General features: G+C 52.3%; 216 protein-coding genes, 2 pseudogenes, 1 riboswitch and 1 other annotated feature (2 of these 220 cut by a window edge). Of the genes and pseudogenes, 177 read left to right on the top strand and 41 right to left on the bottom strand.

The window, feature by feature from the left end:
* From ribD to glpK, 20 genes are all read left to right on the top strand, one after another.
* Nucleotides 1-814: the 3' portion of a bifunctional diaminohydroxyphosphoribosylaminopyrimidine deaminase/5-amino-6-(5-phosphoribosylamino)uracil reductase RibD gene (ribD, locus tag MKZ07_RS11815; RefSeq protein ID WP_036698216.1), read on the top strand. 293 nt of this gene lie to the left of the window's left edge; only the last 814 of its 1,107 coding nucleotides appear in the window; the start codon falls outside the window, past its left edge; it ends in the stop codon at nt 812-814.
* 26 nt (nt 815-840) lie between these two features.
* Nucleotides 841-1,509, top strand: a complete 669-nt coding sequence (gene ribE, locus MKZ07_RS11810; RefSeq protein ID WP_036698214.1) for a riboflavin synthase — start codon at nt 841-843, stop codon at nt 1,507-1,509.
* A gap of 62 nt (nt 1,510-1,571) precedes the next feature.
* Complete coding sequence (locus MKZ07_RS11805) at nt 1,572-2,825, top strand: bifunctional 3,4-dihydroxy-2-butanone-4-phosphate synthase/GTP cyclohydrolase II (RefSeq protein WP_051493861.1); 1,254 nt, start codon at nt 1,572-1,574, stop codon at nt 2,823-2,825.
* Nucleotides 2,826-2,867: 42 nt separating this feature from the next.
* On the top strand, nt 2,868-3,335 hold the full coding sequence (gene ribH, locus MKZ07_RS11800; RefSeq protein ID WP_036698212.1) for a 6,7-dimethyl-8-ribityllumazine synthase: 468 nt from the start codon (nt 2,868-2,870) through the stop codon (nt 3,333-3,335).
* Between the two features lie 133 nt (nt 3,336-3,468).
* Nucleotides 3,469-4,260 carry a segregation and condensation protein A gene (locus MKZ07_RS11795; protein WP_036698209.1) on the top strand — a complete coding sequence of 264 codons (792 nt, stop codon included), beginning with the start codon at nt 3,469-3,471 and terminating at the stop codon, nt 4,258-4,260.
* Entirely contained in the window at nt 4,229-4,825 is a 597-nt protein-coding gene (gene scpB, locus MKZ07_RS11790; protein WP_036698207.1) for an SMC-Scp complex subunit ScpB, read from the top strand. The genes MKZ07_RS11795 and scpB overlap by 32 nt, the downstream gene beginning before the upstream one ends.
* Nucleotides 4,826-4,999: 174 nt before the next feature.
* Complete coding sequence (locus MKZ07_RS11785) at nt 5,000-5,698, top strand: DUF2953 domain-containing protein (RefSeq protein WP_341025904.1); 699 nt, start codon at nt 5,000-5,002, stop codon at nt 5,696-5,698.
* Nucleotides 5,699-5,778: 80 nt separating this feature from the next.
* Nucleotides 5,779-6,273 (top strand): GerW family sporulation protein, encoded by a 495-nt coding sequence (gene ytfJ / locus MKZ07_RS11780; protein ID WP_036698205.1) that lies wholly within the window; start codon nt 5,779-5,781, stop codon nt 6,271-6,273.
* Between the two features lie 204 nt (nt 6,274-6,477).
* Nucleotides 6,478-7,761 carry a D-alanyl-D-alanine carboxypeptidase family protein gene (locus tag MKZ07_RS11775; protein ID WP_341025902.1) on the top strand — a complete coding sequence of 428 codons (1,284 nt, stop codon included), beginning with the start codon at nt 6,478-6,480 and terminating at the stop codon, nt 7,759-7,761.
* A 54-nt stretch (nt 7,762-7,815) separates the two neighbouring features.
* Nucleotides 7,816-8,487 carry a nucleoside recognition domain-containing protein gene (locus MKZ07_RS11770; RefSeq protein ID WP_076162260.1) on the top strand — a complete coding sequence of 224 codons (672 nt, stop codon included), beginning with the start codon at nt 7,816-7,818 and terminating at the stop codon, nt 8,485-8,487.
* A gap of 6 nt (nt 8,488-8,493) precedes the next feature.
* On the top strand, nt 8,494-9,027 hold the full coding sequence (locus tag MKZ07_RS11765) for a spore maturation protein (RefSeq protein WP_036698201.1): 534 nt from the start codon (nt 8,494-8,496) through the stop codon (nt 9,025-9,027).
* Nucleotides 9,028-9,244: 217 nt separating this feature from the next.
* A complete protein-coding gene (locus MKZ07_RS11760) occupies nt 9,245-9,571 on the top strand; it encodes a hypothetical protein (protein WP_341025900.1) in 327 nt (108 codons plus the stop codon).
* Nucleotides 9,572-9,979: 408 nt separating this feature from the next.
* Entirely contained in the window at nt 9,980-10,324 is a 345-nt protein-coding gene (locus tag MKZ07_RS11755) for an N-acetylmuramoyl-L-alanine amidase (protein ID WP_341025898.1), read from the top strand.
* A 20-nt stretch (nt 10,325-10,344) separates the two neighbouring features.
* Nucleotides 10,345-11,103 (top strand): pseudouridine synthase, encoded by a 759-nt coding sequence (locus tag MKZ07_RS11750; protein ID WP_076156589.1) that lies wholly within the window; start codon nt 10,345-10,347, stop codon nt 11,101-11,103.
* A gap of 112 nt (nt 11,104-11,215) precedes the next feature.
* Nucleotides 11,216-11,740, top strand: a complete 525-nt coding sequence (resA, locus tag MKZ07_RS11745; RefSeq protein ID WP_036698196.1) for a thiol-disulfide oxidoreductase ResA — start codon at nt 11,216-11,218, stop codon at nt 11,738-11,740.
* Entirely contained in the window at nt 11,737-13,425 is a 1,689-nt protein-coding gene (resB, locus tag MKZ07_RS11740; RefSeq protein WP_036698194.1) for a cytochrome c biogenesis protein ResB, read from the top strand. The genes resA and resB overlap by 4 nt, the downstream gene beginning before the upstream one ends.
* On the top strand, nt 13,422-14,684 hold the full coding sequence (gene ccsA, locus MKZ07_RS11735) for a cytochrome c biogenesis protein CcsA (RefSeq protein WP_036698192.1): 1,263 nt from the start codon (nt 13,422-13,424) through the stop codon (nt 14,682-14,684). The genes resB and ccsA overlap by 4 nt, the downstream gene beginning before the upstream one ends.
* A gap of 75 nt (nt 14,685-14,759) precedes the next feature.
* A complete protein-coding gene (locus MKZ07_RS11730; RefSeq protein ID WP_036698191.1) occupies nt 14,760-15,476 on the top strand; it encodes a response regulator transcription factor in 717 nt (238 codons plus the stop codon).
* Nucleotides 15,477-16,916, top strand: a complete 1,440-nt coding sequence (locus tag MKZ07_RS11725) for a HAMP domain-containing sensor histidine kinase (protein WP_036698189.1) — start codon at nt 15,477-15,479, stop codon at nt 16,914-16,916.
* Between the two features lie 121 nt (nt 16,917-17,037).
* The gene (gene glpK / locus MKZ07_RS11720) at nt 17,038-18,543 is read left to right on the top strand and encodes a glycerol kinase GlpK (protein ID WP_036698185.1); all 1,506 of its coding nucleotides are present in this window, start codon (nt 17,038-17,040) and stop codon (nt 18,541-18,543) included.
* Between the two features lie 92 nt (nt 18,544-18,635).
* Here the strand turns inward: glpK and MKZ07_RS11715 are convergent, their stop codons facing one another.
* The 6 genes from MKZ07_RS11715 to MKZ07_RS11690 all read right to left on the bottom strand — a co-directional run bounded on the left by MKZ07_RS11715 (nt 18,636) and on the right by MKZ07_RS11690 (nt 25,261).
* Nucleotides 18,636-19,628 (bottom strand): 3-oxoacyl-[acyl-carrier-protein] synthase III C-terminal domain-containing protein, encoded by a 993-nt coding sequence (locus MKZ07_RS11715; protein WP_341025896.1) that lies wholly within the window; start codon nt 19,626-19,628, stop codon nt 18,636-18,638.
* 65 nt (nt 19,629-19,693) lie between these two features.
* Complete coding sequence (locus MKZ07_RS11710) at nt 19,694-20,044, bottom strand: hypothetical protein (protein ID WP_036698182.1); 351 nt, start codon at nt 20,042-20,044, stop codon at nt 19,694-19,696.
* Between the two features lie 151 nt (nt 20,045-20,195).
* Nucleotides 20,196-20,576 (bottom strand): carboxymuconolactone decarboxylase family protein, encoded by a 381-nt coding sequence (locus tag MKZ07_RS11705; RefSeq protein WP_036698179.1) that lies wholly within the window; start codon nt 20,574-20,576, stop codon nt 20,196-20,198.
* A 49-nt stretch (nt 20,577-20,625) separates the two neighbouring features.
* On the bottom strand, nt 20,626-22,269 hold the full coding sequence (locus tag MKZ07_RS11700; RefSeq protein ID WP_051493859.1) for a thiamine pyrophosphate-binding protein: 1,644 nt from the start codon (nt 22,267-22,269) through the stop codon (nt 20,626-20,628).
* A gap of 116 nt (nt 22,270-22,385) precedes the next feature.
* Nucleotides 22,386-22,482: riboswitch (cyclic di-GMP riboswitch) on the bottom strand.
* Nucleotides 22,483-22,983: 501 nt separating this feature from the next.
* Nucleotides 22,984-24,234, bottom strand: coding sequence for a methyl-accepting chemotaxis protein (locus MKZ07_RS11695; protein ID WP_036698177.1), 1,251 nt, complete (start codon nt 24,232-24,234; stop codon nt 22,984-22,986).
* A gap of 73 nt (nt 24,235-24,307) precedes the next feature.
* Nucleotides 24,308-25,261, bottom strand: coding sequence for a helix-turn-helix transcriptional regulator (locus MKZ07_RS11690; protein WP_036698175.1), 954 nt, complete (start codon nt 25,259-25,261; stop codon nt 24,308-24,310).
* A gap of 137 nt (nt 25,262-25,398) precedes the next feature.
* Between MKZ07_RS11690 and MKZ07_RS11685 the strand changes: the two genes are divergently transcribed.
* A complete protein-coding gene (locus MKZ07_RS11685; protein ID WP_036698172.1) occupies nt 25,399-26,241 on the top strand; it encodes an SDR family NAD(P)-dependent oxidoreductase in 843 nt (280 codons plus the stop codon).
* A gap of 180 nt (nt 26,242-26,421) precedes the next feature.
* Here the strand turns inward: MKZ07_RS11685 and serA are convergent, their stop codons facing one another.
* On the bottom strand, nt 26,422-28,014 hold the full coding sequence (gene serA, locus MKZ07_RS11680; protein ID WP_036698170.1) for a phosphoglycerate dehydrogenase: 1,593 nt from the start codon (nt 28,012-28,014) through the stop codon (nt 26,422-26,424).
* 209 nt (nt 28,015-28,223) lie between these two features.
* Nucleotides 28,224-28,451, bottom strand: a binding site (T-box leader).
* Between the two features lie 113 nt (nt 28,452-28,564).
* Nucleotides 28,565-29,470, bottom strand: coding sequence for a hypothetical protein (locus MKZ07_RS11675; RefSeq protein WP_036698168.1), 906 nt, complete (start codon nt 29,468-29,470; stop codon nt 28,565-28,567).
* Nucleotides 29,471-29,537: 67 nt separating this feature from the next.
* On the opposite strand from MKZ07_RS11675, the gene MKZ07_RS11670 reads away from it, so the two are divergent.
* From MKZ07_RS11670 to MKZ07_RS11660, 3 genes are read left to right on the top strand one after another with little or no spacing between them, the layout of a single operon-like run.
* The gene (locus MKZ07_RS11670; RefSeq protein WP_036698166.1) at nt 29,538-30,131 is read left to right on the top strand and encodes a CPBP family intramembrane glutamic endopeptidase; all 594 of its coding nucleotides are present in this window, start codon (nt 29,538-29,540) and stop codon (nt 30,129-30,131) included.
* Nucleotides 30,128-30,505, top strand: coding sequence for a hypothetical protein (locus MKZ07_RS11665; RefSeq protein WP_036698164.1), 378 nt, complete (start codon nt 30,128-30,130; stop codon nt 30,503-30,505). Before MKZ07_RS11670 ends, MKZ07_RS11665 begins: the two co-directional genes overlap by 4 nt.
* Complete coding sequence (locus tag MKZ07_RS11660) at nt 30,502-31,350, top strand: metallophosphoesterase (RefSeq protein ID WP_341025892.1); 849 nt, start codon at nt 30,502-30,504, stop codon at nt 31,348-31,350. Before MKZ07_RS11665 ends, MKZ07_RS11660 begins: the two co-directional genes overlap by 4 nt.
* An 83-nt stretch (nt 31,351-31,433) precedes the next feature.
* On the opposite strand, the gene MKZ07_RS11655 is transcribed toward MKZ07_RS11660, so the two are convergent.
* A complete protein-coding gene (locus tag MKZ07_RS11655; protein WP_036698740.1) occupies nt 31,434-32,306 on the bottom strand; it encodes a polysaccharide deacetylase family protein in 873 nt (290 codons plus the stop codon).
* A 94-nt stretch (nt 32,307-32,400) separates the two neighbouring features.
* Here MKZ07_RS11655 and MKZ07_RS11650 point away from each other — a divergent pair, with 94 nt between their 5' ends.
* The 54 genes and pseudogenes from MKZ07_RS11650 (at nt 32,401) to MKZ07_RS11390 (ending at nt 76,915) form a co-directional block, all read left to right on the top strand.
* Nucleotides 32,401-32,772, top strand: a complete 372-nt coding sequence (locus MKZ07_RS11650; protein ID WP_036698162.1) for a hypothetical protein — start codon at nt 32,401-32,403, stop codon at nt 32,770-32,772.
* Nucleotides 32,773-33,003: 231 nt separating this feature from the next.
* Nucleotides 33,004-33,618, top strand: coding sequence for a genetic competence negative regulator (locus MKZ07_RS11645; RefSeq protein ID WP_036698160.1), 615 nt, complete (start codon nt 33,004-33,006; stop codon nt 33,616-33,618).
* 76 nt (nt 33,619-33,694) lie between these two features.
* Nucleotides 33,695-34,390, top strand: a complete 696-nt coding sequence (gene prsW / locus MKZ07_RS11640; RefSeq protein ID WP_036698158.1) for a glutamic-type intramembrane protease PrsW — start codon at nt 33,695-33,697, stop codon at nt 34,388-34,390.
* Nucleotides 34,391-34,468: 78 nt separating this feature from the next.
* Complete coding sequence (locus tag MKZ07_RS11635; protein WP_179090427.1) at nt 34,469-34,615, top strand: hypothetical protein; 147 nt, start codon at nt 34,469-34,471, stop codon at nt 34,613-34,615.
* A gap of 87 nt (nt 34,616-34,702) precedes the next feature.
* Nucleotides 34,703-36,061 (top strand): germination protein YpeB, encoded by a 1,359-nt coding sequence (gene ypeB / locus MKZ07_RS11630; protein ID WP_036698156.1) that lies wholly within the window; start codon nt 34,703-34,705, stop codon nt 36,059-36,061.
* A 296-nt stretch (nt 36,062-36,357) separates the two neighbouring features.
* Nucleotides 36,358-37,011 carry a flagellar brake protein gene (locus MKZ07_RS11625; RefSeq protein ID WP_179090428.1) on the top strand — a complete coding sequence of 218 codons (654 nt, stop codon included), beginning with the start codon at nt 36,358-36,360 and terminating at the stop codon, nt 37,009-37,011.
* A gap of 210 nt (nt 37,012-37,221) precedes the next feature.
* Nucleotides 37,222-37,932, top strand: a complete 711-nt coding sequence (gene cmk, locus MKZ07_RS11620; RefSeq protein ID WP_036698153.1) for a (d)CMP kinase — start codon at nt 37,222-37,224, stop codon at nt 37,930-37,932.
* The gene (locus MKZ07_RS11615) at nt 37,929-38,516 is read left to right on the top strand and encodes a lysophospholipid acyltransferase family protein (protein WP_036698151.1); all 588 of its coding nucleotides are present in this window, start codon (nt 37,929-37,931) and stop codon (nt 38,514-38,516) included. The genes cmk and MKZ07_RS11615 overlap by 4 nt, the downstream gene beginning before the upstream one ends.
* Before the next feature lie 175 nt (nt 38,517-38,691).
* The gene (gene rpsA / locus MKZ07_RS11610) at nt 38,692-40,020 is read left to right on the top strand and encodes a 30S ribosomal protein S1 (protein ID WP_143804273.1); all 1,329 of its coding nucleotides are present in this window, start codon (nt 38,692-38,694) and stop codon (nt 40,018-40,020) included.
* Between the two features lie 140 nt (nt 40,021-40,160).
* The gene (gene der / locus MKZ07_RS11605) at nt 40,161-41,486 is read left to right on the top strand and encodes a ribosome biogenesis GTPase Der (protein WP_036698150.1); all 1,326 of its coding nucleotides are present in this window, start codon (nt 40,161-40,163) and stop codon (nt 41,484-41,486) included.
* 12 nt (nt 41,487-41,498) lie between these two features.
* Entirely contained in the window at nt 41,499-42,116 is a 618-nt protein-coding gene (plsY, locus tag MKZ07_RS11600; RefSeq protein WP_036698148.1) for a glycerol-3-phosphate 1-O-acyltransferase PlsY, read from the top strand.
* Nucleotides 42,109-43,149, top strand: coding sequence for an NAD(P)H-dependent glycerol-3-phosphate dehydrogenase (locus MKZ07_RS11595; protein ID WP_036698147.1), 1,041 nt, complete (start codon nt 42,109-42,111; stop codon nt 43,147-43,149). The genes plsY and MKZ07_RS11595 overlap by 8 nt, the downstream gene beginning before the upstream one ends.
* A gap of 67 nt (nt 43,150-43,216) precedes the next feature.
* Nucleotides 43,217-43,492 carry a stage VI sporulation protein F gene (locus MKZ07_RS11590; protein ID WP_036698146.1) on the top strand — a complete coding sequence of 92 codons (276 nt, stop codon included), beginning with the start codon at nt 43,217-43,219 and terminating at the stop codon, nt 43,490-43,492.
* A gap of 198 nt (nt 43,493-43,690) precedes the next feature.
* The gene (locus MKZ07_RS11585; RefSeq protein WP_036698144.1) at nt 43,691-43,870 is read left to right on the top strand and encodes a DUF2768 family protein; all 180 of its coding nucleotides are present in this window, start codon (nt 43,691-43,693) and stop codon (nt 43,868-43,870) included.
* Between the two features lie 80 nt (nt 43,871-43,950).
* Nucleotides 43,951-44,568 carry a hypothetical protein gene (locus MKZ07_RS11580; RefSeq protein ID WP_051493857.1) on the top strand — a complete coding sequence of 206 codons (618 nt, stop codon included), beginning with the start codon at nt 43,951-43,953 and terminating at the stop codon, nt 44,566-44,568.
* A gap of 27 nt (nt 44,569-44,595) precedes the next feature.
* Entirely contained in the window at nt 44,596-44,961 is a 366-nt protein-coding gene (locus MKZ07_RS11575; protein WP_036698143.1) for a 2Fe-2S iron-sulfur cluster-binding protein, read from the top strand.
* Nucleotides 44,962-45,014: 53 nt separating this feature from the next.
* Nucleotides 45,015-45,767, top strand: coding sequence for a DUF3939 domain-containing protein (locus tag MKZ07_RS11570; protein ID WP_051493891.1), 753 nt, complete (start codon nt 45,015-45,017; stop codon nt 45,765-45,767).
* 443 nt (nt 45,768-46,210) lie between these two features.
* Nucleotides 46,211-47,689, top strand: a complete 1,479-nt coding sequence (spoIVA, locus tag MKZ07_RS11565) for a stage IV sporulation protein A (RefSeq protein WP_036698141.1) — start codon at nt 46,211-46,213, stop codon at nt 47,687-47,689.
* Nucleotides 47,690-48,044: 355 nt separating this feature from the next.
* Nucleotides 48,045-48,317 (top strand): HU family DNA-binding protein, encoded by a 273-nt coding sequence (locus MKZ07_RS11560; protein ID WP_019909963.1) that lies wholly within the window; start codon nt 48,045-48,047, stop codon nt 48,315-48,317.
* A gap of 102 nt (nt 48,318-48,419) precedes the next feature.
* The gene (gene mtrB / locus MKZ07_RS11555; RefSeq protein ID WP_051478165.1) at nt 48,420-48,668 is read left to right on the top strand and encodes a trp RNA-binding attenuation protein MtrB; all 249 of its coding nucleotides are present in this window, start codon (nt 48,420-48,422) and stop codon (nt 48,666-48,668) included.
* Nucleotides 48,669-48,774: 106 nt separating this feature from the next.
* On the top strand, nt 48,775-49,314 hold the full coding sequence (locus MKZ07_RS11550) for a hypothetical protein (protein WP_036698138.1): 540 nt from the start codon (nt 48,775-48,777) through the stop codon (nt 49,312-49,314).
* Between the two features lie 114 nt (nt 49,315-49,428).
* Nucleotides 49,429-50,298 (top strand): heptaprenyl diphosphate synthase component 1, encoded by an 870-nt coding sequence (locus tag MKZ07_RS11545; protein ID WP_036698136.1) that lies wholly within the window; start codon nt 49,429-49,431, stop codon nt 50,296-50,298.
* 3 nt (nt 50,299-50,301) lie between these two features.
* Nucleotides 50,302-51,054: a demethylmenaquinone methyltransferase gene (locus tag MKZ07_RS11540; RefSeq protein ID WP_036698135.1), complete on the top strand. Its 753-nt coding sequence runs from the start codon at nt 50,302-50,304 to the stop codon at nt 51,052-51,054.
* Entirely contained in the window at nt 51,047-51,922 is an 876-nt protein-coding gene (locus MKZ07_RS11535) for a UbiA-like polyprenyltransferase (RefSeq protein ID WP_036698133.1), read from the top strand. The genes MKZ07_RS11540 and MKZ07_RS11535 overlap by 8 nt, the downstream gene beginning before the upstream one ends.
* A gap of 53 nt (nt 51,923-51,975) precedes the next feature.
* Nucleotides 51,976-52,521, top strand: coding sequence for a UbiX family flavin prenyltransferase (locus tag MKZ07_RS11530; RefSeq protein WP_442792472.1), 546 nt, complete (start codon nt 51,976-51,978; stop codon nt 52,519-52,521).
* A 3-nt stretch (nt 52,522-52,524) separates the two neighbouring features.
* Nucleotides 52,525-53,385 (top strand): menaquinone biosynthetic enzyme MqnA/MqnD family protein, encoded by an 861-nt coding sequence (locus MKZ07_RS11525; protein ID WP_036698130.1) that lies wholly within the window; start codon nt 52,525-52,527, stop codon nt 53,383-53,385.
* Nucleotides 53,382-54,350 carry a polyprenyl synthetase family protein gene (locus MKZ07_RS11520; RefSeq protein ID WP_036698129.1) on the top strand — a complete coding sequence of 323 codons (969 nt, stop codon included), beginning with the start codon at nt 53,382-53,384 and terminating at the stop codon, nt 54,348-54,350. Before MKZ07_RS11525 ends, MKZ07_RS11520 begins: the two co-directional genes overlap by 4 nt.
* Before the next feature lie 132 nt (nt 54,351-54,482).
* A complete protein-coding gene (gene ndk / locus MKZ07_RS11515) occupies nt 54,483-54,926 on the top strand; it encodes a nucleoside-diphosphate kinase (RefSeq protein ID WP_036698128.1) in 444 nt (147 codons plus the stop codon).
* Nucleotides 54,927-54,953: 27 nt separating this feature from the next.
* Nucleotides 54,954-55,757, top strand: a complete 804-nt coding sequence (locus tag MKZ07_RS11510; protein ID WP_036698127.1) for a CheR family methyltransferase — start codon at nt 54,954-54,956, stop codon at nt 55,755-55,757.
* A 206-nt stretch (nt 55,758-55,963) separates the two neighbouring features.
* Nucleotides 55,964-56,140, top strand: a complete 177-nt coding sequence (locus MKZ07_RS11505; RefSeq protein WP_179090429.1) for a hypothetical protein — start codon at nt 55,964-55,966, stop codon at nt 56,138-56,140.
* Between the two features lie 183 nt (nt 56,141-56,323).
* Entirely contained in the window at nt 56,324-57,493 is a 1,170-nt protein-coding gene (gene aroC / locus MKZ07_RS11500; protein ID WP_036698126.1) for a chorismate synthase, read from the top strand.
* 1 nt (nt 57,494) lies between these two features.
* Nucleotides 57,495-58,598 (top strand): 3-dehydroquinate synthase, encoded by a 1,104-nt coding sequence (gene aroB, locus MKZ07_RS11495; RefSeq protein ID WP_341025885.1) that lies wholly within the window; start codon nt 57,495-57,497, stop codon nt 58,596-58,598.
* Nucleotides 58,592-58,963 carry a chorismate mutase gene (aroH, locus tag MKZ07_RS11490; protein ID WP_036698124.1) on the top strand — a complete coding sequence of 124 codons (372 nt, stop codon included), beginning with the start codon at nt 58,592-58,594 and terminating at the stop codon, nt 58,961-58,963. Before aroB ends, aroH begins: the two co-directional genes overlap by 7 nt.
* Before the next feature lie 354 nt (nt 58,964-59,317).
* Nucleotides 59,318-60,871: an anthranilate synthase component I gene (gene trpE / locus MKZ07_RS11485; RefSeq protein WP_036698123.1), complete on the top strand. Its 1,554-nt coding sequence runs from the start codon at nt 59,318-59,320 to the stop codon at nt 60,869-60,871.
* 78 nt (nt 60,872-60,949) lie between these two features.
* Entirely contained in the window at nt 60,950-61,990 is a 1,041-nt protein-coding gene (gene trpD / locus MKZ07_RS11480; RefSeq protein WP_036698122.1) for an anthranilate phosphoribosyltransferase, read from the top strand.
* A complete protein-coding gene (gene trpC / locus MKZ07_RS11475) occupies nt 61,980-62,810 on the top strand; it encodes an indole-3-glycerol phosphate synthase TrpC (protein WP_036698121.1) in 831 nt (276 codons plus the stop codon). The genes trpD and trpC overlap by 11 nt, the downstream gene beginning before the upstream one ends.
* Nucleotides 62,803-63,483, top strand: a complete 681-nt coding sequence (locus MKZ07_RS11470) for a phosphoribosylanthranilate isomerase (RefSeq protein WP_036698119.1) — start codon at nt 62,803-62,805, stop codon at nt 63,481-63,483. Before trpC ends, MKZ07_RS11470 begins: the two co-directional genes overlap by 8 nt.
* Nucleotides 63,480-64,679 (top strand): tryptophan synthase subunit beta, encoded by a 1,200-nt coding sequence (gene trpB / locus MKZ07_RS11465; protein ID WP_036698117.1) that lies wholly within the window; start codon nt 63,480-63,482, stop codon nt 64,677-64,679. The genes MKZ07_RS11470 and trpB overlap by 4 nt, the downstream gene beginning before the upstream one ends.
* Nucleotides 64,676-65,500: a tryptophan synthase subunit alpha gene (trpA, locus tag MKZ07_RS11460; RefSeq protein WP_036698114.1), complete on the top strand. Its 825-nt coding sequence runs from the start codon at nt 64,676-64,678 to the stop codon at nt 65,498-65,500. Before trpB ends, trpA begins: the two co-directional genes overlap by 4 nt.
* Before the next feature lie 23 nt (nt 65,501-65,523).
* Nucleotides 65,524-66,621, top strand: coding sequence for a histidinol-phosphate transaminase (gene hisC / locus MKZ07_RS11455; RefSeq protein ID WP_036698111.1), 1,098 nt, complete (start codon nt 65,524-65,526; stop codon nt 66,619-66,621).
* 58 nt (nt 66,622-66,679) lie between these two features.
* Nucleotides 66,680-67,774, top strand: coding sequence for a prephenate dehydrogenase (locus tag MKZ07_RS11450; protein WP_036698108.1), 1,095 nt, complete (start codon nt 66,680-66,682; stop codon nt 67,772-67,774).
* Nucleotides 67,775-68,411: 637 nt separating this feature from the next.
* On the top strand, nt 68,412-68,999 hold the full coding sequence (locus tag MKZ07_RS11445) for an RNA polymerase sigma factor (RefSeq protein ID WP_036698105.1): 588 nt from the start codon (nt 68,412-68,414) through the stop codon (nt 68,997-68,999).
* A 5-nt stretch (nt 69,000-69,004) separates the two neighbouring features.
* A pseudogene (locus MKZ07_RS33570) lies at nt 69,005-69,100 on the top strand (anti-sigma factor family protein); the annotation flags it as partial.
* A gap of 51 nt (nt 69,101-69,151) precedes the next feature.
* On the top strand, nt 69,152-69,595 hold the full coding sequence (locus tag MKZ07_RS11440) for a hypothetical protein (protein WP_051493856.1): 444 nt from the start codon (nt 69,152-69,154) through the stop codon (nt 69,593-69,595).
* 218 nt (nt 69,596-69,813) lie between these two features.
* A complete protein-coding gene (locus MKZ07_RS11435; RefSeq protein ID WP_076156638.1) occupies nt 69,814-70,401 on the top strand; it encodes a histidine phosphatase family protein in 588 nt (195 codons plus the stop codon).
* Nucleotides 70,402-70,490: 89 nt separating this feature from the next.
* Entirely contained in the window at nt 70,491-71,579 is a 1,089-nt protein-coding gene (locus MKZ07_RS11430) for a hypothetical protein (protein WP_341025877.1), read from the top strand.
* Nucleotides 71,580-71,590: 11 nt separating this feature from the next.
* Entirely contained in the window at nt 71,591-72,097 is a 507-nt protein-coding gene (locus tag MKZ07_RS11425; protein ID WP_341025876.1) for a gamma carbonic anhydrase family protein, read from the top strand.
* A gap of 18 nt (nt 72,098-72,115) precedes the next feature.
* A complete protein-coding gene (locus MKZ07_RS11420; RefSeq protein ID WP_036698090.1) occupies nt 72,116-72,295 on the top strand; it encodes an IDEAL domain-containing protein in 180 nt (59 codons plus the stop codon).
* 121 nt (nt 72,296-72,416) lie between these two features.
* Complete coding sequence (locus MKZ07_RS11415) at nt 72,417-72,842, top strand: DUF2487 family protein (RefSeq protein ID WP_341025874.1); 426 nt, start codon at nt 72,417-72,419, stop codon at nt 72,840-72,842.
* A 221-nt stretch (nt 72,843-73,063) separates the two neighbouring features.
* Nucleotides 73,064-73,618: a ubiquinol-cytochrome c reductase iron-sulfur subunit gene (locus MKZ07_RS11410; protein ID WP_036698085.1), complete on the top strand. Its 555-nt coding sequence runs from the start codon at nt 73,064-73,066 to the stop codon at nt 73,616-73,618.
* 5 nt (nt 73,619-73,623) lie between these two features.
* Entirely contained in the window at nt 73,624-74,295 is a 672-nt protein-coding gene (gene qcrB, locus MKZ07_RS11405; protein ID WP_036698729.1) for a menaquinol-cytochrome c reductase cytochrome b subunit, read from the top strand.
* Nucleotides 74,296-74,318: 23 nt separating this feature from the next.
* The gene (locus MKZ07_RS11400; protein ID WP_036698083.1) at nt 74,319-75,191 is read left to right on the top strand and encodes a menaquinol-cytochrome c reductase cytochrome b/c subunit; all 873 of its coding nucleotides are present in this window, start codon (nt 74,319-74,321) and stop codon (nt 75,189-75,191) included.
* A gap of 121 nt (nt 75,192-75,312) precedes the next feature.
* Complete coding sequence (locus tag MKZ07_RS11395) at nt 75,313-75,960, top strand: DUF1405 domain-containing protein (RefSeq protein ID WP_051493855.1); 648 nt, start codon at nt 75,313-75,315, stop codon at nt 75,958-75,960.
* 55 nt (nt 75,961-76,015) lie between these two features.
* Nucleotides 76,016-76,915 carry a sporulation protein YpjB gene (locus MKZ07_RS11390; protein ID WP_341025869.1) on the top strand — a complete coding sequence of 300 codons (900 nt, stop codon included), beginning with the start codon at nt 76,016-76,018 and terminating at the stop codon, nt 76,913-76,915.
* 93 nt (nt 76,916-77,008) lie between these two features.
* On the opposite strand, the gene MKZ07_RS11385 is transcribed toward MKZ07_RS11390, so the two are convergent.
* Nucleotides 77,009-77,881 (bottom strand): YitT family protein, encoded by an 873-nt coding sequence (locus tag MKZ07_RS11385; RefSeq protein WP_036698082.1) that lies wholly within the window; start codon nt 77,879-77,881, stop codon nt 77,009-77,011.
* A 167-nt stretch (nt 77,882-78,048) separates the two neighbouring features.
* On the opposite strand from MKZ07_RS11385, the gene MKZ07_RS11380 reads away from it, so the two are divergent.
* The 23 genes from MKZ07_RS11380 (at nt 78,049) to MKZ07_RS11270 (ending at nt 101,347) form a co-directional block, all read left to right on the top strand.
* Nucleotides 78,049-78,378 (top strand): nucleotide pyrophosphohydrolase, encoded by a 330-nt coding sequence (locus tag MKZ07_RS11380; RefSeq protein ID WP_036698080.1) that lies wholly within the window; start codon nt 78,049-78,051, stop codon nt 78,376-78,378.
* A 59-nt stretch (nt 78,379-78,437) separates the two neighbouring features.
* Nucleotides 78,438-78,959 carry a tetratricopeptide repeat protein gene (locus MKZ07_RS11375; RefSeq protein ID WP_036698078.1) on the top strand — a complete coding sequence of 174 codons (522 nt, stop codon included), beginning with the start codon at nt 78,438-78,440 and terminating at the stop codon, nt 78,957-78,959.
* 32 nt (nt 78,960-78,991) lie between these two features.
* On the top strand, nt 78,992-79,795 hold the full coding sequence (gene dapB, locus MKZ07_RS11370; protein ID WP_036698076.1) for a 4-hydroxy-tetrahydrodipicolinate reductase: 804 nt from the start codon (nt 78,992-78,994) through the stop codon (nt 79,793-79,795).
* A gap of 17 nt (nt 79,796-79,812) precedes the next feature.
* On the top strand, nt 79,813-80,238 hold the full coding sequence (gene mgsA, locus MKZ07_RS11365; RefSeq protein ID WP_036698074.1) for a methylglyoxal synthase: 426 nt from the start codon (nt 79,813-79,815) through the stop codon (nt 80,236-80,238).
* Nucleotides 80,235-80,939, top strand: a complete 705-nt coding sequence (bshB1, locus tag MKZ07_RS11360; RefSeq protein ID WP_341025866.1) for a bacillithiol biosynthesis deacetylase BshB1 — start codon at nt 80,235-80,237, stop codon at nt 80,937-80,939. The genes mgsA and bshB1 overlap by 4 nt, the downstream gene beginning before the upstream one ends.
* A 91-nt stretch (nt 80,940-81,030) precedes the next feature.
* Nucleotides 81,031-82,188 carry an N-acetyl-alpha-D-glucosaminyl L-malate synthase BshA gene (bshA, locus tag MKZ07_RS11355; RefSeq protein ID WP_036698071.1) on the top strand — a complete coding sequence of 386 codons (1,158 nt, stop codon included), beginning with the start codon at nt 81,031-81,033 and terminating at the stop codon, nt 82,186-82,188.
* Between the two features lie 10 nt (nt 82,189-82,198).
* Nucleotides 82,199-83,701, top strand: coding sequence for a CCA tRNA nucleotidyltransferase (locus MKZ07_RS11350; protein ID WP_341025862.1), 1,503 nt, complete (start codon nt 82,199-82,201; stop codon nt 83,699-83,701).
* Complete coding sequence (locus MKZ07_RS11345; RefSeq protein WP_051493853.1) at nt 83,694-84,494, top strand: biotin--[acetyl-CoA-carboxylase] ligase; 801 nt, start codon at nt 83,694-83,696, stop codon at nt 84,492-84,494. The genes MKZ07_RS11350 and MKZ07_RS11345 overlap by 8 nt, the downstream gene beginning before the upstream one ends.
* Nucleotides 84,495-85,221: 727 nt before the next feature.
* On the top strand, nt 85,222-86,088 hold the full coding sequence (gene panB / locus MKZ07_RS11340; protein ID WP_036698723.1) for a 3-methyl-2-oxobutanoate hydroxymethyltransferase: 867 nt from the start codon (nt 85,222-85,224) through the stop codon (nt 86,086-86,088).
* Nucleotide 86,089: 1 nt separating this feature from the next.
* Entirely contained in the window at nt 86,090-86,980 is an 891-nt protein-coding gene (panC, locus tag MKZ07_RS11335; protein ID WP_036698067.1) for a pantoate--beta-alanine ligase, read from the top strand.
* Entirely contained in the window at nt 86,973-87,356 is a 384-nt protein-coding gene (gene panD, locus MKZ07_RS11330; protein WP_036698065.1) for an aspartate 1-decarboxylase, read from the top strand. Before panC ends, panD begins: the two co-directional genes overlap by 8 nt.
* A gap of 114 nt (nt 87,357-87,470) precedes the next feature.
* The gene (locus tag MKZ07_RS11325; protein ID WP_036698721.1) at nt 87,471-88,109 is read left to right on the top strand and encodes a hypothetical protein; all 639 of its coding nucleotides are present in this window, start codon (nt 87,471-87,473) and stop codon (nt 88,107-88,109) included.
* A 118-nt stretch (nt 88,110-88,227) separates the two neighbouring features.
* Nucleotides 88,228-91,089, top strand: coding sequence for an ATP-dependent DNA helicase DinG (gene dinG, locus MKZ07_RS11320; protein WP_341025856.1), 2,862 nt, complete (start codon nt 88,228-88,230; stop codon nt 91,087-91,089).
* A 138-nt stretch (nt 91,090-91,227) separates the two neighbouring features.
* On the top strand, nt 91,228-91,878 hold the full coding sequence (locus tag MKZ07_RS11315) for a redox-sensing transcriptional repressor Rex (RefSeq protein ID WP_036698060.1): 651 nt from the start codon (nt 91,228-91,230) through the stop codon (nt 91,876-91,878).
* On the top strand, nt 91,868-93,169 hold the full coding sequence (locus MKZ07_RS11310) for an amidohydrolase (protein ID WP_036698057.1): 1,302 nt from the start codon (nt 91,868-91,870) through the stop codon (nt 93,167-93,169). The genes MKZ07_RS11315 and MKZ07_RS11310 overlap by 11 nt, the downstream gene beginning before the upstream one ends.
* A 29-nt stretch (nt 93,170-93,198) precedes the next feature.
* Nucleotides 93,199-93,720 (top strand): cell wall elongation regulator TseB-like domain-containing protein, encoded by a 522-nt coding sequence (locus MKZ07_RS11305; RefSeq protein WP_036698056.1) that lies wholly within the window; start codon nt 93,199-93,201, stop codon nt 93,718-93,720.
* 233 nt (nt 93,721-93,953) lie between these two features.
* Nucleotides 93,954-94,712 carry an aminoglycoside adenylyltransferase domain-containing protein gene (locus tag MKZ07_RS11300; protein ID WP_051493851.1) on the top strand — a complete coding sequence of 253 codons (759 nt, stop codon included), beginning with the start codon at nt 93,954-93,956 and terminating at the stop codon, nt 94,710-94,712.
* A gap of 278 nt (nt 94,713-94,990) precedes the next feature.
* On the top strand, nt 94,991-95,533 hold the full coding sequence (locus tag MKZ07_RS11295; protein ID WP_036698055.1) for a hypothetical protein: 543 nt from the start codon (nt 94,991-94,993) through the stop codon (nt 95,531-95,533).
* Complete coding sequence (locus MKZ07_RS11290) at nt 95,526-97,028, top strand: AAA family ATPase (protein WP_036698053.1); 1,503 nt, start codon at nt 95,526-95,528, stop codon at nt 97,026-97,028. The genes MKZ07_RS11295 and MKZ07_RS11290 overlap by 8 nt, the downstream gene beginning before the upstream one ends.
* A gap of 132 nt (nt 97,029-97,160) precedes the next feature.
* Complete coding sequence (locus tag MKZ07_RS11285) at nt 97,161-98,033, top strand: 3-hydroxyacyl-CoA dehydrogenase family protein (RefSeq protein WP_036698052.1); 873 nt, start codon at nt 97,161-97,163, stop codon at nt 98,031-98,033.
* Nucleotides 98,030-99,238 carry an acetate/propionate family kinase gene (locus MKZ07_RS11280; protein ID WP_036698050.1) on the top strand — a complete coding sequence of 403 codons (1,209 nt, stop codon included), beginning with the start codon at nt 98,030-98,032 and terminating at the stop codon, nt 99,236-99,238. Before MKZ07_RS11285 ends, MKZ07_RS11280 begins: the two co-directional genes overlap by 4 nt.
* 21 nt (nt 99,239-99,259) lie before the next feature.
* The gene (asnS, locus tag MKZ07_RS11275) at nt 99,260-100,555 is read left to right on the top strand and encodes an asparagine--tRNA ligase (RefSeq protein WP_076156680.1); all 1,296 of its coding nucleotides are present in this window, start codon (nt 99,260-99,262) and stop codon (nt 100,553-100,555) included.
* Nucleotides 100,556-100,579: 24 nt separating this feature from the next.
* Complete coding sequence (locus MKZ07_RS11270) at nt 100,580-101,347, top strand: DnaD domain protein (protein ID WP_036698046.1); 768 nt, start codon at nt 100,580-100,582, stop codon at nt 101,345-101,347.
* A gap of 364 nt (nt 101,348-101,711) precedes the next feature.
* Here the strand turns inward: MKZ07_RS11270 and proC are convergent, their stop codons facing one another.
* The 3 genes from proC to proB are packed head-to-tail and all read right to left on the bottom strand — an operon-like array spanning nt 101,712 to nt 105,016.
* Nucleotides 101,712-102,578 (bottom strand): pyrroline-5-carboxylate reductase, encoded by an 867-nt coding sequence (gene proC / locus MKZ07_RS11265; RefSeq protein WP_036698044.1) that lies wholly within the window; start codon nt 102,576-102,578, stop codon nt 101,712-101,714.
* A 30-nt stretch (nt 102,579-102,608) separates the two neighbouring features.
* Nucleotides 102,609-103,856: a glutamate-5-semialdehyde dehydrogenase gene (locus MKZ07_RS11260; protein ID WP_036698043.1), complete on the bottom strand. Its 1,248-nt coding sequence runs from the start codon at nt 103,854-103,856 to the stop codon at nt 102,609-102,611.
* 56 nt (nt 103,857-103,912) lie between these two features.
* Nucleotides 103,913-105,016, bottom strand: coding sequence for a glutamate 5-kinase (proB, locus tag MKZ07_RS11255; RefSeq protein ID WP_341025851.1), 1,104 nt, complete (start codon nt 105,014-105,016; stop codon nt 103,913-103,915).
* A 443-nt stretch (nt 105,017-105,459) separates the two neighbouring features.
* Here proB and MKZ07_RS11250 point away from each other — a divergent pair, with 443 nt between their 5' ends.
* The gene (locus tag MKZ07_RS11250; RefSeq protein ID WP_036698038.1) at nt 105,460-105,657 is read left to right on the top strand and encodes a hypothetical protein; all 198 of its coding nucleotides are present in this window, start codon (nt 105,460-105,462) and stop codon (nt 105,655-105,657) included.
* 79 nt (nt 105,658-105,736) lie between these two features.
* On the opposite strand, the gene MKZ07_RS11245 is transcribed toward MKZ07_RS11250, so the two are convergent.
* A complete protein-coding gene (locus tag MKZ07_RS11245) occupies nt 105,737-106,648 on the bottom strand; it encodes a LysR family transcriptional regulator (RefSeq protein ID WP_036698036.1) in 912 nt (303 codons plus the stop codon).
* 301 nt (nt 106,649-106,949) lie between these two features.
* On the opposite strand from MKZ07_RS11245, the gene MKZ07_RS11240 reads away from it, so the two are divergent.
* From MKZ07_RS11240 to MKZ07_RS11220, 5 genes are all read left to right on the top strand, one after another.
* Nucleotides 106,950-108,650, top strand: a complete 1,701-nt coding sequence (locus MKZ07_RS11240) for an ABC transporter ATP-binding protein (RefSeq protein ID WP_036698033.1) — start codon at nt 106,950-106,952, stop codon at nt 108,648-108,650.
* Nucleotides 108,604-109,869, top strand: coding sequence for a radical SAM/SPASM domain-containing protein (locus MKZ07_RS11235; protein ID WP_036698029.1), 1,266 nt, complete (start codon nt 108,604-108,606; stop codon nt 109,867-109,869). The genes MKZ07_RS11240 and MKZ07_RS11235 overlap by 47 nt, the downstream gene beginning before the upstream one ends.
* A gap of 3 nt (nt 109,870-109,872) precedes the next feature.
* Nucleotides 109,873-110,907: a radical SAM/SPASM domain-containing protein gene (locus MKZ07_RS11230; RefSeq protein WP_341025849.1), complete on the top strand. Its 1,035-nt coding sequence runs from the start codon at nt 109,873-109,875 to the stop codon at nt 110,905-110,907.
* A 40-nt stretch (nt 110,908-110,947) separates the two neighbouring features.
* The gene (locus tag MKZ07_RS11225) at nt 110,948-111,106 is read left to right on the top strand and encodes a hypothetical protein (protein ID WP_179090430.1); all 159 of its coding nucleotides are present in this window, start codon (nt 110,948-110,950) and stop codon (nt 111,104-111,106) included.
* 124 nt (nt 111,107-111,230) lie between these two features.
* On the top strand, nt 111,231-112,220 hold the full coding sequence (locus tag MKZ07_RS11220; RefSeq protein ID WP_036698024.1) for a S8 family serine peptidase: 990 nt from the start codon (nt 111,231-111,233) through the stop codon (nt 112,218-112,220).
* Nucleotides 112,221-112,271: 51 nt separating this feature from the next.
* Here MKZ07_RS11220 and MKZ07_RS11215 read toward each other — a convergent pair whose 3' ends face one another.
* The 4 genes from MKZ07_RS11215 to MKZ07_RS11200 are packed head-to-tail and all read right to left on the bottom strand — an operon-like array spanning nt 112,272 to nt 117,295.
* Nucleotides 112,272-114,755, bottom strand: coding sequence for an ABC transporter permease (locus MKZ07_RS11215; protein WP_341025846.1), 2,484 nt, complete (start codon nt 114,753-114,755; stop codon nt 112,272-112,274).
* Nucleotides 114,752-115,426 carry an ABC transporter ATP-binding protein gene (locus tag MKZ07_RS11210; protein WP_036698018.1) on the bottom strand — a complete coding sequence of 225 codons (675 nt, stop codon included), beginning with the start codon at nt 115,424-115,426 and terminating at the stop codon, nt 114,752-114,754. Before MKZ07_RS11210 ends, MKZ07_RS11215 begins: the two co-directional genes overlap by 4 nt.
* 58 nt (nt 115,427-115,484) lie before the next feature.
* Nucleotides 115,485-116,633: a HAMP domain-containing sensor histidine kinase gene (locus tag MKZ07_RS11205; protein WP_051493850.1), complete on the bottom strand. Its 1,149-nt coding sequence runs from the start codon at nt 116,631-116,633 to the stop codon at nt 115,485-115,487.
* Nucleotides 116,621-117,295 (bottom strand): response regulator transcription factor, encoded by a 675-nt coding sequence (locus MKZ07_RS11200; protein ID WP_341025843.1) that lies wholly within the window; start codon nt 117,293-117,295, stop codon nt 116,621-116,623. Before MKZ07_RS11200 ends, MKZ07_RS11205 begins: the two co-directional genes overlap by 13 nt.
* Nucleotides 117,296-117,471: 176 nt before the next feature.
* Between MKZ07_RS11200 and MKZ07_RS11195 the strand changes: the two genes are divergently transcribed.
* The 9 genes from MKZ07_RS11195 to MKZ07_RS11155 all read left to right on the top strand — a co-directional run bounded on the left by MKZ07_RS11195 (nt 117,472) and on the right by MKZ07_RS11155 (nt 128,634).
* Nucleotides 117,472-118,221, top strand: a complete 750-nt coding sequence (locus MKZ07_RS11195; protein WP_341025841.1) for a LytR/AlgR family response regulator transcription factor — start codon at nt 117,472-117,474, stop codon at nt 118,219-118,221.
* Nucleotides 118,222-118,390: 169 nt separating this feature from the next.
* Complete coding sequence (leuC, locus tag MKZ07_RS11190; protein ID WP_036698006.1) at nt 118,391-119,815, top strand: 3-isopropylmalate dehydratase large subunit; 1,425 nt, start codon at nt 118,391-118,393, stop codon at nt 119,813-119,815.
* A gap of 25 nt (nt 119,816-119,840) precedes the next feature.
* The gene (gene leuD / locus MKZ07_RS11185; protein WP_076156715.1) at nt 119,841-120,443 is read left to right on the top strand and encodes a 3-isopropylmalate dehydratase small subunit; all 603 of its coding nucleotides are present in this window, start codon (nt 119,841-119,843) and stop codon (nt 120,441-120,443) included.
* 190 nt (nt 120,444-120,633) lie between these two features.
* Entirely contained in the window at nt 120,634-122,211 is a 1,578-nt protein-coding gene (locus MKZ07_RS11180; protein ID WP_036698001.1) for an N-acetylmuramoyl-L-alanine amidase, read from the top strand.
* Nucleotides 122,212-122,410: 199 nt separating this feature from the next.
* A complete protein-coding gene (locus MKZ07_RS11175; RefSeq protein WP_036697998.1) occupies nt 122,411-123,850 on the top strand; it encodes an N-acetylmuramoyl-L-alanine amidase family protein in 1,440 nt (479 codons plus the stop codon).
* A gap of 105 nt (nt 123,851-123,955) precedes the next feature.
* The gene (locus MKZ07_RS11170; RefSeq protein ID WP_036697996.1) at nt 123,956-124,606 is read left to right on the top strand and encodes a GerMN domain-containing protein; all 651 of its coding nucleotides are present in this window, start codon (nt 123,956-123,958) and stop codon (nt 124,604-124,606) included.
* Nucleotides 124,607-124,628: 22 nt separating this feature from the next.
* Entirely contained in the window at nt 124,629-127,445 is a 2,817-nt protein-coding gene (locus tag MKZ07_RS11165; protein WP_341025838.1) for an S-layer homology domain-containing protein, read from the top strand.
* Nucleotides 127,446-127,657: 212 nt separating this feature from the next.
* A complete protein-coding gene (gene nth / locus MKZ07_RS11160; protein ID WP_036697993.1) occupies nt 127,658-128,365 on the top strand; it encodes an endonuclease III in 708 nt (235 codons plus the stop codon).
* A 2-nt stretch (nt 128,366-128,367) separates the two neighbouring features.
* Entirely contained in the window at nt 128,368-128,634 is a 267-nt protein-coding gene (locus tag MKZ07_RS11155) for a hypothetical protein (RefSeq protein ID WP_036697991.1), read from the top strand.
* 76 nt (nt 128,635-128,710) lie between these two features.
* On the opposite strand, the gene MKZ07_RS11150 is transcribed toward MKZ07_RS11155, so the two are convergent.
* Both MKZ07_RS11150 and MKZ07_RS11145 read right to left on the bottom strand, forming a co-directional pair.
* Nucleotides 128,711-129,271, bottom strand: coding sequence for a DUF2812 domain-containing protein (locus tag MKZ07_RS11150; RefSeq protein ID WP_051493848.1), 561 nt, complete (start codon nt 129,269-129,271; stop codon nt 128,711-128,713).
* Nucleotides 129,268-129,609: a PadR family transcriptional regulator gene (locus MKZ07_RS11145; protein WP_036697987.1), complete on the bottom strand. Its 342-nt coding sequence runs from the start codon at nt 129,607-129,609 to the stop codon at nt 129,268-129,270. The genes MKZ07_RS11150 and MKZ07_RS11145 overlap by 4 nt, the downstream gene beginning before the upstream one ends.
* Before the next feature lie 243 nt (nt 129,610-129,852).
* On the opposite strand from MKZ07_RS11145, the gene MKZ07_RS11140 reads away from it, so the two are divergent.
* The 17 genes from MKZ07_RS11140 (at nt 129,853) to MKZ07_RS11060 (ending at nt 157,790) form a co-directional block, all read left to right on the top strand.
* Nucleotides 129,853-133,554, top strand: coding sequence for a dynamin family protein (locus tag MKZ07_RS11140; protein WP_341025836.1), 3,702 nt, complete (start codon nt 129,853-129,855; stop codon nt 133,552-133,554).
* A 210-nt stretch (nt 133,555-133,764) separates the two neighbouring features.
* Entirely contained in the window at nt 133,765-134,955 is a 1,191-nt protein-coding gene (gene purT / locus MKZ07_RS11135) for a formate-dependent phosphoribosylglycinamide formyltransferase (protein WP_036700725.1), read from the top strand.
* On the top strand, nt 134,945-135,409 hold the full coding sequence (locus MKZ07_RS11130; protein ID WP_036700727.1) for a GNAT family N-acetyltransferase: 465 nt from the start codon (nt 134,945-134,947) through the stop codon (nt 135,407-135,409). The genes purT and MKZ07_RS11130 overlap by 11 nt, the downstream gene beginning before the upstream one ends.
* A 598-nt stretch (nt 135,410-136,007) precedes the next feature.
* Nucleotides 136,008-137,657: a response regulator gene (locus tag MKZ07_RS11125; protein WP_076156734.1), complete on the top strand. Its 1,650-nt coding sequence runs from the start codon at nt 136,008-136,010 to the stop codon at nt 137,655-137,657.
* Nucleotides 137,658-137,659: 2 nt separating this feature from the next.
* Nucleotides 137,660-139,486, top strand: coding sequence for a sensor histidine kinase (locus MKZ07_RS11120; protein WP_084649087.1), 1,827 nt, complete (start codon nt 137,660-137,662; stop codon nt 139,484-139,486).
* The gene (locus MKZ07_RS11115; RefSeq protein ID WP_036700732.1) at nt 139,483-140,505 is read left to right on the top strand and encodes a substrate-binding domain-containing protein; all 1,023 of its coding nucleotides are present in this window, start codon (nt 139,483-139,485) and stop codon (nt 140,503-140,505) included. Before MKZ07_RS11120 ends, MKZ07_RS11115 begins: the two co-directional genes overlap by 4 nt.
* 128 nt (nt 140,506-140,633) lie before the next feature.
* A complete protein-coding gene (locus MKZ07_RS11110; RefSeq protein ID WP_036700733.1) occupies nt 140,634-141,704 on the top strand; it encodes a galactose ABC transporter substrate-binding protein in 1,071 nt (356 codons plus the stop codon).
* A gap of 161 nt (nt 141,705-141,865) precedes the next feature.
* A complete protein-coding gene (locus MKZ07_RS11105) occupies nt 141,866-143,377 on the top strand; it encodes a sugar ABC transporter ATP-binding protein (protein WP_076156739.1) in 1,512 nt (503 codons plus the stop codon).
* A gap of 110 nt (nt 143,378-143,487) precedes the next feature.
* On the top strand, nt 143,488-144,495 hold the full coding sequence (gene mglC, locus MKZ07_RS11100) for a galactose/methyl galactoside ABC transporter permease MglC (protein WP_036700737.1): 1,008 nt from the start codon (nt 143,488-143,490) through the stop codon (nt 144,493-144,495).
* A 1,203-nt stretch (nt 144,496-145,698) separates the two neighbouring features.
* Nucleotides 145,699-147,660 (top strand): WG repeat-containing protein, encoded by a 1,962-nt coding sequence (locus tag MKZ07_RS11095; RefSeq protein WP_341025832.1) that lies wholly within the window; start codon nt 145,699-145,701, stop codon nt 147,658-147,660.
* 456 nt (nt 147,661-148,116) lie between these two features.
* A complete protein-coding gene (locus MKZ07_RS11090; RefSeq protein ID WP_076156747.1) occupies nt 148,117-148,902 on the top strand; it encodes a CAP domain-containing protein in 786 nt (261 codons plus the stop codon).
* Between the two features lie 453 nt (nt 148,903-149,355).
* Nucleotides 149,356-150,273 carry a GDSL-type esterase/lipase family protein gene (locus tag MKZ07_RS11085; RefSeq protein ID WP_051494024.1) on the top strand — a complete coding sequence of 306 codons (918 nt, stop codon included), beginning with the start codon at nt 149,356-149,358 and terminating at the stop codon, nt 150,271-150,273.
* 48 nt (nt 150,274-150,321) lie between these two features.
* Complete coding sequence (locus MKZ07_RS11080; RefSeq protein WP_036700740.1) at nt 150,322-151,305, top strand: ABC transporter ATP-binding protein; 984 nt, start codon at nt 150,322-150,324, stop codon at nt 151,303-151,305.
* Nucleotides 151,298-152,287 (top strand): ABC transporter permease, encoded by a 990-nt coding sequence (locus MKZ07_RS11075; protein ID WP_036700746.1) that lies wholly within the window; start codon nt 151,298-151,300, stop codon nt 152,285-152,287. Before MKZ07_RS11080 ends, MKZ07_RS11075 begins: the two co-directional genes overlap by 8 nt.
* A 72-nt stretch (nt 152,288-152,359) precedes the next feature.
* Nucleotides 152,360-154,342, top strand: a complete 1,983-nt coding sequence (gene parE / locus MKZ07_RS11070; RefSeq protein WP_036700752.1) for a DNA topoisomerase IV subunit B — start codon at nt 152,360-152,362, stop codon at nt 154,340-154,342.
* A gap of 383 nt (nt 154,343-154,725) precedes the next feature.
* Entirely contained in the window at nt 154,726-157,167 is a 2,442-nt protein-coding gene (gene gyrA, locus MKZ07_RS11065) for a DNA gyrase subunit A (RefSeq protein ID WP_036700755.1), read from the top strand.
* Nucleotides 157,168-157,346: 179 nt separating this feature from the next.
* The gene (locus tag MKZ07_RS11060) at nt 157,347-157,790 is read left to right on the top strand and encodes a MarR family winged helix-turn-helix transcriptional regulator (RefSeq protein WP_036700758.1); all 444 of its coding nucleotides are present in this window, start codon (nt 157,347-157,349) and stop codon (nt 157,788-157,790) included.
* A 51-nt stretch (nt 157,791-157,841) separates the two neighbouring features.
* On the opposite strand, the gene MKZ07_RS11055 is transcribed toward MKZ07_RS11060, so the two are convergent.
* Complete coding sequence (locus tag MKZ07_RS11055; protein WP_036700760.1) at nt 157,842-158,588, bottom strand: RluA family pseudouridine synthase; 747 nt, start codon at nt 158,586-158,588, stop codon at nt 157,842-157,844.
* Nucleotides 158,589-158,591: 3 nt separating this feature from the next.
* The gene (locus tag MKZ07_RS11050) at nt 158,592-159,455 is read right to left on the bottom strand and encodes a class I SAM-dependent methyltransferase (protein ID WP_036700763.1); all 864 of its coding nucleotides are present in this window, start codon (nt 159,453-159,455) and stop codon (nt 158,592-158,594) included.
* Between the two features lie 280 nt (nt 159,456-159,735).
* On the opposite strand from MKZ07_RS11050, the gene MKZ07_RS11045 reads away from it, so the two are divergent.
* The 4 genes from MKZ07_RS11045 to MKZ07_RS11030 all read left to right on the top strand — a co-directional run bounded on the left by MKZ07_RS11045 (nt 159,736) and on the right by MKZ07_RS11030 (nt 162,517).
* On the top strand, nt 159,736-160,554 hold the full coding sequence (locus MKZ07_RS11045) for a helix-turn-helix domain-containing protein (protein ID WP_036700765.1): 819 nt from the start codon (nt 159,736-159,738) through the stop codon (nt 160,552-160,554).
* 105 nt (nt 160,555-160,659) lie between these two features.
* A complete protein-coding gene (locus MKZ07_RS11040) occupies nt 160,660-161,025 on the top strand; it encodes a VOC family protein (protein ID WP_036700766.1) in 366 nt (121 codons plus the stop codon).
* 257 nt (nt 161,026-161,282) lie between these two features.
* Nucleotides 161,283-161,735 (top strand): flavodoxin, encoded by a 453-nt coding sequence (locus tag MKZ07_RS11035; protein ID WP_036700768.1) that lies wholly within the window; start codon nt 161,283-161,285, stop codon nt 161,733-161,735.
* Nucleotides 161,684-162,517: a hypothetical protein gene (locus MKZ07_RS11030; RefSeq protein ID WP_156949738.1), complete on the top strand. Its 834-nt coding sequence runs from the start codon at nt 161,684-161,686 to the stop codon at nt 162,515-162,517. The genes MKZ07_RS11035 and MKZ07_RS11030 overlap by 52 nt, the downstream gene beginning before the upstream one ends.
* A 175-nt stretch (nt 162,518-162,692) precedes the next feature.
* On the opposite strand, the gene MKZ07_RS11025 is transcribed toward MKZ07_RS11030, so the two are convergent.
* Nucleotides 162,693-163,550, bottom strand: a complete 858-nt coding sequence (locus tag MKZ07_RS11025; protein ID WP_036700770.1) for a GNAT family N-acetyltransferase — start codon at nt 163,548-163,550, stop codon at nt 162,693-162,695.
* 12 nt (nt 163,551-163,562) lie between these two features.
* Nucleotides 163,563-163,838, bottom strand: coding sequence for a GNAT family N-acetyltransferase (locus MKZ07_RS11020; protein WP_036700773.1), 276 nt, complete (start codon nt 163,836-163,838; stop codon nt 163,563-163,565).
* Between the two features lie 358 nt (nt 163,839-164,196).
* On the opposite strand from MKZ07_RS11020, the gene MKZ07_RS11015 reads away from it, so the two are divergent.
* The 5 genes from MKZ07_RS11015 (at nt 164,197) to MKZ07_RS10995 (ending at nt 168,630) form a co-directional block, all read left to right on the top strand.
* Nucleotides 164,197-164,808 carry a 50S ribosomal protein L25 gene (locus MKZ07_RS11015; RefSeq protein WP_036700774.1) on the top strand — a complete coding sequence of 204 codons (612 nt, stop codon included), beginning with the start codon at nt 164,197-164,199 and terminating at the stop codon, nt 164,806-164,808.
* Nucleotides 164,809-165,007: 199 nt separating this feature from the next.
* A complete protein-coding gene (locus tag MKZ07_RS11010) occupies nt 165,008-166,339 on the top strand; it encodes a vWA domain-containing protein (protein WP_036700776.1) in 1,332 nt (443 codons plus the stop codon).
* 271 nt (nt 166,340-166,610) lie between these two features.
* Nucleotides 166,611-167,252, top strand: a complete 642-nt coding sequence (locus tag MKZ07_RS11005) for a DUF4004 family protein (protein ID WP_036700777.1) — start codon at nt 166,611-166,613, stop codon at nt 167,250-167,252.
* Nucleotides 167,253-167,285: 33 nt separating this feature from the next.
* Nucleotides 167,286-167,972 (top strand): hypothetical protein, encoded by a 687-nt coding sequence (locus MKZ07_RS11000; protein ID WP_341025820.1) that lies wholly within the window; start codon nt 167,286-167,288, stop codon nt 167,970-167,972.
* Complete coding sequence (locus MKZ07_RS10995) at nt 167,965-168,630, top strand: hypothetical protein (RefSeq protein WP_341025818.1); 666 nt, start codon at nt 167,965-167,967, stop codon at nt 168,628-168,630. The genes MKZ07_RS11000 and MKZ07_RS10995 overlap by 8 nt, the downstream gene beginning before the upstream one ends.
* Before the next feature lie 2 nt (nt 168,631-168,632).
* Here MKZ07_RS10995 and MKZ07_RS10990 read toward each other — a convergent pair whose 3' ends face one another.
* Nucleotides 168,633-169,259, bottom strand: coding sequence for a GyrI-like domain-containing protein (locus MKZ07_RS10990; protein WP_341025816.1), 627 nt, complete (start codon nt 169,257-169,259; stop codon nt 168,633-168,635).
* A gap of 138 nt (nt 169,260-169,397) precedes the next feature.
* Here MKZ07_RS10990 and MKZ07_RS10985 point away from each other — a divergent pair.
* Both MKZ07_RS10985 and MKZ07_RS10980 read left to right on the top strand, forming a co-directional pair.
* Nucleotides 169,398-170,261: pseudogene (locus MKZ07_RS10985) on the top strand (SMP-30/gluconolactonase/LRE family protein).
* A gap of 241 nt (nt 170,262-170,502) precedes the next feature.
* Entirely contained in the window at nt 170,503-171,963 is a 1,461-nt protein-coding gene (locus tag MKZ07_RS10980) for a response regulator transcription factor (protein ID WP_341025814.1), read from the top strand.
* A 9-nt stretch (nt 171,964-171,972) separates the two neighbouring features.
* Here the strand turns inward: MKZ07_RS10980 and MKZ07_RS10975 are convergent, their stop codons facing one another.
* Nucleotides 171,973-172,464 carry a MarR family winged helix-turn-helix transcriptional regulator gene (locus MKZ07_RS10975; RefSeq protein WP_235218567.1) on the bottom strand — a complete coding sequence of 164 codons (492 nt, stop codon included), beginning with the start codon at nt 172,462-172,464 and terminating at the stop codon, nt 171,973-171,975.
* Between the two features lie 166 nt (nt 172,465-172,630).
* On the opposite strand from MKZ07_RS10975, the gene MKZ07_RS10970 reads away from it, so the two are divergent.
* From MKZ07_RS10970 to MKZ07_RS10960, 3 genes are all read left to right on the top strand, one after another.
* Entirely contained in the window at nt 172,631-174,085 is a 1,455-nt protein-coding gene (locus MKZ07_RS10970) for an MFS transporter (protein ID WP_076156772.1), read from the top strand.
* Nucleotides 174,086-174,358: 273 nt separating this feature from the next.
* The gene (locus tag MKZ07_RS10965; protein ID WP_036700804.1) at nt 174,359-174,805 is read left to right on the top strand and encodes a carboxymuconolactone decarboxylase family protein; all 447 of its coding nucleotides are present in this window, start codon (nt 174,359-174,361) and stop codon (nt 174,803-174,805) included.
* 96 nt (nt 174,806-174,901) lie between these two features.
* On the top strand, nt 174,902-175,798 hold the full coding sequence (locus tag MKZ07_RS10960; protein ID WP_445670303.1) for a sigma-70 family RNA polymerase sigma factor: 897 nt from the start codon (nt 174,902-174,904) through the stop codon (nt 175,796-175,798).
* A gap of 344 nt (nt 175,799-176,142) precedes the next feature.
* Here MKZ07_RS10960 and MKZ07_RS10955 read toward each other — a convergent pair whose 3' ends face one another.
* A complete protein-coding gene (locus MKZ07_RS10955) occupies nt 176,143-177,501 on the bottom strand; it encodes a PFL family protein (RefSeq protein ID WP_036700806.1) in 1,359 nt (452 codons plus the stop codon).
* Nucleotides 177,502-177,526: 25 nt separating this feature from the next.
* Nucleotides 177,527-177,796: an ACT domain-containing protein gene (locus MKZ07_RS10950; protein ID WP_036700808.1), complete on the bottom strand. Its 270-nt coding sequence runs from the start codon at nt 177,794-177,796 to the stop codon at nt 177,527-177,529.
* 233 nt (nt 177,797-178,029) lie between these two features.
* On the opposite strand from MKZ07_RS10950, the gene MKZ07_RS10945 reads away from it, so the two are divergent.
* From MKZ07_RS10945 to map, 8 genes are all read left to right on the top strand, one after another.
* Nucleotides 178,030-179,664: a GGDEF domain-containing response regulator gene (locus MKZ07_RS10945; protein ID WP_036700811.1), complete on the top strand. Its 1,635-nt coding sequence runs from the start codon at nt 178,030-178,032 to the stop codon at nt 179,662-179,664.
* 54 nt (nt 179,665-179,718) lie between these two features.
* Nucleotides 179,719-180,093 carry a response regulator gene (locus MKZ07_RS10940; RefSeq protein ID WP_076156774.1) on the top strand — a complete coding sequence of 125 codons (375 nt, stop codon included), beginning with the start codon at nt 179,719-179,721 and terminating at the stop codon, nt 180,091-180,093.
* A complete protein-coding gene (locus MKZ07_RS10935; protein WP_341025807.1) occupies nt 180,080-183,373 on the top strand; it encodes an ATP-binding protein in 3,294 nt (1,097 codons plus the stop codon). The genes MKZ07_RS10940 and MKZ07_RS10935 overlap by 14 nt, the downstream gene beginning before the upstream one ends.
* Before the next feature lie 216 nt (nt 183,374-183,589).
* Nucleotides 183,590-184,564: an aldo/keto reductase gene (locus MKZ07_RS10930; protein WP_036700815.1), complete on the top strand. Its 975-nt coding sequence runs from the start codon at nt 183,590-183,592 to the stop codon at nt 184,562-184,564.
* 210 nt (nt 184,565-184,774) lie between these two features.
* Nucleotides 184,775-185,239 (top strand): signal peptidase II, encoded by a 465-nt coding sequence (lspA, locus tag MKZ07_RS10925; protein ID WP_341025805.1) that lies wholly within the window; start codon nt 184,775-184,777, stop codon nt 185,237-185,239.
* Nucleotides 185,240-185,489: 250 nt separating this feature from the next.
* Entirely contained in the window at nt 185,490-187,340 is a 1,851-nt protein-coding gene (locus MKZ07_RS10920) for an assimilatory sulfite reductase (NADPH) flavoprotein subunit (RefSeq protein ID WP_341027966.1), read from the top strand.
* 33 nt (nt 187,341-187,373) lie between these two features.
* Nucleotides 187,374-189,089, top strand: coding sequence for an assimilatory sulfite reductase (NADPH) hemoprotein subunit (gene cysI, locus MKZ07_RS10915; RefSeq protein WP_341025803.1), 1,716 nt, complete (start codon nt 187,374-187,376; stop codon nt 189,087-189,089).
* Nucleotides 189,090-189,329: 240 nt separating this feature from the next.
* Complete coding sequence (map, locus tag MKZ07_RS10910; RefSeq protein ID WP_036700821.1) at nt 189,330-190,076, top strand: type I methionyl aminopeptidase; 747 nt, start codon at nt 189,330-189,332, stop codon at nt 190,074-190,076.
* A gap of 90 nt (nt 190,077-190,166) precedes the next feature.
* Here the strand turns inward: map and MKZ07_RS10905 are convergent, their stop codons facing one another.
* From MKZ07_RS10905 to MKZ07_RS10895, 3 genes are all read right to left on the bottom strand, one after another.
* Nucleotides 190,167-190,571, bottom strand: a complete 405-nt coding sequence (locus MKZ07_RS10905) for a CBS domain-containing protein (RefSeq protein WP_036700824.1) — start codon at nt 190,569-190,571, stop codon at nt 190,167-190,169.
* A 214-nt stretch (nt 190,572-190,785) separates the two neighbouring features.
* Nucleotides 190,786-191,211: a VOC family protein gene (locus MKZ07_RS10900; RefSeq protein ID WP_036700827.1), complete on the bottom strand. Its 426-nt coding sequence runs from the start codon at nt 191,209-191,211 to the stop codon at nt 190,786-190,788.
* A 98-nt stretch (nt 191,212-191,309) separates the two neighbouring features.
* Nucleotides 191,310-192,236 carry a sugar phosphate isomerase/epimerase family protein gene (locus MKZ07_RS10895; protein WP_036700830.1) on the bottom strand — a complete coding sequence of 309 codons (927 nt, stop codon included), beginning with the start codon at nt 192,234-192,236 and terminating at the stop codon, nt 191,310-191,312.
* A 151-nt stretch (nt 192,237-192,387) separates the two neighbouring features.
* Between MKZ07_RS10895 and MKZ07_RS10890 the strand changes: the two genes are divergently transcribed.
* The 5 genes from MKZ07_RS10890 (at nt 192,388) to MKZ07_RS10870 (ending at nt 201,282) form a co-directional block, all read left to right on the top strand.
* Nucleotides 192,388-192,849, top strand: a complete 462-nt coding sequence (locus MKZ07_RS10890; protein WP_051494028.1) for a GNAT family N-acetyltransferase — start codon at nt 192,388-192,390, stop codon at nt 192,847-192,849.
* A 162-nt stretch (nt 192,850-193,011) separates the two neighbouring features.
* Entirely contained in the window at nt 193,012-194,178 is a 1,167-nt protein-coding gene (locus MKZ07_RS10885) for a hypothetical protein (protein WP_036700832.1), read from the top strand.
* A gap of 12 nt (nt 194,179-194,190) precedes the next feature.
* Entirely contained in the window at nt 194,191-199,614 is a 5,424-nt protein-coding gene (locus MKZ07_RS10880) for a diguanylate cyclase (RefSeq protein ID WP_036700835.1), read from the top strand.
* Nucleotides 199,615-199,656: 42 nt separating this feature from the next.
* Entirely contained in the window at nt 199,657-200,535 is an 879-nt protein-coding gene (locus MKZ07_RS10875) for a methyl-accepting chemotaxis protein (protein ID WP_051494029.1), read from the top strand.
* A 105-nt stretch (nt 200,536-200,640) separates the two neighbouring features.
* Entirely contained in the window at nt 200,641-201,282 is a 642-nt protein-coding gene (locus MKZ07_RS10870) for a cupin domain-containing protein (RefSeq protein ID WP_083677889.1), read from the top strand.
* A gap of 97 nt (nt 201,283-201,379) precedes the next feature.
* Here the strand turns inward: MKZ07_RS10870 and MKZ07_RS10865 are convergent, their stop codons facing one another.
* Nucleotides 201,380-202,051, bottom strand: coding sequence for a hypothetical protein (locus tag MKZ07_RS10865; protein ID WP_036700837.1), 672 nt, complete (start codon nt 202,049-202,051; stop codon nt 201,380-201,382).
* Between the two features lie 157 nt (nt 202,052-202,208).
* On the opposite strand from MKZ07_RS10865, the gene MKZ07_RS10860 reads away from it, so the two are divergent.
* Together MKZ07_RS10860 and MKZ07_RS10855 are read left to right on the top strand one after the other, a co-directional pair.
* Entirely contained in the window at nt 202,209-202,916 is a 708-nt protein-coding gene (locus tag MKZ07_RS10860; protein WP_036700839.1) for a response regulator transcription factor, read from the top strand.
* A 5-nt stretch (nt 202,917-202,921) separates the two neighbouring features.
* Complete coding sequence (locus MKZ07_RS10855) at nt 202,922-204,325, top strand: sensor histidine kinase (RefSeq protein ID WP_235218568.1); 1,404 nt, start codon at nt 202,922-202,924, stop codon at nt 204,323-204,325.
* On the opposite strand, the gene MKZ07_RS10850 is transcribed toward MKZ07_RS10855, so the two are convergent.
* Nucleotides 204,322-205,359 carry an asparaginase gene (locus MKZ07_RS10850; RefSeq protein WP_036700840.1) on the bottom strand — a complete coding sequence of 346 codons (1,038 nt, stop codon included), beginning with the start codon at nt 205,357-205,359 and terminating at the stop codon, nt 204,322-204,324. The two genes, MKZ07_RS10855 and MKZ07_RS10850, sit on opposite strands and share 4 nt — an antisense overlap.
* A 131-nt stretch (nt 205,360-205,490) precedes the next feature.
* Between MKZ07_RS10850 and MKZ07_RS10845 the strand changes: the two genes are divergently transcribed.
* Both MKZ07_RS10845 and MKZ07_RS10840 read left to right on the top strand, forming a co-directional pair.
* A complete protein-coding gene (locus tag MKZ07_RS10845; protein ID WP_341025791.1) occupies nt 205,491-206,414 on the top strand; it encodes an MBL fold metallo-hydrolase in 924 nt (307 codons plus the stop codon).
* A gap of 17 nt (nt 206,415-206,431) precedes the next feature.
* Nucleotides 206,432-207,262, top strand: a complete 831-nt coding sequence (locus MKZ07_RS10840) for a GNAT family N-acetyltransferase (RefSeq protein ID WP_076156820.1) — start codon at nt 206,432-206,434, stop codon at nt 207,260-207,262.
* A 65-nt stretch (nt 207,263-207,327) separates the two neighbouring features.
* On the opposite strand, the gene MKZ07_RS10835 is transcribed toward MKZ07_RS10840, so the two are convergent.
* Entirely contained in the window at nt 207,328-208,083 is a 756-nt protein-coding gene (locus MKZ07_RS10835; RefSeq protein WP_341025789.1) for a PIG-L deacetylase family protein, read from the bottom strand.
* A 257-nt stretch (nt 208,084-208,340) separates the two neighbouring features.
* Nucleotides 208,341-209,678 carry an MFS transporter gene (locus tag MKZ07_RS10830; RefSeq protein WP_341025787.1) on the bottom strand — a complete coding sequence of 446 codons (1,338 nt, stop codon included), beginning with the start codon at nt 209,676-209,678 and terminating at the stop codon, nt 208,341-208,343.
* Between the two features lie 307 nt (nt 209,679-209,985).
* Here MKZ07_RS10830 and MKZ07_RS10825 point away from each other — a divergent pair, with 307 nt between their 5' ends.
* The 5 genes from MKZ07_RS10825 (at nt 209,986) to MKZ07_RS10810 (ending at nt 215,596) form a co-directional block, all read left to right on the top strand.
* Nucleotides 209,986-211,575: a methyl-accepting chemotaxis protein gene (locus MKZ07_RS10825; RefSeq protein WP_341025785.1), complete on the top strand. Its 1,590-nt coding sequence runs from the start codon at nt 209,986-209,988 to the stop codon at nt 211,573-211,575.
* 23 nt (nt 211,576-211,598) lie between these two features.
* Complete coding sequence (locus tag MKZ07_RS10820) at nt 211,599-212,024, top strand: chemotaxis protein CheW (RefSeq protein WP_036700854.1); 426 nt, start codon at nt 211,599-211,601, stop codon at nt 212,022-212,024.
* A 15-nt stretch (nt 212,025-212,039) separates the two neighbouring features.
* Nucleotides 212,040-214,034: a chemotaxis protein CheA gene (locus MKZ07_RS10815; RefSeq protein ID WP_341025783.1), complete on the top strand. Its 1,995-nt coding sequence runs from the start codon at nt 212,040-212,042 to the stop codon at nt 214,032-214,034.
* A 384-nt stretch (nt 214,035-214,418) separates the two neighbouring features.
* Complete coding sequence (locus MKZ07_RS33565; RefSeq protein WP_076157211.1) at nt 214,419-214,721, top strand: transposase; 303 nt, start codon at nt 214,419-214,421, stop codon at nt 214,719-214,721.
* Complete coding sequence (locus MKZ07_RS10810; RefSeq protein WP_445670302.1) at nt 214,637-215,596, top strand: IS3 family transposase; 960 nt, start codon at nt 214,637-214,639, stop codon at nt 215,594-215,596. The genes MKZ07_RS33565 and MKZ07_RS10810 overlap by 85 nt, the downstream gene beginning before the upstream one ends.
* A gap of 190 nt (nt 215,597-215,786) precedes the next feature.
* Here MKZ07_RS10810 and MKZ07_RS10805 read toward each other — a convergent pair whose 3' ends face one another.
* Nucleotides 215,787-216,155 carry a hypothetical protein gene (locus tag MKZ07_RS10805; RefSeq protein ID WP_036700855.1) on the bottom strand — a complete coding sequence of 123 codons (369 nt, stop codon included), beginning with the start codon at nt 216,153-216,155 and terminating at the stop codon, nt 215,787-215,789.
* Nucleotides 216,156-216,317: 162 nt separating this feature from the next.
* Between MKZ07_RS10805 and MKZ07_RS10800 the strand changes: the two genes are divergently transcribed.
* From MKZ07_RS10800 to MKZ07_RS10780, 5 genes are all read left to right on the top strand, one after another.
* Nucleotides 216,318-217,076 carry a CPBP family intramembrane glutamic endopeptidase gene (locus MKZ07_RS10800; protein WP_341025778.1) on the top strand — a complete coding sequence of 253 codons (759 nt, stop codon included), beginning with the start codon at nt 216,318-216,320 and terminating at the stop codon, nt 217,074-217,076.
* Nucleotides 217,077-218,033: 957 nt separating this feature from the next.
* Nucleotides 218,034-219,533: a spore germination protein gene (locus MKZ07_RS10795; RefSeq protein ID WP_341025776.1), complete on the top strand. Its 1,500-nt coding sequence runs from the start codon at nt 218,034-218,036 to the stop codon at nt 219,531-219,533.
* Nucleotides 219,534-219,535: 2 nt separating this feature from the next.
* On the top strand, nt 219,536-220,738 hold the full coding sequence (locus MKZ07_RS10790) for a Ger(x)C family spore germination protein (RefSeq protein ID WP_341025773.1): 1,203 nt from the start codon (nt 219,536-219,538) through the stop codon (nt 220,736-220,738).
* Nucleotides 220,735-220,959 (top strand): hypothetical protein, encoded by a 225-nt coding sequence (locus MKZ07_RS10785; protein WP_076156846.1) that lies wholly within the window; start codon nt 220,735-220,737, stop codon nt 220,957-220,959. Before MKZ07_RS10790 ends, MKZ07_RS10785 begins: the two co-directional genes overlap by 4 nt.
* Nucleotides 220,960-220,994: 35 nt before the next feature.
* Nucleotides 220,995-222,068 carry a GerAB/ArcD/ProY family transporter gene (locus MKZ07_RS10780; RefSeq protein WP_341025769.1) on the top strand — a complete coding sequence of 358 codons (1,074 nt, stop codon included), beginning with the start codon at nt 220,995-220,997 and terminating at the stop codon, nt 222,066-222,068.
* On the opposite strand, the gene MKZ07_RS10775 is transcribed toward MKZ07_RS10780, so the two are convergent.
* Together MKZ07_RS10775 and MKZ07_RS10770 are read right to left on the bottom strand one after the other, a co-directional pair.
* On the bottom strand, nt 222,061-223,008 hold the full coding sequence (locus MKZ07_RS10775; protein WP_341025767.1) for a serine hydrolase domain-containing protein: 948 nt from the start codon (nt 223,006-223,008) through the stop codon (nt 222,061-222,063). The two genes, MKZ07_RS10780 and MKZ07_RS10775, sit on opposite strands and share 8 nt — an antisense overlap.
* Nucleotides 223,009-223,183: 175 nt before the next feature.
* Nucleotides 223,184-223,747, bottom strand: a complete 564-nt coding sequence (locus tag MKZ07_RS10770; protein ID WP_341025765.1) for a hypothetical protein — start codon at nt 223,745-223,747, stop codon at nt 223,184-223,186.
* Between the two features lie 317 nt (nt 223,748-224,064).
* On the opposite strand from MKZ07_RS10770, the gene MKZ07_RS10765 reads away from it, so the two are divergent.
* From MKZ07_RS10765 to MKZ07_RS10755, 3 genes are all read left to right on the top strand, one after another.
* A complete protein-coding gene (locus tag MKZ07_RS10765) occupies nt 224,065-224,607 on the top strand; it encodes a GNAT family N-acetyltransferase (protein ID WP_036700872.1) in 543 nt (180 codons plus the stop codon).
* 107 nt (nt 224,608-224,714) lie between these two features.
* Complete coding sequence (locus MKZ07_RS10760; RefSeq protein ID WP_076156857.1) at nt 224,715-225,269, top strand: hypothetical protein; 555 nt, start codon at nt 224,715-224,717, stop codon at nt 225,267-225,269.
* A gap of 300 nt (nt 225,270-225,569) precedes the next feature.
* On the top strand, nt 225,570-226,256 hold the full coding sequence (locus MKZ07_RS10755; RefSeq protein WP_235218571.1) for a hypothetical protein: 687 nt from the start codon (nt 225,570-225,572) through the stop codon (nt 226,254-226,256).
* Nucleotides 226,257-226,289: 33 nt separating this feature from the next.
* On the opposite strand, the gene MKZ07_RS10750 is transcribed toward MKZ07_RS10755, so the two are convergent.
* The 3 genes in view from MKZ07_RS10750 to MKZ07_RS10740 are tightly spaced (at most 29 nt apart) and all read right to left on the bottom strand, a layout consistent with a single transcriptional unit that may run on beyond the window.
* Nucleotides 226,290-228,131, bottom strand: a complete 1,842-nt coding sequence (locus tag MKZ07_RS10750) for an ABC transporter ATP-binding protein (protein ID WP_051494031.1) — start codon at nt 228,129-228,131, stop codon at nt 226,290-226,292.
* Nucleotides 228,121-229,968: an ABC transporter ATP-binding protein gene (locus MKZ07_RS10745; RefSeq protein ID WP_051494032.1), complete on the bottom strand. Its 1,848-nt coding sequence runs from the start codon at nt 229,966-229,968 to the stop codon at nt 228,121-228,123. The genes MKZ07_RS10750 and MKZ07_RS10745 overlap by 11 nt, the downstream gene beginning before the upstream one ends.
* A gap of 29 nt (nt 229,969-229,997) precedes the next feature.
* Nucleotides 229,998-230,686, bottom strand: partial view of an ArsR family transcriptional regulator gene (locus MKZ07_RS10740; RefSeq protein ID WP_036700875.1) — the 3' portion only. 418 nt of this gene lie beyond the right edge of the window; only the last 689 of its 1,107 coding nucleotides appear in the window; its start codon lies off the right edge, out of view — the gene reads right to left on this strand; its stop codon occupies nt 229,998-230,000.

The raw sequence follows: 230,686 nt of genomic DNA, 5'->3' as shown, positions 1-230,686 counted from the left end.
AGTGGTCGTCGCCTGTGAGGACCCCAATCCTCAGGTGGCAGGCCGGGGAATTGCGATGCTGCGCGAGCAGGGAATTGATGTTGAAGTAGGTCTGCTGCGGGGCCGGGCGCTGCGGCTGAACGAGAAGTTCATCAAGTATATTTTGACGAAGAAGCCGTTCGTAACCCTCAAGAGCGCCAGCACATTGGACGGCAAAATCGCCACCCGGACCGGAGACAGCAAGTGGATCTCGAATGCTGAGGCACGGGAGATTGTACATACCCTGCGTCACCGCCATCAGGGAATTATGGTCGGGGTGAATACGGTAATTGCCGATAACCCTTCGCTGACGACCAGACTGAATGTGCCCGGGCGGAATCCGCTGCGGATTATCATTGACTCCTCGCTGCGGCTTCCGCCAGGCAGCGCGGTGGTCAAGGATGGACTCGCGCCTACGGTGGTCGTAACGACAGAAGCAGCCGATCCTGACCGCAGAGCAGCGCTGCTGGCTGCAGGGGTAGAGGTCATTGCTGCGGGCAGCGGTCCGCGTGTGGATCTGCAGGCGGCTATGGCTGCGCTCGGTGCAATGGAGATTGGGTCTATTCTGCTGGAAGGCGGCGGGACGCTGAATGGGGCGATGCTTGCGGAGGGACTGGTTGACCGTGTGGTCCTCTTCTTCGCTCCCAAGATTGTCGGCGGCGGCGCGGAAGCAGCGGGGACCTTCGACTTCGGGGGTGTGGAGCTGATGCGTGATGCCATCCAGCTTGAAGGATTGGAAGTGGAAGTGCTCGGGGATAATGTGTGTATCAGCGGAACCCCGGTTCCTCAGCATTAACCGACTATTCAGGAAGGAGGGATGGTATGTTTACCGGCTTGATTGAAGAGGTGGGAGTTCTGCGTAGCGTCACCAGCGGCGGGGAGATGATGGTGCTGAATATCGGCGCATCGCTCATTATGGGAGATCTCAAGATCGGCGACAGTGTGGCGGTCAATGGGGTCTGTCTCACGGCAACCTCACTCGGAGACCATCATTTCACGGTTGACGTTATGCCCGAGACCTACCGCAACAGTACGCTCAAGGAGCTGCGCACCGGGTCCGCAATGAATCTGGAACGCGCTATGGCTGCCGGCGGACGCTTCGGAGGGCATATTGTCCAAGGGCATGTGGATGGAACCGGTGAGATCCGCAGCGTCAGGCGCGATCAGAATGCAGTGGTGTTCGAGATTGCACCGGACCGCAAATCCCTGTTCAAATTCATCATTCCCAAAGGCTCCATTACCATAGACGGCATTAGCCTTACGGTTGTGAGGACGGAAGCCGCAACCTTCACCGTGTCGATTATCCCGCACACGCTGGGAGAGACGGTACTGGCCCACAAGCGGGCGGGAGACCGGGTGAATATCGAATGTGATGTGCTCGGTAAATACGTGGACCATCTGCTCCATTACGGTTCGCGCGCGGGCAATGAAGAGGATGGAGGAAGCTCGAAGATCAGCCATGATTTTTTGGCGGCCAACGGGTTCGTATAATCTATTGATCAGGCATACGGCAAGCCGTCAGGTAAGCGTATAGCTATTAGGAGGACAGTAGTATGAGCCAGCAAGCTGATAAAGACAGTGTTCTAGACCCGATTGAAGATGCGATTTATGACTTAATGCGCGGTAAGGTCGTTATCGTTGTAGATGATGAGGACCGTGAGAATGAAGGAGACTTCGTTGCTCTGGCGGAACGGGCTACCCCGGAAGTGATTAACTTCATGATTACCGAAGGACGCGGCCTGGTCTGCGTACCGATCACAGCGGAGCGTGCAGAGGAGCTGGACCTGCACCCGATGGTATCCCAGAATACCGATAACCATGGTACGGCGTTCACGGTATCGATTGACCACGCGGATACGACGACCGGGATCTCAGCCGGCGAACGCTCCCAGACGATTAAGGCCATGCTGGACCCCAAGGCCAAGCCGGCCGACTTCCGCAGACCGGGGCATATGTTCCCGCTGATCGCCAAGAAGGGCGGAGTCCTGCGGCGTTCCGGGCATACGGAGGCTGCTGTCGATCTGGCCCGCATGTGCGGGGCTTACCCGGCAGGTGTCATCTGTGAAGTCGTGAAGGTGGACGGTACCATGGCCCGCCTGCCTGACCTGATTGAAATCGCAAGGAAGCATGATCTTAAGCTGATCAGCATCAAGGACCTTATTCACTACCGTAACGAGAAGGAGCATCTGGTCACCCGTGAGGTAGCGGTGAATCTGCCGACGGATTTCGGTGATTTTCAGACCATTGCCTATACGAACGAGGTGGACGACAAGGAGCATGTTGCCCTGGTTAAAGGTGATATCTCCGGGGATGAGCCGGTGCTCGTGCGTGTGCATTCAGAGTGCCTGACCGGCGATGTGTTCCATTCGCACCGCTGCGACTGCGGTCCGCAGTTCGAAGCGGCGCTGCGCCAGATTGAAGAAGCAGGCAGGGGTGTACTCCTCTATATGCGCCAGGAGGGCCGTGGAATTGGCCTGATTAACAAGCTGCGCGCTTATAAGCTGCAGGAAGAAGGGCTGGATACTGTGGATGCCAACCTGAAGCTGGGCTTCGCGGCAGATCTGCGGGATTATGGCATCGGGGCTCAGATTCTTAAGGATCTCGGCATCCGCCAGATCCGGCTGCTGACCAACAATCCTCGCAAGATCAAGGGGCTGGAAGGCTACGGCCTTGAGGTGGTGGAGCGCGTAGCGATCCAGATGCCGGAGAACAAGGACAATAGCAATTATCTGCATACGAAGCAGGCCAAGCTTGGCCATCTGCTGAAGTTTGACGACATCGAACAGAATGAGGATTCCAAAATTTAATCATAGATTACCTATCCTATACACGAAGGGTTGATGAGTAGCATGCCGAATTATTTTGAAGGACACTTAGTATCTGAGGGTTTGAAATATGGGGTGGTCGTAGGACGTTTCAATGAGTTCATTACCAGCAAGCTGCTCTCCGGGGCACTCGATGCCTTCAAGCGCCATGGCGCCGCCGATGATGAAGTGGATGTTGCCTGGGTACCGGGCGTATTCGAAATTCCGCTGATCGCCCAGAAAATGGCCGAAAGCGGCAAATATGACGCCGTTATCACACTGGGCACAGTCATTCGCGGATCTACAACACACTATGATTATGTGTGCAACGAGGTGGCCAAGGGCGTGGCGGCGATTAACCTTAAGACCGGTGTTCCGACTATTTTCGGTGTGGTTACGACGGAGAATATTGAACAGGCCATTGAGCGCTCGGGGACCAAAGCCGGCAATAAGGGCTGGGATGCAGCGACGGCTGCTATTGAAATGGCTAACCTGAATAAGCTGTTCAAATAATACGCCTCTTGACGAAAGACCGTAAGTCGTGCTTATTTATAAGTATGAGAAGAAAGCATGAACATAGATCTTTCTACTTGTGTAGCGTCCTTGCGGCGCTGCACTTTACTTTTTTTGGGCTGGAGGAAACCGCGTGACTGTATTGTACAAGCTGGAGACGTTCGAAGGTCCGCTCGATCTGCTCTTGCATCTGATTGACAAGGCGGAAATCGACATCCAGGACATTCCGGTCAGCGAGATCACCGAGCAGTATATGGAATTCCTACAGGGAATGAAGGAGCTGGAGCTGGATATTACCAGTGAATTTCTGGTGATGGCTGCCACTCTCCTGTCGATTAAGAGCAAAATGCTGCTGCCGAAGCCGCCCGTCATTGAAATCGAGGACTTCGATTATTATGAGGATGACGGCTATGATCCGCGCGCAGAGCTGGTGCAGCGCCTGATTGAATACCGTAAGTTCAAGAGCATCGCGGTGCATCTGCTGGATATGGAGAGCGAGCGCAGCCTGATTTTTACGAAGGAGCCTGAGGATCTGGGCCCCTTCGTTCCTGCGCAGACGGACAATACACTGAAGGGCCTGCATACCGCCGACCTGATCGCTGCGTTCCGCAAGGCGCTAAGCAAGGCTGCCCGGCGCACCTCGTACCAGCGGATCACCCGGGATGAGATCTCGGTCAAGGACCGGATTCGTGAGGTGTCTGAAGCCTTGCAGCGCAAAGGGACCGGCGGCAGAATGCGGTTCTCGTCCCTGCTGCATGAGGAGATGGACCGGCAGGAGATCGTCGCCACCTTCCTGGCTATTCTGGAGCTGATGAAGATGAAGGCCATTTACTGCTACCAGGAGAAATTATTTGAGGATATTGTTATGGAGTGGAGAGGGGGAGAGGATGCCAGTGGACTACAACACGCTGAAATCAATTATTGAAGGCCTGCTGTTTCTCTCAGGGGATGAAGGGCTGTCGGTCCGGCAGATTGCCGAGATTACCGAGCAACGGCCCGATCTGGCGACAAGAGCGCTGGATGATTTAAAAGAGGACTACCACTCGCAGAGCCGGGGTCTTCAGGTGGTCCAGATTGCCGGGAATTACCGGCTGGCGACACTCCCGGAGCATGCGCAGTATTTCGAGCGATTGGCTTATTCGCCCTCCAGATCCTCCCTGTCCCAGGCGGCGCTGGAGACACTCGCGATTGTGGCTTACCGCCAGCCGATCACGAGAGTGGAGATCGAGGAGATCCGGGGTGTCAAATCCGAACGGGCCATCCACACGCTGGGCAACAAGGATCTGATCCACGAGGTGGGCCGGGCGGAGGCTGTCGGGCGTCCAATTCTGTACGGCACCACCAAGTCCTTCCTGGACAGCTTCGGGCTGGCCAGCCTGAAGGAGCTGCCGGAGCCGTCGAGCTTCGATACCTCCGAGGGTCTGGAAGAGGAGACCCAGCTGCTGTTCAGTAAGCTGGACAGCCAGATGACCTTCGATGAGGTCGAATAACTGCAGCGTACCGCTGCTGTGATAGAGATGCCGTTGTCCCTTCGGGGGCAGCGGCATTTTTTCGTGGAAAATGGAGAAGTTTGCGAAATCACCGAATGTTATCCAGCCGTAATTGCCATACTAATCCAGAGGCTCCATGTTTATTATTCTAAAGTCTGCTTGGAGGTTAACCGTGTGACGTTATGGCTGGCAATACCCTTAATCCTGCTGCTGCTCGTTGTTCTGCTGTTCCTGCTGGTTCTGGCGTCATCGATTCATTTTCACTTTCGTGTGCGCAGACTGGGTAAGGATGACCGCATCGAATTCGACATCAAAGCTGTATATGGCCTCGTTAAAATTCATTATGAGGTGCCTGCGCTAGTCTTCCAGAGCCTCGAACAGGGAATTAAGCTCAACGTGGAGAAGAGCGGAATCGCACCAGTGAAGCTGGATAGCGACAAGGAAGGGCAGGTCGATAAGGAATCTGTGACGCAATGGCTAAAGAATGTACGTACTGCTTTACATGCCACCCGCGGGCTGAAAAAATGGCTGAATGACACCCTGTCTCATATTCAGATCACCAAGCTGGACTGGTCCACAGACTTCTCGCTGGGGGAGGCTGCAACGACCGCCACGGCGGTAGGGGCCTTATGGGGACTGAAGTGGACGATGATCGGCGTGCTCTCCCGCATGGTCAGACTGGTGCATAAGCCGGGATTATTTGTGGCTCCTGTCTTCCGGGATCAGCCGTCTTTTGCAACAGAAGCCGTCTGTAGCGGCAAGCTGTCCGTCGGATATGCGCTCTATGCAGGGCTTCTGCTGCTGCGCCGAGTGTCGAAGGTGGAAGGTGGTCTGGGCCGGTGGAAGAAATTGCTCAGACGTGAACGCTCCTAAATAATCTACATACTCCAATCTATAGTGGGCAAGATAAATACTGCAGGTACATTTATATACACTCGAGGAGGAGACAAACAATGTCAGATCATCCGATTCAAGGTCTCATGCAGACCGCAATGGAGAATATTAAAGGCATGGTTGATGTAAATACAATTGTTGGAGATCCGGTTGAAACGCCCGATGGCACCGTCATTCTGCCAATTAGCAAGGTGACGTTCGGTTTCGCAGCAGGCGGCAGTGACTTCAGGGTGGAGGATGACGGTCCGGGCGTGAACAGCAGCGGGTCCGGCGTCAAAATGCTTCCCTTCGGGGGCGGCAGCGGGGGCGGCGTGTCTATTCGTCCGATTGCTTTTCTAGTCGTTGGCAGGGAAGGGGTACATATTGTGCCGCTGGATAATCAGACTCATCTGTTCGAGAAAATTATTGATGCTACGCCTACCCTGCTCGACAAAATTCAGAATATGTTCCAGCCCGGCATGGTTCCCGAAGCTTCGGACATTCCCGGCTCCAAGGTAACCAAAACCGTTGTAGAGACAGGATCCGGCTCGTCTGACCATTCGTCAACACATTAGGGTACGTCAACGCATTAGAATACGTCAACACATTAGGATACAAGGAAATAACAAATTAGCCCCGGGATATCACCTTAGAAGGTGATATCCCTTTTTTGCCGGATGATGGAGGATAGGACATACCTGCCCTATGCCCCGCATACACTTGTACAACCAGGCAAGACTGATGAACCGTTGCGTAAGGAACGGATAAGAAGCCGGAGGATGAACATGAAGACATTAACCCGAAAATCTATGCTGTCCTTACTGTTGTGTGCACTGCTGCTTGCGCTGGTGCCGGTGTCTGCCGTTAGTGCAGAGAACCGTTCGATCACTACCCATGCCAGGGCGGCGGCGCTGATTGATGTGACATCCGGAAGAATACTGTACAGCAGCCGCGGGGATGAGCCGATGCTGATTGCCAGTCTGACCAAAATTATGACCGCCCTTGTGGCGATAGAGAACGGCGATATCATGTCGAAGGTCAAGGTCGGTAAAAATGCTTTTGCCAAAGAGGGTTCCTCCCTGTACCTGAAGCTGGGTGAGGAAATGACGCTAAAGGATATGCTGTACGGGCTGATGCTGCGCTCCGGTAATGATGCGGCAACCGCAATCGCCGAGCATGTCGGCGGGTCGGAGCAGGGGTTCGTCTACCTGATGAACACTAAGGCGCAGGAGCTGAATTTGAAAAATACGCATTTTGCCAATCCGCATGGATTAGATGCAGAAGGCCACTTTTCCAGCGCGAATGATCTGGCTGTATTGACCGCATATGCGATGCATAATCCGGTGTTCAAGGAGATCGTAGCCACCAAAGAGAAGGCAGCGGACAATCCTTATGAGAAATGGGACTATAAATGGAGCAACAAGAATAAGATGCTGCGCCTCTACGAAGGAGCGGATGGGGTCAAGACGGGGTATACCAAAAAAGCGCTGCGCTGCCTGGTAAGCTCCGCTACAAGGGACGGGCAGCAGCTCGTGGCTGTTACGCTGAACGACGGAAATGACTGGAACGACCATGCCTCGCTGCTGGACTTCGGCTTCAACCATTATCCTCTGAAGACGCTGGTCGAGCGGGGCGAGGCCGTCAAAGGCTACAGTCTGGTGACCGGCAAGGCCTTCGCCTATCCGCTTGGTCAGGGGGAGGAAGCAAGGCTCGTCAACAAGCTGGTGCTTAGTGCAGATCCGCAGACTTCTGCGAATGGCAATGCTGCGGGTACGGGGAGTGCAGGTGCTGGTTCCAGTGTAAGTACGGGTGCGGGCAGGGCAGGTGTAAATGCCAGCGGGAGTGAGGGCGATGTTAACTTCGGGCTCAGAGGTGTGATTATTTTACGGCTGGGAGATCAGGAGATCGGGCGGGTTCCGGTGTACACGCCTGGCCAGCTCCCGCCGGAGACCTCGCCGTATGTGAAAAAATATACCGCTGCGCGTGCCTCCGCCTACCCGGCGGGCAACTGGCTGCAGGCCTTCGGCAGTGCGCTGCGGGCGCTGTTTCACACGGGGGAATAGCGAAACCATTCTGTAAGATAGAGTATAAAAAATGAAGCGGGGGAGGGGATACCCATGTTAAATGGAATCTGGCTGGGGATGATTCTGATCGGGTTTGGCTTTGCGGCAGTTAACGGAAGGATGAACGAGTTCACCGCCGCCGTATTCGATGGTGCGAAGAGCGGGGTGACCGTCAGCTTCGGGCTGATCAGTGTGCTGGTGTTCTGGCTGGGCATAATGCGGATTGCGGAGGATGCCGACCTGCTGAAGAAAATCTCCAGAGTGCTGGGTCCGGTAGTCTCCTTTCTGTTCCCGGATGTGCCCAAAGGGCACCCCGCCATCGGCTACATTCTCTCCAATATGAGCGCCAACCTGCTGGGTCTGGGGAATGCGGCCACTCCGATGGGCATTAAGGCGATGCAGGAGCTGCAGACACTGAACCCGGATAAGGAGACCGCAACGCCGGCCATGTGTACCCTGCTTGCGCTGAATACCGCCAGCATCACCCTGATTCCGGCGACCCTGATTGCGATCCGGCTGAATTACGGATCGGCGGACCCGGCGGCCATTGTCGGAACCACTCTGGCAGCGACGGCGGTGGCGACCCTGGCGGCGATTGCTGCGGACAGGCTGTTCCGCCGCCTGACTCTGCTCCGCCGGCCGCCCGGACCGCCGCCGGTCCTTAACACCGGGACAGGCCCGGCGAACGGGAGCGGGGCGCTCCCACAATCTTCGGTGAAGGGGTGAGCGTCCGTGTTACAACTGATCAGTCTGATCTCTGCCTGGGCGATCCCGGTCATGGTTACCTTTATTCCGCTGTATGCCTTCACGCGTAAGGTTCCGGTCTATGAATCTTTCGTGGAGGGTGCGAAGGACGGGTTCGGCACCGCCATTGCGATTATCCCCCATCTGGTGGGCATGCTGGTGGCCATCAGTGTGTTCCGCGCGTCTGGCGCGCTGGACTTCCTCATGGGCTTTGTAAGCCCTCTGCTGAAGGGGCTGGGTATTCCGTCAGAGGTGCTTCCGCTCGGTCTCCTGCGCCCGCTGACGGGCACTGGATCACTTGCCTATACTACAGACCTGATCCGCGTCCACGGCCCGGACTCCCTCATCGGTATGATTGCTTCTACTATACAGGGGAGCACTGACACCACGTTGTATGTGCTGACTGTGTATTTCGGCGCCGTAGGCATCCGCAACGGCCGCTATGCACTAAAGGTGGGCCTGTTCTCGGACATCGTCGGCTTTATTGCTGCGATTGCTGTTTGTCTGCTGGTGTTCGGGTAATCAGCAGGTTGATAGGTGGATTTCCTCCACTTGTTGCTAGACGGATGAACGTTGTGGAGACAATAGTTGGAAAAATGCTGCTTAGTTATACTCATTCTCGCCAACGTAGTGAAATTAAACAAATTAAACGCCCTTTTTCCACCTGCTTCAGCCAATTTCCCCGAAACTCATAAATTAAGATACGTTTATCTAACTGCTTGCCTTCAGGAGAGAGCAAATGAAGGGTATTAATGCACCTGATTTCAGCAATAGTCGGCTGGATAAGCGAATGAAGGGTATTAATGCACCTGATTTCAGGAAAAGTTGGCTGTATGAGCGAATGAGGGGTATTAATACACCTGATTTGAGTAAAAGTCGGCCGGATGAGCGAATGAAGGGTATAAATACACCTGATTTCAGCAAAAGTCGGCTGTATGAGCGAATGAAGGGTATTAATACACCTGATTTCAGGAAAAGTTGGCTGGATAAGCGAATGAAGGGTATTAATGCACCTTATCACTTCCCTGGCAATCTGCCGCCGGTGGTGGTGGTCCCCAAGCGCTGACCCGCAGCCGCTTGCCGCTTGTCCTACAGTCCTCACCCCCTTCCGGGAGGTGAGGACTGTTTGTTATTAGGTTTGCCCGTGCGTAGAAGGAGTAACGGAGAGGAATTTTGGAACTGTAGGAGCGCCAGCGTCCGCCTGAAAGCTTTCCTACGGAAAGCTCGCATCGTAAGCATAAGCTGTGTTGGAATTCTACTGCCGCTTGGCAGTCTAATCAAGGAAATCCAACTTTAACAGCGGCCGGAAGTCCAAACATTCCTCGGAGTTACGAATAGTCAACGCCTTTACCCTCTCTGGCCCCGCTCAAGCCCTGCTTTCACATCGCTCCCCAAACATTCTAACAAACATTCCTCACCGCCCGCCCCCCCACTTCATATGCTATTTCAGCAATACGGAGGGAGGACGACAAGGGTGGAGTACAAAGGCTTTATTCTGCATCATTCCCGCTGTCCGTCTATTAACGGCAAAGGCTTTGACTTCTGGGTCGGGCTGAACGGCTCAGTCTATGCGGCGCCGCTGCTGACAGACCCGGAGCATATTCATATATGCCTTGAGGGCAACTATGGGGAGGCGGAGCAATTGCCCCAGTTGCCGGAGCGCCAGCAGCAGCTGTTCGCGGCGGGGAAGCTTATACTGGAGCTGTCCGGGCGCTATGAAATATCGCCGCTTACGGTGGAATCGCATAGCGAGACTTGCCCCGGCGCATTTTTTCCGTGGAATGATCTTGTGATTTATGCCTCTGATGGTTATCATTAACCTGAGGTGAGTAGTCGAAAATGGAAAGATTACAGAAAATATTGGCGCAAGCAGGTGTTGCGTCCAGACGCAAATGTGAAGAAATGATTTTGGCCGGTAAAGTGGAAGTCAACGGGGAACTCGTAACTACGCTTGGCACGAAGGTGGACCCCGCAACTGATATTATTAAAGTCTCGGGCAGACTGATCCGGGGCGAGAATAAAATCTATATTATGTTCAACAAGCCCAAAGGTGTAATTACAAGCGCCTCGGATGACAAAGGCCGCAAGGTAGTAACGGATTACCTGAAAGGAATTACAGAGCGCGTATACCCTGTAGGCCGCTTGGACTACGATACCGAAGGGCTGCTGCTGCTGACGAATGACGGTGAGTTTGCCAACCTGCTCACGCATCCGAAGCATCATGTGCCGAAGACGTATCTGGCCACGGTCAAGGGTGTGCCGCACGGCACAGCGCTGGACAAGCTGAAGGCTGGCATTAAGCTGGAGGACGGCATGACCGCTCCGGCGGAAGTCGAATACAAGGATATCGATGAAGCCAATAAGGAAGCGGTAATCAGCATCACCATCCATGAAGGCCGCAACCGCCAAGTCCGGCGGATGTTCGAGGCTGTGTCACATCCGGTTATCCGTCTGAAGCGCATTTCCTTCGGGGATATCATGCTCCAGAATCTCAAGCGCGGCTCTTACCGCCATTTGACCAAGGATGAGATCAATCATCTGCAGCAAATTGCCAAAGCGGGAATGCTTCGGGATAATCAGACACGCAAAGACACATAAAGTTCACAATTTCCCCTCCTAAAACTGTGACAATATTCGTTATAATGTTCATAGGATGTTCACACCTTACAACTAAAGTAATGAGTTGCGTCACAGAAGGGGGTACCCCTGTATGGGCAAAGCCAGGAAGCCAATCCAAATCGTGATACTATTACTAATCGTTCTGCTTGGGGCTTATGCCATCAGCTCCTCTGTGTTCGGGGGAGACGGCAAGCCTCAAGAAGGCGGGAAAGCGCCTAATTTTGAATTGCTTGGGCTGGACGGTGCGACCCATACGCTGGAGGAATTCAGAGGGAAGTCGGTTGTACTGAACTTTTGGGGCTCCTGGTGCGCACCATGCGTGAAGGAAATGCCTGCCCTCCAGGCGCAGTGGGAGAAATGGAAGGACCAGGGTGTTGTAGTCTTAGGCGTGAATGTGGGCGAGGATCAGATGACGGTGGACAATTTCGTGAAGCTCGTGGATATTGATTTTCCGGTTGTGATGGATAAGGGACGTGATGCGGTCCGCAGCTATGGGGTCTCCCCGCTGCCTACCACCTTCTTCATTAATACAAAGGGCAGGGTGGACAGCATTCATATCGGCCAGCTGGATCTGAGCTCGCTTGACGAGCAAATCGGGAAGCTGGTGGAACCATGAGTAAGCATGAGCCGCTGATCAGCAACACCAAATGCGAATGCGGTCATCAGAATCCGGTAGGAACGGTTCTCTGTGAAGCCTGCGGCAAGCCGCAGGATGAGAAGGAAGAGAACGCCTCGGGGAATCTGGAGATGCGCTACGATGGGGTGGCCCGCCGTTCGGAGCGGGTAAGTCCGGGAGTGATCGATAAGGTCTGGAACTTTTTTTCCTCAGTCAAAATCGCCATCTACCTGATTGTATTGACGCTGCTGGGTGCGATGCTCGGTACGATTTTTCCGCAAGAAAGCACCTTTCTGAATATTGATGCTTCAACCTATTATGAACAAACGTATGGAACAGCCGGGAATATATATTATAGACTCGGCCTTTCGCATACCTATGAATCCTGGTGGTTCGTGACGCTGCTGGTCATGATCGGAGCTTCTCTGGTTATCTGCAGCCTGGACCGCGTGCTTCCGCTCTACAAGGCGCTAACCCGGCAGAAGATCCGCAAGCACCGCCAGTTCCTTACCCGTCAAAAGCTAACGCTGAATACAGAGGTGGAAGGGGAGCCGGAGGAATGGGTGGCACGGATCGTTCAGCCGCTTCAGAAGAAAGGATACCGCGTGCGGACGGAGGGCGGCGCATTACTGGCCGAGAAACACCGTTTCAGCCGCTGGGGTCCTTATGTAATACATATCGGCCTGATTATATTTTTACTTGCTGTGCTTGCTAGGGGACTTCCGGGTCTGAATATGGATCAGCATCTTGCCTTCCCGCAGGGAGAGGCAGTACGGATACCGGACACCAGCATGTACCTGAAGAATGAGAAGTTCACAGTAGAATTCTATAGTGAAGAAGAGATGCCCGAGGAATTCCGGGGCAAGAAGGTTCTCCCTAAGCTTTACGAGACTAAGGCGGTTCTTTATGAATGTACGGCGGACTGCAGCGATCCCTCCAAGGAGCCTCAGCTTGCGGAAGTTGCCCGGCACGACATTCAGGTAAATTCTCCGCTGAGCTACCAAGGAATGAAAGCGTATCAGTTTGACTATGATCTTACGCCTGTGCTGCGTTCCGTGCAGCCTGATCTCGTCAATGCTTCAACCGGTGAGAGCTACGGCAAGTTCAGACTGGATATGAAGAATCCGCAGCGCAGCTTCAAGGCGGGACCCTACACCCTTGAGCTGAAGGAGAAGTATATGGATTTCGGATTGAATGAGGAAGGCCGTCCGGTCTCTACCTCCCCTTATCCGAACGCTCCGGCGTTTCTCTTCCTGATCCGTGGTCCGGATCTGCCGGCAGAGGGGCAGCAATATTTCTATTTCCCGAAGCAGGTGGACAAGGAGCGCTTCCAGCAGGCGGCCATCAACGATAAGCTTGGAGGCGGCACACGGTTTCTGGAACTTGAGGTGGGGAGTATGACGGATGTGGATTTCTCGGAATCCACCACCTATCTTAATATCCGTGTGGACCGGGCAATGCCGTTCGTCTGGGTGGGTGCGGGTATTGTCATGCTGGGGCTGATACTCGGCTTCTATTGGCAGCATAGACGCATCTGGCTGATCGTTGAGGGCGGACAGCTGGTGCTTGGAGGCCATACGAACAAGAACTGGTTCGGCTTCCGCCGTGAGCTCGTTTCTATTCTGGAGCAGATAGACATGACAGTCGATGACAAATCATTGGACAACGGAGGAGGCATGGCATGAGCTTGCTCGATTTCAGCAGTGACGTCTTTATAGCCGCATTCTTCTTATACAGCGGTGCCTTCATGTTGTTCACCATTGCCATTATGGGCCGCAAATGGTCAGGCAGGAAGCCGGAGGAGCATACGGCACGGTGGGGCAGGGTTGCTTTTATCACCTCTTCACTCGGGCTGCTCTGCCATCTGGCCTACTTCATTACCCGCTGGATGGGGGCCGGTCATATTCCGGTCAGCAATATGTATGAGTTCATGACCTTCCTATCGATGATGGTGATGGTTGCCTTTACGGTGATCTTCGCCATCTACCGCAAGATCATTCTCGGGGTATTTGCGGTTCCGATCTCCATTGTTGTGATGGCCTATGCAGCGGTATTTCCGCAGGAAGTACAGCCGCTCATTCCTTCGCTGAAATCGATCTATCTGAATATTCATGTCACACTTGCTGCGCTTGGGGAGTCCTTCTTCGCGGTAGGCTTTGCCGCCGGGCTGATGTATCTGCTGCGGACAGTGAAATTTGACAGCAAGGAACGGAGTGACCGTAAGCAACAGCGGCTGATCGAATTTACTCTGTTCTCGATCATTGTTATAATTGGGTTTCTTGGATCTGTATTTGCCTTCCGCGGTGCGGGCTATGAATCTGTTTTTGTCCGTTCGAACGTTACGATTGACAGCCCCGGGCAGGAAGATAGTACAATAGAGAAAGTGAGTTATAAAATGCCGCCGATTGTGGCACCGTACCATAGCGAAATTGAGAGCTTCCAGCCGTTTCTTGGGCTTCAGAAGCCTTTGTTTCAAGCACCTTCCTGGATGAATGGCGTCAATGCAGGACGCAAGTTCAACACCGTGATCTGGTCACTGCTGTCCGGACTGCTCTTGTATGGACTTCTTCGGCTGGCCGTGCGTAAGCCGCTTGGGAAGGCCCTACATCCGGTGCTTGATGGAATCGACGAGAATGATCTGGATGAGATTACCTACAGGGCAATTGCCATCGGGTTCCCGATTTTCACACTGGGGGCTTTGATTTTTGCAATGATATGGGCCGAGGTGGCATGGGGCAGATTCTGGGGATGGGACCCCAAGGAAGTCTGGGCACTCGTCACCTGGCTGTTCTACAGTGCTTATCTCCATTTGCGGCTGGCCCGCGGATGGCAGGGACGCAAATCCGCTTGGCTCGCTGTACTCGGCTTTCTAATCGTAATGTTTACCCTGGTCGGCGTTAACCTGGTTATTGCCGGACTTCATTCATACGCGGGAACAGACTGATAAGTTCGGGTTTCTCCGGGCGCGTATGATCCAAGGTGACGTTCTACTGTAATTGATGAAGGGGTTGTTGTGTAAATGGCTGATCACTTGAATAGAATTCTGGTGGTGGATGACGAAGAACGCATCCGCCGCCTGCTCAAAATGTATCTTGAAAAAGAAGGCTATGAGATTGATGAGGCAGAGGACGGGGAAATTGCCCTGCGCAAAGCAACCGCTAATGACTACGGCCTGATCCTGCTGGATGTGATGTTGCCGGGAATCGACGGCATTGAAGTGCTGACCAGACTCAGAGGAGTGAAGTCCACACCGGTCTTAATGCTTACCGCTAAGGGTGAGGAGATCAACCGGGTGCAGGGCTTTGAGATGGGGGCAGACGATTATGTCGTCAAGCCATTCAGTCCGCGCGAAGTGATCTACCGGGTCAAGGCGATTATGCGCCGTTCCTCTGCGACAGCATTTCTGTCTAAAGAGAGCAATTCGAGCAACAATATCGTGTTCCCGTTCCTGATTATTGAGCATGATGCACACCGTGTAAGCGCAGGCGGCCAAGAGGTAAGTCTGACACCCAAGGAATACGAGTTGCTGCATTATCTGGCGATCTCACCGGACAAGGTATTCTCGCGTGAGGAGCTGCTGAAGGATGTATGGAATTACGAGTTCTTCGGGGATCTGCGCACCGTGGATACCCATGTCAAGCGTCTGCGTGAGAAACTGAATAAGGTATCCCCGGAATCGGCAGCGATGATTACAACGGTATGGGGAGTAGGCTATAAGCTTGAGGTGCCTAAATAAGTGAACTTCTGGAGAAGTCTTGTCGGTAAGCTGTGGATCACGATCATCTTTCTGGTTGCTGTCGTGCTCATTACACTCGGGCTGTTCCTGCTGCCTTACATCGACAGTAATTTCACCAATTCCGGGGCAATCAAGCGCTTGTTCATGTATACGTGCATGATCGGATTCTCTCTGACCACATTCTTTGCCCTATTCCTGTTCACGAAGATCACTCAGCCGATGCAGCAGGTTATTGAAGCAGCGAATGATATCCGCCGCGGCGAATATGGAACAAGACTGACCCTGGTCACGAGCGATGAGATCGGCCAGCTTGCCACATCGTTTAACCACATGGCGGAAGAGCTGGAAGAGAATATACGCAGTCTGAATAATGAAAAAGGGCATTTATCCAGCGTCCTGCGCAGCATGAGCGATGCGGTGATCACCTTCGATATCGAAGGCCGGATCATCCTCACCAATCCGCATGGGCAGACCCTCCTCGAAACCTGGAGTGATCTTACCTGGGAGGAAGAAGAGGATAACGGACTTGTTCCGAAGGCCTCTTCTTCCAATGAAGTGCCGCCGCCGCTGCGTCCACTATTCTTCAGCACCCTTGAGGACGGGGGCGATCAGCGCTCCAATGTTCATGTCCGGCAGGGGGTATGGTCGGTGCACATGGCACCGCTATATTCCGAAGATCATCTGCGCGGAGCCGTTGCCGTTCTGCGTGATGTGACGGAGGAGGTGCGTCTGGAGAAGATGCGGCGAGATTTCGTAGCCAATGTATCTCATGAGATCCGCACCCCGCTCTCGATGATGCAGGGCTACAGTGAGGCTTTGCTGGACGGAATGGCCTCCTCACCGGAGGAGAGCAGCGAGCTGGTTCAGGTTATTCATGATGAATCCTTGCGTATGGGCCGTCTGGTGAAGGATCTGCTGGACCTGGCACGCATGGAAGCTGGGCATACGGATATGCTTAAGGCTCAGGTCGATGTGGGAGAATTGCTGGAGCGGGTATACCGCAAATTCTCCGTCAGAGCCAAGGAACGAGATATTATGCTTGAACTGAAGCGGCCCGAGCAAGAGCTGCTGCTGGGGGCTGCCGATGAAGATAAGCTGGAGCAGGTACTGACCAATCTGCTGGATAATGCCTTCCGCCACACTCCGGCTGACCGGAGAATCTCCATTCTGGCAGGCACGGTAGTGCTGGAAGGCAGAAGTCTGGTGGAGATCGCGATCAGAGACCAGGGGGCCGGAATCAATCCCGAGGATCTGCCGTTTATCTTCGAACGCTTCTACAAAGCGGATAAAGCCCGCCTGCGTGGAGAATCGGGCGGTACGGGACTAGGGCTGGCGATCGTGAAGAATATCGTCGAATCGCATCACGGCAGCATTTATGCCTCCAGCAAGCTAGGAGAAGGCACCACATTTACCCTGCGGCTTCCTGTCGAAAAACAGTAAACTAAGAGCATGCATGACAGCGCCTCTGAGAGCAGAGGTGCTTTTTGTTGAAATCACCACATTAATATTGTTCATCGTGAAACATATATTTCAAGCTAAGGCTTGCAGGAGGCTGGGCATTATGATCTTATCCTTGGACCAAGGTACTACCAGCTCACGGGCAATTCTCTTTGATGCAGAAGCGGAAGTGATCTCGCAGGGGCAATATGAGATCAAGCAATCCTTTCCCCGCCCAGGCTGGGTTGAGCATGACCCGGAGCAGATTTGGGAGAGCCAGCTTGCAGCAGCCAGAGATGCCATTGCAGCGAGCTCCGTTCCAGCTGATCACATAACGGCTATCGGTATTACCAACCAGCGTGAGACTGCACTGATATGGGATAAAATTACAGGTAAGCCGATCTATCCGGCAATTGTCTGGCAGGACCGGCGGACAGCAGACCAATGTGAGGAGCTGAAGGCATGTGGGATGGCCGGAGTCATTGCGGACAAGACGGGGCTTGTCATCGACGCGTATTTCTCTGCGACCAAGCTGGCGTGGATTCTGGATCATGTGCCGGGAGCAAGAGACCGGGCAGCCAAGGGAGAGCTCCTGGCGGGGACGATAGACACCTGGCTGATCTGGAAGCTGACCGGGGGCGCTATACACGCTACAGACGTTACCAATGCTTCAAGAACGATGATGTATAACCTGCATGAGCGCCAATGGGACGAAGAACTGATGGACACGCTGTGTATTCCGCCGTCCATTCTGCCAGAGGTGAGGATGTCGGGCGGAGACTTCGGTGTCTGTGACCAGCAGTGGTTCGGTCTCGAGATCCCCATCCGGTCGGTGCTGGGGGACCAGCAGGCAGCACTCTTTGGGCATACCTGCCTGGAAGCAGGCAGTGCCAAGAATACCTATGGCACGGGCTGCTTCATTCTCATGAATACAGGTACTGAAGCTGTGGCATCCAGTCACGGTCTGTTGACCACGGTAGCCTGGGGTATGGGCGATGAGCTCTATTATGCGCTGGAGGGCAGTGTGTTTGTGGCTGGAGCGGCTGTGCAGTGGCTGCAGGAGGGACTGGGGCTGATTGTCGCGCCCGCTGACTCGGAAGAGAAGGCCAGTGAAGTGGATGAGAGTGAAGGAGTTGTGGTTGTGCCAGCATTTACCGGACTGGGTGCGCCTTACTGGGATATGTATGCGCGGGGCGCTATATTCGGCTTGACGCGGGGCACCACCTCCGCACATCTGGTACGGGCGACGCTGGAATCCCTGGCCTTCCAGTCCCGTGATGTCATCGACGCGATGCAGAAGGATGCCGGCATGCCGCTTACCGGCCTCAGAGTGGACGGCGGTGCGGTGCGTAACAATCTGCTGATGCAGTTCCAAGCCGATATTCTGGGTAGCGAAGTGACACGAACAACCTATGCGGAGACTACGGCACTTGGTGCCGCGCTGCTCGCCGGGCTCACCTCTGGGGTATGGACCCGTGAGCAGCTGGAGAGCTTCAACACCGCCGAGAAGGTCTTCTCGCCGCAGATGGAGCCAGAGGAGCGGGAACGCAGATATGGCGTCTGGCAGGATGCTGTGTCGCGCACGATGGGCTGGGAGAAGCATGAGGGCAAGCACGAAGGCAGACTTTAGAGCAGGATATAGGTAGAAGAACAGAAACGGCCCGCAGTCAGAAACTCTGCTGCGGGCCGTTTGTTTACTATAGAACAGAATGAACGTTATGATTAGTACTCCATTACAAATGCGACATTCTGCCATCCGGCGCCAACGGTCCAGAACAGGACTTTGTCGCCGCGTTCAAGCTGCCCGGTAGTGACGGCTTTGTGAAGGGCGATGAACGGGCTGCTGGTCGAGGTATAGCCGAACTCATCGCCTATGTAGACTGCGGCCTCAGGGGCAATGCCGATCTTGCCGGAGACGGCCTGGATGTTCGGAAGGGACAGCTGTGAGAAGCAGGCGGCCTTGATTGACTGAGGATCAATACCGTTGTTGCTCAGCAGGGTGTTGATCGATTCGGAAGCGGCGTCCACACAGATGGAATCATCGAACGGTATGAATTTCACATTGAACTCTCCTGCGGCAACACCGGTGCGTCCGAGCTTAGCCAGACCTTCTGCAGGGAACAGTGAGTTGCCGTACACACAGGTGTCTGTCTGGTAGATAGAGTCAATGAAGCCGACCGAATGCTCGTCGCGCTCCAGAATGACAGCAGCAGCGGCATCACCGAAGTTCGCGTAATACACCGGATCATTCTTGTCCGCATACGGCGCCACATAATCGGAGCCGATCACCAGGGCGCGGCGGATTCTCGGGTTCGCCATCATCTGGCGGCTGACCTGCTCAACCGAAGCCGTCATTCCGGCACAGTTGGCATTGCTGTCAATACAGATGGTATGCGAAGCCCCGTTAATCAGGCGGTGAATCATCAGTGAGTTCGTAGGAAATATATATTCAGGGGTCTGGCTTGCATAAGCAATCAGGTCAATGTCAGGACCGGTAAGACCGGTCTTCTCCAGAACATTACTTGCGGCTTCATAAGCCATTGTCAGGGAGTTCTCATCCGGGCTGTCGATGCTGTAGCGGTTTTCACGGCCCAGAGTAGCCAGCAGTCCGCGGATATCAATACCTTTGTCATCAAAATGCTGAATGAAAAATTCATTGCCGATTCTTTTGTCTGGATGGTAGATATCAATGTCCTTAATGCGAATCCCCGCCATAGTGCAGACCTCCTAAAAGTTGTCTTAGTTGTACTTCTCACTTCTCACGAATCTGCTCCGGTTCATTAAGCTTGTACGGTTGAAGTAATCTCCAGATTCTCAAGTCCGGCTTTGCGGCCCAGGCGTGCCAGCTGCATTTTGAGGATCGGGTTATTTTCCAGAGTAAGACTCACTTTCTGGAAGCCATCAGCCTTGAACATGATGAAGCAGTTTTCAAGCAGCGGCACGACATCAGGAGCTGTTACATTCAGCTTGCGGCAGTCGATATCCAGGGCATATTCAGCAGGGCTAATGGGGTTGATGGTCTGCTGGTAAGCCTGTATGGATTTGAGTCCGTCCTCGTTAGAGAAGGTTCCCTCCAGCTCGATATTGATTACTTTCTTCGCAGTGTCTGTCTTCAAAATAAATTGTCCCATGTTGATCTCTCCCTAAGTGTAATTTGAAATACCCCCAAAACATGATATTTGTGACTATATTCGACAAATTGCATTCGAATTTGGGATATTTTGCCTTCATTATAACCGGAGCATGCTGAAATGCGCAATCGAAAAGTCGAAATTTGTAGATTTATGAAGATTTTTCTTTGATTTCCTCCAGGGTATCCAGCAGCACATTAAAGGCCGAAATTACCCGGGGAGCACCGACGCAAGGGACCAGATGAAGCAGCACGCCCTTGATCTGCTCAACAGTCATGCCAACACGGAGCGCCATTACATAATGAACACCTAACTGCTCATACTGCCCCATCGTAATCAGAGACGAGATCACCGCGATCTCTTTCCAGTCAGAGCCAATCGTGGTCCGTTGAAAAATATCGCCATAAGCATTGCCCATGATATATTCGGCTAGTTCCGGAAAATGCTCTTTGATCGGAGCTAGGGCCTTGGCCCCATAATCTCCAGAGAGATTAGTGAAATGATCGAGTCCGCTGTTCGTGTTCTTGTTCACGCTATGGCCTCCTGATAGTAGGTTAGAAACGGTGTGCAATAAGGCTTGCTTACGTAAGATCCAGCGTGCGGTGAGCCGTAGGTGGCATTTCATCGCGGTCAGTCAGCAATTCAATGACAGCTGGCTTGTTAAGCGCTACAGCTTCGCGGATGGCAGCGGCGAACTCCTCCTGCGTCTCACAGCGGAAGCCGGCTGCACCCAGAGATTCAGCGAATTTCACGGCATTCATTGGAACCTCGAAGATCGTACCGTCAATCCGGCCGGTGGTCTTCTCCATCCCCTTAAGCGCCATATCCAGCTGCATATTATTCACCACGATGAAAATCACCGGAATGTCCTTGCAAACAGCTGTGTTTATTTCAGTTCCGAGCATCATAAAACAGCCGTCCCCGGTAATGCAGAAGACCGTCTCACCGGGAGAGGCCGTCTTGGCGCCGATCGCCATGCCAATTGAATTGCCCATGCAGGCAAAGTAGGCATCGAATATGAAGCTGCCGGGCCTGCGCACATTGAACCATTTCACAGCATTGAATCCATGGCTGCCGTCATCTACAAACACGCTGCTGTTGTAAGGAATCAATTCGCTCATCGTGCTCATTACCGAAGCCAGAGAGAGCCCCGCCAGTACGGGAAGCTCATCATTGTAATCATTCGAGACTGTGATTTCATGCTTGGTAACCGCTGAGAAGTCCAGCTTCTGGAGATACAGAGCCAGGTTGTCCCTTAAGTCTCCGCCGACAGCAATAGTAGATGAGGTGAGTATTTTACCGACAAAGGTCGGGTCTACATCGAACTGGATCAGCTGCCGCGGATGATTCTCCGGCTTCAGGTTGCAGATGGTCATATCGCTGAGGCGGGACCCCAGAACGATGAAGAGGTCGCTGTTGTTCATCAGTTCATCTCCATGCGAGGAGCCGCCGACGCCTATTGGACCATGGTAGAGCGGATGATCGTAAGCTATAGCGCCTTTGCCGCCTGGAGAGGTGACCACAGGTATGTTAAAGGTCTCGGCCAGCTGGACCAGTTCCTGATGTGCTCCTGAGCGGTTGACGCCCTTACCGGCAATGATCAGGGGTCTAGCGGATTCATTGATCGCCGAGCTGACCCGTTCATAGTTCTGATAGCTGACCAGCCCTTCACGTTCCGGCAGAACAATCCGGCATTCCGCAAGCCGCTCTGTCTGCACATCAAACGGAATGCAGAGATGAACCGGACCTTTTTGGTCACCGAGGGCGATGGATAGGGCATGATTGAAAATGGTGCTGAAATGATCCCCGCGTTCAACGAGCTTGCTGAAGAGGGTGGCCGGCCGGAACATATCCGCCAAATCAGCCAGATAGGAAGTGGAATCCTGACATTGGGGAATGCCCAGCTCCTTGATGGACTGGTGGCCGGTGATGAAGAGGACGGGAAGATTATTGGCCTTGGCATGCGCTGCTGCGGTGAGCAGATTCGTTCCGCCCGGACCGGAAGTGCCGAAGGCTACTCCGAGGCTGCCGGTCTTCAGAGCATAACCGCCGGCAGCGAAGCCGGAGCTAGACTCGTGCCGGCCGGGGATGAACTCAATACCATAGTCAACCAGTTTCAAAGCGATGGGGCAAATAGATTTGCCTATGATTCCAAAAGAATGTGTGACTCCCAAATTGCGTAATGCTTCCGCCATATAATCTGCAACTGTCTTCAGAACATCCACCCCGCAAGTTGTTATTTGTATTAGTCAGCAATAGAAAACCTGTACTCAACATAGGAGCACAGGTCTGTTGCACGAATCACCATAATCAAACGCATAACCTAAGGCGTTTACAGTTTTTCAGCAACCTGGCTGTCATGATCCCACTTCAGAAATGAGACTGTAGATCCATGGCTTTGCGTCATTCCCTTTCGGTGAATTTTGCCGGTATGCGATTATAAATGAATCTGTGAAGAATTTTCCTTTACAATATATTCCTCACTCCTCTTTTGTCAATAACCCCGATGAGAAGAAACTCGGAATTTGACGAATATTCAGGAGTGGAAATGGATGAATATTTGGATTTTCAAACTTTTGAAAATTTTTCCCTTTGGAAGGCTAAAGTCTTAAAATGCAAATGGATATTTAGGGCTATTATTATGAGGAGTAAGCATAAAGCCTCATTACATTCCTGATTTACTGTAAAATGTTAAGAATTCACTAGATATACAGCATTGTAAAATCCACTTATAGGACTTAAGTATTGTATGTGTGCGGTGATGCCTTATAGACAAGCTATGCCTATAGAACGACTATAGTAAAGAAGTGCAAAGCGGATTTTTTACCCTTATGCACAATTTCAACAATTTGTGAATATTACATAACAATCTTAGTTTTGCACAGAAAAAGAGACACCATCTGCAGGAAATCCCGCAGATGTGTCTCTTTTGGTTAAGGTTAGAATTTGAAAATATGAATTGTTTTTTGCAAGTTAAAGACAGCGGAAGTCATCTTCTCTGTCTCCTCAGCTACGGATTGCAGAGCGTGAATCTGTTCGTTCATCGCTGCGGATACCTCTTCGGTCCCTGCGGCGGTCTCCTGGGTGATGGCTGAGATATTCTCGATCGCCCCGGAGATCTTAAGCGCGCTCTCCAGCATAAGGTCACTCTCTGCGGAGAAGGAGGCGATCTGCTCGGTTATGTATTGGACACTATGTACGATCTGAGCAAAAATATTGGCCGTCTCTGTGATCATCTTATTCTGTACCTGGACTACCTCTTCGTTGATGGCGATATTATCAATGGCCTGCTTGATATCTGATTCAATGCTGCGTACCAGCCCGAATACCTCTTTGGTTGAAGCGGTGGATTCCTCAGCCAGCTTGCGGACCTCCTGGGCAACGACAGCGAAGCCACGGCCATGCTCGCCTGCACGGGCTGCTTCAATAGAGGCATTGAGCGACAGCAGATTGGTCTGTTCGGCAATTTCGGTAATCGTCTTGGTAATCATCGTAATGCCGCGCGCGTTCTGTGACAGGGCTTCAATGGTATCCGCCACCTTCTGGGTCGCCTGGATGTTCTTGCGCATGCCTTCGGCCTGGGTATCCACCGATTGCCGTCCCTGTTCAACCAATTCCAGCGTATGTACAGATCGTCTATTCATTTCCTTGGTGGAATTCGTATAATTGGAGACTTTGATTTCGATATCCTTGATCGATTCGGTCATATCAGCAATATCCACTGAGATTTCGTTAGCGCCGAGAGCCAGTTCATTGGAGGAGGAGGCCACCTGCGCCATGACAAATTTCAGATTCTGATTCTTGTCTTCAATCCCGCGGCTGGCGTCCATAACCTGCCGGGTAATCTGTGAGGCATCGGTGAGGATTTTTTTGAGCTTGTCAATCATGGTGTTGAAGGACCGGCTAATGTCACCCATAGAGCCGCTCTCGTCGGCACGGCTGGTGAAGTCGCCTTTGGCAATGGTGTGTGTTACATTGGAGATGTCTTCGAATGAAGATGTAAGCGTTCTCTCAATGAAGCGCGCAAGCGGGTAAGTCAGCGCTGCCAGAACGGCGACAAGAATAATGCCGATGAGCAGCCTGTCCATAAGGATTAGTGTGATTAAAACAGGGACAGCGAATAAAGCGGCAACCAGGTAACATCCGGTGACGATTTTTTGTTTCAACGGCAGCTTGTTCATCCAGTCCATAATGTAGAGTCCCCCTATAAATAATAATGTGTATTGTAATATTATAGGGGATACTAGTGCATTTGGTCTATTATTAAAAATCGTATAATGCTGCCGCTTCACGCAGAGCTGAAGCAACAGTATCTACAAGCTCAGGCGGTGCGGTCACCTTGATGCCCTGACCCAGGGAGAGGATCATCCGGCGTGCAGACTCCGGCGTGTTGAATTCGGCCTCGGCCCTGATCCAGCCAGGGGCCTCAGAAGGCTCCTGGTGCAACAGGGCGACGTATCGTTCCCTCTGGAGCTCCTTCATCGTGTGATCCCTGACAAGCAGGCTGGCGGGGTACCGGGGCAAGGCAGACTTGAACGCTGCGGTGGAGGTCTCCCAGTACTCAGACAGGACGAAATCCTCCGGCTGCTCAAAAGACTCAGCTGTGACTTTGGCCTCAGTAATTCTGGAGACCCTGTAGGTCCGCATCTCACCGTCATGCCCCGCGACCAAGTACCAGACGCCGCGCTTGACTACCAGCCCCAGCGGTGCAACCAGCCGCTCGGCAACATCCTCCCCGCGCAGATAGGTGATGCTCACCTTGCGGTTCTCCCATAAGGCTCCCTGTAAAACGGCAAGGCAGGGATAGGTCTCTCCGGAGGGATGCCATCCGGCTCCATCGATGTGAATCCGCTGGCTGAGGAAGCTGAAAGCAGAGACGGGCTGCCTGGTAGCGGCAGCCTGCAGCTTACGGGCGGCCGAGGAGAACTCCTCCTGAATGCCCAGAGCGTGCAGAATCGCCGGATCAGCGGGCACCAGCAGCGCGGCAATCTCCTTGGTGTTCATTCCGCTGAGGGAATTCCGGTAGCCTTCAGCCAGCTTCCAGCCGCCTTCCCGGCCGCGTTCCGCCAGCACGGGAATACCGGAGAAGCTGAGTGCCTCCATATCCCGGAAGATTGTACGTTCGGATACCTCCAGCGTTTGCGCCAGCTCCTTGGAGCTGATTTTGCCGCGGCTCTGTAAAAGTTGAACGATAGTGATCAGACGGTCTGCTCTCATTCGGATGCCTCCCTAACTTTATTATTAAATTATATATGTCAGTGGTTGTCATGTATAAGGTATATATTAGACAAGAGTACGGATTAGCGCAAATGATCTTCTAATCCGGGCATGATAGATGTAAGGGAGCGGATCAAATGACAAATCTGCAAGGGAAAGTGGCATTGGTAACAGGAGGGAGCAGGGGAGCGGGCAGAGGCATTGCGCTGGAGCTGGCGAAGGCAGGCGCCTATGTATACATTACGGGCAGGAATGCTGGTACACCGCAGGAGCAACATGCAAGGACGCTTGAAGGTGTGCTGGCTGAGATTCGCCGGTCAGGCGGGGAAGGAGCTGTAATCCGCTGTGATCATACCAGTGACAGTGAGACAGAAGCTGTAATCCGGCAGATTAGCGCAGAGCAGGGCAGACTGGATATTCTGGTCAATAACGTCTGGGGAGGCAATAGTCTCTTTATCGGGAATGAACCGTTCTGGGAGCAGCCGGTGGAGCATTGGGATCATATGTTCACTGCCGGGGTCCGGGCGCAGCTCAAGACTAATTATTATGCCATACCACTGATGCGCAGCGAAGGAGCTGGGGCGGGTAAATTAATCGTCCATACGACCTTCTGGGATGAGTATAAATACACCGGAAACTTCTATTATGATTTGTCCAAAAATGCGCTGGTGCGCATGGCCTACGGATTATCCCTTGAACTGGCTGCGGATGGCATCGCGGTGATCCCCGTCTCTCCCGGCTGGATGCGGACCGAGCTGGTTCTGGACAGCTTCGGCACAGATGAGGAGCACTGGCAGGAGGAGGAGGGGCTAAGGACGACCGAGTCAACAGCCTATGTCGGACGCGCAGTTGCAGCGCTTGCTGCTGATCCAGAAGTGATATCCATGACTGGTACTCCCCAGAAGGTAGGGGACCTGGCACGGAAATACGGCTTTACGGACACCGACGGCAGGCAGGTGCCGGCCTACCGGATTTCATAGAAATATAAGAATTTATAGGTTGCACACGATATATTATCCTTCTATTTCTCGCTGAAACGGTACCGTCCTTTCAAAGGACGGCAATGCCGTTTCCACTTGTTAAATGCAAAAACACTCTTTGGAAGTGCGCAGCCTGGGGCCTGCACTCCCGAAGAGTGTTTTATTGTGGAGAAATAAGAATTAGTTCAGAGTGATCTCCTCAGCGGTGTTGATCTCCGGCAGTCCGGCCAGCTTCACCAGGACCTCCTTCGGCACAGCCTTATCAACGGTCAGGAGCATTATGGCGGCTCCACCGATGATGGTACGGCCAACCTGCATGGATGCGATATTGACGCCATTCTCGCCGAGCAGGGTGCCGACGAGTCCGATGATACCCGGCTTATCGTTATGCGAGATTACAAGCTGATGGCCTTCCGGAGCAATATCGACTGGGAACTTGTTGACTTTAACGATACGTTCGCCGTAGCCCTGCAGCAGGGTACCGGCAACCAGACGCTCTTCGTCATGCTCAGCCTTGAGTGTTACTGTGATGAGGTTGGTGAAGCCTTTGGTTTTGGAAGCCTTGGTCACCACTACGTTCACATCACGGGTCTTCGCCAGATGCATTGAGTTGACGATGTTCACATCTCCCGCGAAGTGGCGGGTGAGCACGCCTTTGACCACATAGCGGGTAAGCGGCTGGGTATCCACATCCGAGAGATCACCGGCATACTCCACATGGATCTCGCGGATCGCGCCGTCCGTAATCTGAGTTGCGAAGCTGCCCAGCTTCTCGCCGAGGGTGAAGTAAGGCTGCAGCTTGTTCATAACGCTAGGCGCAACCGGCGGAATGTTCACCGCGTTGATGAACGGTTCGTTACGCAGGATATGGAGGACCTGCTCCGATACATCGATGGCCACGTTCTCCTGGGCTTCAATCGTCGAAGCACCCAGATGCGGAGTCACGATAATCTTCGGATGTGTAAGGAACGGGTGGTCTGCCTCAGGCGGCTCCTTCTCGAAGACGTCGAACGCAGCGCCGGCCACAATGCCGCTGTCAATTGCTTCTACGAGCGCCATTTCATCGATGACACCGCCGCGTGCACAGTTTATGATACGCATGCCTTTTTTCATGACTTCGAATTGCGGACGGGAGATCATGTGGCGGGTCTCCGGGGTGAGTGGTGTGTGAACCGTGATGAAGTCTGCACCGCGCACAATGTCGTCTACCGAAGCCAGCTTCACTTCCATTTTCTCTGCACGGTCAGCCGTCAGGAACGGGTCATAGGCCAGGATGCTCATGCCAAAGGCTTTGGCGCGCTTGGCCACCTCGCTGCCGATCCGGCCCATGCCGAGTACGCCCAGTGTCTTGCCGCGCAGTTCTACGCCGAGGAAGGTCTTTCTGTCCCATACGCCGGAAATCGTCTTCGCATAGGCTTGAGGAATATGACGGGCCAAGGCCATCATCATGGCAAAAGCATGTTCACAGGTCGTAATGGTGTTGCCGTCCGGAGCGTTGATAACTACTACACCGCGCTGCGTGGCGGACTCCAGCTTGATGTTGTCCACGCCGACTCCGGCCCGGCCGATAACCTTGAGATTAGTACCGGCTGCGATAATTTTGTCTGTCACGGTAGTCTGGCTGCGAACGAGTAAGCCGTCATATTCGCCAATGATTGCAACTAGCTCATCTTCACTTAGTCCTGTTTTCTTGTCTACAGTCACATCGCTTGCGTCCATCAATTGCTGAATGCCCAAATCGCTGATCGGGTCCGATACTAATACTTTAAACATGGTCTCTTGTCCTCCTTCAAATGGGAAAGCTATTATATATGCCAAGGATCACCGGGTAAGGCAATCCGCAGTACCAGAACTTACAAGAGCATAACGAGCAGCTTGACACCGGGGTAACGCGCTGTCGCACAAAAGAAACAGCGTGCAGAGGCACCAGATTCATAGGAATATGGCAATAAAAAAACTCCCAACCCCATACTACTGCCGTAGTAAGGGACGAGAGTTGTCGTGGTACCACCCTAATTCACTGCAACGGTTAAGAAGCAGCCTCATTGGCCTGCAAAGGCCACACTGGTAACGGAGTGATCCGATTGTATCTACTCTTGTGTTCAATACAATATCTCAGGAGCGCTAAAGATTAATGTCTGCCACCGGTTTCCACCACCCACCGGCTCTCTGAAGGCTGCAAGTAATCTTTGTTCCATCATCGGTTTTGCTTGATTAATTTTTCATAATGTAACATGGTGATGCCAAGTGTGTCAATAGGATTCTTCTGCACGGGTCCGCCTTGAAGTGGACCGTATTTTTCGTTATGATGCAATAACTGGTCCTACTCATAGAAGAAAGGGAGCTGCGGCATGATCTCCTTGCCGTAATATTGTTCGCGCCACTTGATGAAGTCCTGCTCCTGCACCGCACCGGTGGAGATGAGCAGGGTCACGGAGGACTGAATATTATTCAGCTTCAGCGAGCTGGCGGTCCCAGAATAGATCATATCGTCAATCTTGGCGGTGATATCCTGCGGATCATAGCCGGCATAGATGCCGCGGTTCAGCATCATATCGGCTATGGAAGCATTCTTGAGTAAGAGCGGCATTTTTTTCCACTGAATGAAAGAGATTGTCTTCAGCTCACCGGACTGCTGCGGAATGGACGAATGGGTCTTCGACCCCCATTTCAGCATGGAATCATAGAAGTTCTTCTGGGCCAGCAGCCCGAATCTTACGGCACTGGTTGTGAAGTTGTCACTTCTCAGCACTTTGGCGGCTTCGGCGCCGGAAGCACCCGCAGTCACCTTGCCGGAGGCTTGGGAGAAGAGTGTGAGACTCTTAAGAATATTGAGCTGAGATTCATAGAGCATCGGTGAATTAGTGAAGAGCGAATCCTGGGTAACCTTATCATACTGCTTGTCCGCCAGAATACTCAGATTCTTCAGCGTTGCCGCGTTCTGGCGAGCATCCGTGCTGCGGGCAAGACCGTCCAGCTGTTCGTTCCAATTGCGCTTGAATTCCCGGTAGGGCAAAAATACGTTATGATAAAAGGTGACAAGATCCTGCTGCTGGTAGGAGCCGGAGAATTCCTGGGCGCTTGGGTGGTCCTTCAGCTGTGAATACTTGGCCTCTGTCTTGTCAGCTCCAACCTTGACTCCCGTGAAAAATGAAGCGAATGCGGATATTAGAAAAAACAAAAAACCTAGTGTGTACATCATTTGAGTGCGGGAGGTACGGCTGTTCATGATTAGGTGCTCCTTCGTATAGGTGAATTAACTTATGTAAAAACATTTATAGAACAGGCAGGTTATAATGAAAAAATTCAAATTGGGTGACATCAAAATTAAAAAGGCCGATCCACAGCAGTTAACAGACAAGCTGTTACTCATTAATCTGTATATTACTCAGGGCCTTACCTTATTTATCGGTTTGATATGGATATTATTGCAGAAAAGAAATCCTATTCACATATTAAATTTTCCGGATAGTGTACATTTCGTGTACTGGGGCCTTGGCCTAGCAGTCATTATGCTTGCTGTTGACTTCCTGCTGACCCATATTGTTCCTGAAGACAGCATGGATGACGGGGGGATCAACGAGCTACTGTTCGGCAAACGGCCGCTGTGGCATATTGTGGTTATTTCAGCGGTGGTTGCGGTGTGTGAGGAGCTGTTGTTCCGCGGAGCGATCCAGCATTCTCTTGGGCCGTATTGGACGAGTATACTATTTGCCGTTATTCATGTCCGTTATCTGCGGCACTGGATTCCTACGGGCTGGGTCTTCCTCAGCAGCTATGGTCTTGGGCTTATCTACATCCATTCGGGCAGTCTGTGGGCACCTATATTGTGCCATTTCCTTATAGATTTGTTCTCCGGTATGGTTATTCGTTACAGGAGGGTATCATGACAGAACAATTAAGCCGGGTAAGGTCCCGCCAGAAACAGCAGAAGAGAGAACAACAGTCTCCGGTCAGAGCGGGCAAGCATCAGCCGTCTTCCGGGGCAGCAGAAGAGAGTGCGGGAAGTCCGGTGCCGGTAGCAGGGACCCTGTCCAGAAAGGAACGCTTATCGGGGCGCAGGGCCGCCGGAAGGCCGGAACGTGATGCGGCACAGGAGGAAGGGGAGCAGACTCCGTCGCGTGCAGAGAGTTATCCGTCAGAACGAATCCGGTTCAGCAAAATGTTCATCAATTCGCTGATTGTCTTATTTCTGATGCTGCTGGGCTTCCTGCTGTGGTGGGGAATAAACGGGGCACCGGATCTGGATAGCCTATGGAGTTGACTACGGTTCTCCTGAGTCTGCTTGTTGTGTGTCTTGGGGGAGCAGGGGTCATAGGCCTTCTGATGGTTGTTGCTGCCTTCAAGAAACGGTTGAATAATCAAGATATTGTACTGGAGCGGCTTCCTGCCGTGTTCGACCACTACCGGATACTGCTCATTACGGATATTCACCGCCGCCGTCTGCCGGAGGCGATGCTGACCCCGCTGCGGGGGAAGGTGGACGCTGTCTTCCTAGGCGGTGATATGACGGAGAAGGGCGCTTCTATAGAACGTCTGCTGGAGAATATGACACTGGTAACCTCCATTGCGCCTGTGTATGCCGTTCACGGTAATCATGATTACCGGGCGAACATCACGCTGGTGGATAACATCATCCGGGGAAGTGGAGCCAGTCTGCTGGTGGATGAGAACTGCGTCATTGAACGGGACGGTGAGCAGTTTATTCTGACCGGGGTGGATTTCCCGAGGAAAGGCGGCAAAAAGGTCTACGGACCTCTGCCCGCCGTGGATGAAGCGGATACGGAAGCCTTCCGGATCATCCTCGTGCATGATCCGCTCTGGCTGTCCCGGCAGCAGGAAGTTCCGGCTGACTTGATTCTGGCCGGGCATACCCATGGCGGCCAGGTTGTGCTGCCCTTGATCGGGAACCGGCATACCGATGAGTTCTACCGCCAATATAATGCGGGGATGTATGAGATTCCCCGGAGCTATAAAGGGGGTCTCCCGCCGCTGAAGATGCTGATCAGCCGGGGGTTCGGTACTGCGCATCTGCCGCTGCGCTGGCGCAGTCCGGCTGAGATGCATGTACTGACCCTGCGCTGCGGAGGGCAGCATTCAGGTTCTTAGGGAGTAATGAGATAGATACTTAACACGACAAAAAAACGGTTGCCTACATTTGTGGGACAACCGTTTTTTGATGTATTCAGAGTTCAGCGCATCTTCAGCTCAATGCTGCGCGGATCTACAAAGCTGTAGCCCTTGCCCTCAAGCGTAGTGAGCAGAGTGTCAAGTGCCTCTACCGTCCAAGGCAGCTCATGCATCAGGATATTGCTACCGGAATGCAGCTGACCAGTGACATTGCTGATCAGCTTGCTGGTCTTATCCGTATCCTTGGCCTTCATCTCCCAATCGAGGGAGCCATTGGACCAGGTCATATAGAGCATGCCGTTTGCAGCAGCGATTTTTTTGCCTACGTCACCTCCGGCACCGTGCGGCGGACGGAAAAAGTGAGGGGTCTCACCTGTGATATCCTTGACGATCTTCTGAACATCTTCAATCTGCTTCTTCACTTCGGCTTCCGGCTTGTCCTTCAGTACAATATGATCCCAGCTATGATTGCCGAGCACGCCGCCCCGTTTGTGGATCAGCTCCAGCAGCTCGGGATGCTCCTTCACCCGGTAACCGTTGACGAAGAAGATCGCTTTGGCCTTGTGCTTGTCCAGCGTATCCATTAGCGGATTGATTAATTCCGCTTCCTTTGGCCCGTCGTCGAAGGTCAGCAGGACTACCTTCTTGTTCGTCGCCGGATCATTAGGGACAATGTCATAATTCTTGTTCATATGGTACAGCAGCGGCACCTGCGCATCGCTGGCTGCCGCAGGCGTGGCCTCCGGTGATGCAGTTGCCTCAGGTGCAGCTGATGCTGTTACCTCAGGTGTAGGAGATGCGGCTGTCTCCGCCGCGGCTGTTGCTGCCGCAGACTGCGGCGTCTTCTCCGCTGCCTGACTGCCTGTATTTCCGCCGCTAGTGCAAGCTGACAGCAGACAAGCCGCCAGGAGTAGCGTTATTGTTGCTTTACCCACTTTTTTCATCTCGCTTTCTTGTTGTTTGGCTGTATGAGCGGCTACCTTTCCGCGAACACTAAGCATGATTTTACCATACAAGGAGGTTGGAGATATGAATACTTCGTCATTTCTGTGCGGGGTGCTGATTGGTGCAGCCGCCAGTATGATTATGTCCAAAAAACGCAGTGCCATGATGTCTGCCTTAATGCATTCGAATGGTTCTTCCTACAATGCGGGTGACAAGGCCAAGGACAAAATTATGGGGATGGCCATGACCGGCTTCGGCAGCACGGCAGCGGGCAGCAGCCATGAACACTCAGGCTCTCATGTATCCGGTGGTGGCGATCATAAAGAGGACTCCCCGTTAAAGTCCAAAGAATCAAATTTGAACATGCTGAAGGATTTCATCCGCAGCAACCCAGATGTGAAACATGAAGTCGAGCAGATTCTCAAAGATACTCATACCGCCATACCGGGTTTGTAACCGGATCTAACCGCTGCAGAATCATTTTGGCGATGCCGGCATCGCTGAAGTGATTCTTTTTTAATATGGCTTTACATATAATGGGCAGCAAATTGGGCTGAATCTATATTTATTTACGTGCATTTGTAGCTTCAAAATGATAACATACGTATATAGTAACCATTTTTGGCTCATTACTCGGGACTCATCATACATTAATATTAAATGAGCTTGCAAAAGGAGGATCCTGTCATGAGAATAGAGCGATTAAGTCAAGATAAGATACGGATTTTCCTCACTTTTGACGACCTGAGCGAGCGGGGCATCCAGAAGGAAGATATGTGGCAGGAGGTTCCCAAGGTACACGACCTCTTTACGGAAATGATGGATCAGGCATACAGCGAGCTTGGTTTTGATGCTACGGGTCCGCTTGCCGTGGAAGTGTTCGCATTGCCCGCGCAAGGCATGGTCGTTATTGTGACCCGGGGGAAATATGATCACCATCAGTACGGTGGGGCCGGGGAAGATGAATTGCCTGAAGAGATTTATGAAATGGAAGTTACTCTTGAACAAAGCGACTCCATTGTATATGCGTTCCGCGATTTCGAGGTTCTGGTGGAAGCGGCTCATGTACTCATCGGCAATATTACTTCTCAAGGACAACTGTATTCTTATAATGATAAATGGTACCTCTACTTCGATCCAAAGGAGTTTGAAGAGGCTGCACTGTCAGGGTTGGTAGGTGTGCTCGCTGAATTCGGAGATTCCTCTCCGGTAACTCAGGCTGTTCTGGCTGAATACGGCAAGACAGTTATGGCGGAGAATGCGATTCAGACGCTGTGCAATCATTTTAAACGCCAGGAATAAGAGAGTATGGTAAGGTACGGTTCCTTTTATAACATCTTCAGCAGGGATTAGGTTTAAGCGCAAGGGAGGCTATTCGGTGCTATTGTTATCGGTCATTTCGTCAGCAGTTGCACCGGGACTTGCGCTGCTGACTTTTTTCTATCTGAAAGACAAGTATGATCAGGAACCGCTCCATATGGTGCTTAAGGTGTTCCTGCTTGGCCTGTTGATCGTGCTGCCGGTGATGATTATCCAGAGGGGGCTTGTGCTGGGGCTGGGCGGTGGTCCTTATGTGGATTCCTTTCTGATCTCAGCCGGGGTGGAAGAGGCCCTGAAGTGGTTTGTGCTGTACCATATGATTTACAATCATACCGAATTTGACGAGCCCTATGATGGAATACTATACGCCGTAGCGATTTCGCTCGGCTTCGCAACAATAGAGAATGTAATGTATGCGTGGTACAGCAATGCTTCATTCGGCACCATGATTCTAAGGGCACTGCTTCCAGTCTCCGGACATGCCATGTTCGGCGTAATTATGGGCTACCATATGGGCAGAGCCAAGTTCTCCGGCGGGATCAAGACCCGGAAGATTCTACTGATTTCATTGCTCCTGCCCTGGCTGTGGCATGGAATCTATGATTTTCTGATCGCCACGACAGCTAACTATTGGATCTGGTTTATCGTGCCCCTGATGGCAGTATTATGGTATAGAGGCATGGGGAAGGTAGCGCGGGCCAACAGCCGGTCCCCGTTTCGCTTTTTGAAGCGTGAGGAAGAGGTTAACCTATAATCGAGATGGACACACTTAATCCTACAGGGCAGTTCCTTAAGGCAAGGAATTCCAGAAAGGAGAGAGAGGTGTCTTTTTTTGCGAGTAAAAGTTCGGATTGTCTGCAAGCAGTGCGGCGAAACCTACATATTAAGAGGGAACAAGGAGCAGGGGGTTGTCCAGACCGGCTTCAAGCAATGTCTGTGCAGCTGTGTAAGCGGCTTTGAGATTGAGGAACGGGCCTGAAGACCGGATTCTTGAAATAGTGCATAAGACTTCTCAGTTATTGTCAAACTAACGGCAATAAGCTACTGAAAGGAGCTATGCGGACCTATGTACAAAAGATTAAGTGCCATAATGTTCCCGCTTACCGCACTCTTGCTGCTTGGAGCGCTCGTCTGGGGGTATCAGGAGAATCAGGAGAAGAATTCGATTCTGATCAAGGCGGAGAATCAGTATCAGCGCGCGTTCCATGATCTGTCCTTCCATGTGGAGCGGCTTCATGGTGAGCTGGGCAATACGCTTGCCGTGAACACCACCTCTAACGGAATGCACCGCAAGGGGCTGGTTAATGTATGGCGGATTACCAGCGAGGCGCAGAACGAGATTAATCAGCTGCCGCTGATGCTGCTGCCGTTCAGTGAGACGGAGGAGTTCCTCTCCAAGATCGCCAATTTCTCCTACAAGGCTGCGGTGCGTGACTTCACCAAGAAGCCGCTAACAGAGGGGGAGATGGCGAATCTGAAGACGCTCTACCAGAATTCGTCTGAAATCTCCAGGGACCTGCAAAAGGTTCAGGACAAGGTCATCGGCAAAAAGCTGCGCTGGATGGATGTAGAGACTGCACTGGCTACAGAACAGAAGGCCGAAGACAACACAATCATCGACGGGTTCAAAACCGTGGATAAACGCGTAGCGGCATACCCGGAGCTGGACTACGGCCCTTCGGTTGCAAGCATCTATGATAAGCGGTCGGTGAAAAAGCTGGGCGGCAAGCCGGTTACCGCTGACCAGATCAAAGGCAAGGCGATGCAGTTCGCCGGGCTGGGCGGGAAGGCACAGGTGAAGATTCAGGAGAACGGGAAGGGAACCGAGTGGGCCTCTTATACAGCCACTGTGACTTCCGCAGAGCATAAAGAGCCGGTCTCGATGGACTTCACGGCGGAAGGCGGACTGCTGATCTCTTACAATGATAACCGCGAGGTTGGACCGGCCAAAGTATCCATGAAGCAGGCTGTGGAGAAGGCGGGCAAGTTCCTGGAGAAGAAGGGATATCCCGGCATGACTGCAGTGAGTGCGGACCGGTATGATAATCTGGGCAATCTGACCTTCGTCAGCAGCCAGGACGGCGTGCTCATCTATCCTGAGAAAATGACGGTTCGTGTCGGGCTGGATACGGGGGAAGCTGTAGGGTTTCAGGCAAGCGACTATGTGAATGAGCATAAGGAGAAGCGCGTGCTGCCGAAACCGAAGCTGTCCCTGGATGAAGTCAGAGCGATGCTTAACCCGGAGTTCAAGGAGCTGTATAACCGGCTGGCCTGGATTGAGAATGAAGATGCAGTGGAGCTGCTGACATACGAATTCGGCGGCAAAATCAACGGCTCACAGTTCAGAATTTATCTGAATGCCGCAGACGGCAATGAGGAAGCGGTGGAACAGATCCGCACCTCCTCGGGAGCACAGGATAAATAGCCGGACTTCCTAATTTGGGACGGATAGGATAAGCACTGTTATAATAGAGAAGACGCATTTCCGGAAACGGAGGGCGTCTTTTTTTTTGAAACATAAGAATTTATATGTTTCACACGATAACTTATCCTTCTATTTCTCGTTGAAACGGTACCGTCCTATAAAAGGACGGCATAGCCGTTTCTACTTAGCAATGAAATGTAGTTATGCTAATGCCTAATAATATTTCTGACCGGCTATGAAGGGGCGTGCTATAATCGGTTTAGCATTTATTACTAACTCAAGCGGCGGTGACATGTTTGTATCCCAAAATCAATGAATATCTATACCTCCAGGTAGCATCCAGCGATGCGGCAGAGTCTGAGATCCAGTATCGGGCAAGGATTGCTGATATGGAGGACGAGAGCATACTGATAGAAATACCCATGCAGGAGAGCAACGGCCGGCTTAAGAAGCTGTTCGTCGGTGACGAGCTGTCGGTCTATTTTCTCACAGAGGGCGGCATCAAAAATTACTTCAATACTCATGTGCTCGGATTCAAAGAAGATGTCATCCGGATGGTTCGGCTGCGCAAGCCTGATGCAGAATCCATCTTCAAAATTCAGCGCCGCAGCTTCTTCCGCGTCAATGCAGAGCTGGAGCTGGCTGTTAAGGATGCCTTGGGCAGCCGTTTTCTGGTGCGCACCGAGGATATCGGCGGCGGTGGGACGTCATTCTTAAGCGATGCCAAGATTACATTGGGGGTGGCCGACAAGCTGGCCTGCTGGCTGCTCGTATCCTACCGCAACGGAAGCACGGAGCATGTTAATTTCGAAGGCGAGATTGTACGGATCAAAGTGCTGGAGACCGGGCGGAATCTGGTCATGGTTAAATTCTCGGCCATTTCCGATGCGGAACGGCAAAAAATTATCCGGTACTGCTTTGAACGCCAATTCGATTTCCGCAACCGCTGATTCCCTGCCAGGAATCTTCAAACGGGCCCTAAATTGGCTTTTTTCTCCCTAAAAAACCTCAATGTCATTTTGCACTGGGGTTCAAACTGTGGTATAATTTTATAAGTCGCAGGCAATGCCTGCTTTTTTCTTGAGAATATCAGCAAGTTCCTAGAGAGATATGTCGATAGGCATATTTCTGCGGAAGAGTGTTTGAGGAGGAATGCCCCGTTGGACAGGCAGGGTACACATACTAACGACCGAATTAACGTCGCCATCGACGGACCTGCCGGGGCAGGCAAGAGCACTGTAGCCCGATTGGTCGCACGGGAGCTGTCTTACATTTATGTGGACACGGGTGCCATGTACCGGGCAATCACCTGGTATATGCTTCGTGAAGGCATAGCTGCAGAGGAGCATGAGCTGGTGGACCAGAAGGTCCAGAATATGGCGATTGAGCTTCTGCCGGAGAAAGATGTGCAGAAAGTGCTGATTAATGGGGAAGACATGACCCCGCATATCCGCAGTCTTCAGGTCAGCGGCCAGGTGTCGCAGTATTCGAAGATTGAGGGTGTTAGATCCAGACTCAGCCACTTGCAGCGTCAGATGGCGCTCCGCAAGGGAGTCGTAATGGATGGCCGGGATATCGGTACAACCGTACTGCCGGATGCCGAAGTGAAGATTTTCATGACGGCAAGTGTGGAGGAGCGTGCTCTCCGTCGTTACAAGGAACTGAAGGATACGGAAACAGTGACTCTCCAGCAGCTTGAATATGATATTGCAGCGCGGGACCGGCTTGATGAAGGCCGGGAGATTTCACCGCTGCGGCGTGCCGAGGATGCTATTCTTCTCGATACGACGCATATGGATATCCTTCAGGCCGTGGAAGCCATCGTCTCCCACTGCAGAACCTATGTTAACGGGGAGAGAAATCATCTATGATTTATGCATTTTGCGTGGCCTTGCTTCGTATGATTTATGCCATACTGTTCCCGCTCAAGATTGTGGGAAGAGAGAATGTGCCGAAGGAGGGTGGAGTCCTGCTCTGCGCGAATCACATCAGCCTGCTTGATCCCATGACGATCGGCATTAAGCTGAAGCGACAGGTTAGGTATATGGCCAAGGCGGAATTATTCAATGTTCCGGTGCTGGGCTGGCTCATTAAGCAATTGGGCGCATTTCCTGTCAAACGTGGCGGCGTAAGCAAAGAATCCATTAAGACGTCCCTCAATACGCTTCGCAGCGGACATGTGATGGGCATCTTCCCGGAAGGAACGCGGAACTCCGATTCCGGTTCAGCCAAGAAGGGTGCGGCAAGCTTCGCGCTCCGCAGCGGCGCAGCCGTTGTACCGGCAGCTATTATCGGGTCCTACAAGCCGTTCCGCCGGATGACTGTTGTCTATGGGGCACCCATAGACCTCAGCGCATTTGAAGGTGCGGGAAGTGATTCTCTGGAAGCTGTAACCGATGTTATTATGGGACGCATCCATGAAATGATCAGTACCGGCAAGCCCAGTTCGCGGTAAGTCCGGGAGTCAAATCTCCTGCTTCCGTGAATAGCTTATAAATTACAGCATAACCGCTATTTTTTGGAACATACTAATCAACAAAGAGAAATGGTTTAACGATGTAATGATTGTTTTGAACTCTGCTCTACGCGGGTTTAAATAAATGGGGTTTTGAATCGAGGAGGGTAATCACATGTCTGAAGAAATCAAGAATCAAGAAGCTGCGGATAACGTTGAGAATAACGAGACCGTAGAAGGGGCAGAAGCTGTGGAATCCGCTGTAACCGAATCTGCAGAAGTTGTTGCCAGCAATGAAGAAGAAGTGACAAGCCAGGAAGGTCTGGAAATCATTTCTCTGAAAAAAGGCGATACCGTGAAAGGAACAATCGTCAAAATCGAAGATAACCAAGCTTATGTAAGCATTGGATATAAATACGACGGCGTTATTCCTATTCGCGAATTGTCTTCCGTTCAGTTGGACAATGCCGCAGCAGCGGTAGAAGTTGGCCAAGAAGTGGAATGCAAGGTTGTCAGCATCAACGACAACAAGGAAAGCCTGGTGCTTTCCAAGCGTGCCATCGACAGCGAAAAATCATGGGAAGATCTGGAGAAGTATTTCGCTTCCCAGGAATCCTTCGAAGTTACTGTAGCTGATGTTGTCAAAGGCGGCCTTGTGGCTGACGTTGGCGCACGCGGCTTCATCCCGGCTTCCATGGTTGAGCGTCACTTCGTTGAAGATTTCAGCGACTACAAGGGCCGCACACTGCGTGTCAAAGTGAAAGAGCTTGACCGTGAGAACAGCAAGGTAATTCTCTCTGCCAAAGAAGTTCTGGAGGAAGAATTCGAAGCTAACAAGCTGAAGATTATGGCTGAGCTGTCCGAAGGTCAAATCATCGAAGGTACTGTTCAACGCCTGACTCAATTCGGCGCATTCGTTGATGTTGGCGGCGTAGACGGACTGGTTCACGTATCCGAGATCGCTTGGAACCACGTGGAGAAGCCATCCGATGTAGTATCCGAAGGCGACAAGGTTCGCGTTAAAGTACTTAAGGTTGATCCTGAAAAGGGTAAAATCAGCCTCAGCATCAAAGCAGCTGCTCCGGGTCCTTGGGATTCCGCAGCAGGTCAGATCAACATCGGCGATGTGGTTACAGGCGAAGTTAAACGCCTTGTAAACTTCGGTGCATTCGTTGAACTGCTGCCAGGCGTTGAAGGCCTTGTGCATATCTCCCAGATCTCCCACAAGCACATTGGTACTCCGCACGAAGTACTCAAGGAAGGACAGGAAGTACAAGTGAAAGTACTTGACTTCAACCCATCCGAGAAGCGCGTCAGCCTGAGCATCAAGGAAACGGAAGAAGCTCCGGCTCCTTCGGCCAGACCAGAACGCAGCAACAGCAGAGACAGAGCGCCTAAAGAAGTGCTGAACAATCCTAACGTATCGCTCAGCAACGAAGGCCTCAGCTTCACACTGGCTGAACGTTTCGGCGACAAGCTGGACAAATTCAAGGGTAACAATTAATCCCTTTGTTATCTCATCATAACGGGTAAAGTAATCGGCGAGCCCTCGATCAGAGGGTTCGCCGATTGTCTTTTCACGGTTAGCCAATTGGAATGTTTTTTGCTATGATGAGTAACGTAAGGAAGACAGGAGGAATGAAAATGGCAAGACCCGTAGTGGCCATTGTCGGCAGGCCTAACGTCGGAAAGTCGACGATCTTTAACCGGCTGATTGGCGATAGACTGGCCATCGTAGAAGATAAACCGGGGATTACACGTGACCGGATTTATGGAGTCTCCGACTGGAACGGCAAATCTTTCAGTGTCATTGATACTGGAGGGATTGAGATTGACGGAGAAGACGCTATTCTAAAATCCATCCGCGTTCAGGCGGAGTTAGCGATTGAGGAAGCGGATGTGATCGTCTTCATGTGCGAGGCGAAGAGCGGACTCACAAGTTCGGATGAGGAAGTGGCGCAGATTCTGTTCCGCTCCGGCAAGCCGATCGTTCTAGCTATCAATAAAGTGGATAACATGAAGCGTACCGAAGATATTTATGAATTTTACACCCTTGGAATTGGTGATCCGATCGGAATTTCAGGAAGTCACGGAACCGGAATCGGCGATCTGCTGGATGCGGTTGTTGAGCGTCTGCCAGACAAGGTTGATGAGGAATATGATGAAGATGTCATCCGTGTGGCCTTGATCGGACGTCCGAATGTGGGTAAATCCTCACTGGTCAATGCGATTCTGGGCGAAGAACGCGTTATTGTCAGTGATGTTGCGGGGACTACACGCGATGCGATTGATACGCCGTTCGAACGGGATGGACAGCGTTATGTGCTGATCGATACAGCGGGCATGCGCAAACGCGGCAAGGTCTATGAGAACACAGAAAAATACAGTGTAATGAGAGCTATGAAGGCGATTGAGCGCGCTGATGTTGTACTCGTTGTAATCAACGGCGAAGAAGGCATCATCGACCAGGACAAGCATATTGCCGGGTATGCCCATGATGCGGGCAAGGCTTCGGTCTTTGTCGTCAACAAATGGGATGCCATTGAGAAAGACGACAAGACGATGCAGAACTTCGAACGCAACATCCGCGATCACTTCCTGTTCATGAGCTATGCTCCGGTGGTATTCCTGTCTGCGCTTACGAAACAGCGTCTGCAGAAACTGCTGCCTGTAGTACAGCATGTGGCCCAACAGCATGCCCTGCGGATTACCACCCATCTTGTGAATGATGTGGTTTCTGATGCCGTGGCAATTAATCCTCCGCCTACGGACAAAGGCCGTCGTCTGCGCATTAACTATGTCACCCAGGTGGCAACGAAGCCGCCGACCATCGTGGTATTTGTCAATGATCCTTCGCTGATGCACTTCTCCTATGAACGTTACCTGGAGAACAAGCTGCGTGCAGCGTTCAATTTCGAGGGGACACCGATCCGCCTCTTTACACGGCGCAAATCCGAGAACGAAGGTTAGGGGAGAAGAGTAGTGGCGTTTGAACTTCTGGTTATCGTTATAAGCTATCTGCTTGGCTCCATCAGCTTCAGTGTATTGCTCGCCCGGCTGCTTAAGGGGATTGATATCCGCCAATATGGAAGCGGCAATGCGGGAGCGACCAATACACTGCGTGTGATGGGGAAGGGACCGGCCATACTGGTGCTGTTTCTGGACGTACTGAAGGGAATTGCCGCAGTCTGGCTTGGCACATGGGCCGGTGGATGGGGAAGCTGGGTCGCAGTGGTCTGCGGACTCGCTGCCATCATCGGGCATAACTGGCCGGTCTATTTTCACTTTCGCGGGGGGAAAGGGATCGCAACGACGATTGGCGTGATGGCTACACTGGTATTCTGGCCTGCAGTGATTGCCGGGGCGATTGCCATTCTTGCTATTGTTCTTACACGGTATGTCTCGCTGGGCTCGCTGATCTTTGTGGCTCTGACTCCAGTGTGTCTGCTCTTCACGGAGCATACGACCCCGGAGCTATGGGGAAGCCTGATCATTGTAGTGTTCGCCTTCTGGCGTCACCGCAGCAATATCGTGAAGATCTCGCAGGGCCGTGAGAACAAAATCGGCTCCAAAGCCAAGGAGGGGAATCGCGTTGTCTGATAAAGTAACCGTGCTGGTCGCGGGCAGTTGGGGAACTGCGCTGGCTACTGTGCTGGCGGCTAACCACTCGGAGGTTTATCTGTGGACGCGAAAGCCTGAGCAGGCTGCCGAGATTAACGAAGCACATACGAATCATCATTTCCTGCCGGGGATCAAGCTCCCCGGGAATATTATTGCCACCACGAACATGGAGACTGCCGTCTCCGGTTCGAAGGCGGTAGTCATTGTGGCGCCTTCTTCCGGAATGCGCCAGGTGGCGCATAGCCTTAAGCCGTTCTGGAAGGAAGATATGCTCTGCATTCATGCCACGAAGGGCTTCGAGACCGAGACCATGAAGCGGATGTCCACAGTGATCTCCGAAGAGCTGGGCTGCGGTGAAGGAGATATTGTGGTGCTCTCCGGGCCGAGTCACGCTGAAGAAGTGGTGAGGCTCTGTCCGACCACGGTCGTAGTGGCTTCGCCGGATGAGGGCCGTGCCAAGGCGGCACAGGGGCTGTTCATTAACAATGACTTCCGTGTGTATACCAACAGGGATCAGCTAGGGGTAGAGCTGGCTGGTGCACTGAAGAATATTATCGCGCTGGGTGCCGGGCTATCTGACGGGCTGGGCTTCGGGGACAACGCGAAGGCAGCATTGCTTACCCGCGGCCTGGCCGAGATCTCCCGGGTCGGTGTGGAAATGGGAGCGAATCCCTTAACCTTCTCCGGCCTTGCCGGACTCGGTGACCTGGTCGTAACGGCAACGAGCCAGCATAGCCGGAACTGGCGTGCGGGCTCCATGCTGGGCCAGGGCCAGCCGCTGAATGAGGTGCTGGACTCGATGGGGATGGTTGTCGAAGGCATCCGGACGACGGAGGTTGCTTATGCGATCTCGCTGAAGCTGGGCGTACAGATGCCGATTACCGACCAGATCTATCATGTGCTATTCAAGGGCAGAACACCGCGTAATGCTGTGGAAGCTCTTATGGGCCGTGACCGCAAGACGGAAATGGAGGCCATTTCCCAGGAGACCTGGGAGCAGTGGCATTCCTGATCACGTTCACCTTTTGCCGGAATATCTCATATGTTGTTAATGGGGATTGACGGAGGAGGGATGAACAGTGAGCAGAGATTTTTCCAAGGATGCTTTGAACGCCATCAACAAGAAGACGGGCAAAAACATTTCAGAAGGTGCCATCAAAAAGCTGGCCGGTACGGTTAAGCCGGGCACCACACAGAATGAAGCCCAGCTCCGCCAGTTAATTAAACAGGTATCCGCTATGGCTAAAGTGCCGGTCAGCGAGGCTACCGTGCAGGAGATCGTCAATGCTGTTAAAAAAGGCGGCGCCGGTTCCGGTACGATGGAGTCTTTAATGAAAATGATGCTGAAAAAATAGAATATCCTTGAAGTAAGCCATTCCTGCCGGGATGGCTCCTTTTCAGACTGGGCATAACTCCGGAAGGTAAGCTGATTCCGCGGTTGATGCCCTTTTTTAATCCACGGGGTCTAATCTGTAAATTAATACTTAAAAAATGCCGCGTTTCACGCTATAATAATCGCAATCCGGATAAAGTGAATGGGAGGCGCATGACCTATGGACCCGATGACAAAAATGTGGCTATCACTGATTGCGGTACTGATTATGGGCTTATCCGTTTTTTTGATTACTTTTGCACGCAGTAAGACGAAGGGGCTGCTTAGAGCTGTTTTATCGGTCATTGCTTTTGTCATCCTGCTGATCGGAGTTCTTGGCGGGGCCGCTTCAATTATGTAAGCATTTACATTATACTCAGGCAGACGTATTTCTGACAGAATCATTAACTGATTTTACAGGGATGGGGCGTGTGTAAATCGATGGCCGGTTCAGGAATTCCCTATGTGGTTGAGACGGCACTTGGCAGAATAGCGGAAGAACTAGATAGTATGGGGTCTGGCAAGCCGCCGGTGTGGCTGCTGGGGGGGAGCTGCGGCCTGCTGCTGCACGGGGTTCAGCTCAGTGCTGCTCCGCGCGATATTGACCTCTATTGTGATCTGGAGGATACCGCGAAGCTTCATCAGGCACTGCTGAGGTACACTGTCTGCGCACCGGAAGAGGATCATAGCGGAGGCTGTTACTCCCTGCGCGGACTCTACTTCATCGGGGAGGTGAAGGTTGAGCTGGTGGGCGGATTCAGGATCGGCGGCGGCTCCGGGCAATATTCAGTGGATATCAGGACGTTGCAGCCCTATGCCCCGAAATGTACGTACGAAGGGGTTGGCAGGCTGGCCTTGATGCCGCTTGTCCATGAGCTGATCTTCAATCTCCTGCGCGGCAGGGACGAACGCTGCCATGCTATTGCGGAGCTGATCAAACGGGATGCAGCAGGCCATCTGCCGCTCCTGGAGCAGCTCATTGAGGAGAACCATCTGAAGGCCGGTCTGCAGCCGAGGCTGGACGAGCTGCTGGGGATATCTGAATCACTGCGTATATAACCTGAATCCAAGGAAGGAGGCTGTATGATGAATGCTAAATCACGAATAACGGTCACTTTCCTTCCGGAACAACGCACAGCTTCCGTCAAGCCTGGGATTTCGTTGCTGGAGGCTGTGCGCAAAGCCGGAATCGTTCTGCCTACCCGCTGCGGGGGCAAGGCAGGGTGCATGATGTGCAAAGTGTCCGTAGAGAATGCGGATGGAGCACTTAGACCTCCTGCAGAGGCAGAGAAACGCAAGCTTGGCAGCCTGCTGGATGAAGGTGTCCGCTTGGCCTGTCAGGCCGCTGTATGGAGCGATGTCCGGGTGCATATTCCCGAGGACCCTCTGAAGGCGGCCGTCCGCCGCAGACTGGAAGCGGCGCGCCGTGGAGAAGCGGAGGAGCTATGGTAGCTGAGACCCCTGGTGCATATGCGCACAGAAGTGAACAGAGAGGAGCCCTGCGGATGGACTCGATGCACACGGTGAAGCTCCGGCAGGGGCGGAAGAGGGTGTCAATGCTGCTGCTTGTCCTGCTGGTCTTATCTCTAGGCGGCTGCATGTATCCCAAGGAACAGCAGCATCCCGGCAGCGGGTACCGCGAGAGTGTGAAGCGGGTGCAGGCGGCGGTAGATGATTATCAGAAGCAGAAAGGGCTTCTGCCGATCTTGACCAGTGATCAGGCCACGCCCAGATACGAGAAATTTGTGATTGACCTGAATAAGCTCCAGCAGGAAGGATACCTGGATGAGATCCCGGCTGCGGCGTTCGAGAAGGGCGGGAGCGCCCATTTTCTGGTGCTGGATGAGGAGACGGACCCTCAGGTCAAATTGATGGATCTGGTGACTGTGCAGAAGGTTAACGATATCCAGCGTAAGGTGAACCTCTATAAGTCTGCACACGGCGGGAAGCTTCCGGCGGGGGAGGAGCTGTATCCGGGCCTTGCATCCATTGACGGCAAACAGGCAGGGACCGGAACGATCAAGCTAATTAGCGTATATTCGGGCCAGCCGCTAGAATTCCTGATGGATAGCAGCGGGACGGTCTACGTGGATTACGGCGCGGATATCTCCTCGGCTATGGATAAGAACGGCAGTGTGCCTAAGGCAGAGCGCGATCTGCGTCTGGAGCTGAAGCAAGCCTCCTACTATGTCCCCGTCAAGTCTCTGCCTTATCTGTGGGCCCAGGGCCGTCCTGTCCCCCAGGCTCCGCAGGAATAGCGGCACACTATTATAGACTTAAAGCAGCAATTCTCCGAGGGCGGGGATTGCTGCTTTTTTGCTATTTTTTAGTATGCGGGGTCTCAGAAAGGATAGTAGTTCTAGGCTGCGGGCCGCTCTCATAGACTTGATGAGAAGACTTCCGGGCGTCTTGACGCGTTGGTGAGCTAGATAGGATATACGAAATTTCAGATGCAAAAATGCGCGGACGCTTGTCATAAATCCGTTAAGGATACATATGATGATACTAGTCCAAATGCATGTCCGAGCATTCGGAGTTTAGCGCGGGGCAACCTTGCTTCGCCTCAGGCAAGTAAGCTAGGCTTCGGGCGGGCAAAGCTTAGTCCGGTGGTTGTCCTGCAAGGGCCAGTTTGCCGGCGGAACGCGAAGTCGATGCTCTTCAGGCATTTTTTCTTCGGAGTAATATGAGGAGGGGATCTCTTTTGGAAAAAGTGGATATTTTCAAGGACATTGCCGAGCGTACCGGCGGAGACATTTATCTTGGCGTCGTCGGCGCGGTTCGCACGGGGAAATCGACATTCATCAAACGCTTCATGGAAACGATTGTTCTGCCGAACATCACCAGTGAAGCAGACCGGGTAAGAGCGGTTGATGAGCTGCCGCAAAGTGCGGCAGGCAAAACTATTATGACTACCGAGCCTAAATTCGTACCCAACAATGCGGTGCAGATTAAGGTGGCCGAAGGACTGGAGGTTAACGTCCGGCTGGTCGATTGTGTAGGCTATGCAGTGGAAGGCGCAAAAGGATATGAGGATGAGAATGGTCCGCGGATGATCTCGACCCCATGGTTTGAGGAACCGATTCCTTTCCAGGAAGCGGCTGAAATCGGGACACGCAAGGTAATTCAGGAGCACTCTACTCTGGGTGTGGTAGTCACTACCGATGGTACGATTGCCGAGATTCCGCGGAACTCTTATGTAGATTCAGAAGAGCGCGTGATCGCCGAGTTGAAGGAGGTCGGCAAGCCGTTCGTGCTGGTTATCAACTCCACCCGGCCGCGCAGCGAGGAAGCCCAGCAGCTCCGCAGTGAGCTTGCCCTCAAATATGATATTCCGGTGATGACGCTCAGCGCTGCCAATATGACCGAGGATGATGTGACTGGTGTACTGCGTGAAGTGCTGTATGAATTCCCTGTACATGAAGTTAATGTTAATCTGCCGAGCTGGGTGATGGTGCTGGGCGAGAATCACTGGCTGCGCAGCAGCTATGAGAACTCTGTCCGTGATACCGTGAAAGATATCCGCCGTCTGCGCGATGTGGACCGCCTGGTCTCCCAGTTTACTGAATATGATTTCATCGACCGGGCAGGCCTCAGCGGGATGAACATGGGCCAGGGGGTAGCCGAGATCGACCTCTACGCTCCCGAAGAGCTGTATGATCAGGTGCTGATGGAGGTAGTCGGGGTCGAGATTCGCGGCAAGGATCACCTGCTTCAGCTGATGCAGGACTTCTCCCACGCCAAGCGTGAATATGACCGCTTCTCAGAAGCGCTGGAAATGGTCAAAACCACGGGGTATGGTATCGCCGCACCTTCACTGGCTGAGATGGCGCTGGATGAGCCTGAGCTGATCCGTCAAGGCTCCCGCTTCGGAGTCCGGCTGAAGGCTACGGCACCGTCGATCCATATGATCCGGGTGGATGTCGAGTCGGAGTTCTCGCCGATCATCGGTACGGAGAAACAGAGTGAAGAGCTGGTGCGCTATCTGATGCAGGACTTTGAGAATGACCCGATCAAAATCTGGGAATCCGATATCTTCGGCCGGTCCCTGCATTCCATAGTCCGTGAGGGCATTCAGGGCAAGATCGCGATGATGCCGGATAATGCCCGCTACAAGCTGCAGGAAACGCTGGGCCGGATTATCAACGAGGGCTCGGGCGGACTGATCGCCATCATCCTTTAAATGAAATGAGCTTGTCCTTTGGAGCGGGAGTATTTCCCGCTCTTTTGCTATTTCCGGGCCCTTTCGCTGCTAGCGAGAAAAAAGGGGGGATTTCCCTGGAAAGCTTCCGTTTTTACGGCATAACTGGTAGTAATAGACTGCGCAATTGCAGCGGAATGAAGGGGAACCTGCTACTTTCTGCTCCTTTTTTGAGGAACGCCTTGATATTATGGTTGGGCTGTATTACTATAAGTTTGTTGCGCTTCTAGAAGAGAGGTGCCAGTATCTAGTATTAAACGGGATTATCACGTATATTTTACGTTGAAACGGAAACAGTGTATGATACCGGAACTTTTAACCAGGGAGGTGAGAAGACATGAATAAATCAGATTTGATCAACGTAGTTACAGAAGCAACTGAACTTCCCAAAAAAGACGCTACGAAAGCGGTAGATGCTGTTTTTGAAGCAATCACAGGTGCACTGCAAAGCGGCGATAAGGTTCAGCTGGTTGGCTTCGGAAACTTTGAAGTGCGCGAACGTTCCGCACGTAAAGGCCGCAACCCGCAGACTGGTGAAGAAATCGAAATTCCTTCAAGCAAAGTACCGGCATTCAAACCCGGTAAAGCGCTGAAAGACGGAATCAAATAAAGATTTCTACATATCTGCCCCATAGTCCTTGAATACCAACGATGCCGCCTTCCAGGGCGGCATTTGTTTTTGAAAGGCTCATAAACTTTGAGGAGGATTACAATGACTGAGAAGAAGAATGAAGTGAATCCTGCACCGTCCGGCAGCGACTATATCGTAGTCAAGGCCAAGGAGAACGGTGTTCAGGTCATCGGGCTGACCCGGGGGCTGGACACACGGTTTCACCATACGGAGAAGCTGGACAAAGGCGAGGTGCTCATTGCCCAATTCACCGATCACACCTCAGCAATGAAAATCCGCGGCAAGGCTGAAATTTGGAGCAAACACGGACAATTAGAGAGTGAAAGCTGAAAAGCAGGCATAGCCTGCTTTTTTTCAAAATATAACTAGGTAAGGGCCGATCCGCGGCGCCGTATAATCCTGCATAGCAGCGGAAACTATGAGTAGGGGGCATGTTATGAACCGGAGCTGGCTGATCGGAACGGCGTTGCTGCTTAGTGCGGCTACTACCTTGCTGTTGCCGCAACTGGCCGGCAACGTTATAACTGCCCAGAGCAAGTATAGCGCAGTACAGACGATAGGTCCGGATGGCCTCATACTGGAGAATGACAATCTGGTAGATGCGCTGAGTGAGATTCCGCTGAGTCTGATGATTGACAAGGCAGGCTGGGAGAACCGGGTATTGTCTCTTGATCTCAAGGTGAACGGTGATGCCCACGAACCGCAGGAGCTGTACCGCAATATGGCTCTGGCTATCGGGTTCGCAATTCAGGAGACCTCGAACGTGGACCAGCTGCTGCTGCGTGTGGTGGCAGAGGACAGGTGGCTGGATACCCGCCGCCTGCTCCTCGCCGGTGATATCCGCCGCAGCGAGTGGACTCCCCTGCTGCAGGAGGCGCTGGAGAACGCAGGCAATTCGCCTCTTCCCGATTCGCTGAAGAACGGCTTCCGCATTAGCGAAAGTGAGCTGTGGAAAAAACAGTTCATTTATCCCTGAACCGGGTAATTGAAACTAGAAGGCTCCACCCGTGCGTGACAAAAAAACATGTGATATAATAGACAAGATTGTGAACAATGAGTTTGACAAACGTCAATGGCTTCGGAGGCTAAAATGAAACCGTACCGCATACCGCAACTGGCTAAACCCTACACCGACTACGATATGATTCAGCGGCATACGGAACTGCCGCCGTTCTCAGACGGGCGGGGTCATTTGTTATATATTTTTCTCGGCAGAGGCCGGGGGGCAGACTTCCAGCAGGCAGAACTGTTCACCCTGGTGACTGGACTCGTCCAGCTTGGACTGGATACACATGAGAGCATTGACCGGAATCATGAAGAACCCGGCGGCGATATTATGCGCACCCGCCAGCTGAAGGTTCTGGCCGGTGATTATTTCAGCAGCTGGTTCTACCATCTGCTCGCGAAGCAAGGTCAGATTGAAATGGTGGGCACGCTCAGCGCGGCTATCGCTGATTTCAATGTGATGAAGGCCAATCTTTACGGCAAGATGAGCGGAACGCTTGTCCCGGCCGAACAATACTTGAAGCACACGGTACAGCTCAATATGCGGCTGTTTCTTTCTTTTACACCGCTGATTGAAGAGTCCCTGAGAGACGTCTGGCAGAAGCTGCTGGCCGAATTCAGCCAGTGTGAGACTGCAGCCCAGGAATTGCGCCGGGGGGCAGCTCCGGGAAGTGCGCTTACGGGCTATGCTTACTGGAAGGTGATGGAGTCGGCGACCGAAGAGGAGCGTCAGCGTCTTAAGGGGCAGACTCTGGACCCCAAGGACTGGCAGAAGCTGAAGCTGAGGTGCAAATGTGATACACTGCTGACGGACAAGCTGCATAGTTCGCTTGCGTCCATTCAGTCGTTATTGCAGAGCATCAGGGATGAGGAACTGGCGGGTCAGCTTAGATCAGCACTGGACCGCCTGCTTCTGCAAATGAAAATTTCCGGACAAGCTGCCGTGGAGGGTTAGAGAATGACAGTAGATAAAGCTACCGTAACAGGCGGGCAAGGCGAGAAGCCGAAGGAGCAATTTGTTCATTCGGTATTTGAGAGCATTGCCGGCAAATATGATCTGATGAATGATATTCTGAGCTTCCGGCGCCATAAGGCCTGGCGGAAGTTCACCATGCGCAAGATGGGCATGAAGCGGGGGGACTCGGCAGTGGACCTGTGCTGCGGTACCTGCGACTGGAGCATAGCCCTAGCTGATGCGAGCGAGAACGGAAATGTTATGGGACTGGACTTCAGCGCAGGCATGCTGGAGGTGGGACGGCGCAAGGTGGAGGCGCGCGGACTGCAGGACCGTATCTCCCTGATTCAGGGGAATGCGATGGAGCTGCCATTCGGTGATAATTCCTTCGATTACGCGACGATCGGCTTTGGACTTCGTAATGTGCCTGATCCTGTTCAGGTACTAAACGAGATGAAGCGCGTGGTGAAGCCAGGCGGTATGGTGGTATGCCTGGAGCTGTCGAAGCCGATGAAGCAGCCGTTCAAAGGTATTTATTATTTTTATTTCCAGCGTGTGCTTCCTCTGCTCGGCAGGCTGTTCGCCAAGCGGTATGAGCAATATAAATGGCTTCCTGAATCACTGGCACTCTTCCCGGACAGGAAGCAATTAGAGGAGATCTTCCGGGATACCGGACTTACAAAAGTGGAATCGTTCCCCTTGAATGGTGGCATCGCGGCGTTACATCTTGGACTCAAGGAGAACTGTAATGTTTAAGAAAATCGGTATTTTTCTACAAATGATTAAATTTGAGCACACGGTTTTTGCTTTACCCTTTGCCTTTATGGGGGCTTTGCTTGGTTCAGTAGTTATGTTCGGGGAACTGCCCTCCTGGAGCCAGATCGGATGGGTAGTTGTTGCTATGTTCGGCGCACGCAGCGCGGCTATGGGGCTTAACCGGCTGATCGACCGGATCAGTGATGCGAAGAATCCCCGGACAGCGGGTAGAGCCATTCCGGCAGGATTATTGAAGGTTGGAGAGGTATCGCTGTTCATCGCTTTCTCGTTCTTTTTGCTGTTCTGGGCAGCCTTGAGGCTCAATCCGCTGTCAGCGAAGCTGCTGCCGATTGCTGTTTTTCTGCTGGTCATCTATTCCTTCACCAAACGCTTCACCTGGGCCTGTCATCTGATTCTCGGGCTTACGATTGCCCTTGCGCCTCTCGGCGGTTGGGTTGCGGTTACAGGAACGGTAGACTCGACTGCTATGATTTTCTATTTCACGATCGTATTTTGGACAGCAGGCTTTGATATCATCTACTCCTGCCAGGATGTGGACTTCGACCGCAAGGAAGGTCTGTATTCGATTCCGGTGCGCTTCGGGGTGGCCCGTGCGCTGGGCATTGCCAAGGTTTTTCATCTGTTGACAGCCCTGGGCTTCATCTCCCTGTTGTTCATCACGGATCTGAGCTGGTGGTATGTGGCCGGCATGGTGATTGCTTACATTATACTTTTCTATGAGCACTACATTGTGTCTCCGGGTGATCTTAGCAAGCTGCAGACCGCCTTCTTTACCATGAACGGCGTGCTTAGCATTGTGGTCTTTTCCTTTACTCTGATTGACCTGGTGGTGCAGTTCTACAAATGACCGAACTTAAGCCTAAGAACTTAGTGGTTGGCATTACCGGTGCGAGCGGGGCAATCTACGGCATCCGGCTGACAGAGACCTTGCTGTCCCTCGGTTATACAGTACATCTGGTTGTCAGTAATGCAGGCTGGCGTGTTTTCAAAGAGGAGTTGGGCTATGCCGTAACTGACCGGGAAGGACTGCTGAACGAGCAGTTCGGCAGCTATCCCGGTTCTCTTGTGTACCACCCGGTACAGGATATCGGCGCTTCGATTGCCAGCGGCTCCTTCCGGACAGAGGGGATGATTATTATGCCCTGCTCGATGGGAACACTGTCTGCTGTAGCGCATGGCAGCTCGGACAATCTGATGACGCGGGCTGCGGATGTCATGCTGAAGGAGGGGCGTCCGCTGGTTCTGGTTCCCCGGGAGACACCACTGCACGCGATTCACCTGGAGAATATGCTGAAGCTGTCGCGAATGGGTGTCAAGTTGATTCCGGCAATGCCGGCGTTCTATTACGGTCCTGCCACGATGGATGATCTGATCAATTTCATGGTGGGCAAGGTACTCGATAGCTTCGGAATTGAGCATACTTTATTTCGCAGATGGGGGGAATGAAGGATGACAGACCTGGAACACACCGTCATCGGCAAAATCAGCTATACCAATTCATGGCCTGTCTATCATTATTTCGATCCCTCTGCTTTAAGCTTTCCTGCTGAAATGGTGAGTGAGGTGCCTGCTGTGCTTAACCAGGGCATGGCAGCAGGAGATATTCATGTCGGGGCTTTATCCTCCTTTGCTTACGCAGCGGCCAGCGACCGGCTGCTGCTGCTGCCTGGTCTGTCTGTCAGCGCGGATGGTCCGGTGCGGTCGATATTTCTTTTCTCCAAAAAGCCGCTACAGCAGATTGGCAGCGGAACGATAGCCGTGACGAACACCTCGGCTACCTCGGTCAATCTGCTGAAGATCCTGATGCACAAGGCCTTTAGGGCCAGCCCGGAGTACATCAGCAGCAATCCCGATCTGAATACCATGATGCAGCAGGCGGATGCTGGTCTCCTGATCGGCGACCATGCCATCCGCGCCTCCTGGCAGGATCAGGGCTATGAAGTGACGGATCTGGGTGAGCTGTGGAAGGAATGGACCGGCCACAGTATGACCTTTGCTGTATGGGCGGTTAACCGCAAGGCTGCAGCCCGGAATCCTGAGGCTATTGCTGAGATTGCTGAAGCCTTCGAGCGGAGCAAGAGACGCGGCCTGAATGATCTGGGACCGGTAATTCACGAAGCCTGCTGTACGATCGGGGGCACGGCCTCCTATTGGAGAGATTACTTCCGTAATTTATGTTATGACTTTGGGGAAAGGCAGCAGGAAGGTCTGAACCTCTATTTCCGCTATGCCTATGAAATGGGCCTGCTGCCGCAGGAAGTGAAGATGGAGCTTTGGAGCCACAATCTGCTGACACGGGTGAAAGAATGAAGCGACTGCAAATATTCGGCTTGCTGAACAAAGATATGGATCAGATTGAGAAAGAGCTGTACCGCAGTGTCCAGGGGGATGATGACCTGCTGAGCGAGACTTCGCTGCATCTGCTGAGAGCAGGGGGCAAGCGGCTCCGGCCGGTATTCGTTCTGATGGGCGGCAAATTCGGGACCTATGATCTCGATAAGCTGAAGCGTGTCGCTATTCCGCTGGAGCTGATTCACAGCGCCTCGCTGGTCCACGATGATGTCATTGACGATGCGGAGCTCCGGCGGGGAGAGCCTACCGTCAAGGCGAAATGGGGCGACAAGATCGCCATGTACACCGGTGACTATATTTATGCCAAGGCACTTGTGATGACTTCAGGGCTGAAGAATCCCCTGATTCATCAGATTCTCTCCAAAGCCATGGTAGAGATGTCCATCGGAGAGATGGAGCAGATCCGCGACTTCTTCAACAGCGGACAGAGCGTGCGCCATTACCTGCGGAGAATCCGCCGGAAGACAGCACTGCTGATTGCTGTCAGCTGTCAGCTTGGCGCTCTGGCTGCAGATGCGGAGCCGGGAACTGCCAGGCTCCTCTATAATTACGGATATAACGTTGGGATGGCGTTTCAAATCCGTGATGATCTGCTCGATCTCTCCGGAACGGAGAAGCAAATTGGCAAGCCGCCCGGAAGCGATATGCGGCAGGGGAACATCACTTTGCCTGTCATCTACAGTCTGCAGGATGAGCGGCTCCGCGGCCGCCTGCTGGAAGAGCTTGAAGCGATTCGTGAAGGGAAGAGCGGGGTCGGGCGCGCGATTGATCTGATTCTCTCCGGCGACGGGATCTCCCGTGCAGAGGAGCTGGCTTCCCGTTATATCGCCAAGGCACTTGATGCGCTGGAGCAGCTGCCCAGCAACCGGACGAAGCGCAATTTGCGCGATATCGCCTTTTTCGTGACCGGCCGGGCTTATTGAAAATATAAGAGCCGTTTCTACTTGTCTTATAACACACCTGCAAATTTACGTTCACAGATGCCGGGGTTTCTGATAATATCAGACCATAAACCGCCCATTCATTTAGAATAAGGGAAATTGGAGAGTGACTCTATGGAACAAACGTATCTGATGATCAAACCGGATGGTGTACAGCGCGGACTAATCGGACGCATCGTTGCCCGTCTGGAAGACAAGGGATTCAAGCTGGTCGCTGCCAAGCTGATTACCGTTACTGAGGAGCAGGCCAAGAAGCATTATGCGGAGCATGACGGCAAGAATTTTTTCCCGGAGCTGGTAAGCTTCATCACTTCCGGCCCTGTGTTCGCCATGGTATGGGAAGGGGATGATGTCATCGCATTATCCCGTCTCCTGATCGGCAAAACTAAAGTCGGTGAGGCCCTGCCGGGCACCATCCGCGGGGATTATGCCAGCCACACTCCGCTTAATCTGATCCACGGATCGGATTCACCGGACAGTGCAGCACGTGAAATCGCCAATTTCTTCGCTCCGGATGAGCTGGCACAGTATCATAAAGACATCGCGGCCTGGATGTAAGATCCAGGCAGGAGACAGGAGAAAATTATGGCTGAACGAGACGAATCCTCATTAACCCCAGACCCTGATTACACCGGATTTATTCATAATATCAAACAAAGCACCGGCATTGATCTTGCGCAGTATAAGGAAGCACAGATGAAGCGTCGGCTGACGACGCTCCGTATGAAGAACGGGTTCAACACCTTTAACGAATTCTATGCTGCCATGATGAAGGACAAGACACTATTCTATGAGTTTCTGGACCGCATGACGATCAATGTCTCTGAATTCTGGCGGAATCCGAACCGCTGGGAAGTATTGAGGGATGTGATTCTGCCGGATCTTCAGCGTTCCGGCCGCAGACTGAAGCTATGGAGTGCTGCCTGTTCGACGGGGGAAGAGCCCTATACACTGGCGATGATTCTCTCGGACAAGAATATTCTGGCCCAGACCGGAATTCTGGCAACAGATATTGATGACGGGGCGCTGGCCAAAGCGAAACAGGGAATCTATCTGGAGCGCTCCTTGAAGGATGTGCCCAAAGATGTGGCAGACCGGTATTTCACCCCAGAAGGCCCAGTCTTCAAGGTCAGTGAAGGACTGAAGAAAAATATCGATTTCCGCAAGCAGAATTTGCTGTTGGATAAATTCGACGAAGGCTTCGATCTGATTATCTGCCGCAATGTCATGATCTACTTCACCGAAGAAGCCAAGAATAAGCTGTATCACAAATTCTCGGCCAGTCTGCGGCCCGGAGGCTATCTGTTCGTAGGCAGTACGGAGCAGATCTTCACACCAGCGCAGTATGGCTTTGAATCGACTGAAACCTTCTTCTACCGCAAGAAATAGCATCTGTCTTCTGGAAATATAAGGAATTATACGTTTCACTCGATAACTTATCCTTCTATTTCTCGCTGAAACGAACCGTCCCTGAAAAGGACGGTATATCCGTTTCCACTTGTGTCTCCCTTGGTGCAGGGTATACTTTTGGTGTTTTTCAGTGATACTGGGAAGTAGCAAGAAACCTAACGCCAAGTGAAAGGTTGTTAACCCAGATGGACAAAAGCAAGGTCATCACCGCGTACCGGCGGGGGTTCCTCACCGTCCGCGAATGCGGGCAGATTCTCGGCATTGAGGAGCTGCAGCTCCAGAGCCTGCTCACTGCGGAAGAGGGCAGAACCGGCGGCCGCCTTCCGGCACCAGGCAGCGACAGTCTGGAGACAGGCTCCTGAACGGAGGAGAACAGCAGCGCCGCTTCTACTCGAAAGAGCAGGAGCGGCGCTTGTTTTGTATAGCAGGCAGCGGCTGTCCCGTCTATTGCTTTCTTGTCAAAGCGGGGAGCCTATACTATAATAAGCAAAGACATTTAACATTTTAGCGGTTTACAGTCTAAAAGTGTGAAGGGGGAACGCAGCATGAGTTTACGCTACTTAACAGCGGGGGAAACGCACGGCCCCCAGCTTACAGCCATTATTGAGGGATTGCCCAGTAATTTGACACTTGATTTTGAAGAGCTTAATTTCCAGCTGCACCGGAGACAGAAGGGCTACGGCCGCGGACGCCGGATGCAGATTGAGAAGGATACTGCCCAAATTGCCGGCGGTGTACGCCACGGCTATACTACCGGAGCTCCTGTAGCGCTCATTGTGGAGAACAAGGACTGGACACACTGGAAGAACATTATGAACATTGAGCCGATTCCGGGCAGTGACGAAGAGAAGCGCCGGGTAAACCGTCCGCGTCCCGGTCATGCGGACCTGAACGGCGGACTTAAGTATAATCATACCGATCTGCGTAACGTGCTGGAGCGCTCCAGCGCCCGTGAGACGGCAGCAAGAGTAGCCGTAGGCGGAGTAGCCCGTCAGCTGCTTGCAGCCTTCGGAGTGAAGATTGCCGGACAAGTCATCCGAATCGGAGAGATTGAAGCACCTGCTAACGATCTGCCTATCGATGAGCTGATTGCCCGGACTGAAGAATCCTCTGTGCGGGTAGTGGACAAGGAAACGGAGCAGAAGATGGAGGCTTACATAGACAAGATCAAGGAAGAGGGCGACTCCATCGGCGGGATTGTGGAATGTATTGTCGAAGGTCTGCCTATTGGCCTTGGCAGTTATGTACAGTCCGACCGCAAGCTGGATGGTGCCATCGCCGGAGCCGTGATGTCGATCAATGCCTTCAAGGGCGTGGAGATCGGGATCGGCTTCGAAGCCGGGAGGCTGCGCGGCTCACAGGTCCATGACGAGATTATGTATGAAGCCTCTCAGGGTTACTACCGGGCGAGCAACCGGCTGGGCGGGTTCGAAGGTGGAATGACCAATGGAATGCCAGTGGTCGTTAGAGGGGTAATGAAGCCGATCCCGACGCTGTACAAACCGCTGCAGAGTGTGGATATCGATACAAAGGAGCCGTTCACAGCCCAGGTGGAGCGCTCAGACGCCTGTGCAGTTCCGGCGGCTTGTGTCGTACTGGAGAGTGTAGTAGCCTGGGAGATTGCCAAGGCGTTCCTGGACAAATTCGGCGGGGACTCTCTGGAAGAGATCCGCGCGAACTATAATAATTACCTGGCTCAGCTGGAGAGCTACTAAGATGCGCAGCATTACTGTTGATTTAGGCGAACGTTCTTATCCGATTTATATCGGCAGCGGTCTGCTGCAGAGTATCGGCGAACGCTGCACCGAAGCCGGGTTCGCGCAGCGAAGCCCGCTCCTGGTGGTGAGTGATACAGAAGTAGCCCCGCGTTATCTGGAGCAGGTGGAGGCCTCTCTCCGCAGCAGCGGATATACGGTGGTCAGCCATGTCATTCAGGCGGGTGAAGCTTCGAAGTCACTAGCCGTCTATGAAGAAGTGATTACCACTGCCATTCAAGGCGGTCTGGACCGCAGCTCAGCCGTGCTGGCGCTTGGCGGGGGAGTTGTTGGCGATTTGGCCGGCTTCGTTGCCGCATCTTATATGCGGGGAATCGGGTTCATGCAGATTCCAACGACCATTCTCGCCCATGACAGCAGTGTAGGCGGGAAGGTGGCCGTTAACCATCCGCTGGCCAAGAATATGCTGGGTGCCTTTTATCAGCCGTCTATGGTGGTATATGATCTGGACACCTTAACTACGCTTCCACCCCGGCAGGTCGCTTCAGGCCTGGCTGAGGTGGTCAAGCACGGGCTGATCCTGGACCGTGAGTTCGCTTACTGGTGCCAGGCGCATGCGGACGAGTTGTTGGCACTGGACCCCGGGGCGCTGGGATATGCGCTGGAACGCGGTTGTGCCATCAAGGCGGATGTAATCGGCGGTGATGAACGCGAGCACGGACAGCGAGCGATTCTGAATCTGGGGCATACCATCGGACATGCCATCGAAGCTGTCGGCGGCTATGGAACCTTCCTGCATGGAGAGGCGATTGCCATCGGGATGGCCGGATCTGCTCTGCTCGCAACGAAGCTGGGCCGGGACAGACAGATCTACGAAGATACCGTATCCATGCTCACCGCCCTGTCGCTGCCCACCCGGCTGCCTTTGCAGTATAGCGGGGAAGAGCTGATGGAAGCGATGATGCATGACAAGAAATTCAAGGAAGGCCGAATGACTTTTATCGTGCCGGAGGCCATTGGTGAAGTTAGCATCATCAGTGATGTGCAGGCAAGCGATGTATCAGAGGTCATAGCCCAGCTTAAGAAGGAGGGGAGCCCATGGTGAACCGGGGCATACGCGGTGCAACGACCGTAACCCAGAATGAAGAGACGGAAATTCTACGTGAAACGGTGATCCTGCTGAGGGAAATTGTGGAGCGTAATGATGTGATCGCAGAGGATATCTGCAGTGTGTGGATTACGATGACTACGGATCTGGATGCGACCTTCCCGGCACGGGCGATCCGCGAGATTGAAGGCTGGGAGATGGTTCCGCTGATGTGTTCCGTGGAGATCCCTGTGAAGGGCAGCCTGCCGAATTGCATCCGCCTGATGGTGCAGGTGAACACCGACAAATCCCAGCGCGATATCCGGCATGTCTATCTGAATGAAGCCCAGCGGCTTCGCCCGGATCTCTCACAGAGCAAGTAATAAATTATAGTTACGGGGTTGTCAATGACTACCGTCATCATGTATAGTGAAGTTAGCCGAGTAAAGCAGAGTTTAGAATGAGTTGAGTAGAGTATAGTTGAGCAGAGTGTAGGACTTATAGCAGAACAGACCCTTAATTGTCAGTGTTCTTTTTTGGCATACCTGTATAGCCGTAACTTATGATAAGTTGCATCTGCGCTATCCCTGTATCCATCGAGGAATCTCTTGCATTCGGCTTTGTTCATGCCGGTCCGAGGCGCTAATTCACATACTGACTATCAACAAACCTCTACTCCGGTAGAGGTTTTTCTGTATTTCGGACAATATCCGTTATCCCCCTAGGAGGTTACCCAAGTGACGAATCCGAGCATTGAAGAAGTGGTGTCGCTGTCGCGCGAATATAATCTGATCCCGGTCGTAACAAGATTGCTGGCTGATATGGAAACGCCGATCCGGCTGTTCCAGCGGTTTGCAGAGCAGGATCGCGCATTTTTGCTGGAGAGTGTAGAGGGCGGCATTCAATGGGCGCGTTATTCTTTTATCGGTAGTGATCCGTTCCTGATGATCTCCGGCAAAAAGGGGCAGATCCAGGTGGAGGTTGGCGGCGAGAAAAAACAGCTGTCCGGCAAACCTGTCGAGGAGCTGAAAGCGCTACTCCGTTCCTACCGCAGTCCCAAGCTGGACGGCATGCCGCCGTTCACGGGCGGAGCCATCGGATTCTTCGGTTATGATCTGCTGCAGTATTATGAGAAGCTGTCCGCACATGCGGTAGATGACCTGAATATGGATGACATCCGTTTTATGTTCTGTGACCGTATTATCGTCTTCGATCATGTGAAGCAGCAGATCCTGCTGGTGGGTAATCTTCATATTAAGGATGGCGATACGGATTCGGATATCCGGGCTAACTACGAGGAACTGAGCAATCGCTTAGTGAATCTGGCAGAAGAGCTGCAAAAGGAAGGCCCGAAGGAGAACGTCAACCGCCGCAGCATTCCGCAGGATATTGAGCTTGGAGAGATTCACTCGAATCTCACGAAGGAGCAGTATATAAGCAACGTAGAGCAGGCCAAAGAATACATCCGTGCCGGAGATATCTTCCAGGTGGTGCTGTCACAGCGGATGCACATCGAGACAGAGGTCTCTCCGCTGCATGTGTACCGGATGCTGCGCATTCTGAACCCTTCTCCCTATATGTATTATCTGAAAATGGATGAAGAGATCATCGTAGGCACCTCGCCGGAAGCGCTGGTCAAGGTGGATGGCGGACGTGTGGAGACCCGGCCGATTGCCGGTACCCGGCCGCGCGGAGCGACGGCGGCAGAGGATCATCAGCTCGCCGCAGAGCTGATGGAGGACGAGAAGGAACGTGCGGAGCATCTGATGCTTGTAGACCTGGGCCGCAATGATCTGGGGCGGGTCTCGAAATTCGGCAGTGTGAAATGCAATACATTCATGGAGATCGAGAAATACTCGCATGTCATGCATCTGGTCTCGAATGTGACCGGAACGCTGGCCGAGGATAAGGATTTCTTCGATGCCTTCCTCTCCTGCCTTCCGGCAGGTACGGTATCGGGAGCGCCGAAGCTGCGGGCGATGGAGATTATTGCTGAGCTGGAGCGGGAAGCCCGCGGCGCTTATGCCGGGGCAATCGGATATCTAGGCTTCTCCGGGAACATGGATTCCTGCATCACGATCCGCACGATTATCTTCCGCAAGGGCCGTGCTTATGTGCAGGCCGGAGCAGGGATTGTCTGGGATTCCGTGCCGGAGAAGGAATATGAGGAGACGGTGAACAAGGCCAAAGGAATGCTGAAGGCAATCCGTATGGCGGAAGCGATGTTCCCCGCTGAGGTGAAGGAGAAGCAAGTCATTAACCAGGATTATATGTACGAATATACCCCGTGAACCGGGAATTAGCAGAGATGAGATCAGAAGAGCAGAGAATGCTCCATAAAACTTAAAACTTTTAGGAGGACATCCACTATGGACGCAAGCCAGTTACTACAATCAGGAATTGCCGGTTTAATCGAGGGTAAGGATCTTACCCGTACGCAGGCCCGGGAGATTATGGGCACGATTATGGAAGGTGCAGCTTCACCAGCGCAGATCGGGTCGCTGCTGACCGCGCTGCGGATCAAAGGGGAGACCGTTGAAGAAATCACCGGCTTCGCAGAGGCGATGCGCGGTTTCGGCACACAGGTGCTTACAGAGCGGAGCCAACTGCTGGATACCTGCGGCACGGGCGGCTCTGGCATTCATAAATTCAATATCTCCACAGCTTCGGCAATCATCTCTTCCGCTGCTTCTGTAAGAGTGGCGAAGCATGGCAACCGTTCGGCATCCGGCAGAGCGGGCAGTGCAGATGTGCTGGAGGCGCTTGGTGTTAATATTCATCTGAATGCGGAGCAGGCGCGGCAATGTCTGGATAGTATCGGCATCTGCTTCCTGTTCGCACAAATCTATCATCCGTCCATGAAGCATGCCGCTGCTCCCCGCCGTGAGCTGGGTGTGCGGACGGTCTTCAATATGCTGGGCCCGCTGACCAATCCGGCCGGAGCAGACCGGCAGCTGATGGGCATCTACGACCGTAACAAGACAGAGACGGTTGCCAAGGTCCTGGGTGAGCTCGGCTCCAAGCGGGCGATGATTGTCAGCAGCCTGGACGGCCTGGATGAGATCAGCATCTCGGCACCGACTCAGGTCTCCGAGCTGAAGCAGGGCGTAGTCAGCACCTACGTAATTACACCGCAGGAGCTTGGCCTCAGCCAGCATCCGCTGGAGGATGTCATGGGCGGTGATGCCGCAGAGAATGCGGCGATTATCACTACAGTGCTGGAGGGTAATATCAATCCGTACCGTGATATCGTACTCGCGAATGCCGGAGCTTGCATCTATGTCGCCGGTCTAGCGGATACACTTAAGGAAGGCGTGGACCGTGCCAGAGAGGTTGTGGATTCAGGGGCGGCCCTGAGCAAGCTGGAACAGTTAAAAGCGATGACAAAGGAGCTTGATTATGTATCTTGACCGGATTGTTGCCACGAAGGTAAAAGAGGTAGAAGCGTTAAGCGTGCAATTCTCGCTCGCTGCGGCGGAGCGCTCCATTGCAGGTTTGCCTGCTACCAGAGGCTTCCGCAGTGCCCTGACTGAACGCCGGAACCGGGAGATGGGGCTGATCGCCGAAGTGAAGAAGGCCTCGCCGTCCAAGGGGCTGATCCGGGCCGATTTTGATCCGGTGACGATTGCCCGGGGTTATGAAGCGGGAGGGGCCGATTGTCTGTCCGTGCTGACGGACAAGGATTATTTTCAGGGCAGCGGCGTGTATCTCCAGCAAGTAAGAGAGGCGGTGAAGCTTCCGCTACTACGTAAGGACTTCATTATCGATGAAAAGCAGATCTATGAGGCCCGCCTGCTTGGAGCAGATGCCATTCTGCTGATTGCGGCCATTCTGACCCCGCAGCAGCTCGCCGCGTTCACTGACTCTGCTGCCGCGCTTGGGCTCGATATCCTGATTGAGGTCCATGACCGCAGCGAACTGGAGACGGTGTTGTCTACAGGTAAGGCCGAACATCCCGGGGTTCTGCTGGGCATCAATAACCGGAATCTCAAGACGTTCGAAACGTCGCTCTCCGCTACGGAGGAGCTGGCAGCCCTTCTACCCGCTGGTCTTCCCGTAATCAGCGAGAGCGGGATTACCGGGCCGGAGGATATTGCGTATCTCCGCAAGACACGGGCAACCGGTGTGCTGGTCGGAGAATTCCTTATGCGCCAGCCGGATGTAGAGCAGGCAGTCTATCAGCTGCTCGGTCCGCTTCCTGCCGGGAAGGATCGTGTGCAGCGTGACTGAACCTCTCGTAAAAATCTGTGGACTTCAGGGCGTTGAAGTGCTAAAATCTATGAATAGTTTGCCGCTCGATTATATAGGCCTGGTATTTGCACCCAGCCGCCGAAGGGTTACCGCGGGTGTGGCTGCGGAGCTGATTGCAGAGCTGGGCAACTGGAAGTCTGAGCCTGTGCCCCGACCGGTGGGCGTATTCGTTAACCCCGGCCTTTCTGAGCTGGCAGAGCTGCTTCAAACGGTACGGCTGGATGTTGTGCAGCTTCATGGACAAGAGAGCCCGCAGTTCTGCGCGGAGGTCAAGGCGGCTTTTCCCCAGGTTAAGGTCTGGAAGGCTCTTTCGGTTGCCGGACGTAATACTGATACAGGGGATGAGATTCAACCTCTGCTGGACAGCTATGCGGGCATCATTGATGCACTGCTGCTGGATACCTATGATCCGCAGGACAGCGGCGGAACGGGCCGTACATTTGATTGGGAGCAGATCCCCTTATACCAGCAAGCGGCGGCGAAGCATGCGCTGCCTTTATTTATAGCCGGAGGCTTGCATCCGGACAATGTGAACGAGCTGCTGGACGGCTACGCCCCTTATGGCGTGGATGTCTCCAGCGGAGTAGAGAGTAACGGCAGTAAGGACATTGCCAAAATGACAGCTTTCGTAGAAAGGGTGAAGCAATCATGATACAAGTACCGGACAAAAATGGACGTTTTGGTTCTTTTGGAGGCCGCTTCGTTCCTGAGACCTTGATGACTGCACTGATTGAGCTGGAAGAGGCTTACCATAAATTCTCGGCAGACCCGTCCTTTCAGGAGGAAATAGATTATCTGCTCAAGCAATATTCGGGGCGCGAGACCCCGCTATATTATGCAGAGCGGCTAAGTAAACAGCTTGGCGAGGCCAAGATCTATCTGAAGCGGGAGGACCTCAATCATACAGGCGCCCACAAGATCAACAACGCTATCGGACAAGGCATCCTGGCCAAAATGATGGGTAAAACCAAGGTGATTGCCGAAACCGGCGCAGGCCAGCACGGAGTAGCTACAGCTACGGTAGCCGCCTTGCTCGGTATGGAATGTAAGGTGTTCATGGGCGAAGAGGATACCCGCCGCCAGGCGCTGAATGTCTTCCGGATGAAGCTGCTCGGGGCAGAGGTTATTCCGGTGACCTCCGGCTCCAGAACGCTGAAGGATGCCGGGAATGAGGCGCTCCGCTACTGGGTGAGCAATGTGGAAGATACGTTCTACGTGCTTGGCTCTGCGGTAGGCCCGCATCCGTATCCGATGATGGTCCGCAACTTCCAGCGGATTATCGGGGATGAGACCCGCCGCCAGATTCTCGAGGCCGAAGGGCGTTTGCCGGATCTGCTGGTTGCCGCAGTAGGCGGAGGCAGCAATGCCATCGGTATGTTCTATCCGTTCATGGAGGATGAGCAGGTGGCGATGATTGGTGTTGAAGCTGCCGGTAAAGGCGTAGACACTCCGTTCCATGCAGCAACCATGAGCAAGGGAAGCCATGGCGTGTTCCAGGGCTCGATGAGCTATCTGCTGCAGGATGAGCATGGACAGGTCATCGAGGCCCATTCCATATCGGCCGGACTCGATTATCCGGGCGTGGGGCCTGAGCATTCCTATCTCAAGGACATTCAACGTGCCCAGTATGTACCGGTGACCGATGCGGAAGCGCTGGATGCGCTCAAGCTGCTCTGCGTGACGGAAGGTATTATTCCCGCCTTGGAGTCGGCTCATGCCATTGCCCATGTGGTGAAGCTCGGCAAGACGCTGACCAAGGAAGATATTGTGGTGATCTGCCTGTCGGGACGCGGCGACAAAGATGTCGAATCCATTATGGCTTATACGGAAGGGGCGGAGCAGCAATGACAACTGAGACGACAAACCGGATGGACCTGACGTTTAACCGATTGAAGGCGGAAGGCCGTACTGCCCTAATTCCGTTCCTTACCGTAGGCGATCCTGATCTCGAGACTACACTGGATATTATCGCTGAGTTGGAGGCAGCCGGAGCGGATATTCTGGAGCTTGGTGTTCCTTACTCCGATCCGCTTGCCGACGGTCCGGTAATCCAGCGGGCGTCCGCAAGAGCGCTGCGCAGCAAGGTTCATCTGCGCACCTGTATGGAGACGGCGCTGAAAGCAAGGCAGGCAGGCAGCGGGCTGCCGTTCATCCTGTTCACGTATTATAATCCGGTGCTGCAGATGGGGCTGGATACGTTTTTTGCGGAGCTGAATACCCATGAGATCAGCGGGCTGATTATTCCAGACCTGCCGGTTGAGGAATCAGAAGATATGCGTGCACGCAGCCGTGCCGCCGGAGTGAATCTCATTCCGCTCGTGGCCCCGACCTCCAGCGAACGGATTGCCCGGATCGTATCCGGCGCAAGCGGCTTTGTCTATTGCGTATCCTCGCTCGGTGTAACCGGGGAACGCTCAAGCTTCCACAGCGGAGTAGATGAGTTCATTGCGTCCGTCCGCCGGTCTACGGACCTGCCGGTCGCTGTAGGATTCGGAATTTCTACTGGAGAGCAGGTATCCCGTTTTGCCAAGATCTGTGATGGTGTAGTAGTGGGTAGCGCCATTGTCCGCAAGGTCGAGGAGGTTATTCCCCTGCTGTCCCAGCCTCAGACGAGAAGCGCCGGACTGTTGCAAATTCGTGAATTTGTGGCACAATTAAGACCTAATTAACTTTTGGAGAGCGAGGATCACCCATGAATCCAAAACCGAATATTGTTGACCTTCCTGTCTACAAGCCCGGGAAACCAATTGAAGAAGTCAAGAAAGAGCTGGGCTTAAGCGAAGTCATTAAGCTGGCATCCAATGAGAACCCTTACGGGGCTGCACCAAGTGCAAAGGCCGCTATTGTAGCGGAGCTGGATAACCTCTTTTTATACCCGGACGGCTCTGCCGCTGAGCTGACGGCAGCGCTGGCTAAGCATCTGGGCGTGGCGGGTGACCGTATTATTTTTGGATGCGGATCGGATGAGATTATTGCTCTGATTGCCCGTGCCTTCTTCCTGCCCGGTGACGAGACGATTATGGCCGATCAGACCTTCTCTGTATATAAGAGCAATGCCGATATAGAAGGGGCAGTAACCATAGAAGTCCCGCTTAAGGACGGAACGCATGATCTGGATGCGATGCTGGCGAAGATTACTGACCGGACCAAGATCGTCTGGATCTGCAATCCGAACAATCCGACCGGTACCATTGTGCCCGAGGATGCTCTGATTTCGTTCCTGGATGCAGTACCTGCTGGCGTTATGGTAGTTCTGGATGAGGCCTATTACGAATATGTGACCGATCTCAGCTACACCGACGGCATTAAACTGATCGACAAATATCCTAATTTGGTAGTCCTTCGTACCTTCTCCAAGATCTATGGTCTTGCTGCGCTCCGTATCGGCTATGGTGTAGCCAGCCAGCAGGTGATTTCTCTGATTAATCAGGTGCGTGAGCCGTTCAATACGACCCGCCTGGCTCAGGTGGCAGCAGTGGCAGCACTTTCCGATCAGGAATATGTGCAGCAGTGCCGTGCGCTTAACAGTGCAGGGATTGTGCAGCTTGAGGCGGAATTCGCGCGTCTCGGGCTTACGTCGTTCCCGGCTCACGGCAACTTCATTATGGTGGATGTACGCAAGCCTGCTAGCGAAGTCTTCGATACGTTGCTGCGCCAAGGAATCATCGTCAGAACAGGCTTCCACCGGTATCCGACCTACCTGCGGGTGACCATCGGCTCCGCCGAGCAGAACACAGCCTTCGTAGCTGCCCTGGAGCAAGCGCTGAAGGAGCAGGAAGTTCGCGCATAACCGTGAGGGCTCAGAAGCTGGATTGACGATACCACAGAAGGCAGGTAGTACTAAGAACATGACGACAAAAATAGCAATTTTCGGTGTCGGCCTGATCGGCGGCTCACTGGCCCTTTGCTTCAAAGGCAAGGAGGGTCTGACCGTTGTAGGCCATGCCCACCGGCCTGAATCTGCGACTAAATATGTGAGCAGAGGTGTGGTTGATCAAGCAACATTATCACTTGAAGAAGCAGCACTGGATGCGGATTATATTTTTCTGTGTGTGCCGGTTGGAATGCTTGAGGACTATCTTCAGCGGTTAAGCAGGTTGCCGCTGAAGCCGGGCTGCATCATTACAGATGTCGGCAGCACCAAGGCCAGCATCGCCGCGTGTGCCCTTACACTGGATATTCCCGGTGTACATTTCATTGGAGGCCATCCCATGGCCGGATCAGAGCGTTCAGGCGTAGAGGCAGCCTCCTCCTTACTGTTCGAGAATGCGTACTACGTGCTCACGCCCCCGCCAGGCGTACCTGAAGAGGCATACCAGGCTCTGGAGTCGCTCCTGCTACATACGAGAGCCCAGATTGTCCGGCTTGATCCGGAGCGCCACGATGAGATTGTTGGAGCGATCAGCCATCTGCCGCATATTATTGCGGTAGCCCTAGTGAATCAGATTCATGCATATGACCATTCGGATTCCTTGTACAGCACACTTGCTGCGGGGGGCTTCCGTGATATTACCCGCATTGCTTCGAGCGATCCGATCATCTGGCGCGATATTCTGCTGAATAACCGCTCTGTGATGCTGCGGCTGCTGAAGGATTGGAACGATGAAGTGTCCTCATTCATTCATCTGCTGGAGAGCGGGGATGGTGCAGGGATCGAGTCGGCCTTCCAGGAGGCGAATCAATTCCGCAGCCAGCTTCCTGAGCGGCGCAAGGGAATGATCACTCCGCTGTTCGATCTGCATATTGATGTACCCGATCATCCCGGCATTATCGGCCGCATTGCTACGGAGTTGGGCGACCAGGGCATCAACCTTAGCAATGTGCAGATTATTGAGAGCCGCGAGGATGTTCCCGGGATCATGCGCTTGTCCTTCCGCCAGGAGAACGATATGGAGCGGGCCAGAATTTTGCTGCAGGAGAATGATTATACCGTATATATGTAAAAGTAGGGCCGGGGCCGGATGCTCCGGCTCTTATTTATAAATGGAGGAAATCCAACTGCTATCAGAGGATGCCCCGGCTCCCGCAACAAACAAGCGCTCAGTAAACACCCAAATGTTCGTAAAAATGGACAAAAAAAAGACCGCTTACATAATAAGCGGTTACAGTTCACAATTTCTTGGAACCGTGTAGTGTTTGGATAGGAGTGGAGAGAAACCATACTGTACTTTTATTATATGTATCCGTTTACATTTTGTCAACACTTTATTCAAAGAAAAAAAGACCGCTTTCATCGGTCTGTCTGTGCTTCTCTCAAAGTCTATTAATTTCCTCCTGTTAGAAACTGTGCTATACTGGGTTAAGTATGTTTATAGATTCCTTCCAAGTATAGGTAACCGCTTGCTGAACAAGTGGTGACGGGCTGTGTTGTCCTTTAGGGAGAATGCTGCCATTCTTCTGTCTAGAAAATGAATTGAAGGTTGGAAGCCTTAAATAACGGTAAGTTGAATATACATAGGAAGATTGGATTTTTGTGCTGCAAATTTGAAGGAATGCCGCAACTTTTTGTTACCTGCCCGGTATAAGTAGATACGGACCGGACGGGATTACACGTGCAAGGGCGAGGAGGGCCGACTCACCATGACGGATTCCCAGTTGATCCAGCTAATCAAGCAAGGCGATACAGAATTATACTCGGAACTCATGCGACGATATCAACGCAAGATATTGGCGTTTGTGTACCACATGCTGAAGAACTCCCATATGGAGCTGATTGCCGAAGACCTCTGTTCAGAGACCTTCTACAAAGCCTTCCGGAGTCTTCATTCCTTCAGGGAAGTGGATGCTTCGTTCTCCACATGGCTGTACACGATTGCCCGCAATACAGTGCTGAGTGAACTTCGTAAGAACCGTGCCGGGAATGTATCGCTCGAAGAGAGCGGATATACGCCTGTGGCACCGCTTGATGTTGCCCCGGAACAGGCAGCATTACGCAAGGAACGGATGGAACTCGTCCGCGAAGCAATTAACAATCTCCCGGAGAAACAGCGTTCCGCGCTGATTCTGCGTGAATATGATCAGATGGATTACCAGGAAATTGCCGTGATTTTGGATCAGAGCGTTAGCTCAGTGAAGTCACTGCTGTTCCGGGCAAGGAGCAGTGTGAAGCTGCAGCTCGAATCCTATTTCTATGAGCCTGAAGTTGAAGAGCAGGCTGAGAGGGTGTAAGGCCTATGAATTGCAGGGAAGCGCAGGATTCCATTCCACAATTGTGGGACGCTCCCCCCACAGATCCCAGGCGGATTAGACTTGAGAGACATATCGCAACCTGCTCCTACTGCAGTGCTGAATGGGCGCTGTGGCAGGAGACCAGTGAGCTTATGCAGGATACAAGATTTGATGTCAGCGACGAGCGGGCAGAAGCGATTAACAGTAAGGTAATGGAGCGGATCTATCTGGAGAGCCCCTGGCTTATGCCCGGTGACGGGAAGTCTGCGGGGAGTTCGGCCGTATTCCGGCATCGCTTAACCCTCTGGATTGCCTGTTTCTTAGCGGTGTTTATCTCCAGCTTCTTATATTTCACCGTGTTCAAGACTCCCTCGAATACGACGGCGGCACAGAGCGGAATCGTTGAGACAGGTGTGGCAGGCTTAACGCTGGACTGGTCTTCTTCATATCCGGTGGAGTCTGAGGGCGGGATCATTGAGCCGCTGGTGGCCAATATGGGCCCTGCACATCCGCAGTACTGGATGGTATTGTCGACGCTGGGCGTCGGATTATCCATATTCCTGCTGGTCCGTCTGAACCGGTACCGCAGACAATGAGAACCCCCTTCCCGAGTATGGAGAAGAGGGTTTTTGATTTGAATATAAGAATTTATATGTTGCACACTATAAATTATCCTTCTATTTCTCGCTGAAATGGTACCATCCTTTAAAAGGACGGCAATGCCGTTTCCACTTGTGTTAAAAAAGAAGACATTTGTTTTCATTCGTGTTACATTATTAAGCAAACATCAAAGGGAAGGGAACGGTGATAGGCGATGCTGATCGGCTTAATACGCCATGGGCTGACGGATTGGAATGCGGTAGGTAAAATTCAGGGACAAAGTGATATTCCGCTGAATGATGAAGGCAGGCTGCAGGCTGAGATGCTGGGTGACCGGCTGCTGCGTGAGCCTTACCACTGGGACTATTGTATTACCAGCAGCTTGTCGCGTGCAGCAGAGACCGGCAAGATCGTAGCGGCCAAGCTGGGTATTCCTCTGCTTGAGCCGGATGACCGTATCCGTGAGCGTGCCTACGGCCAGGTAGAGGGCATGACAGCTGAAGCCCGTGAAGCCAAATGGGGCAAGGATTGGAAGCTGCTGTCTTTGGGGCAGGAGAGCGATGAGGCGCTTCAGGTCCGGGGTCTTGCATTCCTGGAGGATATTACGGCCCGCTTCCCGGGTAAGAATGTTCTGGTCATCTCCCATGGAGGATTCCTTGCGCAGCTCTACACCGCGCTTTACAAAGACAAATATTCGGAACGGCTCGGCAATCTCTCACTCACGATTCTGGAGAAGAACGAGCAGGAATGGAATCCTTTAGTGTACAACTGTACCCGTCATATATTACAAAAACAGCATTAACCCGACCCTTCGGGTTATTTTTTTTGCGCAAAAGGAATAAAAAGGGCTGTATTTCCCATAATGGTAGTAAAACAGTGAGGCGATGAGAGATGAATCTGGCGGATATGCTCACTTATGCAGACATTGGTCAGCTGACCGCCATTGCGGGACGCTATCAGTGTGAGTGCAAACGGAATTCCAAACATGATTTGATTCAGAGTATATTGATCACCTTGGGCAGCCGGGAGTTCATGGAGTCTCATATTAAGGGGAGTTCTCCGGGAGAGCTGCGTTTGCTGAACAGCCTGCTCTTCGATGAACGCAGTCACTTCAGCATGGAGGATCTGCTGGCTGCCGCCAGGCAGGCTTCCTTCGATGTCCCGCCCGGCAAAAGCGGTGACTACCGCGAGCTGGTCAGCCGGCTTAAGAACAGCGGCTGGCTATTCAGCGGAGCCTCCCAGCAGAGCCGGTATCTGTTCCAGGTCCCGCTGGATCTGAAGAAGCGCTTCCGTGTGCAGATGGGCCAGTATTTGCAGCAGCGAATTGTTCCTGTCCCGGAGCCGGCGGTGTATAGGGGGGAGGGGGATTTGCTGGCCGGAGATCTGCTGCTGTTCCTGCGGTATGTGAAGGAGAATGAGCCTGAGCTGAACCAGGAAGGCGCGCTCTATAAGCGCAATCAGCAGGGAGTGATGAACGCGCTGCAGATTGCGGAGCCCTTGCTCGGCAAGGGTGGCTGGAGGTTCGGCTACGGCAGGGCTTGTGAGCATTATCCGCCCAGATTTGCCCTGCTGTATGATTATGCCCGCCACCGCCGCTTTATCTCTGAGGAAGGCTACAGGCTTCAGCTTACAGCCGCAGGCGAGTACTTTCTGGCGGAGGGAAAATCCGAGAAGCTGATGCAGTTATTCTCCTTTTGGTTAAGACTGTATAAAGGGGCTATTCCCAATTTGCCTTCGCTGGTCTACTGGATCAGTCTAAGTGCCGGCAGATGGGTGACCACAGCCTCGCTGTCAGAAGGGATCGGCTGGCTGATCAAGCCCTTTTATTACGATGACGCCGCTTCCATTCTCGAACAGCGCATCTTGCGGATGATGCTGCATCTGGGCATGCTTAAGCTTGGTGAGGAACCCGCAGGAACAGTGGTCGTGATGACACCGTGGGGATGTGAGGCGGCAGTGCCGAAGCATCTGCTCAGGTAAGGGGGAGAGAGATGCGGATTGCCTATGGGAGTTACATACCGCAGCTTGACGAATCAGTATATGTGGCGGAAGGCGCAAAGCTCGTTGGCGATGTAAGAATAAGCAAACAATCCAGTGTCTGGTTCAACGCCGTACTTCGCGGTGACCTGGCACCGGTGATTATCGGGAAGCGCTGCAATATCCAGGACGGTGTGGTCGGCCATGTGGCGGAAGGATTGCCGCTGGTGCTGGAGGATGACATCTCGGTCGGGCACTCAGCAATCATCCACGGCTGCCGGATAGGCAAGGGCACATTAATCGGAATGGGTGCAATTGTACTGAACGGAGCAGAGATTGGTGAATATGCTTTAGTAGGAGCCGGCTCCATTGTAACCGAGAACAAAATCATTCCTCCGTACACGCTCTCCTTGGGCATACCGGCCAAAGTGGTCCGTGAATTGACTGAGCAGGATCTGCTGAGGATGGCACGCACAAGTGAAAGCTATGTAAAAAAAGCATTAGAATACGGAATTTCTTAAACAGCGGAGGTGTATCGAATGGACAAAATGAAGGCTACTTATGAAGTGATGCTGGGGCTGGCTGCGGAAATGGTGTGGGATGAAGCGTTAAGAAAGCGTCGTACCGACATGTTGTACCGGAAGATCGACACGGCGCTGGCTGCTGGTGATGAGGCGGCTTTCCGGAATCTGACTGAAGAACTGAAAAGTTTGGCATAGGAAATGCGCCTGGCGCATTTCTTTTTTTCTGTAATAGGGATTGCCAAGCCGTATACACTTGTTTATGATGCTTTTAAAGTAACAATGCATGCTGCGGGATGCGGCTAGAGGGGGCGAATCTATGAAATTCAGTGATTTTGACAGAAGAGCCTGGGAGATTGACGGTCAATATTATGATACCTGCATCATTCCGTATAGCGGACTTCAGGGTACGGAGAATCCGCCTGAGACCGCCACGTTACTTGAACGGCAGCGTGATTTCCTGGAATTGGCCGAACAACCATACAAGGGGCGGGTCGTGACTTATCCGGCGGTACAGTATGCAGGGACCGGAATGACAGCTATTGTGAATGAACTTTGCCGAAAAGTCAAATCCAGCGGCTTCCAGTACGTAATCGTGATGTCTGCTAATGCAGGACTGCGTAAGGAGGATGTTTTTGAAAGCGATTTACTCCTTTGCCTGACTGAGATAATGTCCGATTCCAGAGCCTCGGTAAGCGCATATGTACGTAGTGAAATCCAGGCCTTATGGCAGAATGGGAAATGAGTTAAATGTGACGGAAAATCAACAATTTACTAAAAAAGCACCGGAAACGCCTGTCACAATTTAGACAATATTCTTGACGGGTTTTGGACCCTAAGCTATGATTAGGATGAACTTATATGAACTGTGATATTTTTCATTGAAAACGGATTTTTTACCTAAAATACCTATGCAACAACTCTGCAGGTGCCTTCTCACATTTTGAAAAGGGGGTTACATACAGTATGAGCAGCCTTAATGAAGAAGAAGAGTCACTTCCGCAAGAACCGCCCAGCCGAAACGAGATGTCACGCAGACAGTTTTTGACCTATACGCTAGGAGGGGCTACCGCCTTTATGGGTGCCGGAGTTCTTTTGCCGATGGTCCGGTTTGCTGTAGATCCGATTCTGCAGAAAAAAGGCGAGGGAGAATTCATCAAGGTAGCGGAAGCGTCCAAAATTACAGAGGAGCCCCAGGAGTTCACTTTCGAGCTTCCGCAGCAGGACGGATGGTATGCCAGTACAGCGATGCTTACGGCGTGGATTCGTAAAGACGCGAACGGAGATATTTATGCGCTTTCACCCATCTGCAAGCATCTGGGCTGCACGGTAGGCTGGAATAATGACAAGGCGTTTCCAGATGAATATCATTGCCCTTGCCATGGCGCCCGCTATACGAAGCAGGGCCGGCAACTGGCGGTGGCTGCCAAGCCGCTGGACCAATACACCACCAAGATTGACGGAGGCTGGGTATATCTCGGTGAAATCGTCCCTAATACTGTTTCGGCGAAGGAGGCGTGAACGGCGTGTTCAAAAACGTATATAACTGGATTGACGAACGTCTGGATATTACACCGATCTGGAGAGATGTTGCCGACCACGAGGTCCCCGAGCATGTCAATCCCGCACACCACTTTTCAGCCTTTGTATACTGCTTCGGCGGACTAACGTTCTTCATCACTGTAATACAGATACTCTCTGGAATGTTTCTGACCATGTATTATGTCCCGGATATCATTAATGCCTACGCCAGTGTGGAATATCTGCAGACCAAGGTCGCCTTCGGTAAAATCGTCCGCGGCATGCACCACTGGGGCGCGAGCCTCGTCATTGTCATGATGTTCCTTCATACGATGCGTGTGTTCTTCACCGGTTCGTATAAGGCTCCGCGCGAGATGAACTGGGTAGTGGGGATGCTGATTTTCTTCGTCATGCTGGGACTGGGACTGACCGGTTACCTGCTTCCGTGGGACAATAAGGCGTACTTCGCCACCAAGGTTACGCTGGAGATCGCCAATTCGGTTCCGTTCATGGGGCCGGTGCTCAAGGAGCTGATGCAGGGCGGCAATATTGCCGGCGCCGAGACGCTGACCCGGTTCTTCGCCTTACATGTATTCTTCCTCCCGGCGGTTCTGCTTATACTGCTTGTCGGGCACTTCATTATGATCCGCAGACAAGGCATATCCGGTCCGCTATAAAATAACGTATAGGAGGCACGGTCATGGCACACGGAGACGACTCCAAAGAGAAGGTGGTATTCGTCGGGGATTCCCGGGTCCGCAGAGGAAACGGATTCATTACCCCGCCGGATTATACGGCGTATCCGGGCAAATCGGAAGCCTTTATCCCTAACTTTCTGCTCAAGGAATGGATGGTTGGCGTAGTGGTGCTAGTGGGAATTCTGGTTCTGACCATCTCGGAGCCGGCTCCGCTCGGGTTCCCTGCCAATCCGGCAGCATCGGTTATTCCGATTCCCGACTGGTATTTCCTGTTCCTCTATCAGTATTTGAAGCTTCCTTATGCTTCAGGTGATTATATCGTGCTCGGAACGCTGGGCGTGACAGGCGTGGCCTTCGGGGCCCTGCTATTGGCTCCTTTCCTGGATACCGGCCCGGAGCGGCGGTTCTACCGCAGACCGATTGCATCCTCGCTGATGTTCCTGTCCCTCGCTGCAATCGTCTATTTAACCAACACAGCCTGGACAGAATACAAGCATGAGATGGCTGAAACCGGTCAGATTCCAGAGGATGTTCAGCGCGAAGAGAAGGCCGCCGAGAACAAGGCCGCGGGCTTGCCAACCACAAGTGCCGTCAAACCGAAAGCTATTGCCATTGTGGACAAGGATGATCCGGCCATGGAGCTCTATAAGAAGGCTACCTGCATCTCCTGTCATGCGGCAGAGCTAAAGGGAGCGAATGGTCCCTCACTTCGCGGTGTAGGCGATAAGCATGATCAGGCGGCGATCCTTGCTATTATAAAAGAAGGTAAGGGCCAGATGCCGCCAATGGTTGAGACAGCTATGGGGGCAGGACTGACCGAGCAGGATATCGATGAGCTGGCCGGCTGGCTTGCCAAACAAAAAAGCGGACAGTAAAATAACAGTAACGCAGGACCTGATCGTATATGCGCTCAGGTTTTTGTTATGTCATGAGTGTTGTAATGAAATCAGTCTTGTAATGAAATGAAGCTGCTACAGTCGGGGGGAAGTTGTTCGTATGCCGGGTCATTGGTTTGAGAAGTTATTTAGGGACCGAAGAATAATATGGCTGCTGTTTATCGTGAATCTGCTGGGGACGGTCTACGGATATATGTGGTATGGCAATCAGCTCACGTTCACAGCGCAGACTGAACCGCTCTGGCTGCTGCCGTTCGTTCCCGACAGCCCTACGGCTAGTCTGTTCTTCACAGCTGCACTGCTGCTGTTGCTCTATCCGCCAAGAGGGCTTACAGGAACGCTGGTGCGTGAGCTGATTGAAGCGTTGGCTGTGTTAACATCGGTGAAGTACGGGATATGGGCGGTCAGTATCATTGTGGCCGGTGGTTATCAGGGGGATTCCATCACCTGGAAGGACTGGATGCTGATGATCTCCCATACCGGAATGGCTGTGGAAGCCCTGATCTATGCCCGGTTCTTCACCTTCCGGAGGATGCTGCCAGTGGCGCTTGCGTGGACGTTCGCTAATGATATAGTGGATTATTCACAAGGCGTGTATCCATGGCTGCCCTCAGTGCTTGATGATGATCTTATCGTTGTTCAGTACTCCACCATGGGGCTTACGCTGTTCAGTACGGCCGCTGCCTGGCTGTTCTGCGGCCGGACAAGGCGTCCGGCACTTCCGCACAGAACTGCCGTGAAGCGCTGAGCCTCCGTTCTAACTCTTGTCCTTCCGCCATACATTAAGGTGGGAGGGATGTCTTATGCCGCGCAGAAAAGTATTCATAATGTCAGGAATCCTGCTGTGCTGGCTGCTCGCCGGTATTAGCGGAGGCCGCGTTCAGGCTGAAGCAGGGGATGCCGCTGCAGACCAGGGAAGTACAGCTTACATAGAAGCAGCCGCAAGTGTACCCAGTGATCCCGCTGCGCTTACGGCCAGAAGCGGAGCGCAGCGGCTGGAGCAGTCGGCGGAAGCTCTGTACGGCTATGTGCTTGAAGGCGATGTGCTGAAGGCCCGCCAGGAAGCAGAGGAGATTTCACAGATCTTCATCTCTTCATCCTTTGAAGGGATGACCTCAGTAGAGGGGGTCAATGCTCTATCATCTGTGATCCTGGATATGAAGTCGGCACTGGCTGCGGCCCAGCCGTCCCCGGAGAGATGGGAAGCGGCTGCGGCGAAGCTGCGGCTTGCCGCTAACAGCCTGAATCATCCCCGCCAGCCCATGTGGCTGCAGTATTATAAGCTGATCCGTGAGGATCTGAACGATATGGAGCAAAGCGCCGCCGCGAATGACATGAAGCGCTGGACAGCGGCGCTGGCAAGACTTCAGAGCCGGTATGCGAATATCCGGCCTGCGGTCATCATCTCCCGGCCTGCTGAAGCGGTGAACGCCTTTGATTCCTGGCTGTCTTACGCAGGAGGGGTGGCAGGTTCGGAGCAGCCAGTGGAACGGGCCCGCCTGCTCGAGATTGTATCCTATGGGCAGGATGCAGCAAGAGTAATGTTCGGCAAGGAGCGGAACGAGCCGGTTCTGTCGCTGCCGCTGGCTCCGCAGCAATACGGGGGCTGGGCTCTGCTGGCAGGCGCGTTCATCTTTACGGTGCTGGTGTATACGGCTTATCGTAAGTACCGCGGCCAAAAGCGGGATTTGAAGACCGTGTAGCGTTAAGCTGAGGTAACAGAGGATACAAAAGAGGGCGGACTCCACTAGCAGCTATTGCCTGCTTGCGGGGGGCCGCCCTTATGTGTGTGTAGATCAGGTCTCCCGGAAGCCTTCGCCATGAACATCATGAACGTCACTGATTATTACGAAGGCTTTAGGGTCCACCGACTTCACCAGCAGGCTGAGCCGGCGGATCTCCTGTCTGGAGACCACACAGTAGACCATGTGCTTGGCCTGCTTAGAATAGGCGCCGATTGCCGGGATCAGCGTCACGCCGCGTTCCAGCTCTGCGGTGATCAGCTCGGCAATCTGCGGAGCCTCGTCGCTGATAATGGTGAAGGCTTTGGCGGCGTAGGCCCCCTCCTGAATGAAATCAATTACGCGTGAGGCGATGAAGACTGCCACGAGAGTGTATAGTATTTTTTCGCGGGGAATGTAGAGCAGGGAAGCCCCGATAATGATGATATCTACGGCCAGAATAATCTGACCCATACTCCAGCCGAACTTGCGTCCGAGTATACGTGCAACAATATCTACACCCCCGGTGGTGCCCCCGAAGCGGAAGACAATCCCCAGACCCAGACCCAGGGTAACCCCTGCATATAATGAAGCAAGAATAAAATCATGCTCGGTACTGAACGTCACAATCCACCCTGCCTTGATCATCCGCTCAAATAACCAGAGGAAAAAAGACAGGGCGCCGATGCCTAGTCCCGTATAGACGATCTGATTCGCCCCGAGCACCCTCCAGCCGAGCAGAAAGAGCGGGAGGTTCAGCAGCAGTGTGGTTAAGAAGATCGGGATGTTAAAGGCGTAATTGAGCAGGATGGTAATCCCGGTAACTCCGCCCTCCATCAGCTGGTTGGGAATAATGAAATACAGTAGTCCGAATGCGTAGATGGCCGTGCCCAGCATGATGGGGGCCACTGTTTTGCTGACTGTGCTGATTTTAACGGTTGAACTCATAACATCCCTCGCCTACGCCTCTAAATGGGCAATTTATATGTAATGATCCCCCCGGAGAGCACGTAAGCTCCAGGCGTCATTTCAAAAAAGATTTGTCTTCAAAACGTCTTTACGATAACATAGGGGCAAACAGAAGGCAAGAATACACGGGGGTGAAAGGGAAATTTATGGATAAAAGTCTTGGTGACATTCAGCGTGAGGTGGATGCCTATATCTCACAGTTTAAAGAAGGCTACTTCAGTCCGCTGTCGATGCTGGCCCGGATGTCCGAGGAAGTCGGAGAGCTGGCGCGCGAAGTGAACCATCAATTCGGCGAGAAGCCGAAAAAAGCGGATGAAGCTGATAATTCGATTGAGCTGGAGCTGGGCGACATTCTCTTCATTACCGTTTGCTTCGCCAATTCACTCGGTATAGATTTAACTGAGGCACATAATAAGGTTATGCATAAATTCAATACGCGTGATGCCGGGCGCTGGACGCCCAAAAACACCGATTAGGCCTATGCTACATATGCTGTACCAAACGAACGGGATTTAGCCGTAAGGATGGTGAGGATATGGATCATAATGATTATGTAAAAGCGGCCTACCGCTCGATACTGCGCAGTGACTTTGCTGAGGCCATCATCTTGTTCGAGGCGGCCATTGCTGCTAGTCCTGATGATGCAGAAGTCAGATACCGCTGCTCTATTACCTATGCCCGCAGCGGCATGCTGGATAAAGCACTTGAACATGCTATAGCCGCACGCAGGCTGGATGGGACCAAACCGGACTATCAGCTGCATCTTCAGCATCTGCAGGCCCTTAAGCTTGTACAGGAAGCGAAGCGGCTGCTGGAGGATGAAGCAGCGGACAGTGTGAATCCGTACCATCCGATTACACTGCTGAAGGAAGCTGTATCGCTTGACCCTCTCTACGGGGATGCTTATGTATGGCTGGCGATTGCGCACAGCCGGATGAATGAACATCTGCAGGCGATTGCAGTATTGAAAGAAGTCATGTCGCTGCACCCGGATGACAGCGGACTGCGTCTGCTGATGAAGGATCTGCAGAAATCGCTGCAACACTATATACAATAATAACAGAGCCAGGGAAAGCGGGGAGAATTCATTTGAGTGACAAGATCAGGATTGTTGTTTCCGGAGCCGGAGGCAGAATGGGCAAAGAGGTTGTGAAGCTGGTATTGCAGGATGATGAACTCGAGCTGGCAGCAGCGGTTGACCGCTCTGCACATGGCAGAGATGCGGGACGGCTGGTTGGCCTTGAGGATTGCGGTGTACTTGTGACTTCGGATCTGGAGACTGCGCTTGCAGATACAGAGGCTGATGTGATGGTAGATTTTACCATTCCACAGTCGGCATATAGCAATACTGCACTGGCGGTCAAGTACGGCGTCCGTCCGGTTATCGGTACCACCGGCTTCACGCCGGAGCAGATCGCCGGGCTGGACAAGCAATGCCAGGAGCAGGGAATCGGCGGATTAATTGCGCCTAACTTCTCCATCGGTGCGATCCTGCTGATGAAATTCGCTGCCCAGGCCGCCAAGTATTTCCCTCATCTCGAAATTATCGAATATCACGGAGACCAGAAGCTGGATGCTCCTTCAGGAACAGCGATTAAGACGGCAGAGATGATCTCTGAGGCGCGGCAGGAGCTCCGCCAGGGACATCCGGAGGAAGAAGAGATTATTGAAGGCTCGCGCGGCGGGTATTATAACGGCTTCCGTATTCACAGTGTGCGTCTTCCGGGTGTTTTTGCCCAGGAGGAGGTTGTGTTTGGCGGGTTCGGACAGTCGCTGAAGATCCGTCATGACTCCTATGAGCGTGCGGGTTATATGCCTGGAGTCAAGCTTGGGATTCAAAAGGTGATGGGCTATACCGGCATGATTTATGGTTTTGAGCATTTTATAGAATAGACGGGGAGAGAAACAGAATGTTGAAAATTGCTTTTATCGCACATGACCGCAAAAAAGATGAAATAGTTAATTTCGTAACCGCTTATGAGCATGTCTTCGAAGGGCATAAATTATTCTCCACCGGAACTACGGGCCAGCGCATCATGGAAGTGACCAAGCTCTCCATTCACCGGTACATGTCCGGGCCGCTTGGCGGCGACCAGCAGATCGGCTCGATGGTCGCTACGGATGAGCTGGATTTGATTATTTTCCTGCGGGATCCGCTGATGGCCCAGCCGCATGAACCGGATATTACGGCGCTGCTCCGGCTGTGTGATGTGTACGGGATTCCAGTTGCCACGAATATTGCTACAGCAGAAATCCTGGTGAAGGCTATTGACCGGGGAGATTTCGGCTGGCGTGAGCTGGTACATAAATATAAGCCGGGTGTGGACGAGTCATGAAGCTTGACATCCTGGTATTCGGTGCGCATGCGGATGATGCCGAGATCGGCATGGCAGGTACGATTGCCAAGCATACTGCCTCCGGCTTCAAGGTGGGAATGTGCGATCTGACCCGGGCAGAGATGTCTTCGAACGGAACGGTGGAGCTTCGGGAACAGGAGGCACAGCAGGCTGCCGTAGTGCTGGGCGCGGCGGTGCGAACGAATCTGGGGCTGCCTGACCGTGGCCTGTATATGACAGAGGGCCATTTGGCGGCTGTAACAGCGGAAATCCGCCGTTATGCTCCGTCCATCGTATTTGCTCCTTACTGGGAAGACCGCCATCCCGATCATATTGCCTGCAGTAAGCTGGTGGAGGAAGCGGTTTTTAATGCCAAGCTGCGCAAATATATGTCGGACAAGCCTGCCATTCCGGAGCCTGAGTTATATTTCTACTTCATTAATGATCTCGGGCGGACGGATCTGATTGTCGATGTGACTGCGCAGTATCCGCTGAAGGAGCAGGCATTGTCCTGCTACCGTTCCCAGTTCGGACTCGCTCCGGGTGAAGATGCCGTTGCAACGCCATTGACGGAAGGGTATATCGAGCGCGTCCGTTCAAGAGATATGCTGCTCGGCCAGCGCAGGCTCATTCCTTTTGCCGAAGGGTTCGCTGGTAAGGTTCCGTATACTGTAGATCTGTTCAGCGCTGCACGCGGATAAGGCGCAACTCGACAAAGCCCGGAAAACAACTATAATTAATTCATATCGTTACTTGAAGTAATAGAGCTAAGTTAAATGAAGGGGCGGAGCTATGGAGCGGCTAAAGATAGGCATCACTTGTTATCCTTCTCTTGGCGGCTCGGGTGTGGTGGCAACTGAACTGGGCAAGCTATTGGCTGAAAAAGGCCATGAGGTTCACTTTATTACCCACAGCATCCCGTTTCGGCTGGGAACATTTCAGAAAAACATCTTTTACCATGAGGTAGAGGTTAACGATTATTATGTTTTCCGCTATCCGCCATACGATCTGGCGCTGGCAACCAAGATGGCGCAGGTAGCCAAAATGCAGAATCTGGATCTGTTTCATGTCCATTATGCGGTCCCGCATGCGGTATGTGCTTATCTGGCCAAGCAGATCCTTGGCAATGATATCAAAGTGGTTACCACGCTGCACGGCACGGATATTACAGTGCTGGGCCAGGATGAATCCCTGAAGGATCTGATCCGGCTGGGCATTAACGAGAGTGATGCGGTAACCGCAGTCTCCCGTGATCTGATCAAGGAGACCCGCAAGGCGCTTGATATCACGCGTGAAATTGATCTGACTTATAATTTCGTGGATAAGCGTGTCTATTATCCCCGGGATGTAACGGATCTGCGCGGCGACTTCGCAGCCCCGGATGAGAAGATTCTTATGCATATCAGCAATTTCCGCCCGGTCAAGCGGGTAAGTGATGTGGTGGATGTGTTCGCCAAGGTGAACCGGCAGGTGCCTTCCAAGCTGCTGCTGGTTGGCGAAGGCCCTGACCTGCCTAAGATTCAAGCCAAGATCAGCGAGATGGGTCTCGACGATCATGTCCGCTTCCTGGGTAAGCAGGATGAGATTGCCCAGGTGATCTCCCTGGCGGACCTGCTTCTGCTGCCTTCTGAGAAGGAGAGCTTCGGGCTGGTCGCTCTGGAAGCGATGGCTTGCGGCGTTCCGACCATTGGCTCGCAGGCCGGGGGAATTCCGGAGCTGATTCAGCATGGCAAGACCGGATTCCTTGCACCGGTCGGCGATACGGAATCGATGGCAGAATATGCCGTCCGGCTTCTCTCGGATGAGGCGATGGCTGAGAGCTTCCGGCGCGCCTGCCTGGAGCGGTCCTGCAATGATTTCAGCAGAGATATGATCACCAATCAATATGAAGATATTTATTACCGTGTGCTCGGGCGCAAGGTATCCGGATTAGACCCGATCCTGGGGTAAGGAGTACGATATGGAATGGAGAATGGCACCACCCGGCATGGCTGAAGCCGCCGGGACTGTTATTGCAGGCCTAGCGGCAGGCGGCCATGAAGCTTATTTCGTCGGCGGCTGCCTGCGCGATGAGCTGCTGGGCCGTCCGGTGCATGATATAGACATCACTACCTCCGCACTGCCGGAGGAGGTGATGGCCCTGTTTCCGCGCTGTGTTCCTACCGGACTGGCGCATGGCACGATCACTGTGCTGCAGGAGGGCTACAGCTTAGAGGTTACGACCTACCGGACGGAGAGCGGCTATGCCGATCACCGCCGTCCGGAGCATGTTGTATTCGTCAGGGATGTGCGGGAAGATCTCCGCCGCCGTGACTTCACGATCAACGCTATCTGCTGCGGTCTCGACGGCGGGCGGATTGACCCTTTCGGGGGGGAGCGTGATCTCAAGCTCCGCGTGATCCGTTGTGTAGGCGAAGCGGAGGAACGCTTCGAGGAGGATGCGCTGCGGATGCTGCGCTGCGTACGTTTTGCTTCTGTGCTGGATTTCGCGATCGCGAAGAATACCTGGCGCGGTCTGCTGCGCCAGCGTGACAAGCTGGCGCATATTGCTGTGGAGCGGGTGCGCGCCGAGGTGGAGCGCATCTTGGAAGGCCCGCACCCGCAGCGCGGGCTGGGGCTCCTGCTGCGCAGCGGCCTGCTGCCGCGCGGCAAAGCGCCGTTCCCTTGGACCGGCCGTGACCTGGCGGCTGCCGCCGCCTGCCTTGCCGGTCTCGGGAACCTGGAGAGCGCCCGCCTGCGCTGGGCGCTCCTGCTGCATGCCCTGGGATCATCGGCGGCTTCCGCCGATGAGCTCCTGCGGGCATGGACGTTCCCGGGGGCGACGCGCACTGGCGTCGTCGCCGTGCTCCGCGTCCGCGAAGCTTGGGACGCGGCGTTGTCCTCGGCGCGTCCGGAGGCTTCCGGCGCCGGGGAGTTGCTGCGGCGGCGGTGGATCGCCGCCGTGCTGGGCCATGGCCAGTCAGCCGCCGAAGGGTGGCTGACGCTGCTTGAGGCGGCGGGGGCTGACGCCGCGCCCGCTGTTGGCGCAGGGGCGCGCAGCCCGGCCACAGCCGCAATTGCGCGAGGCACGTCGGCAGATGTCCATGACTTTCTCGCTGACGCACCCGCCACGTCGGATGACGTCCCTGCCACAGTCGAACCCTCCACGGCGGAGGATGTGCCTGTTGCATACGCTGCCGCACCTGCCACATCGGCAGCCGTCCCTGAAGCGCCTACAATGGCAAGCTCCATCCCCCCTGTCACCACCAGCCTCCTGCGGTCCTGGACCGCAGAGATAAAGGTCCGCACGCTCGCTGAGCTGGCGGTGAGCGGCCATGAGGTGACAGCGGCGCTGGAGAAGCGTCCCGGCCCTTGGCTGGGCGTATTGCTGCACCAGCTTCTTCTGGCTGTCGCGGCAGGCGACCTTGCTAATGACACCCAATTACTGCTGCAAGCAGCGCAAAGGATGGATAGCGATGAATAGCGGTCATGCGCAGCGTTCCGGCGTGTTGAAGCGGGAGGCGTTCGTTCCCGGCTGGTCCAAGGGAATTCAGCGGCTGGATACAGTCGGTTCGACACAGGAGGAAGCCAAAAAACTTGCCGAGGGCGGCGCCCCGGAAGGAACAACAGTCATGGCCGAAGCGCAGACCGGCGGGCGCGGGCGGATGGGCCGCAAATGGCATTCCCCTCACGGCAAAGGAATCTGGATGAGCCTGGTGCTGCGTCCGGATCTGCCGCTGGCCGTGACTCCGCAGCTGACGCTGCTGGCCGGAGTGGCTGTCTGCACAGCGATCCGTGAGGTTACCGGGGTGCCTGCCGGCATCAAGTGGCCGAATGACCTGCTGGCCGGCGGCCGCAAAATCTGCGGAATTCTGCTGGAATCCTCACTTCGGGAAGGCGGGCTGCATTACTGTATCGCAGGTATCGGCATCGCTGCCAATCTGACCGGAGAAGATTACCCGGAGGAGCTGCGCGGGATTGGTACATCGCTGCTGATCGAAGGCGGCGGCATTCCTGTAGACCGCACGAGGCTTGCGGAAGCTGTGCTTGCGGAACTCGAATATTTATATCATGTCTATCTGGAGCAAGGCTTCCAGCCCGTGAAGGAGCTGTGGGAGTCGATGTCGGTAACACTGGGCCGTCAGGTAAGCTTGAACACTCCCCAGGGCCGCACCGAGGCCACTGCTGTCGGACTGAACGACAACGGCGGGCTGCTGCTGCGTAACGAATCCGGTGAGGTAGTGAGCGTACTGTCCGGCGAAATTGAAATGATTTAGAAGAGCATCAGATTTAACTAGTACCTCATCAGATTTAAATTAGTGGAGCAGAAACAGTTCTCCTTCAATTCACATCACATCTTTTCCAAGCGGGGGTTGTTCTTTAGGGCGTTTGGCTTAGCATAACGGACTGAGGTGCTCTTATGCATAAAGAAAGTAGTCACTTGGGCGGTTAACGGACCGCAAGGACCTTATCCCCTGCAATTCAGCTCCAAAACGTCTCGCACAAAGATGATAAGATCTCCTGAGTCCGTTACGCTGCAAAAGGGGCGTTATCGTGGGAATAAGGTCTCTTCAGTCCGTTAGATTTTTTGGGGTGAAAGGGTTTCATTACACGAACCCCTGAATCTCTGTTTTTAGCTGCGAATGCAGCCTTCTATTTCTCGCCGAAACGGTACCGTCCTTTAAAAGAACGGCTAAGCCGTTTCCACTTGAGGTGTTTATTTTTGTGTTTTTTTGGTATACTGTGCTCATGAGGCGGCATCGCATGGCGAGCTGTACTCACGTAAGTTGTATCTTTGAACAGGACATTGTTTACCGGATGTACCTTCATAACTGGATGTAACGGTTACGTTGGATTCTGCTCTGAGCCGTAAGGACCGAGACAGAAGGGACGATCGCGAGTGACTCTTTTTTGCCCTTCGGACCTTTTTAGCGGACCATGCTAAAAGGTTTTTTTGTTTGCGCGGAGAACGCGTATTTTATGGAAAAGGGGAATGAGAGCAACATGGCAGACAAACACGCACTGAATATTATCAAGATGAAAAAAATGAAAACGGACGGTGTGCCCCTGAGCATGCTGACCGCTTATGACTACCCTTCAGCCCAGTTGGCGGAAGAAGCCGGCATTGATCTGATTCTGGTCGGTGATTCTTTGGGGAACGTCGTGCTTGGTTATGATACCACGCTGCCGGTTACCATAGAGGATATGGTCTACCATACCCGGTCGGTGAAGCGCGGGGCGCCTAATACTTTTATAGTGGCAGATATGCCGTTCATGACCTACCACGGAAGCGTGGATGAGACCTTGCGCGGTGTGCGCAGACTGATGCAGGAAGGCCAGGCCCATGCGGTCAAAATGGAAGGCGGCCTCGAAATCTGCTCCGCAGTATCCGCTGTTGTCGCTGCCGGAGTTCCGGTGCTCGGCCATATCGGCCTGACCCCGCAGTCGGTCAATATGATCGGCGGCTACCGGATTCAGGGTAAGGATGCCAAGGATGCACAGCGGCTGATGGACGAAGCGAAGGCGCTGGAAGCCGCAGGGGCCTTCGGCATTGTGCTGGAGCTGGTGACAGAAGAGGTGGCTGAGGCGATCTCCCGGGCGGTCAGCATACCGACCATAGGCATTGGTGCCGGGCGTTACTGTGACGGACAGGTTCTGGTTTTCCATGATGTCCTGCGGTATGCCTCCCCTTACCGGGAGAAAAAATTCGTCAAAACCTACGCCGATGTAGGCTCCCTGATCCGTGAAGGCATCACCAGCTATGTTCAGGAAGTGAAGGACCGCTCGTTCCCTGCGGAAGAGCATGTGTTCAGCGCGGACGAGACGGTTCTGGAATCTTTATACGGCAATGCCGGCAAAGGAGCGAAATAACATGAGAGTCATCCGAACGATTGCTGAACTGCGCGAAGCGCTTGAATATATGCGTCAGGGGGGCCATGGCCCTGTTGGTTTTGTACCCACCATGGGATATTTGCACGAAGGACATGCCAGTCTGCTGCGTAAGGCAGGGGAGAAGAGCGGCACGGTGGTGATGAGTATTTTTGTCAATCCGCTGCAGTTTGGCCCGAATGAGGACTTCGCTTCCTATCCACGGGATGAACAGCGGGATCTGGAGCTGGCTGAACGTGAAGGTGCGGACCTGGTGTTCATCCCTAGTGTTGAAGAGATGTATCCGCAGCCGATCCGTACAGGCGTATCGGTCTCCGCGCTTACCACACAGCTCTGCGGCGCTTCGCGTCCGGGACATTTTGACGGGGTAACTACTGTGGTCAGCAAGCTGTTCCATATCGTGCAGCCGGATTACGCCTTTTTCGGACTGAAGGATGCCCAGCAGGTAGCTGTTCTCCGCCGGATGGTGTCTGATCTTAACATGAACGTGGACATCATCGCCTGTCCTATTGTGCGCGAGGAAGACGGGCTGGCGCTCAGCTCCCGTAATGTCTATCTGAGCAGCGAGGAGCGCAGACAGGCGCTGGTATTATCGCGTTCCCTGCGCGAAGTGCGCCAGGCTATGGAAGAGGGCGGCATCCGTACGGTAGATGAAGCACGCGGTCTGCTGGTCTCGGTCATTTCTGAATCGCCGTTTGCGGTCATTGATTATGCGGAGATTCTAACCTTCCCTGATCTGGAAAAGCTGGAAGGCGCCAGCAGGCTGACGGAAGCGGGCGGAGAGGTTATAATGGCTCTGGCTGTGAAGTTCGGCAGAACCCGTCTGATTGATAATAATGTATTTATTCCTAAGGAGGCGCACGCTCTTGTTTAGACATATGATGAAATCCAAGATCCACCGGGCAACGGTCACCGAAGCCAATCTCAATTATGTGGGCAGCATTACCATTGATGAGGATCTGATGGAAGCCGCAGACCTGCTGGAGAACGAGAAGGTGCAGATCGTGGATAATAATAATGGTTCCCGTCTGGAGACTTATGTCATTCCAGGTCCGCGCGGCAGCGGCGTCATTTGTCTGAACGGGGCAGCAGCTCGTCTGGTACAGCCCGGCGATACCGTGATTATTATTTCCTACGCTGTGGTGTCCTCAGAAGAGCTGGCAGCGCATAAGCCGACGGTGGTGTTCGTTGATGAAGGCAACAAGCCGGTGAAGCTGGCGGATCATGAGATTCACGCTACAATTGCCTGAAGTCCGCGCTTTGAGCCATGTAATCAATGGCAGGGATGAAGACACCTGTACTTGCTAAAAATGAAGGAAGGCAAGCTTAAGCTGACTTCATTATCAGTAAGGGTGGGATGTCCGGTGTTTCAACATTTATTTGCTGAGATGAACAAGATGCTCCAGGAGATCAAAACCGACTATCCTACTGCGGAGGGTGCCCGCCGAAGCGATCTTTTATCCAAGTATAATATGCTCCACCGAATCAGTGATAATGTAATGGATGAGTGGCTGCTCTTCGCCGAGAAGCTGAGCGAGTTCCGGGAACAGGCCGATTTCCAGGGTCCGCCAGAGGAGTTGCCGGAAGAGGAAGCGCCCGAGCTTGGGATGGATGCTTTTGTCAGGGGCCAGGGCTATTACAAGCTGCTGATGTACCGCAAGTGCATTGAACAGTTCAGGGAGGTTACGGCACAATATCCGGATAGCCTCGCTGCCCGCCTGTATCTGGCCATGGCTTATCTGCAGGAAGGTGAAGGCGAGATTGCCTGGGGACATCTGGATCACATGCTGGGCCTGATCCGTGAGGTGAAGCTGAAGGCGATGATCTATAATGCGCTGGGCTGTATCCGTGCTTCCCAGGAACGCTTTAATGAAGCCAGTGAGCTGTTTAGCCTGTCGCTGCTGCATGACCCGGATCTGCCGGAGCCGAATGTGAATCTGGAGGTATGCCGCAGACGGGGCGGGAAGCTGGAGTTTGGCCATCAGCTGGTTTCGCTTTTATAACTTTTTCCCGGTTCCTTTAGGCGATGCGCCCCACCACTTTCTGGGGTGTGCATCGCCTTTTTTCGTAACTTCTGTTATGCTGATAAAGAGTCTCAAGTGAAAGGGAATAGAACTTATAATGAAATTTGCCGTGCTTGATTTTGAAACTACGGGAACCCAATCTGTGGGAGAAATCATCCAGGTTGGCCTTGCCATTATAGAAGAAGACGGGACGATCTCCCGGGTGTATGGTTCCTACGTCAAGCCCGGAGCACCCATTCCTCCTTTTATTACGGGCCTGACCGGAATTACAGACAGTGATGTACAGGATGCGCCAGAGCTTGATGAGATGATGATGGAGCTGGTGCCGCTGCTGGATGATGTCGTCCTCGTCGGACACAATGTAGCGTTTGATTTTCATTTTTTGCAGAATGCGCTGGACCGCTGCGGCTACCTGCCGTTTCAGGGGCGGATTCTGGATACCATCGATTTTCTCAAAATATGCTTTCCCTCGCTGAGCACCTATCAGCTAGGCGCGGTAAGCAGCCACTTCGGCATTACGCATGACCGTCCCCATCAGGCTGACAGTGATGCGCTTGCCACGGCTATTGTGCTGCTTAAATGTCTGGAAGAGCTGCACAGTCTGCCGCTGTTGACTATTCAGCGGCTGAATGAGCTGTTCGCAGACGAAGACAGTGATTTGGCCTGGTATTTCGACGGTCTGCTGCGGGAGCGGGAGATGGAGACCTTTCAGCCGGAAGGAGAGCTGAGCTTCTACCGCCAGCTTGCGCTGGCTGTGGGGGATTGGGCAGAGTTGGCAACGCCCCGGGAGGAAGGAAACGTCAATCCGCTGGAGAATATTACCTTTGAAGAGTATATGGATGAGGTAACGAAGCGGCTGAAGGCTGTTCTTCCACAGTATGAGAGCCGTGAGGCCCAGGAGCTGATGATCCATGAGGTCATTACAGCGCTTGAGAAGGACAAGCATCTGCTGATTGAAGCGGGAACCGGCACCGGCAAGTCGCTGGGTTACCTGCTTCCGGCCATCTACCATAGTGTGAAAAGTGATCAAAAGGTGATGGTCAGCACTCATACCATTAACCTTCAGGACCAGTTGCGTGAGCGGGATATCCCACTCTTAACCAGCGTTGTGCCGTTCCCGTTCAAGGCCTCCATCTTTAAGGGAAGAGGGCACTATTTGTGTCTGCGCAAGTTCGAACATAGAATGAATAAAAAGGACTTTACGAGTCCAAGAGAAGAAGCGCTCACCGCTGCGCAAATGCTTGTCTGGCTGACCCAGACGACGACCGGCGATGATGAGGAGCTTAACTTAAGCGGACGGGGCGGCGATTTCTGGGAGACTGTAGCCAGTGATACCGACTCCTGCCTGGGACGGGCTTGTCCCTGGTTCCGCAAATGCTATTACCACCGGGCCAAGCATGAAGCCGGGATCTCTGATGTGGTGGTCACCAATCACTCCAAGCTGTTCGCAGATGTCAAAGCCGGGCATCAGCTACTTCCGGCTTACGATCATCTTGTGATTGATGAAGCCCATCATCTGGAAGATATTGCCGGCAAGCATCTTGGCATGCAGATGAAATATTTCACATTCGCCCATACCCTCACCCGCCTCTATAAGGATAGCCGGAGCGGGCAGCTGCCTGCCCTCCGCCAGAGTCTGCAGTCTTCGGGCAGTGAGCAGGCTTCCGAATGGAGCGGCGTGATCGACCGGATCTATCCCGATCTGCTGACGGTGAAGGAATCTTGGGATGCGCTCAGCGACCGGCTCTTCAGCCTGCTGCCCGAGCGCAGCGATGCCGGAGCCGGTGAAGCAGGCCAGCTGGTGGCCCGCCTGCAGCCGGGCAAGAAGCCGAAGGATTGGGAGGAGTTGGCGGCCCTTGAGAATACGCTGAACCTCAGTCTGAGCGATATCATCCGCAAGGGTGACAAGATGCTCAGTGAGATGCGTGACACGGACAGCCAATCCTCCTCGGACAGTCTTGTGACCGATATCGGCGGGTTATTTAAGGATCTGGCATCCATTAGAGAGCAGATCCGCTTCTTCATGGGCCTGAACGATGAGAATATCGTGTATTGGCTGGAGGGAAGCGGTAATTATAAAGGCAAGTCGCTGCAAATGTATGCCGTTCCTGTAGATGTCAGTACCCAGCTCAGGGAGCTGTTCTTCGACAAGAAGAAGAGTATTGTCCTGACCTCGGCCACCTTATCCGTGGATAAGTCCTTCCAGTTCATGATCGATAACCTGGGCCTTGGTGAAGCTGCGGAGCAGGGGCGTCTGATGACAGCGCTGCTTCCGTCGCCGTTTAAATACCGGGAGCAGGCTCTGCTGGTCATTCCCCGCGACTTCCCGAGCGTCAAGGGAAGTATAGGGGATGCCCGTTTTGTGGACACGCTTGTTCATTCCCTCGCCGAGACTGCTGTAACTACACGAGGGCGAATGCTGGTGCTGTTCACCTCCTACAAGATGCTGCGCCAGGTCTATGACCCGCTGAAGGAGGCGCTTGCCTCCCAGGATATCGCGGTGCTCGGACAAGGTGTGGAGGGCGGCAGCCGGAGCAAGCTGATCCGCCGCTTCCAGGACAGCCCGGCTTCGGTCCTGCTCGGTACCAGCAGTTTCTGGGAAGGGGTAGATATTCCGGGAGAAGCATTGACCTGCCTGGCGATTGTCAGACTGCCGTTCCAGCCGCCGAATCACCCGCTGGCAGAAGCGAAGTCGGAGCTGCTTCAGGCACAGAAGAAGAACCCGTTCATGAAGCTGTCCGTGCCGCAGGCAGTCATCCGCTTCAAGCAGGGCTTCGGGCGGCTGGTCCGCACGGCGCAGGACCGGGGCATCGTAATTGTGTACGATACTAGAGTAATTGAATCGCATTACGGAAAGTACTTCCTGTATTCACTCCCCGGTCCCAAGATGGAGCATATGCTCACCGAGCAGATGGTCCCGAGAATTGCCGAATGGCTGGAAGACGGCGGGGTTTCCTAATTCATCTGCTATTGCTATTATTAATAAGTCATGATTAACCTGAAGATCCGTTCCCGCCCTGTCCTGCCGATCCGGCAGGCGGGGGGCACGGTTGCTATAATTGAACGGGTATAACACAACTATTAAGGAGGAGAATACATGAAATCGGATAAAATATCGGAGGCCGTCGTGCGCAGGCTCCCAGTGTACCTGCGTTTCCTGAACGATCTCCAAAAACGTGAAATCTCCACAGTCTCTTCTCAGGAGCTGGGCCAGAAGCTTGATCTGAATCCCGCCCAGATCCGTAAGGATTTGGCTTACTTCGGTGATTTTGGCAGGAAGGGTATCGGCTACGATGTATCCTATCTAATTGAGAAGATTCGCCATATCCTGAAGCTTGACCAGCAAATTAATGTTGCACTGGTTGGAGCCGGTAATCTCGGTCATGCCTTGTCTAACTACAACGCTTACTTGAAGGATACGATGAAGATTACTGCGATCTTCGATGCCTACCCGCCGAAGGTGGGCCAGCAGATCAACTCGCTGGTTGTGCAGCCGATGGAGGAGTTAAGCAGCACAATCCGCTCGCAGGGCATCCGCATCGGGATTATTACCGTACCTGACAGCGAAGCCCAGAATGTAGCTGATATTCTTGTGGACTCCGGCATTGAGGCGATTCTGAACTTCGCACCGGTTATTCTCAAGACGCCTGCCAATATCCGGATTCATGCCGCAGATTTCACCACAGATCTGCAGAGCCTGGCCTATTATTTGCATGATGGAAAGGATGAGGCAGAAGATGAGCAGTAAGATCACGATAATCAAGAACGGGCACTTCCTGGTTCCGGGCAGCGACAAGCCGGTTCTAAGCGGGTATATGACCCTGGAGAATGATCTGATTACTTACATAGGTGAAGCTGAGCCGGTAGTGGAGGATGGCGCTCAGGTCGTAGACGGCAGCCGTCTGCTGTTCATGCCGGGTCTGGTCAATACCCATGGGCATACGGCCATGTCACTGCTGCGCGGATACGGCGACGATATGGTGCTTCAGACTTGGCTGCAGGAGAAGATGTGGCCGATGGAAGAGAAATTCACTGGTGATGATGTATATTGGGGAACCTCGTTGTCCGTACTGGAAATGCTGAAGGGCGGCACAACCACCTTCCTCGATATGTATGATCATATGGACCGGGTAGCGGAAGTAACGGAGCAGTCCGGTATTCGTGCGGTGCTGATGCGCGGCGTAATTGGGCTGTGCCCGGAAGAGGTACAGCAAGCAAAGCTCGCTGAGGCGGTTGCTTTTGCCCGTAACTGGCACGGCAAGGCTGACGGCAGAATTACAACTATGCTCTCACCGCACGCTCCGTACACCTGTCCTCCAGAGTTTTTCATGAAGTTTGTGCAGGCTGCCCATGATCTGGACCTGCCGATGCATACCCATATGTCCGAGACGCGCCATGAAGTGGAGCAGAACGTGGCTGACTACGGCCTTCGTCCGGTCGCACATCTGGAGAAGCTGGGGATGTTCACCCGTCCTTCGCTCATTGCCCACGGGGTTCATCTGAACGATGAAGAGATCGGGATTCTGGCCCGCTATAACGTTGGCGTGTCGCATAACCCCGGCAGTAACCTGAAGCTGGCCAGCGGGGTTGCACGTGTTCCTGAGCTGCTGCGAGCCGGGGTTAAGGTCTCCCTGGGTACAGACGGCGCGGCAAGCAACAACAATCTGGATATGTTCGAAGAGATGAGGCTGGCGGCTCTGATCCACAAGGGCGTAAGCGGTGATCCTACAGCGGTACCGGCTCCTGAAGCGCTACTGATGGCCACGGAATACGGGGCTCAGTCTATTTTCCTAAGCGGGGTAGGCCGGCTTGCAGCAGGAATGAAGGCCGACTTCATCGCGCTTGATATTGACCAGCCGCATTTGCTGCCGCATACCGATCTGCTCTCCCATGCCGTCTATTCGGCAAGTGCCAAGGATGTGGAGCATGTATGGGTGAACGGCCAGCAGGTTGTGAAGCATGGACAATGCCTGACACTGGATGAAGAAGCTATCCGCCGCAAAGCACAGGAGACGTTCGAGAGCCTGCTTAAACGGTAATTCAGGAGAACGGGAAAGGAAGCAGCGTTGTGAAGAAGAAGAGGAGAAAATGGATCTGGCTGGGGCTTACCGTGGTGCTGCTCCTTCTGTTCGGATTAAGCCAGTTCTATGCCTACATTATGAAGGACCAGTGGAACGAGCGGAATGAGGCCAAGGAGCTGGCCCGGACGCGTGCCGGACTAACGGAGGTAACCAAGGCTCAGAAATCCGTCTGGAATGAGAATGAGATCTACTGGGTGCTAACCGGCAAAAATGAAGCCGGGACCGATCTGATGGTGTGGGTCCGTTTCACCTTGGAGGGCAAGCCTGCCGGAGGCGACAACGACCTGTATGCTGAAGAGCTGAGCAAAGGCACTTCCGAAGAGAAAATGCGCGGAATCATAGCCGATCAGTTACCGGACGTGAAGATCGAACGGCTGCTGCCCGGTGTATATAACGGGGAATATGCCTGGCAGCTATTTTACAAAAAAGACGGGCGATTCTATTACAACTTCTACCGCTTCAAGGATGGCAGCGCCATCGGTGAGGGGTACAGTTTGCCCAACCGTTAAGCTAAGCGCTCAGCAGAATAACATGCGGGGGAACAGATTATCTGTTCTTCCGTTTTTTTGTATCCATCATGTCGAAAATAATCTGGAACTGTTCTGGGACTGGTGGCAGACGGGGAACTGTGGCTTAATGGAGATATATGGTTTGAGATACATCGATTAATATACTTGAATTGATATACTGATTGTATTCCTCGAATGCTATCGCCAACCTGCATATATGTCTCTCAAGGAGGATGAAGAAATTGGAAGTTTTAGCATATTTGGATCAGGCGGTGGATTTGTTTAAGGAAGAGCTGGGGGATAATCTGTCGGGGATTTATCTGCACGGTTCCCTGGCCATGGGCTGTTTTCAACCGGATTCAAGCGATATTGATCTGCTCATTGTAGTAGAGGACAAGCTCCCCGCAGAGGTCAGTCATAGCCTTGCCGGTCGTATCGTAGCCTTTCATGACAGTCTGCCGAATAAGCGCGGAATTGAACTGTCTATCGTCCTGAAGACATACCTGCATAACTTTGTGTATCCTACGCCATTTGAATTTCACTTTTCAGAAGCTCATTTAGAGCGGTATAGAACCGATAAGAATTATCTGTGCGGCGGCTTTGAGGATGCTGATCTGGCGGCACATTTTGCAGTAGTCTACCATCGCGGGTTTATCTTGTACGGGGAGCCGATACGCGAGGCCTTTGCGCCGGTAGACCAGAGGTACTATCTGGATTCCATTATCAGGGATGTCGATGATGCGCCGCAGAATATTGGGAATGCTCCACTCTATTACACACTGAATCTATGCAGGGTACTCTACTATGTGCAGGAAGGTCATGTCTCTTCCAAGAAGGAAGGCGGGGATTGGGGACTTCAGCATTTGCCGGAACGCTTCCACGGGCTGCTTAGACGGTGTCTTAAGGAATATAGCGGTGCTGGCGCCGAAGGCTATGAACTGGAGCTATTAACTGATTTTGCGGAATATATGATGGCTGAAATTGAGCGTTAGCCGGATGTAGTGTGCGCCGGAATATGAAAGTAGCAGCGGCATTTCAGGATATAAATCTGAGCTGCCGTTTTTTCATGGTTCATGAAACATCCAGAAATTAGTATCAAAAATTTTAAATATATTCACAACTTTATGTAAAATCGTATATACACCTATGATATACTACTACTTGTATCAAGACATGCTTAAGAGCATGTCAGTCTCGGATTGGCGCTAGACACGCTGGCTGGTCTTTATTATAGAGTTAAGCTTGGTCATTATTGAGAGGAGGACGTTTCTTGAAACTTCGTCTTATGCCTGTGCTGCTAACGTCTCTGCTGTCTGCTGCATTATTGTTTGGTGGCTGGTATTCTTACCGTCAATTCGCGGTGCAGGAGCCGCTGCAGAAGCTGGTATCATCCTACCAGGGTGTGAAGGATTCCCATATTACTATTAAACGCAATGAGGTCACTTTGAAACTGGATTTGCAGCCGGGCACGAAATTACGTGAGCTGGTGCAGTATGTATCACGAGAAGGCAGCACCGCTATTGACGGCAGGACCCTTAAGCTGGATGTGGAACAGAAGCCGAGTGAACTGCTGGATGAGTATTGGGATAAAGCGATGTTCTCTGTAGCAGAAGCTATGGAGAGCCGGAAATATACATTGATACCAGCGAAGCTGGACGGACTGAAGGAGCAGGACAGTAAGTACAGCGGCGTTACAGCTACCACAGAGATTGACGACAACAATGTCTATGTAAGCCTGAGCAACGGCACAGAGAGCAAATTCATCATTCTGCCGCGTGCAGCAGCCAAGATGGGAGTGTGGAACAATGCCTAAGTACTGGAAAGAGGTTGTAGCCGGATTTGTTCCGGTCATGCTGATTTTTATGGCTTTTGTGGGAATTAATATCTTTCCTGTAATTATAGCGATGGGCATGGTTGCCGCGCTCCTGTTCATTGCCCATGCCCGCGGCGGTCTGACGGTCAATGCAGGTGCAGATAAGAAGCGTAAGAAGAACGGTCCCTCCAAGCTAACCTTTGAAGAGATCGGCGGACAGGACAATGCCAAGCAGGAGCTGCGTGAAGCGCTGGACTTCCTGATCCGGCATGAAGAAATCAGCAAGTTCGGGATTCGTCCGCTCAAAGGAATTCTGTTAACCGGCCCTCCAGGAACCGGGAAGACGCTGATGGCCAAGGCTGCGGCGCATTACACCGATTCTGTATTTGTAGCTGCTTCAGGCAGTGAATTCGTCGAGATGTATGTCGGCGTCGGTGCCGGACGCGTGCGCGATTTGTTCAAGGATGCCCGTACACGCGCACTCAAGGAGAATAAGCAAAGTGCCATTATTTTCATCGATGAAATTGACGTTATCGGCGGGAAACGCGAAGGCGGACAGCAGCGTGAATACGATCAGACCCTCAATCAGCTGCTGACGGAGATGGACGGGATTTATAACAATGATACCCCGCGCATTCTGCTGGTAGCCGCAACGAACCGCAAGGAGATGCTTGATTCTGCGCTGCTGCGCCCGGGGCGTTTTGACCGCCATATTCAGGTGGATATGCCTGACAAGAAGGGCCGCAAGTCGATTCTCGACCTGCATGCCAAGAACAAGCCGCTGCATGACACCGTGAATCTGGATAAAATCGCCGAAGAAGCTTACGGCTTCTCGGGTGCGCAGCTGGAGAGCGTGATGAATGAAGCCGCGATCTACATGATGCGCGAGAATCTGACCCTGGTGGAGCAGCGTCATCTGTCGATGGCGATCGACAAGGTCATGATGGGTGAGAAGACCGACCGTGAGACCAACCATGAAGAGAAGAAGAGGGTAGCGATCCATGAGCTTGGACATGCTATTATGGCTGAGCTGCTGCGCCCCGGAAGCGTTAGTCAGGTAACACTGACCCCGCGCGGCCAGGCTCTAGGGTATGTCCGGCATAATCCGCAGACCGAGCAGTATCTGTACACGAAGGATTACCTGGAGAACCAGATCATGATTGCCCTGGGCGGAGCGGCTGCCGAAGAGATGTATTACGGAGGACGCAGTACCGGTTCCCGTGGAGACTTCGATCAGGCGCTGAATATCGTAGAGACCATGATGAAGTCAGGGCTCACCTCGCTCGGCATTGCGAATCTGCAAATGGTTACCACTGAAGAATTAATGAAGGAAAATAGTAAAATACTGGACGAGTTGATGATCCGCACGAATGACCTGCTGGAGAAACAGAAAAATATATTTGATTACTCTCTTGACATTTTAATGAAGGAAGAAGTTCTCTCCGGAGAGCAATTTCGTTGTCAATTTCGTGACAGTGTCCTTTTACCGGCATAATTCTTTATGCCGGTTATTTTTTTTTACTTTTCAGACATGCTAAGATATCATTATATGTCGGGCTACTTATTTTTTTCGACAGACAAGGTACAATACAGAAGTATAGATACCTGAAAGGATGGAGACTTTTACATGAATTTTAAGAAGATCGGTGTCATCGGCGGAGGCACAATGGGACAAGGGATTGCCGAAATGCTGGCAGCCAAGGGCCTGGATGTCATGCTGGTGGAAAAAACTGCAGAACGGTTGAACTACTCCTACGAAATGATCGAGACCAGTCTCGACAAGCAGCTGGAGAAATGGGCGATTACCCAGGCGGAGAAGAAGCTGATCCTGGCCCGTATCCAGAAGGTTACACACTTCGCTGAACTGAGCTCATGCGATATGGTCATTGAGACCATCGTTGAAGATCTGGAAGCCAAGCAAAAGGTATTCAATCAGCTCGATCAGGTGTGTCCGAGCCACATTATTCTTGCCAGCAACACGTCAACGCTTAGCTTGACTGAGCTTGCAAGCTCTACAATGTATCCGGAACGCGTTATCGGCATGCACTTCATACACCCTGTAGGTAAGGTGGATCTGGTTGAAATCGTGCGCGGTCTGAAAACCTCGGACAGCACATTTGAAGATACCAAAGCCTTTGTCGATGAGATTGTTGAGAAAAAAGGCGTTATGATCTACGAATCCCCCGGATTTGTATCTTCACGCCTCATTTGCCTGTTCATTAACGAGGCTATGCATGTGCTCCAGGAAGGGGTTGCCTCCCCTGAAGATATTGATGATGCTATGCGCATCGGCTACCAGTTCCAGAACGGGCCGCTTGAAATGGCAGACCGCTTCGGTCTGGATTCCGTTCTTGCCGCACTGGAGAACATGTTCCGTGAATACGGCGAGCTTAAGTACCGTCCTTCGACCATTCTCAAGAAGATGGTGCGTGCAGGACAACTGGGTGCGAAATCGGGCGAAGGCTTCTTCAAGTATGACAAGGATGGTGACCGTATATGAATATCTTAGTAATTAACTCCGGCAGTTCCTCATTGAAATACCAGTTGTACAATATGACAGATGAATCTGTACTCGCCAAAGGGCTGGTAGAACGTATCGGTATGGATTCCTCCATTCTGAACCACAAGCCGACCGGCAAGCAGGAAGTAACCGAAGTAAGCGAAATTCTGGAGCACAATACGGCAATCCGTAAAGTGCTTGCTTGTTTGACAGACAAAGAGCATGGCGTTATCGCATCCACCGATGAGATTAATGCAGTGGGCCACCGTGTAGTGCACGGGGGGGAATTCTTCAAATCCTCCGCGCTGGTCGATGCCGATGCGAAGACCAAGATCCGCCAGCTGTTCGACCTTGCGCCGCTGCATAACCCGGCTGCGATGATGGGGATTACCGCATCCGAGAATAATATGCCCGGTGTGCCGCAGGTCGTTGTGTTCGATACCGCCTTCCACCAGACGATGCCTGAGAAGGCTTATATGTATGCCATTCCGAGAGTGCTTTACAACAAATACAAAGTACGCCGTTATGGCGCGCACGGAACCTCCCATGATTTCGTCAGTAAAGCAGCTGCTGATTATCTGGACCGTCCGCTTGGCGAGCTTAAGATTATCACCTGCCACATCGGCAACGGTGCCAGTGTAACTGCAGTGGACGGCGGAATTTCAGTTGACACTTCGATGGGGATGACTCCGCTGGAAGGCCTGATGATGGGTACGCGCAGTGGCGACCTTGACCCGGCAATTGTTCCTTATGTGATGAACAAGGAAGAGCTGTCCGTCGGTGAAGTGAACTCCATGCTGAACAAGCACAGCGGACTTCTGGCCATCTCTGGCGTGAGCAGTGACATGCGTGATATTATTGACGGTGCGGAGAAAGGCGAGCCTAATTCGACGCTTGCTTTTGAAATGTACGAGTATCGTCTGCGTAAATATATCGGTTCTTATGCAGCTGCCATGAATGGGGTAGACGTAATTGTATTCACCGCTGGTGTAGGCGAGAATGCTTCCCTGCTGCGTGAAAAAGTACTGAACAATCTTACGTTCCTCGGAATCGAGCTGGATGCAGAAGCCAACAAGGTCCGTTCGGGTGATCCGCGGCGTATCTCTACTGCCAATTCCAAGGTACAGGTGCTTGTGGTTCCAACGAACGAAGAGCTGGTGATCGCACGCGATACCTATCGTATTGTGCAAGGTGTTAACGGCTAAATTAGAGGAGAGATAGTAGGCATGGCTAACAAAAGTGTAATCAAGAACGTGAATGAGCATGTCGGAGAGACTGTTGTCATCGGATGTTGGGTGAACAACAAGCGCTCCAGCGGTAAAATTCAGTTCCTGCAGCTTCGCGACGGTACCGGTTATATCCAGGGGGTTGTGGTGAAATCAGAAGTCCCTGAGCAGGTCTGGGATGATGCCAAGAGCCTCACCCAGGAAAGCTCGCTGTATGTGACCGGAATCATCCGTGAGGAGCCCCGCAGCCAGTCAGGCTACGAGCTGACGGTTACGGGCATTGAAGTTCTGCATCTTACCGAGAATTATCCAATCACACCTAAGGAGCATGGCGTCGATTTCCTGATGGATCACCGTCATCTCTGGCTGCGTTCCTCCAAGCAGCGGGCGGTAATGGTGATTCGTGCGGAGATTATCCGCGCGGTTCAGCAGTTCTTCAATGAGCGCGGCTTCACGAAGGTGGACCCGCCGATTCTGACACCAACGTCAGCAGAAGGCACGACCAACCTGTTCCACACCAAGTACTTTGAAGAGGACGCCTATCTTACCCAAAGCGGACAGCTGTACATGGAAGCTGCTGCTATGGCGCTGGGGCGTGTCTATTCCTTCGGACCAACCTTCCGGGCTGAGAAATCCAAGACCCGCCGCCACTTGATTGAGTTCTGGATGATTGAGCCGGAAATGGCCTTCACCGATCATGAAGAAAGCCTGTGCGTGCAGGAGGATTTCATCAGCTTCGTGGTACAATCTGTACTTACGAATTGCCGGGCTGAACTGGAAGCGGTGGGCCGCGATGTCTCGAAGCTTGAGAACATCAAAGCACCATTTCCGCGTATCAGCTATGACGATGCGATTAAGTTCCTGAATGAAAAGGGCTATGAAATTGCCTGGGGCGATGATTTCGGGGCTCCTCATGAGACGGCGATTGCCGAGATGAGCGACAGACCGGTCTTCATTACCCACTATCCGGCTTCCTTCAAGGCTTTCTATATGAAGCCGCATCCTGATCGTCCGGAAGTGGTGTTGTGTGCGGATATGATCGCTCCTGAAGGCTACGGGGAGATCATCGGCGGATCACAGCGTATTGATGATCCGGCGCTGCTGGAAGCCCGCTTCAAGGAACATAACCTGTCGATGGACACCTACAAATGGTACATGGATCTGCGCACCTACGGCACGGTTCCGCACTCCGGCTTCGGTCTGGGGCTGGAGCGCACAGTAGCCTGGATCTGCGGTCTGGACCATGTCCGTGAGACGATTGCCTTCCCTCGTACACTGTACCGTCTTTACCCTTAAAGAATAGGGAAAGGGGGCTTAAGTATGGACGGAAAAGGTTGGAATACCTGGGGCGAGGGCGTAGCCTTCGGCCTGGAGAACGGAATGGCCGTCATTCCTTATGCACTCCTGAAATATTACCGGAAGCTGAATCTGACCGGCAGTGAATCCATGCTGCTGATTCATCTGCTCTCCTTCAGACAGGTGGAGGGGATTGACTTCCCTTCCCTGGAGGAGCTTCAGGCAGTAACCGGGCGCAGTATTCCGGTGATTGCCGGAGAACTGCAGAAGCTGATGAAGGAAGGGTTCATCAGCATCGACGGAGATAACGACGAGCTGAGGGACATCCATTATGAGCGTTATAATTTCTCCGGCCTATACGCGAAGCTGGGAGCTTATCTGGCAGAACTCTCACGGGAGAATGCCCAGGGGAAGCCCAGCCAGAGCGGGCGGGAGCCGGGGGCCCGGGCAGTGGCTCATTACTCCGGGGCTACTGCACCAGATGGTGGCTATGGCCGCCCGGCTGTGCCGGGTGACAAGGAGTCGGAGGACGGACGCAGTCTGTTCAGCATTTTCGAGAAGGAATTCGGGCGTCCGCTATCCCCCATGGAATGTGAAACTATTTCCGGCTGGGTGGATGAAGACCGTTATCCCGAGGAACTGATCCTGCTCGCCCTGAAGGAGTCGGTCTTTGCAGGAAAGGTCCATTTCCGTTACATTGACCGCATTCTGCTGGAATGGGCCCGCAACCGGGTGAAGAATGCCCAGGATGTCAAAGCCTATTCCCAGAAATTCCGGAGCGGCGGCAGATGAGCGAAGCGAGGTAGATATATGCCGGTCCAGGGCAAGGCCCCGCTGGTAAAGGTGTCCTTTAAGTCATATATATGGCTTAAGGGGCACTTTTTTTCATTTTTTGCTTGGAATTGGAGTTAGCTGAAAGTGTGCGGGGAGCGGGGGTGAAGAGCAGAAGTGCCCCTGAAATTAGGAAAAGTTTGTTTAATGAGTAGATGAAGGGTACAAATACACTTGATTCAAGCAAAAGTGGCCGGATGAGCAAAATGAAAGGTATAAATGCACCTGATTTCGCCGCTCCCATCACACAGCCCGCAGTCCCTTCACGTGGAAGGAACTGCGGGCTGTTGTGTTGTAGTAAGAATATCAAAAACTAGGACAAGAATTAGTGCAGCTCCTGCTCCAGAGCCGAGCCCATCTCGCGGGAACGTTCCGCACACCGGTTGACGGCGGCAATAACGGTCTCGAAGAAATCGCCGCGCTCCAGCACTTCAATCGCCGCCTGGGTAGATCCATTCGGCGAGGTGACCTTCTTGCGCAGAGAGGCAGGCTCTTCACCGGTCTGCTGAACCATTCGTGCTGCGCCCAGCACGGTCTGGACAGTCAGCTCACGGCTTTGCTCCAGCGGAAGCCCTCCGCGGATGCCGGCGGCAATCATCGCTTCCATCATGTAGTAGATGTAGGCTGGTCCGCTGCCGGAGATCCCGGTTAAGGTCTCCATCCGTTCTTCGTCAATAACCGCAGTCATTCCGACCGCTTCGAAGATATTAAGCGCTGTACGTCGGCTGTCCTCTCCAACTTCCTTAGAGAAGGCAATCCCGGTAGCACCGAGGCCGATGGAGCTAGAGGTGTTCGGCATGGTGCGGACCACAGGCTGCGGATTACCCAGTAAGCCTTGTATCGTACGGATGGTCAACCCGGCAATCACGGAGATCACGAGCTGATCCGGCGACAGCAGCGGCCCCAGGGAACGGAGCGCTTCGGCAGCGTCTTTGGGCTTCATGGCTAGAACGATGACCGGCGCAGACCGCAGAGCCTCGAGCTTGGACTCAGGAGCATTATAGCCGAGCACGCCGTATCGGCTGCGGAGTTCAGCCAGGCGCTCGCTGCTGCTGCGGTTCAGCATAATAATTCGGCCCGATTCCACTACATTCCGGGCAATCAATCCCCGCACAATGGCCTCAGCCATCGAGCCTGCGCCATAAAAAACGATATTATGATTGATGAGCGGAATTGCTGGTTGCTGGCACATGGCTGGCAGTCCCCCTATAAGTTGAGTGAGTTAACCCCTGATTTGGCCGGAGCCGTGAATCATATATTTGCTTGAAGTCAATGCAGGAAGTCCCATAGGCCCGCGGGCATGGAGCTTCTGGGTGCTGATGCCGATCTCGGCGCCGAAGCCGAATTCAAAGCCGTCCGTGAACCGGGTAGATGCATTGTGATATACAGCCGCAGCATCAATCTCCTGCAGGAAGCGTGCAGCATTCGCCAAGTCCTCTGTCACAATACATTCGGAATGCTTGGTGCCAAACTCCGCGATATGTCCGAGAGCCTCTTCTAGCGTGTCCACGATACGAATATTTAAAATATAATCGTTGTATTCTGTAGCGAAGTCCTCTGGCGTGGCAGGCACAGCCCAAGGGATAAGAGCAACAGTATCCTGGCAGCCGCGCAGCTCCACACGGGCCTCGCGGAAGGCTTCAGCGAGTGCGGCGAGATGCTCTTCGGCGTAAGCGCGGTGAACCAGCAGCGTCTCCATTGAATTGCAGACCGAAGGCCGCTGGGCCTTCGCATTCACGCTAATGCGCCGGGCCATTTCCGGATTAGCACTTGCATCCAGATAAGTATGGCATATGCCTGCCCCTGTTTCAATAACCGGTACGGTGGCATTTAGAACCACATTCTGAATTAGGGAGCTTCCTCCGCGCGGGATGATGACATCCAGCAGTCCGTTCAGCTTCAGCATTTCATCCACTGAGGAGCGGTTAGGATCTTCGATCAGCTGCAAGGCATCCGGCGGAAGGGCGGTACCTGCAAGTGCGCGGTGAAGCACCTCGGCGATGGCGCGGTTGGAGGAGAGGGCGGAGGAGCCGCCGCGCAGCACCACAGCATTGCCGGTCTTGAGGCACAGTCCGGCAGCGTCAACGGTGACGTTGGGGCGTGCTTCATAGATAATTCCAATCACCCCAAGCGGAACCCGTACCTTCTCGATGTGCAGGCCGTTTGGCCGTTCGATCGTCTCCAGATTGTCCCCTACCGGATCAGGCAGTGCGGCAATCTGCTGCAAGCCTTCGGCTATACTGTCAATCCGTTCCGCATCCAGGGCCAGCCGGTCGAGCATCGACTCCGGTGTCCCGTTTAGGCGGCCGCGTTCCAGGTCTTCGGCGTTGGCGGCAATAATGTAACCAGCTTCGGCACGCAGGGCAGCAGCCATTACCAGCAGAGCATCATTCTTCTGGGCGGTAGTCAAGCTTGCAAGTACCCCTGTGGTTGCTTTGGCCAGTGTTGTCTTGTTAACCACTTCACTCATGGCAATTCCTCCTAAAAGTTATGTTGGCAGATGAAAATACAGTAGGTTGTGCAAGATTAACGAAGCGTGATCCATTCGTCCCGGTGGATAACCTCCAGCCGGTGTACTTCACCGAGCTTGGGCACAATCTCTCGGCTGGGAAGCCCCTGAATGCTGCGGAGCTGGGTGTCGTCGTAATTGACGATACCCCGTCCAAGCAGCTGCCCATCCGGGCCGAGTACTTCAACGACATCCCCTGAATGAAAGCTTCCTTCAATACGTCTAACCCCGACTGGCAGCAGGCTATGGCCTCCGTGAAGCAGCGCTTCAACAGCACCGTCATCGACATACAGTGATCCGAGCGGGGTGGACATGAAGCCCAGCCATTGCTTTTTGACCGGCAGAGAAGCGAGTCTGGTGGCAAAATAAGTGCCTTTGCCCGTTCCGGCTGCGGCCTGTAATAAATCCCCTGGCTTCTTAACCTGGCCCACGAAGACAGGAACGCCGCCCCGCGTGGCAATCTTGGCCGCGTCGATCTTGGAGCGCATGCCGCCGGTGCCCACGCTTGAGCCTGCACCGCCTGCAATGGCATAGATCTCAGGCGTAATCTCTTCAATGTGCTCATACCGCACAGCATCCGGGTGCTTGCGGGGATCGGCGCTGTAGACGCCATCCATGTCGGTCAGGATCAGCAGGTGCGATGCCTTCAGAAGATTGGCAACCAGCGCCGATAAGGTATCGTTATCACCGAACTTCAGCTCATCCACCGATACGGTATCGTTCTCGTTGAACACGGGCACTGCGCCTTGCCGGAGTAATTCTTCAACCGTCATCATGGCGTTGTTCATGGCCCGGCGGCTGCAGAAGTCCGTACGGGTCAGGAGGATCTGAGCAGTAGGAATGCTGTGGCCTGCAAATGCCTCCTGATAAGCCTGCATCAGCATAACCTGTCCTACTGCTGCTGCCGCCTGCTTCTCATGCAGCAGCCTTGGGCGGGAATCATAGCCGATGCCCCGGAATCCCGCTGCGACCGCCCCTGAGGTGACCAGCAGCACTTCACAGCCGTCCTTACGGAGTGCAGCAATCTCGGCGGCGTAGAAGGTGACTGCCTCACGATTGAGGCCGCCTTCGGGACCCGTGAGCGAACTGCTGCCGATTTTGACCACAATTCTTGACGTCATTGTCTTTCACTTTCCTCTCGAATTGAAATGCCTGTAATGCCCGAAAATGACAAAAAGCCCCCATCCTTAGACTTAGCAAAGGACGAAAGCTTGAATTAACTTCCGCGGTACCACCTTCATTGATGAGGGTTCATCCGACTTCATTCTCATAACGGGAGTATCCGTCCTGCAGGGCAGGCCGCTCAGGGGTAGGATTCAGAATGACCTTCGCGGTAAATTCTCCCAGCCTTCAGGAATTTACTCTCTGCACACGAATATACGTCCATTCTTACTGGTCCCATCAGCACGTTTCACTATTTGTCATTTAGAATACCATGGGGAAGCAGGGTTTGCAAAGAGCTCCGGACGAATATTTTTCTGCTGGGGCAGGGAGCGGATTTTCTGGTTGTCCTTCAGGGGAACGGGTAAAGTATTTATAATCAGTTACCAGGAGGTGGATTGAATTGAGTAAGAAGACTAATGTCCGACAGGAACAGAATCAGAATTCCAAAGAAGCCGCCGAATTTCAAAACAAAGCGATCCGAGAATTTGTCGAGGAAAAAGCCGGAGATTCCCGCACAGAAGGACCGGTTGACGAGAGTACTGCCCGTATGCCCGATGACCAGAACCGTATGATCACGCAGTATAATTTGCGCAAATAAATAATTGCTTCTGCCAAAATACAGCAAATGCCCATCCGGCCTCATGATAAGAGCTGGATGGGCATTTGTTTCCGCCGGCTTATTCGCCTGCCAGTCCGGCGACCGTTGCCTGGAAGGTTTCAATGAAAGCTTCCGCAGCACGGGACAAATAGCGTCCGCGCCGGTAAGCGACAACCAGAGTACGGCTGGGTACCGGTTCGGCCAAAGGCAGGTAGACAGGCACGAATTCACTCCGCGGTGCCCGTGCAATGAAATGTGGCACGAGCGTTACGCCCATTCCGGTGGCTACTAGCGATTGGACGGTCTCCATATTGTTGCTCTCGAAGACAATCCGCGGCTCAAATCCGGCTCCACGGCATAGCTCCACCGTCATTTTGCGGAAGCCCTGTCCTTCTTTGAGCACGATGAACGGTTCATCCTTAAGCTCGGTCAGCGAAGTTCGTGTACCCAGCAGCATCCGCGCCGCCAGCGGATGCTCAGGCGGGACTGCCAGGTCGATCCGTTCCTCTCCAAGAACCTCGTAAGCTAGAGTCGGAATCTCCAGTGGCAGGGATAGCAGGCTGAGATCTGTCTGGCCGCTGGCTGTCAGCTTCTCAAGATTCATGGAGGAGTCCTCCAGCAGCGTGATTTCAACCTCGGAGTATTTGCGTTTGAAGGCAGGCAGCACATGCGGCAGCAGATGCGCACCGGTGATCGGCATGCTGCCAACCACAACCCGTCCGGTGCGCAGCTGGGATATATCCGACATCTCCTGGCGCAGCAGTTCTACGGCATCAATGATGGTCTGAGCCTGCTCGACGAATTTCTTACCGGCATGAGTCAGCTCTACTGAACTGGTATTGCGCTGGAAAAGAAGGACACCCAGTTCTTTTTCCAGTTTGGAGAGTTGCTGGCTGAGTGAAGGCTGAGCGATATGCAGCTTGTCTGCTGCCCGGGAAAAATTACGCTCAGCCGCAATTTGCAGGACATATTGCAGTTGACGCAGTTCCATTTCAAACCTCCTTACAGGTTAGGTACCATCAATAGTAATCCGCTTTCTTATAAGTATATCCTATAAATCGGCCTGATTACATCGGTTTTTACAAGGGTTGCAGTAGCTGTCATATTGGGGAAATGATTTAAATTTGGCATAACCAACCATTGGGTGAGAAAAAGGCACCATTCGGTCGAGAAATCTGGCATATTTCTACATTTCTGTTTATTATGAATGTATTGAAAGAAAATGATTGTTTTAAAGACGATAATACTGCTAAAAAAGTAAAATAATACACAAATCGAAGGGATAAAACTAAATGTATTACTGGATAAAGTGCTTACAGTACTTAAACGGTTCTAGTCGACTCAGATATTTGGATTTTACACTTCAACAAATAAAATGCATAATATTTGTTTTAATTTATAGTGTTTCGTCAATTATATTTCCAAGTTACATAAGTAAAATAGTTGACTTAGGAATAAGCAATAGGAACATTGGGGATATTGCCAATTACACTATTACTATGCTGATTGTAGGATGTACGATGGTTGCTTTCCAATATTTATATCAAGTTAGCTTCTATAAATTTTCACAACGCTTTGTTTCTGAAATAAAAGAAATGGTTTTTGAAAAATTAATGAATACCAATATAGCTTTTTGGAGCAAGCATAAGGTTGGAGACATGTTTACAGTTTTAGAAGAAGACATCTCATCAATAGAAAGCCTTTTTACAAAATCAATAAGCGGAATTTTATCCAATACATTAATTGCAGTAGGCATTTCCGTATATTTAATCTACATAGATAAAACTATTGGAATCATTTTAATATTGCTTACTTTTTCATTTGCTTTAATTCAAAAAAAATACGGTAAAAAAATTGAAGCATATGTGGTGCCATTAAGAGAAGAAATTGCAGATTTCTCATCCTATACAAATGAAATACTAAATAATGTGAATCATATTGAAATGGCTGGTGAAGTAAAACGTGCTTATAGTGGTTACTGCAAGAAGAACCGTTCTGTAGTAGAAAAAGCAATAAAACAATTAAGAATGATTACTGTGTTGTTTAGTATTGTTTCAAGTTATAGCGTAATCATTATTTTTGTGGTGTTGCTTATGGGGGCGCAAAGAGTATTATCAGGGACGATGACAGTAGGTGTTTTATTCAGTTTAATCATTTATGTGCAAAGAATGTTTGGCCCAATAAATTCGATTGGTAGTGAGTATATATCTTTCAAAAAAAACATTCCTATTTTTAGACGGATATTTGAAGTTTTGGATAATAAAGAGGTTATTCAAGAAGGAAATTACACCCCTGACCTCGATCTATCAGGCAAGATTAGTGTGAATAGAATTGATTTTAGCTATGAAGAATCCAATCAAATATTGAAAGGGTTATCATTGGAGGTCCAACCGGGTGAAGTAGTAGGAATCGTAGGCAAAAATGGATGCGGGAAGACAACCTTAATGAAACTCTTTACGAAGCTCTGTGTACCTCAAAAAGGGGAAATTCTAATAGATGAAGTGATTATTGGAGATTACCAAACGGATTATCTGCATCATCAAGTCGGTTGCTTATTACAAAGTGAATTTATATTAAGCGGTTCTTTAAGGGATGTTCTGGATACTAAAAATCGCTATAGTGATCATGAGATTATTGAGACGATGAAGGAATTTTGCTTAGCAATAAATGATTTTCCTGATGGACTCGATACAATGATTAAAGAAAATTCATTAAATCTTTCGGGTGGACAAGTACAAAAGATAGCGTTAATACGCCTCTTCCTTCAGAATAAATCTATTTACTTGTTAGATGAACCCACTTCAGCTATGGACATTGAAGCAGAAAAGGTAATCTGCAATGTGATTAGAAGAAAACTAGAAGGAAAAACAGCATTAATTATTACACATAGAGAGCAAATCTTAAATATATGTGATAGAAAAATAATGCTAGCGGAGGAACAAGAAAATGAACAAGAAAATGAACAGGAATATTATGTTAGGTCAGTTTACTAAAGTTTTGACTCATGGAAACAAAGTGATTTTAGGGAATCGAATGAATGGAAAATGGATGAAAATGAGTCAGGAATGTTATGAAATACTTAAACTTGCCATGCAGGAAAGCGCAACGACTAATGAACTGATTGAAGCGTTTGAAGACCAGGAAGATAAGGAATACTTCTTCGAGCTGTTGCAACTTTTGTACAAAGAAAATTTGCTGGCCGATACGGAAGAGATGTTACTGTTTGATAAAAATTTCAGTGTTGATATAGCAATTACCAACAGATGTAATCTCAGATGCAAACATTGCTGCGTGGATTCTGACTTAACAAATTTGAGCGATCCGTTGGACACGGATGTTCTAAAAACGGTTTTGAATAAAGTGGTTAAATCAAAACCCAAGAGTATTTGCTTAACGGGTGGAGAACCTTTAATTAGGAAGGATTTTTTTGAGATTCTATCTCACCTGAATGATATTTACGATGGTGAAATCAGAGTAATGACGAATGGGACATTAATTAATAGTGAAAATGTGAAACAACTAGTGGCGCATGTATCAGCAATAGATTTTAGTATTGATGGTGTTAATGAAGACACATGCTCATCAATACGTGGAAAAGGAGTTTTTAACAAGGTATTGCATTCGGTTGAATTATTAAAAAATCAACATTTCGATAAAATTTCATTATCAATGGTCTTGACTAAGGAGAACTATGTATTACGCAATCAATTTGAGGAATTAAATAAAGAATTAGGAACCCGTGGCATTGCAAGGGCTTTTAGCCCAATTGGAAGAGGAAAAGATAATAAAGATTCATTGCAGCCTAAAGAAAAAGAAGTTCAAATTGAAGAAATAAGAATGATGAATCTTGACATTGATGATGTTCATATTTGTCTCTGTGGGGGGTTGTTTAAAGAGATTTATATAAATAGTAAAGGACAGATATATCCTTGCGGTTTATTGGAGAGAGATAAATATTATGTAGGCAATATATTGGAAATAGAAGATTTAAGCAGTTTTCTGGGGAGTGGTGAATTTAAAAGATATGATGGATATCAAAATTGGGAGTATTTACAGCCTGATAAACATGAAAAGTGTAAAGATTGTGATGTTAATTTATTTTGCTGGAATTGCTTGCATTACTTAGATCTTATAGAGAGCAATGATGGTTTTTATGAAAGTGTTTGTCCAGAACTGAAACGTAACTTCCAAAGGATTGTATGGGAGGATTGAGCAATGTTAATAGGAATTTGGGTAACTAAAGCATGCAACCTGAGATGCAGCTATTGTTATGAAGGAAACGACAAAAAGGAAATATATATGGATCGCAATACTGCGGATCAAATAATTAATTTTATCCAAGAGAACTATAGTACTAATGATAATTGGTCAGAGGATCCATTAATTATACAATTCCATGGAGGGGAGCCATTATTAAATTATGACCTAATAACATACATTACTGAACGACTGAAATTATTATTCGCCACATATAAAAAAAAAGTTATGTTTGGCATTACAACAAATGCAGTGTTACTTGACAAAAAGAAGATTGAATTCTTGGCGGAAAATATGAATTATGATTTTTCAATAAGTATTGATGGCGATAAAAAGGTTCACGATCAAACAAGGCTATTCTCAAATGGTACAGGTTCTTATGATGCAATTATAAATAAGGTTAATATGACATTGGAAAAAAGGAAGAATATTAGGGCTAGAGTTACATTTGGTGCTCAAACAGTTTCTCATTTATTTGAAAGCATTAAACATTTGATAGAATTGGGATTCTTAGTGATTGTCTGTATCCCTGACTATTTCGATAAGAGTTGGGATGAGAAACATATAGATGCTTATTTAGATCAGCTTGGTTTGTTGAAAGAATATTATTTAAGGAATAGGTTAGATGAAAAAAATGTGGAAATTCCAATCTTAGAAAATAATATTTTCAAGAAAAATAAGTGTTCTGGCGGTTATAGCAGTATTCACATTGACCCAACCGGAGAGATTTATCCGTGTTCCTATGTTGTAGGAGATACCAAATATAAAATCGGTTCAGTACATCTAGGAGGAATTAATAATGATTACTTAGCAGATATCTCAAGAATTAATGACTGCAACATGATTGAATGTGAAGGGTGCAATAATTATAGCAGTTGTCTTACTGTAAGATGCCGATACCTCAATGAATTATTAACTGATGACGGATTGTGTCCTTCAGCAACAATATGTGCTTTTGAAAATGCCAATTATAGTTTTATAAAATCAGTTTAGAGATAGAAGTAGCTAGGAATGCGAAGAAGGAGGACTTATTATGAGTTTAAAGATTAAAAAAATTGCGGACAAAATTAATGCATTAGAAGTAAAAGGGCAAGGTTGTAAAGATGATTGTGCCGATTGGTCTGGAAAAAGTGCCTCTAACCCAGCAGGTTGCTCTGTTACATTCAGCTGTAAAATTACTTGCGCATTTTAATGTGAACAAGTAGGTAAATTTACTTAAAAAAACCATTTCAGCATTCCTAGTCTATTTTTATATAATGGGTAGTGATTAAAATCACTACCCATACTTATTATATGCAACTATAGGGAGATCAAAAATGAATCCTGATGTAATCATTATTGATACGGGAATAGTTCAAGAGAACTCCATTGGAAATGTTATCGGTGGTATGGGTTTGACTGATGAAGATAGCGATTTCGAAGACGATAATGGTCATGGTACGCAATGTGCGAATATAATAGCGCAAATGTGTGAAGCGCAGCCCAATATTTTTGCGATTAAAGCATTAAATCAAAATATGGAGAGTTCACTTGATACCTTAATAGAAGCCTTGGAGTATACGCGTAAACTTAATATTCGGACAATTAATCTTAGCTTAACTACAATTAAGAAAAAAAGCAGATCAAGGCTACAACCAATTATACATAAACTCAAGAGTGAGGGTAAGATCATAATATCTTCAGCACCTAATCAAGGTTATTTGGGTTATCCAGCTGCGTGCGATGGAGCAATCGGTATAAATGGTGCTATACTTCAGGGGAACAGTGATTATTGGTACAATAAAAGCAAGGTGATCCAATGTATCGCTAATAAAACGCCTAATTTAGTAAAGAGTATAAGTGATTCATATAAAATGTTTGGCGGAACGAGTAAGGCTACCGCAACTGTTACAGGTATAGTATTGAATATATTAATCAAGAAACCTGATTTGAAATACGAGGAACTGGAAGTATTATTGCAAACATTTGCCGAAAGAAAACTATGGAAAACAAACGATGTTATTGGTGCTAATACATTTAATTTCGATTCGGTTGAAGTTCTAGGCCAAAGCAAACTAAATAACGAAATAAAAGAAATATTGTTCTCATATTTTAAGAAAAGAGATAGAGATATTACCGCAGAGCAACTAGCGAGCACTAAATTAATTGATTTATTGTATCCAAATGATTTTTTTGAGATTTTAAAAGAAATAGAAGCGATTACAGGTGTCAGCATTAATTATAATGGTGTTGATTATAGAGTTTTTAGTTCAATAAGCACATTAACCAAATTTATTGAACATACTAAAGAAATGAATGACGAATAAAAAATACATCAGGAGTATTTCTGCTGATGTATTTTTGAATTTGTTCATCCGCTATTCAACGGTCTCTATGGAATCCACAATACTCATGTCTGCGATTTTGCGGAGTGGAATACATGTTGCGGTTAAGCAAACCACAATAGAAATAAATGCAGCTCCCATAATGGGGAGAAATGGAACGGGGATAAGCTCTATGGTGTCTGTTTTAGCAGCACTTACAAAGATTGAACATGAATACCCTGCTATAGAACCGGCGATAGCTGCGATAAGTCCGTAATAGGCGCCTTCCCAAAGGAAGGTCTTGTATAAGCTTGAAATGCTCATGCCTATCGCTCGCTGAACCCCGATTTCAGTAATACGGGTATGAATATTTGTGTACACGGTATTAATTATATTTAGAATTCCTATAAGCCCGATAAACAGAATCAATCCCCATGCTAACCATTTGATCTGCTGATAGCTTTCTGCAAGCTGTGTATCTGTATCTTGATAAGAAAGCCATTGGCCCCCTCCAGCTTGTTCACTTATTTGAGTAATAACTTTCTCAACATTTTCCTTATCAGCGTTGGGTGACAAGACAGGATATAACTCCGAATAATTGATTGTTCCTGTAATCTGATCGTAGATCGTATCATATACAATGATTTGAACCCCGTTTACAAATCCGTCATTATCCAGTGTGATTGAATTACTACTTTCATGCAGAACTTGTAACGTCAAGTTATTGACAGATATATTATCGCCTACGGAAATTAAGGTACTGCTTAATCGGGTATCTCCATAATTTATGGCGATGGGATTTTTGATAATACAGGCTTTTCCTGCTTTTAAATCCTGGAGTTCCGGTTGGGTAAGTGCCGGTGCGATCATTTTTAACCGATCTTCATCAACACCAATAATATGCAGCGCCTCGCCTGGCTGTAGTGAAAAAGATGTGAAAATTGGCATCTGCCCCTTGCTATCCTGTGTATACAGGCTATATTTCAAGGTGGAAACGGAAGTTATATCTGCTAAGGATTTGAGTTCCTTCACCACTTCTGGAGAAAAACCAGTTGTCTTATGGGTAATGGAGTAATCACCAATATGCATTTTTTGTACGGCAGTGCTCGTGTCCAATAATGTGGAAAAACTCTGTAATGCTATAAATACCGTTATACTCATAAATAATGATAAAATAGTAATTGTCGTTCTGCCTTTATTTCGCTTCATATTCATTCTTGCGTAGAAGGCTTCGAAGGAACGTATACGCCGAGCCTTTCGATTTTTTCGTCCAACCCGTATTGACGGACCTGACATTGCGAGCGTCGGAGAAACCTTTGCCGCATATCTTGCGGCAGGGAATGCTGCAAGATAGGCAAACAATAATGTAACTACTGTACTGATGAGCAGAGGAAGTATTTTCCCGGAACTATTTTTGGCTATCAACACGGCTAATTCTTCCGATGAACTTGTTAGAAACAGGTCCGGAGACAAGAGGCTGGTTGCGGAGATGGTAATTCCTTTGGCAAACAATATGCCAATAGTGATCCCTGCAGGAACACCTATTCCACAGAGTAGGGTGAGCTGTAGCGATACTAATATATATAGTTTACTGCGTTCCGCACCAAGAGCGCGTAATGTACCGTATTCGCGGATGCGTTTCGTTACAGAGATTTTCAAAACGTTATAAATTACAAGACCGGAGGCTAAAAGAACAAGAGTACCAACGAGAACGCTTGCAACGGCCATAAAGGGAAAACCGGAACCATTGTCTGAGTCATCGCTCTTATGGGTGTAATCAATACCTACTGCTGCTAGAAGGATGTCGTTGTACTGAATGCAATATTCAGGCAGAGCAAATTGAGCGGCGATATCATCAACCGTGTTCTGGAAGTGATTTTTGTTTATCATACGAACATCTGTGGAGTACAGTTGGTATTTTTTCGGCAGCAGCTGTTCCGCTGTTCCTTGACCGGCAATACCGTTAACACCGCCGGATACATACCCTAAGTAATTACTTTTTAAAATGCCGGTTAAAGTGAAGGTAGTCTTATATTCAAAGGGAGCCTGATCGTCCCGTATAAGCGAGATACGGATCGGCAATGTAATGTGGTCTCCAAGTTTGCCGGAAAAATTCAATAGATTTAATGCATCTTGTGGTAAGGCAACTTCATGGGTTGACTGAGGTAAGCGTCCGGATGAAAGTTGTGTTATGGATGGGTAGACTGAAAGTGTATCATCTTCATATTCACGAAGCCAAATAGAAAGTTTAGTATTCGGTATTACTGAGGTGCCGATATTCATAAAGCTACCTGAGAACGACAATCTATTATCGAAGTTAAGCTTCTCTTTTTGCTCTTGTGTAAGTTGATGAAAAGTAACATAACGGTTGCCATTAAGTGCTGCTGCCTGCTGTTGACGCAAAGCACTTAATATACCAAGGGATTGGCCGATAACCGTAGTCATAATTGTAGATAGAATAATCGCAATTAAAATTAAGACGGAAGTGATCTTTTGGTTATTCAACTCTTTCCATACAAGAGAACGATAGGATTTCATTTCGCCGCCACCTCCGAAAGGAGGCCGTCTACAATAACAAATTGTCGTTCCGCCATGCGTGCGATCTGGTTGTCATGGGTAATAACCACAAGGGTTTTGCACATCGTACGCCAAATATCATAGAGTAAACTCATAACCTCGTTGCCGCTTTTACTATCCAAGTTTCCCGTGGGTTCGTCAGCAAAGACAATGTCAGGTTTTGTAATTAGTGCTCGGGCAATGGCGACACGTTGCTGCTGGCCACCAGAGAGTTCGCTGGGCAAGTGGGTCATTCGACTTTTGATTCCAAGCATATCTGTTAGGTCTTTAAGATAAGCCTCATCCACCTGGCGTTTGTCCAACAGCAGAGGCATGATAATATTTTCCCTTGCGGTCAGGACAGGTAAGAGGTTGAATTGTTGAAAAATAAATCCGATTTTCTGGCGACGAAAAGCGGAAAGCTCCTTGTCACTGGTGAGGTAGATATCTTTCTCATCGTAGATAACACTGCCGGATGAAGGTTTGTCCAGACCGCTTAACAGATGAAGCAATGTGCTCTTCCCGCTACCCGAAGGCCCCATAAAGGAAATGAAATCTCCAGGCGCAATTTCTAAATTAACATGATTAAGGGCAATGACACTGTTTTCGCCGTTGCCATAAAGTTTTGAAAGGTCTTTTGCCTCAATATACATACACAACTCTCCTTTTCCATTAATAAGGAGAGTGTAGAATATAAATCTCAAAAAATGCTCAAGATTTCAAAATATTAAATGAAGCCGTTGCCATTGCACCATTCTCTGTATTTTGTAAGGCTAGGGTGCCTCCGTGTTTTTCACAGAGCAGCCGGCAAATGTACAGTCCCATCCCAAAATGCCCTGAATCCCCAGAAGGATGATCTCCGCGTAAAAACGGTTCTGTACCGCGGGTTAACATATTCTGAGAATAGCCTTCACTATCATCCTGAACAGTAAGAAGCATACTGGAATCATCGCAGGTGACAGCAACACTAATTTGCTTACGGGCGTACCGGACGGCATTCGAAACGAGATTTTCTGCCACATTATAAACAATGGACCGATCAACCCAAATCCACTCGTTTTTGTTGACGTTATTATCATGCAGATTAAGCTTCTTGTCTTTACGTAATATCGTCAGACTTACCGAAAGCTCTTGGATTAGAGCCGACCACTGAACCTGTTTTGAATTGCATTGCATTTCCTCTAATCTCTGGGCACTGCTCATCGTTTCTATAAAAGCTTCAATCCTGCCGGAATACTCTTCAAGTAATGAAAGTGTATCACCGATCTCTTCTTTTGTTTGTTTTCCACTTGTTATTCCCTTTTTAAGCAGCTTTACCGAGCCTTTGATTACGGTTACGGGATTTCGCAAGTCATGAGAAAAAGCAGCATTTAACCTCTTTCGCTCCTCAGTTTGCCGCCACAGTTCCCTGTTGTTTTTCAGAAGCTCACATCGCATCGTTTCAAATGCGTCACAGAGCTGTCCAAGCTCATCACTTGCAGAAGATGCAATCGAGAAGTCCAGGTTGTTGTGCATAATTTGCCGGGCTCCATTTTGCAGAGCGGCCAGGGGCATTTTAAGCTTAATCCGATAAAAAAGCCAATCAGCTAAAAATAATCCTGTTAGTACATATAGAGTGGGAAGCGCAAATTGCAGGATGCTAAAAATGTGATACCATGCCGGGTAAGCAGGTTCTGGGGGCACTGGTGTGGCTCTGACATCATTGCCATCCATCTTTAATTCAATAGACGGCCCGTAATGCCTGAAAATTTCGCTGATCCCCCAAATTGATATGACGCTCAGGAGCAAAGCGATAAGTAAAAATATGGCCGATAGAAAAAAGAATGCTTTTTTTAAACTCATATGGTTTATCCGTTCCATTTATAGCCTACCCCCCATACCGTATCAATGTAGCTTTTCTGAGTAAATACCGCGAGTTTCGCCCGAACTTTACGAATATGTTCCATAATCGTATCGCTGCTTCCTTCTCCGTCAGTTCCCCAAATGGCTTCATAAATGTGTTCGCGGTCAAAAACTTGCCCGGCATTCATGGAAAGCAGTTCTACAATTTCAAATTCTCTCTTTGACAGTGGTACAACAAAACTGGAGACAGAAACTTCCCTGTTAGAATAATTTACGGTAAGATCTCCAAAAAAACGGATTATAGATTGCTTATGCATACGATTTTCGCGACGTAAATGGGCTTCTACTCTTGCCCCCAATTCATCAATATCAAAGGGCTTGAGGATATAGTCATCTGCTCCTGCGCGAAAACCGATAATTTTATCCTTACTTTCAACTCTAGCCGTTAGAAAAAGGATTGGACAGGAAATATACTTGCGAATTCGCTGACAAACTGTAATACCATCGATGTCTGGCATATTGATATCAAGCAGGATAATATCGGGCTGACAATGGACTCTTTCAAGCGCTTCATTTCCGCTAAGAGCTGAATATACCTGATAACCGGATGACTCAAAGTAATTCTTCAGAATAGAGATAATTCCTGGTTCATCATCAATGAGCAAAATTTTACTCTTCAATCTAAAAAAACCTCCTTAAGAATCTTTAATTATGACTAGTATCTTGACCAATGTTGATTCTGATTTTATGCTATTATTATAAGGAAAATATGGTAAGAATGGCAGATGGATGAAGAAAAATAGATTCGACTCGAACCAAATTTAATGCCACAAAAATAATGAAGGGTAGTGGTTGAATGCTAAATGTTGCATTTTGTGATGATGATATTAAATTTTTGAATAGCATTGTATCTGAAGCAAAAAGAATATTCAAAAGGCTAAAAGTCAATACAACCATCTACACTTATACAAATGGTAAAAAACTAATTGATGATTTTGAGCAATATCATTCGTATTACAATATCATTTTTTTGGAGTTAGACTTGCCGCTAATGGATGGGAAAGAAGTGGCGAGAAAACTGCGCCTTTTCGATAAAAAATTCAAGCTGGTATTTGTTACTTCTTCAGAACAAGAGGTTTTAAATACCTTCCAGTATGATATAAGCGGTTTTTTACCTAAAAGACTCATGAACGAAAGATTATTTTTAATAATAGATCGTGTGGTAAATGCTATAAAAGATGATAACCCGCAACTTCAAGTTTTTAAAGTTAACATCACAGGCGATAAAAGAGCGTTAATCAAAGTTCCCTTGAATGATATAATGTTTTTTGGAAGTGTAAACAGGAAAAGCTATTTACATACCAAAAGGAGAACCTACTTATTGCAAGGATTTAAATTTATAGATTTAATAGCGCAATATAGCGAGCAGGGTTTTGTTGATATACATAGAACTTGTATAGTAAATATTCAATATATTTTTTCGGTTGATGATATTGAAATTCGTCTTGATGATGGAACCTTGCTTCCCTTAAGCAGGCGGAAAAGGTCTCTGGTGCTGGACAAGTTCCTTCAGAAGGTTAGTGAGGGTATGAATATTAGGAAGTGAAATCCTGCAAGAGCCTTTTGTTATAATCTTGTGTCTCATAGGTACAGCCTATCAGCGCTATAGAAATCATATCTTGGAATTATAAACGCACCGATGTTATATTTAGAACATTCAAGAGAGACTCCACGCTCTCTTCATAGGAACGATTCTACTATATGAGGTGAAATTCATGGGCAATAAGACAATGTTTGAGAAGATTTGGGACAATCACGTTATTCATCAGGAAGAAGGCAAGCCGAGCATTATTTATATCGATCTTCATCTGGTTCATGAAGTGACTTCCCCGCAGGCGTTTGAAGGACTTCGCCTGAGCGGCCGTCCGGTCCGCCGTCCGGGACTTACCTTTGCCACAATGGATCATAACGTGCCTACCAAGGACCGTTTCAATATTACTGATCCGATCTCCAAGCAGCAGATTGATACGCTTTCGCAGAACTGCCGTGATTTCGGCGTAAGATTGTTTGACCTGAATGATATTGACCAAGGTGTCGTTCACGTCATGGGTCCTGAGATTGGCCTGACCCATCCCGGCAAGACGATTGTCTGCGGAGACAGCCATACCTCCACACACGGAGCCTTCGGTGCACTGGCCTTCGGGATCGGCACCAGCGAAGTTGAGCATGTGCTGGCCACCCAGTGTCTGCAGCAGTCCAAGGCAAAGACCATGGAGGTTCGCTTCACCGGCAGCCGTAATCCGGGAGTGACCGCCAAGGATATGATTCTCGGCGTAATTGCCAAATACGGAACGGACTTTGCGACTGGCTATGTTATCGAATATACCGGCGAAGCGATCCGTGAGCTGTCGATGGAAGAGCGTATGACCGTCTGCAACATGTCGATCGAAGGCGGAGCCAGAGCGGGCCTGATTGCACCGGATGAGACCACCTTCAGTTATCTGCGCGGACGCCAATATGTGCCGCAGGGTGAAGCGTATGATGCCGCCGTTGAGACCTGGAAGGGCCTTGTTAGTGACGAAGGTGCCCAGTATGATACTGTGGTGGAATTCGATGTAGAAACACTTATCCCGCAGGTTACCTGGGGCACCAGCCCTGGTATGGGAACGGATATCAACTCCACCGTGCCGAATCCTGCTGATTTCACTACCGAGAATGAACGCAAAGCCGCCGAGAAGGCGCTTGAATATATGGATCTGGCTCCGGGTACGCCGATCTCCGAGATTGGAATTGATTATGTCTTCATCGGCTCCTGCACTAACGGCCGGATTGAGGATCTGCGGGCCGCGGCTGAAGTAGCCAAAGGCCATAAGGTATCTGACAAGGTTACAGCGATCGTGGTGCCAGGCTCCGGGCGCGTGAAGATGCAGGCCGAGAAGGAAGGTCTGGACAAAGTATTCACCGAAGCAGGATTTGAATGGCGTGAAGCTGGATGCAGTATGTGCCTGGCGATGAATCCGGATGTTCTGCAGCCGGGACAGCGCTGCGCCTCTACCTCCAACCGTAACTTCGAAGGACGCCAGGGACGCGGCGGACGCACACATCTGGTCTCTCCTGCCATGGCGGCTGCGGCAGCCATCAAAGGACACTTCACGGATGTGCGTGACTGGAACTACAAGACGGAAGCCGTCAACTCATAATTGAGAGAGCAGGAGGATACAGCAAATGGAAGAATTCAAGAAGTTAACAGGAATTGTAGCCCCGGTAGACCGGGTTAATGTAGATACGGATGCGATTATTCCCAAGCAGTTTCTGAAACGGATCGAGCGCACAGGCTTTGGCCAATTTCTCTTCTACGAATGGCGTTTTGATGAAGCGGGAAATGACAATCCGGCATTTGAGATGAACAAACCGCGTTATGAGGGAGCTTCTGTACTGATCTCCCGCGCGAATTTCGGCTGCGGCTCCTCCCGGGAGCATGCTCCTTGGGCCATCATGGATTACGGGTTCAGAGTGGTCATAGCACCATCCTATGCCGACATCTTCTATAATAACTGCTTCAAGAACGGCATTTTGCCGATCAAGCTCTCGGAGACCCAGGTAGACGATCTGTTCAGCCGCACGGCCGAGCATGAGAGCTACACGCTTACTGTGGATCTGGAGAACAATAAGCTGAGTGATGAGTATGGTCTTGCTATCACCTTTGAACTGGATGAGCACCGCCGGCAGTTCTTGCTGCAGGGGCTGGATGATATCGGCTTGACACTTCAGCATGCCGATGAGATTGCCGCTTATGAAGAGCGACATGCAGCTAAGCTTTTTGCCTAAGAGATAAGATAAGTTAACGGGTGAAGCATATTTATTCTTATATTTACACAAAACTTCTATTTCCGGGTGTCGGAAATAGAAGTTTTTTTGCTATAATCGAGATATTATTGCCTGCGAAGGCAACTTTTGGGGGTTAGTGTCGTCTTAATCTTATCTGCAAATCTATCAATGGACCAAAGGAGAGGAAAGGATGAAGAAAGTCGGACAACGGGTGTTGCTTCTACTGCTGCTGCCACTGCTCCTCCTGTCATTCGCCGGCCACAAAGCTGCGGCAGCCGGAACAAACCCCGGTAAGATCGTGATGGACAGCAAGGAGCTTGCATTGCCTAAGGGGGTAATCCTCGAGAATGTGAATGGAAGCGTTATGATTCCGATCCGTGTAGTGGTGGAGAATCTGGGCTTCAAAGTGCTGTGGGAACAAAGCAGCCGCAAGGTAACTCTCCAGCAGGACGGCAAGTCTGTACAGCTTGCAGTCGGCAGCACCACCGCTCAAGCTGATGGTGTTAACCTGACACTTAATGCTGCACCCAAGCAGAACGGCGGGACGGTACTGGTGCCTGTCCGCTTTGTCAGCGAGCAGTTCGGTCTTAGCGTCGGCTGGGACAATACGGATAAGACGGTGTATTTGAGCGGAGGGGTAACAGAGATGGCCCCTGCCACTTCAGATCCGCTGCCGTCAGCCACCGCAGCTCCCTCCGTGTCAACCGGAGCCGCTCCAGTGGCTGTTGAGTCTCCTGCACCGACCACTCCGCCCCAGAGCGGCACAGAGATTCTCGAGGAATTGGACGGAAGTGTTATAGTTACTCCGACTCCGCCAGCTACATCACCGGTGGTGAAAGGGGCGGTATTCAGCGAGAACCGGCTGATTGTAGCCGCTGCGGGAGGAGCCAAGGCTACAGTTACGAGAGTTACCGGACCTGACCGCATTGTAGTGGATTTTGCCGGAGCGGCATTTGCTCCTGATTTCAGCGGGAGCTTCCCGGGCGTATCCACGGGAGGAAGTCCGCAGGGCAAGCTGGATGTGAGCGGCTACCCGCTTGTATCTGAAATACGTTATGCGTTGTTCAGTACGAATCCGCCGACGGTCAGGTTCGTAATCCAGACCACAGGCTATCAGAATTACCAAGTAAGTACGGATGAGAGTACAGGTCTAGTCACAATCGATCTGAATGTAACAGGCAGTGAAACGGGCGCGCCTGTGAATCCGGTATTCACCGGAAGACCGATTATTGCGCTTGATGCCGGACATGGGGGCAAGCAATCGGGTGCGGTCAGTCTTACCGGCAAGCTGGAAAAGACCTTTAATCTCGCGGTCATCCTGAAAGCCGGAGCTATTCTGACGCAGGAAGGCTGGGCTGATGTCATCTACACCCGTACATCGGATATTACCCTGGGCCTCCAGGATCGTGTGAATATTGCCCAAGCGGCGAATGCTACGCTGTTCGTATCTCTTCATGCCAATTCACTCGACGTATCCTATCCGAACCGTAGCAAAGTGAATGGCAGTGAGACGTACTACAGCCGCAGCGAGAGCCTGCCGCTTGCCGAGATTATGCAAAAGCATCTGGTAGCGGGAACCGGCCTTAAGGACAACGGAGTCCGTTCCAAAAGCCTGCATGTGACCCGGGAGACCCGGATGCCTGCCATTCTGCTGGAGGCGGGGTATCTGACGAATCCGGGAGATGAAGCAGCCCTGTACAGCGAACAGATGCAGGATAACCTCGCGCGGGAGATTGTAGCAGGAATTAAGGAATATCTTGGCTTGTAACGCTGTATAAGCGAAGTTGTCTGTAACCGCACTACATACCTTTTAGCAACAGGGATTACACAGACATTTCCACATTGATTGGGATTTATTCGCAACTTTTAAGTTCTACGAACGTCTACACTATGTCGAAGGTTGTCAGTTGGCATGCCATCAAGAACGCCCGATTGGGGGCGGAATACTAGAGTCTTAGAGGTGAAGAATGAAGAAATTTGCTTTTATGCTGTTGCTGCTGCTCTTTGTTGTGGTACTGCCAGGGCATGGACAAGCCGCTGCTGGCCAGAACAAGATCTTCCTGGATGGCCAGGAACTGAATGCAGGACAAGACGTTCCGGTGGAAAATGTAAATAACTCCATCATGGTGCCGCTAAGAATGATCGCTGAGAACCTTGGATACAAGGTGGATTGGAATCAGACAAGCAAGACCATCAAGATTGAACAGCAAGGAAAGACCATTCAGCTGATCGTAGATCAGACTGCGGCATCCGTCGACGGTAAGACGGTAATTATGTCAACAGCCCCTCTCCTGCGGAACGGTACGACACTCGTACCGATACGGTTCATTGGAGAGCAATTCGGTCTTACGGTCAAATGGGATAACACGAAGAAGGTTGTAGATCTTATTACCCCGCCCATTCCCGAGCCTAACATTGACCCGGGACAAAGTAATGGGGACGGAGGGACGGTTGTAGTGCCGCCGGGAGAACCCTCAAGCAGCCTGAGCATGATCAATGGGATCAGCTTCAATGAGAACCGGTTCACGATTGCGATAGACGGCAATGCCGAGCCGAAGATCTCCAAGATCAGCGGACCGGACCGCATCATCATTGATCTGCCGAATGCCACGTTCTCGGATATATTCGGAACAGGACAAATACTTGACCCTGACCTGAACGGGAACCTGACAGTTACGGATTATCCGGATGTCTCCGGTATCCGCTATTCGCTGTATAGCACTAATCCTTATACTGTCCGATTTGTAATTGATCTTAAAACTCCCAAAAATTATAGCGTAGAGGTATCGGGAGATTCCTCAAAGCTCATTGTCATTGATTTGAACGCACAGGCTCCAGGCGATACTTCAACGCAGCCGGGCAACAGCGGGCGCAAGCTGGTTGTACTTGATGCCGGACATGGCGCGAAGGATTCAGGGGCTGTAGGCATTACCGGCAAATACGAGAAGAATTTCAACCTGGCCGTGATTCTGAAGGCGGCTGCGCTGCTAAAGCAGGAGAACAAAATTGACGTGGTGCTGACGCGCAGCGACGATACCTTCCTTGAACTGAAGGAAAGGGCGGCAATTGCCAATAACCTCGGTGCAGATTTGTTCATATCCGTCCATGCCAACAGCAGCGGATCAGCGGCTTCCAGCGGAACGGAGACCTACTATCAGCGGGACGCGAGCAAGGCTCTGGCCAATGTGATGCACAAGTATCTTGTGCAGGCTACCGGGCTTAGCAACAGGGGAGTTCGTTACGGCAACTTCCATGTGATACGCGAGACAAAGATGCCTGCGGTACTGCTGGAGGTTGGCTATCTCAGCAATAAGAAAGACGAGGCTCTGCTGTTCACTGAAGCACTGCAGAACAATGTGGCCGCATCGATGGTCAGCGGAATAAAAGAGTATCTCGGGATTCAATAACAACGGGCGGCAGCAGGAGCCGCAGAGTCGTATGCAGACCTTATAATGCGGTCAAAAGGACTTTGCAGTCCCTCCTGCCCATATTCATCTGAGGGGGTTAATCAAATGAACAAGAAATTGACATATGCAGGGATCGCTGCAATGCTGCTTCTCGTAATTTCGGGCTGCGGCGATAAACCTACTGCTGCACCGGCCGATGCGTCCGGTCAGGATTCAACCTCGGTATCCAGCGGTGCTGAAGGAAACAATGCCGGGAATGATACTCCCACTGCCACACCGGCAGCTACAAGCACGCCTGAGCCTGCAGCAACTGTGACTCCAGCGGCTACGGAGGCACCGGCAGTGCCTGAGAAGCAGAGTCTTAAGATCAAGACGTATTATACTGACCTGCAACAGAACGACTTAATTCCGGCTGAAGTTTCTATCAGCTTCAAGGATGCCAAGGAGAAATATACGGAAGCCTTCAAAACACTCCAGAAGAGCGATAAGGATGACCAAATTCCTCTATGGAACAAGATTGAACTGAAATCACTGGAATTCTCCAATGGACAGATTGTGATGGATATTCATAAGCCGGATGAGGCACAGCTTGGTGCAGGCGGCGAGTCTCTGGCGATTGGCGCGTTGTCACAGATGTTCTTCCAGTTCGATGAAGTGAAGAATATCGATGTGCTGGTAGATGGAGAACAGGTAGAGAGCCTGATGGGGCATGTGGATCTTGTGCATCCAATTACCCGCGAGAACAACGGATTGTAGGCATTAGGCAGGAATAAGCCGGATGGCTGACGAAATTACCAACATAGAAATCCAGATGAGCCATAGAGAGGGGAATATCGAATTGTCCGGTCCAAAACGATTAAAGCGTACGGTTCAATCTTATTCTGTAAAAGCGGTATCTGCCGTTCTGGCCGGTGCGATGGTGCTTGGCGGGGCAGGGGCTGCCTTTGCCGATAATTCTTCAACCGGAGCAGCCGTTGCTGCTGTAACTCCGCAGACGGCTGCAACTGGTTCAGGGATCTTCAGTGATGTCAAGACGGGCTTCTGGGCCGAAAAGCATATCTACAAGCTGGCAACTCAGGGCATTGTGGTTGGCAATAACGGCCTGTTCCGTCCTGGCGATTCTGTGACCCAGCAGGAAGCAGTGCTGATGGCGCTGCGCTTCATGAAGCTGCAGGGAAATGTGAACACCAGTACCGAAGTTGCGCTGCCTAATGATTTTGTGGTTACGAACTATTATAAGCCATATGTAATCCTGGCCTTCCAGCACGGACTGCTGGATAAGACCACGGAGATGGCTGCAGATAACCTCAAAAGCTCGTGGGGCGAGCGGAAGGCCAGCCGTGAATGGGTCGCGGAGCTGCTGATCCGCGCGCTTGGCCAGAGTGCATCGGCGTCAGCGGCTGCAAGCCGGCCGACAGGCTTTGCCGATGATGCCAAAGTGTCCGCGAACAAACGCGGCTACATTAATACAGCGGTGGAGCTGGGACTGGCGAATGGGTTAACCGGCAACCGCTTCGATCCGCAAGGCGCTGTGACCCGTGCGCAGCTGGCTACCTTCTTTAGCCGTGCTGAAGCGCATAATAGCCTGGAATACGACAATACGTTCAAAGGAACGGTCAGTTCACTCAAGGACAGCAAGCTGGGATTGTACACTAACGGCAGTACGCTGGAATTCACTCTGAATGCCAATACCGCCTACTACACCAGTACCTCCGAGAATCGCATCTCATTGAACGAGATCCAGCCCTATACGAATGTGACTGTAATTGGAGCTACCTATAGCGCAGCTTATGTAGAACTCACAGATCCGGCAGTCCAGGTTGAGCAGGCTGAAGGTGTGTTCACCAAGCATACACCGGGTATCATCTGGGTCGATTCCGCGAACGGATACGATCAGTATCCCTACGATTCAGACACGGCTTTCCTGGATGTGAACGGAGCGGTCATTCAGCCCGCTTCCATCACCGCCGGCAGCAAGCTTACGCTGCTGCGTGAAACCTTCACCGGTTCCCGCAAGGTTGTGAAGGTGCAGGTCACCTCCGGTATTGTGAACAAGACGGCTAAAGGCACGGTTCAAAGCGTTGACACTGCAGCCAAGAGCATCACATTTAAGAATGCCGACGGCACAGTAGAAACCTTCAAATGGGAAGATGGGACTACGCTGTTCAGCTCCCCGAACTCTATCATTCAGCCCGCAGAGCTGAATGCCGGTGCTGCTGTCTCTTATACCATCAAGGACAATACGATCCGTTCGGTGGAAGTAACCTCTGGTGTTGAACGCGTAGTGAAGGGCTTCATTTATGAGCTGACAGATTCAACGATTGTCTACCAGAAGAGCGATGGCACCCGTGAGGTCAATCTGCTGGCTGCCACACCGGCTATTGTGATTCCTAACGCCGTAAGTCCGGTAATCGCAGACCTGATCGCTGACAAAACATCCGGTGACAATGTGCAGCTAACGCTGAACGGCAATGATCAGGTGGCCAAGATTGAGGTGCTCAGTCGCCAGATTGAACAATATGTGGCTGCTAGCGTTGTGGATTATAACACCAAGACCCAGTATCTGACCTTCACGGACAATAACGGCAAGGCTCATGTGGTCAAAATGGATGAGAAAACTAAGATGTCGTACGGCGGAATGCTTACCTCTTCACTGTCCACCATGGGGCCCAGATTGGTTGAGAACCGCAAGATTGATGTGACCTCTATTAATGAGCGTGCAATGTCTGTTGAACTCACAACCAAATATTCCGGCACCCTGACGGCTATCAATACTTCAACCAAAACGATTGTGTTCAAGCTGGGCAACGGACAATTGCTGACGATGTCTTATCCGCAGGCCATTGAAATGTTTGGCAAAAGCGGCGCCGTCATCACCGATGTTCCGCTCAATGTGCCGGTTACGGCAGTGCTTGCCAGCAACCAGGAGCTCATCTCTGTGCTGCGTGTGAATGGGTCGTCCCAGTTCGAGATTGCTACCATCAATGCGGGCACTAACAAGATGACCGTGAAGCTGGAGGGTGGCAGCAACAGCAGCGAGTTAAACCTGGTGAATGTGCCGCTTACCAACGAAGCAGGACAGAAGATCGCACTGACTGAGCTGAAGGCCGGAGATTTCGTGAATCTCAGCTTCGACGGTTCCACACCGCTGTCCCTGCAGACGGTTAAACAGGTTGCCGGACAGGTAACGGCAGTGGATGCCGCAGCAGGTACATTCACTGTGAAGGATTATACGGGAGCCTCCCAGCCTTATACTGCGGGCAGCGGAGTAAGAATCCTCCGGGATGGTGTTGCAACGAACGCTCTGAGCGGTCTTACCACAGCAGACCGGGTATTGGTGCGTAAGGATGCGACTGGTGTAGTGATCATCTCCGTGTTCAGTCAGTTGAACCGGACGTTCGCCCGTTATGAGAGCGCGACGAATGAAATATACACTAAACGTGCCACGCTGAATGAGAATAATAAGTTTGGACTTGCCCTGAATGCATATATTCATCAAGGTGACACGACTTTACCCGTGCAATCTCTCAAAGAAAATGATAATATTATAATGTATTTCAATAACGACAAGGTTGTAGAGATTGTGAAACAATAATCGTTTTGGTGATTTTCCGTGTGAAACACCGTCTTGATCCTTGAATTTTCCCTGGATCAAGGCGTTTTTTTTGAAATATAAGGGCAGTACGGTGTTCGCTTGAACGCTACGAAAGTATACGATATAATGTATCTTTGCTTATATTTCTTCAGACTTGAGTAGATATGCTGCAAGAGGACTTGCAGTCATACCTGCTCCGTGGAGGGGACGCTATGAAAGCTGCAGAGGTCCGCCACATCCTGGACACTATCGGTGGCATGTTCCCTGATGCACATTGCGAGCTGAATCACAGCAATGCTTTTGAGCTTACCATAGCCGTGCTGCTCTCAGCCCAATGTACGGATGCAACAGTGAACAAAGTGACCGAGGACCTGTTTCAGAAGTACAAGGCTCCGATCGACTATATCTCAGTACCGCTGGAAGAGCTGGAGCTGGATATCCGGCGGATTGGTCTATTCCGCAACAAGGCCAAGCATATTCAGAACCTCTGCGCAATCCTGATTGAGCAGTACGGGGGTGAGGTGCCTCAGGCCCATGATTTGCTGGTAACTCTGCCTGGTGTCGGACGCAAGACTGCGAATGTGGTCGTATCGAATGCGTTCGGAGTGCCAGCGATTGCCGTGGATACTCATGTGGAACGGGTAGCCAAACGGCTCGCACTTGCGGGCTGGAAAGATTCCGTGCTGGAAGTGGAGAAGAAGCTGATGAAGGCGGTGCCGCGTGACGAATGGACGCTGACGCACCACCGGCTGATCTTTTTCGGGCGATATCACTGTAAGGCTCAGAATCCCGGGTGCCAGATCTGCCCGCTGCTGGATGTATGCCGGGAGGGCAAGAAACGTATGAAAACTGCTGTAATCAGGAAAGCTAAGGATCATACGAAAGCTAACCAAGAATTAGAGAAGAAGAGGATGGGATAGAGATGAAGTGCATTTCTGTATACACCGATAATTTTGAAGCATTTTCCGATATTTTTGACCGCGTAGTGGACAGCCCGATGGAAGAGAACGAAGAACAGGAAGTGGAAGGTATCACAATCAGCCATTCCGGCGATGTGCCTGAGTTCTACCTGGAGCGTATGTCCGCGAAGCCAGAGGTTGTAGTAATGAAAGACAAATCCCGTGGTTTGACCATCCTGCAGCACGGCAAAGTCTTTGAAATCCTGCTTCCAGTGCTGGAAACAGCTTAATTTGGTTAGAGTTAGTTAGAGAGCCGGCCCTTTGGGCCGGCTCTCTTTGCGTTTCACGAAGCTCTAGTGCGGCTGACTATTCTAAGTAATGTCTAAGCCTCAGAGTATACGCGATATAGACCATAATAGAAGGGAGAAAGAGCATGGCGCACAGCAACATAGACACACTCGTCAGATGATGAAGCAGCTCAAGATTCCATACGTGAATGGACAGGTATCTCATTAGAAAGGTAATTAACATCAGCAGGGTGACTGTGCCAGCTATAATTTTACTGGTATGAGTAATTGTTCGGTATTTCTCATAGAGAGTAGAACGGTCAGTATGAATGGGAACTGTGCCGGGTTCCGCAGCAAATATATGCATATTTCCGGCAGAACATACATACGCCCAGCCGCTGTCGGCAAAAAGCTCATGGTATTCCTGCACCTCCTGCTGAAGTACATTCTGGATATCCAGACAATAAATCCGTCTTCGGGCTGTTCCTCTACGGACAATGTAACCAGACCCTAAGCGGGAAAAACGCTCCAGTATCCAGCCCTGTTCCGACAATCTGCTTAATTTATCCATTTCCTCTTGCTCGGCAAAAGCCAAGCCCCAAGACATAATATAGCGTATCTGCTTATTGTTTCCCCTCATTGTAGCTCCTCCTTCGCATTTAGCTGTGCCAATCTCCCGTGTTTTGACATTCTTAACCGTCGTTCAATCTCAGCTTCTACCATAGCCGTTCCCGCTTGAGTAAGCTGATAGGTCTTGCGCCGTTCATCGTCGTCTTCGTGTAAAAGGATGTAACCGGATTTCTGCAGCTTCTTGATGAGTGTATATAATGTCGCAGGACCCATGGTGATCTCGCCTTCGGTAAGCTCTTCGATGTATTTCATAATTGCATAGCCATGCTTAGGTAAGAGTAAAGCGAGCAGGATGTAGTAAGCAGAATCGGACATTTGCTCAGTTTTCAAGGGGGTATTCTTAGGCATACCATTCCTCCTATCAAAAATATTGAGATCGAATGATATATCCATAATGGATATATCCGTCATGGATATAGTATATGATTATGGTATTATCTGTCAAGCGATATATGGCATCTGCGAAATCTAGTTTTTCGTGAAGGTTTATAGGTGATTTTGTAAATGTGGATATTTGATTTGTGACGATCTGATGATAAAATATAATTATTCTATTCTTGCAGTGAAATAAATCATACAAATGTAATAATTATGAAAGAAGCTATAGAACGCAGCGAAGGCGGGGATGTCGTGGGAGCAGAACGGGAAAGAGTGGAGCAGGTTACAGCGGGATCATCAGCGCTTAGGCTGCTGGAGGAGCGCATGAGGCAATGGGGAGAACAGAAGAGTGCGCAGATTGTAGCAGATCTAAGGGTTAAAGAGCACGCAGATGAGCTGACGCTGGCATTCTGCGGACATTTCTCGGCAGGGAAGTCAAGCATGATTAACAAGCTCTGTGGTAAGCCTGTGCTGCCTTCGGGTCCGGTTCCAACCAGTGCGAATATTGTATCGATCCGCAGCGGAGCACCGCAGGTGCTGCTGCATCCGGTGGACGGAAGTTCCGGAGGGAATCTTGGGGTGATCAAGACTACGCCTGACCGGCTTCAGGATTTCTGCCGCCAGGGGACTGAATATTCAGCGATAGAGGTGTGGGAGGATGTCCCGGTGCTGGGGGCTCACGGTGTGCTGATGGACACTCCCGGCGTAGATTCGACAGATGAGGGCCATCAGGCGGCGACGCGCTCGGCGCTGCATCTGGCGGATGCCGTGTTCTATGTGATGGATTACAATCATGTGCAGTCGGAGAATAATCTGGCGTTTGCCAAAAGCCTTAGTGACTGGGGAAAGCCGCTCTACCTGATCATCAATCAGATCGACAAGCACAGGGAGCAGGAAATCCCGCTGGAGGAATACCGGCGGCAAGTGGAAAGCGCTTTCCGGGAATGGGGGGTTCATTCTGCGGGGCTGTTGTTCACTTCACTTAAGGTGGAGGGGCATCCGCTGAATCAGTGGAAGGATCTGCTGTCGTTGATCTCCGGTTTGCTGGAGCAGCGGCAGGTACTGCTTGAATATAGCTTGTCCCGTTCCATGCATCATACGGCGGATGCTGTAATTGCGGATTATCGTGAGCAGCAGCAGGAGGAGCGGGCTGCGCTGCTCGAAGAGGCAGATGGTGCAGCGGCTGAAGCTGTGGAAGCAGAGCTCCTGGCAACGATGCAGGAGGAAGCGTCGCTGGAGAAATTGCCTGAACAGTCGTGGGTCGATCTGCGCAGCAGGCTGGACGCTCTGCTCGGCAACACGAATCTGATGCCGGCCGATCTGCGGGATGCAGCGGGCGCATACATCGAGAGCCTCCAGCCTGGCTTCCGGCGCGGCCTGCTCTTCACCGCTGCGAAGCGGGAGAAGGAGCAGGGAGCGCGGCTGCTGCACTGGCATAGCCTTCAGCAGAGAGAGATCACTGCCCAGCTGGAGTGGCACACTCTCGAGCTCGTGCGCGAATGGGCGGAAGGCCTGGAGCTATGGCAGGAGGAAGCGGAGCCTATGCTGAAGCAGGCCTTCCCGGTGGTGAGCCAGCAGTGGCTGGCGGATCAGGTGAAGCCGGGAACCGGGGCTTCAGGCGAGGCGCTGCTTAATTTCTGCCGCACGCTTGCGGCAGAGATTAAGGCGCAGTTCCGCCGCGCGGTCCTGGCCTTCGGCGAGCCGCTGCTGGCGCAGCTGCCGCCGCTGGTGGAGGAGCGGCGCGCGGAGCTCACGCGCCGCCGGGCGGCCCAGCAGCGGCAGGCGCATGCGCTGGCCGCGCTGGCCGCTCTGGACCGCGCGGCTGCCGCGCGCGCGGACGCCCTCGCGGCGCTGCTGCCGCCGCGCCGCACCCTCACCCCCGGCGCGCTGCCGGGGGTGCCGCCCCTGGCGGCTGGCGCGCCTAGCGCCGCCAGCCCGGAACCGCCGCCGCGCGTTGCGGCGGCGGCAAGCCCTGGCGCCGCCCCGGCCTGGGCGGCGGGCACGGCACAGCCGGCGGGCGGGCGCCGCCGGCTGACACAGGCCGCAGCGGCGCTGCACGCGGCGGCCGGGGTGCTGCGGAGCGAGCCGGCTATGGCCTCGGCGGCGCGCAGCCTGGCGGCGCGGGCGGAGGATCTCGCCGGCGGCCGCTTCACGATGGCGCTGTTCGGAGCGTTCAGCGCCGGCAAATCCTCCTTCGCTAACGCCCTGCTGGGCGAAGAGGTGCTGCCCGTGTCGCCGCATCCGGCAACAGCTGCCGTCGGGCGGATTCTGGCGCCGGAGGGCGGCTTCGCCCATGGGGCGGCGGCCATCACCATGAAGCGGGCGGAGGAGGTCTGGGAGGACATCCTCCATTCCTTCAGTGTGCTGCAGCTGGCACCGCCGCAGCACGACTCGTGGACCGCAGCCGTAGCCCGGCTGCAGACCGGCGGGCTTCATCCGTCCGCGCTGCCGCATGCCGGCTTCCTGCGGGCAGCTGCCGCCGGATGGGAGGAATCCCGTCCGCTGCTCGGGACAGAGCGGACCGTCAGCCTGGCGGAATACCGCAGCCTGGTTGCAGACGAGAAGCGCGCCTGCTTCGTGCAGAGTACTGATCTGTATTATGACAGTCCGCTGACACGGAGCGGCATTGTATTAGTGGATACGCCGGGTGCGGATTCCTTACATGCCCGGCACACCGGTGTTACCTTCGGCTACATGAAGAACGCCGATGCCATCTGCTTCGTGACCTACTATAACCACGCCTTTTCCAAGGCTGACCGCAGCCTGCTTGCCCAGTTGGGTAGAATCAAGGACAGCTTCGCGCTCGACAAAATGTTCTTTATCATCAACGCCGCAGACCTCGCAGCGGACGAGGCCGAGCTTGAAGAGGTGAAGCAGCATGTGGCGCAAAATTTGCGGGCCGGAGGCCTGACCTCACCGCGGATTTACAGCGTGTCCAGCCTGCTTGCGCTGGAGGGCAAGACAAGCGGAGCGGGGGAGGCTTACGAGGCCTCCGGGTTCGGCAGCTTTGAAGCCGCACTCTCCGCGTTCGCCGGTGATGAACTGCCGGGACTGTCTCTGGCAGCAGCCAAGGACAGCCTAAGCTCGGTGCGCGGGCGCGCCGAAGAATGGCAACGCCTTGCGCTGATGGAAGCAGACCAGCAGGCGGAAGGAATGAAGCAGTTCCGGCAGCGCCGGGAAGCGGCGAATCTGCGGCTGGCTGCGCTTGCGCAGGAAGACCGGCCGCTCCGGGACCTGCGCCGTGAAGGTGCAGAGCTTCTCTATCATGTCCGGCAGCGGATTGCCTTTTCGTTCGGGCGTTCCTTCCAGGAGTCCTTCCATCCATCCATTCTCAGGGAAGACGGAGGGAACCTGAAGGACATCTTCATCGCCTGCGGGCGGGAGCTGGAGCGCAGTCTTCTGCGTGAACTGGAGCAGGAGCTGTGGGCAACGACCCTGCGGCTGGAGTCGGCAGGGCGCAGATTCGTGACCCAGGCGGCCACAGCGGCTGCTGCCGAGCTGTCCATCCCGGATCAGGAGCTTCAGCTGCTGGAGAATCCAGATGAGCGCTGGCCCGCACCTGCGAAGCTGAACTGCGTTCTGGCTCCGCTGGACTGGGCCGGACTGTGGAGCCGCTTCAAATCTCCGCGCCACTTCTTCGAGGGACCGGGCCGGACAGAGATCCGCGCGGCTGCCGAGCCGTGGTTCAAAGAAGCGGTAGCTGCGGCGGCGCAAGGACAGGAGCACTCTCTGTTGACATTCTATACCGATGCAGCGGCAGCGGCCTTATCCCAGGCCGCAGACCAGCTGCGTGAAGGCCTGTCTGAACAGGAGGCAGCCATGTCGGCGCTGCTGAAAGGGGGTGATGGTGCGCAGCATTGGGGCCGGATCGCCGAAGAATTACGGCTTCAGGAGCAGGCTTTCGTTGAAATATAAAAATTTATAGGTTTTTCACTTGATAAACCGTTTTCAATTGTCTGTTGAACAGCCATCTGTGAAGTTTGTAGGAAAATGTCGAAGAACACTTGCAATCTGGTGGATGATGGATGAAAATAAAGAAGACTGAAAATTTACAATCAAACTGCGACATTTTACAGAAACAGAGAAGTCAGCAGACAAATTTGCGAAAAGAGGTTGGAGTCGACAATGTGGGGAGCTCCTTTATCAGCCCGGAGTAAAAAGCTGCTGCTGCTCGGCAGCGGTGAACTGGGTAAGGAAGTCATTATCGAAGCTCAGCGCCTTGGCGTAGAGACCGTAGCTGTGGATCGTTATGAAGCGGCACCCGCGATGGGCGTGGCCCACCGCTCTTATGTACTGGACATGCTGGATGCAGAGGCACTCAAGCAGCTTATCCGTACTGAGAAGCCGGATTTGATTGTACCGGAGATTGAAGCCATTGCTACAGGGGCGCTGGTGGAGCTGGAGGAAGAAGGATTCCTCGTTGTTCCTACCGCCCGTGCTGCTCGGCTGACCATGGACCGCGAAGGCATCCGCCGTCTGGCGGCAGAAGAGCTGGGCCTGCCTACAGCGGCCTACCGGTTCGCTGACAGTCTGGATGAACTTCGCCAGGCCGTGTCAGAGCTGGGAACGCCTTGTGTGATTAAGCCGATCATGAGCTCATCAGGCAAAGGCCAGAGCGTGTGCAGAACACCAGGCGATGCGGAAGGCTGCTGGAATACGGCGCTTGAAGGCGCACGTGCGAAGGGGACACGCGTCATCGTGGAGGCTTTTGTTACCTTTGAGAGCGAGATTACACTGCTTACCGTCCGTTCGGTTAGCGGAACCGTATTCTGTCCGCCGATCGGCCACATTCAGCAGGATGGCGATTATGTAGAGTCCTGGCAGCCGCATCAGATGAGCGGGGCGCAGCTGGAAGAGGCTGAGGCTATCGCCCGGGCGGTTACCGATCAGCTTGGCGGTTATGGAATTTTTGGTGTGGAGCTGTTCCTCACCGCGGATGGGGTTCTGTTCAGTGAAGTGTCCCCCCGGCCGCATGACACAGGTATGGTTACAATGATTACGCAAGATTTGTCGGAATTTGCTCTGCATGTCAGAGCCATTCTTGGATTTCCGCTGGAAGCGGTACGTTTGTTGACACCGGGAGCTTCGGCCACCCTGAAGACTGATGGAACCGGACAAGCTTTTGCGGTGAACGGGATTGAAGAGGCATTGGCCCTTCCCCGCACGCAGGTCCGGATATTCGGTAAGCCGGAGATCCGCCCAGGGCGGCGGATGGCAGTAACACTCAGTTCAGCGGAAGATGTTGAAATCGCGCGGATGACGGCCAAGCAGGCTGCGTCTAAGCTACAAGTGGAGGTATACAAGGATGAACAGTAGTACTCAGGAGCAGGTACTGCAAATTCGCAAATGCGGCATGAATGATCTGGAGAGAGTGACAGCCCTTTTGCGTGAATTCGGCTATCCGACAACGCTTAGCGTGATGAAAGAGAGAATGGAAGGCATGGAGCATGATCCGTTCCACTGCACACTGGTCGCAGAGCTCAATAACGAAGTTGTGGGAATGATCGGTTTACGGCAGGTGAAGTCCTACTACAAGCATGCCGATTGTATTACGGAGATTACCGCGCTGATCGTATCAGAGGAGCTTAGAGGACAAGGCCTTGGCAAAAGACTCGTGAGCGCAGCGGAAGAATGGGCACGCCATCAGGGCTGCTGCCAGCTGTTCCTGCGGAGCGGCAACCGCGTTGAACGTGCACCTGCACATGCGTTTTACCGCCATATCGGCTTTGAAAAGACAACAGGCTACCGCTTCAATAAAGCCCTGCTATAATCCTATACGTGTAACCGAACATCCCCATCCCGGCGTAATCGGGATGGTTTTTTTTTGGAGATAGCGTGACAACCCCGCCACTGCTGGTCTGGAATGCTCCCCGCTCCGCCTTTTCCCCGAGGTCGCCCCAGGAATTTAGTGGGAAAAGAGCATCTATTTCGCCCGAAATCCCCCTATCTAGAACAGCAGTTGGAAAAAGTACATCTATTCGTCGGTAACCCCAGCGTTATGAGCAAATCCGCAGAAATAAATGTCATTTATCCACTGAAATTAGCCTTAATGGTTAATATGATCAAATTAAGTGCGCGAAATCCACTTGTTGATTAAAAAGAGTACAACTCAAAGCTTGGTCGTCGCTGCGGTGAACATTTGGCCCTCCGGCCGCTATCGCTCCTATAGTTCCAAATTTCCCCTCCGCTTCTTTTGCTTTTTGTTAACTTCTTAAGTGCTCTAACCTATGTACATAATTTCCGCTTGCGTTATATCAGGACACGCTATATAGTAAATTGCTCCTTCTATATAAACATAGATCGGACCATTTGAATCAGCTATTATAGTTCTGTGAACCTCCATATCCTATGCCGAAGAGGGATGAAGCATGTACAAATTAATACTCGCCGAAGACGAGGAAGATGTAAGAGAAGGCATTATTGCCCAGATTGACTGGGAGCAGTACGGCTTCGAGGTTGTTGAGCAGGCCGAGAACGGGCGGGAGGCGGCGGATGCGATCGACCGGCTGCTGCCGGATGTGGTCGTTACCGATATCCAGATGCCTTTTATGAACGGGTTGCAGCTCGCAGAATGGATACGCAGCCGCCATCCGAATACGAAGATTATCATTCTGACCGGCTATGATGAATTCGAATACGCCCAGAAGGCGATCAAGCTGCAGATTGATGAATATATCCTGAAGCCCTTCTCGTCCCGGGAGCTGATTGATGTTCTGCTTAAGGTTCGCGCGACGATCGAGACCGAGATCGCCGAGAAGGAGAATGTGTTCGTACTGAGCGAGCATTACCGTAAGAGCCTGCCGCTTCTGCGTGAGCAGTTCCTCTCTACCCTGGTGTCCCGCCGTTTGCGTTCTGCAGAGATCGCTGAGAAAAGCACTGAGTACGGCATCCCCCTTACCGGTGAATTGTTCCAGTCCTCGGTGATCAGCATCGATTATATCCGTCCGGACCGTTCCCCCGGGCTTCAGGAAGGGCGGCCCGTGTCCCTGCGGGATACCGGAGACCGTAATCTCCAGCTCTATGCTGTGCTGAACATCGCGGAGGAGATCTGCCAGAAGCATGGCTTCGGCAAGGTATTCATCCACCGGGATGATGTTGTGCTGCTCTCGGTCAGCCAGAGCCCGGAGGAGAGCGACATCACCGCCAGAACCTTTGCCATTCTCGAAGAGATCTGCCAGAATGTGCAGCGCTTCCTGAAGCTGACGGTAACTGCCGGGGCCGGCACTGTCTGCAAGGCACCGTCCATGCTGTTCCATTCCTTCGGGGATGCGCTGCAAGCGCTTGATTACCGGCTGATCCTCGGCAACAACCGGGTCATCTGGATTGAGGATGTGGAGTCACGGTCCAGCCGGATGCTGGACTATGATGAGCTGACCCAGCAGTCGCTGATCCGCACGATCAAGCTGGGCACCGTCCAGGAGCTGCGCGAAGTCGTGGACGAGCTGTTTCGGGGACTGGATACGGAGCAGGTGTCGGCGCAGGATTATCAGATCTTCCTGCTGGAGATCATCACCTCCATTCTGCGGGTGGCGAAGGAATCCGGGAGCGGAACGAATGATTTTATCGGACCCGGCCTGACCTCGCTAAGCGATATGAACAAATTCAACAACCTGGAAGAAGCCCGGCAGTGGATTATTACCGTATGTACCCGGCTGATGGATTCCATTGCATCGGGGCGCCAGTCGAGCTACAAGCAGCTCATAGACCAGGCTAAGGAATATATCCGCAGCCACTATGAAGAATCCGATATGTCAATCGGCAGGGTATGCCAGCATCTGCATATCAGCACGGGCTATTTCAGCAGCATTTTCAAAAAAGAAATGAAGATGACCTTCGTCAGCTATCTGCTGCAAATCCGGCTGGAGGCCGCGAAGGAGCTGCTTCGTTCCACCGAGCTGAAGGCGTTCGAGATCGCCGAGCGGATCGGCTTTGCCGACCCGAATTATTTCAGCTTCTGCTTCCGCAAGAAATACGGACAATCCCCCAAAGAGTATAAGAACAGCGCGCGGGGAGAATAGTCATGAACAAGCCGAAGGGTTATTTCTTCCCGCTGCGGCCTGGGCCTGGCAAGAGCGGCAGGCTGCGCCTGTCCTCGAAGCTGCGGAGCATTCAGCTGATTATCACGCTGACGTTCATGGCGGTGACTGCGGCGGTGGCCGTGATCGTCAGTGTGATGCTGTACGGCAAATTCGCCAACACGGCGGAGGAGAATGCCAATCTCAACATGCAGCAGATCATTGAACAGGTGAACTATAACCTGGAGCTTTACGTGAAGGGGATGGGCAGTATTTTTGCGACCGCCGAGAAGCAGATTACCTCTACGCCCTCCATCGATTCCCCGCTGCTCTATGAACGGATGGATACACTGATGAGCAGCCGCGAGGATCTGGTGTCTGTGGCTGTTTTTACCCCGCAGGGACAGTACGTCGTAGGGACGCCGGGGCAGACGATGCGCATGAACACGGGGCTGGAGAGCCAGAGCTGGTTCACTACAGCCAAGCGCACCTCGGAGATCTCCTATTCCGCCCCGCATATCCAGAATCTGTTCAAGGGCAGGTATACCTGGGTGGTCTCCATCTCCAAGCTGATTCAGTACAGAGAGAACGGGGAACTGAGAACCGGGGTGCTGCTGCTTGACTTCAACTTTAGAACGATTGACGAACTCAGCAAGCAGGTCAAGCTGGGCAAAAGAGGCTACGCCTACATCCTCGATCCGCTCGGCAATATCGTCTACCACCCGCAGCAGCAGCTCATCTACGCCGGGCTGAAGTATGAGAATGTGGAGCCGGTGCTGGAATACGCCTACCGCAGCTATCTGGACGAATCAACCGGGGAGAAGCGGTTTATTACCGTACGCACACTGGCGCAGACCGGCTGGAAGATTGTCGGGGTAGCCTATTACGATGAGATTGTCACTACCAAGCGGGATCTGAACCAGTTCCTGGCGTGGTTTCTTGGTGTTGTGCTCGTCTGTGTTATTGCGGTCTCGGTCTTCCTGTCCTGGCTGATTGCAAGCCCCATCCGCAAGCTGGAGCGTACCGTGAAGCAGGTGGCGGAGGGGGATTTGAATACGCCGATTAATGTCAGCGGAGCCTATGAGGTAGAGCAGCTGTCGAGGCGCTTCAACATGATGCTCCAGCGTATCCGCCAGCTGATGGAGCAGATTATTTATGAGCAGGAGACGAAGCGTAAGGGCGAGCTTGAGGTGCTGCAATCGCAGATCAACCCGCATTTTCTGTACAATACGCTGAATTCGGTTATCCGGCTGGCCGAACGCGGCAAAACGGATGAAGTCGTCACCATGATCCAGTCACTCTCAAGATTCTTCCGTATCAGCCTCAGCAAAGGCAAGAATATTATTACCATCCAGGAAGAGCTGGACCACATCCGCCATTACCTGGTGATTCAGAGCTTCCGCTTCAAGAATAAATTCCGTTATGAGATCACGGCGCAGGAGGAGGTCCTGGAGTGCCAGACGATCAAGCTGATCCTGCAGCCTATCGTGGAGAACGCGCTCTATCACGGGATCGAAATGCTGCCGGACGAGGGGCTGATCTCGATCACCGCCGGGCTTCAGGACGGGCTAATTATCATCAAGGTCAGCGACAACGGCCTTGGCATGTCCAGGGAGACGGTGAACGGCATTCTAAGCGGAAGCGTCAAAAGCACCAGCGGATCAGGGGTCGGCGTCCGGAATGTGCATGAACGGATCGGCCTGTATTACGGGCGGGAGTACGGGCTTGCTTTTGAGAGTGAGCTGGAAGAGGGGACGGTTGTTACGATTGTGTTCCCGGCCCGCCCGGCGGGAGAGGCTACGGATGAGCAGAAGGAGGAGACGAACCTGTGAAAAGCCTGCGTGTATGGCTCACCGTGCTGCTGTGCGGCGTGCTGTGGATCTCTGTGTCCTCTTGCTTCAATGCCTCGCCAGCTTATATCAGCACCAGCAAAACGCGGAATATCCACCTGATTGTCAAGATGAACCAAGGGGACTACTGGAACACCTTGAAGCTGGGAGCAGAGGCTGCGGCGAAGGAATTCAATGTCAATCTGACCTTTAAGGCACCGGATTCGGAGAGTGATATTGAGGAGCAGGTCGTCATGGTGGAGGAGTCCATTAAGGAGAAGGCGGATGTGATTATTCTCGCGGCCAGCAGCTATATGGGACTGGCACAGGTAGTGGACCAGGCGGCGTATTCCAGAATTCCGGTCATCTCAGTCGATGCGGAGGTCGGCTCGGCCAAGGTTCGGACTTACGTGGGATCGAACGGCTACGAGGCCGGACAGAAGTCCGCCGAGCGTCTGATCCAGCTGCTGGGGGGCTACGGCGAGATCGGGATCATTAACTTCACCAATTCGTCGCTTACCCCGGACTCCGGCAAGAATGGCAGTATCGACTATGGTGCGCGGGATGCAGATGAGCGGGAAAAGGGTTTTCTGAATTACGCCGCCCGCTTCCCGAATGTTAAGGTCGTACCGATCGCCTACACCTCCTCCAGCACCTCCGACGCCGAGAATCTGACCCGGGAGATGCTGAACAAGTATCCCGAGCTGCGTGGTATTGCCACCCTGAATGAGATTGCTTCACAAGGCGCGGCCAGGGTGATTCAGGGCCTGAAGAGGGATAGTGTGCAAATGATTGCTTTTGACAGCTCGCCCTCCATGATGGAATCGCTTCAGGATGGCACTGTGCAGGCTACCGTCATCCAGAATCCGTTCAGCAACGGGTATCTGGCAGTGAAATATGCTGTGGAGGCACTCGAAGGGATGGATATTCCCGAACGCGTGGACACCGGCACCAAGCTTATCGATCTGGAGAATATGCTGTGGCCGGAGAATCAGAAGCTGCTGTTCCCGTTTGTAAGATAGCAGAATTTTCATGAAACTGAGTAGGATTTTATATTCGCAACCGTTTTCACGTAGGGCATAATAAGGATGTACCCGGGACACACCGGGTTCATCCAAATAAAGAAATATCCTCAGGAGGTCAATTAGACATGAAAAAAATCACTTCCGTTTTACTTGCCAGTGCATTGCTGGGTGCTGCTCTCGCAGGCTGCGGCGGCAACAATAACAAGGCGTCTGATGCTGCTAACACAGGAACTGCGGCTAACACAGCGAATTCGGGTTCAACTGAGACTCCAAAGGTCGGCGTAGCGATCTACAAATTCGACGACACGTTCATGACGGGTGTCCGCAACGCCATCGATGCTGCTGCTAAGGGTATTGCCACGGTTGATATCGTAGACAGCCAGAATTCCCAGCCAACACAGAACGATAAGGTGGATCTGTTCATCACCAAGAAATATAACGGCATGCTGATCAACCCGGTAGACCGCACTGCTGCTGGCGTCATCATTGACAAGGCCAAGACAGCGAACATTCCAGTGGTTTTCCTGAACCGCGAGCCGCTGCCGGAAGATATGAAGAAATGGGATAAAGTCTACTACGTAGGCGCCAAGGCTGAAGAGTCCGGCACCATGTCCGGCCAGCTGATCGTGGATTACTGGAAGGCACACCCTGAAGCCGACAAGAACGGTGATGGCGTACTGCAATATGTCATGCTGAAGGGCGAACCGGGACACCAGGATGCCGAGCTGCGCACCACGTACTCCATCCAGGCGATTGAAGATGCTGGCATCAAGGTAGAGAAGCTGGCTGAAGATACCGCGATGTGGGATCGTGTAAAAGGCCAGGAGAAAATGGCAGCCTTCCTCGGCTCCCACGGCGACAAGATTGAAGCCGTACTGGCCAACAACGATGACATGGCACTCGGCGCCATCGAAGCTCTGAAGGCTCAAGGCTACTTCAGCGGCGATAAGTACATGCCGGTTGTAGGCGTGGATGCCACAGCTCCTGCGGTTCAGGCTTTGCAGGATGGAACGATGCTGGGTACCGTACTGAACGATGCCAACAACCAAGGTAAAGCAGCGATTACCCTGGCCGCTCTGCTGGCCAAAGGCGAAACACCAACCAAAGAGAACGTAGGCTTCGACATCACAGACAACCAGTTTGTATGGATCTCCTACAAAAAAATCACCAAAGACAACGTAGCAGACGCGAAATAATTCGTTAACAGGTGCAAGGATACAGATACAGATACGTTTCATAGATACCAGTCCCGGAGGGCGCTGTACCGCGCTCTCCGGAATTCCTTACGGGTAGGGAGCAGGATGGAACCGCTGTGCCTCTCATGGAAAAAGAAAAAAAGCGTAGGGGGCGTAACAACATGGCAAATACGGAATTTTTGCTGGAAATGAACGGTATTACCAAAGAATTTCCCGGCGTTAAGGCGCTGGATGGAGTCAGCATTAAGGTTCGTCCGGGCTCGGTTCATGCACTTATGGGCGAGAACGGGGCAGGCAAGTCCACACTGATGAAATGTCTTTTTGGAATCTATTCACCGGATGCCGGTGAGATCTTCCTGGATGGCCAGAAGGCCTCCATCACAAGTTCGAGCGAAGCACTGAAGCACGGCATCTCGATGATCCATCAGGAGCTGCACCCTGTACCTTTCCGCAGTGTGATGGAGAATATCTGGCTGGGGCGTTTTCCGACCAAGGGCATCGGGCCGCTTCAGTTCATTGACCACAAAAAAATGTTCACAGACACAGAAAACTTATTTAAAGATCTGGATATCGACCTGAATCCCGAAACGCTGGTGGGCAAGCTGTCTGTATCCAAGATCCAATCTATCGAAATCGCGAAGGCGGTCTCTTTTCACTCCCGCGTTATTGTCATGGATGAGCCAACCTCGTCCTTAACGAGCGTGGAAGTGGAGCATTTGTTCCGGATCATCCGGGACCTGCAAAAAAGAGGCGTAGCTATTATCTATATATCTCACAAAATGGAAGAAATCCTGGAGATCTCCGATGAAGTGACGATTATGCGTGATGGTAAAAAGATCGGTACCTGGCCTTCGGCCGAGCTGACCACGGACCTGATTATCTCCAAGATGGTCGGGCGCGATCTGACGAACCGTTTCCCGGAGCGCACCAATGTTCCAGGCAAGGTGTTCATGAAGGTAGAAGGCCTGACCTCACCGGAGCCCAGATCCTTCAAGGATGTCTCCTTCGAATTAAGACGCGGGGAGATTCTGGGGGTCGGCGGTCTGGTCGGCGCACAGCGAACCGAGGTCATGGAAGCGTTGTTTGGACTTCGCGCGGTGAAATCCGGCTCCATCTCGATAGACGGCAAGAAGGTGAAGATTAACTCTCCGCAGGATGCCAAAAAACACGGGCTGGCCTTGTTGACCGAGGAGCGCCGCGTGACGGGGATTTTCCCGGTGCTGTCTGTGCATGAGAACGGCGCCATCGCCAACCTGGACCGCTACAAGACGCCTTATCTGCTGCTGAACGGCCGCAAGAAGAAGGTTGAAGTCGATAAAATGATTGAAAAGCTGCGCACCAAAACACCAACGACCAAGACGCAGATTATGAACCTCTCCGGCGGGAATCAGCAAAAGGTGCTGCTGGCCAGATGGCTGCTCACTGAGCCTGAGGTGCTGCTGCTCGATGAGCCGACACGCGGAATTGACGTCGGTGCGAAGTTCGAGATCTATACGATCATTGCCGACCTGGCGAAGCAGGGGAAGAGTATCATCATGATCTCCTCGGAAATGCCCGAGCTGCTGGGGATGTCTGACCGTGTCATGGTAATGTCGGAAGGACGGCTGACAGGAATATTAGAAGGTACGCAGGCTACAGAAACCGAAGTGATGCGTCTCGCTGCACAGCATTAATCAGGAGCTACAGCTCACAGGACGGCGAAAGCAATAGGGCTGCTGCAAGGCTGAAGAAGCTCAGCAACGAATGCTTAAACTTCGCGTAACAATTAAGGAGGAACACAATTATGACTATTAAAAGAGCGCAGTCCTTCGTGACTCAAAACGCTATCTACATCGTGCTGGTACTGCTGATCATGGGGATTATCATATACGAGCCAAGCTTCATGTCCATTAACACCTTGCGGGATGTACTGATCCAGTCCTCCACACGCGTTATTATTGCTCTCGGGGTGGCCTTTATCCTGATCACCGCCGGGACCGACTTGTCGGCAGGCCGGGTGGTCGGCTTCACAGCGGTGATCTCAGCTTCCATGCTGCAGATACCCGACTACTCCCGCCGTTTCTTCCCTGATCTGCCGCAGGTGCAGGTCTGGCTGCCGATTCTAATCGCCATTGTGGCCGGTCTGCTCTGCGGGCTCGTCAACGGGATTATTGTCTCCAAGCTGAACGTTCCGCCGTTTATCGCCACTCTGGGTACGATGCTGATCGTATACGGCCTGAACTCCCTGTACTTCGATATGGACCCTAACCAATCCCAGCCGATCGGCGGCCTGCGCCGGGACTTCACCGATATCGGCTCCGGCTTCATCGGCAGCGGCCAATATTCCATCCCGTACATCGTACTCATAGCCCTCGGAGTCGCGGCGATCGTCTGGGTGCTGTTCAACAAAACCAAGCTGGGCAAAAACATGTACGCCATCGGCGGCAACATGCAGGCAGCCAAGGTATCCGGGATCAACGTCTCCAAGAACCTGATCTACATCTATGCCATCGCTGGTGCTCTGTACGGTCTGGCCGGTGTGCTTGAAGCAGCCAGAACCGGCGGCGCTACCAACAACTACGGGAACATGTACGAGCTTGACGCCATCGCAGCCTGCGTCGTCGGCGGCGTATCCACCACCGGCGGGATCGGCACCGTACCGGGTGTCCTGGTCGGGGTTATTATCTTCACCCTGATCAACTACGGCCTGACCTTCATCGGTATCAGCCCCTACTACCAGTTGATCATCAAGGGCTTGATCATCATCGCTGCGGTATCGTTTGATATGCGTAAGTATTCTTCGAAGAAGTAGCTTGGGGTTCGGTGATTAGTCGTAACTGCGGGGATTTTGGACTTCCGGCCGCTGCTGTCTCCAGATTTCTTGATTTAAACCGCTAATCGCGGTAGAAATCCGGAGACAAAGGCGGACGCTCCCGCTCCTACAGTTCCAAAATCCCCTCCGGTACTCCTATCACCTCACCAAGGGTGGGGTAGGCAGGACAAAGAGCGTTTGCGGTATCCACGCAAACGTTTTTTGGCTTGCACCGATTTGTCGCAGCGTTGCTCCAAATCATCTGATTATACGTGCCTGCGGTGGTGAGTATTGGACCTCCAGATGCTACCGCTCCTCCAGCTCTCGAATTCCCTCCGCTACTCGGAACAGGTGATCATGATTTGTTGCAATAAATGCAACTCCGGCGAGCTGGAACAGGGGACTCGGGGGGATTGCTGCACGAATTACAACATTTTCTCTTCTAAGTGGGGTGTGGGCGAGCAAATGCTGCATTTCATACAACAATGTTAGTTTAAAGTCGGTGCAGGGAGTCGAATGTTGCATTTTGGGCAGAATTTTGCAGCTTCCCGTAACTAATTATTAGTTTTTATTCTGTTCCAGAGGCGAAGAGGTTAGCGGTAGACAGCAGCTGTTAGTGCCCAGGTGGCAGACAGTTAGCAGTCAGATGGCAGGCAGCGGACGGCAATCAGGAAGCAGTCAGACGGCGGACAGCGAGTGGCAAGAGGTTAGAAGTCAGGCAGCGGTTAGGTTCGACATGTATGCACATTTACTTATTTATCCAATCCATAGAATAGAGTTTTATACTTTTATCTTTTATAGAGTTTTACTAATCCTTTGCCAGCCCAGCAGAAGGATTAGTCTCATATTTCAAGGGCAGGCACAGCAGCCCTTGTATCCCCGGTACACACCCTCCGAAAGGGTGTGTTTGTGTTGCCCTTAAGGTTCACCAACAAAAAGGCAGCAGTAACGGAGGGGATTTTGGAACTGGAGGAGCGGGAGCGTCCGCCTTTAGGTTTGGATTTCTACCGCGAGCAGCGGTCCGAATCAGGAAATCCAAACTGGGCAGCGGCCGGAAGTCCAAAACTCACCGCAGTTACGACATCGCCTTTCTGTTTTATTAACGTTTTATTACCGCTTTATTATCGCCCAAGCACAGACACACCCTTTCCCCCTCACGTTCATATTCTATAGGCAAAAGCCTTTGTAAAGGAGAACGACAGCATGCTGAGGATTAAGCTGAACGAGCTGGGAAAAGGGAATGACAATGGTCTGATTGTGGCGGAGGTATGGCGGTGGGACGGTATCGGCTGGAATGAGTGTATTCCGCAGCAGGAGGAGGATTTCATCCGGGCGGAAGAGGATTTGTTCGCGACGATCCCGGCAGAGGCGGGCTTATACCGTGTAGACTACTCCAAAAAGCCGCTGGAGGCGCTCATTGTGCTCCCGGATGACGGCGGAGGCCTGCGGGCAGAGCTGCTGCATCCGGCTCCTTTTAACCTTAAGGACGGGACGCTGTGGGGATATATCAACAACGACGGCCGGATTGTGATTGAGCCGAGATATGACTATGCAGAGGAGTTTCAGCAGAATGGCCTGGCGGTGGTGCAGCGGGGAAATGTCAGCGGTCTGATTGACAGCTCCGGGCGGGAGCGGGTCAAACCGGTCTATTCTTTTATTGGTCCTTTTTCCGAGGGGCGGGCCGTGGTGTCGGATGCGAAGGGCTACACTTTTATTGATGAAAAAGGCAAAGAAGTGACGTCCGCGCGCTATGACTATCTGAATTCGCTGCACGAAGGCCGCGCACTGTTCTCCAAGCAGAATACTACCGGAGGGAACTCGCTGTATGGCTATCTGGATGCCCAGGGCAAACAGGTGCTGCCAGCCATCTATCTGGACGCCGGGGATTTCTCGAATGGGACTGCACTAGTCAAAATAGCCGAAGGGGAATATGCGCTGATTGATGTTCATGGCGCGATGCTGCATACGTACAAACATCCTTTTGTCGGGTATCCGGGGGATGGGCTGCTGGCCTTTCAGGCAACGCAGGATGGAAAATACGGTTATCTCCACACGGACGGTACGATTGCTATCCAGCCGCAGTATACGGCAGCATTGCCGTTCTCGGAGGGCCGGGCGGTGATTAACACAGCTGCGGATTACGGCAACGCCTACGGTCTGATCGATAAGCAGGGTAAAATGATTATTCCCGCCGTCTACTATGAGGTGCAGCAGCTGGGAGAGAACCGTGTGGCGCTGGGGACCCCGCTGTATGCGGATCAGCCCTACAGAGGCTCCAGCTATGTTATAGCCGATGCGCTGACCGGACGGATTCTCAGCACCCACCCGCTGCTGGGCGTGAACAATTATCAGCAGGGACTCGCGTCGGTGTACGATGCCAAGGATACGTATTTTATTGATACCAGCGGGAAAAAATCCGCCCAGCCTCCGGTCATCCCTGGCTCAGGGTCACTGTCCTTCAGCGGCAGCCTGATCCGTGCGGATATTGATCTGCGGACCTCCTATTATGACCGTAAAGGCAAGCAGGTCTGGCGTCAAAACGGGGTCATACCGCTCAGACCGCCATACTCTGTGCTGGAGAAGAAATACAAGCCGAACCGGGATTATCTGGTCTATTATCCGGTCGTGGAAGGGATCGCGGTTGCCGAGATCTCGAAGGCAGTAAATGACAAGCTGCGCATCCTGTCGCTCCCATACGGCGCGGGGACGGGTGGAGGCACACAGGATTTCAGCTATACGGGAGATTTCGCCGTATCCTTCTTCCGCAAGAATCTGCTGGTGCTGGAGCTTAGCGGTTATCATTTTCCGTTCGGCGCTGCGCACGGCATGCCTACCCGGATCTACGAGCATATCAACCTGCGCACCGGCAAATTCTACACGCTCAGCGATCTATTCAAGCCCGGCAGCAAATATGTGCAGAAGCTCAGTGACATTGTCGGCAAGCAGATTGCGAATGATCCGCAGTATTCCTATGTTTTCCCTGATACGTATAAAGGTATCACAGCGGATCAGCCCTTTTATGTGGATGCGGAGGCGCTGTATCTGTATTTTGCCCCTTATGAGATTGCTCCTTATTCGGCAGGATTCCCAACCTTCCGCATTCCGTATGCAGAGATTATGGGCCTGATTTCGACCGAAGGGGAGTTCTGGCAGTCTTTTCATTAAAATAAATATTATATCGATTGTACTTTGAAGTTTTCTTATAGGGGTGGGCGTGACTCCAGAGAATGTTTGGTCCTCCGGCCGCTGTTGTCCCCAGATTTCTTAATTTGTACCGCAATTTGCGGTGCAAATCCGGTGACAAAGGCGGACGCTATCGCTCCTACAGTTCCAAAATTTTCCTTCACCACTTCCCCTTTAAGTATTTTCTATGCTCAATCTCTATAGAAGCGCCGATATATAGGGTAGACACAGCCGTCCTGAAAAGGACGGCAATGCTGTTTCATATGCCGCTGCTGGAGGGGACAAGCCTCTTTATCTATAAAATTACAAAATTTAGAAGCGCACTGCTGATAGTTTTGTGTTACAATGACTTAGGAACAGATTACAACTTTGTAACATTTGTGGACCGACACCCCTGGCAGCACGAGATACCACAACAAAGATTAAGGAGATGGCAGAATGAAAAGCAATACTTTGAGAAGAGTGATAGGTGGAAGCGTAGCCGCAGTTATGGCGCTTGGCATTTCTCTTCCATTACAAGCAAACGCAGCAGCAGCCGGTGCCCCTACGGCAGCCGGATCAGATATGAATTTCACACAGCTCATGGAATATTTCACGCAGAACAATTCGAAGACTTTTGTACTGGGTGGTAATACTTACACTGTCACTAAAACCTTTGTATACACAACGCCAGTTGCAGCTGCCCCGGCAGCACAGCCGGTAGCTCCGGCTAAGCCGGTTGTCACAGCTGCACCAGTGGCTACAGCAGCCCCGGCAGCAACAGCTAAGCCAGCACCGGCACCCGTTGCCACTGCAAAACCTGTGGTAACCCCGGCTCCGGCTCCATCTGCAGTTCCTGCGGTTGGTACTAACGCCTCAAGTTACACACAGCAAGTAGTTGCTCTGGTGAACAAAGAGCGCGCTGCAGCTGGACTAGCCCCTGTCTCTGCATTGGACAGCCTGAACAAAGTGGCTGCGGCGAAGGCAGCGGACATGCGCTCGAACAACTATTTCTCACACACTTCTCCAACCTACGGATCACCTTTCGATATGATGTCGGCCTTCGGCATTACGTATAAGGCGGCTGGTGAGAATATCGCTATGGGCCAGAAGACCCCTCAGGAAGTTATGACGGCGTGGATGAACAGTCCGGGTCATAAGGCTAACATCCTGAGCGCGAATTTCAACTATATCGGCGTTGGTTTCGATAATAACTACTGGGTCCAGGAATTTATCGGTAAATAATCCGAAGTATCTCAAAGTAACGTTAACTCCGCCCTCCGGCACTGCCGGGGGGCGTTTTTATGTTTTTTAGGATATGGAAGTAATATTGGTCTTTGCACGATCAGCGTAGCGCTATCGTGCCGCAGTACGCGGTCATTGCACGATCAGCGCAGCGCTATCGTGCCGCCCTACTGCTTTCACCGTTTAGGTGTGAAGCGGCGGAGGGGATTTTGGAACTGTAGGAGCGAATGCGTCCGCCTTTGTCTTTGGATTTCTACCGCGAGGAGCGGTTTGAATCAGGAAATCCAAAGACAACAGCGGCCGTAAGTCCAAAATCACCGCAGCCGTGCCCCCCACCTAAACTCACCTCTTTCGTTTGCAAATTGTGCAAAGAAGAATTATGTTTATCTACATAGTTAATAATGCTGTGAATAATGGGCTAAGCAGAAGAGTACGGCAGATGGAGGGATAGCATTGAATGATTCCAAATGGACCTGGAGGACAGTGAGCCTGGTGTCCATCCTGGCAACTTTACTGTTGATTACAGGATTTGTGTATGCAGTGGGCGATATCATGAACCCGAAGGGGGAGCAATTCCTCTCCTCCCTTCCGCAGGAGACGGCTGCAAAGGCAGCCGCGGTAAGTGACGAATACAAGATCCTGGCGCTTGGCGATTCGCTGGCCAAAGGGACCGGCGACAACTCTGGGCAGGGCTTTGTTAAGCGGACCGTGGATGCCTTGTCGGCCAATGGAGGAAAGGCAGAATTGCTGGGCAATATGGGCATTAACGGCCTGACCACAGCTGCCTTGCAGAGCAAGCTTCAAGAGGAAGGGGTGCAGTACGCGCTGCGTCAGGCGAATGTGATCCTGATCTCCATTGGCGGGAACGATCTGTTCCGGGGCTCGGATATTCTGGGCACAGGCGGGAGCAGCGGACAAGCAGCCGCTTCAGCGAAGCCTTCGGAGCAAACGGCACCTCAGAGCACAGCCCCTGCGAATAACAAGGTAGAAGGCGTAGCGCCGGTTCCAACCGCATCTGCGGGTGATCTGACCCCGGAATCGCTCCTCTCCGCTCTGCCCGGGGCCGCTAAACGGCTGGGCAGCATACTGGATACAGTTGCAGAAGTGAATCCGCAGGCCCAGGTCTATTACATCGGACTGTATAATCCCTTCGGAGATATCGAGGGGCTGCTAATTCCCGGTAATCAGGCGGTAACGGCGTGGAATAATGCGGCGATGGATATGATCAACAGACATCAGAACATGACGCTGGTCCCGACCTTTGACCTGTTTGACCGCCATTTGGCGAAATACCTGTCGAGCGATCATTTTCACCCGAACGGGGACGGTTATCAGCGGATGAGCGAGCGGATTGTACAAGCAGTTCGTTGATCAAGAGATTATTCGAACAGAAATGACTGTGGCAAGGAGCTGTATAAAATGGCGAGAACTATTCATGAGGCACCGGGGGAAGAAGTCGTCCTGTCCGCCCGGGGTGTCCGCAAAAAAATCGGCCGCAAATGGATTATAGATGATGTCACGTTTGATGTGAAAAAAGGCGAGATTTTCGGCTTTCTCGGTCCGAATGGAGCCGGCAAAACCACAACCATCCGCATGCTGGTGGATCTGATCCGCCCGAGTGAAGGGATGATTACCGTCTGCGGCTACAATGTGAACCGGAATCCGGAAAAAGCGCTGCAATACGTCGGCTCGATCGTCGAGAATCCCGAGGTCTATACGTATCTGACGGGCTGGGAGAACCTGCAGCATTTCGCCCGTATGCAACCCGGAGTAGACGCGCAGCGGATTAACGAGGTCGTTGAAATCGTGCGGCTCGATCAGCGCATTCAGGATAAAGTCAGCACGTATTCGCTCGGGATGCGCCAGCGGCTCGGTATTGCCCAAGCCCTGCTCGGCCGTCCCCGGCTGCTGATTCTCGATGAGCCGACCAACGGCCTTGACCCCAAGGGGATCAAGGAGCTGCGCGAATTCATCCGTAAGCTGGCAGACGAAGGACTGGCGGTCTTTGTGTCCAGTCATTTACTGAGCGAAATTCAGCTGCTGTGCGACCGGGTAGCCATTATCAGTAAAGGCCGCGTACTCGCTGTAGGCGCTGTAGACGAGCTGGTTGCCCGTAACTCACCGTATGTCCTGTGGGAGCTGGAGCCGCTTCAGCGGGCAAGAGACATCATGGCTAGCCGGCCGGATATCGCTCTGCTTCATCTGGACGAGGTTACCCTGGATGACTCGGTCATCGCAGGCATGGGCGTGAATTCCCTGGTTACGGTGATGGACGAGGAGCTGATCCCGGAGATTGTCGCCGTGCTGGTTGCACAAGAGGTGGAAGTCCGGGCTGTGCATAAAATCAACCCTACACTGGAACAGCTATTCTTGAAGCTAACGGAAGGTGAAGCCATTGACTAACCTGCTGCCGCTCATCCGAAATGAGTGTCTGAAGATTATTAAAAAGAAACGTTTCTATGTCATCTTGCTCATCTTGCTCGTGCTGGTCCCAATGTTTACCTATGCACAAATGCGTATAGCCGAACGCAGCCGTGACAAATTTAACTCTGACTGGAGACTGGAGATCCAGCAGCAGATTACCGACAACCAGAACTCACTCGGCAGCGACCGGATACCGGAGGAATGGAAATCGTACCGGCGGATTTTCCTCCAGCAATTACAGTATTATCTGGATCATGATGTGAATCCGAATGAGCCGAGCGGAGTGACGTTCACCCGGGAGTTTGTCAATAATTCCGTCTCTCTGTTTATTCCGCTGCTGATCATGGCGGTTGCTTCCGACCTGGTCTCCGGGGAGCGGACGACAGGCACGATCAAAATGCTGCTGACCCGCCCGGTCAGACGCTGGAAGGTGCTGTTCAGCAAAATGGCGGCGCTGCTGATGTTCGTCTCGCTAATAGTCCTGTCCGTATTCGTAATCAGCTATCTGATCTCGGGGCTGGCTTTTGGCTATAAGGGGTTCAATGTTCCGGTCTTCACAGGCTTCCAGCTAAACGGTGATACTGTGGATATGACTAAGGTTCATGCCGTAGAGCAGTGGAAGTACCTGCTGATGCAGGGCGGTCTGATCTGGTATGTCAGCATCGTAGTGGCCCTGCTGGCCTTCATGGTATCGGTGCTGGTCCGCAGCACGGCTGCGAGCATTGTAGTGATGATGGCGGCGCTGATTGCTGGAACCATCCTGACCAACATGGCTTCCGCCTGGACGGCGGCCAAATATTTATTTATGGTCAACATGGAGCTGACTACTTATTTAGCGGGCACTCCTGCGCCGATTGAGGGCATGACACTGGGCTTTTCGATGGCGGTTCTGGGCATTTGGGGGCTTGCGGCCGTAATCATTTCATTCGCCGTCTTTACGAAACGGGATATTTTGAATTAGAATGTACAAAGTGAACGAAAACGTTTGTTTGCATTTTAGAGAGATAGGAAGACAAGAGAAGGAGGAGCATGAATGCTCGAACAGATCGATATGTTTGCAAAAGTCTCTAAGAACGGCGAAGCAGCCCGGACTGGATACGATGCTGACGACATTCAGGTGCTCGAAGGTCTGGTTGCGGTCCGCAAACGGCCCGGCATGTATATTGGCAGTACGAGTTCCTCGGGTCTGCACCATTTAGTATGGGAAATAGTAGATAATGCCGTAGATGAGCATTTGGCGAAGTTTTGCTCGAAGATTGATATCACCCTCCGCAAAGACGGATCGGTAACCGTGATTGACAACGGACGCGGAATACCAACCGGAATGCACAAGACAGGAGTCCCAACGCCGCAGGTGGTATTCACTATTCTGCATGCAGGCGGCAAATTCGGCGGCTCTGGCTACAAGAAGTCGGGCGGCCTGCACGGTGTCGGGGCTTCGGTAACCAATGCGTTGTCCGAGTGGCTGGAAGTAGAGATCTACCGGGAAGGCAAAATTCACCGCCAGCGCTTTGAATACTGGGTCGACAAGAGTGGCAAAGAGCATGTCGGTGAGCCTGTAACCGGTCTTGAGATACTGGGGAATACGAATAAAACCGGTTCGAAGATTACCTTCAAGCCGGATATTCGCGTCTTCTCCGCAGGGATATCGTTTAACTATGATACGCTGGCGGAACGGGTGCAGGAGATTGCCTTCCTGAACTCAGGGCTGCGGATCAATCTGAGCGACGAGCGCAGCGGGCGTCAGGATGAATTCTTTTATGAAGGCGGCGCCAGCCAGTTCGTGCAATTCCTCAATGAAGGCAAGGATGTCCTGCACGATGTGATCCATTTCAGCTCCGAGAAGGACGAGATCGAAGTGGAAATCGCGCTGCAGTATAATGCGGGATATACGGAGACCATTGCTTCATTCGTGAACTCCATACCTACACGCAGCGGGGGGACACACGAGACAGGCTTCAAGACAGCCTATACCCGTGTGCTGAATGATTACGCCCGCCGGACGCAGCTGCTCAAGGAGAAGGACAAGAATCTGGAGGGCAATGATCTGCGCGAAGGCATGATGGCGGTCATCAGCATCAAGATGTCGGATGTGGAATTTGTCGGACAGACGAAGGATCAGCTGGGGAGTGCTTCTGCCCGCAGTGCCGTGGACTTCATTGTCTCGGAGAAAATGGCCCGCTTCCTGGAAGAAAACCCCCAGGTGGCGCAGAGCCTGCTGAAGAAATCGATTCAGGCCTCCAAGGCCCGTGAAGCGGCCCGTAAGGCCCGTGATGAGATCCGCAGCGGCAAGAAACGCAGCGAGAGCTCGAACCTGGGCGGCAAGCTGTCGCCTGCACAGTCCAAGGACGTTACACGTACCGAGATCTTCATCGTGGAGGGCGATTCGGCCGGAGGCTCTGCGAAGCAGGGCCGGGATTCCAAGATTCAGGCGATCCTGCCGCTGAAGGGCAAGCCGATGAACCCGGAGAAGGCCAAACTGCTGGATATCCTGAAGAACGATGAATACAAGGCGATTATTTCGGCAATCGGTGCGGGAATCGGGCCTGATTTTGCCGTGGAGGACAGCAATTATTCCAAAATCATTATTATGACCGATGCCGACACGGACGGAGCGCATATCCAGGTGCTGCTGCTGACCTTCTTCTACCGCTACATGAAGCCTCTGATCGATGCCGGTAAAGTCTATATCGCTCAGCCGCCGCTGTATAAGCTGACGCGTAAATCGGGTAAGCTGGAGACGGTCCGCTATGCCTGGAGCGATGAGGAATTGCAGAATTATCTGAAGGAATTCGGGAAGAATTTCGAGCTGCAGCGGTACAAAGGACTGGGTGAGATGAACCCGGACCAGCTGTGGGAGACCACGATGAATCCCGATTCGCGTACGCTGCTTCAGGTGCAGATCGAGGATGCCGCCAAAGCCGAACGCCGCGTCTCCACTCTGATGGGTGATAAAGTCGATCCGCGCAAGCGCTGGATTGTCGAGAACGTCGACTTCACGGAGATCGTGGAGTAAATGTAAGAGAGTAATGGGAAGTGACGATTACTTCCGCGTTTTAATTTTTTGATGATTGGTTTACGCGCAGCGGTTGGTTCTTGAATTCAATGGATTGTGAACTATGTTTTGTTAAACTGATACAAGGGAAAGTAACGGAGGGGATTTTGGAACTGTAGGAGCGTCAGCGTCCGCCTTTGTCTCCGGATTTTTACCGCGATCAGCGGTTCTAAATCAGAAAATCTGGAGACAACAGCGGCCGAAGGCCAAAATCACCGCAGTTACGGTCTTACCTGTTATCAAAATATTGTTTGGTTTTTGAATTTATTAACGCAAGAGCGCAGCGGTCAGATCATCAATCTTTAAAAAAGCGGACAGAATGAGGAACAGAAGGTGAAGAGGATATGAGCAGTTTATCAGAGCAATTTTTGCCGGCTTTTCTGGAAGAGGTCGTCGGTGACCGGTTTGGCCGGTATTCCAAATATATCATTCAGGACCGGGCGATCCCCGATGTGCGCGACGGGCTGAAGCCCGTGCAGCGCCGGATTCTGTATGCCATGTACGATTCCGGCAATACGCCGGATAAGCCATACCGCAAGTCAGCCAAAACCGTCGGTGATGTCATGGGTAACTACCATCCCCACGGGGACTCCTCGATCTACGACGGGATGGTGCGGATGGCACAGCCGTGGAAGATGGGGCATGTGCTGGTAGATGGACATGGCAACTGGGGTTCCATGGATGATGACCCGGCAGCGGCAATGCGTTACACAGAAGCGCGTCTGTCTCCGATTGCCATGGAGATGATGCGCGATATTGAGAAGCGCACCGTTCTGTTCAAGGACAACTTCGATAATACGGCCAAGGAGCCGGTGGTGGTTCCCTCCCGTTATCCGAACCTGCTGGTGAACGGGACCAGCGGGATCTCAGCCGGATTCGCCACGGAGATTCCCCCGCATAACCTGCGGGAAGTCATTGACGCTTGTATTGCTGTCATGCAGAAGCCGGACATTGCACTGGAGGATATCATGACCTTCATCAAAGGGCCGGATTTCCCGACAGGCGGAACCATTATGGGCGGAGACGGCATTATGGATGCTTACCGAAGCGGTAAAGGCCGTATCTATCTGCGTTCCAAGACGGAGATTGAGAACCTGCGCGGCGGGAAGCAGCAGATCGTAATCACCGAGGTGCCTTTCCAGATCGTGAAGTCACGGCTGGTGACCTCCATGGAGAACATCCGTCTGGAGAAAAAAATCGAAGGAATCGCCGAGGTCCGCGATGAGAGCGGCCGTGAGGGCCTGCGCATCGTGGTGGAGCTGAAGAAGGAGGCAGATGCACAAGGCGTCTTAGCCTACCTGCTCAAAAAAACCGACCTCCAAGTCACCTACAACTTCAATATGGTTGCCATAGTTAATAAGGCTCCGCAGCAGCTGGGGCTCAAAGCGATCCTTGAAGCCTACATTGCCCATCAGCGTGAAGTGGTCACCCACCGTACCCGGTTCGATCTGGAACGGGCGGAGGACCGTGCCCATGTCCTGGAGGGACTGGTCAAGGCGCTGAATATTCTGGATGAAGTCATCGCTGCCATCAAAGCTTCGAAGAACCGTCAGGATGCCCAGAATAATCTGGTATGGATGTTTGGCTTCAGCGAACGGCAGGCGGATTCCATCCTTACCTTGCAGCTCTACCGCCTCACTAATCTGGAGATTAACTCCCTTCAGAAGGAACTGGATGAGATGCTGGCCCGGATTGCTGTGCTTCAGGGGATTCTGGATAGCGACAAGAAGCTGATTACCGTTATCCGCAAGGAGCTGCTGGAGATCCGTGACAAATACGGAATCGACCGCCGTTCCCTGATTCAGGGAGAGGTAGAGGAGCTTAAGGTCAACATGGAGGTTCTGGTTAATGCGGAGGATGTGCTGGTTGCACTCTCTGCGGACGGTTATATCAAGCGGACCGGTATGCTGTCATTCACCCGTTCGGGCGGGGAGCGCCACTCTTCAGGTGTGAAGGATGGCGATCATATCGTCAAGCTGCTGGATCTGAATACCCGGGAGAGCCTGCTGGTCTTCACCCGCAAGGGTCAATACTTCCTGCTTCCCGTTCATCAGATTCCAGAGTTCAAATGGAAAGATCCGGGGACGGCCATCGTTAACGTGCTCGGACTGGCGAAGGGAGACGGTGTCGTCAGTGTGCTGCCAGTCGGCAACCTGGAGGATCCGCAGGCAAGTCTGGTCTTCATCACCCGCAAGGGCCAGGTGAAGCGTACAGAGCTTAAGGAGTACTCCACAAGCCGTTCCGGAGCCGTTGCCGCCTGCAAGGTGGCCGAAGGCGATGAGATCATTACAGTCGCGCAGAGCAGGGGTGACAAGGACATCGTGCTGGTTACCCGTGACGGTATGAGCATCCGTTTCCGTGAGAATGAAGTGAATCCTATGGGCCGGGTGGCCACAGGAGTTAGGGGAATACAGCTCCGTGAAGGAGATGAAGTGGTCTCCTGCTTCTGGGTCAGTGAGGATGAAGGCGAGATTCTGGCTATATCCGACATCGGCTATGCCAAGCGTTCCCTGATGGTGGATTATCCTTCCCAGAGCCGCGGAGGCAAAGGGATGCCAACCTTCGAGTTCAAGGAAGGCAAGCGTGTCCGCCCGAATGGCAGCAGGCTGGCAGGCGCATTCTATTGCAAGGAGCCGCTGGAGCTGACCGCTATCACCCAGAGCGGCGTTGTACATTCGTTCTCCTCCGAGTCGGCACCGATTGCTGAGCGCCGTTCTACAGGCAAGCAGCTGGTTGCTGTCGAGAAGAAGGACGAGATCTCTATTCTTTTTCAGGCCGTCAAGTAAGAATATAAGACCGCATGGAATGGCGCGGGCAGCTCAGGAGTAACGGGTTGCCTGCGCTTTTAATTTGGGGGCAACAGTTGCAGATAAGATTTTATTTTTCGTCCTTGAAGGATTTGGAATTTTTCTGGCGAAAAAGTTAATATACCGGATAGAGATCCGCAGGAAAGGAAGGAATAAGTGTGCACTCCACTGAATTCAGTAAAATCTGGCATAAGATATTAAAGGACTATAAGCTACATATGGACAGCAAGCTTGCCCCTACACTGACTGATGCCCAGCTAACCGTACTGGAATTGCTGCAGGAGCGTGATGCGATGAAGCCTTCTGATTTGGCCCCTCATCTGGCGACCAGCCCGGCGGCCGTGACGATGCTGCTTGACCGGATGGAGAAGCATAATCTGATTGTTCGTGAACGCGATGCCGCGGACCGCAGAATTGTCTGGGTGAGCATCACCGAGACAGGCCAGCAGGAGACGCTGCGCGGACTGAAGGTCCGCAGTGACTTTTTTGCAGAAGCGCTGGACCCCATTTCCTCCCATAACCAGCAGCTGCTGCTCTACCTTATGGGAAAGATGGCGGTTGCCCCGGCAGTGGACGCCGCAGCTTCGGTACAGTCCGTATAAGCACCAACTGAGAACCTATTCATTTATTAATGTAAAAAAGCAGGCTGTCCGTTAAAGGATAGCCTGCTTTTGAATTTGCGGAGTCCATAGATTCCAGGGATAGGACCGGGGAGGCAGGGAGAGCAGCTCCACTTCCTCTTTGGTCACCGGATGCGGGAACCGGGTGAGAGCGGACCATAAGGCAATCTGCTGTCCCGGTCTGTTCACGGCCGCGCCGTACTTCTGATCTCCATAGAGCGGACAGCCAATGTTGCTGAGCTGAACGCGGATCTGGTGGGAGCGGCCGGTCAGCAGGTCAATCCTCACCAGAGAATAGCCTTCTGCGGTACCGATCACGGTATAATCAAGGATGGCTTGCTTGCCGCCCGGCGTCCCCTCCCGGACAGCCTGGACGGTATTGCTCTTAGGGTCCTTCAGCAGCGTATGCTCCAGCCGGCCCTCTGCGCCCGGAAGCTGACCATGCACCACTGTCAGATACACCTTCTGGAAGGCATGGGTGCGGACACTCGCAGATAGCCGGGAGGCTGCCTTCGAGGTCTTGGCGAAGATCATCGCCCCGCCTACAGGCCGGTCAAGCCGGTGAACCAGTCCCATGAAGACGTTGCCCGGCTTCGCGTAGCGTTCCTTCACATCTTCCTTCAGCAGGGTCAGGAGATCCGGGTCGCCTGTAGCATCCTCCTGAACGGGAATGTTGACCGGCTTAACAATGCCTAGCAGATGGTTGTCCTCATAGAGAATCTCGAACCGGGAGGGGCTGCTGCCGGACTCTCCTGCTGTACCGTTATTCGTTCCGGTCATGGCTTACGCCTCCCAGCGGCCCAGAATTCCGCAAGGCAGATTCATGCCGGAGGCTGTAATCGGCAAGCCGATCTCACCGGAATTCAGCTTGCCGCCATAGCGCTTACCCATGGTCATCGACAGCATGTTGCGCAGTACGGTTGGCGAGATACCGGTCGTGTAGGAGTTAATCAGCATGAATAACGGACGGTCGCTCATTATCTCCATGCAGCTCTCCAGGAAGGGATAGAGACTGGATTCGAGCTTCCACATTTCTCCGCCCGGCCCTCTTCCGTAGGACGGAGGGTCCATAATAATAGCATCGTATTTGCTGCCGCGGCGCTGTTCGCGCTGGACGAATTTGAATACATCATCGGTAATGAAGCGGAGCGGCTTGTCAGCAAGACCGGACAGGGCTACATTCTCCTTGGCCCATTGCACCATTCCTTTGGCCGCATCAACATGCACGACGGAGGCTCCGGCACTTGCTGCCGCAACAGTGGCTCCGCCGGTATATGCGAACAGGTTGAGGACGGAGATCGGGCGGTTAGCCGCTGCGATCTTGTCCATCATCCAGCGCCAGTTGGCCGCCTGCTCCGGGAACAGCCCGGTGTGCTTGAAGTTCGTCGGGCGGAGGTTAAACTTCAGCTTGCCGTAGCTGATTTTCCAGTCCTCCGGTATCGTCTTCTTCATCTCCCACTGTCCGCCTCCGGCGGAGCTGCGGTGATAATGTCCGTGCACATCCCGCCATTTGGCGCTCTCGCTGGCCAGCGGCCAGATGATCTGCGGGTCCGGCCGGCGCAGGATAATATCGCCCCAGCGTTCGAGCTTCTCCCCGCCCCCGGTATCGATCACTTCATAGTCTTTCCAATCACTGGCTATATACATTATTAATCCATCCTTCAAAAAGTCATTTAGCCTTTATTGTACAACATTTAAGCCCGCAGCTACAAACAAAATGGTTGCAAAGCTGCGACTATTCCCAGTGTAGCCAACAAGCAGCAGGCGTATAATATTACCAGGAAATGCAGGACAGATCCGTTTACAAGATAATCATTCGATAAGCAGAGCGCTTATTCCATCGAAAAGCTGGCGTTCTGGCGCTTCGTACAGGGATTGTGTATGATCTGAATACAAGGTTACAGCAAGGGAAGGAGGCTGCACTCAGTTGTATAATCTTTCGGCGCTGTATCATCCGATTACAGCCAATCCGGCCGGGGGCGGCGAGTATCTGCCGGGCAGGCTGCTTCAGCCGTATATCCGCTGCTTCTGGGGATCAGGAGCACAGCCCCCGCCGCCGCAGCGGACGGAGACCGTTATACCTGACAGTTGCATGGATATTATATGGGAATGGGATGAGCGGACAGGGGAGTCGGGCGGTATTTTTTGCGGGATTAATGACAGTCCGTTCGAGACAGGACAAGCAGCACAGCCTATGTCGGCGCAGCGTTTCGCTATCCGGTTTCATTTCTGGGCCGTTCATCTCTTCGCAGACGAGCCGCTGACAGAGGTACTGAATGTGCATGTTCCGGTAGAGCATTATTTCCGGACCTTCCGTAAGGAACTGGGAGACAGGCTCCAGCATATCCGTACAATGACTGAGCGCATTGCTGCTGCTGAAGTCTTCCTTCTGCGTAGACTGGAACGGGGAAATCGGAGCAGTGACGGGATGATGAACGCGGTTCATAGGCTGCTTACTTCACGCGGGATCATGACGGCAGGGGCACTGGAGAGCAGCTCGGGCTTAAGCAGCCGCCAGCTTGAACGGCTGTTCCGGCAGCATATCGGTCTTCCGCCCAAAAAAGTGGCCGATCTGATCCGCTTCCAGAATGTCTGGCTGGATCTGTACCGTTCTGAGCAGACCCAAGGTGTAATGCAGGATCTAGTGTTCACCTACGGGTACAGCCATCAGTCGCATTTGATCAACAACTTCAAGAAATTCGCAGGCAAGACCCCGCTGGATGCGCTGAGCCATGCCCGGAGCTGATGTCGTTTTTTTGCAATACAAGCCATGCAGGCAGAAGTACAATGAGCATAGAACGGCTGACACCAGCCCGATCACATCACAAGCAATGAAGGGAAGGATATCATTATGATCACAACATTTGACGGCATCAATCTGTACAGTAAAGACCCCGCAGCTCTGGTAGCATTCTACTCGGAGGTACTCGGCATTCCTGTTCCATTCGAGGGCTATGGAGAAGCTGGCGGGGCCAAAATTGCGATAGACGCCAGCCAGCCCGGCATCATTATATGGAACGCTGACAAGTGGGAGAACCTTACTACCGGAACCGTTAATTTGGTATTCTCCTGCGGGAGTCTGGATGAAACGTACGAGCAGCTGAAGGCGAAAGGACTGGATTGCCAGCCTCCGGCAACCATGGAGTACGGCGGTAAAGAGATGAATTTCCGTGATCCCGACGGCAACGCAATTACCTTGCTGGAAGGCGGGTATTAATCGTTCCACACTTCATATGACAAAAGCAATAATGAGCAGCGTCAGCTCCGGGCAGCAGTTATGTCCTGAGCTGGCGCTGTTTGTGTTGTGCGGGAAGGATGACCAGGATAAGAGCAGAAGCGCTTTTTAATTGTTGACAATGATAATCATTATCAAATAGAATGAGATTAGCACAGCGTGAAGTAAGCAAGACGAGGTTGGCTTAGGAGACCGGATATAGAGAATAATTTCATTTGTACCTTGGGAGGATTAAAGTCATGGCTAAAGTGCTAGTGGCATATGCCAGCTTAACTGGCAATACGGAGGAAATCGCTGAACTGATCGTGGAAGGAATACGCGCGGCAGGCGGAGAGGCGGTACTGAAATCGGTCACCGACTGTAATGCGGATGAGATAAAAGCTTATGAGGCTGTACTGCTGGGAGCATACACATGGGGAGACGGCGAGCTGCCGGATGAATTCCTGGATTTCTATGAAGAGCTGGATGGGCTTGATCTTAGCGCCTGTAAGGCGGCGGCCTTCGGAAGCGGAGATACCGGGTACGAGATCTACTGCGGAGCGGTGGATCAGATTGAAGAGAAGCTGAAGGAGCGCGGAGCCGAGATTGTGCAGCCCAGCCTGAAGATTGAATACGGTCCGAATGCAGCGGAGAAAGAGGCTTGCCGCACCTACGGGCGCCAGTTCATCGAGACCTGCGCGGCGGTCTCTTAAGGATGGGCGCGGCGGCAGGAGACTTCACAGGAACGAAGCCGGATACTGAAGCTGGCCGGTATAGACGCCTGAATGATTACCGCATGGAGCACATCATGCTGGGCGGGGCCGAGGTGGCCGGCAGCGGAGCTCCTGCTACCGGCCTTCCCCGCTGGAGACAGCAGGTTCAATATGCAGTCGGACATACGCTTAATGACTTCTACAGTCTCCGGCCCGAGGTGCGCCGGGAGACGCCGGTCCAGTTTCTGCTGGAGCGCCGCTGGCCGCCGAAGGGCAACGATTTTCCTTCCCTAATGCATTACTGGGATGTCAAGCAGGCAGTGGCCGATGAGTTGATGCGGATAGTCACGGGCAGTTTCGCCCGGGAGATTCCGGTGATGCGTTTCGAGCAGTGGCATGTTCCTGTCCGGGAGCTTGAGATTGAGCTGGCGGTGATTTTTCAGCTGGCCTGGAATTCGGAGCTTACGGGACGCAGTCTGAATATCCAGAAATTCATGGTACACGCTGACCAGCAGGTGATTACCGGATTTCTGCATATGGCGAATGTATTCTGCCATAAGGCTTACGGGAAGCCGGCGGAGACGATCGCCATCTACTCGCTGCTGGATGGCCGCAGGCAGCTGTATGACGGGGCAGACATGCCCCTGCAGGAATCGCTGGATTATGTGCGCTTGCTGTCTGTCTTCCTGGAGCGGGAAGAGCAGGCAGCAGGCTGCGTGAAATGCAGCAACCGCCGCAGTGACCGGGATGAAGCCCAGGTGCGGGGCTATGGACTGATGTAGAAGCAGACGCTGAAATGAAGACGACACAAAAAGCATCTCCTTCCGGGTCATTTGACCGTGAGGGGATGCTTTTTGCTTGTTTAGGAATTGTATGCGAAAAACAGCATACATTGTGCTCATACGCAGGCGCACGAATCCAATGTATGCTTTATGCTTATTGAAACTCCTTGCCAAGCTAGCTGTTCAATGGAAAGGTGTAATAATCCTGCTGGTTAAGCACGACGAATCCGCAGCTCTCATAGAGCTTCAGCGCATTCGGGTTATCCAGCGCAACCTCCAGATTCACTCCGTTATAATTCCGCTGCTCCCGCTCGATGGTCTGCTGGAGGGCACTCCGGCCGATGCCGAGACCGCGCAGCTTTTTGTCCACCACAAATCCGTAGATCCAGGTCTCGTTGTCCTCGGACCACAGGCGCATTTTCCCGGCGGGCTGGCCGCTTAGCTCAATGATAATGTGCTCCTGTGAGCCTTCCTGTTCATTTAGCTCATACATTTCAGCGGCGTCCTCTTCGGTCATCTGGAATCCGTCGCAGTCGAAGGCGATGAGCAGAGGCGTCTCCTCAGGGCGAGCAGGCCGGAGCAGCACATTGCCGGAGGCTGAACTGACCTCTGAGGCTCTGACTTTGCTGCCCTTACCCTCCCATTTCATCTGAAACTCCGAATGGCTGAGGGCAACCGGCAAGGTCTTCAGATAGGCATTGCCTGAAGCCGAAGCCGCAGGGGTGTTCAGCAGCAGTGTCTTCATTTTGTCCTGCCGGATGATGGTCTCTGCCTGCTTCCAGAGGGAGCTGAAGATCCCCCGGCGGCGGTAGCCCGGCCGGACCATGCCGCAGACCTCCATATCACCGCTGATCCCGTACAGGCCGATGAATCCGGTCAGCACATCATTGTCATAGGTCACCAGGTATTGCGCACCGCCTGCTTCTCCGGGATGCCGAAGCATGTCCCAGTTCAGCTTCAAGGCAATGCCCTCATATTGCTCGCAGCGCCGCTGCAGCTCTTCAATCTGTGTCAGTGTATCTGTATTCGTCAAACGATCTTCCTCCTATTTGAGCACATCCTTGTATTCCGTGTGCTTCTCGAATTGATGGGCCGCATACGGGCACACCGGTGCAATCTTGACATTCTGCTCACGGGCCAGGTCTACAACCGCCCGAACAAGCTTCTCTCCCGCACCCTGGCCGCGCAGATCTTCGGAGACAAAGGTATGATCAATCACCAAATTCCCTGTGTTCTCTTCGGTTCTGTATGTAATCTCGGCCAGGTCTTTTCCGTCACCAGCGATATAGAAACGTCCTTCTCCCTTAGCAATCAGTTCCATGTATCTTCACTCCATTCAGGATATAGTGCTTTTATTTTACTACCCTGTGCTGCAAAAAGCGAGAAAGGAGAAGAGCGGCACCGGAGGCCATTTTTAGTCTGTTATTTAGCATAATCATTTTTAAATATGGATTGGATTTGAAAAATACCCTATTTTGACTTGTTTATTTCCCGGTGCTATACTGATTCCATAGCAGGCAAATATGGTTAATAAGAGACTGATTAGACATAAGGGCTAATTGGTCTTGTTTTTTATTGCAGCTATGCTGACACTACTTGGCGTACGCCGCCCCCGGGCGATTTGCCCGGCTTTACGAACGAAGGGCGTAGCGCTCAAAAAACTATTAGGAGGAAATATCATGAATACCACAGTACGCTTGACTGAAAGATCCGGATCGAATTCTTCCCAGCGCAGTAAAGGTTTTGTACCGGTTGTAGTATACGGTGCAGGTTCAGATACCCAGTCCTTCTCAGCAGATGCCAAAACACTTAATGATATTCTCGGCAAAAACCCGCGTGCCATCCTGAAGGTCGAATTCCCGGGCTCCGGCTCGAAGAATGCAGTTATTCAGGAAGTGCAGCGCCAGCCGTTATCCCGTACACTGCTTCATGTAGATTTGCAGCAGATTGATATGAAGGCGGAGCTGGATACCAAGGTAGCCTTCAACTTCACCGGTGACCCTGCCGGCGTCAAGAGCGGCGGCGTGCAGCAGATCGAGCTGTATGAGCTGGACATCCGTACCCTGCCGGACAAGCTGGAAGCTTCCTTTGATGTAGACATTAGCAGCCTGGAGATCGGTGATCAATTGCTGGTATCCGATCTGCCGAAGCATGAAGGCTGGGAGATTCTTACCCCTGAAGATACGTTGATTGTACGGATCTCGCCTCCGCTCGTGATGGAAGAGCCGGCTGATGAAGCTGCTGCCGCTCCAGCCGAGGGAGCAGCCGAAGCTGAGAAGTCTGAAGAATAAGACTTTTCTGGCTGCAGCCATCGAATCGCTATAAGCAGAGCACTCCGCAGATAGCCTGAGATAACGGCTGTATGGAGAGTCATAGTCTTTGATCAACCAGGAGCAGACATATCCTTAGCAGGGAATGGTCTGCTCCTTTTTGCAGAACGCGATCTGGTACATCCTGGAATTACATATGAGAGAGTAGGAGAGTGCATTCATGAATCCTAATATAATCAAGCTGGTAAGCGGCTCCAATGCGAAGCTGGACGAGGCTTCCACCCAGGCAACCGTGAAGATATCCTGCAGCAGTTCTCCGGCTATTCTGGATATCAGCTGCTTCATGGTGGGCGAGAACGGGAAGGTACCGTCCGATGATTTCTTTATCTTTTATAATCAGCCGGCTGACCCCAAGCACACGGTCGTATTCAATTCTATTGATAAATACAGCGGGGAGTTCGCAATTGATCTAAGTGCGCTTAGCGCCTCGGGCATCGATAAATGTGTCTTCGCGGCTACGCTGGACGGCCCCGGAACCTTCGCCGATGTCAGAGGTTGCAGGATCAGCGCGGCAGGGAAGGACACGGAGCTGGTGTATGAGATTGTGGAAGGCAATGCCGAGACCTCGCTCGTGCTGGCAGAGCTGTACCGCCACGGCGGGGGCTTCAAGCTGCGCGCGGTCGGACGGGGCTTCCATGGCGGACTGAAGCCGCTGGCGGAAGCGCACGGGGTTGAGGTAGAAGACGAGGCGCCGGATAACGGCAGCGGAGCAGAGGCTGGGCCGGTATCAGGCCATACCGAAGCAGCGGCTACATACAGCGGACCCCCTAAGGATGCAGTCCAGGAGGAGGCTCCCCGGCCAGCACTGAATTTGACGAAGATTGATCTTCTGAAGCAGCAGGTTGGAATTTCACTGCGCAAGAAGAATCTTGACCAGGAGAAGGCAAGGGTGGCCGTGGTGTTCGATGCATCTGGCTCTATGGCGCAATTATATGCGAAGGGAGTCGTGCAGCGGGCTTTTGAACGGGTGCTGGCTGTGGCGGCTAAGATGGATGATGACGGGATGCTGGATGTCTGGTTCTTCGCCACCAAGAGTAAGAGAATGCCGAGCGTGAATGAACACGGCTATGAGGATTATGTGAAGCGGACCTATCCGGGACCGAAGATGTTCGGGGGACTGGGCATCGGGAACAACGAGCCGGTGGTTATGGCGGATCTGATCAAGAAATATACGAAGGAGGAGCCGGGCGACCTGCCGGTCTATGTGGTGTTCTTCAGCGACGGGGGCATCTATGAGACGCCCAAAATATCGAAGCTGCTGATCCAGAGCTCGAAGCATAATATCTTCTGGCAGTTTGTAGGGCTGGGCAATGCGGATTATGGCGTACTCCGTGAGCTTGATGATCTGCAGGGCCGTTATGTGGATAATGCCGACTTCTTCGCGCTGGATGATCTGGACGAGGTGAGCGATGAGGACCTGTATGACCGGCTGTTCAACGAGTACCCGAAATGGCTGCGGGAAGCGCGGCAGAAGGGCGTTGTGCGTTCTTAGAATGGAGTATAGAGGGCAGATCCGAAGCCGGGGAAGGGCTGGGGTCTGCCCTGTTTTTTGAAAATATAAGTATTTATATGTTTCACACGATAAGTTATCCTTCTATTTCTCGCTGAAACGGTACCGTCCTTTAAAAGGACGGCTATGCCGTTTCTACTTGTGCATGAGTGGAGAGGAGAAGCCGCCTTTGAACAGGAGGGGGCAGTTTCAGGCTGCTTGTTAGTTTACAACGTAACAGTGTTATGTTACGATAGATGCAAGGAGTGGTGATATGGAAGAGGATTTAATCTCCAAAAAAGAGCTGCTCGATGAGACGGGAATCTCTTACGGGCAATTGTACCGCTGGAAGCGGAAGCAGCTGATTCCTGAGGAATGGTTCATCCGCAAATCTACCTTTACGGGACAGGAAACCTTTTTTCCGCGTGCGCGGATTTTGGGGCGGGTGCAGCATATTTTACAAAAGAAGGATGATCTCTCCCTGGATGAATTGGCAGATAAGCTGTCAGAGCCGGCATCCCCGTACAGAATAAGGTTAACCGTATCCCAGCTAAAAGAACGTAACATTGTTACGGTTAGCAGTCTGGAGCGGTTCGGTAGACCGGAGGCTGAGGATTTACCGTTGACCTTCGAGCAGATTCTGAATGTATTCGCGGCAGATGGTCTGCTCAGCAAGGGGGAGCTAAGCTGGGAGGAAGCAGACCGGCTCTATCAGACGCTGGAGAGTCATGCGCCGGGATACGGGGAGAAGGGGTGGGAGCTGTTTTTTGTGCGGAAGATGGGGGTTAGCTTCTTCATTATGGCATTGCCGGGCGCGGGGTTGGCCTTCGATGAGGGGGTACGGGTGGTGAGCAGGCTTCGTTCTGCCGATCTGGCGGAACTACTGAATGGGCGCTTGAGTGAAGGCGGCTTATAGAGCAAGGAATAGTAAACTAGAGGAGGCTGGACCATGGAGAAGAGTGAACTGCCGGATCTGGTGATGGATGGGGTCAACACAGCCGCCGGGGGCAGATATCACAGCGTGAATATCAACGGCGTCAGTAAAATTAACGGAGCGCTCCACGCACATACCTATAGCTGCGACGGCGTGATGATACAGAAGGGCGACCTCACGGCCGATGAGCTGGAGATGAACGGAACCCTCAATCTGAAGGGCAATCTGCAGGTTGGTGAAATGAAGCTGAATGGAGTGGTGAATGCAGAGGGTAGTCTGCGGGGAGAGCGCTGTGTAATGGACGGGATGCTGAAGCTGAAGGGCGATTGTGAACTGGAGGAGCTGACCGGTGAAGGGGTATTCACGGTGGGGGGCCTGCTCAGTGCGGGCCGGATTGAGTTCGGGCTACAGGGGCAGTCTGAGGCGGGGGAGATTGGCGTAGAGAGCCTGGTGATCCGCAAAAAAGGCAATGCAGCCTGGGGCAGACTATTAGGCGGGATGATTCCTAAGCTCAAAATCGGGCTGCGGGCCAAGCTCATCGAGGGCGATACGCTAGATCTGGAATACGCGAGTGCAGATGTAGTTAGAGGCGGGACGGTTATTATCGGAGAGGGCTGCTCGATTGGCCGGGTGGAGTATAGATCGGGACTGACTGTACATCCCGGTGCCCAGGTGGGAGAGGAGGAGAAGATCGGTGAATGAAGCGGTAGAACGTCATGATCTGAAGATACTTGGGACTTCGAGCTCTGTCGGCGGAGTTTTTAAGGATGTGAAGGTGACGGGAGAATGTACCTTTGGCGGAGATGTGGATTGCCATAAGCTGGCGCAGACAGGAGAGGTTGCGATTAAGGGCAATCTTCGGGCGCAGGATATCAAAATCACCGGAGAGTGTGAGGCCAAGGGCAGGGTGGACGCAGCCAGCCTGCGCGGACAAGGAGAGCTTACGGCAGGCGGCGGGCTGCGGATTGAGGATATCAAGCTGACCGGCGGGATTATAGTTACGGGCGATTGTGAAGCAGAGCAGGTGCAGCTTACCGGAATCCTGGAGGTCAGCGGACTGCTCAATGCGGAGAAGCTCGACCTGACGTTGTTCGGCCCCTGTAGAGCGGATACGGTCGGCGGCGGCAGGATCTCGATCAAGCGCAGCCGTTCCGGCGCGTTGCTCAGACCCGGGAAGAAGCTGAGCTTCACGGCCCGGCTGATCGAAGGGGATCAGATTGAGCTTCAGCATACACAGGCGCAGACTGTCCGGGGCGGAAGTATTGTGATCGGCCCCGGCTGCGAGATTGAGACGGTGGAGTACCGGGAGGTGCTGGAGGTTCATAAGAGCTCAATAGTACGGAACACGGTGAAAATGTAGCGTTAATCCTGCCGGGCGGCCTTGAACCGCAGCACGGTTCGCAGCTTCTCCGGGCTGGCACGTCGGGCATCCGAGATATAGATTTCGCGGTGCAGGAGAGACTCCCGCAGCAGTCCCTGGGCAGCGCAGAACTGCTCCATTCTGGTAAAGCTGTGCGGTTCATCATCATAGGAGCCGATATGCGTCATTTGTACACTGAGGCCGTCTTCGCAGCGGGCGAAGACAGCCTTGTCCAGCAGCGGATGCGGCTTACTGCGCTTGACCTGCTCCAGCACTTCTGCGGCAAGCAGAGGGGTCAGGAAATCCGGCTGGCGGATCATTAAGGTGTATACCAGCTCGTTCTTATCAAGAACGGCTAAGCGGCGTCCGGCTTCGCTGAGATCCCATACCCCTTCCAGCGGGAAGACGGTGTAGTCGTAGTAGCCTTCGGGTACGGGGCCTTTTTTCGGCAGCATTTTGACTGCGTAGGATAAGGAATACAGCACAGCGACTGCTTCCGCGAATGCGCTGCCGTTGGGATTACCTTCACCCTGCAGGGTGAAATAAGGGAAGGCGGGTACCTGAATCAGTCCCGGTTCGGCAGGAGGCAGGTATAGGGCTTTGTCTTGTTTTCTCCATTCGAACTTCATATGGGTCACCTCATTCATAGGATTGTGCTGCATTTAGCATATCATGCGAACCGGACAGGTGTATGTCAGGTTGGAGGCTGGAGGGGCAGTAGTACATAGAAAGTATTTATTCGAGGAGGGTTTATATTGAGCGGAACGATGGAATGCGTGGTTGCTGCGAAGGCGGCACTCGGAGAAGGTCCTCATTGGGATCACAGGAAGGGCAGATTGTATTGGATGGATGTTGACAGCAATGAATTACATCTCTATGACCCTGGCAAGGGTACAGATGATATTCATTCCTTTGAGCGAAAGGTAAGTGCAGCCGTACCGGCGGAGCGAGGCGGCTGGATTCTGACGATGGAGGACGGGATCTACAGATAAATGGAGCATCAGCCTGTGGAGCTGCTGGCAGTGGTGGAGTCCGGAATTCCCGGGAACCGGCTGAATGATGCCAAATGCGACAGCCGTGGACGGTTGTGGTTCGGCTCGATGAACAGAAGGTTTGCGGGAAGAGACGGCAGCCTGTATGTAATGGAATCCGCTGGTAAGGTCCGACAGGTGTTGACTGGAATCGGCATCTCCAACGGCTTGGCCTGGAACGACAGCTTAGGGGTCATGTATTACATTGACACGTTGACCAAGGGGATCGATGTGATGGATTATTCGCTGGCAGACGGCTCGGTAAGCGGGCGCCGGACGATCATCCAGTTGGCGGAAGGCGAAGGCTGGCCGGATGGAATGACGATCGACAGTGAAGGCATGCTCTGGGTCGCCCACTGGCGCGGGGGCTGTATCTCGCGGTGGAATCCCCATACAGGCGAGCAACTGGAGAGAATTGAGGTTCCGTCGCATTACGTAACCTCCTGCACATTCGGCGGCGAGAATCTGGACGAGCTGTACATCACTACAGCATGCGGATACATGAGTGCAGAAGAGCTTGAACGCTGGCCGCAGGCGGGCGGATTGTTCCGGTTCAAGCCGGGAGTGAGGGGCCGTGAGGCTAATCGGGCGGCTTTTTAGGGAGGACAGCGGGAGAGAAGTCGGGCGGGTAGTCTTGCCTAGTACCTAATAGCAGAAGTGGAGTTGTTTCTACGGCGGATATTCTGCCTGTGAGCAGCTCTTTTTATGTTCCGCCTTTTTATTTTCAGAATAAACAAAATATGGTATTGTATCTATATATTGAAACGCTTCCACGAAGAGCGGTGAGAAAAGCGGAACCCAGTATCAATCATTATTCCTATCAAAAGCAAGGAGGACTTCGATGATTAAGGCTGTTGTCGTAGATGATGAGCGTCTGGTGCGCAGGGGTTTCATCTCACTGCTGGATTGGCCGTCCCTCGGGGTGGTGATTACCGGAGAGGCCGGGGACGGGCAAGCAGCGCTGGAGCTGCTGCGCGAGCAGGAGACAGATCTGCTGTTCGTGGATCTGTCGATGCCGGGTATGACCGGGTTCGAGCTGATCCGAGAGGTGAGGCTGCGGTATCCCGCGATACGCTGCGTAGTGCTGACCTGCCATCATGAATTCGATGAGGTGCAGGAGGCGCTGCGGCTGGGAGCGGTGGATTACATTGTCAAGACGCTGCTGGAGCCGGAGAATGCCGATGAAATCATCCGCAGACTGGTGGAGCGGATCAGGTGGGAGGACGGGAACAAAAGCACCCCTGCAAAGGCAGAGCATAGGGTGATCGCTGAGGACAAGGCGCTGCTCTATGTGCCGCTTACGGCGGAACTAAAGGAAGAGCAGCTGTATGCGCTGTCTCTGGTGAGAAATTCCACACTACATGCTATGCAGGGGATGTGGCTGTCTCCGCTGCCGTATCCTGTGGATGCAGCGCGGATCGGAGGAGAGGTGGGAGCGGTGCTTGGGACAAGCTGGACAGCGGCGCTGCTGGAGGGGGTGCGCGGTCAGCCGCTGAAGAGAATCGCTGCGGTGCTGGAACAGTCGGCCCGTCAGGCGCTGTTCTATGCTGCGGGCGGCCAGGCGGTCCCGAGGCTGCACTATGGTGAACTGCAGGCGCTGGCCGTGCGGCAACGGCCGGAGACGGGCGGCCCTTCCGCGCTGGGACAGGCGCAGAATCTCCGCTGGACGCTGGAGCGGAGAGAATGGGACCTGTTCCTCAGCGGGGTTGCGATGCAGCAGCCGGACCCTGAGGCAGTGGCGGACTTTGGCCAGGAGCTGCTGCGGAGCTGGAGCCGGCTGCTGCTTACAGCGGAGGAAGCGCAGCAGCTTGCGCTGGCGGCAGAGTGCAACCGGCACTGGCGGCACTGGCAAGTCTGGCTGAATCAGTTCGCGGGGCATGTCCAGCGCCGGATGATTGAGCTGGGCCTGAGCCAAGAGGTGATGCTCTGCCTGATCACCGCTGTGCGTTATATGAGGAGCCATGCCGGGGATAAAATCAATCAAGGCGATGTTGCCGCTGCCATCCATATGAGCCGCGGCTATTTCAGCCGGTGCTTCGCCCGCTTTGCCGGTGAGACTTTCGGGGAGTGCCTGCGGCGCATGCGGCTGGAGCTGGCGAAAGCGCTGCTGCTGGAGACCCCTGTCCCGGTGTGTGAAATTGCCTGCCGGTCCGGCTTCGGAGATGAGCGTTATTTCAGCAAGCTGTTCCGGGAGCATGTCGGCAAGCTGCCGAGTGAATACCGCGCTGAGGGCAGGCTTCAAGATGCACGCTTCGCAGCTGAACCCGGGGACAGCAAGGACAGCCTGATTTTCTCCACTTAATTAATACACTCAACCCTGCCCGTTCAGCCGGTCTGAGTTGCGGGTGACCTTGCGGAGCAGATCTAACAGCACATCCAGCTCACTCTCGGTGAGATCCATGGACAGCTCGCGGTTGAAATCGTCCAGCAGCGCCTGGAAGACAGGGGCGAAGTCGAGCGCCTGGGGAGTTGGATACAGCAGGAAGGAGCGGCGGTCATTCGGGTCCGTCCGGCGTTCGATATATCCCGAGGCCTCCAACAGCTTGACGGAGCGGGTAGTTGTCGCTTTATCGCATTTAATCCGGCTGGTCATCTGATCCTGGGTGATCCCTGGATGACTCAACACCAGCTTCAAGAAGCTATGCTGGCCACCGCTGCCGATTCCGTAGGGAAGCAGCTCCTTGGCCAGTATTTTTTGGTTCTGACGGTGGAGATGGGAGATCAGCTTCCCGATGGGTTCTCTGATCGGTTCACTGTTTGGTTCTCTGTTTGGTTCAATGACCGGTTCTTTATTTGAAGTCACAATGGACACCTCGCTGAGGATTATAACGGTAGCCTGCCTAAGAAAACCGTATGCCTCAGATCTTACCGTAATTTTGTTGCGTACGCAACTAATTTGCAGTACACTGTGTAGGATTAGTTTGTTGCGTGTGCAACTATATTACATTGGATACAAGAGGTGTTATAGGATGAGCAGCTTAGAGGCGACCTATCAGGAGGATGCCGGGATACAGAAGAAGCGCTGGCTGATTCTGATCGTTCTTAATTTGTTTACTTTTATGTCTACACTGGATGGAAGTATTGTGAATATTGCGCTGCCGGTGCTGGTGAAGGAGCTGGGGCTGCCGGTAGCCCAGGTGGAGTGGGTGACAACCGGATATCTGATGGCGATCTGTTCAGTGATTCTGTTCTTCGGGAAGCTGGGCGACATCGCCGGCAAAATCAAGATGTTCAAGCTGGGCATGGTCGTCTTCACCCTCGGCTCGCTGCTCTGCGGATTAAGTCACAACTTGCCGTTACTCATTGCTTCGCGTGTAGTGCAGGCGGTCGGCGCTTCGATGACCATGGCGAACAGCCAGGGCATTGTTACGGATATTTTCCCGTCAACGGAACGCGGCAAGGCTCTCGGCTTGATTGGAACCTTCGTGTCCCTCGGCAGTATAGCGGGGCCCAGCCTGGGCGGAATTATCGTATCATCGATGGGCTGGGAGTATATTTTCTGGGTGAATGTGCCGATTGGAATTCTGGCGATTGCGCTGGGCTGGAAGGTGCTGCCGAAGGATCTGGTACGTGTGAAGTCAGGGATTGATGTTCCCGGCAGCCTGCTGTTTGCCGTCTTCATTGTTTCTCTGTTCGCAGGACTACTGCTCGGCCAGCAGCTTGGATACGGGGATACGCGGATTCTTGCCGCACTCACCGCTGCGGTAATTACCTTCATCGTCTTCCTGATCGTGGAGCAGCGCAGTGCTCAGCCGCTGCTTCAACTTACCCTGTTCAAGAATCCCTTGTTTTCATTGAGCATATTCTGTGCCTTTCTGGTGTTCGTCTCGAACTTCTGCTTCAATATTATCGCACCGTTCTATGCGCAGAATATGCTGAACATGTCTCCCTTCGATGCAGGGTTCCTGCTTATGCTGTACCCGATCTGTATGGTGATAGTTGCTCCGTTAAGCGGGGCGTTGTCCGACAAAATCGGTTCGGAGCTGCTCACCTTCGCAGGGCTGATCGTGATGGTGGTAGCCCAGTTCGGGCTGGCCCGGCTGCATGAGGGCAGCCCGGTTATGCTGGTCGGCGTCTGGATTGCTATGCTCGGCATCGGCAGCGGGATGTTCGGCTCACCGAACAATTCGCTGATTATGTCCACAGTGCCGCGAACACAGCTGGGCTCGGCAGGCAGCGTGAATTCGCTGGTCCGTAATGTGGGGATGGTTGTCGGAATTACCGCAGCCACTTCGATCCTGTTCAATGTAATGAGCAGTAAGGCCGGCTACCGGGTAACCGGGCTGGTGGAAGGACATCCGGAGCTGTTTCTCTCGGGGATGCATGTAGTCTTCCTGACTTCGTCCGGAATCTGCCTGTTATCGGCGCTGCTTACCGGTTGGCGGCTATTCTCTTCGAGAAGGGCTAAGAACCTGAGCGTATAGAGTGTATACAAGAGCAGGGCTGCGGAATTTCGCTGTTCTGCTTTTTTTTGAAAAAAATCAGAGTTTTGGGGCCCCCGCAAAGACCTGATTCATCATCGAGCTAAAGCTTCACTTTGTGTAATGTTTTCGGGGTCCCCGCAAAGTATTTGAATTCACTCCGAAGCATTACTTCACTTTGTGGGGAGAGTTTGTGGGGATGTTTTGTCACAACATCCGGCTCCATCTTGTCTACAGTTATGAAGAGCAACACAACCACAATGGAGGCGACCCAATATGAGTCTACGAATGAATTATCGTGAGGTTAACGGCCCGGCGTTCCGGGCAATGATGGCGCTGGAGCAGCATGCAGGAAGCCGCAGCAAGGATAAAGTGCTGTATGAACTGGTTAAAATACGGGTCTCCCAGATCAACGGCTGTGCGTTCTGTCTGGATATGCATGGCAAGGATCTGATGAAGCTGGGCAACTATGCCGATCATATTCTGCTGCTGAGTGTGTGGCGCGAAGCGCCGTTGTTCAGTGCGAAGGAACGTGTGCTGCTGGAATTCGCCGAGCAGGTCACGCTGATCAGTGAAGCGGGCGTTCCGTTGGAGCTGTATAATAAGATGCTTACGCATTTTAGCGAAGAGGAACTGGTAGACTGGATTATGGCGATCAATACGATCAACAGCTGGAACCGGATTGCCATTACGACCGGGATGTTCCCGGGCTGCTTCGGCTAAGGATAAGGACAGGAGTGTAAGGAAGGAGAGCTGCGTGAAGTGGACAGGGGTAAAATAACGGCTCAGGCCCAGACACCTGCGGCTGAGAATCCGGGTATGGAGGAGCTGTACCGGAATTATAAAAGCTATGCCTTCTCCATTGCGTACCGGATGTTAGGCGTGGTTGCTGATGCGGAGGATGCGGTGCAGGATATGTTCGCCGAGCTGCAGCACCGGGACCGGAGCGGCATTCAGAATATCAAAGCCTATGTGGCCAAAGGCGTGACGAACCGCTGCCTCAATATGCTGAACTCGGCTCGCAGCCGCAGAGAGACTTATATCGGGGAGTGGCTGCCGGAGCCGGTAAGCGAGGGATACGATGGCCCGGAAGCGGCGGCAGAACGTAAGGATAATTTGTCGTATGCCTTTCTGGTGCTGCTGGAGCGCCTGTCTCCCACGGAGCGTGCGGTATTCGTACTGCGGGAAGCCTTCGAATACGACTATGAAGCCATTGCCGGAATGGTAGGCAAATCGGGCAGCAACTGCCGGCAGATCTTCAGCCGGGCCAAGCGAATCCTGCAGACAGAGCCGGCTTCCCGGTTACCCTCGCTCCGATATGGAGCAGTCACCGAGAAACTGCTGATCCGCTTCACTGCCGCGTTCACCTCCTATGATGTGGGCAGCATGCTGGAGCTGCTGGGCGAGCATCCGGTCCTGGTTGCCGACGGCGGGGGCCGCGAGGTGCATACGATTCTCCGGCCGATGACCGGCCGCCGGGGAGTTACTGCACTGCTGACCTCGAAGCGGGTTATGCACTATTTGCGGGAATGGAAGCCTTCCTGCGGGCTTCTGAACGGTGAGCCGGGTCTGATCTTCACGGATCAGGGAGTCGTGAAGTGCGTGCTCTGCCTGAGCACGGATTCCAGCGGAGAACGGATTCAGAACCTGTATCTCTTAATGGACCCTGCGAAGCTGTCCCACATTACCGTACCGTCAGAGCCGCCGCAGCGCTGATGCCCGGTAACAACTAATAAAGACACGTTACTCTCCCTGATCGGGAAGGCAACGTGTCTTATTAGTTGTTAGGGGTGATATGAAGAATAATTCAAATCACATCATCCGCGATGTAAGTCTTCAGCTCCCAGTGAAATTTAGAGATAGTTGTAGAACGTACACTTAAAAACAGCGAAAATTCACACATGCCACGTTTAAATGTAGTCTGTACAACTAAATCTGCCTAAAAGTGTGAGTAGTAAAAATAAACGGCCTTATAGATGTACTATATACAACTAAACTCAGAATGGGTCGAAAATCAGTAGGTTTAGATGTACAGAATGCATTTAAGCCTGCACGCCCACTTAGTTCTTGAAGCTATGGATTGGCGCGGGAATCCGTCCGCCGCGGTTGACGAAGCCCGCACAACTGAACGGATTGACAGCCATGACTGGAGCGTATCCGAGCAAGCCGCCGAATTCGACCATCTCACCGACGTCCTTGCCGATAACCGGAATGACGCGAACCGCCGTGGTCTTGTTGTTGACCATACCGATGGCGGCTTCATCGGCAATGATGCCTGCGAGGGTCTCTTTGCTGGTGCTGCCGGGAATGGCAATCATGTCAAGGCCTACCGAGCAGACACAAGTCATAGCTTCAAGCTTCTCCAGAGTCAACGCCCCGCGCTGGACCGCCTGGATCATACCGTGGTCTTCACTGACCGGGATGAAAGCGCCACTTAAGCCGCCGACATAGGAGGAGGCCATCACTCCGCCTTTTTTGACATTATCGTTAAGGATGGCCAGTGCAGCAGTGGTGCCTGGAGCACCCGCTTCCTCCAAGCCCATGACCTGGAAAATCTCTGCGATAGAATCGCCGATCTCAGGCGTAGGTGCCAGCGACAGGTCGATGATGCCGAAGGGCACATTCAGGCGCTTGGAGGCTTCCTGGGCGACCAGCTGGCCGACACGTGTGACCTTGAAGGCGGTACGCTTGATTGTCTCGCACAGTGTCTCGAAGTCCTGTCCCTTCACTTCTTCCAGCGCCCGCTTGATCACACCCGGGCCGCTTACGCCCACGTTAATCACACACTCCCGCTCGCCCACCCCGTGGAAGGCGCCGGCCATGAACGGGTTATCCTCGACTGCGTTACAGAATACAACCAGCTTGGCACAGCCGATGGAGTCGCGGTCCTTCGTGCGCTCCGCCGTCTGGAGAATGATGTCACCCATCAGCTTCACTGCGTCCATGTTGATGCCGCTGCGTGAGGAGCCGACGTTGACGGAGGAGCAGACTCTCTCGGTTACCGCCAGCGCTTCCGGGATACTGTCAATCAGAATCCGGTCGCCCTTGGTACAGCCCTTCTGCACCAGCGCGGAATACCCGCCGATGAAGTTGACGCCTACCTCCTTGGCAGCCTTGTCCAGAATCTGGGCGACAGGCACGTAGGTATCGGTATGTACAGCCCCCGCAGCTATCGAAATCGGCGTCACGGAGATCCGTTTGTTGACAATCGGCACCCCGAATTGGCGCTCCAGATCCTCACCGGTCTTCACGAGCTTCTCGGCAGAGCGGGTAATTTTGTCATACACTTTCTGGTTGAACACCTTCATGTCGGTATGGGCACAGTCCATCAGGCTGATACCCATCGTAATGGTGCGGACATCCAGATTCATTTCCCGGATCATTTTATTCGTCTCCTGAACTTCTACAATCGAGATCACTAGCGCTCACTCCTCTCCTCGCCGGTTAAATCCGGTGCATAATATTGAAGATATCCTCATGCTGCAGCTTGATTTCCACACCGATGTCTTCCCCTACCTGCTGAAGCTCCTCCACAATCTCCTCGAACGACTTGCTGGGGGCAGAGATGTCCACGATCATCATCATGTTGAAATAATCCTGCACAATCGTCTGGGAGATGTCCAGAATGTTCAGATTGTGCTCTGCGAGGTATGTACATACTTTGGCGATAATGCCTACCTTGTCTTTCCCGAGTACAGTAATAATCCCCTTCAATTGAAAAGCCTCCCGTTATCCATGATCTATAATCTTCGCTCATTGCCGCATTAACGGAATGAACGATTTTAATTATTATGTCAAATCAAGGATAGGTTATCAACCAAAGCTTTTGTGTCGGGCTGATCAGAGATTTGAGCTTGCATTTTCCTGAGGTTATAATAACATTGACACTTGATGTGAAATATGATTTATTGGATTTTTGTAGGATAAGCTGGACTGAAGGAGCTATTATGACAACGAGAAAATATAAAGAGCTGGTTGAAGAGCGTACCAGAGAAACGCTGCACAAATGGTCGGAACAGTCAGCAGTCGAGGAGAGGGATATCTACCGTTTCCTGCATAACTTGAAGGGCACCTCGGGCACTGTGGGTCTCGATGCTGTAGAGAGGTTCTCCGGCAATGCGCTGCTCTATTTCTCGGATGATAACCATAGAAGCTGGACGGAAGCAGAGTGGGGCGATTATATTTATCCGCTGCTGGAGCTGTTTAAGGAGCCGGAGCCTGTGGGTGCGGTGCCTCCGCTGACTCCGGGGATCGCATTGTCCCATGGCAATGTCCATCAGCAGTTCGAGATTTTGATCGTGGACGATGATGTGGAGCTGGTTTCTATTTTGCGGGAATCGCTGGAGCGTAAGTCCTATTATGTCAGCATTGCGCTGTCGGCCGGACGCGGACTGAAGCTTTTTTATGAGACGAAGCCGGATTTGATTCTGCTTGATATTCTGCTGCCGGACCGCAGCGGGATTGATGTACTGAAGCAGATTATCGGCAAAGCCAAGAAAGAGCGGATTCCGATCATTATTATCAGCGGCGAGCATTCGATTGAGGTTCAGAAGTATGCCTATTCGCTGGGTGTTATGGATTACATACAAAAGCCGGTAGACATCGAGCTGTTCCTGGTCTTGATCAAGAACCGCTTTGAGCTGAAAAAAGAATGGCAGGAATCCATAATTGTTGACGAACTGACCGGGGCGTTCAACCGCAAGTACTTCAACCAGACAATGAAGCAGCTGATCGCCGATTTCAGACGGACAGGCCGGACCTTCTCCCTCGCTCTGCTGGATCTGGACCTGTTCAAGCAGGTTAATGATACTTACGGGCATCTGATGGGAGACGAGGTGCTGCAGAGCTTCTCGGAGCTGGTGAAGCAGTCCATCCGCACGGAGGATACCTTCTGCCGCTATGGCGGGGAGGAGTTTGCCCTGTTCATGCCCAATACTCCTGCGGAGCAGGCGCTGCTTGTGATGGAGCGGATTCAGGAAGTCTTCGCTGCCCGGGAATTCCAGGCCAAGCGTGAGAGCTTTCATGTAACGTTCTCCTGCGGAGTGACCGAGATCACCGGAGCGGTTCAGGATGCCGATATATTGGTAGAGGAAGCCGATCTGGCGCTATATGCCAGCAAGCATAACGGCAGAAACCAGAGCACTCTGTACAGCGAGGAACTGCTGCTGGGCCAGCGCGAGACGCTGCTGAATGTCATTATTGTGGATGATGATCCGCTGATCCGCAGAATCGTGACGACCCAATTCGCTGCCTGGCAGCCCGGGGCTAACGCAAGAGTGAAGGTTACGAGTTATGCGGACGGTGCGCTTCTGCTGGAATCGGACTGGTATGCTCCTGAAGAGAAGTATGTTATTCTGCTGGACGGTGTCATGCCGGGGCTTGACGGGCTGGAGGTGCTGGAGAAGATCCGCAGCAGTTATCCTGAGCTGAACATCCTAGTGATTATGCTGACCGGCCGTAATAACCAGCGGGATATTATCCATGCTCTGCAGATGGGGGCGGACGATTATGTCATTAAGCCGTTCCATCTGCCGGAGCTGCTGACCCGGATTGAGCGCCTGTCCCACCGGTTTCTGTTCTAAATGTCTAAATGCAATGCATCCCAAGCAGGGATGACTGAAAGGTGAGAGTGGGCTATGGTACAAAAGGTACTGATTGTAGATGATGAAGAGGTTCTGCGCATGCTGATTGAGGATACGCTGGAGGATCTGGAGAATGTGGAGGTTCATACCGCCGAGAATGGGGGCGAGGCGCTCGCCAGGCTGGCGGCAGAACCTTATGATCTGGTCATTCTGGATTACATGATGCCTGTAATGACCGGCATTGAAGTGCTGTGCGAGCTGGACGGGGAGCTGAAGAGCCGGACGCCGATTATGATGCTGACCGCCAAGGCACAGGAGATGGACCGTAACCGGGCCAGAGAGGCGGGAGCCCGATATTTTATGCCCAAGCCTTTCAGCCCGATGGAGCTGTTGCAGCTCGTGGAGGACATTCTGAGTGAGAAACCTTAAGCTTAAGCTTGCCGACCGGAGCATCAAAACGAAATATTACCGGATTCTTCTGCTCCTGTTCGTTGCCATCATGGCGGGAGGAATCGGGCTTGTCTTCTATATCAATGTCCAGCAGGAACAGCTGGATCACAAACGTGAAGTGCTGCAACATAAGACGGGGACGATCAACGAGCTGGCGGTGACGCTGAACGAGGTCTTTTTCCGGGCGAGAGGTTATGTGGCTACTCAGAGTGACAATGAGCTTGCGCTGCTGAACGCTGCGCTTAAGAGGCTTGACGGTATTCTGGAGCAGTACTCCTCCCTGAAGCTGTCAGCTGAAGAAATCCGGTACAGAGATGACCTTAAGGTGTTCTATGAACAGTACAAAAGCCAGACCTTGCCCGAAGTGATGCGGCTGGTGAAAAATAATGATTACGTGGGAATCCGGAGCTTGTCCCAGAGCGGCAGCACCAAGGCTGTGAACGAATACCTGGGCTATACCAAGCAATTCGAAACCAATTCGGATGCGCTGCTGAATGAGCTGAACTCACGCTCCATCAGGCAGGCGGATACATTCACCTTCATTGCTTTTCTGCTTAGTACCTTGTTGCTGCTGTTCTTCACCCTGCTGATCTGGCGGATGCTCAAAATTATCATCGATCCGATTGTGAAGCTGGAGGAAGCAACGAATTCGCTGGCTGCCGGGGATGCGGTTCTGCTCGGTAAGCTGCATAAGCAGGATGAGATCGGGCGGCTCTATGACGCCTTCCTGAATATGGCCCATAGCATCCAGGACAAAGAGGAAGAGCTGATGATGCAGAATGAAGAGCTGCACGCCCAGCAGGACGAGCTACAGGACCAGCAGTACAGGCTGGAGCGGTCACTCAGTGAAATTGAGAGCATGATGAAGGCGCTGAATCAGACCTCTGCCGTCGGCATTCTGTCGAACAAAGGCGTGTTCACTTACACGAATGATAATCTGAGCGTCTATACAGGGTACAAGAGCTCCGAGGTTATCGGATACACCTACCGGTTGTTTGAGCTGCATAATATTTCGGATTCCCAGGTGGAGCAGATGATCCGCAAGCTGTCGACCGGCGGAGTGTGGAGCGGGGAGACGAAGCTTGCGGCGAAGGACGGTTCGCCGCTCTGGCTGCAGCTGACAATCATGCCTTACTTGAACGATGAAGGCCAGATATACCAGTATATCCTGATTGCCAATAATATTACTTCAATGAAGAATGTGCAGCAGGAGCTGGCGGAGACGCTGAAAAGCACGGAGCAGACGTCCATGATGCTGGAGCTTAACAATCAGCTGAATCATGAAATTACCTATACGCTCGACAAGCATGAATTCGCCGAAAAGTTCAACAAATTCATGAACCGTCTGTTCTCGTTCGACTCCAGTCTTTTCCTGCTGGTCAAGGATAAGATAGCGGTGGTCAAAGGGGTACCGCCGGAGAATGTGGAGCGGTACATCGGTGAGGGCAGCAAGGAGATTCTGTACCGCCTGAGCGTGGAAAAGTCGTATGTGGTGAAGCGGGTAGGCTCGGTCAGAGAGCAGGGAATCTCCGCCAATGAGGTATATTGTTACGACTACTATACAACTGTAGTGAATGCGGAGGATGAGATTCTGGCGGTCTTCTGCGGAACCCGCATCGGACATCCGTTCACAGAGGAAGAGACCAGTGAAATTCAGGGGATAATGAACCGGGTCGCCCTGGCCATTGAACGCCTGTTCATGTACGAGGAGATTGAGAATGGCCGCAAGCTGAATCAGGATATTGTCAACAACGTCAATGAGGGCATCCAGTTTGTCAGCACGGACGGCGTCATTCAGCACATCAACAAGGCGCTGAGCCAATTGTTCAGCTATGAGGACTGGACGGAAGGCATGCTGATTCCCAAGGAGCGCTGGATGGAGCACTTCACCCTCAGGGTGAATGAATCCGAAGAGCTGGGGCGCTTTTACCTGAAAGCGATGTCCGAGCATACCGTTGACTCCAGTGCGATGAAGTATTCTATCGGCAAGGAAGACTTGAAGCATGTGGATGCCTATGCCATACCGGTCTTCCGCCGGGAGGTCCGGGTGGGGACGCTATTTGTCCACCGTGACATTACCCGCGAATATGAGCTCGATCTGATGAAGTCGGAACTGGTCAGCACGGTCAGCCATGAGCTGCGGACTCCGCTGTCGAGTGTACTAGGCTTCACGGAGCTGCTGCTGTCCAAAACGATGAAGCCGGAGAAGCAGCTGAAATATCTGGAGACGATTCATAAGGAAGCCAAGCGTCTGACGGAGCTGATTAACGACTTCCTGGACCTGCAGCGGATGGAGTCCGGCACACAGCTGTACAATGTGGAGAAGGTCAACCTTAGTGAAACGGTCCTGAGTGTCATAGATCAGTACAAGCTGAGCGGTACCCACCATATTCTGCTGGAGGATGAGGCTCTGAATCCAGAGGTTGAAGTAGACAAGGATAAAATTATCCAGGTGCTGACCAACCTGCTGAGCAATGCGATCAAGTTCTCGCCGGGCGCAAGTGAAGTGAAGGTCATGCTTCATAACGAACCGGGCAACATTATGGTGAGGATTCAGGACCATGGACTCGGGATTCCTAAGAATCAGATCGGGCAGCTGTTCCAGAAATTCCGCAGAGTGGACAATAGTGCATCCAAGCGGATTGGCGGTACGGGGCTCGGCCTGGCTATCTGCAAGGAAATTATTGAGAAGCAGAAGGGAACAATCGGGATTGAGTCTGTTGAAGGCGAAGGTTCGACAGTATGGTTCCGTCTTCCGTTGATGCAGGCCGAGACCGGCCACCCGGAGGAGGAGCCTTCCCATAGATGGAACGCCAGCAAGGAGCAGAAGCCGAATGTAATGATTGTGGAGGATGATTACAGCCTGTCGCTGCTGCTCTCGGAGGAGCTGAAGGGCAAGGGCTTCCGGGTCACCCACCACTATCATCCGCAAAAAGCTTTTGACCAGGCCGTCAAAACGCCCTTCGTAGCGATTATTGTGGATCTGATGCTGGGCGATGAGCTGGACGGCTGGGATCTGATCTGCATGCTCAAGAATGATCCCCGGACCGAGAAGGTGCCGATTGTCATCTCCTCGGCGCTGGATAAGGACAATAAGAGCATGATGGATAACGTGCGGAAATATCTGACCAAGCCCTATCCGCCTGGCGAGCTGTCGGGTACGCTTCAGGAGATTGTGGACATTCAGCTGAAGACAGGCGAGGTGCTGTTCCCGGATAACGGTGAGGCCGGACATGGTTCGGCGCTTGGCGAAAGCTAGAGTGAGTATCGAGTAGTGCTGAGTATCTGCTTAGTGAGTATATGGGTAATGCAATAATATGATGGAATATAGTTATAGCGGAACAAGTCTCTTTCGGGGGGCTTGTTTTTTTGTATGCTTATTCGGTTCCCGGCAAAACTTGCTTTAGAGTAGACTCTAAGGGTTATAGTGAATATGAAGCAGCCAATCTAGCAGGAGTGAAAGGGAGGAATTGCGATGAAGTACAGTTATTTGGGTAAATCGGGGCTGAAGGTGAGCCAGTTGTGTCTGGGGACAATGAATTTCGGGCCGGAGACGGAGGAGAAGGAAGCCTTCAGAATTATGGATGCGGCCCTCGATGCGGGAATTAATTTCTTCGATACAGCGAATGTATACGGCGGCCAGGACCGGCGGGGCTGGACGGAGGAAATTATCGGCCGCTGGTTTCAGCAGGGCGGCGGACGGCGCGAGAAGGTAGTGCTGGCCACCAAGGTCTACAATGACATGTCCGACGAGCAGGACGGTCCTAATTCCGGCTCAGGCTTGTCTGCCTACAAGATCAGACGGCATTTCGAGGGCTCGCTGCGGCGCCTGCAGACCGATCATATTGAATTATATCAGATGCATCATATCGACCGGAACGTATCGTGGGACGAGCTGTGGGGAGCATTCGAGATCCTCGTGTCCCAGGGTAAAGCCGACTATATCGGGTCCAGTAACTTTGCGGGCTGGCATATTGCTGCTGCCCAGGCGAAGGCGAAGGAGCGCCATTTCCTCGGCCTTGTCTCCGAGCAGCATCTCTACAACCTGCTCGAGCGGACGCCAGAGCTTGAAGTGCTGCCTGCCTCACAGGAGCTGGGCCTAGGTGTCATTCCGTGGAGTCCGCTGGCCGGAGGCCTGCTGGGACGTAATGCACTCGCCAAGACCGGGGTGCGCAGCGCCCGTTCAGCCAAGCTGGAGCAGCACCGCAGCCAGCTGGAACAGTTCTCCGCGCTCTGCAAAGAGCTGGGGGAGCATGAAGATCAGGTTGCTCTGGCCTGGGTACTGGCGAATCCGGCTGTGACCGCACCGATTATCGGGCCGCGCACGACCCAGCAGTTCGAGGACTCCCTGCGGGTGACCGAGATTACGCTGGATGAGGCCACGCTGAAGAAGCTGGATGAGATTTTTCCGGGACCGGGCAAGCCGGCACCGGAAGCGTATGCCTGGTAAGCGAAGTCAACGAATGTTAACCATGCCTAAGGTAAGCAGGGTTTGGAACCCGGCATATCCCGCAGCAGGTGTATGATACGGAATCATCTGACCAATTACGGCCGGACTGTCCCTGATGGGATGGTCCGGCTATATTTTTGTAAGTATCCAGATAAATGTGGTAGACTGATCCTGTGAGTTGAACAACTAGAGAAGATAGGGGAACTGCCGATGCTTTTTTATCTGATAGCTGTCCTCGTTCTGATGCTTGATCAGGCAACGAAATGGATAGTGCGTACCCATATGGAGCTTGGGGAGATGCTTCCCTCCTGGACACCGCATTTGCGGTTTGTATACTATGAGAACAGCGGCGCGGCCTTTAGCTCATTTCAGGGGTTTGGCAAATATTTTGCGATTGTTGCCGTGATTTTTGTAGCAGTAATCTTCTATTACCGGCGTCAGGGTAAAATCCGCGGCCCCTTGCTCGAAGCAGCCAGCGGCTTCCTGGTAGGCGGGGCCATCGGTAATGCCATCGACCGGGTACTCTATCACCAGGTGACTGATTTCCTGGTCTTCGGGGACCGGGGAGGGATTCTTAATCTGGCCGATCTGGCGATCAATGCCGGAGGCCTTCTGATCCTGGTGTACCTGCTTGTGGACCATTTCCGGCAACCCGCAGCCCGCAGACCGTTATAAATTCCAGCCTCTTAGCACTCCGGTCTATCATTTTATCTAATGCAACTTATCATAATTAGTAATGAACCCGGCTAAATCAGAGCGTTTTACTATGATTTAGCCGGGTTTTGTGCATTTTATGCAAGTATTTACCTTTTTAAGAACATGATGGCTGTTATAAGATTCGTTGATCGTTTGCCGGTATTGTGTTAGCCTGAGTTCATGATATTAAGAGGAAAGAAGATTGCACGCTAAGGAGAGGTCGATATTGTTGCAACTACAAGTTACGAACAGTCCTTTTAATGAGAACCAGGCAGAGCTGCTGAACCAGCTTCTGCCTACGCTGACACCTTCACAACAGGTATGGTTAAGCGGGTATTTATCTGCGCTGTCGGTGCAGGGCAACCAGGGATCAAGCGTCCAAGCAGTATCCGCTGCTCCAGCAGTAGTAGTAGAGTCAGCAACAGCCGCTTCGCAGCAAGCATCGCGTGAAGTGACCGTATTGTTCGGCTCCCAGACCGGCAACTGCCAGCGGCTCGCGGTGAGCCTCTCCCGCAAGCTGGAGGAGCAGGGATTTAAGGTCACAGTCTCTGCAATGAACAGCTTCAAGCCGAATGGACTGAAGAAGACAGAGAACCTGCTGCTGCTGGTTAGCACCCATGGCGAGGGGGAACCGCCGGATAATGCCCGTGCCTTCCATGAATTCCTCTACAGCAAAAGAGCACCGCAGCTTCCAGGCCTGCGCTTCTCGGTACTCGCGCTAGGCGATACCTCCTATGAATTCTTCTGCCAGACCGGCAAAGACTTCGATCAGAAGCTGGAAGAACTGGGCGCTCAAAGGTTAAGCCCGCGTGTAGATTGCGACCTCGATTACGATGAGCCGGTGGCCGAGTGGTTCGGCCAGGTCATCAGCTCGCTTAACGGCGCACAGAATACAGCAGGAATTGCGAATGCAGCGGTTCAGGCTGCTGAGAGCGCGGAGTCGCTGGAATCAGGCTTTTCACGAAATCATCCTTTCCATGCCGAAGTACTGGAGAATCTTAATCTGAACGGCCGCGGCTCAGACCGCGAGACCCGCCATCTGGAGCTGTCGCTTGCCGGATCGAATATCACCTTTGAGCCGGGGGATTCGCTTGGCGTCTATCCCGAGAACCACCCGCAGCTGGTAGAAGAGATCATTGCCGCTATGGGCTGGGATGCGAATGAACGTGTTCCGCTGAACAAGAAGGGCGCAGAAGGCACGCTACAGGAAGCGCTGCTGCGGCATTATGAAATTACGGTGCTGACGAAGCCGCTCCTGGAGCAGGCTGCCACGCTTAACTCGGCACCTGCCCTGAAGGACCTGCTGGCCTCCGGGCGGGAACAGGAACTGAAGGAATATATCCAGGGCCGGGATCTGCTGGATCTTATGCAAGACTATGGACCCTGGAATGCTCCAGCCAGCATCTTCGTGACCATCCTGCGCAAGCTTCCGGCCCGCTTGTATTCCATTGCCAGCAGCTACAATGCCAACCCGGATGAAGTACACTTCACGGTGCGGGCTGTGCGTTACGAGTCACATGGCCGTGAGCGTTACGGTGTCTGCTCGGTACACTGTGCTGAGCGTGTACAGCCGGGTGCTACTTTGCCGGTATATATCCAGAACAATCCGAACTTCAAGCTGCCCGCTGATTCCAGTGTACCGGTAATTATGATCGGTCCGGGCACAGGCGTTGCCCCGTTCCGTTCCTTCCTGGAGGAGCGTGAGGAGCAGGGTGCTGAGGGTCCAAGCTGGCTGTTCTATGGAGACCGTCATTTCGTTACAGACTTCCTCTACCAGACGGATTGGCAGCGGATGCTGAAGGACGGTGTCCTCAGCAGGCTGGATGTGGCCTTCTCACGCGACACTGAGGAGAAGGTGTATGTGCAGCACCGTATCCTGGAGCAGAGCAAGGAGCTGTACCGCTGGCTGCAGGAAGGGGCACATATCTATGTGTGCGGCGATGAGAAGCATATGGCTCATGATGTGCATTCCGCACTGCTTACAGTGATCCAGGAGGAAGGCGGACTAAGTGCAGAAGCGGCTGCCGCCTATCTGGAGACCCTTCAGCAGGAGCAGCGTTACCAGCGGGATGTCTATTAAGCGGGACTTAAGCGGAAGAGGAGAGAATCAGCAATGGCAAACAATGAACCAGCGGTAAAGCCGATTGGCGGACCGCCGAGTGATGTTGAACATATTAAGCTGGAGAGTAATTATCTGCGCGGTGCGCTTGTCGAGACCCTTAGCAATCCGATTACAGGAGGTCTGCCGGAGGATGACAACCGGCTGCTGAAATTCCACGGCAGCTATATGCAGGATGACCGGGATCTGCGCAGTGAGCGGGAACGCTCCAAGCTGGAGCCGGCGTTCCAGTTCATGCTGCGGGTAGTAGCGCCCGGTGGTGTGGCGTCTGCTGCACAGTGGCTGGTCATGGATGAGCTGGCCCATAAGTACGGCAACGGGACACTGCGCCTGACGACACGGCAGGCTTTTCAGATGCATGGGGTGCTGAAGTGGAACCTCAAGAATACGATCAGAACGATCAACGACACCCTGATGACCACGCTTGCGGCCTGCGGAGATGTTAACCGTAATGTGATGAGCGGTCCGAACCCGTATCAGTCGGAGGTTCATGCCGAGGTCCAGGAGTGGGCCCACAAAATCAGTGATCATCTTGCCCCGCGTACCCGTGCGTATCATGAGATCTGGCTGGACGGCGAAAAGGTTGTGGACAGCAAGGTGGTTGAGCCGATCTACGGCCCGGTCTACCTGCCCCGCAAATTCAAGATTGGCCTGGCGGTGCCCCCATCCAATGATGTAGATGTGTTCTCCCAGGATCTGGGCTTCATCGCCATTCTGGAGGACGGCAAGCTGGCTGGCTTCAACGTCTCGGTCGGCGGCGGTATGGGAATGACGCATGGCGATACGAATACGTATCCCCAATTGGGACGGATCATTGGCTTCTGCCGTCCGGAGCAGATGATTGATCTGGCCGAGAAGACAGTTACGATTCAGCGTGATTACGGCAACCGTTCAGTCCGCAAGAACGCCCGCTTCAAGTATACGATCGACCGGCACGGGCTGGAGTGGTTCAAGGGAGAGCTGCACGAACGGCTGGGCTGGACACTGGAGCCGGCGCGCGACTATCACTTCGATCATAATGGCGACCGCTATGGTTGGGTGAAGGGGATGGACGGCAAATGGAACCTGACGCTCTATATCCAGAGCGGACGGATTCAGGATCAGGAGGGCTACCTGCTGATGACCGGCCTGCGCGAGATTGCCAAGATTCACAGCGGAGACTTCCGGCTGACCCCGAACCAGAATCTGATTATCGGCGGAGTGACCCAGGCGAAGAAGCGCAAGATTACAGAGCTTGCCAAGCAGTACGGGCTGACGGACGGGGCCCATCATTCTGCACTGCGCAGAAGTGCGATGTCCTGTGTAGCCCTGCCGACCTGCGGGCTGGCTATGGCGGAAGCAGAGCGTTATCTGCCGCACCTGCTGGATAAGCTGGAGGTTATCATAGATGAAGCCGGGCTGCGCAATGAAGAGATTATCATCCGTATGACCGGCTGCCCTAACGGCTGTGCCAGACCGGCGCTGGGCGAGATTGCTTTTATCGGGAAAGGTCCGGGCAGATATAATATGTACCTGGGTGCAGGCTTTACCGGAGACCGGCTGAACAAGCTGTATAAGGAGAACATTGACGAGCGGGAGATTCTGGACACCCTGGGGCCGATTATTCATAGCTACGCAAGAGAGCGCAATGCCGGTGAGCACTTCGGCGATTATGTGATCCGCAGCGGGTATGTCAAGGCAGTTACTTCGGGGCTCAACTTCCACGACTAACAGCTGATGCCTGGCGGTCTGTATATGCTATAACTACCAGTAACTTGTACGGAATAGCCATCATAGGAAGGTTAGTTATGAGCCTGTTTTCTGGTGTTTTTGCGGAAGACAGGTTTATTTTGTTTGTTTATTTGGATTTTCGGAAGTTTTCTTACATAATATAGAGTAGCACTACCCCATTATAATCAAGAGCCATTATATATAGTGAGTAATGGATTCTGTACAGAAGAGGCGAATTGAATGATCATTATGAAATCGATGGAAGAGATTGAGAAGATGCGGGCAGCCGGCATAATCCTGGCGGAATGCCACCGGGAGATTGCCAAGTTGATCAAGCCGGGAATTACCACCTGGGAGATCGACCAGTTTGCCGAGAAGTTCATTCTATCGCATGGCGCAACCCCGGAGCAGAAGGGCTATCACGGTTATCCATATGCCACCTGCGCATCTGTGAATGATGTCATCTGCCATGGCTTCCCTAAGCATGAGGAGCTGAAGGATGGAGATATTGTTACGATTGATATGGTAGTCAACCTGAACGGCTGGCTGGCGGATTCGGCCTGGTCCTACGGGGTGGGTACAATTAGTGAGCAGGCGGAGAAGCTGCTGGTGACGACCAAAGAATCTCTGTTCAAAGGCATCGAGCAGGCTGTAGCCGGCAACCGCATAGGCGACGTAGCGCATGCTATTCAGGTATATGCCGAATCTAACGGTTATTCCGTTGTCCGGGACTTCATCGGTCACGGGATTGGCTCCGAGATGCACGAAGCACCTGAAGTGCCTCATTACGGCCCGGCCGGTAAAGGCCCGCGGATTAAGGAAGGCATGGTGTTCACCATTGAGCCGATGCTCAATACCGGTAGCTACCGGACCAAGGTGGATGCAGACGGGTGGACTGCGCGCACCATTGACGGGGGTCTATCGGCCCAGTATGAGCATACGCTGGCGGTCACCCCGCAGGGCACGATTATTTTGACAGAGCTATAGAAGAATTAAGGGGTTAAAGACCCGCATCACGCAGCAAAGGCAGGGCCGTCCATGTAGGACAGTCCTGCCTTTGCTGCAGCTGCATCTGAGTTAATCTGTAATATTCCGTGTGTAATACTCGATGATATCCTTGCGGCGGATGATGCCGAGGAAGATTCCGCTGTCGTCCACTACCGGGACGAAGTTCTGGTCTGCTGCCAGGGTCAGCATATCCTCCATCTGCGCGTGGATCTCTACGCTCTCGTTATGCACATGACGCTGAATGGAGCCAACAGTCACCTCGTTCATATTCGCGAAGCTCAGACCATCGGTGTTCTTCAGTTTCCATAGCAGATCGCCCTCCGACAAGGTCCCAACATATTTACCGGCATCGTCAATAATTGGAATGGCCGAATAATAATGATTCTCCAGCTGATCCAGCGCTTCCCGCATAGAAATCGAGGAGGTGATGAATGCCACTTGATCCTTGGGCAGCAAAAATGAGGATATTTCCATAAGTTAGTCTCCTTTACAGTAGGATGAAATACATAACGTTATTACAATTAAAACATAGAACAGGATGTAAGCGCATTAAAAATCAGGTTACAACTTTGAAATGTTACGTTTACGCTGGGATTATGAGGCCGCAGAAAAAAAGGATATGCTGTCCTTCCAAGGGAAGAACCGTCATATCCTAAGCGCTTTTGTGAATAGGAAACTACTAAGGGAGTTAGCCGTTCTGGCCGTTGTCGTGGCTAATCTGCCAGTGAATGCCGAATTTGTCCTTCAGGTTCCCGTAGGCCTTGCTCCAGAAGGTCTCCTGCAGCTCCATGTGTACAGTTCCGCCTTCCTTCAGCTTGTTGAACCAGAGACGAATCTTCTCTTCATCGGTATCCGTCACCGTTAGGCTGATATTATTCCCTTCCGTGAACGGCATGCCGGGGAATACGTCAGAGAACATGACCGGGCTGCCGGCAATCATCAGATTGGCGTGCATGACGAGATGTTTGGCTTCTTCCGGTACAGGATGGGACGGATCGGGCGGAGCCTCGCCGAAGGTCATGATATGCGGAGGTTCGGTCCCGAATACTTCAGCGTAATATTCTACAGCCTCCCGGGTATTGCCATTGAAATTCAGGTACACATTGATTGCCACATCTGTCACTCCTCTTGTGTTAAATTAAGGCAAGGACGTTACGGTCCCATTGTATCATGCGCCTGTGCATTCACAATTATTCGGGGTAGGCTGTGCCATCATCGCGGTGGAGAAGCCGGAGGATTCTCGGGGACTCCGTTTAGGATATGATCTACCCATGCATAACAACGGTCCAGATCTTGTGCGGAGATGAGGTCAGAGCGGTGCTCGAACATGATGTTCACTTCGCTGTTCTCCTCACGGATAATGCCCAGATAGTCTTCGATCGGGGCCCAGCCCTCCCCGGCGCTTAACTCCGGTAGGACCGGGTAATGGCCGTGCTGGATAGTTTCGTTAATCTGAACATTCGACAGATGGATCAATGCCGCATACTTGGTGTATTTTCTCAGAAGGGCACGGGCATCGAAATTAGGGTCAAGCTTATCCTGCTGATACAACCGGCCGGTATCCAGACATAGCTTAATATCCGGATAGGCAAGCAAGAGCTGTTCCAGAAAATTATGCTGGCAGATATAACTGTTCAGTCCGTCGAACTCCAAAATGGGCTGGAACCGGTACTCCCGGCCCTTCCGGCTAAGCCAGTCGAAGAGAACTTTGCTGTGCTGTATCAGTTCATTCAGAGAGAGGTCATTCTCATAAATATATTCTTTCCTGTCAGCAAATCGCCAGGAGCTCCAGTCCACCTGAGGATCTAGGATAACCGGCTTGGGATAATGAAATAATACGTAATCGGGTTGTAGCCTCACCATATAATCCAGCTCTTCCTGGATCTGCTGGAATGCTTCAGAACGCACGTAATCATCCGGTGAGAGAAATAAGGCATCTCTTAGTCTGGCAGGATTGGCCCGGAGCGGGTAATGGACTCCTGTGTGGAATCCGTACTTCTGTGCTGCATCAATCAGCGTCTGGCAAGCTTCATCGGACGGGAAAGAACAAGCCTCAATGCCATAGAATTCGGCTTTGAAATCCCTGTGGAACTTGCCATAATCAAATCCTCCATATTGACCTATCATAAATCGCTTCATTTATACACCCCGCATATAATAATTGATCCTAAGGATAAAGAATTCGCCGAAATCCCGTGTTCACCTGCAACTATTAATGGGCAAATTTCCCTGATTTATGCTATTATTATAGAGTTATCGCTAGCCAGTCACACTAAAGGAGAAATGCCGCATGAAAGGGATCAGACAGTTGCTGCCGGGTGAGGAGAAGCTGATTACTCCCTTGATCCGGGAGGCGTTTGATATACATATTGCCGCCAATCATTCGGCGCAGGGTGTTATTGAATTCTACAGGTACATTGAGCTTGCCGCCATTATTAGGCGGATGCAGGAGGATCACGAGATCTACATCGCGCTTAGCGGGCAAGAGGTTACAGGAATCATAGAGCTGCGCAATCATCAGCATATCTCTCTGCTGTTCGTGAAGAATGCTTATAAGGGAACCGGAATCGGCAAGACCCTGCTGCGGTATGCGGTAGACCGGATGAGGACGGGAGGGAGCACGCAAATTACGGTGAACTCTTCCCCGAATTCTACTGGCTTCTATGCCTCCCAGGGATTCGTATCGCTTGGTGAAGAGGAAGAAGAGCACGGGATACGTTCACTGAGCATGAAGCTGGATTTGAAGGGATAATGGGTTCAGTTGCCCCGCACAGATGCTCCATACGTCATGGAAATGGACGGTGGGGCATTTTTTTGTGTGCGGCCAGCAGGAATAAACTGGAGTGTTATCGAATATTAGCGATTATCAACAAAATTCGACTTTCAACTACATACATACGCGGGGGTTTGCGCAATGAAAACATGGAAAAAGACAGCATTCTTGATCGTTACCTTCGGACTGATCTTTCTGCTCCCGTTATTCGGAAGTCTTGCGAAGTGGAAGGGGATGCCCCCGGGTTACGGGGATTTCCCGGCCCAGAAGGTCGAAGCGGACCCCGGATTCAGCCTGCTGTATTTCTCGCTCGCCTGCGTCGTGGCCCTGATCATCACACTGGTTCTGGTATTCCCCGGATGGTTCGGCTTCAAGAAGACGGAGGAGGCACCCCGGAAGGCGGGGGCGGCCACTCCTTTTCCTGTCTGGTTCTGGTGGAGTCTGCCGGTGCTTGCGCTTAGCTGGTTCCTGATGTGGGCACGGGTGAAGCTATTTATCTCTCTGGAGCATTACACCTTTGTTCCCCTCTGGTGGTCTTTTATCCTGATTCTGGACGGGCTGGTCTACCGGAGAAATCACGGAGCCTCGATCATCTCGCGCAAGCCTCATGTCATGCAGCTGCTGGCGGTGGTGTCCTGCTTCAGCTGGTTTGCTTTTGAATACCTGAATTTCTTCGTGCTGGAGAATTGGTATTACCCTAATAATGAAGTGTTCTCTAACTTCGGCAATGTGTTCTGGTTCTCCTTATCCTATACCACCGTCCTTCCGGCCATCTTCGAATGGTACTTACTCCTCAAGACCTTCCGTCTGTTCCGCAACCGTTATAGTCATGGGCCTAAGCTGAAGGTGTCACGCATTTGGCTGATCATCTATTATATTCTCGGGCTGATTCTGGCCTTCGGCATGGGCTATTATCCGTACCTGCTGTTCTGGGTACTGTGGGTTGCGCTGGTTCCGATGCTGTCCGCAGCGATGGCGCTTGCCGGTTACTGGACTCCCTTCACCCCGGTGAAGAACGGGGACTGGTCCAAGGTGATTCTGGTGGGACTGGCTACGGTGTTCAACGGCTTCTTCTGGGAGTTCTGGAACTTTGGCAGTGAGTGGTTCCATGATGATGCCCCTACCAATCCGAATTACTGGAAATACTCGGTGCCTTATCTGGACAAATTTCATATTTTCTCCGAGATGCCGGTTCTGGGCTATTTCGGTTATCTGTTCTTTGGGTTGAATTGCTGGATTATCTGGCTGATCGCTGCCTATGTATTTAAATTCGATGCCGATATTGAGGTTACGGGAGAACAAGGCTAAAGGTGGAGTACAATGATTGCTAATGACCATTACCAGGTCCTGGAGACCATTTCAGATAATCCTATAAAAGCCGTGTACCGGTGCACGGAGGCTTCCTCCGCAGAAACGGTCATTCTCAAGGTGTTAAAATCGGAGTTTGCCGGCACCGAAGCGGTGATGCGCTTCAAGCAGGAATATAAGCTGCTTACAGAGCTTAGCACTAGCACAGAAGGGGTTATCCGTCCCCTGAGGCTTGAGGAGCAGAACGGCCTGTACGTCATGGTCCTTGAGGATATAGCCGGACGTTCGCTGAAGCGGATTCTGGCGGAAGAGCAGCCGGGGGAGGAGGCGTTACTGAAGCTGGCGGTCAAGGTTGTGGATATTCTGGGCTCCATTCATGAGCAGAACGTGATTCATAAGGATATCAAGCCGTCGAATATCATCTGGAACCGGGAACGGGATATTGTCCAGGTGATTGATTTCGACCTTGCGGTGAAGCTGTCCAAGGAGAGGCGGGATTTCCAGAACAGCGGCGTGCTGGAGGGCAGTCTGCTGTACATCTCACCGGAACAGACCGGCCGGATGAACCGCAATATTGATTACCGGAGTGACTACTATTCACTGGGCGTCGTCCTGTATGAGATGATGACCGGCATCATGCCGTATCCATCATCCGAGATGCTGGAGCAGATCTACTCCATTATTGCGAAGGAGGCACTCTCCCCCTACAATGCAACCGGAGGCAGGGTTAGCAGCGGCTTGTCGGCTGTCATTATGAAGCTGATGGAGAAATCGTCAGAGGACCGGTACCGGAGTGCTCACGGCATCAAGGCCGATCTGAAGAAATGCCTGGCCGGGCAGGAGGATTTCGAGATTGGAACGGAGGACCTCCTGAACACCTTCCGCATTCCGCAAAAGATAGTCGGCAGACAGCAGGAGCTGTCCTGTCTGGAAGCGGCCTTCCGCAGCAGCGTTAATTCGAATTCCCAGCTTATGCTGGTCTCCGGTGATGCGGGTGCAGGCAAAACCGCACTGGTCCATGAGCTGCACCGGACGATTAGCCGGGAGAAGGGGCTGTTCGCGGAAGGGAAGTTCGATCAGTACAATAAGAACATTCCGTACAGTGCGCTCATCCAGGCTTTCCGCAGGCTGGTCAGCCAGCTGCTGGAGAGTCTGGATGAGGACTACAAGAGTGAGGTCAGCCGCTCGCTGACCCGGCTGCTTGACGGCAACGGCGGTGTGATTACGGGATTAATCCCTGAGCTTGCCGCCTGGATCGGGACCCAGCCGGAGCCTGAGCCGCTGAGTCCGGCCGAGGAGACGAACCGGTTCTTCCTGACCTTTGCCAAGTTCGTACAGGGAGTGACGCATCCGGACCGGCCGCTGGTCCTCTTCCTGGATGATGTCCAGTGGGCAGATTACTCCAGCCTGCAGCTCGTGGAGAAGCTGGTGCTGGATAACCATCTGCAGCGGATGTTTGTGATTTGCTCCTTCCGGCAGAATGAGATCCACGAAGGTCATCCGCTGTTCGCCGCGATGGTTAAGATCGGCAAAAATCGTGAAGTTGGACGTATTCATCTTCAGCCGCTGCAAGAGACGGATGTGCAAAGCCTTGTGGCTGACACGCTGTACAGCAGCATGGAACGGGTCGAAGGGATTACTGGATGGTTATACAAGCGGTCGAAGGGGAATTCCTTTTTCCTGACGGAAATGCTGAAGGATCTTCACCGGCGGGGGATTATCTATTTCGACAAGCAGAACGGGGAATGGAGCTGGAGCCTGGAGCGGCTGGAGGCGCTGCCGGTCCACGACAGTGTGGTGGATTTCCTGGTTGGACAGCTGCAGCATCTCCCTGGGGAGGTCCGCCATATCCTGATGCTAAGCTCGGCGGCCGGCAGTGTGTTCGATTACGGGATGCTGATGCTGATCGGAGAAGAAGCGCCGGAGGTGATTGCTGCTGCGATTACACGGGCGGTCCAGGAAGAATATATCGTGCCTGCCGATCATAAATACGCCATATTCTCGGCTACACTTGCTGAATCCGGGCGCGAGGCTGCCCAGATGGGCATCCGGCTGAAATTCGCCCATGACCGGATTCAGCAGGCCTTCTATCAGCTGCTTGATCCTGAACGGGGGAAGAGGCTTCATCTTAGTATCGGCAGGCTGCTGCTGCGGAATCTCGGAGCGGAGGAAATCGAGGACAAGCTGGTCGATATCGCCACCCATATTAATAAAGGGCTGGAGTTAGTCACCGATAGCTCGGAGGCGCGTGAGATCGTCGCTCTGAATCTGCGGGCAGCCTACAAGGCCAAGGCAGGGTACGGGTATGATTCGGCCTTCCTGCTGCTTGAAGCGGCAATGGAGTTGCTCCCGGAGCAGATCTGGAGCACAGATCCGGGGCAGGCGGCGGAGATCTACAGGTTGTATGCGGAATGCAGCTATCTCACTCATCACATCGATCAGGGGGACCAGGCTTGCCGTCTGCTGCTGGAGCAAACTACGGAGCGGATGGCTATTGCGGAAATCTATGAGATGCAGACCAATCATTATATGTACCTTGGCATGATGCCTGAGTCAATTGCTTCGGGGAGACGAGGGCTGAAGGCGCTCGGAATTAAGATTCCGGCCAAGGTTGGAATACCGGCCGTCCTTAAGGAACTGCTGGCCGTTAAGGCTGCGCTGCGGGGGAGAACACCAGAGACGATTTTTGCACTGCCGGAGATGCAGGACCCGGAGATGAAGCTGGTGATGCGGCTGCTGGTTAACTTTATACCGCCTGCATTTATCTCCGGAGAGACCTCGCTGTTTGGTCTGGTGGTGCTGAAGAAGGTGGGCTTGACGCTGAAATACGGGAATTCGCCTGAGTCGGCGCTTGCTTTTATCGGCTATGCCATGCTCTTGTCCGGCTTCGGGGATACCCGGGGGGCCTTCGCTTATGGACGTCTCGGGATCAGAATTAACGACAAATTCAATGATCTGCAGTGGAAAGGCGCGGCGCATGTTCTGTATACGCTGTTCAGTCACGCCTGGACCGAGCCTTGGGATACGCTGCAGGACTGGTTCGGCACCTCCATTGAAGCCAGTCTGCGGACAGGAGATCTGCTCTACTTGGCCCATTCCGCCTTCTATGTGAATCTCTGGAATCCGACGATGGACATCCCGGCTTTGCTTCAGGAAAGTGCCCGTACGATCTCTATGATCGAGAATACGAAATACAGGGAGTCGCTTGCCACAGCGCAGCTGGCCCGCCAGTATTATCTCAGTCTTGCCGGAGAGCTGCATGAGCGTACCTCATTTAACAATGAATACTTCAGTGAAGAGGTCTACCTGCACGAATTGCAGGAAGCGAGGTATTACTCGGGAATTGCCATCTATTATATCTACAAAATGAAGCTGCTGTTTCTCTACGAGAAGCATGATGAAGCGCTGGAGTATATCGAGCGGGCGTATCCGATTATCGGGACGCTGGCCGGATCGGCTTTTATGGAGGAGTTCGCACTGTACACCTTCCTGAATCTGGCTTATGCTTACAAGGATTTGGGTGTGAACGACAAGTGGAAGGCCAGGTCCAAAATGCGCAAGGAACTCAGCCGGGTACGCAAATGGGCCAGCAATGCACCGGGAACCTTCCGCCAGCATGAATATCTGATGAGAGCCGAATGGGCCCGGATCTCCGGGAACAGTACCCGCGCAGGCTATTATTATGATCTGGCGATTGAGGCCAGCGAGCAGGGAAGCTTCGTCCGTTATAAGGCACTCTGCAACGAGCTGGCGGCCCGGTTCTATATGGACAAGGGCTTCAACGAGTTCGCCGCTTATCTGCTCAGACAATCCGAATACTATTATTCGGTCTGGGGGGCCAAGGAGAAGATCGCGTTCATCAAAGAGCGATACCCCGCTCTTGCCCAGAAAATCAGCACCAAGGAGTTCATGCACGGCAGGACGGTGACCGATTATACCGAGAGTATTGATCTGAATTCCATTATTCTGGCTTCACAGGCCATCTCCAAAGAAATTGAGCTGAACCACCTGCTGGAAGCGCTGATGGAGATTGTAATCATGAATGCCGGGGCGCAGCGGGGCTGCATCCTGATGACTTCCAAGGCGAATCTTCTGGTCGAAGGAGAATATAAAGCGGACACGGACCGGATCTCCGTGGCCATTCATGAGTCGCATCAGCTGGACAATTTGCCTGCCGCGATCATCAGACAAGTGGAGAAGAGCCGGGAGAGCCTGATCTACAATGATGCCTATTCCGAGACTCCGTTTGTGAATGATCCCTATATTGTGAGGCAGCAGCCGAAATCGATGGTCTGTATGCCGCTGATTAACCAGAATAAGACGATTGCCATCATCTATCTGGAGAATAATCTGGTGACCGGCGTATTCACCGAGGAACGGATGAAGATTATTAATCTGCTGTCCAGAGAGATGGTCTTCTCGCTTGAGAACGCCAGTCTGTATACGGAGCTTGAGCGTTCAGAGGAGAAATACCGCCAATTGGTCAACAACCTGCAGGACGGGGTGTTCGTGGTCCAAGATATGCGGTGTGTCTATGTTAATGAGGCGCTGGAGCAGATGCTCGGCTATAAGGCGGGCGAGATGCTGGAGCAGCCCTTCGGGAATTTCATTACGCCCCCGGAGCGGGAGAAGGTGATGCATTATTATGCCAGACGAGTCGAGGGCAAACAGGCACCGGAAGAGTACGAGACAAGGCTTGTGCATAAGGATAAGTCCCTTGAAGTCATCGCCATTCACAAGGTCGTCAGAATCATGTATCAGGATAAGCCGGCGATTCAGGGAACGATCAAGGATATCACTGAGCGAAAGAAGGCGGAGGAGGAGCTACGGCGGCACAAGGAGCATCTGGAGGAACTGGTGGCCGAGCGGACGAAGGAGCTGGAATTCAACAACGGAGAGCTGAGCAAGTATATCGGGCTAATTGAACGGATCTCCATCACCGATGAATTAACCGGCCTGTACAACCGCAGATACTTCAATAAGCTGTTCCTGGATAAGGTGGATAAGGCTGCTGCCGGCAAACAGTATTTAACCTACTTGATGCTGGATATTGATTATTTCAAAAAATTCAATGACACCTACGGGCATTATGAAGGCGATACGGTACTGCGCAGAATAGGCGGGGTACTGAAGGAGCTGGCTGAACAGGCGGACGGAACCGCGTTCCGGCTGGGCGGGGAGGAATTCGGGATTGTGGCCGCCGGACTGGCCCCGCCAGAGTCCAGCGCGTACGCCGAATTGATTAGACGAAGCATCGCGGAGCTGGGGATACAGCATGATCTCAGTCCGGAATACGGCAGAATTACTGTCTCTATTGGCGTAGCCGCCGTACTTGTGGACGGTCTGCGCGAGGAGGATATCTATAAGCTGGGTGACGATGCGCTGTACCAATCCAAGGCGCAAGGCCGCAACTGTGTTACTTTGTTCGAGCGATAAGCGATGTACATAAATAAATAGGATTAGGGAGCTGTTGAAGCAATGAGTACAGAATATGAATTAGAACATGAATCCGAACAGGAAATAGGACAAGAATCAGAAATGGAGCAGCTGCGGAAGGCGCTTGAAGTATCTTTGCCCCTGGTGCAGCGGCTGTTCCCGCTGGATGTAATGTTTGCCTTGGCAGATCGGGACAAGTTCATTTATTATCTGCAAGGGAAGGAATTGATAGCCAAGATTGAACTGGGTTCTCCGGTACCGCCCAGCGGGGGAATCCGGGCTGCGCTGGAGAGCGGGGAAGAAGTTAGCACTACGATTCCAAGAGAAATCTACGGAATCCCTTTTAAATCGTCATCCATGCCTATCCGGGACCGGAACGGGGTTGTGACAGGGGTATTCACGATCGGAATCAGCCTCAGTAATCAGGTAACGCTCAGCGATGCAGCGAATGCGCTGGCAGTGACCTCTGATGAGATCAGCTCGACTTCGGTAGAGATTGCGGGCACGGCCTCGGATCTGGCGAATACCGTCGGCGATCTGAAGGAGCTGGGCCAGAAGGTGGTTGAGGACCTGCAGCAGACGGACGAGATTCTCGATTTCATCCGCAAGGTAGCAGATAATTCCAACCTGCTCGGGCTCAATGCAGCGATTGAAGCGGCGCATGCCGCTGAGCATGGACGGGGCTTCGGTATCGTGGCCCAGGAAATCCGCAAAATGTCAGTGTCCAGTGCTTCATCGGCGAAGGATATTGCCGGCATTCTGCAGATGATCAAGCAGAAGATTAACCAGATGGATGCCGTGCTTACGGATTGTCTGGCGCAAAGCGAACGTCAGGCCGCAGCCACAGAGGAGATTACCGCCTCCATGCAGCAGCTCGCAGCTTCCGCCGTGGAGATTGAGAGTATCGCTCGTCTGATCTAGTCCGCACCTGTCTTTAGTGTCAAAGAGTTCCTCCCCTGCATACAGTATCTGGACGAATGCCCAGTGTTACTTAAGGCTACAATCCAGTTTGAGGAGGAACTAATCATGCTAGATCCAGTATTGCAGGCACCGGACCTGAAGCTTGCCGCCGATTCTAATCAGGTGCTTAATTATAAGCGGGATGCGAACAATTATATTACGCAGCTTTTTGGCGAACAGCTTCCGGCGATACGCAACGGGTTCTTCAATGCCCATATGAGCAGAGGCTTCATTGTTCAGCCGCACTGGCACACGAATGTGACGGAGATGATCTTCGTGATTAGCGGGGAGCTAATTGCCTCCGTGTTCGATCCGTTCACCCAGAAGCTAATGACCTATCATCTGAAGGCCGGACAAATTGCTGTCTTCCCGAAGGGCTGGTTCCACTGGATTCTGGCCGAGAGCGAACAAGCCCATTTCTTGGCGATCTTCGATGCGCCGACTCCGGATATTGTGTATGGTTCAGACTTCCTGCGGGCTGTGCCCAAAGAGGTCATCCAGCGCGCTTATTGTATTAATGAAGAGGAGTACGCCATGGCCGTGGCTCCGCTGAAGGAATCGATTATTCTTGGACCGCCTCCGGGCTGCGCAGCCCCAGGATCTGCCGGGGAAATGAATATGGGCCCGCCCGCCAAAAGTATGCCCGCCTACGCAGCCCAACAACCGGCTGCTGCATTCTACCCTTATCCGATGTATCCCCGCCGTTAGGCGGCGGCTACGCTATACGAATTGATCTGAACAGAAAAAGCAGGCCAGGGAGGAATTCCTTGGCCTGCTTTTCTAATGGATACAGGGTCTGCGCGGTTTATTTTGTTTCTTCCAGCTTGTGGTTAAGGTCTTTATATTGACTCAGCAGTTCGGAGAGTGCCTGCTTAATGGCTGCTGCATCTGTGGCTTGTGCAGCCTCTGCCAGGTCAGCCTGTGCTTTGAATAAGCCGTCGATATACGCCGCATGTAAGGTTACCACATTGGCAAGCTTCCCGGATTCCAGAGAGTTAGGTTTCGTTAGTGTGAGGTTTGCAACTTCTGAGGCAGATAGGACTGCCTCAACGTGGCCCCCGGTTGACCCGTATTCCGTCACAGTGGCAAGTGGAACCGTTTCTTCATCTGTTAACGTTCCAGGCGTGGCTAATTGCACCTCCATCATGCCGGTTTTTTCTGTCCATGGAGTGGCAGACATTGACGTGGTGATATCCACGCTAAGCGCTTTGGTGCTTGTTAATGCATGGTAGTGGCTGAGCGTATCCCGCCAGTCCTGGGCTGTTTCCGGTGCATAGCTGTTCACCAGCTCCAGAACGTGCGGTTCAAGCAGGGGGAGCAGCTTACTGCCATTTGTGGCTGCAGCGGCCGTGCTTATAGTTGCAGTGGGTCCCTGTACTGGAGGCGGTGCGATTCCCGTATCCGCGAAGACCGGGGTGGCGATGCTGGACAGCAGCAGGGTGGATAGAGCCATTCTTTTCACGATTAGACGATTCATGTACGAACACTCCTTCAGGTGGTTTGTCTTACAGGTCTCACTATAGCGGGCTTCTGTGGCAGGAGAGGGTCAGTAATGTGGAAAAACAATGGCAGGGCCCTATCCCGCTCAGCCGCTTGCTATAATGGTGAAGACACAAATTACGGAGGTTACCTGAATGAACAATCAAACGGTCATTGCCATTGTGGACGATGACGAGAATATACGCAATCTGGTGGAAGCTTATTTACATAAGGAGAATTACCGGACGATTGGCCTTGGAAGTGCCGAGGAGGCGTGGGATTTATGGAGGAATGACCCTCCCGGCATGTGGGTGCTCGATATTATGCTTCCGGGAATGGACGGCTATGAGCTGTGCAGGCGTATCCGCGATGAAGCGGAGGTACCGATTATTATGATCTCTGCCAAGGATAATGAAGTGGATAAAATCCTGGGTCTGGAGCTTGGCAGCGACGATTATCTGGTCAAGCCCTTCAGTCCCCGTGAGCTGGTAGCCCGGATTAACCGCCAGTTGAAAAGGTGGGAACGCCTTCACCCCTCTCCGTCTGCGGCTGCTCTGCCTGCAGTGCATTCAGGGATAGAGCTGGGAAGTCTGCTGCTGCATCCTACGGAGAGAAGATCCTTCTGGCAAGGAGCTGAAGTGGAGCTGACCAGCAAGGAATTCCTGATGCTGATGGTCTTTGCGGGAAGTCCGAACCGGGCCTTTACGCGCGAAGAGCTGCTGGGCCATGTCTGGGGAGAGGATTATTTCGGCAGTGACCGCGCTGTCGACCATCTGATCAAGCGTATCCGCAAAAAAATGGACGGCCTGCCACTGGAATCGGTCTGGGGACACGGCTACCGTATGAGAGAGGTGCAGGAATGATGGGGATGGCGGAAAGGCTAAACCTGCGGATGAAAAAGCTGAAGCTGGTGCATCAGATCAACTTTGCTTTTGGGCTGTCTCTGCTGCTGGTCCTGTCCATCACGGGAGTGATGATCCATTATGTGCTGATGGACCATTTCATTGGCACGGAGCAAGAGGGATTAAGGACGCTGGGTGCTTCCCTTACCGCGAGTCTGGAGCAGGCTCCATTCACCGAAGGAGGTGCATTCACATTGGGGAAAAGCGAGCCGCTTACGGCTCCATATCCTACGCTCTCCAGCGGAGTACAGGCCATCGTGAGCGACCAGCAGGGGAATGTGGTCTCGGGAAATCTCCCGGCTCTGCCCGTGCAGTCCGGGGTAACGGTGGATGTCACAGCTATGAAGCAGGGGAGCCTGCAGAGCTTATGGGATGGCAATGATCCGCGTTATCTGGTGCAGGTCAACACGCTTCCCCAAGGTAAGCTCACCCTGCTGACGCCTGTCAGCAGAATCAAGGTCATCGAGCAGTCACTCTTGAAACGGCTGATTCTTGTCTTTGCTGCGGGAGCGGCAGTAATGCTTCTGTTCAGCCTGTTCATTACGCGGAAGCTGATTCATCCGCTGATCAACCTGCGTCAGGAGCTGGGGAAAGTGAAAAACCGCCGGTTTGCCGAGGTGAATCTGATCCGGGCAGGCGGTGAAATCGGATCTGTCGCCAGGGCGGTATACGAGATGGCCGGTGAGCTGCACCGGTTCAACCGGGTGCAGAAGCAGTTTTTCCAGAATGCTTCGCATGAGCTGAAATCTCCGCTGATGTCGATAGCCGGTTATGCGGAGGGTATTAGGGATGGGGTATTTGAAGGAGAGGCCGTCCGTAAAGGACTGGATATTATTCTGAGTGAAAGCGGGCGCTTACGTGACCTGGTCAGCGAAATGACTCTTCTGGCGAAGCTGGACAGTGAAGAGGATATTTATAAGGCGGAGGATACGGATCTGGAGGAGCTGCTGAGCGAGGCGGTGGAGCGGGTCAATCCGCTGCTGGCGGCAAGGAAGCTGTCGCTGCATCCGGCAGTCTCCGGGGACCACGGGGGGATGGTAAGAGCGGACCGGGATAAGCTGCTGCAAGCTCTGCTGAACGTATTGTCCAATGCGGCCCGATATGCCGGGAAGCGTATTGAAGTAGAGGTGCATACAAGCAGGGGGAGGATTGTATTAACGGTTGCTGACGATGGTCCGGGCATTGCAGAGGAGCTGCTGCCCAGCCTGTTTCACAGGTTCGTCAAAGGGAAAAATGGCGAATCCGGGCTGGGACTCGCCATCGCACGTGCTATTGTGGAACGCTGCGGCGGAGAGCTTAGTGCCCGGAACCGCCCGGAGGGCGGCGCAGTCTTCACCTTTGAGTTCCCGCCATCTGCGGGCAGCGTTTAGTACTCGTTGAACATTGCGGCTATTTCATCGTAGCCGGTAGTTTGCGTCAGGGCGAGGGAGAGCAGGATTCTGGCTTTTTGCGGGACCAGGCTGTTGCAGGGAATAGAATTGGCAGACAAATCAATGTAGGAATCCTTGAGTGTAATTCCGCTGGAAATCCGCGAGCAGCGGACTACCGGGATGTTATTGTTCTTCAGCTCCCCCACCTTGTCAATCCAAGGCTTGCTGTAGATCCCTCCGCCTGCTCCGGCAATGACAATCCCCTTGGAGACCGTAGCCAGATAATCCAGAATTCCGGGATTGGCATCCACATGGAAATAAGCTACGGACACTTCGGGCAGCTCCTGGATTACAGATACATCGAACTGGGTTGCGGTGGTATGCCGCTTCAGGGTGCGCGTATAGAAAAAGGCATGGCTGTCACGCATATATCCCAGGCAGCCGAAATCGCGCTCATCGAAGGCGTTGGCCTTGAAGGTGTTCACCTTTTGCACATCCCGCCCGCTATAAATGCCCTCAGCAAAGACAACCATCACGCCTTGGCCGGAGGCCTCAGGATTCGCTGCCAGCGCTACGGACTGATACAGATTCAGAGGGCCATCGGCGCTGATTGCGGTAGCCGGGCGCATAGAGCCGGTAATGATTACCGGCTTGTCGGTCTTGATCACCAGGTTCAGGAAGTAGGACGTCTCATCCAGGGTGTCAGTGCCGTGGGTAATGACGAATCCGTGCACATCCTCCCTGAGCGCAAGCGTGTTAATGTAGGTTGCCAGGGTAAGCCAGTGTTCGCTGGTAATATCAGCGCTGCACAGATTGCTGACCTGTACCCCGGCGCAGTTCGCCAGCCGTTCCAGGTGCGGTACACTATCCAGCAGATCCTGCACGGGCAGGGCGCCGGGCTCGTAATTCAAGGTTTTATGGGCTTCGCCGCTGCCGGCAATGGTACCGCCGGTGGCGAGGATGACTACATTTTTGAGGCCGGGATTATAGTAAGGGGAAGCCTCGAAATTCACTTCAGGAATAGTATTAATCATAGGTCGTTTCCTTTCAGGTTGAGCCAGGATTCAAGTCATTCGCATGACAATGAGTGTATTATAACATTCATTTATTCATGCGTGACATAGTAAGGTATAATAAGTAGAAAAATATAGATGGGAAGATCTGTATGTTCAGGGTAGAGGAAGTAGCGCAGGGAGTGTGGGCCGCAATTGTTATTCCGGGCCGGGGCGCGGTAGGCAATGCGTCGATCATCGATCTTGGGGATTGTACAGTCGTAGTAGATACCTTCAGCCTGCCGGCAGCAGCCAGGCTTCTGCGGGAAACGGCCGAGAATCTGACAGGGAAGCCGGTCAAGTACATAATTAATACTCATTATCACGGGGATCATCATTACGGTAATCAGGAGTTTCCAGGCAGCATCATTCTATCAACAGAGCTCACCCGTGAGGTGCTGACAACCCATGCACCACCTGCTCTGGAGGAATGGCAGGAAGGTCTGCAGAAGCAGATCACAGGATTACAGGAGATAAGCAATGCTGCTACGGATTCCCGTCTACAGCAAGCGCTCGTTAATGAAATATCCGACAAACAGGCGTTGTTGGAGGCCACGCCAACAATCCGCAGACTGAGAGCAGGGATGACCTTTAGGGATAGTCTGGATATTCACGGATCATCGCGTTCCCTGCATCTGTTCACGTATGGCGGCGGTCATACCCTCAGCGATGCTATGGTGTACGTTGCAGATGTTCAGGTGCTGATCGCAGGAGATCTGGTTCTGAACAGATTCCACCCGGCGATGCTCCATGGATTCCCGGAAGCATGGACAACTATTGTAGAGCGGATTGGCAGGGAGATTGATTTCAAACGGCTGATTCCCGGTCATGGGGAGGTTGCCGGACGGGAGAGCATCCCTGAAATGCTACGCTATCTCACAGAGATCCAGGAGTATGCTGCAGCAGCAGCCCGAAGCGGGGAAAGTGCAGAGCACTGGATGGCCAAGGGAATCCCGGAGCCTTTTAATACATGGGAGGGCTCTCATATCTTCGAGTGGAATTTCCGCTGGCTGTTCAATATCTATACTAATTCCTAAGAAAAGAGGAGATAAGCATGCTGAAGCTAGATAGCCGGGATTACGCCCTTGCCTGGACGCTGTTAAAGGAAGTGAAGATTAACACCCTGTTCGCTGAAGGCGTTCTGAGCGGGCAGACGACAGGTAGTGTGTATGTGGACTCGCTCCATAACCCCCGTACCTTCTACGTGGCTCATGAATACGGGATGTCGCTGGTCTATGGGGATTCGGTGAATGAGGAGTTTAACCGGAGCTTGTCGGACTATATTACGAACAAGACGGGGCACCGGCATTCAGCAGAATGGCTGCAAGCTGATCCGGCAGGGGGCTGGGACCCGCTGATTGAAGCAATGCTTACTGAGCATAATTCACGGCTTGATGCGGCGGATTCACGCAGAATGTACATACAGACCCGGGTGAATTTTACGTTCGAACCGGAGGTCTATAACCGTGCGAAGGCGCAATGGTTCCGGCAGGATGCGGAGATTGTCCAGATGGACGGAGAAGGATTCGGCGAGCAGGAGGGTGCAGTGATTCCCAGGTATTTCTGGCTTGACGCAGAGCGCTTCCTGGCTTCAGGCAAAGGATACACTTTATGGTGGGAGGGAGAGCAGGCCTCCAGCGCATTCTCGGCTTACCGGACAACGAATCAACTGGAGATTGGAATTGAATCGGCACCGGGTCACCGGGGAAATCATTTTGCCTTCTCAGTGTGCTGCAAGTTAATTGACTACTGTCTGGAGCAGGGACTGGAGCCGGTGTGGGGCTGCCGCCAAGAGAATGTGGGCTCTTACAGACTGGCGCAAAAGCTGGGCTTCAAGCCGCTATTGAACATACCCTACTACCGTTTGGCCGAGCTTCCCGCCTAACAAAGAGCAGCAACTCCCCTTATGGATGGGGGATTGCTGCTCTTTTGCATTATATGGGAAAACCGTCAAATCCGCCGTGCATCCACAAAGCAATGCAGGTGCAGCGGTGACAGCACCTTCAGCCCTTCGCCCAGCCCAAAGCCTCTGCCTTCGGCCAGCTGGCGGCCTTGCTCGCCGAAATAGATCCGGTACATGGCGAGCTGCTCTTCATTGAACTGGCTGACGTGCAGGGCCATGGCCGCGAACTTGCGCTCGAAGTGGTCCGTAATGTCGATGACCGTATTAGGCTCAGCGGTGAAGTAGAAGCCGATGGCCTTCGGCTGCCATGGCCGGGTAAGGGTACCCCTCGGATACAGGGGAAGCCCGGAAGACAAGACAGCTTGGGCTGCGGCTCTGCCTGTAACGATATGGTCATAATGCGCCTCATAGCTCAGCCAAGGATCAGGACACAGTATCGCATCCGGCTGGACCGTCCGGATGATCTCGGCAATCTCGCCCGCGAGGGCGGGGATATGCTCCAGTGTTCCGTCGCCATGGTCCAATTGGTGGAAAACTGTCGCTCCCAGCAATCTCCCGGCTGCTTCTAGTTCGCTTGCTCGGATGGCGGCGATACCGGCGGAAGACAACTGCTCATCCAGCGCGCCCAGATCTCCGTTCGTGACGGTAAGATAATGAATCTCGCAGCCCTGCTGCGCGAATGAGGCAATGGTGCCGCCGATGCCTACCTCATTATCGTCCGGGTGCGGCTGTATGCATAATACCGTCCGGCACCCGCTAAGATCTGGAGGAGACATCAACGCTGCTAGTGTGGATATATCCATAATCCAAGTACCTCCCTATTATTCTGTGGTAAGGGTACAGTTGGCTCTTAATTGCTCCATAATCAATGTTATGGCGCGGAAAATCCGGCAATAAGGGCCGTAGTCCCTAACTTGCTCCAATCTTGCCTTTTGGCAGAAATAAGCGCAGCTGAGTCCGTTACACCCAGCCGCACCCCTGACCATGAACGATTCAATCAGGGAAAAGTAAATCCCCGCCATCATCTCTCCTCCATCCGCTCATCTCCCCACCAGTCCCACTACAGGGACCGGCTATGATTCAGATCTTTCAGGATCTGCACCCGCTGCTTCTCCGTTATATTGTAGAACAGAATCGGCAGAATAGCGGCCAGGAAGCAGAGAGCAGGCAACAGGAACATCACGAAACTAAGGCCGTGCTGGAGCTGCGGAGTCGCCGGCTGATTCTCCACGTAGCTGAGCAGACCGAGACTGGCTCCAATAATCATCCGCGACACCGCTCCGCTGAACTTGGTAATGAAGGTGTTCGTGGAGAACACAATGCCCTCGCCACGGAAGCCAAGCTTCCATTCCGAATAATCAATCGTATCGAGCAGCATTGAGGTACTGGCAATCGTTGTCATGCCGGAGAAGAAGAAGCTGACCCCGAAGAACACTAGCGTGTTCAATACGTTATGGTCACCCAGCAGATAAGGCAGAATGCAGGCTACACTCCCCAGAATACAGGAGATAATGAATACCTTCTTTTTGGCGAAGCGGCGCAGCAGCGGCGGCGTAGCGATCATCCCCAGCAGCATACCGGCCACCAGAGCGATCCCGACCTGTGTGGCATACCCCGCATCTCCCCAGACATAGACCACATAATAGAGCTGAATACTCTGCCGGATGCCGTTCACCAGGTTGATAATCAAGAGGGAGGCGAGCAGGGTGAGCAGCGGCTTGTTTTTATACACTGTTTGCAGGTTCTGGAGAAATGAGATTTTCTCGGCGGAAGGGATGACCCGTTCCTTGGTGAGCATCCCGGTCAGAATAATCGACAGTGCCGCGATAACTCCGATAATGATTGCTGAGTACAGGTAAGCCTGCGTATTCCGTTCTCCGCCGAAGGCGAGCAGAAGCTGGATACCGCCGATGGTGATAACGACTGCGCCGAGCGTTCCGCCGATTTTGCCCAGTGTGACGAATAAGGTGCGTTCCCCCGGATCGGTGGAGACTACGGACGACAAGGCCCAGAGCGGTGTGTCACAGACCGTGTACAGCATTCCCCATAGCAGGTAAGAGACGGTAGCGACTACAACTGTCACCGTCCGGGAGCCGCCGAAGTCCCAGAAGCAGAGGATGGTCGCCAGCGCGATCAGGCAAGGAGCAAACAGCAGATAAGGCCGGAATTTCCCCCATCTGGAGCGTGTTTTGTCGGTAATCATACCCATGAGCGGATCAAGACAAGCATCAATAATGCTTGCTGCCACCAGAATGACACTGGCGGTGGTTGCCGGAATTCCGAGCAGATCCGTGTAGAAGAACAGGATGTACATCGACATGAAGCTATAGAGCATATTCTGGCCCAGCAGACCGCCTGAGAACACCAGTTTTTCGGCCACAGGTACTTTTGCTGACATGACAAGCCTCTTTTCGCGGAGGATAAAATTGGATTGAATCGATTGCTAATTATGTTTATTTATAACTTATTTCTATGTTCTGTCAAGCGGATTCTGCATCAAACTACGGAATAGTGAACATTTCGATTTGTAAAGGGTAGGATTAAACTGAGTTTTATGAAAATAATATGAAAAACTCAAATTGGAATATAAATTTTTTGATATAAAATGTCGAAATATAGCTAATGATGTCCCGCCGGCTGATAGGGGAGTGTAAGATTAACGCCGACAAGAAGGACGCTATGATGTAACCACAGGGGGAAGCCACATGAAATGGTTCGGGAATTTGAAAACAGCTACAAAGATCGTCACCGCTTTTTTGATCGTCTCTTTAATCCTGGCAGGACTTGGAGTCTATTCGGTCTTATCCCTGCGCACCAGCAATCAGAATATGAAAGAAATGTACAGCAACAATCTGATCTCGGTCAGAGATCTGTCTGCCGCCCAGATTAGCTATCAGCTTAACCGGGTGTATATCCGTGATATGAGCAATACAACAGATACGGTGAAGATTGCTGAGTTTAAACAAAAAATTGCTGATGGCCGCGAGGAAATCACCCGGAAGGTGGATAACTACCGTCCACTGGCGACGACTCCCCGCGAAGTTGAGCTGCTGGCCTCTTTTGACCAGGAGTATGCAGGCTATGAGAAGCTGTTCGAGCAGGCGCTGGTTCTGGCGGAGCAAGACGATGTTGGTGCTTTCAATACATTTCTGAGTACCCAGTTGTCTGTCCAGGGGCAGACCGTGCTGAACAATCTGGATGGCCTGATCAAGGTGAACGTTGAGCTGGCAGAGACGGCAAACAACCATTCACAGTCTGCGTATTCCTCGGCGTTCATCCTTACGATCTCAGTGGTCATCGCGGCGGTTATCCTTAGTATTATAATCGGCTACCTGATCGCAAGATCGATTTCCAGACCCCTGATGCAGATGCTGCATGTGGCTACTGAAGTGGCTAATGGTAATCTGACGCAGCAAGCGGATATATCAACTAAGGATGAAGTCGGACAGCTTGCCACAGCCCTCAACCGGATGGTTCATAACCTGAAGGAATTAATCAACGGGATTGTGATGAATTCACAGAGCGTTGCGGCCTCTTCCGAACAGATCTCAGCAAGCACCCAGGAGATTGCCAGCACCAGCACGAACCAGTCGGCGGCGGCGACCAATATCACCGAGCTGTTCAAGGAGCTGTCGCTGGCGATTGATTCTGTAGCCTCCAGTGCTGAGGAAGCGGCAGAGCTGTCCAATGATACGGTGCGGACCGCCCGCGAAGGCGGATATGTGGTGGAGACTTCGCTGCAGGGGATGCAGAGCGTCAATCACCAGATGAAGCAGCTTGAAGACGACTCCAGCAAAATCGGGGATATCATCGAAGTGATCGACGATATCGCCGAGCAGACCAATCTCCTGGCCCTGAACGCAGCGATTGAAGCGGCACGTGCCGGAGAACAGGGACGCGGCTTCGCCGTGGTGGCGGACGAGGTCCGCAAGCTTGCTGAACGCAGCAGCGATGCCACGAAGGAGATTACAAAGATTATCAAGGTCATCCAGGAGAATACCAAGCAGAGTGTCCGGGCGGTGGCTGAGAGTGTCGAGCAGGCCTCGATGACCAGCCAGGCCTTCGAGCAAATTATTCAGATGGTCAATACCTCCGCACTCAAGGTTAACGAGATTGCTGCCGCCTGCGAAGAGGAATCCGCCCAGGCTGCGGAAGTAATGGACTCGGTTCAGTCCATTGCGGCTTCCAGCGAGGAGTCGGCAGCGGCTTCTGAGGAGACGGCGACAACCTGCCAGGCTCTAGCCCTGCTGTCTGAGGATCTGGCCCAATCGGCAGCCGCATTCAAGACCCATTAATTCAACAGACGGAAGGTGAAGCCATGTCATCCTTACAGAAGGAACAATACATCGAGCTTGCGGTAGGAGCCGAGACCTGTGCCATCCGTATTGAAGAGATTCATGAGATTATCAAAATGCTCAGTATTACAGATATCCCCTTTAGCCGGAATGAAGTCAAAGGTGTAGTCAATCTGCGCGGCAAGGTGGTCTGTGTCATGAGCCTGCGCAATCTGCTGGGAATGGCTGATGAGCCGTATACCCGGAGCACAAGAATTATTGTGGTCAACTACCGCGAGGAATTCGTCGGACTGATTGTAGATAAGGTGAACAAGGTGACTACGTACGCCGAGATTCATCCGCCGGCCGGCGGACATAACCGCAGCCGCGATGCGGTGTTCCACGGAGTGGGGCAGCGGGATGATCAGCTGATCGGTATTCTGAAGCTCGAAGAAATATTGGGCGGGTAAAAAGGGGAACAAGCAATGATGATGGAACTGTCGGCTTACCGCGATATATTCATAGAAGAGCTGAACGAGCAATTAGAGCGGATCGACCAGTCCCTGCTTGCGTTGGAGCATGCTCCAACCGCTGAGTTGATTCAGACGATCTTCCGTGCAGCCCATACGATCAAGGGCTCCGCCTCCACAATGGGCTTCCGTGAGATGAGCGATCTCACGCATGAGGTGGAGTATGCGCTGGAGTGGGTGCGGGCGAAGAAGCCGGAGATCACCGGCAACCTGATTGATACGCTCTTCCGGGCGCTGGATGCGATGAAGCTGCTGCGCACGCAGTATGTCAGCGGGGAGGGCTTCACAGACTGCTCCGCTGTGGTTGCGGAGATCAAAGCGCTGATTAATAAGCCGGCTGAACTTCAGCCGGTCCGGCTTCCGGTCTTAAATGCAGCGGAGCTGCTTCAGGCGGATGAGGCTGTGGCAGCAGGATACTTGCTGCTGGCTCTTGTAGTCACCTTGAGAGAGGACTGCCAGATGAAGGCGGCCCGGCATTATATTCTCTTACAGCGTATGGAAGAGGTCTGCGGGCCGGTGATTGCTGCTGCCTTGGCGCCCCCGGCGGCGCCTGGAGCCGATGAAGACGCCCGCTACAGCCAATTTGCTGTAGTCGCTGCTTCCCCGCGCGAGATCCGGCAGGTGTCCGAGCAACTGGCAGGGGAGACAGATGTCGAAAGTATTGTCATTACACCGTTCGTGCCCGCACCTGTTGCCGGGACTGACATCCAGACTACGGCCGAACCGGTGCCTGCTGAATCTTCGTCCTCTGCTCCGGGCAAAGGTAAATCCCATGAGGTACAGTCAACGGTCCGGGTGAGTGTGGAGCGGCTGGATCATTTAATGAATCTGGTGGGAGAGCTGCTGATCGAGCAGACCTCTCTGGCCGATCTGAGCGCTACGGGACAACGTACTGATCCCGCCAAGGTTCTGCCTGATATCGGCTCGATATCGGATCATATGGGCGGAATTATCAAAGAGCTTCAGGAAGGGGTCATGAAGACCCGGATGCTGCCGATGGATCAGCTGTTTAACCGTTTTCCGCGGTTGGTCAGGGATTTGGCCCAGAAGCTGGGCAAGGATATTGAACTGCAGATTCAGGGAGGCGAGACCGAGCTGGACCGGATGATCATTGAAGAGCTAAGTGATCCGCTAATCCACTTGATCCGTAACAGCGCCGATCACGGAATAGAGAGTCCAGAGGTGCGTGTGCAGCAGGGCAAGGCTCCGAAGGGCAGAATTACGCTTACTTCTTTTCATGAGGAGAATCAGGTCGTGATTCGCCTGGAGGATGATGGGCAGGGCATCGATGCCGCCCGGATTACAGCCTCTGCGCTCAGCAAAGGGATCATTACAGAAGAGCAGGCAGGGTACTTAACCGCGCAGGAAGCCGTTAGCCTGATCTTCGAGCCGGGCTTCTCCACAGCCTCCGAAGTCAGTGAAGTGTCAGGGCGGGGCGTGGGAATGGATATTGTCCGCAGTCAGATTGGACGTCTCAACGGAATCATAGATATTCAGACCGAGCCGGGGGCAGGCACTCTGTTTACGATCCGCCTGCCGCTTACACTGGCCATTATCAAGGGACTGCTGGTCAAGGTCTTCGGGCGTGTGCTGATCCTCCCGATGTATAATGTGGCCGAGATTGTGCGGATCGCTCCCGAAGAGATTCAGGTCGTTCAAGGGGAGCAGGCGATTATCAACCACGGGCGGATTGTTCCGCTCTCCTGGCTCAGAGACAAGCTGCATTATCCGCGTACAGAGCGCCGCTCCAAGACGATTCCGCTTGTGATTGTAAGATCTGTTGACCGGATCGCTGCGTTCGCTGTTGATGAAATCATCGGCAACCAGGAGGTCGTCATCAAGTCCCTGGGCGCGTATCTGGGGACGATGAACCATCTGTCCGGGGCAACCATCCTGGGCAACGGCCAGGTCGCCCTGATTCTGGATGCCTCTTATCTCGTTAGCCACTGATTACTTTCCGAGTGCCGCAAGCTGGTATAGAACTGGCAGTAATGGTGAAAAATATGGAAAGAAACACCGGAAAGGGGTGAAGAGTTGGATATTACAATGGCTTCAGATGAAGTTATCAGTAGGATCAAGCAGCTTCAATCTGGTGGGGGCAACATGAACAAAAAGCAGATCAAGCAGCAGGAGCCCGAGCTGATGAGAAGTGCGCTGTATTATTTTCCAAGCTGGGAACACGCCATGAAGAACGCAGGACTGCTGTAAGGGAATAAGCAAAGCCAAAAAACCGGAACAGTCGCAGCAAGTGGTATTATCCCCTTCAAGTAGACACTCGTAAAAACCCTCATGTGTTAACATGAGGAAGTGAGTGACCATGGAGGGGATTTTGGTATGGCCAAAAAGGGACAAGTATTTCAATCGTACACAGAGGAATTCAAGAAAGAGGCTATTCAAGCCTATTGTACAGGAGGGGAGAGCTATAAGGTCGTCTCCGACAGGTTGGGGATTGTGAACTGTACCCAGCTTAAAGTATGGGTAAAGAAATATCGGAATGGGGAGCCACTCCATACACCAAAAGGGGTAACAAGCCCCTTAAAAGGACGTCCACGATCTACATTTGCCAGTATAGAAGAAGAACGAGATTACTTAAAGGCACAGGTGGACTACTTAAAAAAGCGGTATCCAAATCTATAAAGGGAGGGAAGCTTGGACTACACGACAAATACGCCATCCTTGAAGAACTACGTGACCAACATGGCGTCACCCGCCTATTAGCCATTGCAGAGGTATCGCGGGCGAATTACTACAAGTGGCGAGGTACACAGGCTCGACGAATGGAGGCCCATGAGCAAGAGCACGCTATGAAAGAGCATATGGTGGCGATTCACCTGGCTCATCCCTATTTCGGGTACCCTCGAATGCAGGCAGCCCTGCGGGAGGCAGGCTACCTCGTCAACCACAAGAAGGTATGGCGGCTCATGAAAGAGCTATCGATCCAGTCCGTCATTCGCAAGAAAAGGCGTCGTGCGGGCTCTGCTCCTTCCGTGGTCTACCCGAACCGGTTAAAGCGTAAGTTTCATGCGACAGCCCCACAGCAGAAGCTAGTCACGGACATTACGTATATCTCAGACGGCACCCGCTTTTATTATCTGTCTGCGATTCAGGACCTCTTCAACAATGAGATTGTAGCTTGGCAGATCTCGGAGCGAAACGACGTAAACCTCGTCCTGGATACGGTGGAACAGTGGACACGGAAAAGAGACGTGTCTGAGGCCGTGCTCCATTCGGACCAAGGCTTTCAGTACACGTCTCAGGCGTACAACACACGATTAGAGGCATTCAGCGTCAAGGGCAGCCACTCTCGCAAAGCAACCTGCCTGGATAACGCCTGCATCGAATCCTTCTTTTCGCATCTGAAGACAGAAAAGTTGTACCTTCACCAGTGTAAGTCAGAAGCAGAGATTCATCAAGCGGTGGAGGAGTATATCTACTTTTACAATTACCAACGTTTTCAGGCAAAACTGAAACAGCGCGCGCCGATTGAGTATCGGCACGCGCTGGCTGCTTAGCTTTTTTTATCTGTCTACTTGACAGGGGTATGACCACAAGTCTTGCGGCCCTTCCGGTTTTTTTGAAAATATAAGAATTTATATGTTTCACACGATAACTTATCCTTCTATTTCTCGCTGAAACGGTGCCGTCTTATTAAAGGACGGCAAAGCCGTTTCCACTTGTGTTACAGTCTAAGGTTATAGAGGTCTACTTCCGGTTACTCATAGGCCCCGGGCTCTTGAACTGCAGCTCGATGGCCTGCTGGTTCAAATGAAGCTCAGCCATATACGCCTTGATCTTAACCTGCAGCTTATGCAGCATTTCAGTATGCATATCATCAATACGGTCCTCTATACAGAACGCTGAACAAGCCAGAAAGCCGTCTGTATAGGTTTTGGTGTCATCCACTACCGTATTCAGTTTTTCTTTGTAGATCCGTTTTACCGGTCCGTTCTCCGGCTTGATCTCATAATAGCGGTTCGTTTCCACCAGCAGCCGCCAATGGCTTACCTCAAGGCCATATTCATCCTTTTCCAGCTGCACGGTCACTTTGAAGATTTTGATAGGATTGTTCATGTTGTTGTTCCATTCTTATTGTGGGATTGAGAGATTATAGCATGTACAGACCGCGATGCCCACTGGAAGATTATAATAGTATAATTCCGCAAAATGGCTTACAATTAATCCATTATTGTCCTGAAGCGGCAATACGTTAGTCTACTATAAAGGAGATCAGAAATGAAGAACACTGCTGCACAAGGACGTCCTATCGTTTACTCGCTGGTATGGGGAGTAGTCCTGACCCTGGCTGTATCCGTTGCCTCCGCTGTATCCATGGTTATGGAGTTCGGCGACATGGGGATAAGGAATGCCCAAGCCTGCGCCTTTCTGGTTATGGGTATTATTGTAACCCTCTATATGAAAAGAAAGGATTCCACGCTCGTCAGCTTCGGCTTCCGCATGCTGGAGGCCAAGCCGTCCAGAGCGGTACTGTTCTACATCCCGCTGCTCATAATTGCGGTGGCCCAGCCGCTGATGAATGGAATCAATGTCGAGCTTGGAGCGCCTGAAGTGATCAGCATTGTTATTATGACGCTGCTGGTGGGCTACACTGAGGAATCTATTTTTAGAGGAGTGATCTGGAATTATCTTAGATCTAAAGGCCCGCTGTTCTATATTGTGTTCTCATCCATCTTCTTCGGAGTTCTACATATGGCTAATGCCTTTGGCGGAAATGATCTTATACATACGCTTCTCCAGGTTATCAATGCGCTGCTGCTGGGTTGTGTGCTCGCCTTGCTAATGGAGACAGGCCGGAATATTGTTCCGCTGATCGCGTTCCACTTTATCTACGATGCGCTGGCTATGGTCAGCAATGAGAATCTGGAGCATGAGGTACTAATCGTCTCTATTCTTAATATTCTGTATCTCCTCTATGGAATTTATCTGCTCATGGTATTAAGCCGCAAGTCCAGAAATCATAGTCTCACTCTGTAGATGCACCGGCCTGTCTGGAGAGAAAATCATCAGTCTGGCCGGTATTGTTCTGATAAAATGATAGCGCATACATGATAATGAGCAGCTAACGGGAGTAAATAATCCGTAAACGAAGCAATGTATAGAGATAGGCACTTTATTTACAATTCTCCTGAAATATCGCAGATTCTGCGGGGATATGCAGGTTTTTGAAAGTTTAAATTTAAGCATTCCTGAGGTATAATGTAGATATCACCACAGGAACCACAGCAACAAGAGCCCCAAGCATTACAAGTGGTACCGCAGGTGATGGTCTCATTCCTAAATTTAGCAATGAATGAAGGAAAGGAGAGAGCCCCGATGTACTAGCGTTAGCGAAGCATGCCGGAATCGGCTGCTGATGAAGAAGGTGGATGATAACATCTTCTGGCAGATCGTGGGTATGCGGGAACCCAAGAAGCAAATCTTTATTGGAAGAAGAACGAAGCTAATTATTCAAGCAAGAGAAGGTTCTTGCGGAAGAAAGAGCGTGATTCCAATGAAAAAGGTTAGCGAAGCGTACAACTGCGATTCATCACAGTAGGGAAAACGTCCGTGAAAACGTTTTTCGTGAAATCGTGTACGCGGGAATCCACCCCATATGCAGGACATGGAGCAATACTCCGAAATGGAGCGAACGGGCAACACGGAAGCATGAAGGAAACATGATATTGAGAACAATCACCATGTCAGGGATATGGCTTTTGTTACTTGGAGGAAATGATTGAATTGAATAGCGTAATCAACACATGAATCCCCGGGCCTTAAGCAATAGGCAGCGGGGATTTGTGCGTATGTACATAAAAAGCCCCTTCTCTCCTACCCGGAGGGAAGGGGCTTTTTTGATGGGAAAGCCGCTGCTGCTTGGTTTTGAAATAAACCAACTTAGGCAACACTGGATTACATAACTACGCCGATACGCAGCAGGGAGAGGCACACATGAAATTTCATGAACAACATCCCAGTCACTTGCACAATGAGCATCCTCAGCAGCTGAGCCGGGAAGCTCACATCAATACGGAGCTGATCTGCCGCAGACTGGGGAACAGCTCAGATATAAGCGTCCGTTCGCTTCGTCTGGATTGGACCCATGCACAGCAGGAATGCGTCATTCAATTAATCTTCCTGGACGGAATGGTGAATAACCAGATCCTGGAGGAGTCATTTATTCCGGCGATTCAATCGGCACCGCCCGCCCCGGACGGGCACATACTGCTGGACTATTTCAGCAACCACATCCTGAGTGCGGGACAGGTTAGAACGGCTGGGGACCTGAGCGGAGCGGTCAAGGATATTTTATCCGGCTGTGTCCTCGTGTTGATTGATGGCTGCGAAGAGGCCCTTGCGCTTGCCATCCAGGGCTATGAGAAGAAGAGTATCGATGAAACCAAGACGGAAACGGTGATTCGTGGGCCGCAGGAAGGCTTCACCGATGATCTGCGCACTAATATTACGATGATCCGCAGGAAGATGAAGGATGAGCGGCTGAGAATTGTAACCCGTTCGGTGGGGCAGGTCACGCAGACAGATATTTCAATCCTCTATATCGAGGGGCTGGCCGATCAGCAGGTGCTGAACCGGATATCGGAGATGTTCGATCAGATTGGACTGAAGACTGTACTGGATGGTGAATTCATTGAAGAGTATCTACAGAGCAACAAATACACGGTGTTTCCGACAGTGCTCAATACGGAAAGGCCCGATAGCATTACGGCAGGTCTGGCGGAAGGCAGGGTAGCCATTATAGTAGATGGGACCCCCTTTGTCATGATTGTTCCCTCCCTGTTCCTGGATTTCATCCAGTCGGCGGAGGATAGTTATCAGCCTTATCTGTTCTCCAGTCTGATTCGGATCTTGCGGCTTACCGCTGTCATCATCAGTATCTTTGCTCCCGGACTCTATATCGCCATTACAACCTTCCATCAGGATCTGCTGCCTACCCGGCTGCTGCTGAGCATTATGTTTCAGCGCGAGGGCGTGCCGTTCCCGGCTTTTGTTGAAGCCACGCTCATGGAGATCACCTTCGAAATCATACGTGAAGCCGGAATCCGTATGCCCCGTAACATCGGTCAGGCGGTATCCATTGTGGGTACTCTGATTGTAGGGCAGGCGGCGGTAGACGCCGGAATTGTCTCGGCAGGGATGGTTATCGTGGTGGCGATCACCGGAATTTCAAGCTTCGTCATTCCGGCCTATAATATGTCGATCCCCATCCGGCTCATCCGGTTTCTATTCATGGGGGCGGCGGCTTCCTTCGGAATATACGGGATCACTGTGGGGTTCGTCATTCTGACTGTGCATATCTGCAGCCTGGAGTCTGCGGGTGTCCCTTACATGCGGCCTTATGCGCCTTATTTGAAGAGCGAGCAGGGAGATGGTGTCTTCCGCAGTCCTTACTGGTCCGGTTCGCGGAATAAACGCACCAGGAACGGGGCTTAGCCATGAGAAGGATGGTAATCATGATCTGTGTGCTGGTCCTGATGAGTACTCCGTTAACGGGCTGCTGGAGCCGCAAAGAGCTTAGCGATTTGGCAGTCGCCATCGGTCTTGGCATTGATCGTACGGACAAGGGCTACCGGGTAACCGTGCAGATTGTCGCGCCCAGTCTGGCGGCTGCCAGCAGCGGTGGTTCGGGAGGACCTCCGGCCCTTGTGGTTGCTACGGAGTCAGCAACGATTATGGAAGCTCTGCGTAAATTGACCACTATGCTGCCGCGTAAGATATATCTATCCCATCTGAGCATGCTGCTGCTGGACGAGGCCATGGCCAGGCAGGGCATCCGCAAGCCGCTGGATTTCCTGTTCAGGGATCACGAGGTCCGGCCGGATTTCGATGTGGCCATCGTCCGGGAAGGGACGGCTTACGATGCCTTATCCATCATGACCCCGCTGGAACGGCTGCCGGCCAGAGATCTATATGATTCACTTAATGGGTCTCAGCGGAACTGGGCACCAACCTCGGCGGTACGTCTGCTTGATCTGATGAAATGGTTCGATCTGGACGGCCAGGAGGCCGTATTGACCGGTCTGCATCTGGTGGGGGATCTGGAGAAGGGAAAGACGAAGGAAAACGTCGATTCCATTAACAGCCCGCTCAAATTTGAGTACCGGGGCATCGGAGTGATGAAGGATGATGTTCTGCTCGGCTGGCTGAATGAATCGGACAGCAAGGCTTATAACTATGTGACCGGCAAGGTCAAATCGACAGTAGGCAAGGTGGATTGTCCGGACCTGGACGGAGATTTTGTAATGGAGGTACTGGATGCCAAGACCTCGATTAAGCCTGAAGTGCGAAACGGCGAGCCTTCGGCCACTGTCAAGGTGAGAATTGAGGCTAATGTGGGTGAGGTGGAATGTAACCTTGATTTGAACAGCCGGGAGACGCTGGGGAAGATGAAGGAGATGGCCATAGTACGGACGGAGGCGCTAATTGCTACTGGAATAAGGGATGTGCAGAACCAATTTGGCGTAGATATCTTTGGCTTTGGCAACAAATTTCATCAGAAGCATCCCCGGTACTGGAGTAAATGGAAGGATCAATGGAATGAGAAATTCAGCAGAATGGATGTGAAGGTGGTTGTGGAATACATCATTAAAGGTCGAGGAAGAATTGTAAATCCGCCATTTAAGGAACCGGATGCATGAATGCTTGTCTAATCTCAATCAATGTGCTGCTATGGATGTGGCAATTCAGCCGGTACCGCAAGAAACGGGGCAGACTCCGGGAGAGAACACTTGTGTACGCTCTGTACGCGCTAGCACTGGGCTTAAATATTGTGTCGGCCAAAGACGGGTTCACTCCGGATCTGCTGCGGCCGTTCATTAACCTGCTACAATTCTTGAAGCCATGGGACATTCTAGGCTAAATGGAAGTAGATTCAACAAAGGAGGGGATGTACAGATGAGCTCCCGGCAGTTAATGATGCTGCTGACGCTGCATTATTGGGGAAGTGCCTTGCTGGGGCTGCCTTCCATGATCATCGGATTGTCCGGTAAAGATTCCTGGGCGCCGATTCTGCTGGGTATGCTGATTCAGCTGCTGATCATCCGGTTATTTGTGGCGCTGTATTCCGAGATGAACGGCGATACCCTGGGGCAATTTCTAAGCCGTGTTCTGGGGAAGGCGGGCGGTAAAATCATGCTGGCCCTGTATATATTCTGTGTGCCTTTTCTCATCTTCATCTTGACACTCCGCAGCCTTGGCGACTTTACCAGCAACGACCTGTTTGTAGAGACTCCGCCATCAGCGATCTATGTCCTGATCCTGTTCGCCTTGGTCTATTGCCTGTATAAAGGTATTATTGCGGTCGGCCGGTCTGCTGAGATTACTTTCCCGGTTGCCATGGCCCTCCTATTGCTGTTCTTACTGTCCCTGCTGCACGGTGCGGAATGGACGAACTTCCTGCCCGTCTTTGAGAAGGGGGTGCAGCCGGTATTTCAGGGCACGGTTATGTTCCTGAGTTATCCGAGCAGCGAGGTGGCCTTAAGCCTGTTCCAGGTTTCCTTCATCAAGGACAAAGCTTCTTATCGAAAAGCGCTCGTCCACAGCACCTGGATTACCAGTATCGCCCTGCTCCTGCTGACGGTGCTGATTATTGCGGTGCTGGGCGAAAGCCTGCCGCCGAACATGCCTTATGTCAGCCAGTTTGCGGCCAAGACAGTAACGATAGGCGGATTCTATGAGCGGATTGAGACCATAGTCACGGTCATCTGGTTCATCGTTATTTTTTACCGGCTGATTCTCACCCTCTTCATCGCTGCCTATGGCTGTGCTGAGTTATTCGGAATTAAGCAATACAAGGGACTGCTGATTCCGCTGGCATTGGTCACCATTCCCTTGGCGATGAATATCTGGGATAATCCCTCGGTGATTGCCGAGTTAAATGATGTCTGGTATCTCAATGTATTCTTCTTCAACCTGCTGTGTCCGCTATTATGGTATGCTGCCAGCAAGCTCAGGAGCAGGCTTAAGTAGACCCCAATAAAGGCACGATATAGTCACGGAACACATCCGCTGGAGGATTATTCTTCCCGCGCTTGTTATCCTGGGTCAGCACAGCGATAAGCTGAAGCTCCGGCACTACATATATGAATTGTCCGGCGTACCCGCGGGCGTAATAGTAGTCTACCAGACTGAATTCTCCGGCTGCTGTGCTGCGGGACAGGGCATCTGTCCACCAGTGCCAGCCGTATCCCCCGTGACGGGGAGGCTCCGTGTGCATGACTGGCTGTACCGAACGTACGGCCCACCTGCCGGGGATGATCTGCGAATTCTTCCATACTCCCTGCTGCAAATAGAGCTGTCCAAAATTTAGCAGGTCTGCCGGACGCAGCTTCAGCCCGAAGCCGCCGGTATGGATGCCCTGGGGGTCCGATTCCCAGTCATAGTCCCGGATACCGAGCGGTCCGAAGAGAACCTGTTCGGCATAGCTGGCTGTGCTCTGTCCTGTGGCTTGTACCAGAATCGAAGACAGTAACTGCGAGATTCCAGAATTGTATTCCATCCGGGTGCCCGGCTCATCCGCAAGCGGCTGCTCCAGCACATAATTCACCCAATGCGGGGTACGGGTCATCTTCGGGAAGGAGTTGGCCCCGCCGAACTCCGTCCAGCGAAAGCCTGCGGACATGGTCAGCAGCTGCTCGAGCGTAATGTCCTGCTTCCGTGCGTCCTTATCGCGAAGAACCTGCGGGAAAAAGCCGCTTAGCGGGGCCGAAGGGCCGGGCAGCAGCCCCTGGTCTATGGCGATGCAGATCAGCGCGGAGAGGATGCTCTTGGTGCAGGAGTTGATCTTGGCCAGCTCGGAGGCTGTGCGCTGATCTCTATAATGCTCGAAGATCAGCCTGCCTTGCTGCTGAATCAGACAGCTGCGAAGATTCAGGGGTGCAAGTGAGGCGGATAGGGTGGACAGGTTCATTGGGATTATCCTTTCTGCATATACATATATAGGCACGACCACCGAGTGAATGGTGGCCGTGCGCCGAAAGATTATGCGGGACATGTTGGAGCTTTAAGTGTAATTGGTACAACTCAGACGTCCGGTTTACCACGAATGGAGTAACAAAGTGCAGTTAGGCCGCCCCCAACTCCCTCTACTGTTCTAAACCGAAATGTGTCTCAATTCTGGCAAGCATCTCTTCGGTAGTGGTCTGGGCATTTCGTATATAATACTGGACATGCTGCTGTCGTGCTTGCTGTAAAGATTTGCGGCTATTCGCAATAATTCCATCCATAGTCTCGCGCTTAGCGCGTTCCGGGTCTGAGAGGGCCGGGAAGAGATCCAGCATTCCCCGCACATGATCACGGTTGAAATAATCCCTGTGGATGAGTTCATCCTCTGCATATAAGTATACGATCCGGTTATCATCGGCAATCCCCCGAAGAAACTCTGGAGCAATATCTGTATCAATGATTATAGGCTTGCTGTTGCCCATCTGTAGCAGCTCCAGCAGGATGAACTCTACACGTTCTTCCGCTGCCGAGACCAGCCATTGATTCCTGTCATTGCCTTGCCCGAGGAAATACCATTCCCAATTGACGAAATACCTTAGAATGGCCGGATGGTCCTGCGGATTAGCGAGTTGCTTATATTCAAACGCAAGATCATCAGATGAATAGTAGTTCATTCCCCGCTTAGTGGAGATTAGCCCGGCCATAGTACTTTTCCCCCCGCAAGGTCCGCCGCAAATCCAGTATACGTGCTTCAAATATTGTTTTATTAACCGGTCAGACATTCTCATTGTTCATTCCCCCTGTAGATGATTAGTTAACAGTAAGGGATACTCTGATTCTGCTTGCATGAAATGTCCAGGTTGCTGGCATCTGCGTACACCACCTTTGATGAATTCCCCTGTATTATCTCAATCTGACGCCGGGAAGTCCAATTTGTTTATACACATTTATTACCAGCCGCGGCTTGCCATAGTCAGTTATTATAAGAAGTACGTCAGGCATACAGGAGCGGAGGAGATTTATGGTTCAGGATCATGAATTGCGGATACGTCCAATAGCTGAAGGGGATCTGCCCAGGCTGTGGGAGCTCGCTTATAAAGAGGAAGCGCCGGAATGGAAGAAATGGGATGCGCCTTATTATGAACATAAGCGGGTTACATGGGAGACGTATTACGGGAAGCGAGCCGAAATTATTGGATGTGGGAACAATTGGGTTATAGAAGTAGAGGGTGTTATTATAGGCGACGTCAGCTACTACTGGGAGCATGAGCCGTCATACTGGCTGGAGATGGGGATTGACATCTATGATCCTGCTTTTTGGAGCAGCGGTTACGGGACTAGAGCGCTCAAGCTGTGGATCAGCCATTTATTCACTACCCTTCCGCTCGTCCGTGTCGGCTATACCACCTGGTCCGGGAATGAGCGCATGATGAAAGCAGGAATGAAGCTGGGTATGACAATGGAGGCCAGGCTGAGAAAATGCCGATATTATAACGGAATATTCTATGATTCTATCCGGATGGGGCTGCTTAGAGAGGAGTGGGAGGATACTTTGAAAGAGTAAATATGAATGTTTGTGAAAAAAGACACAATTTCGTGAAAATTATCACGTTGTATTCATAAAATTTTAATATATAATAAGATTAACTTAAAGAAACAGGGGGAATTAAAATGAAATTATTTAAAGTATTAGTAGTAGCAGGCGTATCGGTAGCTTTGTTGTCGGGTTGTGGATCGGATAAAAACAATGCAGACAAAGGGGCAGCAGCAACAACTGCACCAGCAACAGAGCAGACAGATGCAGTTACCTCCGCTTCAATCGTGAACCAGGCAGATGCTTTCATTAGTGCAGTAAGCGACAAGGGAACCTGGATCGTTGCTATTCTGAATGATCTGACTGTGGACAAGGATGTAGTGGTAGCAGGCGAATTCCACGACAAGAACGATACAGCAAAGCCAATCTACCGTAAGCTGGCCCTGTACGCACAGGATGCAGACCACAAAGTTACAGCTACTTACACTCTTACAGCACCGAAAGTAACTGTACAGAGCGAGAACTTCCGCGTTCAAGGCGGTACGATCAAAGGTGATGTCTACGTAGAAGCTAACGGCTTCAACGTGTACAAGGATGCTACTATCGACGGCAACCTGTATTTTTCCAGCGAAGATGTAAAGGCAACGGCTGTACTTGAAGGTAAAGTAACCGGAGCTACTGAAGTTAAATAATATCATTCATAGCATAAATGTGAATGACATAAGCCAGCAGATGAAGGCCCACTTGGAGCCTAGTCTGCTGGCTTTTTGCAAATATAAGAATGTATATGTTTCAAGCTATACATTATCCTTCTATTTCTCGCCGAAACGGTACCGTCCTTTAAAGGGACGGCAAAGCCGTTTCCACTTGATGAATAAATATATGTTTACAGCTTGCTGCAGGGGTAATTTTGTAATCTGACCGGAAATATTCTATAGTTAGATGGAAGCCTTTGTAAGCGTAAACACTTGGGATTGGGGATGTATAAAGAGATGAAAACTACCCGTAGATGGGGGATAGCAGCCGGAGTGATTCTTGCTTCGGTAGCGGTACTCTATATCTTATTATATATGTATGAAAAACCAGGCGGCTGGTCTGACCGGCGGATGTCACAATCCTTAGGGCTGAAGCAGACCCTCCAGATTCCGCTTGGCGGCAGTCCGGAGGAAGCGGTGCGGTTGTTCCGTGAGTCGGATTCCATGACGGTGGTACATGAGGAGACTGTCGGCAGGGGAGAGCTTGTGTTCCTTACCCGGTCAGGCCAGCAAGAAGGCGGCGATCTTCAGGTAGAGTATGTCCGCAAAACCTGGCTTGGATGGAAATGGGTCTGGGGAGCAGGGTATGGACAGGGCGAAGCTCCTTCCCCAGCGGCTATGAATTATATGAGGGTGCCTGAAATAGAGCAGGTCTCCACGCCGTTTCCTATGGTATTCGGAGAGGTGCTGGACCCAGCCATTAAGCAGATCGTTGTTCAGCAGAAGGAAGCCGGGACGGACAAATCCGAAGCGAAGCTGATTACAGCGGCTTCCGGCCGGATGATCTGGTTCGCTTTTCAACCGGCGACGGCGGGCGTTCCGTTCGAGATCGAAGGACTGGATCAGGCCGGGAAAATAATCGCAACCAAGGTTATTACAGATGTCCGGGGGAGCGGGACAATTGTGCCCCCGGTAAATAGATAAATTTCCGAAGGAGGAATGTCGATAGACTCCAAGTCATCCTGCAGTAAGCGATTCCGTTAGTAGTGCCGAACCCATGGTTCCAGCCTCTAAAGAGCTGAATTGTAGATGGTAGAGTTCAGCATAGAGTCCGTTTCGCTCCAAAAGTTCATCATGAGTCCCTTCCTCGGCGATTGTCCCCTGGTCAAGAACTATAATCCGTGAGGCATCCCGTACCGTTGACAGTCTGTGGGCTATCACGAGGGTGGTTCTGTCTGTCATTAGCCGTTCGAGTGATTGCTGCACCAGCCGTTCGGACTCATTATCAAGTGCTGATGTAGCTTCATCCAGCAGCAGGAGCGGTGCATTACGCAGGAATGCTCTGGCGATAGCCAGGCGTTGCCTTTGACCACCGGATAAGGAGGAGCCATGTTCACCAATCATTGTGTCATAGCCTTCCGGCAGGCGCATGATAAATTCATCTGCACCTGCCAACCGGGCGGCTTCTCGTATCTCCCCGTCACTTGCCTCAGCTGCGCTGAATGCAATATTCTCCCGGATACTGCCGGAGAATAAGCAGGGGTTCTGCGGCACATAGGAGATCATCCGGCGGGCCTCTTCCAGCTGACCGTTTATGTCATTACCGCACACGCTAATACTGCCGGCTTGCGGTTCGTACAGTCCGCAGCATAATCGCACCAGCGTTGTTTTACCCGAGCCGCTGGGTCCGACAACAGCGACGGTCTCGCCATGCTGTAGCTGGAGATTAATCTCAGATAAGCCGGTCTTCTCCTTGGACTGAGGCCCAGCGAAGCTATAGCACAGCCCTTGTATATTTAATACATTGTCCTCGGCACCGGCAACTGCTTCAGGGGAAGAGAAGCATTCACTATATGTAGAGACTTCTCCTTCCAAAGCAGCATCAAGAACTTCAAATACACGATCAGCTGCTCCGAGTGATTCCTGTACCCCGCCCCAGGTCTGCGACATTTCGACGAACGGCCATTGAACTCGTCCCATCAGGAGGATGAAGGCAAGCACTTCACCTGCCGTGGTCTCTCCCCGCATCGCTGATCTTGCAATAAGTACAGCACAGCCGATCATTACAGCGTTGTTGATGAAAGCGGAAGAATGCCAGAGCAGGGCATTCAGCAAGGTTCTTTGCTTTTGAAGCTGGTTCAGCTTTCTGCGTTCAGTGGCATACCTGCTCAGCAGCATATTCTCCAGTGAAAATGAACGGACGACCTTCATCCCTTGGGTAGTCTCCTGAAGAATTCCCCGTAACAGAGCTTCCTGGGCATAGATCTGCGTGAACAGCTTGCGTAGTCTGCGGTCAAAGAAACGTCCTGACAGAAAGACCACGGGTCCCGTGCCAAGGGCAAGCAGTGCGAGCCATACATCCATACTGGCTAAATACAGAAATGCTACCAAGCAGAGCAATAGATTATAACCCAGATCGTAAACCAGACTACTGATCATTCCCATGGCTGTTCCCGCATCCTTAGTATTACGCGAGGTCAGATCGCCGGAGTGCATAGCTTGCAGCTGGCTATAGGGCAGCCGGTGACTGGTGTCAAAGAGCTTTGCCCGGAAATCCCAGGACATACGGCTGTGAACGGTGAAGCGGAGGTAATGCTGCAGCATAAGACAGATGATAGTCACTAGACAAGCCAGAGAACAAATGACGGTTATCCTTGTCAAGGACTGCATATCGGTATTGTTAATAGTATCAATGAAAACCTGCTGAATCGTTGCAAACCCTACATCCAGAGCAAGCTTGGCTGTGAGCAATACTACAGCTGTCAGAAATCCGAGCCGGTATGGCTTGATATAAGGGAGTAGCCGCTTGAGCGCTTCCCGAAGCCGGATTTGCCCAGTTGAAGATAAATTAGCATTCATTTTGTAATCCTCCTCCGGCAATTGCCTCTGTCTGGACACCTGCCTGGGCCATAGCGTGGTACTTGCCCTGCATGGCCATCAGTTCTCCATGTGTCCCTTGTTCAGCAATCGCTCCTGCTTCCATGAAGTAAATATGATCCGCATGCCTGATGGTTGACAGCCGGTGAGCAATCACCACCGTGGTCCGGTTCATCATCAGCACCTGCAAAGCCTGCTGAACAACCTCCTCATTATGGCTGTCAAGGGCAGCAGTAGGCTCATCAAGCAGCAACAGCCCCGGTTCGCGGACGAAGGCCCGGGCAATGGATAGCCGCTGACGTTCACCTCCTGATAAAGTAAGCCCCCTTTCACCGATAATCGTCTCATATTGCAGGGGAGTTCCCATAATGAACTCGTGAATACCCGCATTATTGGCAGCGGATATAACTTCTTCACGGGATGCCCCGGGTCGTCCCCAGGCAATATTCTCGTATAGCGTACCGGAGAATAGATAAGGCTCCTGGGATACGTAGGCGATATGTCTGCGCCAGCTATGCGGTGGAATCGTATGTAAAGGCATGCCGCCATGATGAATGCTCCCTCCATCAGGCACATAAGCTGCAAGCATTAGCTGAAGAATGGTGCTTTTGCCGCTGCCGCTCGCACCTGCAAAGGCAGTTACCTTTCCGGGCTCAATCCGCAGATGGATGCCGGCTAATACGTTGTGTTGTCCGTACCCGAAGGTGATATTACGGAATATAAGGGGCAGCTGACCGGCTACAGGCTGATTATCTTCAGTCCATGCTTCAGAGTGCTGTTCTGCAGCGTCTGTATTAGCCGGGCTCTCGCCTTCCAAGGGCAGATCCATAATCTCAAATAAACGTTTACCTTGTGCCAGTGAAGCTTGTAATTCAGTCCATAGATTGGCAAGCTTGGATATCGGGTTAGAAATTTGCTCAAAACAGATAAGAAAAGCGGCAACGGCCCCTACATCAAGCCGGCCTCCGACTACCAGATAGCCACCATAAGATAGAACATAGAGCAATCCGCCGAGGGTAACAGCCAGAGGCATATTGTATCCTACGGCTTCAACCCGTGATACTGACAAATGAACAGTGTTAAACTGACGGACTCTATGGTTGAACTGCCCTAGCAGGCGGGAAGCAAGGGAGAAAGCACGCACGACCTCTGCGCCCTGTATCGAATCTTGAACGAATGCCTGTTGTTCACTCTCAATACTCTGGCGCTGCTCATTCATCCTGCGAAGCCTGGAGGTAAAGGGGAGCATGACCAGCGGGACTAGCGAACAGATAAGTATAGTACCTAGGGTTAGAACAAACTGCAGAGACAGAAGATAAGTCAGCAGAAATGCGATTTGCAATAGATTGCTGATCAGTTCGATGGTCTTCCTGTTAATTCCTTGCTGGGCGGCTGGCGCAGAATCGTTCATCCGGCTGATCAGATCGGCGGAATGATAACGGTCTAGCTCTTTCATCTGAATGTTCATTAATCTTGTCAGCAGGGAGACCTGAAGCCTGGAGGTGGATTTGATCTCCAGCAGTCCTGAGAGATAGGTATTCAGAAAGTGGACTCCAGCATCGATAACTATAATGACAACGGCAAAAGTCATCGCGGCTGCAAGACCGGAAGTGTCATGGTGTGTAGCCGCATTAATAATACGCCGTAGAATTTCAGCAATACCTACGCTTGTAAGTGAGGTGATGGCTGCAAAAAAACAAAGGATGATATACCAGCCAGTATAAGGTTTGCCTAGCTTCAGCAAACGGATAAAGATATTCTGGGCAGCGGCGGGCTGTTTATCTAGTGGTACTGCTCCGGTATTAGTGGTCCGATTCAAGGGGAACCCCTCCAGTTAATAATTGAGTCTTAGTCCAGCATGACTTTTGTTGTTAAGGCAAGCAGATTGCGCAAAGTATCGGTTCTGAGCACATAATACAGGCGGTGATCCACCCGTTCGATGTCTAGAAGATCCAGGAAAAACAGGAAGTTGGCATGATAATTCACAGCAGCAGGTGTGATACCGAGCGCAGTCGCAATTTCCTTACCATAGTGCGGCCGCTGTTTGAGTAGAAGCAGGAGATCCAGGCGCCGTTTATCCGAGAAGGCTTTGAGGAACAGCTCTGTCTTCTCCCGGTCGGCAACGGGTCCGTATACGCGGTCATTGTGTACGCCGAAGATGACCCAGCCTATCAGCCCGGTTTCCGTATGGAAATTGTAGAAGCTGTTGTTCACCTGTGAAACAAAGCTGACATGGAAGGTAGCAGGGAAGTCAAAGAGTGCAGGCTCATTCTTATGAAGTTCACGAATAAAAACCTCCGGATTACTACGGAACTGGGCCTCATAACGAAGTGAGGCCTGTTCAGAGATTGCTTGAATCCGGTCCTTCCAGTGAATGAAAACATCCTGATGGAATTGACGCAGAAGCTGTATGTAACGCAGCTTGGTTTCTTGCGGACGAGCAAGACATTCAAGCAGCGGACCATGGGCTTCTATCACTTCAGGCTGAGGTTGCGTGTCGGAAGCAAGTTCCAAGAGCTTATTGAGATCCCTTTTGA

It is taken from the genome of Paenibacillus sp. FSL P4-0338 (assembly GCF_038002365.1).
Lineage (GTDB): Bacteria > Bacillota > Bacilli > Paenibacillales > Paenibacillaceae > Paenibacillus_AQ.
The sequence above is the reverse complement of the archived record's forward strand: the minus strand, read 5'-3'. Positions and strand labels throughout refer to the sequence as shown.

Excerpts from the sequence above, each read along its gene's own strand:
- ribE (WP_036698214.1), top strand. The coding sequence starts at position 841 with ATGTTTACCGGCTTGATTGAAGAGGTGGGAGTTCTGCGTAGCGTCACC.
- MKZ07_RS11805 (WP_051493861.1), top strand. The coding sequence starts at position 1,572 with ATGAGCCAGCAAGCTGATAAAGACAGTGTTCTAGACCCGATTGAAGAT.
- ribH (WP_036698212.1), top strand. The coding sequence starts at position 2,868 with ATGCCGAATTATTTTGAAGGACACTTAGTATCTGAGGGTTTGAAATAT.
- ytfJ (WP_036698205.1), top strand. The coding sequence starts at position 5,779 with ATGTCAGATCATCCGATTCAAGGTCTCATGCAGACCGCAATGGAGAAT.
- MKZ07_RS11775 (WP_341025902.1), top strand. The coding sequence starts at position 6,478 with ATGAACATGAAGACATTAACCCGAAAATCTATGCTGTCCTTACTGTTG.
- MKZ07_RS11770 (WP_076162260.1), top strand. The coding sequence starts at position 7,816 with ATGTTAAATGGAATCTGGCTGGGGATGATTCTGATCGGGTTTGGCTTT.
- MKZ07_RS11760 (WP_341025900.1), top strand. The coding sequence starts at position 9,245 with ATGAAGGGTATTAATGCACCTGATTTCAGCAATAGTCGGCTGGATAAG.
- MKZ07_RS11750 (WP_076156589.1), top strand. The coding sequence starts at position 10,345 with ATGGAAAGATTACAGAAAATATTGGCGCAAGCAGGTGTTGCGTCCAGA.
- resA (WP_036698196.1), top strand. The coding sequence starts at position 11,216 with ATGGGCAAAGCCAGGAAGCCAATCCAAATCGTGATACTATTACTAATC.
- resB (WP_036698194.1), top strand. The coding sequence starts at position 11,737 with ATGAGTAAGCATGAGCCGCTGATCAGCAACACCAAATGCGAATGCGGT.
- ccsA (WP_036698192.1), top strand. The coding sequence starts at position 13,422 with ATGAGCTTGCTCGATTTCAGCAGTGACGTCTTTATAGCCGCATTCTTC.
- MKZ07_RS11730 (WP_036698191.1), top strand. The coding sequence starts at position 14,760 with ATGGCTGATCACTTGAATAGAATTCTGGTGGTGGATGACGAAGAACGC.
- glpK (WP_036698185.1), top strand. The coding sequence starts at position 17,038 with ATGATCTTATCCTTGGACCAAGGTACTACCAGCTCACGGGCAATTCTC.
- MKZ07_RS11715 (WP_341025896.1), bottom strand. The coding sequence starts at position 19,628 with ATGGCGGGGATTCGCATTAAGGACATTGATATCTACCATCCAGACAAA.
- MKZ07_RS11710 (WP_036698182.1), bottom strand. The coding sequence starts at position 20,044 with ATGGGACAATTTATTTTGAAGACAGACACTGCGAAGAAAGTAATCAAT.
- MKZ07_RS11695 (WP_036698177.1), bottom strand. The coding sequence starts at position 24,234 with ATGGACTGGATGAACAAGCTGCCGTTGAAACAAAAAATCGTCACCGGA.
- MKZ07_RS11690 (WP_036698175.1), bottom strand. The coding sequence starts at position 25,261 with ATGAGAGCAGACCGTCTGATCACTATCGTTCAACTTTTACAGAGCCGC.
- MKZ07_RS11685 (WP_036698172.1), top strand. The coding sequence starts at position 25,399 with ATGACAAATCTGCAAGGGAAAGTGGCATTGGTAACAGGAGGGAGCAGG.
- serA (WP_036698170.1), bottom strand. The coding sequence starts at position 28,014 with ATGTTTAAAGTATTAGTATCGGACCCGATCAGCGATTTGGGCATTCAG.
- MKZ07_RS11675 (WP_036698168.1), bottom strand. The coding sequence starts at position 29,470 with ATGAACAGCCGTACCTCCCGCACTCAAATGATGTACACACTAGGTTTT.
- MKZ07_RS11670 (WP_036698166.1), top strand. The coding sequence starts at position 29,538 with ATGAAAAAATTCAAATTGGGTGACATCAAAATTAAAAAGGCCGATCCA.
- MKZ07_RS11665 (WP_036698164.1), top strand. The coding sequence starts at position 30,128 with ATGACAGAACAATTAAGCCGGGTAAGGTCCCGCCAGAAACAGCAGAAG.
- MKZ07_RS11650 (WP_036698162.1), top strand. The coding sequence starts at position 32,401 with ATGAATACTTCGTCATTTCTGTGCGGGGTGCTGATTGGTGCAGCCGCC.
- MKZ07_RS11645 (WP_036698160.1), top strand. The coding sequence starts at position 33,004 with ATGAGAATAGAGCGATTAAGTCAAGATAAGATACGGATTTTCCTCACT.
- ypeB (WP_036698156.1), top strand. The coding sequence starts at position 34,703 with ATGTACAAAAGATTAAGTGCCATAATGTTCCCGCTTACCGCACTCTTG.
- MKZ07_RS11615 (WP_036698151.1), top strand. The coding sequence starts at position 37,929 with ATGATTTATGCATTTTGCGTGGCCTTGCTTCGTATGATTTATGCCATA.
- rpsA (WP_143804273.1), top strand. The coding sequence starts at position 38,692 with ATGTCTGAAGAAATCAAGAATCAAGAAGCTGCGGATAACGTTGAGAAT.
- der (WP_036698150.1), top strand. The coding sequence starts at position 40,161 with ATGGCAAGACCCGTAGTGGCCATTGTCGGCAGGCCTAACGTCGGAAAG.
- MKZ07_RS11585 (WP_036698144.1), top strand. The coding sequence starts at position 43,691 with ATGGACCCGATGACAAAAATGTGGCTATCACTGATTGCGGTACTGATT.
- MKZ07_RS11580 (WP_051493857.1), top strand. The coding sequence starts at position 43,951 with ATGGCCGGTTCAGGAATTCCCTATGTGGTTGAGACGGCACTTGGCAGA.
- MKZ07_RS11575 (WP_036698143.1), top strand. The coding sequence starts at position 44,596 with ATGAATGCTAAATCACGAATAACGGTCACTTTCCTTCCGGAACAACGC.
- MKZ07_RS11570 (WP_051493891.1), top strand. The coding sequence starts at position 45,015 with ATGGACTCGATGCACACGGTGAAGCTCCGGCAGGGGCGGAAGAGGGTG.
- MKZ07_RS11560 (WP_019909963.1), top strand. The coding sequence starts at position 48,045 with ATGAATAAATCAGATTTGATCAACGTAGTTACAGAAGCAACTGAACTT.
- mtrB (WP_051478165.1), top strand. The coding sequence starts at position 48,420 with ATGACTGAGAAGAAGAATGAAGTGAATCCTGCACCGTCCGGCAGCGAC.
- MKZ07_RS11550 (WP_036698138.1), top strand. The coding sequence starts at position 48,775 with ATGAACCGGAGCTGGCTGATCGGAACGGCGTTGCTGCTTAGTGCGGCT.
- MKZ07_RS11545 (WP_036698136.1), top strand. The coding sequence starts at position 49,429 with ATGAAACCGTACCGCATACCGCAACTGGCTAAACCCTACACCGACTAC.
- MKZ07_RS11540 (WP_036698135.1), top strand. The coding sequence starts at position 50,302 with ATGACAGTAGATAAAGCTACCGTAACAGGCGGGCAAGGCGAGAAGCCG.
- MKZ07_RS11535 (WP_036698133.1), top strand. The coding sequence starts at position 51,047 with ATGTTTAAGAAAATCGGTATTTTTCTACAAATGATTAAATTTGAGCAC.
- MKZ07_RS11525 (WP_036698130.1), top strand. The coding sequence starts at position 52,525 with ATGACAGACCTGGAACACACCGTCATCGGCAAAATCAGCTATACCAAT.
- MKZ07_RS11520 (WP_036698129.1), top strand. The coding sequence starts at position 53,382 with ATGAAGCGACTGCAAATATTCGGCTTGCTGAACAAAGATATGGATCAG.
- ndk (WP_036698128.1), top strand. The coding sequence starts at position 54,483 with ATGGAACAAACGTATCTGATGATCAAACCGGATGGTGTACAGCGCGGA.
- MKZ07_RS11510 (WP_036698127.1), top strand. The coding sequence starts at position 54,954 with ATGGCTGAACGAGACGAATCCTCATTAACCCCAGACCCTGATTACACC.
- MKZ07_RS11505 (WP_179090429.1), top strand. The coding sequence starts at position 55,964 with ATGGACAAAAGCAAGGTCATCACCGCGTACCGGCGGGGGTTCCTCACC.
- aroC (WP_036698126.1), top strand. The coding sequence starts at position 56,324 with ATGAGTTTACGCTACTTAACAGCGGGGGAAACGCACGGCCCCCAGCTT.
- aroB (WP_341025885.1), top strand. The coding sequence starts at position 57,495 with ATGCGCAGCATTACTGTTGATTTAGGCGAACGTTCTTATCCGATTTAT.
- aroH (WP_036698124.1), top strand. The coding sequence starts at position 58,592 with ATGGTGAACCGGGGCATACGCGGTGCAACGACCGTAACCCAGAATGAA.
- trpD (WP_036698122.1), top strand. The coding sequence starts at position 60,950 with ATGGACGCAAGCCAGTTACTACAATCAGGAATTGCCGGTTTAATCGAG.
- trpC (WP_036698121.1), top strand. The coding sequence starts at position 61,980 with ATGTATCTTGACCGGATTGTTGCCACGAAGGTAAAAGAGGTAGAAGCG.
- trpB (WP_036698117.1), top strand. The coding sequence starts at position 63,480 with ATGATACAAGTACCGGACAAAAATGGACGTTTTGGTTCTTTTGGAGGC.
- trpA (WP_036698114.1), top strand. The coding sequence starts at position 64,676 with ATGACAACTGAGACGACAAACCGGATGGACCTGACGTTTAACCGATTG.
- hisC (WP_036698111.1), top strand. The coding sequence starts at position 65,524 with ATGAATCCAAAACCGAATATTGTTGACCTTCCTGTCTACAAGCCCGGG.
- MKZ07_RS11450 (WP_036698108.1), top strand. The coding sequence starts at position 66,680 with ATGACGACAAAAATAGCAATTTTCGGTGTCGGCCTGATCGGCGGCTCA.
- MKZ07_RS11445 (WP_036698105.1), top strand. The coding sequence starts at position 68,412 with ATGACGGATTCCCAGTTGATCCAGCTAATCAAGCAAGGCGATACAGAA.
- MKZ07_RS11440 (WP_051493856.1), top strand. The coding sequence starts at position 69,152 with ATGCAGGATACAAGATTTGATGTCAGCGACGAGCGGGCAGAAGCGATT.
- MKZ07_RS11435 (WP_076156638.1), top strand. The coding sequence starts at position 69,814 with ATGCTGATCGGCTTAATACGCCATGGGCTGACGGATTGGAATGCGGTA.
- MKZ07_RS11430 (WP_341025877.1), top strand. The coding sequence starts at position 70,491 with ATGAATCTGGCGGATATGCTCACTTATGCAGACATTGGTCAGCTGACC.
- MKZ07_RS11425 (WP_341025876.1), top strand. The coding sequence starts at position 71,591 with ATGCGGATTGCCTATGGGAGTTACATACCGCAGCTTGACGAATCAGTA.
- MKZ07_RS11420 (WP_036698090.1), top strand. The coding sequence starts at position 72,116 with ATGGACAAAATGAAGGCTACTTATGAAGTGATGCTGGGGCTGGCTGCG.
- MKZ07_RS11415 (WP_341025874.1), top strand. The coding sequence starts at position 72,417 with ATGAAATTCAGTGATTTTGACAGAAGAGCCTGGGAGATTGACGGTCAA.
- MKZ07_RS11410 (WP_036698085.1), top strand. The coding sequence starts at position 73,064 with ATGAGCAGCCTTAATGAAGAAGAAGAGTCACTTCCGCAAGAACCGCCC.
- MKZ07_RS11400 (WP_036698083.1), top strand. The coding sequence starts at position 74,319 with ATGGCACACGGAGACGACTCCAAAGAGAAGGTGGTATTCGTCGGGGAT.
- MKZ07_RS11395 (WP_051493855.1), top strand. The coding sequence starts at position 75,313 with ATGCCGGGTCATTGGTTTGAGAAGTTATTTAGGGACCGAAGAATAATA.
- MKZ07_RS11390 (WP_341025869.1), top strand. The coding sequence starts at position 76,016 with ATGCCGCGCAGAAAAGTATTCATAATGTCAGGAATCCTGCTGTGCTGG.
- MKZ07_RS11385 (WP_036698082.1), bottom strand. The coding sequence starts at position 77,881 with ATGAGTTCAACCGTTAAAATCAGCACAGTCAGCAAAACAGTGGCCCCC.
- MKZ07_RS11380 (WP_036698080.1), top strand. The coding sequence starts at position 78,049 with ATGGATAAAAGTCTTGGTGACATTCAGCGTGAGGTGGATGCCTATATC.
- MKZ07_RS11375 (WP_036698078.1), top strand. The coding sequence starts at position 78,438 with ATGGATCATAATGATTATGTAAAAGCGGCCTACCGCTCGATACTGCGC.
- mgsA (WP_036698074.1), top strand. The coding sequence starts at position 79,813 with ATGTTGAAAATTGCTTTTATCGCACATGACCGCAAAAAAGATGAAATA.
- bshB1 (WP_341025866.1), top strand. The coding sequence starts at position 80,235 with ATGAAGCTTGACATCCTGGTATTCGGTGCGCATGCGGATGATGCCGAG.
- bshA (WP_036698071.1), top strand. The coding sequence starts at position 81,031 with ATGGAGCGGCTAAAGATAGGCATCACTTGTTATCCTTCTCTTGGCGGC.
- MKZ07_RS11350 (WP_341025862.1), top strand. The coding sequence starts at position 82,199 with ATGGAATGGAGAATGGCACCACCCGGCATGGCTGAAGCCGCCGGGACT.
- MKZ07_RS11345 (WP_051493853.1), top strand. The coding sequence starts at position 83,694 with ATGAATAGCGGTCATGCGCAGCGTTCCGGCGTGTTGAAGCGGGAGGCG.
- panB (WP_036698723.1), top strand. The coding sequence starts at position 85,222 with ATGGCAGACAAACACGCACTGAATATTATCAAGATGAAAAAAATGAAA.
- panC (WP_036698067.1), top strand. The coding sequence starts at position 86,090 with ATGAGAGTCATCCGAACGATTGCTGAACTGCGCGAAGCGCTTGAATAT.
- dinG (WP_341025856.1), top strand. The coding sequence starts at position 88,228 with ATGAAATTTGCCGTGCTTGATTTTGAAACTACGGGAACCCAATCTGTG.
- MKZ07_RS11315 (WP_036698060.1), top strand. The coding sequence starts at position 91,228 with ATGAAATCGGATAAAATATCGGAGGCCGTCGTGCGCAGGCTCCCAGTG.
- MKZ07_RS11310 (WP_036698057.1), top strand. The coding sequence starts at position 91,868 with ATGAGCAGTAAGATCACGATAATCAAGAACGGGCACTTCCTGGTTCCG.
- MKZ07_RS11300 (WP_051493851.1), top strand. The coding sequence starts at position 93,954 with ATGAAGAAATTGGAAGTTTTAGCATATTTGGATCAGGCGGTGGATTTG.
- MKZ07_RS11290 (WP_036698053.1), top strand. The coding sequence starts at position 95,526 with ATGCCTAAGTACTGGAAAGAGGTTGTAGCCGGATTTGTTCCGGTCATG.
- MKZ07_RS11285 (WP_036698052.1), top strand. The coding sequence starts at position 97,161 with ATGAATTTTAAGAAGATCGGTGTCATCGGCGGAGGCACAATGGGACAA.
- MKZ07_RS11280 (WP_036698050.1), top strand. The coding sequence starts at position 98,030 with ATGAATATCTTAGTAATTAACTCCGGCAGTTCCTCATTGAAATACCAG.
- asnS (WP_076156680.1), top strand. The coding sequence starts at position 99,260 with ATGGCTAACAAAAGTGTAATCAAGAACGTGAATGAGCATGTCGGAGAG.
- MKZ07_RS11270 (WP_036698046.1), top strand. The coding sequence starts at position 100,580 with ATGGACGGAAAAGGTTGGAATACCTGGGGCGAGGGCGTAGCCTTCGGC.
- proC (WP_036698044.1), bottom strand. The coding sequence starts at position 102,578 with ATGTGCCAGCAACCAGCAATTCCGCTCATCAATCATAATATCGTTTTT.
- MKZ07_RS11260 (WP_036698043.1), bottom strand. The coding sequence starts at position 103,856 with ATGAGTGAAGTGGTTAACAAGACAACACTGGCCAAAGCAACCACAGGG.
- proB (WP_341025851.1), bottom strand. The coding sequence starts at position 105,016 with ATGACGTCAAGAATTGTGGTCAAAATCGGCAGCAGTTCGCTCACGGGT.
- MKZ07_RS11245 (WP_036698036.1), bottom strand. The coding sequence starts at position 106,648 with ATGGAACTGCGTCAACTGCAATATGTCCTGCAAATTGCGGCTGAGCGT.
- MKZ07_RS11240 (WP_036698033.1), top strand. The coding sequence starts at position 106,950 with ATGTATTACTGGATAAAGTGCTTACAGTACTTAAACGGTTCTAGTCGA.
- MKZ07_RS11235 (WP_036698029.1), top strand. The coding sequence starts at position 108,604 with ATGAACAAGAAAATGAACAGGAATATTATGTTAGGTCAGTTTACTAAA.
- MKZ07_RS11230 (WP_341025849.1), top strand. The coding sequence starts at position 109,873 with ATGTTAATAGGAATTTGGGTAACTAAAGCATGCAACCTGAGATGCAGC.
- MKZ07_RS11225 (WP_179090430.1), top strand. The coding sequence starts at position 110,948 with ATGAGTTTAAAGATTAAAAAAATTGCGGACAAAATTAATGCATTAGAA.
- MKZ07_RS11220 (WP_036698024.1), top strand. The coding sequence starts at position 111,231 with ATGAATCCTGATGTAATCATTATTGATACGGGAATAGTTCAAGAGAAC.
- MKZ07_RS11215 (WP_341025846.1), bottom strand. The coding sequence starts at position 114,755 with ATGAAATCCTATCGTTCTCTTGTATGGAAAGAGTTGAATAACCAAAAG.
- MKZ07_RS11210 (WP_036698018.1), bottom strand. The coding sequence starts at position 115,426 with ATGTATATTGAGGCAAAAGACCTTTCAAAACTTTATGGCAACGGCGAA.
- MKZ07_RS11205 (WP_051493850.1), bottom strand. The coding sequence starts at position 116,633 with ATGGAACGGATAAACCATATGAGTTTAAAAAAAGCATTCTTTTTTCTA.
- MKZ07_RS11195 (WP_341025841.1), top strand. The coding sequence starts at position 117,472 with ATGCTAAATGTTGCATTTTGTGATGATGATATTAAATTTTTGAATAGC.
- leuC (WP_036698006.1), top strand. The coding sequence starts at position 118,391 with ATGGGCAATAAGACAATGTTTGAGAAGATTTGGGACAATCACGTTATT.
- leuD (WP_076156715.1), top strand. The coding sequence starts at position 119,841 with ATGGAAGAATTCAAGAAGTTAACAGGAATTGTAGCCCCGGTAGACCGG.
- MKZ07_RS11180 (WP_036698001.1), top strand. The coding sequence starts at position 120,634 with ATGAAGAAAGTCGGACAACGGGTGTTGCTTCTACTGCTGCTGCCACTG.
- MKZ07_RS11175 (WP_036697998.1), top strand. The coding sequence starts at position 122,411 with ATGAAGAAATTTGCTTTTATGCTGTTGCTGCTGCTCTTTGTTGTGGTA.
- MKZ07_RS11170 (WP_036697996.1), top strand. The coding sequence starts at position 123,956 with ATGAACAAGAAATTGACATATGCAGGGATCGCTGCAATGCTGCTTCTC.
- MKZ07_RS11165 (WP_341025838.1), top strand. The coding sequence starts at position 124,629 with ATGGCTGACGAAATTACCAACATAGAAATCCAGATGAGCCATAGAGAG.
- nth (WP_036697993.1), top strand. The coding sequence starts at position 127,658 with ATGAAAGCTGCAGAGGTCCGCCACATCCTGGACACTATCGGTGGCATG.
- MKZ07_RS11155 (WP_036697991.1), top strand. The coding sequence starts at position 128,368 with ATGAAGTGCATTTCTGTATACACCGATAATTTTGAAGCATTTTCCGAT.
- MKZ07_RS11150 (WP_051493848.1), bottom strand. The coding sequence starts at position 129,271 with ATGAGGGGAAACAATAAGCAGATACGCTATATTATGTCTTGGGGCTTG.
- MKZ07_RS11145 (WP_036697987.1), bottom strand. The coding sequence starts at position 129,609 with ATGCCTAAGAATACCCCCTTGAAAACTGAGCAAATGTCCGATTCTGCT.
- MKZ07_RS11140 (WP_341025836.1), top strand. The coding sequence starts at position 129,853 with ATGAAAGAAGCTATAGAACGCAGCGAAGGCGGGGATGTCGTGGGAGCA.
- purT (WP_036700725.1), top strand. The coding sequence starts at position 133,765 with ATGTGGGGAGCTCCTTTATCAGCCCGGAGTAAAAAGCTGCTGCTGCTC.
- MKZ07_RS11130 (WP_036700727.1), top strand. The coding sequence starts at position 134,945 with ATGAACAGTAGTACTCAGGAGCAGGTACTGCAAATTCGCAAATGCGGC.
- MKZ07_RS11125 (WP_076156734.1), top strand. The coding sequence starts at position 136,008 with ATGTACAAATTAATACTCGCCGAAGACGAGGAAGATGTAAGAGAAGGC.
- MKZ07_RS11120 (WP_084649087.1), top strand. The coding sequence starts at position 137,660 with ATGAACAAGCCGAAGGGTTATTTCTTCCCGCTGCGGCCTGGGCCTGGC.
- MKZ07_RS11110 (WP_036700733.1), top strand. The coding sequence starts at position 140,634 with ATGAAAAAAATCACTTCCGTTTTACTTGCCAGTGCATTGCTGGGTGCT.
- MKZ07_RS11105 (WP_076156739.1), top strand. The coding sequence starts at position 141,866 with ATGGCAAATACGGAATTTTTGCTGGAAATGAACGGTATTACCAAAGAA.
- mglC (WP_036700737.1), top strand. The coding sequence starts at position 143,488 with ATGACTATTAAAAGAGCGCAGTCCTTCGTGACTCAAAACGCTATCTAC.
- MKZ07_RS11095 (WP_341025832.1), top strand. The coding sequence starts at position 145,699 with ATGCTGAGGATTAAGCTGAACGAGCTGGGAAAAGGGAATGACAATGGT.
- MKZ07_RS11090 (WP_076156747.1), top strand. The coding sequence starts at position 148,117 with ATGAAAAGCAATACTTTGAGAAGAGTGATAGGTGGAAGCGTAGCCGCA.
- MKZ07_RS11080 (WP_036700740.1), top strand. The coding sequence starts at position 150,322 with ATGGCGAGAACTATTCATGAGGCACCGGGGGAAGAAGTCGTCCTGTCC.
- parE (WP_036700752.1), top strand. The coding sequence starts at position 152,360 with ATGCTCGAACAGATCGATATGTTTGCAAAAGTCTCTAAGAACGGCGAA.
- gyrA (WP_036700755.1), top strand. The coding sequence starts at position 154,726 with ATGAGCAGTTTATCAGAGCAATTTTTGCCGGCTTTTCTGGAAGAGGTC.
- MKZ07_RS11055 (WP_036700760.1), bottom strand. The coding sequence starts at position 158,588 with ATGACCGGAACGAATAACGGTACAGCAGGAGAGTCCGGCAGCAGCCCC.
- MKZ07_RS11050 (WP_036700763.1), bottom strand. The coding sequence starts at position 159,455 with ATGTATATAGCCAGTGATTGGAAAGACTATGAAGTGATCGATACCGGG.
- MKZ07_RS11040 (WP_036700766.1), top strand. The coding sequence starts at position 160,660 with ATGATCACAACATTTGACGGCATCAATCTGTACAGTAAAGACCCCGCA.
- MKZ07_RS11035 (WP_036700768.1), top strand. The coding sequence starts at position 161,283 with ATGGCTAAAGTGCTAGTGGCATATGCCAGCTTAACTGGCAATACGGAG.
- MKZ07_RS11020 (WP_036700773.1), bottom strand. The coding sequence starts at position 163,838 with ATGGAACTGATTGCTAAGGGAGAAGGACGTTTCTATATCGCTGGTGAC.
- MKZ07_RS11015 (WP_036700774.1), top strand. The coding sequence starts at position 164,197 with ATGAATACCACAGTACGCTTGACTGAAAGATCCGGATCGAATTCTTCC.
- MKZ07_RS11010 (WP_036700776.1), top strand. The coding sequence starts at position 165,008 with ATGAATCCTAATATAATCAAGCTGGTAAGCGGCTCCAATGCGAAGCTG.
- MKZ07_RS11005 (WP_036700777.1), top strand. The coding sequence starts at position 166,611 with ATGGAAGAGGATTTAATCTCCAAAAAAGAGCTGCTCGATGAGACGGGA.
- MKZ07_RS11000 (WP_341025820.1), top strand. The coding sequence starts at position 167,286 with ATGGAGAAGAGTGAACTGCCGGATCTGGTGATGGATGGGGTCAACACA.
- MKZ07_RS10990 (WP_341025816.1), bottom strand. The coding sequence starts at position 169,259 with ATGAAGTTCGAATGGAGAAAACAAGACAAAGCCCTATACCTGCCTCCT.
- MKZ07_RS10980 (WP_341025814.1), top strand. The coding sequence starts at position 170,503 with ATGATTAAGGCTGTTGTCGTAGATGATGAGCGTCTGGTGCGCAGGGGT.
- MKZ07_RS10970 (WP_076156772.1), top strand. The coding sequence starts at position 172,631 with ATGAGCAGCTTAGAGGCGACCTATCAGGAGGATGCCGGGATACAGAAG.
- MKZ07_RS10965 (WP_036700804.1), top strand. The coding sequence starts at position 174,359 with ATGAGTCTACGAATGAATTATCGTGAGGTTAACGGCCCGGCGTTCCGG.
- MKZ07_RS10960 (WP_445670303.1), top strand. The coding sequence starts at position 174,902 with ATGGAGGAGCTGTACCGGAATTATAAAAGCTATGCCTTCTCCATTGCG.
- MKZ07_RS10945 (WP_036700811.1), top strand. The coding sequence starts at position 178,030 with ATGACAACGAGAAAATATAAAGAGCTGGTTGAAGAGCGTACCAGAGAA.
- MKZ07_RS10940 (WP_076156774.1), top strand. The coding sequence starts at position 179,719 with ATGGTACAAAAGGTACTGATTGTAGATGATGAAGAGGTTCTGCGCATG.
- MKZ07_RS10930 (WP_036700815.1), top strand. The coding sequence starts at position 183,590 with ATGAAGTACAGTTATTTGGGTAAATCGGGGCTGAAGGTGAGCCAGTTG.
- lspA (WP_341025805.1), top strand. The coding sequence starts at position 184,775 with ATGCTTTTTTATCTGATAGCTGTCCTCGTTCTGATGCTTGATCAGGCA.
- cysI (WP_341025803.1), top strand. The coding sequence starts at position 187,374 with ATGGCAAACAATGAACCAGCGGTAAAGCCGATTGGCGGACCGCCGAGT.
- map (WP_036700821.1), top strand. The coding sequence starts at position 189,330 with ATGATCATTATGAAATCGATGGAAGAGATTGAGAAGATGCGGGCAGCC.
- MKZ07_RS10905 (WP_036700824.1), bottom strand. The coding sequence starts at position 190,571 with ATGGAAATATCCTCATTTTTGCTGCCCAAGGATCAAGTGGCATTCATC.
- MKZ07_RS10895 (WP_036700830.1), bottom strand. The coding sequence starts at position 192,236 with ATGAAGCGATTTATGATAGGTCAATATGGAGGATTTGATTATGGCAAG.
- MKZ07_RS10890 (WP_051494028.1), top strand. The coding sequence starts at position 192,388 with ATGAAAGGGATCAGACAGTTGCTGCCGGGTGAGGAGAAGCTGATTACT.
- MKZ07_RS10885 (WP_036700832.1), top strand. The coding sequence starts at position 193,012 with ATGAAAACATGGAAAAAGACAGCATTCTTGATCGTTACCTTCGGACTG.
- MKZ07_RS10880 (WP_036700835.1), top strand. The coding sequence starts at position 194,191 with ATGATTGCTAATGACCATTACCAGGTCCTGGAGACCATTTCAGATAAT.
- MKZ07_RS10875 (WP_051494029.1), top strand. The coding sequence starts at position 199,657 with ATGAGTACAGAATATGAATTAGAACATGAATCCGAACAGGAAATAGGA.
- MKZ07_RS10870 (WP_083677889.1), top strand. The coding sequence starts at position 200,641 with ATGCTAGATCCAGTATTGCAGGCACCGGACCTGAAGCTTGCCGCCGAT.
- MKZ07_RS10865 (WP_036700837.1), bottom strand. The coding sequence starts at position 202,051 with ATGAATCGTCTAATCGTGAAAAGAATGGCTCTATCCACCCTGCTGCTG.
- MKZ07_RS10860 (WP_036700839.1), top strand. The coding sequence starts at position 202,209 with ATGAACAATCAAACGGTCATTGCCATTGTGGACGATGACGAGAATATA.
- MKZ07_RS10855 (WP_235218568.1), top strand. The coding sequence starts at position 202,922 with ATGGCGGAAAGGCTAAACCTGCGGATGAAAAAGCTGAAGCTGGTGCAT.
- MKZ07_RS10850 (WP_036700840.1), bottom strand. The coding sequence starts at position 205,359 with ATGATTAATACTATTCCTGAAGTGAATTTCGAGGCTTCCCCTTACTAT.
- MKZ07_RS10845 (WP_341025791.1), top strand. The coding sequence starts at position 205,491 with ATGTTCAGGGTAGAGGAAGTAGCGCAGGGAGTGTGGGCCGCAATTGTT.
- MKZ07_RS10840 (WP_076156820.1), top strand. The coding sequence starts at position 206,432 with ATGCTGAAGCTAGATAGCCGGGATTACGCCCTTGCCTGGACGCTGTTA.
- MKZ07_RS10835 (WP_341025789.1), bottom strand. The coding sequence starts at position 208,083 with ATGGATATATCCACACTAGCAGCGTTGATGTCTCCTCCAGATCTTAGC.
- MKZ07_RS10830 (WP_341025787.1), bottom strand. The coding sequence starts at position 209,678 with ATGTCAGCAAAAGTACCTGTGGCCGAAAAACTGGTGTTCTCAGGCGGT.
- MKZ07_RS10825 (WP_341025785.1), top strand. The coding sequence starts at position 209,986 with ATGAAATGGTTCGGGAATTTGAAAACAGCTACAAAGATCGTCACCGCT.
- MKZ07_RS10820 (WP_036700854.1), top strand. The coding sequence starts at position 211,599 with ATGTCATCCTTACAGAAGGAACAATACATCGAGCTTGCGGTAGGAGCC.
- MKZ07_RS10815 (WP_341025783.1), top strand. The coding sequence starts at position 212,040 with ATGATGATGGAACTGTCGGCTTACCGCGATATATTCATAGAAGAGCTG.
- MKZ07_RS33565 (WP_076157211.1), top strand. The coding sequence starts at position 214,419 with ATGGCCAAAAAGGGACAAGTATTTCAATCGTACACAGAGGAATTCAAG.
- MKZ07_RS10805 (WP_036700855.1), bottom strand. The coding sequence starts at position 216,155 with ATGAACAATCCTATCAAAATCTTCAAAGTGACCGTGCAGCTGGAAAAG.
- MKZ07_RS10800 (WP_341025778.1), top strand. The coding sequence starts at position 216,318 with ATGAAGAACACTGCTGCACAAGGACGTCCTATCGTTTACTCGCTGGTA.
- MKZ07_RS10795 (WP_341025776.1), top strand. The coding sequence starts at position 218,034 with ATGAAATTTCATGAACAACATCCCAGTCACTTGCACAATGAGCATCCT.
- MKZ07_RS10790 (WP_341025773.1), top strand. The coding sequence starts at position 219,536 with ATGAGAAGGATGGTAATCATGATCTGTGTGCTGGTCCTGATGAGTACT.
- MKZ07_RS10785 (WP_076156846.1), top strand. The coding sequence starts at position 220,735 with ATGAATGCTTGTCTAATCTCAATCAATGTGCTGCTATGGATGTGGCAA.
- MKZ07_RS10780 (WP_341025769.1), top strand. The coding sequence starts at position 220,995 with ATGAGCTCCCGGCAGTTAATGATGCTGCTGACGCTGCATTATTGGGGA.
- MKZ07_RS10775 (WP_341025767.1), bottom strand. The coding sequence starts at position 223,008 with ATGAACCTGTCCACCCTATCCGCCTCACTTGCACCCCTGAATCTTCGC.
- MKZ07_RS10770 (WP_341025765.1), bottom strand. The coding sequence starts at position 223,747 with ATGGCCGGGCTAATCTCCACTAAGCGGGGAATGAACTACTATTCATCT.
- MKZ07_RS10765 (WP_036700872.1), top strand. The coding sequence starts at position 224,065 with ATGGTTCAGGATCATGAATTGCGGATACGTCCAATAGCTGAAGGGGAT.
- MKZ07_RS10760 (WP_076156857.1), top strand. The coding sequence starts at position 224,715 with ATGAAATTATTTAAAGTATTAGTAGTAGCAGGCGTATCGGTAGCTTTG.
- MKZ07_RS10755 (WP_235218571.1), top strand. The coding sequence starts at position 225,570 with ATGAAAACTACCCGTAGATGGGGGATAGCAGCCGGAGTGATTCTTGCT.
- MKZ07_RS10750 (WP_051494031.1), bottom strand. The coding sequence starts at position 228,131 with ATGAATGCTAATTTATCTTCAACTGGGCAAATCCGGCTTCGGGAAGCG.